The organism is Streptomyces sp. NPDC001194, from assembly GCF_042896985.1.
Taxonomy (GTDB): domain Bacteria; phylum Actinomycetota; class Actinomycetes; order Streptomycetales; family Streptomycetaceae; genus Streptomyces.
Genome location: NZ_JBIAXU010000002.1, coordinates 466,594 through 692,825, shown reverse-complemented (window position 1 = coordinate 692,825; position 226,232 = coordinate 466,594). Strand labels below are relative to the sequence as shown.

206 protein-coding genes, 1 tRNA gene, 1 pseudogene and 2 riboswitches are annotated in these 226,232 nt (G+C 72.6%); of the genes and pseudogenes, 78 read left to right on the top strand and 130 right to left on the bottom strand.

The genetic code is table 11. The features are described from left to right. Positions 1–145: 145 nt before the first annotated feature. The 8 genes from ACFY1T_RS07890 to ACFY1T_RS07855 all read right to left on the bottom strand — a co-directional run bounded on the left by ACFY1T_RS07890 (position 146) and on the right by ACFY1T_RS07855 (position 10,280). Entirely contained in the window at positions 146–1,282 is a 1,137-nt protein-coding gene (locus ACFY1T_RS07890; RefSeq protein ID WP_390787417.1) for an ALF repeat-containing protein, read from the bottom strand. Between the two features lie 166 nt (positions 1,283–1,448). Further along, positions 1,449–2,858, bottom strand: a complete 1,410-nt coding sequence (locus ACFY1T_RS07885; RefSeq protein WP_390787416.1) for a lysine N(6)-hydroxylase/L-ornithine N(5)-oxygenase family protein — start codon at positions 2,856–2,858, stop codon at positions 1,449–1,451. Beyond that, positions 2,855–4,270 carry a pyridoxal phosphate-dependent decarboxylase family protein gene (locus ACFY1T_RS07880; protein ID WP_390787415.1) on the bottom strand — a complete coding sequence of 472 codons (1,416 nt, stop codon included), beginning with the start codon at positions 4,268–4,270 and terminating at the stop codon, positions 2,855–2,857. The genes ACFY1T_RS07885 and ACFY1T_RS07880 overlap by 4 nt, the downstream gene beginning before the upstream one ends. A 248-nt stretch (positions 4,271–4,518) precedes the next feature. Beyond that, positions 4,519–7,020, bottom strand: coding sequence for an aminopeptidase N (gene pepN, locus ACFY1T_RS07875; protein WP_390787414.1), 2,502 nt, complete (start codon positions 7,018–7,020; stop codon positions 4,519–4,521). A 58-nt stretch (positions 7,021–7,078) separates the two neighbouring features. Next, positions 7,079–7,426, bottom strand: a complete 348-nt coding sequence (locus tag ACFY1T_RS07870) for a chorismate mutase (protein ID WP_384705724.1) — start codon at positions 7,424–7,426, stop codon at positions 7,079–7,081. A 67-nt stretch (positions 7,427–7,493) separates the two neighbouring features. Continuing rightward, a complete protein-coding gene (locus tag ACFY1T_RS07865; RefSeq protein WP_390787413.1) occupies positions 7,494–8,657 on the bottom strand; it encodes a sensor histidine kinase in 1,164 nt (387 codons plus the stop codon). Beyond that, positions 8,654–9,310 (bottom strand): response regulator, encoded by a 657-nt coding sequence (locus tag ACFY1T_RS07860; RefSeq protein WP_390787412.1) that lies wholly within the window; start codon positions 9,308–9,310, stop codon positions 8,654–8,656. The genes ACFY1T_RS07865 and ACFY1T_RS07860 overlap by 4 nt, the downstream gene beginning before the upstream one ends. Positions 9,311–9,506: 196 nt before the next feature. Beyond that, positions 9,507–10,280: a serine protease gene (locus tag ACFY1T_RS07855; protein ID WP_390787411.1), complete on the bottom strand. Its 774-nt coding sequence runs from the start codon at positions 10,278–10,280 to the stop codon at positions 9,507–9,509. A 143-nt stretch (positions 10,281–10,423) separates the two neighbouring features. On the opposite strand from ACFY1T_RS07855, the gene ACFY1T_RS07850 reads away from it, so the two are divergent. Continuing rightward, the gene (locus tag ACFY1T_RS07850) at positions 10,424–11,314 is read left to right on the top strand and encodes a hypothetical protein (protein WP_390787410.1); all 891 of its coding nucleotides are present in this window, start codon (positions 10,424–10,426) and stop codon (positions 11,312–11,314) included. 255 nt (positions 11,315–11,569) lie between these two features. Here ACFY1T_RS07850 and ACFY1T_RS07845 read toward each other — a convergent pair whose 3' ends face one another. Genes ACFY1T_RS07845 through ACFY1T_RS07835 form a run of 3 tightly spaced genes read right to left on the bottom strand, consistent with a single transcriptional unit; the run spans position 11,570 to position 14,019 of the window. Next, complete coding sequence (locus tag ACFY1T_RS07845; RefSeq protein ID WP_390787409.1) at positions 11,570–12,295, bottom strand: NUDIX domain-containing protein; 726 nt, start codon at positions 12,293–12,295, stop codon at positions 11,570–11,572. Positions 12,296–12,344: 49 nt separating this feature from the next. Further along, positions 12,345–13,253, bottom strand: coding sequence for an SDR family oxidoreductase (locus ACFY1T_RS07840; RefSeq protein WP_390787408.1), 909 nt, complete (start codon positions 13,251–13,253; stop codon positions 12,345–12,347). 1 nt (position 13,254) lies between these two features. Further along, a complete protein-coding gene (locus ACFY1T_RS07835) occupies positions 13,255–14,019 on the bottom strand; it encodes an SDR family oxidoreductase (protein WP_390787407.1) in 765 nt (254 codons plus the stop codon). A gap of 56 nt (positions 14,020–14,075) precedes the next feature. Between ACFY1T_RS07835 and ACFY1T_RS07830 the strand changes: the two genes are divergently transcribed. From ACFY1T_RS07830 to ACFY1T_RS07810, 5 genes are all read left to right on the top strand, one after another. Continuing rightward, complete coding sequence (locus tag ACFY1T_RS07830) at positions 14,076–14,861, top strand: enoyl-CoA hydratase family protein (RefSeq protein WP_390787406.1); 786 nt, start codon at positions 14,076–14,078, stop codon at positions 14,859–14,861. Beyond that, positions 14,858–15,709 (top strand): CoA transferase subunit A, encoded by an 852-nt coding sequence (locus ACFY1T_RS07825; RefSeq protein WP_390787405.1) that lies wholly within the window; start codon positions 14,858–14,860, stop codon positions 15,707–15,709. The genes ACFY1T_RS07830 and ACFY1T_RS07825 overlap by 4 nt, the downstream gene beginning before the upstream one ends. An 80-nt stretch (positions 15,710–15,789) precedes the next feature. Continuing rightward, positions 15,790–16,488 carry a CoA-transferase subunit beta gene (locus tag ACFY1T_RS07820; RefSeq protein ID WP_390787445.1) on the top strand — a complete coding sequence of 233 codons (699 nt, stop codon included), beginning with the start codon at positions 15,790–15,792 and terminating at the stop codon, positions 16,486–16,488. A gap of 4 nt (positions 16,489–16,492) precedes the next feature. Next, a complete protein-coding gene (locus ACFY1T_RS07815) occupies positions 16,493–17,560 on the top strand; it encodes an NAD(P)H-dependent flavin oxidoreductase (protein ID WP_390787404.1) in 1,068 nt (355 codons plus the stop codon). 29 nt (positions 17,561–17,589) lie between these two features. Then, positions 17,590–18,528, top strand: a complete 939-nt coding sequence (locus tag ACFY1T_RS07810; RefSeq protein ID WP_390787403.1) for a tyrosine-protein phosphatase — start codon at positions 17,590–17,592, stop codon at positions 18,526–18,528. A gap of 126 nt (positions 18,529–18,654) precedes the next feature. Here the strand turns inward: ACFY1T_RS07810 and ACFY1T_RS07805 are convergent, their stop codons facing one another. From ACFY1T_RS07805 to ACFY1T_RS07785, 5 genes are all read right to left on the bottom strand, one after another. Beyond that, on the bottom strand, positions 18,655–20,310 hold the full coding sequence (locus tag ACFY1T_RS07805) for a DEAD/DEAH box helicase (RefSeq protein ID WP_390787402.1): 1,656 nt from the start codon (positions 20,308–20,310) through the stop codon (positions 18,655–18,657). A gap of 103 nt (positions 20,311–20,413) precedes the next feature. Continuing rightward, positions 20,414–20,617, bottom strand: a complete 204-nt coding sequence (locus ACFY1T_RS07800) for a cold-shock protein (RefSeq protein WP_008743912.1) — start codon at positions 20,615–20,617, stop codon at positions 20,414–20,416. A 214-nt stretch (positions 20,618–20,831) separates the two neighbouring features. Beyond that, entirely contained in the window at positions 20,832–21,989 is a 1,158-nt protein-coding gene (locus ACFY1T_RS07795) for an acetyl-CoA C-acetyltransferase (RefSeq protein WP_390787401.1), read from the bottom strand. 20 nt (positions 21,990–22,009) lie between these two features. Further along, positions 22,010–22,645, bottom strand: a complete 636-nt coding sequence (locus tag ACFY1T_RS07790; RefSeq protein ID WP_390787400.1) for a TetR/AcrR family transcriptional regulator — start codon at positions 22,643–22,645, stop codon at positions 22,010–22,012. Between the two features lie 15 nt (positions 22,646–22,660). Further along, positions 22,661–23,452 (bottom strand): SDR family oxidoreductase, encoded by a 792-nt coding sequence (locus tag ACFY1T_RS07785; RefSeq protein WP_390787444.1) that lies wholly within the window; start codon positions 23,450–23,452, stop codon positions 22,661–22,663. Positions 23,453–23,531: 79 nt separating this feature from the next. Here ACFY1T_RS07785 and ACFY1T_RS07780 point away from each other — a divergent pair, with 79 nt between their 5' ends. Beyond that, positions 23,532–24,677, top strand: coding sequence for an acyl-CoA dehydrogenase family protein (locus tag ACFY1T_RS07780; RefSeq protein ID WP_390787399.1), 1,146 nt, complete (start codon positions 23,532–23,534; stop codon positions 24,675–24,677). Next, positions 24,677–25,672 (top strand): acyl-CoA dehydrogenase family protein, encoded by a 996-nt coding sequence (locus ACFY1T_RS07775; protein WP_390787398.1) that lies wholly within the window; start codon positions 24,677–24,679, stop codon positions 25,670–25,672. The genes ACFY1T_RS07780 and ACFY1T_RS07775 overlap by 1 nt, the downstream gene beginning before the upstream one ends. A gap of 31 nt (positions 25,673–25,703) precedes the next feature. Here the strand turns inward: ACFY1T_RS07775 and ACFY1T_RS07770 are convergent, their stop codons facing one another. The 3 genes from ACFY1T_RS07770 to ACFY1T_RS07760 form a co-directional block, all read right to left on the bottom strand. Next, positions 25,704–26,447, bottom strand: coding sequence for a class I SAM-dependent methyltransferase (locus ACFY1T_RS07770; protein ID WP_390787397.1), 744 nt, complete (start codon positions 26,445–26,447; stop codon positions 25,704–25,706). A gap of 125 nt (positions 26,448–26,572) precedes the next feature. Next, a complete protein-coding gene (locus tag ACFY1T_RS07765; protein WP_390787396.1) occupies positions 26,573–26,935 on the bottom strand; it encodes a hypothetical protein in 363 nt (120 codons plus the stop codon). Positions 26,936–26,984: 49 nt separating this feature from the next. Beyond that, positions 26,985–27,311: a hypothetical protein gene (locus ACFY1T_RS07760; protein WP_390787395.1), complete on the bottom strand. Its 327-nt coding sequence runs from the start codon at positions 27,309–27,311 to the stop codon at positions 26,985–26,987. Positions 27,312–27,464: 153 nt separating this feature from the next. On the opposite strand from ACFY1T_RS07760, the gene ACFY1T_RS07755 reads away from it, so the two are divergent. Beyond that, positions 27,465–27,911: a nuclear transport factor 2 family protein gene (locus ACFY1T_RS07755; protein WP_390787443.1), complete on the top strand. Its 447-nt coding sequence runs from the start codon at positions 27,465–27,467 to the stop codon at positions 27,909–27,911. Then, complete coding sequence (locus ACFY1T_RS07750) at positions 27,911–28,810, top strand: NAD(P)H-binding protein (protein WP_390787394.1); 900 nt, start codon at positions 27,911–27,913, stop codon at positions 28,808–28,810. The genes ACFY1T_RS07755 and ACFY1T_RS07750 overlap by 1 nt, the downstream gene beginning before the upstream one ends. On the opposite strand, the gene ACFY1T_RS07745 is transcribed toward ACFY1T_RS07750, so the two are convergent. Then, a complete protein-coding gene (locus tag ACFY1T_RS07745; RefSeq protein ID WP_390787393.1) occupies positions 28,807–29,694 on the bottom strand; it encodes an alpha/beta hydrolase in 888 nt (295 codons plus the stop codon). The genes ACFY1T_RS07750 and ACFY1T_RS07745 overlap by 4 nt on opposite strands. After that, a complete protein-coding gene (locus ACFY1T_RS07740; protein ID WP_390787392.1) occupies positions 29,691–30,416 on the bottom strand; it encodes a glucose 1-dehydrogenase in 726 nt (241 codons plus the stop codon). The genes ACFY1T_RS07745 and ACFY1T_RS07740 overlap by 4 nt, the downstream gene beginning before the upstream one ends. Before the next feature lie 102 nt (positions 30,417–30,518). On the opposite strand from ACFY1T_RS07740, the gene ACFY1T_RS07735 reads away from it, so the two are divergent. Then, positions 30,519–31,247, top strand: coding sequence for a VWA domain-containing protein (locus ACFY1T_RS07735; RefSeq protein ID WP_390787391.1), 729 nt, complete (start codon positions 30,519–30,521; stop codon positions 31,245–31,247). Between the two features lie 36 nt (positions 31,248–31,283). Continuing rightward, positions 31,284–31,817 carry a pyridoxamine 5'-phosphate oxidase family protein gene (locus tag ACFY1T_RS07730; protein ID WP_390787390.1) on the top strand — a complete coding sequence of 178 codons (534 nt, stop codon included), beginning with the start codon at positions 31,284–31,286 and terminating at the stop codon, positions 31,815–31,817. Between the two features lie 15 nt (positions 31,818–31,832). On the opposite strand, the gene ACFY1T_RS07725 is transcribed toward ACFY1T_RS07730, so the two are convergent. Then, on the bottom strand, positions 31,833–33,101 hold the full coding sequence (locus ACFY1T_RS07725) for a DUF1906 domain-containing protein (RefSeq protein WP_390787389.1): 1,269 nt from the start codon (positions 33,099–33,101) through the stop codon (positions 31,833–31,835). A 233-nt stretch (positions 33,102–33,334) separates the two neighbouring features. Between ACFY1T_RS07725 and ACFY1T_RS07720 the strand changes: the two genes are divergently transcribed. Beyond that, positions 33,335–33,751 carry a hypothetical protein gene (locus ACFY1T_RS07720; RefSeq protein WP_390787388.1) on the top strand — a complete coding sequence of 139 codons (417 nt, stop codon included), beginning with the start codon at positions 33,335–33,337 and terminating at the stop codon, positions 33,749–33,751. Between the two features lie 129 nt (positions 33,752–33,880). Here the strand turns inward: ACFY1T_RS07720 and ACFY1T_RS07715 are convergent, their stop codons facing one another. The 3 genes from ACFY1T_RS07715 to ACFY1T_RS07705 form a co-directional block, all read right to left on the bottom strand. Beyond that, positions 33,881–35,341 carry a glutamate synthase subunit beta gene (locus ACFY1T_RS07715; protein ID WP_390787387.1) on the bottom strand — a complete coding sequence of 487 codons (1,461 nt, stop codon included), beginning with the start codon at positions 35,339–35,341 and terminating at the stop codon, positions 33,881–33,883. After that, the gene (gene gltB / locus ACFY1T_RS07710) at positions 35,334–39,914 is read right to left on the bottom strand and encodes a glutamate synthase large subunit (protein WP_390787442.1); all 4,581 of its coding nucleotides are present in this window, start codon (positions 39,912–39,914) and stop codon (positions 35,334–35,336) included. The genes ACFY1T_RS07715 and gltB overlap by 8 nt, the downstream gene beginning before the upstream one ends. A 344-nt stretch (positions 39,915–40,258) precedes the next feature. Continuing rightward, positions 40,259–40,990 (bottom strand): VIT1/CCC1 transporter family protein, encoded by a 732-nt coding sequence (locus tag ACFY1T_RS07705; RefSeq protein ID WP_030871585.1) that lies wholly within the window; start codon positions 40,988–40,990, stop codon positions 40,259–40,261. A gap of 280 nt (positions 40,991–41,270) precedes the next feature. Here ACFY1T_RS07705 and ACFY1T_RS07700 point away from each other — a divergent pair, with 280 nt between their 5' ends. From ACFY1T_RS07700 to ACFY1T_RS07670, 7 genes are read left to right on the top strand one after another with little or no spacing between them, the layout of a single operon-like run. Next, positions 41,271–42,257 (top strand): ADP-ribosylglycohydrolase family protein, encoded by a 987-nt coding sequence (locus tag ACFY1T_RS07700; RefSeq protein WP_390787386.1) that lies wholly within the window; start codon positions 41,271–41,273, stop codon positions 42,255–42,257. Then, entirely contained in the window at positions 42,254–43,516 is a 1,263-nt protein-coding gene (locus ACFY1T_RS07695; RefSeq protein WP_390787385.1) for an ADP-ribosylglycohydrolase family protein, read from the top strand. The genes ACFY1T_RS07700 and ACFY1T_RS07695 overlap by 4 nt, the downstream gene beginning before the upstream one ends. A gap of 7 nt (positions 43,517–43,523) precedes the next feature. Next, a complete protein-coding gene (locus ACFY1T_RS07690; RefSeq protein WP_390787384.1) occupies positions 43,524–44,669 on the top strand; it encodes an ADP-ribosylglycohydrolase family protein in 1,146 nt (381 codons plus the stop codon). Positions 44,670–44,683: 14 nt separating this feature from the next. Continuing rightward, positions 44,684–46,108 (top strand): ADP-ribosylglycohydrolase family protein, encoded by a 1,425-nt coding sequence (locus tag ACFY1T_RS07685; protein WP_390787383.1) that lies wholly within the window; start codon positions 44,684–44,686, stop codon positions 46,106–46,108. Next, positions 46,105–47,022: a ribokinase gene (gene rbsK, locus ACFY1T_RS07680; protein WP_390787382.1), complete on the top strand. Its 918-nt coding sequence runs from the start codon at positions 46,105–46,107 to the stop codon at positions 47,020–47,022. The genes ACFY1T_RS07685 and rbsK overlap by 4 nt, the downstream gene beginning before the upstream one ends. Beyond that, positions 47,019–48,215: a CaiB/BaiF CoA transferase family protein gene (locus ACFY1T_RS07675; RefSeq protein WP_390787381.1), complete on the top strand. Its 1,197-nt coding sequence runs from the start codon at positions 47,019–47,021 to the stop codon at positions 48,213–48,215. The genes rbsK and ACFY1T_RS07675 overlap by 4 nt, the downstream gene beginning before the upstream one ends. Next, a complete protein-coding gene (locus tag ACFY1T_RS07670; protein WP_390787380.1) occupies positions 48,212–49,033 on the top strand; it encodes an HpcH/HpaI aldolase/citrate lyase family protein in 822 nt (273 codons plus the stop codon). The genes ACFY1T_RS07675 and ACFY1T_RS07670 overlap by 4 nt, the downstream gene beginning before the upstream one ends. A gap of 72 nt (positions 49,034–49,105) precedes the next feature. Here the strand turns inward: ACFY1T_RS07670 and lgt are convergent, their stop codons facing one another. The 11 genes and pseudogenes from lgt to hisI all read right to left on the bottom strand — a co-directional run bounded on the left by lgt (position 49,106) and on the right by hisI (position 58,365). Beyond that, positions 49,106–50,170: a prolipoprotein diacylglyceryl transferase gene (gene lgt, locus ACFY1T_RS07665; RefSeq protein ID WP_390787379.1), complete on the bottom strand. Its 1,065-nt coding sequence runs from the start codon at positions 50,168–50,170 to the stop codon at positions 49,106–49,108. A 298-nt stretch (positions 50,171–50,468) separates the two neighbouring features. Continuing rightward, positions 50,469–51,260: pseudogene (locus ACFY1T_RS07660) on the bottom strand (thioredoxin domain-containing protein); the annotation flags it as partial. Between the two features lie 126 nt (positions 51,261–51,386). Continuing rightward, positions 51,387–52,214 (bottom strand): tryptophan synthase subunit alpha, encoded by an 828-nt coding sequence (gene trpA, locus ACFY1T_RS07655; RefSeq protein ID WP_390787378.1) that lies wholly within the window; start codon positions 52,212–52,214, stop codon positions 51,387–51,389. After that, on the bottom strand, positions 52,211–53,455 hold the full coding sequence (gene trpB, locus ACFY1T_RS07650; protein WP_037847559.1) for a tryptophan synthase subunit beta: 1,245 nt from the start codon (positions 53,453–53,455) through the stop codon (positions 52,211–52,213). Before trpB ends, trpA begins: the two co-directional genes overlap by 4 nt. Before the next feature lie 227 nt (positions 53,456–53,682). After that, positions 53,683–53,907 carry a tryptophan biosynthesis modulator TrpM gene (gene trpM, locus ACFY1T_RS07645; RefSeq protein ID WP_390787377.1) on the bottom strand — a complete coding sequence of 75 codons (225 nt, stop codon included), beginning with the start codon at positions 53,905–53,907 and terminating at the stop codon, positions 53,683–53,685. 7 nt (positions 53,908–53,914) lie between these two features. Then, positions 53,915–54,724, bottom strand: a complete 810-nt coding sequence (gene trpC, locus ACFY1T_RS07640; protein WP_030871559.1) for an indole-3-glycerol phosphate synthase TrpC — start codon at positions 54,722–54,724, stop codon at positions 53,915–53,917. 172 nt (positions 54,725–54,896) lie between these two features. After that, positions 54,897–55,388, bottom strand: a complete 492-nt coding sequence (locus ACFY1T_RS07635) for a DUF2752 domain-containing protein (RefSeq protein WP_390787376.1) — start codon at positions 55,386–55,388, stop codon at positions 54,897–54,899. Between the two features lie 67 nt (positions 55,389–55,455). Then, a complete protein-coding gene (locus ACFY1T_RS07630; RefSeq protein WP_037847556.1) occupies positions 55,456–55,707 on the bottom strand; it encodes an HGxxPAAW family protein in 252 nt (83 codons plus the stop codon). Between the two features lie 115 nt (positions 55,708–55,822). Further along, a complete protein-coding gene (locus ACFY1T_RS07625) occupies positions 55,823–56,470 on the bottom strand; it encodes a TIGR02234 family membrane protein (protein WP_390787375.1) in 648 nt (215 codons plus the stop codon). A gap of 22 nt (positions 56,471–56,492) precedes the next feature. Further along, entirely contained in the window at positions 56,493–57,983 is a 1,491-nt protein-coding gene (locus tag ACFY1T_RS07620) for an anthranilate synthase component I (RefSeq protein ID WP_390787374.1), read from the bottom strand. A 19-nt stretch (positions 57,984–58,002) separates the two neighbouring features. Further along, positions 58,003–58,365 carry a phosphoribosyl-AMP cyclohydrolase gene (gene hisI / locus ACFY1T_RS07615; protein WP_053786912.1) on the bottom strand — a complete coding sequence of 121 codons (363 nt, stop codon included), beginning with the start codon at positions 58,363–58,365 and terminating at the stop codon, positions 58,003–58,005. A gap of 84 nt (positions 58,366–58,449) precedes the next feature. On the opposite strand from hisI, the gene ACFY1T_RS07610 reads away from it, so the two are divergent. Together ACFY1T_RS07610 and ACFY1T_RS07605 are read left to right on the top strand one after the other, a co-directional pair. Then, positions 58,450–59,082 (top strand): TIGR03085 family metal-binding protein, encoded by a 633-nt coding sequence (locus ACFY1T_RS07610; RefSeq protein WP_390787373.1) that lies wholly within the window; start codon positions 58,450–58,452, stop codon positions 59,080–59,082. 167 nt (positions 59,083–59,249) lie between these two features. Further along, on the top strand, positions 59,250–59,714 hold the full coding sequence (locus ACFY1T_RS07605; RefSeq protein WP_390787372.1) for a hypothetical protein: 465 nt from the start codon (positions 59,250–59,252) through the stop codon (positions 59,712–59,714). An 82-nt stretch (positions 59,715–59,796) separates the two neighbouring features. Here the strand turns inward: ACFY1T_RS07605 and hisF are convergent, their stop codons facing one another. The 8 genes from hisF to hisD are packed head-to-tail and all read right to left on the bottom strand — an operon-like array spanning position 59,797 to position 65,516. Then, positions 59,797–60,552, bottom strand: coding sequence for an imidazole glycerol phosphate synthase subunit HisF (hisF, locus tag ACFY1T_RS07600; RefSeq protein ID WP_390787371.1), 756 nt, complete (start codon positions 60,550–60,552; stop codon positions 59,797–59,799). Further along, the gene (locus ACFY1T_RS07595; protein ID WP_030871533.1) at positions 60,549–60,944 is read right to left on the bottom strand and encodes a RidA family protein; all 396 of its coding nucleotides are present in this window, start codon (positions 60,942–60,944) and stop codon (positions 60,549–60,551) included. Before ACFY1T_RS07595 ends, hisF begins: the two co-directional genes overlap by 4 nt. Continuing rightward, entirely contained in the window at positions 60,941–61,672 is a 732-nt protein-coding gene (gene priA / locus ACFY1T_RS07590) for a bifunctional 1-(5-phosphoribosyl)-5-((5-phosphoribosylamino)methylideneamino)imidazole-4-carboxamide isomerase/phosphoribosylanthranilate isomerase PriA (protein ID WP_229340503.1), read from the bottom strand. The genes ACFY1T_RS07595 and priA overlap by 4 nt, the downstream gene beginning before the upstream one ends. Next, a complete protein-coding gene (gene hisH, locus ACFY1T_RS07585) occupies positions 61,672–62,322 on the bottom strand; it encodes an imidazole glycerol phosphate synthase subunit HisH (RefSeq protein ID WP_390787370.1) in 651 nt (216 codons plus the stop codon). Before hisH ends, priA begins: the two co-directional genes overlap by 1 nt. Further along, positions 62,319–62,486, bottom strand: a complete 168-nt coding sequence (locus ACFY1T_RS07580; RefSeq protein WP_030871528.1) for a hypothetical protein — start codon at positions 62,484–62,486, stop codon at positions 62,319–62,321. Before ACFY1T_RS07580 ends, hisH begins: the two co-directional genes overlap by 4 nt. A gap of 2 nt (positions 62,487–62,488) precedes the next feature. Further along, positions 62,489–63,082: an imidazoleglycerol-phosphate dehydratase HisB gene (gene hisB / locus ACFY1T_RS07575; RefSeq protein ID WP_030155936.1), complete on the bottom strand. Its 594-nt coding sequence runs from the start codon at positions 63,080–63,082 to the stop codon at positions 62,489–62,491. After that, the gene (locus ACFY1T_RS07570) at positions 63,079–64,188 is read right to left on the bottom strand and encodes a histidinol-phosphate transaminase (RefSeq protein ID WP_390787369.1); all 1,110 of its coding nucleotides are present in this window, start codon (positions 64,186–64,188) and stop codon (positions 63,079–63,081) included. Before ACFY1T_RS07570 ends, hisB begins: the two co-directional genes overlap by 4 nt. Beyond that, positions 64,185–65,516 carry a histidinol dehydrogenase gene (gene hisD / locus ACFY1T_RS07565; protein ID WP_390787368.1) on the bottom strand — a complete coding sequence of 444 codons (1,332 nt, stop codon included), beginning with the start codon at positions 65,514–65,516 and terminating at the stop codon, positions 64,185–64,187. The genes ACFY1T_RS07570 and hisD overlap by 4 nt, the downstream gene beginning before the upstream one ends. A 124-nt stretch (positions 65,517–65,640) precedes the next feature. Between hisD and ACFY1T_RS07560 the strand changes: the two genes are divergently transcribed. From ACFY1T_RS07560 to ybaK, 3 genes are all read left to right on the top strand, one after another. After that, positions 65,641–67,242, top strand: a complete 1,602-nt coding sequence (locus ACFY1T_RS07560) for an oxidoreductase (protein ID WP_390787367.1) — start codon at positions 65,641–65,643, stop codon at positions 67,240–67,242. A gap of 62 nt (positions 67,243–67,304) precedes the next feature. Beyond that, positions 67,305–68,045, top strand: coding sequence for an LON peptidase substrate-binding domain-containing protein (locus ACFY1T_RS07555; protein WP_030871515.1), 741 nt, complete (start codon positions 67,305–67,307; stop codon positions 68,043–68,045). Positions 68,046–68,058: 13 nt separating this feature from the next. Next, complete coding sequence (gene ybaK / locus ACFY1T_RS07550; protein ID WP_390787366.1) at positions 68,059–68,556, top strand: Cys-tRNA(Pro) deacylase; 498 nt, start codon at positions 68,059–68,061, stop codon at positions 68,554–68,556. Positions 68,557–68,583: 27 nt separating this feature from the next. Here ybaK and ACFY1T_RS07545 read toward each other — a convergent pair whose 3' ends face one another. The 4 genes from ACFY1T_RS07545 to ACFY1T_RS07530 form a co-directional block, all read right to left on the bottom strand. After that, positions 68,584–69,267, bottom strand: a complete 684-nt coding sequence (locus tag ACFY1T_RS07545) for a hypothetical protein (protein ID WP_390787365.1) — start codon at positions 69,265–69,267, stop codon at positions 68,584–68,586. 61 nt (positions 69,268–69,328) lie between these two features. Then, positions 69,329–70,099 carry an ABC transporter permease gene (locus tag ACFY1T_RS07540; RefSeq protein WP_390787364.1) on the bottom strand — a complete coding sequence of 257 codons (771 nt, stop codon included), beginning with the start codon at positions 70,097–70,099 and terminating at the stop codon, positions 69,329–69,331. Next, positions 70,096–71,097 (bottom strand): ABC transporter ATP-binding protein, encoded by a 1,002-nt coding sequence (locus tag ACFY1T_RS07535; RefSeq protein ID WP_390787441.1) that lies wholly within the window; start codon positions 71,095–71,097, stop codon positions 70,096–70,098. The genes ACFY1T_RS07540 and ACFY1T_RS07535 overlap by 4 nt, the downstream gene beginning before the upstream one ends. A 108-nt stretch (positions 71,098–71,205) precedes the next feature. Beyond that, on the bottom strand, positions 71,206–72,510 hold the full coding sequence (locus ACFY1T_RS07530) for an NYN domain-containing protein (RefSeq protein WP_390787363.1): 1,305 nt from the start codon (positions 72,508–72,510) through the stop codon (positions 71,206–71,208). Positions 72,511–72,733: 223 nt separating this feature from the next. Here ACFY1T_RS07530 and ACFY1T_RS07525 point away from each other — a divergent pair, with 223 nt between their 5' ends. Next, positions 72,734–72,901, top strand: a complete 168-nt coding sequence (locus ACFY1T_RS07525) for a hypothetical protein (RefSeq protein ID WP_390787362.1) — start codon at positions 72,734–72,736, stop codon at positions 72,899–72,901. A gap of 115 nt (positions 72,902–73,016) precedes the next feature. Here the strand turns inward: ACFY1T_RS07525 and dnaE are convergent, their stop codons facing one another. Next, positions 73,017–76,559, bottom strand: coding sequence for a DNA polymerase III subunit alpha (gene dnaE, locus ACFY1T_RS07520; RefSeq protein WP_390787361.1), 3,543 nt, complete (start codon positions 76,557–76,559; stop codon positions 73,017–73,019). A 156-nt stretch (positions 76,560–76,715) separates the two neighbouring features. On the opposite strand from dnaE, the gene ACFY1T_RS07515 reads away from it, so the two are divergent. From ACFY1T_RS07515 to ACFY1T_RS07495, 5 genes are all read left to right on the top strand, one after another. After that, positions 76,716–78,041, top strand: a complete 1,326-nt coding sequence (locus ACFY1T_RS07515; RefSeq protein ID WP_390787360.1) for a DUF2252 domain-containing protein — start codon at positions 76,716–76,718, stop codon at positions 78,039–78,041. A 78-nt stretch (positions 78,042–78,119) separates the two neighbouring features. Further along, the gene (locus ACFY1T_RS07510) at positions 78,120–78,809 is read left to right on the top strand and encodes a hypothetical protein (RefSeq protein ID WP_390787359.1); all 690 of its coding nucleotides are present in this window, start codon (positions 78,120–78,122) and stop codon (positions 78,807–78,809) included. Between the two features lie 55 nt (positions 78,810–78,864). Continuing rightward, on the top strand, positions 78,865–79,659 hold the full coding sequence (locus tag ACFY1T_RS07505) for a DsbA family protein (protein ID WP_390787358.1): 795 nt from the start codon (positions 78,865–78,867) through the stop codon (positions 79,657–79,659). 125 nt (positions 79,660–79,784) lie between these two features. Continuing rightward, positions 79,785–81,449: an alkaline phosphatase D family protein gene (locus ACFY1T_RS07500; RefSeq protein WP_390787357.1), complete on the top strand. Its 1,665-nt coding sequence runs from the start codon at positions 79,785–79,787 to the stop codon at positions 81,447–81,449. A gap of 233 nt (positions 81,450–81,682) precedes the next feature. Next, entirely contained in the window at positions 81,683–82,633 is a 951-nt protein-coding gene (locus ACFY1T_RS07495) for a zinc metalloprotease (protein ID WP_229345486.1), read from the top strand. A gap of 68 nt (positions 82,634–82,701) precedes the next feature. On the opposite strand, the gene ACFY1T_RS07490 is transcribed toward ACFY1T_RS07495, so the two are convergent. Next, complete coding sequence (locus ACFY1T_RS07490; RefSeq protein WP_390787356.1) at positions 82,702–83,280, bottom strand: dienelactone hydrolase family protein; 579 nt, start codon at positions 83,278–83,280, stop codon at positions 82,702–82,704. Positions 83,281–83,337: 57 nt separating this feature from the next. On the opposite strand from ACFY1T_RS07490, the gene ACFY1T_RS07485 reads away from it, so the two are divergent. Continuing rightward, positions 83,338–84,390 carry a mechanosensitive ion channel family protein gene (locus tag ACFY1T_RS07485; RefSeq protein ID WP_390787355.1) on the top strand — a complete coding sequence of 351 codons (1,053 nt, stop codon included), beginning with the start codon at positions 83,338–83,340 and terminating at the stop codon, positions 84,388–84,390. Positions 84,391–84,405: 15 nt separating this feature from the next. Here the strand turns inward: ACFY1T_RS07485 and ACFY1T_RS07480 are convergent, their stop codons facing one another. Both ACFY1T_RS07480 and ACFY1T_RS07475 read right to left on the bottom strand, forming a co-directional pair. Further along, a complete protein-coding gene (locus tag ACFY1T_RS07480) occupies positions 84,406–85,812 on the bottom strand; it encodes a sensor histidine kinase (RefSeq protein ID WP_390787354.1) in 1,407 nt (468 codons plus the stop codon). Then, a complete protein-coding gene (locus ACFY1T_RS07475; RefSeq protein ID WP_390787353.1) occupies positions 85,809–86,531 on the bottom strand; it encodes a response regulator transcription factor in 723 nt (240 codons plus the stop codon). Before ACFY1T_RS07475 ends, ACFY1T_RS07480 begins: the two co-directional genes overlap by 4 nt. 73 nt (positions 86,532–86,604) lie before the next feature. Here ACFY1T_RS07475 and ACFY1T_RS07470 point away from each other — a divergent pair, with 73 nt between their 5' ends. Next, the gene (locus ACFY1T_RS07470; protein WP_390787352.1) at positions 86,605–87,789 is read left to right on the top strand and encodes a glycosyltransferase; all 1,185 of its coding nucleotides are present in this window, start codon (positions 86,605–86,607) and stop codon (positions 87,787–87,789) included. After that, entirely contained in the window at positions 87,786–88,802 is a 1,017-nt protein-coding gene (locus ACFY1T_RS07465) for an SDR family NAD(P)-dependent oxidoreductase (protein WP_390787351.1), read from the top strand. Before ACFY1T_RS07470 ends, ACFY1T_RS07465 begins: the two co-directional genes overlap by 4 nt. Before the next feature lie 57 nt (positions 88,803–88,859). On the opposite strand, the gene ACFY1T_RS07460 is transcribed toward ACFY1T_RS07465, so the two are convergent. The 5 genes from ACFY1T_RS07460 to ACFY1T_RS07440 form a co-directional block, all read right to left on the bottom strand. Then, positions 88,860–90,452 carry a Na+/H+ antiporter gene (locus ACFY1T_RS07460; protein WP_030863698.1) on the bottom strand — a complete coding sequence of 531 codons (1,593 nt, stop codon included), beginning with the start codon at positions 90,450–90,452 and terminating at the stop codon, positions 88,860–88,862. A 311-nt stretch (positions 90,453–90,763) separates the two neighbouring features. Then, positions 90,764–91,231 carry a GNAT family N-acetyltransferase gene (locus ACFY1T_RS07455; RefSeq protein WP_390787350.1) on the bottom strand — a complete coding sequence of 156 codons (468 nt, stop codon included), beginning with the start codon at positions 91,229–91,231 and terminating at the stop codon, positions 90,764–90,766. Further along, positions 91,228–92,169: an RluA family pseudouridine synthase gene (locus ACFY1T_RS07450; protein ID WP_030863694.1), complete on the bottom strand. Its 942-nt coding sequence runs from the start codon at positions 92,167–92,169 to the stop codon at positions 91,228–91,230. The genes ACFY1T_RS07455 and ACFY1T_RS07450 overlap by 4 nt, the downstream gene beginning before the upstream one ends. A 41-nt stretch (positions 92,170–92,210) precedes the next feature. Beyond that, the gene (lspA, locus tag ACFY1T_RS07445) at positions 92,211–92,771 is read right to left on the bottom strand and encodes a signal peptidase II (protein ID WP_030863691.1); all 561 of its coding nucleotides are present in this window, start codon (positions 92,769–92,771) and stop codon (positions 92,211–92,213) included. Between the two features lie 130 nt (positions 92,772–92,901). Then, positions 92,902–93,801: a TraR/DksA family transcriptional regulator gene (locus ACFY1T_RS07440; RefSeq protein ID WP_390787349.1), complete on the bottom strand. Its 900-nt coding sequence runs from the start codon at positions 93,799–93,801 to the stop codon at positions 92,902–92,904. 606 nt (positions 93,802–94,407) lie between these two features. On the opposite strand from ACFY1T_RS07440, the gene ileS reads away from it, so the two are divergent. Then, on the top strand, positions 94,408–97,566 hold the full coding sequence (gene ileS, locus ACFY1T_RS07435) for an isoleucine--tRNA ligase (RefSeq protein WP_390787348.1): 3,159 nt from the start codon (positions 94,408–94,410) through the stop codon (positions 97,564–97,566). A gap of 63 nt (positions 97,567–97,629) precedes the next feature. Here ileS and ACFY1T_RS07430 read toward each other — a convergent pair. The 17 genes from ACFY1T_RS07430 to rsmH all read right to left on the bottom strand — a co-directional run bounded on the left by ACFY1T_RS07430 (position 97,630) and on the right by rsmH (position 116,061). Beyond that, a tRNA-OTHER gene (locus ACFY1T_RS07430) sits at positions 97,630–97,703 on the bottom strand. Between the two features lie 118 nt (positions 97,704–97,821). Beyond that, entirely contained in the window at positions 97,822–99,075 is a 1,254-nt protein-coding gene (locus ACFY1T_RS07425) for a DivIVA domain-containing protein (RefSeq protein WP_030863680.1), read from the bottom strand. Positions 99,076–99,157: 82 nt separating this feature from the next. Continuing rightward, entirely contained in the window at positions 99,158–99,454 is a 297-nt protein-coding gene (locus tag ACFY1T_RS07420) for a YggT family protein (RefSeq protein ID WP_030155988.1), read from the bottom strand. Positions 99,455–99,514: 60 nt separating this feature from the next. Beyond that, positions 99,515–100,123 carry a cell division protein SepF gene (locus ACFY1T_RS07415; protein WP_030863678.1) on the bottom strand — a complete coding sequence of 203 codons (609 nt, stop codon included), beginning with the start codon at positions 100,121–100,123 and terminating at the stop codon, positions 99,515–99,517. A gap of 149 nt (positions 100,124–100,272) precedes the next feature. Next, on the bottom strand, positions 100,273–100,992 hold the full coding sequence (locus tag ACFY1T_RS07410; RefSeq protein ID WP_390787347.1) for a YggS family pyridoxal phosphate-dependent enzyme: 720 nt from the start codon (positions 100,990–100,992) through the stop codon (positions 100,273–100,275). A 3-nt stretch (positions 100,993–100,995) separates the two neighbouring features. After that, the gene (gene pgeF, locus ACFY1T_RS07405) at positions 100,996–101,727 is read right to left on the bottom strand and encodes a peptidoglycan editing factor PgeF (RefSeq protein ID WP_390787346.1); all 732 of its coding nucleotides are present in this window, start codon (positions 101,725–101,727) and stop codon (positions 100,996–100,998) included. Further along, positions 101,724–102,929 carry a cell division protein FtsZ gene (ftsZ, locus tag ACFY1T_RS07400; RefSeq protein WP_030863675.1) on the bottom strand — a complete coding sequence of 402 codons (1,206 nt, stop codon included), beginning with the start codon at positions 102,927–102,929 and terminating at the stop codon, positions 101,724–101,726. Before ftsZ ends, pgeF begins: the two co-directional genes overlap by 4 nt. A 280-nt stretch (positions 102,930–103,209) precedes the next feature. Next, positions 103,210–104,070, bottom strand: a complete 861-nt coding sequence (locus ACFY1T_RS07395; RefSeq protein ID WP_390787345.1) for a cell division protein FtsQ/DivIB — start codon at positions 104,068–104,070, stop codon at positions 103,210–103,212. A 16-nt stretch (positions 104,071–104,086) separates the two neighbouring features. Next, positions 104,087–105,181, bottom strand: coding sequence for an undecaprenyldiphospho-muramoylpentapeptide beta-N-acetylglucosaminyltransferase (gene murG, locus ACFY1T_RS07390; protein WP_030863673.1), 1,095 nt, complete (start codon positions 105,179–105,181; stop codon positions 104,087–104,089). 6 nt (positions 105,182–105,187) lie between these two features. Further along, complete coding sequence (gene ftsW, locus ACFY1T_RS07385) at positions 105,188–106,594, bottom strand: putative lipid II flippase FtsW (RefSeq protein ID WP_390787344.1); 1,407 nt, start codon at positions 106,592–106,594, stop codon at positions 105,188–105,190. Positions 106,595–106,672: 78 nt separating this feature from the next. Next, a complete protein-coding gene (gene murD / locus ACFY1T_RS07380) occupies positions 106,673–108,100 on the bottom strand; it encodes a UDP-N-acetylmuramoyl-L-alanine--D-glutamate ligase (protein ID WP_390787343.1) in 1,428 nt (475 codons plus the stop codon). Next, positions 108,082–109,152 (bottom strand): phospho-N-acetylmuramoyl-pentapeptide-transferase, encoded by a 1,071-nt coding sequence (mraY, locus tag ACFY1T_RS07375; protein ID WP_030863669.1) that lies wholly within the window; start codon positions 109,150–109,152, stop codon positions 108,082–108,084. Before mraY ends, murD begins: the two co-directional genes overlap by 19 nt. Beyond that, on the bottom strand, positions 109,149–110,573 hold the full coding sequence (gene murF / locus ACFY1T_RS07370) for a UDP-N-acetylmuramoyl-tripeptide--D-alanyl-D-alanine ligase (RefSeq protein WP_390787342.1): 1,425 nt from the start codon (positions 110,571–110,573) through the stop codon (positions 109,149–109,151). The genes mraY and murF overlap by 4 nt, the downstream gene beginning before the upstream one ends. Then, on the bottom strand, positions 110,570–112,285 hold the full coding sequence (locus ACFY1T_RS07365; protein WP_390787341.1) for a UDP-N-acetylmuramoyl-L-alanyl-D-glutamate--2,6-diaminopimelate ligase: 1,716 nt from the start codon (positions 112,283–112,285) through the stop codon (positions 110,570–110,572). The genes murF and ACFY1T_RS07365 overlap by 4 nt, the downstream gene beginning before the upstream one ends. Before the next feature lie 45 nt (positions 112,286–112,330). Then, a complete protein-coding gene (locus tag ACFY1T_RS07360) occupies positions 112,331–114,343 on the bottom strand; it encodes a peptidoglycan D,D-transpeptidase FtsI family protein (RefSeq protein ID WP_390787340.1) in 2,013 nt (670 codons plus the stop codon). 144 nt (positions 114,344–114,487) lie between these two features. Continuing rightward, positions 114,488–115,135, bottom strand: coding sequence for a hypothetical protein (locus ACFY1T_RS07355; protein ID WP_390787339.1), 648 nt, complete (start codon positions 115,133–115,135; stop codon positions 114,488–114,490). Then, entirely contained in the window at positions 115,132–116,061 is a 930-nt protein-coding gene (gene rsmH / locus ACFY1T_RS07350; RefSeq protein WP_030863662.1) for a 16S rRNA (cytosine(1402)-N(4))-methyltransferase RsmH, read from the bottom strand. Before rsmH ends, ACFY1T_RS07355 begins: the two co-directional genes overlap by 4 nt. A 341-nt stretch (positions 116,062–116,402) precedes the next feature. Between rsmH and ACFY1T_RS07345 the strand changes: the two genes are divergently transcribed. The 4 genes from ACFY1T_RS07345 (at position 116,403) to ACFY1T_RS07330 (ending at position 121,908) form a co-directional block, all read left to right on the top strand. Then, positions 116,403–116,954: a carbonic anhydrase gene (locus tag ACFY1T_RS07345; RefSeq protein WP_030863660.1), complete on the top strand. Its 552-nt coding sequence runs from the start codon at positions 116,403–116,405 to the stop codon at positions 116,952–116,954. Between the two features lie 135 nt (positions 116,955–117,089). Then, the gene (locus tag ACFY1T_RS07340; protein WP_390787338.1) at positions 117,090–118,100 is read left to right on the top strand and encodes an AAA family ATPase; all 1,011 of its coding nucleotides are present in this window, start codon (positions 117,090–117,092) and stop codon (positions 118,098–118,100) included. Then, positions 118,100–119,461 (top strand): DUF58 domain-containing protein, encoded by a 1,362-nt coding sequence (locus ACFY1T_RS07335; RefSeq protein ID WP_390787337.1) that lies wholly within the window; start codon positions 118,100–118,102, stop codon positions 119,459–119,461. The genes ACFY1T_RS07340 and ACFY1T_RS07335 overlap by 1 nt, the downstream gene beginning before the upstream one ends. Further along, the gene (locus tag ACFY1T_RS07330; RefSeq protein WP_390787336.1) at positions 119,458–121,908 is read left to right on the top strand and encodes a transglutaminaseTgpA domain-containing protein; all 2,451 of its coding nucleotides are present in this window, start codon (positions 119,458–119,460) and stop codon (positions 121,906–121,908) included. The genes ACFY1T_RS07335 and ACFY1T_RS07330 overlap by 4 nt, the downstream gene beginning before the upstream one ends. 328 nt (positions 121,909–122,236) lie before the next feature. Here ACFY1T_RS07330 and ACFY1T_RS07325 read toward each other — a convergent pair whose 3' ends face one another. From ACFY1T_RS07325 to ACFY1T_RS07315, 3 genes are read right to left on the bottom strand one after another with little or no spacing between them, the layout of a single operon-like run. Continuing rightward, positions 122,237–122,863 carry a TetR/AcrR family transcriptional regulator gene (locus ACFY1T_RS07325; protein WP_030156018.1) on the bottom strand — a complete coding sequence of 209 codons (627 nt, stop codon included), beginning with the start codon at positions 122,861–122,863 and terminating at the stop codon, positions 122,237–122,239. A 44-nt stretch (positions 122,864–122,907) separates the two neighbouring features. Next, a complete protein-coding gene (locus ACFY1T_RS07320) occupies positions 122,908–124,992 on the bottom strand; it encodes a YhgE/Pip family protein (protein ID WP_390787335.1) in 2,085 nt (694 codons plus the stop codon). After that, complete coding sequence (locus ACFY1T_RS07315) at positions 124,964–125,848, bottom strand: ATP-binding cassette domain-containing protein (protein WP_390787334.1); 885 nt, start codon at positions 125,846–125,848, stop codon at positions 124,964–124,966. The genes ACFY1T_RS07320 and ACFY1T_RS07315 overlap by 29 nt, the downstream gene beginning before the upstream one ends. Positions 125,849–126,043: 195 nt before the next feature. Between ACFY1T_RS07315 and ACFY1T_RS07310 the strand changes: the two genes are divergently transcribed. From ACFY1T_RS07310 to ACFY1T_RS07290, 5 genes are all read left to right on the top strand, one after another. Continuing rightward, positions 126,044–126,535, top strand: a complete 492-nt coding sequence (locus ACFY1T_RS07310; RefSeq protein WP_390787333.1) for an SAV_6107 family HEPN domain-containing protein — start codon at positions 126,044–126,046, stop codon at positions 126,533–126,535. 89 nt (positions 126,536–126,624) lie between these two features. Next, the gene (locus ACFY1T_RS07305; RefSeq protein ID WP_030863643.1) at positions 126,625–127,383 is read left to right on the top strand and encodes a methyltransferase; all 759 of its coding nucleotides are present in this window, start codon (positions 126,625–126,627) and stop codon (positions 127,381–127,383) included. A 305-nt stretch (positions 127,384–127,688) separates the two neighbouring features. Further along, positions 127,689–128,090, top strand: coding sequence for a DUF3040 domain-containing protein (locus ACFY1T_RS07300; protein WP_030156028.1), 402 nt, complete (start codon positions 127,689–127,691; stop codon positions 128,088–128,090). A 134-nt stretch (positions 128,091–128,224) separates the two neighbouring features. Further along, positions 128,225–128,860, top strand: a complete 636-nt coding sequence (locus tag ACFY1T_RS07295; RefSeq protein ID WP_390787332.1) for a DUF4126 domain-containing protein — start codon at positions 128,225–128,227, stop codon at positions 128,858–128,860. 96 nt (positions 128,861–128,956) lie between these two features. Then, positions 128,957–130,369: a phytoene desaturase family protein gene (locus ACFY1T_RS07290; protein ID WP_390787331.1), complete on the top strand. Its 1,413-nt coding sequence runs from the start codon at positions 128,957–128,959 to the stop codon at positions 130,367–130,369. A 72-nt stretch (positions 130,370–130,441) separates the two neighbouring features. Here ACFY1T_RS07290 and ACFY1T_RS07285 read toward each other — a convergent pair whose 3' ends face one another. The 5 genes from ACFY1T_RS07285 to ACFY1T_RS07265 form a co-directional block, all read right to left on the bottom strand. Continuing rightward, entirely contained in the window at positions 130,442–131,422 is a 981-nt protein-coding gene (locus tag ACFY1T_RS07285; RefSeq protein WP_390787330.1) for a hypothetical protein, read from the bottom strand. 51 nt (positions 131,423–131,473) lie between these two features. Beyond that, a complete protein-coding gene (metF, locus tag ACFY1T_RS07280; protein ID WP_030863632.1) occupies positions 131,474–132,391 on the bottom strand; it encodes a methylenetetrahydrofolate reductase [NAD(P)H] in 918 nt (305 codons plus the stop codon). Positions 132,392–132,483: 92 nt separating this feature from the next. After that, positions 132,484–133,146: a thiamine phosphate synthase gene (gene thiE / locus ACFY1T_RS07275; RefSeq protein ID WP_390787329.1), complete on the bottom strand. Its 663-nt coding sequence runs from the start codon at positions 133,144–133,146 to the stop codon at positions 132,484–132,486. Positions 133,147–133,282: 136 nt separating this feature from the next. Next, complete coding sequence (locus tag ACFY1T_RS07270) at positions 133,283–133,648, bottom strand: Rv2175c family DNA-binding protein (RefSeq protein ID WP_030863625.1); 366 nt, start codon at positions 133,646–133,648, stop codon at positions 133,283–133,285. A gap of 79 nt (positions 133,649–133,727) precedes the next feature. Continuing rightward, positions 133,728–134,948: an NAD(P)/FAD-dependent oxidoreductase gene (locus ACFY1T_RS07265; RefSeq protein ID WP_030863622.1), complete on the bottom strand. Its 1,221-nt coding sequence runs from the start codon at positions 134,946–134,948 to the stop codon at positions 133,728–133,730. A 104-nt stretch (positions 134,949–135,052) separates the two neighbouring features. Then, a riboswitch (TPP riboswitch) is annotated at positions 135,053–135,165 on the top strand. Here ACFY1T_RS07265 and thiO point away from each other — a divergent pair. The 5 genes from thiO (at position 135,163) to ACFY1T_RS07240 (ending at position 140,303) form a co-directional block, all read left to right on the top strand. Continuing rightward, on the top strand, positions 135,163–136,380 hold the full coding sequence (gene thiO / locus ACFY1T_RS07260; protein ID WP_390787328.1) for a glycine oxidase ThiO: 1,218 nt from the start codon (positions 135,163–135,165) through the stop codon (positions 136,378–136,380). It overlaps the preceding riboswitch by 3 nt. Next, a complete protein-coding gene (gene thiS / locus ACFY1T_RS07255) occupies positions 136,377–136,577 on the top strand; it encodes a sulfur carrier protein ThiS (RefSeq protein WP_390787327.1) in 201 nt (66 codons plus the stop codon). Before thiO ends, thiS begins: the two co-directional genes overlap by 4 nt. 5 nt (positions 136,578–136,582) lie before the next feature. Next, complete coding sequence (locus ACFY1T_RS07250) at positions 136,583–137,377, top strand: thiazole synthase (protein ID WP_030863613.1); 795 nt, start codon at positions 136,583–136,585, stop codon at positions 137,375–137,377. Between the two features lie 132 nt (positions 137,378–137,509). Beyond that, positions 137,510–139,429, top strand: a complete 1,920-nt coding sequence (pknB, locus tag ACFY1T_RS07245; protein ID WP_390787326.1) for a Stk1 family PASTA domain-containing Ser/Thr kinase — start codon at positions 137,510–137,512, stop codon at positions 139,427–139,429. 4 nt (positions 139,430–139,433) lie between these two features. Next, on the top strand, positions 139,434–140,303 hold the full coding sequence (locus ACFY1T_RS07240; RefSeq protein WP_390787325.1) for a deoxyribonuclease IV: 870 nt from the start codon (positions 139,434–139,436) through the stop codon (positions 140,301–140,303). 139 nt (positions 140,304–140,442) lie between these two features. Here ACFY1T_RS07240 and ACFY1T_RS07235 read toward each other — a convergent pair whose 3' ends face one another. Continuing rightward, entirely contained in the window at positions 140,443–141,075 is a 633-nt protein-coding gene (locus ACFY1T_RS07235; protein ID WP_030863602.1) for a sulfite oxidase-like oxidoreductase, read from the bottom strand. 210 nt (positions 141,076–141,285) lie between these two features. On the opposite strand from ACFY1T_RS07235, the gene bfr reads away from it, so the two are divergent. After that, complete coding sequence (bfr, locus tag ACFY1T_RS07230; protein ID WP_030863600.1) at positions 141,286–141,765, top strand: bacterioferritin; 480 nt, start codon at positions 141,286–141,288, stop codon at positions 141,763–141,765. Positions 141,766–141,835: 70 nt separating this feature from the next. Here bfr and ACFY1T_RS07225 read toward each other — a convergent pair whose 3' ends face one another. Both ACFY1T_RS07225 and ACFY1T_RS07220 read right to left on the bottom strand, forming a co-directional pair. Then, on the bottom strand, positions 141,836–142,114 hold the full coding sequence (locus ACFY1T_RS07225) for a bacterioferritin-associated ferredoxin (protein WP_390787324.1): 279 nt from the start codon (positions 142,112–142,114) through the stop codon (positions 141,836–141,838). A 129-nt stretch (positions 142,115–142,243) separates the two neighbouring features. Beyond that, the gene (locus ACFY1T_RS07220) at positions 142,244–143,608 is read right to left on the bottom strand and encodes a class II 3-deoxy-7-phosphoheptulonate synthase (protein WP_390787323.1); all 1,365 of its coding nucleotides are present in this window, start codon (positions 143,606–143,608) and stop codon (positions 142,244–142,246) included. A gap of 280 nt (positions 143,609–143,888) precedes the next feature. Here ACFY1T_RS07220 and ACFY1T_RS07215 point away from each other — a divergent pair, with 280 nt between their 5' ends. Further along, positions 143,889–145,784: an anthranilate synthase family protein gene (locus ACFY1T_RS07215; RefSeq protein WP_390787322.1), complete on the top strand. Its 1,896-nt coding sequence runs from the start codon at positions 143,889–143,891 to the stop codon at positions 145,782–145,784. Positions 145,785–145,859: 75 nt separating this feature from the next. Here ACFY1T_RS07215 and ACFY1T_RS07210 read toward each other — a convergent pair whose 3' ends face one another. The 6 genes from ACFY1T_RS07210 to ACFY1T_RS07185 all read right to left on the bottom strand — a co-directional run bounded on the left by ACFY1T_RS07210 (position 145,860) and on the right by ACFY1T_RS07185 (position 151,211). Beyond that, complete coding sequence (locus ACFY1T_RS07210) at positions 145,860–146,144, bottom strand: hypothetical protein (protein ID WP_390787321.1); 285 nt, start codon at positions 146,142–146,144, stop codon at positions 145,860–145,862. A gap of 69 nt (positions 146,145–146,213) precedes the next feature. Beyond that, complete coding sequence (locus ACFY1T_RS07205) at positions 146,214–147,212, bottom strand: 2-hydroxyacid dehydrogenase (protein WP_390787320.1); 999 nt, start codon at positions 147,210–147,212, stop codon at positions 146,214–146,216. Positions 147,213–147,320: 108 nt separating this feature from the next. Continuing rightward, complete coding sequence (locus ACFY1T_RS07200) at positions 147,321–148,349, bottom strand: 6-phosphofructokinase (RefSeq protein ID WP_390787319.1); 1,029 nt, start codon at positions 148,347–148,349, stop codon at positions 147,321–147,323. 176 nt (positions 148,350–148,525) lie between these two features. Continuing rightward, positions 148,526–149,170, bottom strand: a complete 645-nt coding sequence (locus tag ACFY1T_RS07195; RefSeq protein WP_051696177.1) for a response regulator transcription factor — start codon at positions 149,168–149,170, stop codon at positions 148,526–148,528. 38 nt (positions 149,171–149,208) lie between these two features. Next, positions 149,209–150,420, bottom strand: a complete 1,212-nt coding sequence (macS, locus tag ACFY1T_RS07190) for a MacS family sensor histidine kinase (RefSeq protein ID WP_390787318.1) — start codon at positions 150,418–150,420, stop codon at positions 149,209–149,211. A 35-nt stretch (positions 150,421–150,455) separates the two neighbouring features. Then, the gene (locus ACFY1T_RS07185) at positions 150,456–151,211 is read right to left on the bottom strand and encodes a lysophospholipid acyltransferase family protein (RefSeq protein WP_390787317.1); all 756 of its coding nucleotides are present in this window, start codon (positions 151,209–151,211) and stop codon (positions 150,456–150,458) included. A 145-nt stretch (positions 151,212–151,356) separates the two neighbouring features. On the opposite strand from ACFY1T_RS07185, the gene ACFY1T_RS07180 reads away from it, so the two are divergent. After that, complete coding sequence (locus ACFY1T_RS07180; RefSeq protein ID WP_390787316.1) at positions 151,357–152,136, top strand: alpha/beta hydrolase; 780 nt, start codon at positions 151,357–151,359, stop codon at positions 152,134–152,136. Then, a complete protein-coding gene (locus ACFY1T_RS07175; RefSeq protein ID WP_390787315.1) occupies positions 152,129–152,713 on the top strand; it encodes a hypothetical protein in 585 nt (194 codons plus the stop codon). Before ACFY1T_RS07180 ends, ACFY1T_RS07175 begins: the two co-directional genes overlap by 8 nt. Positions 152,714–152,818: 105 nt before the next feature. Here the strand turns inward: ACFY1T_RS07175 and ACFY1T_RS07170 are convergent, their stop codons facing one another. The 6 genes from ACFY1T_RS07170 to ACFY1T_RS07145 form a co-directional block, all read right to left on the bottom strand. Next, positions 152,819–153,568 carry an endonuclease/exonuclease/phosphatase family protein gene (locus ACFY1T_RS07170; protein ID WP_390787314.1) on the bottom strand — a complete coding sequence of 250 codons (750 nt, stop codon included), beginning with the start codon at positions 153,566–153,568 and terminating at the stop codon, positions 152,819–152,821. A gap of 71 nt (positions 153,569–153,639) precedes the next feature. After that, positions 153,640–154,581 carry an ROK family glucokinase gene (locus tag ACFY1T_RS07165; protein ID WP_030863559.1) on the bottom strand — a complete coding sequence of 314 codons (942 nt, stop codon included), beginning with the start codon at positions 154,579–154,581 and terminating at the stop codon, positions 153,640–153,642. A 61-nt stretch (positions 154,582–154,642) separates the two neighbouring features. Further along, positions 154,643–155,125, bottom strand: coding sequence for a DUF5304 domain-containing protein (locus ACFY1T_RS07160; protein WP_376015472.1), 483 nt, complete (start codon positions 155,123–155,125; stop codon positions 154,643–154,645). A 75-nt stretch (positions 155,126–155,200) separates the two neighbouring features. Then, a complete protein-coding gene (locus tag ACFY1T_RS07155) occupies positions 155,201–156,424 on the bottom strand; it encodes an ArsA-related P-loop ATPase (RefSeq protein ID WP_390787313.1) in 1,224 nt (407 codons plus the stop codon). 3 nt (positions 156,425–156,427) lie between these two features. After that, entirely contained in the window at positions 156,428–156,868 is a 441-nt protein-coding gene (locus ACFY1T_RS07150) for an SRPBCC family protein (protein WP_030863550.1), read from the bottom strand. Between the two features lie 129 nt (positions 156,869–156,997). Beyond that, complete coding sequence (locus ACFY1T_RS07145; protein WP_390787312.1) at positions 156,998–157,780, bottom strand: metallophosphoesterase; 783 nt, start codon at positions 157,778–157,780, stop codon at positions 156,998–157,000. Positions 157,781–158,010: 230 nt separating this feature from the next. Here ACFY1T_RS07145 and ACFY1T_RS07140 point away from each other — a divergent pair, with 230 nt between their 5' ends. Further along, complete coding sequence (locus ACFY1T_RS07140; RefSeq protein ID WP_390787311.1) at positions 158,011–159,807, top strand: AMP-dependent synthetase/ligase; 1,797 nt, start codon at positions 158,011–158,013, stop codon at positions 159,805–159,807. Between the two features lie 10 nt (positions 159,808–159,817). Here the strand turns inward: ACFY1T_RS07140 and ACFY1T_RS07135 are convergent, their stop codons facing one another. The 7 genes from ACFY1T_RS07135 to ACFY1T_RS07105 all read right to left on the bottom strand — a co-directional run bounded on the left by ACFY1T_RS07135 (position 159,818) and on the right by ACFY1T_RS07105 (position 168,295). Continuing rightward, on the bottom strand, positions 159,818–161,434 hold the full coding sequence (locus ACFY1T_RS07135; protein ID WP_390787310.1) for a GMC oxidoreductase: 1,617 nt from the start codon (positions 161,432–161,434) through the stop codon (positions 159,818–159,820). Positions 161,435–161,607: 173 nt separating this feature from the next. After that, a complete protein-coding gene (locus ACFY1T_RS07130) occupies positions 161,608–162,750 on the bottom strand; it encodes a glycosyltransferase family 4 protein (RefSeq protein ID WP_390787309.1) in 1,143 nt (380 codons plus the stop codon). Between the two features lie 100 nt (positions 162,751–162,850). Further along, the gene (locus ACFY1T_RS07125; RefSeq protein WP_390787308.1) at positions 162,851–163,984 is read right to left on the bottom strand and encodes a hypothetical protein; all 1,134 of its coding nucleotides are present in this window, start codon (positions 163,982–163,984) and stop codon (positions 162,851–162,853) included. Positions 163,985–164,020: 36 nt separating this feature from the next. Continuing rightward, complete coding sequence (locus tag ACFY1T_RS07120; RefSeq protein WP_390787307.1) at positions 164,021–165,064, bottom strand: NlpC/P60 family protein; 1,044 nt, start codon at positions 165,062–165,064, stop codon at positions 164,021–164,023. A 291-nt stretch (positions 165,065–165,355) separates the two neighbouring features. Further along, positions 165,356–166,390, bottom strand: coding sequence for an NlpC/P60 family protein (locus ACFY1T_RS07115; protein WP_390787306.1), 1,035 nt, complete (start codon positions 166,388–166,390; stop codon positions 165,356–165,358). Positions 166,391–166,650: 260 nt separating this feature from the next. Continuing rightward, entirely contained in the window at positions 166,651–168,015 is a 1,365-nt protein-coding gene (locus ACFY1T_RS07110) for an NYN domain-containing protein (RefSeq protein ID WP_390787440.1), read from the bottom strand. A gap of 40 nt (positions 168,016–168,055) precedes the next feature. Then, positions 168,056–168,295 carry a hypothetical protein gene (locus ACFY1T_RS07105; protein WP_008738811.1) on the bottom strand — a complete coding sequence of 80 codons (240 nt, stop codon included), beginning with the start codon at positions 168,293–168,295 and terminating at the stop codon, positions 168,056–168,058. Positions 168,296–168,422: 127 nt separating this feature from the next. Between ACFY1T_RS07105 and ACFY1T_RS07100 the strand changes: the two genes are divergently transcribed. Both ACFY1T_RS07100 and ACFY1T_RS07095 read left to right on the top strand, forming a co-directional pair. Beyond that, positions 168,423–169,145 (top strand): rhomboid family intramembrane serine protease, encoded by a 723-nt coding sequence (locus tag ACFY1T_RS07100; RefSeq protein WP_390787305.1) that lies wholly within the window; start codon positions 168,423–168,425, stop codon positions 169,143–169,145. Beyond that, entirely contained in the window at positions 169,142–169,423 is a 282-nt protein-coding gene (locus tag ACFY1T_RS07095; RefSeq protein WP_008738815.1) for an Lrp/AsnC family transcriptional regulator, read from the top strand. The genes ACFY1T_RS07100 and ACFY1T_RS07095 overlap by 4 nt, the downstream gene beginning before the upstream one ends. A 10-nt stretch (positions 169,424–169,433) precedes the next feature. Here the strand turns inward: ACFY1T_RS07095 and ACFY1T_RS07090 are convergent, their stop codons facing one another. From ACFY1T_RS07090 to ACFY1T_RS07060, 7 genes are all read right to left on the bottom strand, one after another. After that, a complete protein-coding gene (locus tag ACFY1T_RS07090) occupies positions 169,434–170,012 on the bottom strand; it encodes a ferredoxin (RefSeq protein WP_390787304.1) in 579 nt (192 codons plus the stop codon). A 13-nt stretch (positions 170,013–170,025) separates the two neighbouring features. After that, a complete protein-coding gene (locus tag ACFY1T_RS07085; RefSeq protein WP_390787303.1) occupies positions 170,026–171,411 on the bottom strand; it encodes an aminotransferase class V-fold PLP-dependent enzyme in 1,386 nt (461 codons plus the stop codon). A 240-nt stretch (positions 171,412–171,651) separates the two neighbouring features. Further along, a riboswitch (SAM riboswitch) is annotated at positions 171,652–171,768 on the bottom strand. An 89-nt stretch (positions 171,769–171,857) separates the two neighbouring features. Beyond that, positions 171,858–172,922, bottom strand: coding sequence for an anthranilate phosphoribosyltransferase (trpD, locus tag ACFY1T_RS07080; protein WP_390787302.1), 1,065 nt, complete (start codon positions 172,920–172,922; stop codon positions 171,858–171,860). A 166-nt stretch (positions 172,923–173,088) separates the two neighbouring features. Further along, positions 173,089–174,717, bottom strand: coding sequence for a cytochrome bc complex cytochrome b subunit (locus ACFY1T_RS07075; RefSeq protein ID WP_030863514.1), 1,629 nt, complete (start codon positions 174,715–174,717; stop codon positions 173,089–173,091). After that, a complete protein-coding gene (locus tag ACFY1T_RS07070) occupies positions 174,714–175,772 on the bottom strand; it encodes a ubiquinol-cytochrome c reductase iron-sulfur subunit (RefSeq protein ID WP_030863512.1) in 1,059 nt (352 codons plus the stop codon). Before ACFY1T_RS07070 ends, ACFY1T_RS07075 begins: the two co-directional genes overlap by 4 nt. Beyond that, positions 175,769–176,578, bottom strand: a complete 810-nt coding sequence (locus ACFY1T_RS07065; RefSeq protein WP_030863509.1) for a c-type cytochrome — start codon at positions 176,576–176,578, stop codon at positions 175,769–175,771. Before ACFY1T_RS07065 ends, ACFY1T_RS07070 begins: the two co-directional genes overlap by 4 nt. A gap of 76 nt (positions 176,579–176,654) precedes the next feature. After that, on the bottom strand, positions 176,655–177,275 hold the full coding sequence (locus ACFY1T_RS07060; RefSeq protein WP_030863506.1) for a heme-copper oxidase subunit III: 621 nt from the start codon (positions 177,273–177,275) through the stop codon (positions 176,655–176,657). 199 nt (positions 177,276–177,474) lie between these two features. Here ACFY1T_RS07060 and ACFY1T_RS07055 point away from each other — a divergent pair, with 199 nt between their 5' ends. Next, complete coding sequence (locus tag ACFY1T_RS07055) at positions 177,475–177,876, top strand: hypothetical protein (protein ID WP_030863504.1); 402 nt, start codon at positions 177,475–177,477, stop codon at positions 177,874–177,876. Between the two features lie 108 nt (positions 177,877–177,984). On the opposite strand, the gene ACFY1T_RS07050 is transcribed toward ACFY1T_RS07055, so the two are convergent. The 4 genes from ACFY1T_RS07050 to coxB form a co-directional block, all read right to left on the bottom strand. Then, entirely contained in the window at positions 177,985–179,232 is a 1,248-nt protein-coding gene (locus tag ACFY1T_RS07050) for an Ig-like domain-containing protein (RefSeq protein ID WP_390787301.1), read from the bottom strand. Between the two features lie 116 nt (positions 179,233–179,348). Continuing rightward, the gene (locus tag ACFY1T_RS07045) at positions 179,349–179,747 is read right to left on the bottom strand and encodes a cytochrome c oxidase subunit 4 (RefSeq protein WP_030863499.1); all 399 of its coding nucleotides are present in this window, start codon (positions 179,745–179,747) and stop codon (positions 179,349–179,351) included. Next, positions 179,744–181,474: a cytochrome c oxidase subunit I gene (gene ctaD / locus ACFY1T_RS07040; RefSeq protein ID WP_030863497.1), complete on the bottom strand. Its 1,731-nt coding sequence runs from the start codon at positions 181,472–181,474 to the stop codon at positions 179,744–179,746. Before ctaD ends, ACFY1T_RS07045 begins: the two co-directional genes overlap by 4 nt. Beyond that, entirely contained in the window at positions 181,471–182,445 is a 975-nt protein-coding gene (coxB, locus tag ACFY1T_RS07035; protein WP_030863495.1) for a cytochrome c oxidase subunit II, read from the bottom strand. The genes ctaD and coxB overlap by 4 nt, the downstream gene beginning before the upstream one ends. A 283-nt stretch (positions 182,446–182,728) precedes the next feature. On the opposite strand from coxB, the gene ACFY1T_RS07030 reads away from it, so the two are divergent. Continuing rightward, positions 182,729–184,108: a cysteine desulfurase/sulfurtransferase TusA family protein gene (locus ACFY1T_RS07030; protein ID WP_390787300.1), complete on the top strand. Its 1,380-nt coding sequence runs from the start codon at positions 182,729–182,731 to the stop codon at positions 184,106–184,108. Positions 184,109–184,142: 34 nt separating this feature from the next. Here the strand turns inward: ACFY1T_RS07030 and ACFY1T_RS07025 are convergent, their stop codons facing one another. Continuing rightward, positions 184,143–185,120, bottom strand: coding sequence for a carbohydrate kinase family protein (locus tag ACFY1T_RS07025; RefSeq protein WP_030863490.1), 978 nt, complete (start codon positions 185,118–185,120; stop codon positions 184,143–184,145). A 133-nt stretch (positions 185,121–185,253) separates the two neighbouring features. On the opposite strand from ACFY1T_RS07025, the gene ACFY1T_RS07020 reads away from it, so the two are divergent. Next, positions 185,254–185,493 (top strand): hypothetical protein, encoded by a 240-nt coding sequence (locus ACFY1T_RS07020; RefSeq protein ID WP_390787299.1) that lies wholly within the window; start codon positions 185,254–185,256, stop codon positions 185,491–185,493. 92 nt (positions 185,494–185,585) lie between these two features. Continuing rightward, positions 185,586–187,055: a hypothetical protein gene (locus ACFY1T_RS07015; RefSeq protein ID WP_390787298.1), complete on the top strand. Its 1,470-nt coding sequence runs from the start codon at positions 185,586–185,588 to the stop codon at positions 187,053–187,055. 72 nt (positions 187,056–187,127) lie between these two features. Here ACFY1T_RS07015 and erpA read toward each other — a convergent pair whose 3' ends face one another. Continuing rightward, positions 187,128–187,484: an iron-sulfur cluster insertion protein ErpA gene (gene erpA, locus ACFY1T_RS07010; protein ID WP_030010511.1), complete on the bottom strand. Its 357-nt coding sequence runs from the start codon at positions 187,482–187,484 to the stop codon at positions 187,128–187,130. Between the two features lie 317 nt (positions 187,485–187,801). Here erpA and nadA point away from each other — a divergent pair, with 317 nt between their 5' ends. Continuing rightward, on the top strand, positions 187,802–188,989 hold the full coding sequence (gene nadA / locus ACFY1T_RS07005) for a quinolinate synthase NadA (RefSeq protein ID WP_390787297.1): 1,188 nt from the start codon (positions 187,802–187,804) through the stop codon (positions 188,987–188,989). 74 nt (positions 188,990–189,063) lie between these two features. Here nadA and ACFY1T_RS07000 read toward each other — a convergent pair whose 3' ends face one another. The 3 genes from ACFY1T_RS07000 to ACFY1T_RS06990 form a co-directional block, all read right to left on the bottom strand. Next, complete coding sequence (locus ACFY1T_RS07000; RefSeq protein ID WP_390787296.1) at positions 189,064–192,207, bottom strand: efflux RND transporter permease subunit; 3,144 nt, start codon at positions 192,205–192,207, stop codon at positions 189,064–189,066. 176 nt (positions 192,208–192,383) lie between these two features. Then, positions 192,384–193,082 (bottom strand): response regulator transcription factor, encoded by a 699-nt coding sequence (locus ACFY1T_RS06995; RefSeq protein WP_030863474.1) that lies wholly within the window; start codon positions 193,080–193,082, stop codon positions 192,384–192,386. Between the two features lie 40 nt (positions 193,083–193,122). Further along, a complete protein-coding gene (locus tag ACFY1T_RS06990) occupies positions 193,123–193,965 on the bottom strand; it encodes an adenosylcobinamide-GDP ribazoletransferase (protein WP_390787295.1) in 843 nt (280 codons plus the stop codon). A gap of 88 nt (positions 193,966–194,053) precedes the next feature. Here ACFY1T_RS06990 and ACFY1T_RS06985 point away from each other — a divergent pair, with 88 nt between their 5' ends. Beyond that, positions 194,054–194,824: a hypothetical protein gene (locus tag ACFY1T_RS06985; protein ID WP_390787294.1), complete on the top strand. Its 771-nt coding sequence runs from the start codon at positions 194,054–194,056 to the stop codon at positions 194,822–194,824. A gap of 59 nt (positions 194,825–194,883) precedes the next feature. Here the strand turns inward: ACFY1T_RS06985 and ACFY1T_RS06980 are convergent, their stop codons facing one another. Together ACFY1T_RS06980 and ACFY1T_RS06975 are read right to left on the bottom strand one after the other, a co-directional pair. Then, positions 194,884–195,162: a hypothetical protein gene (locus ACFY1T_RS06980; protein ID WP_390787293.1), complete on the bottom strand. Its 279-nt coding sequence runs from the start codon at positions 195,160–195,162 to the stop codon at positions 194,884–194,886. Positions 195,163–195,175: 13 nt separating this feature from the next. Then, a complete protein-coding gene (locus ACFY1T_RS06975; RefSeq protein ID WP_229340323.1) occupies positions 195,176–195,973 on the bottom strand; it encodes a PspA/IM30 family protein in 798 nt (265 codons plus the stop codon). Positions 195,974–196,233: 260 nt separating this feature from the next. Between ACFY1T_RS06975 and ACFY1T_RS06970 the strand changes: the two genes are divergently transcribed. Together ACFY1T_RS06970 and ACFY1T_RS06965 are read left to right on the top strand one after the other, a co-directional pair. Beyond that, positions 196,234–196,842 carry a DUF3043 domain-containing protein gene (locus ACFY1T_RS06970; protein ID WP_390787292.1) on the top strand — a complete coding sequence of 203 codons (609 nt, stop codon included), beginning with the start codon at positions 196,234–196,236 and terminating at the stop codon, positions 196,840–196,842. Between the two features lie 50 nt (positions 196,843–196,892). Continuing rightward, complete coding sequence (locus ACFY1T_RS06965; protein WP_390787439.1) at positions 196,893–197,651, top strand: class I SAM-dependent methyltransferase; 759 nt, start codon at positions 196,893–196,895, stop codon at positions 197,649–197,651. Between the two features lie 74 nt (positions 197,652–197,725). Here the strand turns inward: ACFY1T_RS06965 and ACFY1T_RS06960 are convergent, their stop codons facing one another. After that, a complete protein-coding gene (locus ACFY1T_RS06960) occupies positions 197,726–197,938 on the bottom strand; it encodes a hypothetical protein (protein WP_053692955.1) in 213 nt (70 codons plus the stop codon). A 115-nt stretch (positions 197,939–198,053) separates the two neighbouring features. On the opposite strand from ACFY1T_RS06960, the gene ACFY1T_RS06955 reads away from it, so the two are divergent. The 5 genes from ACFY1T_RS06955 (at position 198,054) to ACFY1T_RS06935 (ending at position 204,364) form a co-directional block, all read left to right on the top strand. Then, complete coding sequence (locus ACFY1T_RS06955) at positions 198,054–199,283, top strand: bifunctional adenosylcobinamide kinase/adenosylcobinamide-phosphate guanylyltransferase (protein ID WP_390787291.1); 1,230 nt, start codon at positions 198,054–198,056, stop codon at positions 199,281–199,283. 71 nt (positions 199,284–199,354) lie between these two features. Continuing rightward, positions 199,355–200,437 carry a nicotinate-nucleotide--dimethylbenzimidazole phosphoribosyltransferase gene (cobT, locus tag ACFY1T_RS06950; protein ID WP_037846144.1) on the top strand — a complete coding sequence of 361 codons (1,083 nt, stop codon included), beginning with the start codon at positions 199,355–199,357 and terminating at the stop codon, positions 200,435–200,437. A gap of 36 nt (positions 200,438–200,473) precedes the next feature. Continuing rightward, complete coding sequence (locus tag ACFY1T_RS06945) at positions 200,474–202,375, top strand: phosphatidylglycerol lysyltransferase domain-containing protein (protein WP_390787290.1); 1,902 nt, start codon at positions 200,474–200,476, stop codon at positions 202,373–202,375. Next, entirely contained in the window at positions 202,372–203,106 is a 735-nt protein-coding gene (locus ACFY1T_RS06940) for a hypothetical protein (protein ID WP_390787289.1), read from the top strand. The genes ACFY1T_RS06945 and ACFY1T_RS06940 overlap by 4 nt, the downstream gene beginning before the upstream one ends. A gap of 85 nt (positions 203,107–203,191) precedes the next feature. Beyond that, complete coding sequence (locus tag ACFY1T_RS06935) at positions 203,192–204,364, top strand: sensor histidine kinase (RefSeq protein ID WP_390787438.1); 1,173 nt, start codon at positions 203,192–203,194, stop codon at positions 204,362–204,364. Positions 204,365–204,422: 58 nt separating this feature from the next. Here the strand turns inward: ACFY1T_RS06935 and ACFY1T_RS06930 are convergent, their stop codons facing one another. The 5 genes from ACFY1T_RS06930 to ACFY1T_RS06910 all read right to left on the bottom strand — a co-directional run bounded on the left by ACFY1T_RS06930 (position 204,423) and on the right by ACFY1T_RS06910 (position 211,178). Beyond that, a complete protein-coding gene (locus ACFY1T_RS06930; protein ID WP_390787288.1) occupies positions 204,423–205,265 on the bottom strand; it encodes an endo alpha-1,4 polygalactosaminidase in 843 nt (280 codons plus the stop codon). Then, positions 205,262–205,909 (bottom strand): spherulation-specific family 4 protein, encoded by a 648-nt coding sequence (locus ACFY1T_RS06925; protein ID WP_390787287.1) that lies wholly within the window; start codon positions 205,907–205,909, stop codon positions 205,262–205,264. Before ACFY1T_RS06925 ends, ACFY1T_RS06930 begins: the two co-directional genes overlap by 4 nt. 55 nt (positions 205,910–205,964) lie before the next feature. Next, complete coding sequence (locus ACFY1T_RS06920) at positions 205,965–207,503, bottom strand: hypothetical protein (protein ID WP_390787286.1); 1,539 nt, start codon at positions 207,501–207,503, stop codon at positions 205,965–205,967. Further along, entirely contained in the window at positions 207,500–209,041 is a 1,542-nt protein-coding gene (gene pelF, locus ACFY1T_RS06915; RefSeq protein WP_390787285.1) for a GT4 family glycosyltransferase PelF, read from the bottom strand. The genes ACFY1T_RS06920 and pelF overlap by 4 nt, the downstream gene beginning before the upstream one ends. A gap of 106 nt (positions 209,042–209,147) precedes the next feature. Then, complete coding sequence (locus ACFY1T_RS06910) at positions 209,148–211,178, bottom strand: hypothetical protein (RefSeq protein ID WP_390787284.1); 2,031 nt, start codon at positions 211,176–211,178, stop codon at positions 209,148–209,150. Between the two features lie 346 nt (positions 211,179–211,524). On the opposite strand from ACFY1T_RS06910, the gene ACFY1T_RS06905 reads away from it, so the two are divergent. From ACFY1T_RS06905 to ACFY1T_RS06875, 7 genes are all read left to right on the top strand, one after another. Beyond that, positions 211,525–213,054, top strand: coding sequence for a leucyl aminopeptidase (locus ACFY1T_RS06905; RefSeq protein ID WP_390787283.1), 1,530 nt, complete (start codon positions 211,525–211,527; stop codon positions 213,052–213,054). Positions 213,055–213,376: 322 nt separating this feature from the next. Beyond that, the gene (gene lpdA, locus ACFY1T_RS06900) at positions 213,377–214,765 is read left to right on the top strand and encodes a dihydrolipoyl dehydrogenase (RefSeq protein WP_030863427.1); all 1,389 of its coding nucleotides are present in this window, start codon (positions 213,377–213,379) and stop codon (positions 214,763–214,765) included. Positions 214,766–214,822: 57 nt separating this feature from the next. Further along, on the top strand, positions 214,823–216,601 hold the full coding sequence (gene sucB / locus ACFY1T_RS06895) for a 2-oxoglutarate dehydrogenase, E2 component, dihydrolipoamide succinyltransferase (protein WP_390787282.1): 1,779 nt from the start codon (positions 214,823–214,825) through the stop codon (positions 216,599–216,601). 116 nt (positions 216,602–216,717) lie between these two features. Continuing rightward, the gene (locus ACFY1T_RS06890; protein ID WP_390787281.1) at positions 216,718–218,052 is read left to right on the top strand and encodes an esterase/lipase family protein; all 1,335 of its coding nucleotides are present in this window, start codon (positions 216,718–216,720) and stop codon (positions 218,050–218,052) included. Positions 218,053–218,186: 134 nt separating this feature from the next. Next, positions 218,187–218,810, top strand: coding sequence for a GntR family transcriptional regulator (locus ACFY1T_RS06885; RefSeq protein ID WP_030156168.1), 624 nt, complete (start codon positions 218,187–218,189; stop codon positions 218,808–218,810). A 220-nt stretch (positions 218,811–219,030) separates the two neighbouring features. Continuing rightward, entirely contained in the window at positions 219,031–221,712 is a 2,682-nt protein-coding gene (gene aceE, locus ACFY1T_RS06880) for a pyruvate dehydrogenase (acetyl-transferring), homodimeric type (protein WP_390787280.1), read from the top strand. A gap of 120 nt (positions 221,713–221,832) precedes the next feature. After that, positions 221,833–222,351 (top strand): DUF4240 domain-containing protein, encoded by a 519-nt coding sequence (locus ACFY1T_RS06875; protein WP_030863420.1) that lies wholly within the window; start codon positions 221,833–221,835, stop codon positions 222,349–222,351. 3 nt (positions 222,352–222,354) lie between these two features. Here ACFY1T_RS06875 and ACFY1T_RS06870 read toward each other — a convergent pair whose 3' ends face one another. Then, positions 222,355–223,125: an SDR family NAD(P)-dependent oxidoreductase gene (locus ACFY1T_RS06870; RefSeq protein WP_390787279.1), complete on the bottom strand. Its 771-nt coding sequence runs from the start codon at positions 223,123–223,125 to the stop codon at positions 222,355–222,357. Between the two features lie 86 nt (positions 223,126–223,211). Between ACFY1T_RS06870 and ACFY1T_RS06865 the strand changes: the two genes are divergently transcribed. Further along, positions 223,212–223,865, top strand: coding sequence for a TetR family transcriptional regulator (locus ACFY1T_RS06865; RefSeq protein ID WP_390787278.1), 654 nt, complete (start codon positions 223,212–223,214; stop codon positions 223,863–223,865). A 138-nt stretch (positions 223,866–224,003) separates the two neighbouring features. Here ACFY1T_RS06865 and glnA read toward each other — a convergent pair whose 3' ends face one another. Next, the gene (glnA, locus tag ACFY1T_RS06860; protein WP_030863412.1) at positions 224,004–225,413 is read right to left on the bottom strand and encodes a type I glutamate--ammonia ligase; all 1,410 of its coding nucleotides are present in this window, start codon (positions 225,411–225,413) and stop codon (positions 224,004–224,006) included. Between the two features lie 184 nt (positions 225,414–225,597). Between glnA and ACFY1T_RS06855 the strand changes: the two genes are divergently transcribed. After that, complete coding sequence (locus ACFY1T_RS06855; RefSeq protein ID WP_390787277.1) at positions 225,598–226,065, top strand: RDD family protein; 468 nt, start codon at positions 225,598–225,600, stop codon at positions 226,063–226,065. The last annotated feature ends 167 nt before the right edge of the window (positions 226,066–226,232 follow it).

Genomic DNA, 226,232 nt, shown 5'->3' with positions numbered 1-226,232 from the left:
CCCCGGGGGGGGGGCGGGGGGGGGGGGGCCCCGCCCCCCCCCCCCCGGGGGCCCCCCCCGGGGGGGGGGGGGGGGGGGGGGGGGGGGGGGGGGGGGGCGGGGGGGGGGGGGCGCGCCCCCCCCCGCCCCTGGGGTGCGCGGTCGGTCAGCCTTCGGCGCCGGCGCGGCGCATCCGGGCGGCGAGCAGCAGTCCGGCGCCGGCGACGAGCGCGGTGCCGGCGCCGCCCGCGATCAGGGTCGTGTGGTCGCCCGCGCCCGTGGTGGCGAGGGGGGCGCCGCTCCGGCCCTGTGCGGTGGTGGCGGTGTTGCCGGTGGTCCCGGCGCCGGTGCCGGAACCGTTGCCCTGTTCCCGGCCGTCCTTGCCGTCCTCGCCGGGAGTGGGCTTCTCCTTGTCCTTGGCGGCCTTGTCCTTGGCGGCCTTGTCCTTGGCGCGGGCCTCGTGCTGGCCCGTCTTGAGGAACGCGGCCCGGTCCTCGGCGGTGCCCGCGAGCGCGGCGCGGCCCGCCTTGACGAGTTCCGGACCGCCACCGTCGATGATCTTGGCGATGGTGACGCGGTTGTCCTGGTCGCGCAGCTCGTACTGGGTCACTTCCAGGAAGTGGCGCAGCTCGGCCGGGGTGGGCGATCCGTTCAGGAGCTTGCCGATCGCCTCGCTGAGGATCGGGCCGTCCCAGCCTTCGTCGATGCGGGCCAGCTCGACCCTGTCGTCCGAGGCCTGGGCGAGGAACCGGCCGGTCTTCAGGAACTGCGCGCGGTCGGCGGGGGTGCCCTTCAGCGCCTTCTTGCCGGCTTCCTTCACGGCCGGGCCGCCGGCGCCGATCAGTCGGGAGATCTCGACCTTGTTGTCGTCGTCGCGCAGCTCGTGCTGGGTGACGTCGTAGAAGTGGCGCAGCTTTTCGATGGTGTCGCCGTCGCTGAGGACCTTGTTGATGCCCGCCTTCAGTCCGGGTCCGGCGCCCGGGAGGAGGCGGAGGATCACGACGCGGTAGTCGTCCATGCGGATCTTGTGCTGGTCGACTTCGATGAACTTCCGCATGGCCTGGGGGCCGTCGGCGATGGCCTTGCGGCCGGCTTCCTGCATGTACTCGCTGGCCATCGGGTCGGCGATGATCGCGAGGATGGTCTTGCGGTCCTCTTCGGCCCGGTCGGGCGCGGTGTGGTCGGGCACGGCCTGGTCGGGCGCGGTCGGCGCCGGCTGCTTGCCGGCGGCCGGGGCGTCGGAGCCGGCGGCGAACGCCGGTGACGCCATGAGGACGGCCGGAGCAAGGGCAGCGGTGGTCACCGCTGCGGCGATCCGGGAAAACTTCACAGACAAAACCCCCTGGAAACGTTTCTTCGACAAAAGAGACGTTCGACCCGTGCGCATGGTTGTACCGGCAACGTTCCCGCCCCGAGTGGTGGCCTCGCGGCGTGCGGGGCGGGGTTCGGTCACCGGACGGCGGGCCCGTTCAGGGGTGATCGACCAGCGGGAGCAGCTCGACCGTGGGCACGGGCCGGGTGTGCTCCCGCTGTTCGAGGCCGAAGGTGGTGAAGGCCGTGCGGGCGGGCTGCGGGTAGGGCTCCTTGCCGGTGAGGGTGTTCAGGATGGCGGCGCTGCGCCAGGCGGCGAGACCGAGGTCGGGGGCTCCGACGCCGTGGCTGTGGCGTTCGCCGTTCTGGACGAAGATCGTGCCGCTGACGCCGGGGTCGAGGATCATGCGGTGGCGCTCGTCGATCCGCGGCCGGCCCGAGGAGTCCTTGCGCAGGTACGGGTCGAGGCCCGCGAGGAGGCCGGTGAGCGGGCGCTCGCGGTAGCCGGTGGCGAGGACGACCGCGTCGGTGGTGAGCCGGGAGCGGGTGCCCTGCTGGGCGTGGTCGAGGTGGAGTTCGACCTTGGTGGTGGCGACGCGGCCCGCGGTGCGGACGCTGACTCCCGGGGTCAGGACCGCGTCGGGCCAGCCCCCGCCGAGGGTGCGCCGGTAGAGCTCCTCGTGGATGGCGGCGATGGTGCCGGCGTCGATGCCCTTGTGGAGCTGCCACTGCGCGGGGACGAGCTGGTCGCGTACGGACTCGGGCAGGGCGTGGAAGTAGCGGGTGTAGTCGGGCGTGAAGTGTTCGAGGCCGAGCTTCGAGTACTCCATGGGCGCGAAGGAGGGCGTACGGGCGAGCCAGGTCAGGCGTTCGCGGCCGGCGGGGCGGGAGCGGAGCAGGTCGAGGAAGACCTCGGCTCCGGACTGCCCGGATCCGATGACCGTCACGTGCTCGGCGCCGAGGATGCGCTGCCGGTTGTCGAGGTACTCGGCGGAGTGGATGACGGGGACGGTCGGGGCTTCCGCGAGCGGGCGCAGCGGTTCGGGGACGTACGGGGCGGTGCCGATGCCGAGGGCGAGGTTGTGGGTGTAGGTGCGGCCGAGGGCCTCGGCCTCGCCGTCGGTGTCGAGCTGGGTGTAGTCGACTTCGAAGAGGTCGCGTTCGGGGTTCCAGCGGACGGCGTCGACCTGGTGGCCGAAGTGGAGTCCGGGCAGGCGTCCGGCGACCCAGCGGCAGTAGGCGTCGTACTCGGCGCGCTGGATGTGGAACTGCTCGGAGAAGTAGAACGGGAAGATCCGCTCCTTGTGCCGGAGGTAGTTCAGGAAGGTCCAGGGGCTGGTGGGGTCGGCGAGCGTGACGAGGTCGGCGAGGAAGGGCACTTGGAGGGTGGTGCCGTCGATGAGCAGCCCGGGGTGCCAGCGGAAGTCGTGGCGCTGGTCGTAGAAGGCGGTGGCGAGTTCGCCGGCGCCTTGGCGGGGAAGGCCGTGGGCGAGGGCGGCGAGGGACAGGTTGAAGGGGCCGATGCCGATTCCGACGAGGTCGTGGGGTGCATCGAGCTGGGCGGTCATCGGTGGCTGCTGCCTTCCAGGAGGGTGACGAGGGTGTCCAGGTCCCGCGCGGTGGTGTGGGGGTTGAGCAGGGTGGCTTTGAGCCAGAGGCGGCCGTCGGCGGTGGCGCGGCCGAGTACGGCGCGGCCGCCGAGGAGGAGGGTGCGGCGCAGGGCGGCGAGATCGGTGTCGTCGGTGTGGGTGGGGCGGAAGAGGACGGTGCTGATGGTGGGGGGTGCGTGGAGTTCGAAGCGGGGGTGCGCGTCGAGGAGGCGGGCGAGGTGGTGGGCGAGTTCGCAGGTGCGGTCGATGAGGTGGGCGAGGCCGTCGCGGCCCAGTGAGCGGAAGGTGGCGGCGATCTTGAGGGCGTCGGGGCGGCGGGTGGTGCGCAGGGAGCGGCCGAGGAGGTCGGGGAGGCCGGCTTCGGTGTCGTCGGCGGCGTTGAGGTAGTCGGCCCGGTGGGCGAGGGGGGCCAGCAGGGCGGTGTCGGGGACGGCGAGGAGGCCCGCGGCGACGGGCTGCCAGCCGAGTTTGTGCAGGTCGATGGTGAGCGAGTGGGCGCGGGCCAGGGCTGCGACGCGGGGGCGGTGGCGCGGGCTGAGGGCGAGGAGGCCGCCGTACGCGGCGTCGACGTGGAGGTCGGCCCCGTACTGACCGCACAGGTCGGCGATGGCTTCGAGCGGGTCGATGAGGCCGGCGTCGGTGGTGCCGGCGGTGGCGGTGACGAGGACGGGCCCGCGGGCGGCGGCCAGGGCTTCGTTCAGGCGGGCCGGGTCGAGGGTGCCGGCGGGGGTGGGCAGGGAGGTGGCGGGGGGCAGGCCGAGGAGCCAGGCGGCGCGGGGGACGGAGTGGTGGGCGTTGGCTCCGTGGAGGACGGTCAGGCCCGGTCCGTGGCGTTCGCGGGCGAGGAGCAGGGCGAGCTGGTTGGACTCGGTGCCGCCGGTGGTGACGAGGGCGTCGGGGTGGGGGGTGTCGTAGAACTCGGCGGCGAGGGCGCGGGTGAGGAGGGCTTCGATCGCGGAGGCGGCGGGGGCCTGGTCCCAGGAGTCGAGGGAGGGGTTCAGGGCGGAGGCGGCGAGGTCGGCGGCGGCCGCGACGGCGAGGGGCGGCCCGTGGAGGTGGGCGGCGCACAGGGGGTCGGCGGGGTCGGCGGCGCCCGCGGCGAGGACGTGCACGAGGGTCCGCAGCGCCTCGTGGTCGCCGTGGCCGCGTGCGGGGAGTACGTCGCCCAGCGCGGCGGCGACGCGGGTCCCGAGGGCGTCGGGGCCGCCGGCCGGGATCGGCCCGCCGCGTTCCTCGGCTCCGCTGCGCAGGGCTTCGAGGACGGTGTCGAGGAGGGGTCGCAGGGCTTCGGCGCCGGGGCGCCCGCCGGCGAGCGGGTGCGCGGGGGGCGGTGCGGGCTGCGGGGGCGGGGTGCCGGGCGGGGCGGTCATGCGGTGTCCTCACGGGAACGGGTCTGCGGCAGGGGCCGGCCCTGTCGTGGGGTGCCTGGCAGGGGCGCTGCTGCGGTGACAGCTTGGTGGCCCGACCTGTACAACGATCAGACCCGAATGGGGTAACCGCCGGGATTTGTCCGCTCGTGGTTTCCGTCCGGCGGCCGGGGCCCCCGGGAACGCGGCCGGCCGCCGCTCCCGCCGGTGAGGGCGGGGGCGGCGGCCGGGGAAGCACCGCGGGACAGGCGTCAGGCGGAGCGGACGCGCAGGGCGCGGGCCAGGTCGTCGAGCTGGTCGACGAGCTTGCGGCGCAGGGCCGGGACGATGGCGGGGTCGTCGATGCCGGCGCGCCCGGCCCGGAGGTTGTCCTCGTCGACGGCGTGGCCCGGGAAGGCGTAGCGGCCCGCGGCCTCGGCGATCGCGGGGCCGCGGCGGGCGCCCAGCTCGACGGCTTCGGTGTAGAAGCGCGGCACGTACTCCCGTACGAGCTCGGCCTGTTCGGGCTGCCAGAAGCCCTGGGCGGTGGCGCTGAAGAGGTAGTTGGAGAGGGAGTCGTCGCGGAAGAGGCGCTCCCAGGCGGCGGCCTTGGCCTCGGCGGTGGGGAGGGCGGCGCGGCAGCGGGCGGCGCCTTCCTCGCCGGTGGCGCTGGGGTCGGCGGCGAGCGCCGCGTCGATCTCGCCCTCCCCGACGGCGCCGAGGACGGACAGCCGGGCGAGGATGCGCCAGCGCAGCTCGGGGTCGAGTTCGGGACCGCCGGGCACGGTGTCGTCCTCGAGCCAGGCCGCGAGGGTGTCGGGCTGGGTGGCGGCGTCGATGAGGGCGCGTACGGCGGCGAGCCGCAGCCCGGGGTCGGAGCCGTCCTCGGTGCGCCGCAGAAGGGCGCGGGCGATGGAGGTGAGGGTGGCGAGGGCCTCGGTGCGCTCTTCGGGGGCGAGGTAGCGGTCGGCGATGTGGAGGCGGGCGAAGGCGAGGACGCCCTGGACGATGGCCAGGTCGGCTTCGGCGGGCAGGTGCGCTTCGGCGGTGGCCAGGTAGGCGGCGGGTTCGAGTTCGCCGTCGCGGACCATGTCGCGCAGGGAGTTCCATACGACGGCCCGGGTGAGGGGGCCGGGGACGGCGGACAGCTCGCGCAGGGCGGTCTCGACGGAGGTCTCGTCGAGGCGGACCTTGGCGTAGCCGAAGTCTCCGTCGTTGAGGAGGAGGAGGGCCGGGCGGGGGCCGCTGACGGAGACGATCTCGTCGGAGGGGACGTCGAGGGTGAGGGGTTCGCGGGGGACGAGGGTGTCGTCGGGGTCGCGGTCGTAGAGGCCGACGCCGATGTGGTGGGGGCGGGTGCCCTGGCGGTCGACGGTGAGGGTCCAGCCGCCGTGGTCCTCCTCGATGCGCGGGGTGAGGGTGTCGATGCCGGTGGTGCGCAGCCAGACGTCGGCCCAGGCGTGGACGTCGCGGTCGGTGTGCGCGGCGAGGGAGTCGACGAAGTCGGCCAGGGAGGCGTTGGCGAACTTGTGGCGGGTGAAGTGGGTGTTGATGCCGGCGAGGAAGTCCTTCTCGCCGAGCCAGGCCACGAGTTGGCGCAGGGCGGAGGCGCCCTTGGCGTAGGAGATGCCGTCGAAGTTGAGGAGGGCGCTGGCGGTGTCGGGCACGGCGTCGGGGTCGGGGGCGACGGGGTGGGTGGTGGGCCGCTGGTCCGCGTCGTAGCCCCAGGACTTGCGGGTGACGCCGAACTCGGTCCAGGTGCCGGTGAAGCGGGTGGCTTCGGTGAGGGTCTGGTAGCCCATGTACTCGGCGAAGGACTCGTTCAGCCAGATGTCGTCCCACCAGCGCAGGGTGACGAGGTCGCCGAACCACATGTGGGCCATCTCGTGGGCGATGACCATGGCCCGGGTCTGGCGTTCGGTGTCGGTGACGGCGGAGCGGAAGACGAACTCGTCGCGGAAGGTGACCAGGCCCGGGTTCTCCATGGCGCCGGCGTTGAACTCGGGGACGAAGGCCTGGTCGTAGGAGTCGAAGGGGTAGGGCTCGGAGAACTTCTCGTGGTAGCGGTCGTAGCAGTCGGTGGTGATGGAGAGGATTTCCTCGGCGTCGGCGTCGAGGTGGGGGGCGAGGGACCGGCGGCAGTGGATGCCGAAGGGCAGTCCGGCGTGCTCGGTGCGGATGCTGTGCCAGGGGCCGGCGGCCACGGCGGCGAGGTAGGTGGAGATGACGGGGGTGGGGGCGGACTTCCAGATGCCGGCTCCGTCGCCGTCGCGGTCGCCGACGCGCTCGGTGATGCCGTTGGCGAGGACGGTCCAGTGGGCGGGGGCGGTCACGGTGAATTCGAAGACGGCCTTGAGGTCGGGCTGGTCGAAGGCCGGGAAGACGCGCTGGATGTCGTCCATGAACATCTGGGTGTAGACGTACGCCTCGCCGTCCGCGGGGTCGGTGAAGCGGTGCAGGCCTTCGCCGGTGCGGGAGTAGCGCATGCGGGTGGCGATGCGCAGCTCGTGGGGGCCTTCGCCGAGGCCGGTGAGGGCGAGGCGGTCGTCGGCGAGGTCGGCGGGGTCGAGGGGGGAGCCGTCGAGTTCTGCGGAGTGCAGTTCGTCCGGTTTCAGCTCCACGAAGGTGTCCGCGGCCGTGCGTGCCGTGAACCGGATGACGGTCGTGGATTCGAAGGTGTCCTCGCCGCCGGTGAGGTCGAGGGTGACGGCGTAGTGCTGGACGTCGATGAGCCGGGCTCGGAGCTGCGCTTCGTTGCGCGTCAGTGCGGACATGGGGCCCATGCTGCCCGAAGGGCGGGCCCCGGTCGTCGGCTCCCCGCCTGCTCGCGGCCTACTCTTCGCCCGCGGCGATGGTCTCGTGGTGGCGGATGACCTCGGCGATGATGAAGTTGAGGAGCTTCTCGGCGAACGCGGGGTCGAGTTTGGCGTTCTCGGCGAGCTGGCGGAGCCGGGCGATCTGGTTGGCCTCGCGGGTGGGGTCGGCCGGGGGCAGCTGGTGCTTGGCCTTGAGGTGGCCGACCTGCTGGGTGCACTTGAAGCGCTCGGCGAGCATGTGGACCACGGCCGCGTCGATGTTGTCGATGCTGTCGCGCAGGCGGGCCAGTTCGGCGGCGACGGACTCGTCGACGGCGCCGGGGGTGGCGGTGGCGGCGGCTTCGTCGGGGGCGCTGTTGTTCATGGTTCCCGAGAATACGTGGCGGGCGCGCGTGCTTCCTCGACGAGCCGGTCCGTGAGACGGACACCCCCTAGAACGGCAGGACGGCGGTGACCTGCCAGCCTCCCTCCGGGGAGGGGCCGGCCGTGAGGGAGCCGCCCAGGGCCTCGGCGCGCTCCGCCATGCCGACGAGGCCGTAGCCGCCGCCCCGGGCGGTCTCGGAGAGGCGGGCCGGGCGGCCTCCGTCGTCGGCGATGCGGACCTCCAGCCCGGCGGGGACGGTCCGCAGGCCGACGCGGACGGCGGTGGCGGTCGCGGCGTGCTTGGCGGTGTTGGTGAGGGCTTCCAGGACGATGCGGTGGGCGGTGGCGGCGACGTCTCCGGGGAGCCGGTCCCCCAGGCCTTCCTCCACGTACAGGGCGACGGGCGGGCCGGTGGCGGAGAACCGGTCCGTGAGGGTGCGGATGTCGGCGAGGCCGGCGACGGGGGCGGTGCCGGGGCGGCCGCCGCCGGGCGGGTGCTCCCCGCTCTCGCGGAGGATCTTGACGAGGCGGCGCATGGAGCCGAGGGCCTCGTCCCCGGCGCTCTCGATGCGGCCGAAGATCTCGGCGGCCCGTTCGGCCGAGACCCGCGTGAAGCGGGCGGCGCGGGCCTCCACCACGATGCCGGTGACGTGGTGGGCGACGAGGTCGTGGAGCTCACGGGCGAGCTCCAGGCGTTCTACGGTGCGTACGGCGTCCAGGTCGCGCACGCGCTGGACGGACTGGAGGCGCAGCAGCAGCGAGTACGCGCCGACGACGACGGTCAGGACGGAGAAGAGCAGGGTGAACCGGCCGGGGTCGGTGTCGCGGACGGGCACGGCCATGCAGCCGAGGCCGAGGAGCGGGCCGAGGACGGCGGCGGTGCGCGCGGGGGCGCGGAGCAGGACCTGGCTGAGCAGGACGAGGAGGGCGATGGCCTCGCCGCCGCCCCAGACGACGAGGGGGTGGTTGCCGAAGATCAGCAGGAGGGTGACGGTCCAGGTGACGGCGGCGGCGAACCAGGCGCGGGCGAGGAGGGGGACGGCGGGCCAGGGTGCCGCGCTGAGGCACACGAGGATGCCGGAGATCCACACGGCGGCGTGCGGGAGGCTGGGCTGGCGGGCGAGGACGACTCCCTCGAAGGTGACGAGGGCGAGCAGGACCAGGGAGAGGGTGAGCCGGACCGCGTCGGCGGCGTGCGGGTGGCGCCGGGCCCAGGAGGCGAGGGGGCTCACGCCGGGGGCGTGGCCAGGCCGGATTCCCAGGCCCAGGCGGCGACTTCCACGCGGTTGCGGACGTCGAGTTTGGTCTGGACGTTGGCCAGGTGGGTTTTGACCGTGGACAGGGAGACGAACAGCTCCGCGGCGATCTCGGCGTTCGTCCGGCCGCGGGCCACGCACCGTACGACGTCCTGTTCGCGCTCCGTCAGGGGCTCGGAGGGGCGCCGGGCGGCGTGGGCGGCGGTGGCCCGGGGGGCCATTTCGCGCAGCAGCCGCACGGTGATGGCGGGCGAGACGAGGGAATCCCCGACGGCTGCCGCGCGGACCGCCTCAACCAGCATCGCGGGGCTGGCGTCTTTCAGGAGGAAGCCCGATGCTCCTCCGTGGAGCGCGGCGTGGACGTACTCGTCGAGGTCGAAGGTGGTGACGATCACGATGCGCGGACCGTCCCGGCCGGCGAGTCGGCGGGTGACTTCGAGGCCGTCGAGCTTCGGCATGCGGATGTCGAGGAGGAGGACGTCCGGCCGGTGTGCGGCGACCGCCGCGAGCGCGGCCTCGCCGTCGGGGGCGTCGGCGACGACCTCGATGTCCGGCTGGCTCTCGAGGATCATCCGGAAGCCGGTCCTGACCATCTCCTGGTCGTCGGCGATGACCACTCTGATCGCCATGCGCTGCCTGCCCCACTGTCGCCCGCTGCCTGTGCCCCTCCATGGGACCGGCGGGTGCGCCGGCCCGCAACCGGGCGGGGCCGGGCCGGCGGGCTGCCGGCCCCGTGCCACCGCGGCCGACCTTACGGACGTACGGCGGCCGGCGCCTCGTCCTTCCGGCCTGGACCGACTCGGCCGGAAGGACGAAGCGCGGGGCTCAGAGGGTCGCGGCCGCGTTCTTGATGGCCGTGGCGAAGGTGGAGACCTCGGTGTAGACGCCGGGGAAGTTGGGCCGGGCGCAGCCCTCGCCCCAGCTGACTATGCCGACCTGGATCCAGGCGTTGTTGTTGTCGCGGCGGAACATCGGGCCGCCGGAGTCGCCCTGGCAGGTGTCGACGCCGCCCTGCGGCAGGCCGGCGCAGATCTCCTCGCCGGGGACGAGGTCGCTGCCGTACGCGCTCTGACAGCTCGCGTCGGAGACGAACGGCACGGTGGCCTTCATCAGGTACCGCTGCTGGCCGCCGCCCTCGCGGGTGGCGCCCCAGCCGGCGACGGTGAAGGTGCCGTTGTCGAAGGCCTTGGTGTCGGCGATCTTGAGGGTGGGCAGGTTGATCGGCTTGGCGAGCTTGATGAGGGCCCAGTCCTTGCCCTTGCCGTTGTAGCCGGGGGCCTGGAGGACCTTGGTGGACTTGACCTTGACGGCGCTGGAGCTGTTGAGGTCGACGACTCCGGCGGTCGCGGTGATGGAGGTGTTGTTGCCGGAGCCGCTCACGCAGTGGGCGGCGGTGAGGACGATCTGCTGGGTGTAGAGGGCGCCGCCGCAGCCCATGGAGAGGCGGACCATGAAGGGGAACTCGCCCTGGGCGGCGCGGGTGCCGCCGACGACGGGGGCCTGGGAGGCGTTGGCCGCGCCGGGCTGGAGGCTGACGGCGGCGAGCGCCACCGCGCCGACGGCGAGGCTGCGCTTGAGGAGTGCGGCAAGGGTGGACATGGTCGACACACTGCCTTTCGTGGGGGGTTGGGCCGTGCGCGTCATCGGGTGAATGACACGTACATGTCACACCCGCCGCTCACCGGACATCAAGAACGCGTTTTCGGACAACCTGACCGGCGGTGCCCGGTGCGGGGGCCGGCATGAAGCGCAACGGTCGCCGCACCAGCCCCGTCGAGCACGGGTTCCCGCACCTCGACACCGTCCGCGCCTCGATCACCGCCCTGTTCCGGCGGCTCTCGTACGAGGGGATCCGGACGTACGGCACGAGCTTCTCCCCCGCCGACGCCGCCTTCCCGGCCGAAGAGGACCTCCACCTCGGCGCACACCGGGTGGCCTCCGCGATCGTGCGCGCGCTGCGCCTGCCCGACGCCCGGATGGTGGTCTGCTTCCGGACGATGGAGCAGGCCGCCACCGTCGAACTGGCCTCGGGGCCCGAGTACTTCATCGAGGCCAACGACCGCTTCCGCACCCACCGCCGCGATCTGGCGGCCGCCCTCGCGCACGAGGTCACGCACGTCCTGCTGCACCGCCTGGACCTGAGCTTCCCGGCCACCGCCGACAACGAGATCCTCACCGACACCGCCGCCGCCTACCTCGGGACGGGCTGGCTGCTCCTCGACGCCTACCGCGAGGACGAGCTGACCCACCAGAAGCTCGGCTACCTCACCCCCGAGGAGTTCGGCTACGTCCTCGCCCGGCGCGCCCTGCTGCTCGGCGAGGACCTGTCCGCCTGGTTCACCAGCCCGCAGGCGTACGAGGCGTACGTGCGCGGCCGCGCGCTCGCCGAACGGGAGCTGCGCCGGGCCCCCCTGGCGGCCGCGGACCGGGGCGAGCGGCGCCGCTACGCCCGGGACCGGCGGGCGGGAGCCGCCGCGCCGGGGGCTCCGTACCGGTTCGAGCCGGACCCGGCGGGGAATGCGCGGGTGAGCTTCCCGTGCCCGGTGTGCGGGCAGCGGCTGCGGCTGCCCGTGCGCGGGCCGGTGCGCGCCCGGTGCGGACTGTGCCGCACGGTGCTGGACTGCGACACCTGACCGGGGGCCGGGGCGGGGCCGGGCGGAGGTCGGGCCAGGGGCCGGGCGGGGGCCGGGGCGGGGCCGGGCGGAGGCGGCGCGAACGAGAGACAAGTTGTCCGGCTGAGAGCGGTTCAAAGCGCGGTCGGCGTGGGTAGTCCTATCCCATCGCACGAGAGAAGGATCCGGCCCCGACCCCCCCGCCAGGGGGCCGGGGCCGTTCCCGTGTCGGGGCGCTCACGGCGAAGGGGCGGGGCCCGGTCGGGGCCGGCCCGGTCACCAGTCGCAGGGCGCCGTCAAGTCCTCCACGGAGTCGGCCAGTTCGGCGGGCCGGACGGGCCAGCCGGTCCGGTGCCAGTGGGCGATGCGCCAGGCCAGGCGGCGCGGCCACACCGGGGTCCGCGGCAGGTCCGCGACGGGGACCCAGACCGGGACGCCCCCGTAGGTGTCGAGGGTTTCGGGCGGGCCGAGTGCGCCTTCGGCGTCGAGCGTGAAGTAGTGCTCGCGGCGGCCGGCCTTCCAGATCCGGGCGACCTCGGCGACGACCGCGCCGGCCAGGCCGGACTCCTCGCGCAACTCCCGTACGGCGGCTGCCCGCGGGCTCTCGCCGGCCTCGACGCCGCCGCCGGGGATCTCGTAGTACGCCTCGTCGGTGAAGTGGATCAGCAGGATCCGCCCGTCGCGGATGACGATCGCGCCGGCGCGGACCCGTACGGGCTCGCGGGCCGCGGGGTCCTCGAACGCCACGCACGGGGGCGGGGCGCCCCGGGCCCAGCCGCGCAGCACCGCCTCGGCGGAGCCGACGGGACGGATCCGGGCGTGCAGGGCCTCGGCGAGCGGCAGGGCGGTGGCGCCGGCCGCCGCACCCGCCACCGCGTCCGCCGCGTCCACCGCATCCGCCCCGGGGAGCACGTAGTAGACGCCCTCCGCGTCCCGGCAGCGCGTCAGATGCAGCCCGTCCGCCTCGATCCGCACGCGAACGGCGCGGGGGTCACTGTCCACCGCCGCAGCGTACGCGCGCCCCCGAGCCCGCGAACACCCCCGCGACCGGCTACTCCGCCCCGTAGACCGGGTGCGGGGGCTCGGATTCCGCGAGGAGCTTCGTCGCCGCCTCCCCCGCCTCCGTCGGGGTCCAGCGGGCTCCGCGGTCCGCCGTCGGGCCCGGGCGCCAGCCCTCCATCACCGTGATCCGTCCCCCCTCCGCCTCGAAGACCCTGCCCGTGACCCCCGCCGAGGCGTCCGAGCCCAGCCACACCACCAGCGGGGAGACGTTCTCCGGCGCCATCGCGTCGAAGGCGCCCTGCCCCGGACGCGCCATGCTCTCCGCGAACGTCTGCTCCGTCATCCGGGTGCGCGCGGCCGGGGCGATCGCGTTGACCTGGACCCCGTACCGGCCCATCTCCGCCGCCGCGACCAGCGTCATGCCGAGGATGCCGGCCTTCGCCGCGCTGTAGTTGCCCTGACCGACCGAGCCCAGCAGGCCCGCCCCCGACGAGGTGTTGACCACCCGCGCCGCCACCGTCCGGCCGGCCTTCGCCTCCGCCCGCCAGTGCGCCGCCGCGTACTTCAGCGGCAGGAAGTGCCCCTTCAGGTGCACCCGCATCACCGCGTCCCAGTCCGCCTCCTCCAGGTTCACCAGCATCCGGTCCCGCAGGAACCCGGCGTTGTTGACCAGCGTGTCCAGCCGGCCGAACGCCGACAGCGCGGCCCCGACCAGGGAGGACGCGCCTTCCGGGGAGGCGATGTCCTTGCCGTGCGCCACGGCCTGGCCGCCGTGCGCCCGGATCTCCGCGACCACCTGGCCGGCCGGGCTGTCCTCCCCCGGCTGCCCGTCCAGGCCCACTCCGAGGTCGTTGACCACGACCTTGGCCCCCTCGGCCGCGAACGCCAGCGCGTGGGCCCTGCCCAGCCCGCGCCCCGCGCCCGTCACGATGACCACTCGACCCTCGGCAAGTCCCATCTCAGCTCTCCTTGTTGACCGTTGCCGCATCCAGAAATGCCGGGCGCTCCCCGCCCCCGTGCACGAGCAGGCTCGCCCCGCTCACATACCCCGCACGGCCCGATGCGAGAAACACCGCCGCCGCCCCGACGTCCGAAGGCTCCGCCAGCCTGCCCAGCGGAACCGTCGCGCCCACGGCCGCGATCCCCGCCTCGTCCCCGTAGTGCAGATGCGAGAGCTCGGTCCGCACCATGCCCAGGACCAGCGAGTTCACCCGTACCTCGGGGGCCCACTCGACGGCCATGGACCGGGCCAGGTTCTCCAGTCCCGCCTTCGCCGCCCCGTACGCCGCCGTTCCCGGCGATGGCCGGGTCCCGCTGACGCTGCCGACCATCACCACCGAGCCGCGCGTCTCGCGCAGGCGCGGGTACGCCGCCAGCGAGGCCGTCAGCGGCGCGAGCAGGTTCAGCTCGACGACCCGCGCGTGCCGCTGCGCCTCGCCCTCCCCCAGCAGCCGGTACGGGGTCCCGCCCGCGTTGTTGACCAGGCAGTCGAGCTGCCCGTACCGGCGCCCGACCGACCCGAAGAACTCCTCGACGGCGGCCGGATCGCGCAGGTCCAGCGCGGCGAACGAGGCCGTACGGCCGCCCGCCGCGACCGGCTCCCGCGGTGGGCGGCGGGCGCACACCACGACCTCCGCGCCCGCTTCGAGGAACGACCGGGCGATGCCGGCGCCGACGCCGCGGGTTCCGCCGGTGACGACGACAACCCTCCCGTCGAGCTCCATAGGCTGCTACCTTCCTCACCTAACAAATGTTTGGTGGAAAGGTAGCTGATCCTGTCATGGGTGTCTCCACCTCAAGCCCCGACAAGGGCGTCGTACTGGTCACGGTCGACTTCCCGCCCGTCAACGCCCTTCCCGTACGGGGCTGGTACGAGCTCGCCGACGCCCTGCGCGCCGCCGGACGCGACCCCGGGACCCGGTGCGTCGTCCTGGCCGCCGAGGGCCGCGGCTTCAACGCCGGCGTCGACATCAAGGAGATGCAGCGCGACACCGGCCACGGCGCCCTCATCGGCGCCAACCGCGGCTGCTACGAGGCCTTCGCCGCCGTGTACGAGTGCGAGGTGCCCGTCGTCGCGGCCGTGCACGGGTTCTGCCTGGGCGGCGGCATCGGCCTCGTCGGCAACGCGGACGCGATCGTGGCCGGCGAGGACGCGACCTTCGGGCTCCCCGAGCTCGACCGGGGCGCACTGGGGGCCGCCACCCACCTGGCCCGGCTCGTCCCGCAGCACCTGATGCGGACCCTCTACTACACCTCCCGCACGGCGACCGCCGCCGAACTGCACGCGCACGGCTCGGTGTGGAAGGTGGTGCCGCCCGCGGAGCTGAGGGACGCGGCCCTGGAGCTGGCCGCCGAGATCGCGCGCAAGGACGGCCACCTGATCCGGCTGGCCAAGGCGGCCATCAACGGGATCGACCCCGTCGACGTGCGGCGCAGCTACCGCTTCGAGCAGGGGTTCACCTTCGAGGCCAATCTCAGCGGGGTCGCGGACCGGGTCCGCGACACGTTCGGAGGGTCCGCGGAAGGCTCCGCGGCGGGAGCGACCGCGGGAAAGGAGCGCTCATGACCGACAAGACGATGACCCCCGAAGAGGTGGTCGGGCGGCTGCGCAGCGGGATGACCGTCGGCATCGGCGGCTGGGGGTCGCGGCGCAAGCCCATGGCCCTGGTGCGGGCACTGCTCCGTTCCGAGATCACCGATCTCACCGTGGTCGCGTACGGCGGCCCCGACGTCGGCGTCCTCGCGGCCGCCGGCCGGATCCGCCGGCTGATCGCCCCCTTCGCCACCCTCGACTCGATCCCGCTGGAGCCGCACTTCCGGGCCGCCCGCGAGAGCGGCTCGCTCGCCCTCACCGAGTACGACGAGGCCATGTTCATGTGGGGCCTGCACGCCGCCGCCAACCGGCTCCCCTTCCTCCCCGTCCGCGCCGGCCTCGGCTCCGACGTGATGCGGGTCAATCCCGAGCTGCGGACGGTCACCTCCCCCTACGCCGACGGCGAGGAGTTCGTCGCCGTCCCCGCCCTGCGCCTGGACGCCGCCCTCGTCCACCTGAACCGGGCCGACCGCCTCGGCAACGCCCAGTACCTGGGCCCGGACCCGTACTTCGACGACCTGTTCTGCGAGGCCGCCGACGCCGCGTACGTCTCCTGCGAGCAGCTCGTGGAGACCGCCGAGCTCGCCAAGGCCGGGCCCCCGCAGTCCCTGCTGGTCAGCCGGCACTCCGTGACGGGCGTCGTGGAGACCCCGAACGGCGCGCACTTCACCTCCTGCGCCCCCGACTACGGGCGCGACGAGGCCTTCCAGAAGCTGTACGCGGCCACCCCCTGGCCGGAGTTCTCCGCCCGCTTCCTCTCCGGCGGCAGCGAGCACGCCTACCAGTCGGCCGTCCGGACCTGGCACGAGGAGCAGCGGTGAGCGCATCGAGCACAGAGGGCACGGCGGACACGGCGGGCACGGCCGGCACGGCCACGGGCGTCTCCCGGGCGGAGTACTGCGTGATCGCCTGCGCGGAGGCCTGGCGGGACAACGGGGAGGTGCTCGCCAGCCCGATGGGCCTGATCCCGTCCTTCGGGGCCCGACTGGCGAAGCGGACCTTCTCCCCCGACCTCCTGCTGACCGACGGCGAAGCCCTGCTCGTGGGGCTGGACGGGGAGACGGAGGGCTGGCTCCCGTACCGGCGCCACCTCACGATGGTCACCGGCGGGCGGCGGCACGTGATGATGGGCGCCAGCCAGATCGACCGGTTCGGCAACCAGAACATCTCCTGCATCGGCGACTGGGCCCGGCCGGCCCGCCAGCTCCTCGGGGTGCGCGGAGCGCCCGTCAACACGCTGAACAATCCGGTCAGTTACTGGATCCCCAGGCATTCACCGCGGGTGTTCGTCGAGCGGGTCGACATGGTGAGCGGGGTGGGGTACGACCGGGCCGGGGCGGCGGGGGTGACCCGTTTCCACCGGCTCCCCCGGGTGGTCAGCGATCTCGGCGTCTTCGATTTCACCGGCCAGGACCACTCGATGCGCCTGGCCCGCGTCCATCCCGGCGTCACCGTCGAACAGGTCCGGGCGGCCACCGGGTTCGCGCTCGCGGTCACCGGCGAGGTCCCGTACACGCGGGAGCCGACCGCCGAGGAGCTGCGGCTGATCCGCGAGGTGATCGACCCGAAGGGGCTGCGCGACCGGGAAGTGCGGGCCTGAGGCGATGGAGACGGCATTCACGAAGCTGGTCGGGGTCGAGCATCCGATCGTGCAGACGGGCATGGGCTGGGTCGCGGGCCCGCGCCTGGTCTCGGGGGCGGCCAACGCGGGCGCGCTCGGCATCCTGGCCTCGGCCACGATGACCGTGGACGAGCTGCGCGCGGCGGTCCGCGAGGTCAGGTCCCGTACGGACGCCCCGTTCGGGGTGAACCTGCGCGCGGACGCGGGGGACGCCGCCGAGCGGGTCCGGCTGATCATCGACGAGGGCGTACGGGTGGCCTCGTTCGCGCTCGCCCCCTCGAAGGAGCTGATCGCCCGGCTCAAGGACGCGGGCGTGGTGGTGATCCCCTCGATCGGGGCGCGCCGGCACGCCGAGAAGGTCGCGGCCTGGGGCGCCGACGCGGTGATCGTGCAGGGCGGCGAGGGCGGCGGGCACACCGGGGACGTGGCCACGACGGTGCTGCTGCCCCAGGTGGTCGACGCGGTGGACATCCCGGTGGTCGCGGCGGGCGGCTTCCACGACGGCCGCGGCCTGGTGGCCGCCCTGTCGTACGGGGCCGCGGGCATCGCCATGGGCACCCGCTTCCTGCTGACCTCGGACTCCACCGTCCCCGACGCGGTCAAGGCCCGCTACCTGGCCGCCGGGGTCAAGGACGTCACCGTCACGACGGCCGTGGACGGGCTGCCGCACCGGATGCTGCGGACCGAGCTCGTCGCCTCCCTGGAGCGGGCGGGCCGTGCGCGGGCGCTGGCGCGGGCGGTCCGGCACGCGGCCGCCTTCCGCAGGCTCTCGGGGCTGTCCTGGCCGCGGATGGTGCGCGACGGCCTGGCGATGAAGCACGGCAAGGAGCTGTCCTGGAGCCAGGTCCTGCTCGCCGCGAACACCCCCATGCTCCTCAAGGCGTCCATGGTCGAGGGCCGTACGGACCTCGGAGTCATGGCATCGGGCCAGGTCGCGGGGGTGATCGACGACATCCCGTCCTGTGCGGAGCTCGTCGCCCGCGTCATGGCCGAGGCACACGGTGTGCTCGCACACCTGCAGTCGCTCGACGCCCTGCCACCACCAGGGTGACCCTCCTTCTCCGTTGCAGGAGCAGCCAGATGAGCCGTGCCCGAATCCGCCTGGCGATCGCGGTGCTCGCGTCCGCCCTCGCCATCGGGACCCTGCCCGCCGCCGCACACGCCGCGCCGGCGCACAGCACCATCGCCCCCGCCACCACCGCCGGCCGCTACCACCAGCAGGCGGAAACGATTCGCCAGATCCCCCTCCAGGGCGCGGTCAACGTCCGCGACCTGGGCGGCTACCGGACCTGGACCGGCGGCCAGGTCCGCCAGGGCCTGGTCTACCGCTCCGACGCGCTCGGCAAGCTCACCCCGGCGGACGTCACCGCCCTCTCCGGTCTCGGACTGAGGAAGGTCGTCGACTTCCGCATCCCCATGGAGCTCCAGTACGACGGCGCCGACCGGCTGCCCGCCGGGCTCACCGCCACCTCCCGCCCCGTCAGCGACCTCGGCCTCTACGGGACCCTCCTCGGCGCGATATCCAGCGGCGATCCCGCCACGCAGGAGCAGATGCTCGGCGGCGGCCGCGCCGAGGCCTACATGCGCGACATCTACCGCACCTTCGTGACCGGCCCCGAGAACCGGGCGCAGTTCGCGACGACGCTGCGGGAGATCGCGGACGGCGGCCAGGGCCCGCTCCTGTACCACTGCACCTCGGGCAAGGACCGGACCGGCTGGATGAGTTACGTCCTGCTGCGCGCCCTGGCGGTCCCCGAGTCCACGGCCGCCGGCGACTACCTCGCGTCGAACACCTTCCGGGCCGCGTACGACGCCCAGGTGCGGGCGGGTCTGAAGCAGTCAGGGCGGATGCAGAACCCGGATCTGCTGATCCCGCTCCAGGAGGTCCGCCAGGACTACCTGGACGCGGCCACCGCGCAGATGGCCGCGGACTACGGCGACTTCTACGGCTACCTCACGGACGGCCTCGGCCTGGACCTGCGGACGCTCGCGAAGCTCCAGACGAAACTGGTCCGCTAGGGGGTGTCCAGGGGGTGTCTTCGCCGGCGCCGGCCGCCCGGAGGGCGCCCGGACAGCAGTACGCCGGGCAGCGCACTTCGCGCTGCCCGGCGTACGGGACTGCTCGTCGGTCCGCGGGGGACCGCCTCAGGAGCTGGTGCGACCCGCCGCGGGGCGCCCGCCGCCGGAGCGGCGCCGCGCGCCGCCCTGGCCGCCGCCGGCACCCTGACCGCGGGAACCGCCCTGGCCGCCCTGGCCGCGCGCACCGCTCTGGCCGCCGCCGCCCTGGCCCGCGGCGGAGCGGGCCCGACGCGGACGGCCCTCGCCGCCACCGGCCGGCGCGGCGCCGCCCTGAGCGGCGGAGGGGCCGCCGGAACGACGGCGCGGGTTCGCGGAACGGCCGCCGCCACCGCCCTGGCCGCCGGAGCGCCGGCCGGCGGGGGCCGGCTGCTGCGGCACCTCCAGCACCACGGGGATGCCCGAGGGCTCCTTGGCGCCGGTGAGCCGGGACAGCTCCTCGTCGGAGGACTTGATCTGCGCGGTGCGCGGGGAGATCCCGGCGTCCGACATCAGCCGGGACATGTCCCGCTTCTGGTCGGGCAGGACCAGGGTGACCACGCTGCCGGACTCGCCGGCGCGCGCGGTACGGCCGCCGCGGTGCAGGTAGTCCTTGTGGTCGGTCGGCGGGTCGATGTTGACGACCAGGTCGAGGTCGTCGATGTGGATGCCGCGCGCGGCCACGTTGGTGGCGATCAGCGCGGTGACCTCGCCGGTCTTGAACCAGTCCAGGGTGCGGTTGCGCTGCGGCTGCGAACGGCCGCCGTGCAGGCCGGAGGCGCGGACGCCGTCCGCCTGGAGCTTCTTGACCAGGCGGTCGACACCGCGCTTGGTGTCCACGAACATGATCACCCGGCCGTCGCGAGCGGCTATGCGCGTCGCCACGGCCTTCTTGTCGGTCTCGTCCATGACGTACAGGACGTGGTGCTCCATCGTGCTGACCGCGCCGGCGGACGGGTCGACGGAGAAGGCGACCGGGTCGTGCAGGAACATCTTGACGAGCTTGTCGATGTTCTTGTCGAGCGTCGCCGAGAACAGCATGGTCTGGCCCTCGGGCTGGACCTGCTTGAGCAGCGCGGTGACCTGCGGCATGAAGCCCATGTCGGTCATCTGGTCGGCCTCGTCGAGGACGGTGATCGCGACCTGGGAGAGGTCGGCGTCGCCGCGGTCGATGAGGTCCTTCAGACGGCCGGGGGTGGCGACGAGCACCTCGGCGCCGCGGCGCAGGGCGCCGGACTGCCGGTTGATCGACATGCCTCCGACGACGGTCGTGGTGCGCAGGTTGACGGCCGTGGCGTACGGGGCCAGGGCGTCGGTCACCTGCTGCGCGAGCTCACGGGTCGGTACGAGGACCAGCGCGAGCGGCTGCTTCGGCTGGGCGCGGCGGCCGGCGGTACGGGCCAGCAGCGCCAGGCCGAAGGCCAGCGTCTTGCCGGAGCCGGTGCGGCCGCGGCCGAGCAGGTCACGGCCGGCGAGCGAGTTCGGCAGCGTCGCGGCCTGGATCGGGAACGGCTCGGTGACGCCCTGGGCGGCGAGGGTCTTCAGCAGCGCCTCGGGCATGCCCATGTCCTCGAACGCGGTGACCGGGGCGAGCGCCGGGGTCAGCGGTTCGGGCATGGTGAATTCTTGGGGCCTGGCGACGGGGGCGGACTTCTGCCGTCCCGCGCCAGCCTTCGGACGTCCCTGGGCCGCACCTCGACCCCGGGTGGGGCGGCGGCTGGGTCGTGCGGAGCTGGAGCTGGTCATGCGAGAAAGCCCTCCTGAAACCGGCAAGGTAAAGCAAAGGTGCGAAACAGCAGACAAGCCGGGGCCCGCACCTTGCGGTGCGGACCCCGGCAAGCTGAAGCAATTAGGCGGGGAGGATGTTCTCCGCCTGGGGGCCCTTCTGGCCCTGGGTCACGTCGAACGAGACGCGCTGACCCTCGGTGAGCTCACGGAAGCCCTGGGTGGCGATGTTCGAGTAGTGGGCGAAGACGTCCGGGCCGCCACCGTCCTGCTCGATGAAGCCGAAGCCCTTTTCCGAGTTGAACCACTTCACGGTGCCAAGTGCCATTTTAAATCTCCTGAATAGGCGGCAAAGGGCCCCATCCGGAGAGTCCGGCAAAACAATAAAAGCGCCTGAGGAACATTCCCGTCAGGCGCACATAAAGTTCATGGGTACCACAACTGCAACGCTCACCAAACTAGCACACCTCCGCGCCGGCACCCAGCCCCGCCTGCTCGCCGGCGGGGAAGATCCGGGGGCGGGACCCCCGGATCCCTTGCGGCTACAGCCTCTCGATGATCGTGACGTTGGCCTGGCCGCCGCCCTCGCACATGGTCTGGAGGCCGAATCGGCCGCCCGTGCGCTCCAGTTCGTGGAGCAGGGTGGTCATCAGTTTCACCCCCGTGGCACCCAGCGGATGGCCCAACGCGATGGCCCCTCCGTTGACGTTCACCCGTTCGGGGTCGGCGCCCGTCTCCTTCAGCCAGGCCAGGACCACCGGGGCGAAGGCCTCGTTGATCTCCACCAGGTCGATGTCGTCCAGCGACATGCCCGTCTTCTTCAGGGCGTGCGCGGTGGCCGGGATCGGGGCCGAGAGCATCCGGATCGGGTCCTCTCCCCGTACGGACAGGTGGTGGATGCGGGCCCGCGGGCGCAGCCCGTGCTCCGCCACCGCCCGCTCGGAGGCGATCAGCAGGGCCGCGGCCCCGTCGGAGACCTGCGAGGAGACGGCCGCGGTGATCGTGCCGCCCTCGACCACGGGCTTCAGGCCCGCCATCTTCTCCAGGGTGGTGTCCCGGCGCGGGCCCTCGTCGACGCGTACGTCCCCGTACGCCACCGTCTCGCGCGCGAAGCGTCCCTCGCCGAGGGCCCGGATCGCCCTCCGGTGCGAGCGGAGCGCGAATTCCTCCATGTCGCGGCGCGAGATCCCCCACTTGCGCGCGATGAGCTGCGCGCCGTGGAACTGGTTCACCGGCGCGTCCCCGTACCGGGCCCGCCAGCCCTCGCTGCCCGCGTACGGGCCCTGCGTGAGGCCGAGCGGCTCCGCCGCCTGCCGCGAGGCGAAGGCGATCGGGATCATCGACATGTTCTGGGTCCCGCCCGCGACGACCAGGTCCTGCGTCCCGGAGAGCACCCCCTGCGCCGCGAAGTGGACGGCCTGCTGCGAGGAGCCGCACTGGCGGTCGACCGTGACCCCCGGCACCTCCTCCGGCAGCCCCGCCGCCAGCCAGGCCGTGCGCGCGATGTCCCCCGCCTGCGGGCCCACCGTGTCCAGGCAGCCGAAGACCACGTCCTCGACGGCGGCCGGGTCCACCCCGGACCGCTCGACCAGCGCCTTCAGGACGTGCGCGCCCAGGTCGGCCGGGTGGACGCCCGACAGGCCCCCTCCGCGCCGGCCCACGGGGGTGCGTACGGCATCGACTATGTAGGCCTCGGGCATGGCGGGTGCTCCTTCGGGGGTCAGCTGCGTACGGCGATCCCGTCCAACACCATCGACAGGTACTGGCGGGCGATCTCCTCGGGGCTGTGCTGTCCTCCCGGCCGGTACCAGGACGCAGCCACCCACACCGTGTCGCGCACGAAGCGGTAGGTGAGGCGGATGTCGAGGTCGGCCCGGAAGACCTTGGCGGCGACCCCGCGCTCCAGCGTCCCCAGCCAGGCCTTCTCGAACTTCTGCTGAGAGTCGGAGAGGTAGTGGAAGCGGGGCTGCGCGGACAGGTGCCGGGATTCCTTCTGGTAGATCGCGACGGCGGCGCGGTGCCGGTCGATCTCCCGGAAGGACTCGGTGACGAGCGCCTCGATGGTCTCCCGGGGGCCGAGGCCGGCGGCGAGGACGGTGTCGTAGCCCTGCCACAGCTCGGTCAGGAAGGCCGAGAGGATCTCGTCGAGCATCGATTCCTTGGAATCGAAGTGGTAGTAGAGGCTGCCGGCGAGCATGCCGGCGGCGTCGGCGATCTTGCGGACGGTGGTGGCGTTGTACCCCTGCGCGGCGAAGACCTCGGCGGCGGTGTCGAGGAGCTCGCGACGGCGCTCGGGCGAAGCGCTCACCTGGGGCCTCTTGGCGGGCGGTGTGACTTTCGGCTTGTTCGTTGGCACGGGCCCATTCTGGGGCTACGGGTGCTGGCTGCTGACCGAGACGGTCTCGCCCGTCATGTACGACGAGTAGCCGCTGGCCAGGAAGACGATGACGTTGGCGACCTCCCACGGCTCGGCGTACCGGCCGAAGGCCTCGCGCGCCGTCAGCTCGGTCAGCAGCTCCTCGCTGGTGACCTTCACCAGGTGCGGGTGCATGGCCAGGCTCGGGGCGACCGCGTTGACCCGTACGCCGAACCCGGCCGCCTCCAGCGCGGCGCAGCGGGTCAGCGCCATCACCCCGGCCTTGGCGGCGGCGTAGTGGGCCTGGCCGGTCTGGGCGCGCCAGCCGACGACGGAGGCGTTGTTGACGACGACCCCGCCCCGGCCGGACGCCTTGAAGGAGCGCAGGGCGGCGCGGGTGCAGCGGAAGGTGCCGTTCAGGGTGACGTCGAGGACCTTGCCCCACTGTTCGTCGCTCATGTCGACGAGGGCGGCGGTGCCGCCGAGGCCGGCGTTGTTGACGACGACGTCCAGGCCGCCGTGGGTCTGCTCGGCGAGCGTGAACAGGGCCTCGACCTGGTCCTCGTCGGTGACGTCGCAGGGCAGTGAGGTGACGCGGCCGGCGCCGAACTCGGCGGCGAGGGCCTGTTCGGTCTCCTTCAGGCGGCGGGCGTGCGCGTCGCCGATGAGGATGCGGGCGCCCTCCTCCAGGAAGCGGCGGGCGGTGGCCCCGCCGATCCCGGCTCCGGCGGCGGCGGTGATGACGGCCGTACGGCCTTGGAGCAGCCCGTGACCCGGCACGTAGTCGGGGGCGTTGGGGGTGTTCATGCTCATGGCCGTACGTTAACCTACCAAACACTTGTTAGGGAAGTGTCGAGCGGGCCCGTGCGACGGAGGCGGACATCTGATGGACCTGACCCATGCACCGGAGGTGGCCGCCTTCCGGGCCGAGGCCCGCGCCTGGCTCGCCGCACACGTCCCGGACTCCCCCCTCCCCTCCCTGGAGACCGCGGAGGGCTTCGCCGCGCACCGCGCGTGGGAGGCCCGGCTGCACGCGGACCGCTGGTCGGCGGTGTCCTGGCCCGCCGAGTACGGGGGCCGGGGCGTGGACATCGAGCGGTGGCTGGTCTTCGAGGAGGAGTACTGGGCGGCGGGCGCGCCCGGCCGGGTCTCGCAGAACGGCATCAGCCTCCTCGCGCCGACCCTCTTCGACCACGGCAGCCCCGAGCAGCGGGCGCGGGTGCTGCCGCCGATGGCGAGCGGCGAGGTGGTCTGGGCGCAGGCCTGGTCGGAGCCGGAGTCGGGCTCCGACCTGGCCTCGCTGCGCTCGCGGGCGGTGCGCACCGGGGGCGGCTGGCTGCTGTCCGGGCAGAAGACCTGGTCCTCGCGGGCGGCCTTCGCGGACCGGGCCTTCGGCATCTTCCGGACGGATCCGCAGGCTCCGAAACCGCACCAGGGGCTGACGTACCTGATGTTCGACCTGCGGGCGCCGGGGGTGACGGTGCGGCCCATCGGCCGGCTCGACGGGAAGCCCGCCTTCGCGGAGCTGTTCCTGGACGAGGTCTTCGTACCGGACGCGGACGTGATCGGGGAGCCGGGCCAGGGCTGGCGGATCGCCATGTCGACGACGGGCAACGAGCGCGGGCTGACGCTGCGCTCGCCGGGCCGGTTCCTGGCGGCGGCGGACCGGCTGCGCGCGCTGTGGCGGGCCGAGGGGGATCCGGCGGACACCGCGGTGCGGGACAAGGTGGCGGACGCGGTGGTCGGGGCGCGCGCGTACGAGCTGTTCACCTGGGCCGCGGCCTCGCGGTTCGCGGCGGGAGAGCGGATCGGCGCCGAGTCCAGCCTGAACAAGGTGTTCTGGTCGGAGTACGACATCGCCCTGCACGAGACGGCGCTGGACCTGCTGGGCCCGGACGCGGAGCTGGCGGACGGCGCGTGGGCGGAGCCCTGGGTCTTCTCGCTGGCCGGGCCGATCTACGCGGGCACGAACGAGATCCAGCGCGACATCATCGCCGAGCGGCTGCTCGGCCTCCCGAAGGGCCGCCGCTGATGCGCTTCCTGCCGACCGGCGAACAGTCGGACTTCGCCCGTGCGCTGCACGGCCTGCTCGGCGCCTCGGAGGTCCCGGCGGCCGTACGGGCCTGGGGCGCGGGGGACCACGGGCCGGGGCGGGCGCTGTGGTCGCGGCTCGCGGGGACGGGGCTGTTCGCGCTCGCGGCGGACGAGGCCCATGACGGGGCGGGACTGCTGCCGGTGGAGCTGGCGCTCGGCTTCGTGGAGCTGGGGCGGGCGGGGGTGCCGGGACCGGTGGTGGAGACGGCCGCGGCGGCCGTGCTGCTGTCGGAGCTGGCGCGGCTCGGGGAGGAGGGGCCGGCGAAGCGTTTCCTGCCGGGTCTGGTCGCGGGCGAGGCCCTGGCCACGCTGACCCTGCCGGGCGGCGGTCCGTACGCCCTCGACGCGGACGCGGCGGCGTACTGCTTCACCGTCTCGGCGGCGGGCGGGCTGCGGCTCGCGGGGGCCGGGGAGGGCGGGCCGCTGCGGTCCACGGACCCGGCGCGGCGGCTGTCCCGGCCCGCGCCGGACGGGGAGCCGCTGGCGGCCGGCCCCCGGGTCCTCGCGGCGGCGGGGACGGCCCTGGGCTGGGCGCGGCTGCTGACGGCGGCGCAGTGCCTGGGGGTGGGCGAGGCACTGCTGGCGAGCACGGTGCGGTACGCGAAGCAGCGCACGCAGTTCGGGACGCCGATCGGCGGCTTCCAGGCGGTGAAGCACCGGCTGGCGGACACGCTGCTGGCCCTGGAGTTCGCCCGGCCGCTGGTGTGGGCGGCGGCGCTGGGCCTGACGCCGTGGGAGGTCGCGGCGGCGAAGCTGGCGGCGGGCGAGGCGGCGTACGCGGCGGCCATGACGGCGCTGCAGCTCCACGGGGCCGTCGGCTACACGGAGGAGCTCGACCTCTCCCTGTGGCTGCGCAAGGCGCGGCCGCTGCGCGATGCGTGGGGCTCGCCGTCGGCGTGCCGGGCGGCGGTGCTCGGGGAGCGCGAGGGGTAGCGGTGGGCGGGGGCTGGGGCGGGGGCGGGGCTCATACGAGGGCCACGCCGAGGGTGACGACGTAGCGCTCCTCGACCGTCCCGTCCGGGAACAGGGCGGTCAGCCGGGCCCGTTCCGCGTCGACGAACTCCTGCGTGCCGGCCGGCCCGAGCATCAGGAAGGCGGAGTGGCTGGCGAGGTTGGCGAGGTGGACCTCGAGCGGGATCCGGCGCGCCCAGCGGACCTCGCGCGTGGTGAACGCCGGCCCGGGCGGCAGGGCGCGACGGGTGGCGGGCTCGTCGGCTTCGAAGAGGGTCCGGATCCGCTCGTCCTGCTCGGCGATCCAGGGGACGGCGCAGTCCGTGTCGTTCCACCAGAGCGCGAGCGCGCCGCCGGGTCGCAGCACGCGGCGGGCCTCGGGGAGCGAGCGGGCGGGGTCGGTCCAGTGCCAGGCCTGGGCGTACGTGAGGAAGTCGAACCCGGCGGTGACGAGCGGCAGCCGGTCGCCGTCCCCGCGCACGAGCGGGATCCCCGGGTGCGCCCGCCGGAACTCGGCGGCCATGCCGTCGCCGGGCTCGACGGCGACGACCTCCGCCCCGCGGGCGCGCAGCAGCCCGGTGGCGATCCCGGTCCCGGCCCCCACGTCGGCCACCCTGGCGCCGCGCAGCCCCCGCCCGGCGAGCGTTTCGAGGGCGTCGAACAGCTCTCCGGGATACCCGGGCCGGCTGGCCGAGTACTGCGCGGCGGCGGCGTCGAAGGACCGGGCACGGATGCGGGGCGCGGGCGCGGAAGTCATACCGTCATTGTTTTCGATCACGGCCGGTCCGGGCGACCCGCTCCGGCGTACGGCGCGGCGCCCGGCCCGCCGCCCGGTTCCGCACCCGGCACCCGGCACCCGGCGCCCGGCGCCCGGCGCCCGGTTCAGCGGTACTCGCGTACGACCTCGATCCGGCCGACGATGTGCGCGTTGAACTCGTCCAGCTCCTCCGCCGGCACCCACAGTTCCAGGATCGTCTCCCCGCCCGCGCGGCGGACCGGGTACCGGGCCAGGAACCCGGTGTCCACCTCGAAGCGCGTCACGAAGCCGGCTCCGTCGTGCTTGACGTTCCAGTCGCGGGCGATGCGGATCGCGTAGTCCTCGTTGAGGACGGGGTAGAAGATCGGCTGCTCGGGCAGCCGCGGCGGCCAGGCCCGCCAGTCGAGCGCGGCGACGAGGTCGAGCTCGACGGGGCCCGTCGGACGCCACAGCGTGGTGGTGTTCGCGTTCGGGGTCGTCGTGGACATGAGGCCCGACCCTAGACCCGGCAACACGCTGCCGACCAGCGGGTTTCGCTCAGGCGGGGCGGCGGCCGGGGCGCCGCAGGGAGTAGCGGACCAGGATCAGCGTCTGGACGGCCAGCAGGATCGCCGCCCCGGTCCCGGCCGTCCGGAGGGCGTCCGGCGATGCCCAGGCCCTGCCGCCCAGTTCCGCGACGCCCACCGCGACCAGTGCGACGAGGAAGCGGGGTGTGAACTCGGCGTCCGTGCCGTGCAGGACGCCCGAACCGACGACGAAGACGGCCAGCAGCACCGGGATCCACGGGGCGTCCGGCTCGCGCAGCAGCAGCGCGGCGCCGAACTCCACCGCCAGGACGAGCAGGTTGCGGGGCAACATCGACATGAGCACATCATGCCCGCCGGCTCCGGACGCCGACACCCCTTCCGGTTGCAATCCGGACCGGCGGTCCGTATCTTCGGGCAAGAGAAACGGACCATCGGTCCGCATAAGCGCGAACGGAGAGCCGCCATGCCCGAAAGCACCTCACCCCCGCCGGTGCCCGCTCCCTCCTCCCCCGCGGAGCTCTACCGCCACGGCCTGCGCCTGCTCCTCGACAAGGACATCGCCTCCTGGGTCGGCCTGTGGTCCGAACACGGCGCCATGGAGTTCCCGTTCGCTCCCCCCGGCTGGCCCGGGCGCCTGGAGGGGCGGGCGGCGATCGCCGCGTACATGCGCGACTACCCCGACCACATCGACCTGCACGACTTCCCCGACCTGCGCATCCACGAGACCACCGACCCCGCGACGATCGTGGCCGAGATGCGCGGCGTGGGCCGCGTCGTCGCGACCGGGAGCCCCTTCGACATGACGTACATCGCGGTCGTGACCGTCCAGGACGGGCGGTTCGTCTCCTACCGCGACTACTGGAACCCCCTCTCCGTCCGCGAACCGGGGCTGTACTTCTCCGCGGCCGGCACGGCCGGCACCCGGAGCGCCGCCTGATGCCCGCCACCACCGTGCCCGGTACCGCCCCCGGCACCATCCTCGTCACCGGCGCCACCGGGACCACCGGCAGCCGCACCACCGCGCAGCTGATCGCCGCAGGCCGGCGCGTGAAGGCGGCCGGGCGCACCGCGACCCCGCTCCCGGGCGCCGAGCCGGTCCGCTTCGACTGGTACGACCCCGCCACGCACGGCGAGGCCCTCGCCGGCGCCGACCGCGTCTACCTGGTCCCGCCCGTCGGCGACCCCGATCCGGCCGCCGTCATGCTGCCCTTCCTGGAGCGGGCCCGCGCCGGCGGCGTACGCCGCGCCGTACTCCTCAGCTCCTCGGCCATCCCCGCGGGCGGCCCGGCGGTGGGGGCGGTGCACCAGGCCCTGCCGGGCCTGTTCGAGGAGTGGGCGGTCCTGCGCCCCTCCTGGTTCATGCAGAACTTCACGGGCACGCACGCCCACGCCGACGGCATCCGCGCCGACGGGACCATCCTGACCGCGGCCGGGACGGGCCGGGTCGGCTTCGTCGACGCCGACGACATCGCCGCCGTCGCCGTACGGGCCCTCACCGACGACCGCGCACCCGGCACCGACCTGGTCCTCACCGGCCCGCAAGCGCTCAGCCACGACGACGTCGCCTCGATCCTCACCGAGGTCACCGGCCGCCGGGTGGTCCACCGCCGGCTGACGTACGACGCCCTGCGGGAGCGGCTGGCCGCAGCCATCCCCCCGGAGTTCGCCGCGATGCTGGCCGGCATGGACCGCGCCATCGCCGAGGGAGCGGAGGACCGTACGACCGACACCGTCGAGCGCCTCACCGGCCGCCCGCCCCAAGGCTTCCGGGCCGTCGCCGAACGGGAGCTGACCCTGCGGAGCCCGGCCGCTCACGCGGGGCCGGGCACCTCCTAGGGGGCGTCCGCAAAGCCACGCAGCCAGGCCGCGGCGGCCGCCAGGGCCGTACGGCCGGCCGGGAGCGGGAGGCCAAGGAACCCGTGGAAGACCCCCGGGTAGAGGTGGACCGCGCACTCGACCCCCGCGGCGCCCAGCCGGCGCGCGTACGCCAGGCCCTCGTCCCGCAGCGGATCGCAGTCCGCCAGCACCAGCAGCGTGCGCGGCAGCCCCGACAGGTCGGGGGCGCGCAGCGGCGAGACGTGGGGGTGCCCGGGGTCGCCGCCGTACTGCTCCCAGTACCAGGCCATGTGGGCCGCGGTGTGGAAGTGGCCCTCCCCGTACGCACGGGTGGACCGCGTCGCCATGGCCGCGTCCAGCGGCGGGTACACCAGCAGTTGGCCCGCCACCGGCTCCGGCGCCCGCAGCGCGGTCACCGCCGCCAGGTTGCCCCCGCTGGAGTCCCCCGCCACCACCACCCGGCCCGGATCGCAGCCCAGTCCGGCCGCCTGCTCCCTCGCCCACAGCAGGACGGTCAGCGCGTCGTCCGCGGCCGCCGGCCAGGGGTGTTCGGGGGCGAGGCGGTAGCCGGCGGAGACCACCACCGTGCCCGACGCCGCGGCCAGCGCCCGGCACGTCGCGTCGTGCGTGCCGAGCCCGCACATCACCCAGCCGCCGCCGTGGAAGAACACCACCAGCGGGCGGTCCACGGAGCCCGGCGCGGGGTCGTAGACCCGGACCGGGACCCCGTCCGCCTCGCCGTCGCGGACCGAGGCCACCTCCGGTCCCGCCGACCGGCCGCCCACCGCCGCCGCCCTGAGGGCCGTCACGTCCCCCGGCCCCGGGAACGCCGCCGCCATCGCATCGCACAGGGCCCGGGCCCCGGGGGACAACGCGTCACTCATCGCGCCGTCATCCCCCCGTCCACCGCGAACTCCGTGCCCGTCACGTACGAGGAGGCGTCCGAGCACAGGAACAGCACCAGCTCCCCCACCTCTTCCGGCCGCCCCATCCGCCCCAGCGGCACGTGCGACCAGTCCTGCCCGGCGACCGCCGACACCATCGGCGTGTCGATCGCCCCCGGATGCACCGAGTTGACCCGGATCCGGTCCCCCGCCAGGTCCAGCGCGGCCGACCGGGTCAGCCCGCGCAGCCCGAACTTGGTGGATCCGTAGGCCGCGTGGCCGGGGATGCCGACGAGTCCGGCCGTGGAGGAGACGTTCACGATCGAGCCGCCCCCGGCCGCCCTCAGCACCGGCGCCACGGCCTGGATGCCGAGGAACGGCCCCAGCAGGTTCACCCGCAGCAATGCCTCGAACTCCTCGGGCCGCTGCCGCTCCACGTGGGCCGTGCGCCACAGCGCCGCGTTGTTGACCAGCGCCGATATCGTGCCGAAGGCACGTACGGCCTCCCGCACGACCTCGGCCCAGCCGCCCGCCTCGGCCACGTCGTGCCGTACGTACAGCCCCTGGTCCCCGAGCGAGGCGGCGACCGCCCGGCCCTCCTCTTCCCGTACGTCCGTGACGACCACCCGCGCACCGGCCTGCGCACACAGCCGGGCCCCGGCCGCTCCCTGCCCGCGCGCGGCGCCCGTGATGACGACGACCTTCCCGTCCAGCGAGACCACCCGCCCACCCCCTGCAATAGGCCTATTAGGAATACCCCTATCAGTCACATGCGGAGGAAGGAAGGGACGTACCGCCAACCGGAGTTGACGTACCCTCGGGCCATGACGGGCAGCGCGATCGACCTCCGCACGATGGAAGCGACCGCTCCGGCGCTCGTGAGCCTCTACAAGAGCGCCGGGATCTCGCTGCGCAAGCACGGCCTGGACGGCGTGCGCGCCGCGGTGTACCTGGTGCTGGACCACTCGGGATCGATGCGCCCGTACTACCGGGACGGCACGGTCCAGGCCTTCGCCGACCGGGTACTGGGCCTCTCCGCCCACCTCGACGACGACGGCCGCGTACCGGCGGTGTTCTTCTCGACCGAGGTCGACGCGGTGGAGGAGATCGCGCTCGCCGGGCACCGGGGGCGGATCGCGGAGATCGCCTCCCGCCTGGGCCACATGGGCAAGACCTCGTACGAAGCGGCGATGGACGCCGTGATCGACCACTACCTGGACTCCGGGGCGGGCGATCCGGCGCTGGTCGTCTTCCAGACGGACGGCGGTCCGGTCAACAAGCCCGCGGCGGAGCGGTACCTGTGCAAGGCGGCCCGGCTCCCGCTGTTCTGGCAGTTCGTCGGCTTCGGCCGGACGCACAGCTCGCAGTTCGACTTCCTGCGACGGCTGGACGAACTGCCCGTGCCGCAGCGGCGGGTGGTGGACAACGCGGGCTACTTCCACGCCGGCCCGGACCCGCGGGAGGTCCCGGACCCGGTGCTGTTCGACCGCCTGGTCATGGAGTTCCCGTCCTGGCTGGAGGCGGCCCGCGCGGCGGGCATCGTGCGCGCCTGAACGGCGACCGCCGGTGCCACGCGCTTTGATGGACGTATGACGACCATCAACAACTGGGCACTGTTCGAGGATCAGGAACCGGAATTCGCGGCGGCCGTCCGGGCCCGCTTCGCGCAGTACCCGCACCACGTCCTCGGCACGCTCCGCAAGGACGGCTCCCCGCGGCTGACCGGGCTGAACGTCGACATCCGCGGCGGCGAGCTGTGGCTCGGGATGATGCCGGACTCGATGAAGGCCAAGGACCTCCAGCGCGACCCGCGCTTCGCCCTGCACACCAACCCCGGCGAGGGCGAGGAGATGCCGGACGGGGACGTACGGATCTCCGGGCGCGCGATCGAGCTGCTGGACCCGCCCGAGCTGCACCGGTACGCGGAGGAGACGGAGACCCCGCACCCCTTCCACCTCTTCCACGCGGACCTGACGGAGGTGGTGCACATCGGCATCGACGGCGACGACCTCGTGGTCCGCACCTGGACCCCGTCCCACGGCCTGCGCACCCTGCGCCGCGGCAACGACGACGAACCACCCCGCGAGGACCCGCCCGCACACACCACGGACACCCCGGCCTGATCGGCAGGACGCCCCCTAGAGGGACGTGCCGCGGGCCGCGCCGAGGAGGGGCGGGTTCACGTCCACCCAGCTGCGGTCGATGGTGAGGGTCACCCCGGCGTACGTGGCGTCGTGGTCGCCGCGGTACTGGTGGGCGCGGCGGCGGCCGGCCCAGCGGTGCGTGCCGGCCGGCAGGCCCGTGTCGGCGTCGGCGACCGAGGCCTTGCCGTTCCAGGAGGCGACCCACAGCACGTCGGGCATGGCTTCCGGGGCCTGGTCGTGGTGGTCGTTCAGGGCCTTGGCACCGGAGCTCGCCGCGACGTACGCACCGGCGCGGTAGCCGAGCTCGTGCAGCCGTACCGTCCAGGCGGTGAGGTACGCGACGGCCGGCGGGTCCCAGGTGGTGCGGTCCGTGTAGTTCTCCAGGTCGTTGTAGAGCACCGTGCCCTCGGCCAGGCCCAGGGACCGGGCCGCCCGGACGGCGCCCTCGGCGGCCTCGATGCCCTCCTGGTTCGCCCGGGAGGGGTCGGTGGACAGGCCGGTGACGGGGTTGTTCCAGGGCTGCGGGCCGACCCAGAGCGGCATCAGGTGCCAGCCCGCCTCCGCCTGCCGCCGGACCCAGCCGGCGGTGAGCCGGGGCTGGGCGCAGGCGCGGGCGCGGCCGCCGATGTAGATGCCGACGGCGCCGAAGGAGGATCCGGACCGCCATCCGTCCATGGCGTCCTGCGTCGGGGCGGTGCAGGTGTCGAAGCCGGCTCCGGTGAGGGGCTGCTGGGCCCGTACGGGCTTGGGACCGGCGGCGGCCGATGCGGAATCGGCGGAGGGGCCGCGGCCCGCGGCCCTGCCTCCGGCCCGCGCGAGCATGTCCCGTACGGCGTCGGAGGCGCCCCCGTACGAGACGGTGGCCATCACCCCGGACCCGCGCAGGGCGTACCGCACCTCGTGGCTGTCCCCCTCCGCCTCGGGGATCGCGCCGGCCCCGTCGACCGTCAGGGTCGGGACGTCGGCCCGCGCCGGGGCCCCCTCCAGCGGCTCCAGGTGCAGGGTGTCGGCCCGTCGCTGCACGGCCCGGCCGCTGCACCGGCCCTGCGTGCCCGCGGGCCCGAGGTACAGGGTCGGCAGGTCCAGCCGCAGACACGCGTCGGGACTGCGCTCCAGGTCGACGACCCGCCAGTCCCCGGGCACGGCGACCCGCATCCCGCGGTACTCGACGATCCGGCCGCCATCCGCGGCGGTGGAGGGATGGACGGGAATCAGCAGGGCGGCGCCGAGCAGGCCGCTCAGCAGGGTTCGGATGGGGACCATGATCCAGATGGGTACCAGACTCCGGGCCCGTGAACTGCGCTCACCCCGAGCAGAGTTGGCCCGTCCGGCCCACTCCGCCCCCACGGTGCCGGTCGGCACGGGTCACCTGCACGAGTGAAGCGGCCCCGGGCCCGTCGGCGCGGGTGGGTACGCGTACTCAGGCGGATGTCAGTGGCACTGGATAGCGTCTCGACCGTACGACGAACGGACGACACGACAACCTGGGGGACGACATGAAGAAGCGCGCGACCGCCCTGGCGGCCCTGGCCCCGGCCCTCGCCCTGATCCTGGCGGCGAGCCCGGCCCAGGCCGCGCCGACGGACGAGATCATCGGCTACCCGGGCCCCGACGGCCTGATCTGGATCGCCGACCAGGCCGGCTCCAGCGGCTTCGTCTCGGGCGGCCTCTCCCCGCACCTGGACACGTTCATCACGTTCGGCTGCGCAGGCGGCGGCACCATCGAGGTGGCCTTCCACCTCGACGAGCACCCGGACCGCGACCCGGCCCCCTTCACGGTCGACTGCCCGGAGACCGGCCCGGCCCGGGTCACCGTCCCCCTCGGCACGGGCCTGAAGGGCGGCTTCGGAGCCTGGGTGACCGCCTCGACCCCCACCACCCACTGGGGCGCCACGGTCACCCAGCCCGAGTAGCCCCGCACACCCCGCAACGCCACAGCGCCCGCCATCCCTGGTCGGGGACATGGCGGGCGCTGTGTCAGAGTTCCGCACACCTTTGTACGGACCGTATGAGGGGTCTCCCCCGAGGGGGAGGGACGGTGGCTACACCATCAGCGAGCGGTCCGTCGGCTTCACGGGGTACGGGAGGGCGCTCGTGCCCGTCAGGTAGCGGTCGACGCCTCGGGCCGCCGAGCGGCCCTCCGCGATCGCCCAGACGATCAGCGACTGGCCGCGGCCGGCGTCGCCGGCCACGAAGACGCCGTCCACGTTGGTCGCGTACGACGCGTCGCGCGCCACGTTGCCGCGCTCGTCCAGCTCCAGGCCGAACTGGGACACCAGCCCGTTGGCCTGGTCGGTGCCGGTGAAGCCCATCGCCAGGGTGACCAGCTGGGCCGGGAGGACCCGCTCGGTGCCCGGCTTCTGCTCCAGCTTGCCACCCTTGAACTCCACCTCGACCAGGTGCAGCGCCTGGACGTTGCCGTCCTCGTCGCCCTCGAAGTGGGTGGTGGAGACGGAGTAGATCCGCTCGCCGCCCTCCTCGTGCGCCGAGGTGACCTTGTAGAGCATCGGGAAGGTCGGCCACGGCTGGCCCGTGGGCCGGTCCTCCGACGGCCGCGGCATGATCTCCAGCTGCGTCACCGAGGCCGCGCCCTGGCGGTGGGCCGTGCCCACGCAGTCCGCGCCCGTGTCGCCGCCGCCGATGACGACCACGTGCTTGCCCTCGGCCGTGATGGGGGGCGCCACGAAGTCGCCCTCCTGGACCTTGTTCGCGAGGGGGAGGTACTCCATCGCGAAGTGGATCCCGCGCAGCTCGCGCCCCGGCACCGGCAGGTCGCGCGAGACGGTGGCGCCCGCCGCGATGACGACCGCGTCGAACCGCTTGCGCAGCTGTACGGCGTCCAGGTCGCGGCCGATCTCCACGCCCGTACGGAACTTGGTGCCCTCCGCGCGCATCTGCTCGATGCGCCGGTTGATGTGCACCTTCTCCATCTTGAACTCGGGGATGCCGTACCGCAGCAGCCCGCCGATGCGGTCGGCGCGCTCGTACACCACCACGGTGTGCCCGGCCCGGGTCAGCTGCTGGGCCGCGGCCAGGCCGGCCGGACCCGAACCGATGACGGCCGCCGTCTTGCCGGAGAGCCGCTCCGGCGGCTGCGGGGTGACGTTGCCGTTGTCCCACGCCTTGTCGATGATCGAGACTTCGACGTTCTTGATGGTGACGGCCGGCTGGTTGATGCCGAGCACGCACGCCGACTCGCACGGAGCCGGGCACAGCCGCCCGGTGAACTCCGGGAAGTTGTTCGTGGCGTGCAGCCGCTCCGAGGCCGCCGACCAGTCCTCGCGGTACGCGAAGTCGTTCCACTCCGGGATCAGGTTCCCGAGGGGGCAACCGTTGTGGCAGAACGGGATGCCGCAGTCCATGCAGCGGCCGGCCTGCTTGCTGATGATCGGGAGCAGCGAGCCCGGGACGTAGACCTCGTTCCAGTCCTTCAGCCGGTCGGCGACCGGACGGGAACAGGCAGTCTCGCGCGGGGTGGTGAGGAAGCCCTTCGGGTCAGCCATTGGTCGCCGCCTCCATCATCTTCTCCGTGGTCTCGGACTCCGAGAGTCCGGCCAGCTCAGCGGCGTCCTTGGCGGCGAGCACTGCCTTGTACGTGGTCGGGATGATCTTGCTGAAGCGGGCCGCCGCGGCGTCCCAGTCAGCCAGGAGCTTCGCGGCCACGGTCGAGCCGGTCTCCTCCTCGTGGCGGCGCACCACATCGTGCAGCCACTGCTTGTCGGTGTCGCAGAGGTCGGTCTCGACCGCCCCGGTGTTGCCGACGTTGACGTTGTGCGGGTCGAGGTCGATGACGTACGCGACGCCGCCCGACATGCCCGCCGCGAAGTTGCGGCCCGTCTCGCCGAGGACGACGGCCGTACCGCCGGTCATGTACTCGCAGCCGTGGTCGCCCACGCCCTCCGAGACGACCAGGGCGCCGGAGTTGCGGACGCAGAAGCGCTCGCCGGTGCGGCCGCGCAGGAACATCTCGCCGCCGGTGGCTCCGTAGCCGATGGTGTTGCCGGCGATGGTCGAGTACTCGGCGAGGTGGTCGGCGCCGCGGTCCGGGCGGACCACGACCCGGCCGCCCGACAGGCCCTTGCCGACGTAGTCGTTGGCGTCGCCCTCCAGGCGCAGCGTCACGCCGCGCGGCAGGAAGGCGCCGAAGGACTGGCCGGCGGAACCGGTGAAGGTCAGGTCGATGGTGTTCTCGGGCAGGCCCGCACCGCCGAACTTCTTGGTGACCTCGTGGCCGAGCATGGTGCCGACGGTCCGGTTGATGTTCCGTATGGCGACCTGCGCGCGGACCGGCTGGGCGGCCTCGGCGGTCTCGGCGTTCAGCGCGTCGGCCGCGAGCTTGATCAGCTCGTTGTCGAGGGCCTTCTCCAGACCGTGGTCCTGCTCGATGAGGGCGTGGCGGACCGCGCCCTCGGGCAGCGCCGGCACGTGGAAGAGGGGCTCCAGGTCGAGGCCCTGCGCCTTCCAGTGCGTGACGGCCTTGCTGGTGTCGAGGAGCTCGGCGTGGCCGACGGCCTCCTCGATCGTGCGGAAGCCCAGCTCGGCCAGGATCTCGCGGACCTCCTCGGCGATGAACTCGAAGAAGTTCACGACGAACTCGGGCTTGCCGGAGAAGCGGTCGCGCAGGACCGGGTTCTGGGTGGCGATGCCGACCGGGCAGGTGTCCAGGTGGCAGACGCGCATCATGACGCAGCCGGAGACGACGAGCGGCGCGGTCGCGAAACCGAACTCCTCGGCGCCGAGCAGCGCGGCGATGACCACGTCGCGGCCGGTCTTGAGCTGGCCGTCGGTCTGGACGACGATGCGGTCGCGCAACCCGTTGAGCAGCAGGGTCTGCTGGGTCTCGGCGAGGCCGAGCTCCCAGGGGCCGCCCGCGTGCTTCAGCGAGGTGAGCGGCGAGGCGCCCGTACCGCCGTCGTGGCCGGAGATGAGGACGACGTCCGCGTGGGCCTTGGAGACGCCCGCGGCGACGGTGCCGACACCGACCTCGGACACGAGCTTCACGTGGATGCGCGCGGCCGGGTTGGCGTTCTTGAGGTCGTGGATCAGCTGAGCCAGGTCCTCGATGGAGTAGATGTCGTGGTGCGGGGGCGGGGAGATCAGGCCGACGCCGGGGGTGGAGTGCCGGGTCTTGGCGACCCACGGGTAGACCTTGTGGCCGGGCAGCTGGCCGCCCTCGCCGGGCTTGGCGCCCTGCGCCATCTTGATCTGGATGTCGTCCGCGTTGACCAGGTACTCGCTCGTGACGCCGAAGCGGCCGGAGGCGACCTGCTTGATCGACGAGCGCCGTGCCGGGTCGTACAGGCGGTCCGGGTCCTCGCCGCCCTCACCGGTGTTGGACTTGCCGCCCAGCTGGTTCATGGCGATGGCGAGGGTCTCGTGCGCCTCGCGGGAGATGGAGCCGTACGACATGGCGCCGGTGGAGAAGCGCTTGACGATGTCGGCGACCGACTCGACCTCGTCGATGGAGATCGAGGGGCGGCCCCCGTCCTCGGCGCCCTTGAATCCGAAGAGCCCGCGGAGCGTCATCAGGCGCTCGGACTGCTCGTTCACCCGGTCCGTGTACTTCTTGAAGATGTCGTACCGGCGGTTGCGGGTGGCGTGCTGGAGGCGGAAGACCGTCTCCGGGTCGAACAGGTGCGGCTCGCCCTCGCGGCGCCACTGGTACTCGCCGCCGATCTCCAGCGCGCGGTGCGTGGCCGCGATGCCGGAGGCCGGGTACGCCTTGGCGTGGCGCGCGGCCACCTCCTTGGCGATGACGTCCAGGCCGGCGCCGCCGATCTTGGTGGCGGTGCCCTGGAAGTACGCCCCGACGAACTCCTCGTTCAGGCCGACGGCCTCGAAGACCTGGGCGCCGCGGTAGGAGGCGACGGTGGAGATGCCCATCTTGGACATGACCTTCAGGACGCCCTTGCCGAGCGCGTAGATCAGGTTCTTGATGGCCTGCTCCGGCTCCAGGCCGGACAGGAACGTACCGGCGCGCAGCAGGTCCTCGACGGACTCCATGGCGAGGTACGGGTTCACGGCGGCGGCGCCGTAGCCGATGAGCAGCGCGACGTGGTGCACCTCGCGGACGTCGCCGGCCTCGACGAGCAGGCCCACCTGGGTGCGCTGCTTGGTGGCGATGAGGTGGTGGTGCACGGCGGAGGTGAGCAGCAGCGACGGGATCGGCGCGTGCTCGGCGTCCGAGTGGCGGTCCGAGAGGACGATCAGGTGGGCGCCGGCCGCGATGGCCGCGTCGACCTCGCCGCGGATCTCCTCCAGGCGGGCGGCCAGTGCCTCGCCGCCGCCGGAGACCCGGTAGAGGCCTGAGAGGGTGGCGGCCTTCATGCCCGGCATGTCGCCGTCGGCGTTGACGTGGATGAGCTTGGCCAGCTCGTCGTTGTCGATCACCGGGAAGGGCAGGGTGACGCTGCGGCAGGACGCCGCGGTCGGGTCCAGCAGGTTGCCCTGCGGGCCCAGCGAGGACAGCAGCGAGGTGACGAGCTCCTCGCGGATGGCGTCCAGCGGCGGGTTGGTGACCTGCGCGAAGAGCTGGGTGAAGTAGTCGAAGAGCAGCCGGGGGCGCTCGGACAGGGCCGCGATCGGGGAGTCCGTGCCCATGGAGCCGAGCGGCTCGCCCGCGGTACGGGCCATCGGCGCGAGGATGACGCGCAGCTCTTCCTCGGTGTAGCCGAAGGTCTGCTGGCGGCGGGTGACCGAGGCGTGGGTGTGGACGATGTGCTCGCGCTCGGGCAGGTCGGTCAGCTCGATCTCGCCGGACTCGAGCCAGTCCGCGTAGGGCGCGGCGGCGGCCAGGCCGGCCTTGATCTCGTCGTCCTCGACGATCCGCTTCTGGGCGGTGTCGACGAGGAACATCTTGCCGGGCTGGAGGCGGCCCTTGCGGACGACCTTGGACGGGTCGATGTCGAGGACGCCGACCTCGGAGGAGAGCACGACGAGGCCGTCGTCGGTGACCCAGTAGCGGCCGGGGCGCAGACCGTTGCGGTCGAGGACCGCGCCGACCTGGGTGCCGTCGGTGAAGGTGACGCAGGCCGGGCCGTCCCAGGGCTCCATCAGCGTGGAGTGGTACTGGTAGAACGCGCGGCGGGCCGGGTCCATGGAGGTGTGGTTCTCCCACGCCTCCGGGATCATCATCAGCACGGCGTGGGGCAGCGAGCGGCCGCCGAGGTGCAGGAGCTCCAGGACCTCGTCGAAGGAGGCCGAGTCGGAGGCGTCCGGGGTGCAGATCGGGAAGATCCGCTCCAGCGCGCCGTCGCCGCCGCGCCCATCGTCGGCAGAGCCGAACAGGTCGGTGGCCAGCTGGGACTCGCGGGCCTTCATCCAGTTGCGGTTGCCCTTGACCGTGTTGATCTCGCCGTTGTGCGCGACGAAGCGGTACGGGTGGGCCAGCGGCCAGGACGGGAAGGTGTTGGTCGAGAACCGCGAGTGGACCAGGGCCAGCGTCGAGGCGAAGCGGCGGTCGGAGAGGTCCGGGAAGAAGGGCTCCAGCTGGCCGGTGGTCAGCATGCCCTTGTAGACGATGGTGCGCGCGGAGAGCGACGGGAAGTACACCCCGGCCTCGCGCTCGGCGCGCTTGCGCAGCACGAACGCCTTGCGGTCGAGCGCGATGCCCGTGCTCGAGCCGTCGGCAACAAAGATCTGGGAGAAGGCCGGCATGGTGGCGCGGGCGCCGTTGCCGAGCAGGTCCGGGGTGACCGGGACCTCGCGCCAGCCGAGGACCGTCAGGTTCTCCTCGGCGGCGATGGCCTCGATCCGCTCCACGGCGACGGCCTGTGCGGTGCCGTCGGCGGGGAGGAAGGCGATGCCGACGGCGTAGGCGCCGGCTTCGGGGAGCTCGAATCCGGCCACCTCGCGCAGGAACGCGTCGGGGACCTGGGAGAGGATTCCGGCGCCGTCGCCCGAGTCGGGCTCGGATCCGGTGGCGCCTCGGTGCTCGAGGTTCCGCAATACGGTCAGCGCCTGCTCGACCAGCGTGTGGCTGGCCTCGCCGCTGAGGTTGGCCACAAAGCCGACGCCGCAGGCGTCGCGCTCGTTGCGCGGGTCGTACATGCCCTGGGGGGCGGGGCGACCGTCCATGGGCGACCAGGCGGTGGTGCTGAGGCCGGTCGCGGAGTGCGTGGATGCGGAACGCATCGGCTCTCCCGTCGTCGTAGCGGCATATGTGTCATAGCCGAGGGACGACGTTGGCCCTCTGCGAAATTTCGTGCAGGTTACATGATGACTGCAATCCCGAGAAGCGGATATGGCGTTTCACCATGCGGACACTGCGCGAAGCAGAAAATGGAGACTTCCGCAGCGGGGCGGGCATCGTTGCCCGGCGCGCGGCGCCCTCGTCTGATGCCCGGCGGACACGGGATCGAAACCGCCGAGTAACGGACTACTTATGCTGCGGGCTGCATAGTGTCTCACTGCTTTCGCGGTCAGCCTACGGCTCCGCCGATCCAGGTTCCCAGGACGTACGTCACACCCGCGGCCGCGCCGCCCAGCAGCAGCTGCCGCAGACCGCTGTACCACCAGCTCCGCGCGGTGACCCGGGAGACGACCGCACCGCAGGCGAAGAGCCCCGCCAGGGCGAGCAGCACCGCCGGCCACAGGGACGCAGCACCGAGCAGGTACGGCAGTACGGGCAGCAGCGCGCCCAGCGCGAAGGAGCCGAAGGAGGAGACCGCGGCGACCATCGGCGACGGCAGGTCGTCCGGGTCGATCCCGAGCTCCTCGCGGGCGTGGATCTCCAGCGCCTGCTCGGGGTCGCGGGACAGCTGCATGGCGACCTCGCGGGCGAGCGACGGCTCGACCCCGCGCGAGACGTACAGCTCGGCCAGCTCCTCCATCTCGTCGACGGGGTGCTTTCGCAACTGCGTCCGCTCTATGTCAAGTTCGGCGAGGACCAGCTCGCGCTGCGAGGCGACGGAGGTGTACTCGCCGGCCGCCATCGAGAAGGCTCCGGCCGCCAGGCCCGCCAGCCCGGTGATCACGATGGTCTGCGGCGCGACGGCGCCGCCGGCGACACCGGTCATCAGCGCGAGGTTGGAGACCAGCCCGTCCATCGCCCCGAACACGGCCGGCCGCAGCCATCCGCCGTTGACGTCGCGGTGGGTGTGGTTGTCGCGGTGCGCGGTGTGCAGCGGCGCTTCGATGTCGATGATGGACATGATGGATTCCTCCCCTTTTGTACGAGCGGGTACGCGGAACCACGCCCTGCGCGACACGCAGGGACCCACTCCCCCGGAACACCTCGAAACTACGCACGATTTCTGCCGCCCGCCAGCAAGGAAGGCCGTACTTACCTGGGGTTTCGGGGGTCGGCGACCGGGTGACGGGGGCGCGGGCGGGGTGTTTCGCGACAAGCGACAAACCACATGACATGGCACAAATCCCCCAAGGGCTCATGATGAGCCCCATCCACAGTGGGAGAGGCGCGCCATGGAGCCGATGAAGCTGATTGCATGCAATCCGCAGGTCCTCCTCGAACGGGCCAGGGGCGCTCTTCTGGGCCTCGCGACGGGTGACGCGCTCGGCGCCCCCGCCGAGAACATGAAGCCCTCGGAGATCCGGGCGAAATGGGGCCGCATCGAAGGCTTCGTCTCGGACGACCCGGCGGGCACCGACGACACCGAGTACGCGATCTTCTCGGGGCTGCTGCTGGCCCGCCACGGGTCCGCGCTGACCGTCTCCCACGTCGAGCGGGCCTGGCACCACTGGATCGCCGACCTCGACGAGGGACCGTTCCGCGGGGCGGGCTTCAGCGAACGCGGCACGCTGGAGAACCTCCGCCGGGGCCTCGCCGCCCCCATCTCCGCCCAGCACCGGCACGCCTGGTCGGACGGGCTGGCGATGCGGGCGGCCCCCTTCGGGGTCTTCGCGGCCGGCCGCCCGGCGGAAGCGGCGCGGCTCGTCGCCATCGACGGCTCGGTCAGCCACGACGGCGAGGGCATCTACGGCGGCCAGGCGGTCGCGGCCGGCGTCGCGGCGGCCATGGCGGGCGGCTCGCCCGCCTCCGTCGTCTCGGCGGCCCTGTCCGTCATCCCGTCCGACTCCTGGACGGCCCGCTCCCTGCGCCGGGCGGTGACGGCGGCACCCCGCGGCGAACGGGCCGTGCGCTCCGCCGTGGTGATCGGCGGCTACCCCTGGACCGACCTGGCCCCGGAGGCGGTCGGCCTGGCCTTCGGCGCCTTCGCCGCCTGCGGCGGGGACTTCACCTCCTCCGTCCTGACGGCGGTGAACATGGGCCGGGACGCGGACACCACGGCGGCGGTGGCCGGCGCCCTGTCCGGCGCGCTGTCGGGCGTCGCCGCGATCCCGGAGCAGTGGGCCAAGGCCATCGGCCCGGTCCGCGGCAGCTGCCTCCCCTCCATGCGCGGCCACCACGTCCTGGACATCGCGGACCTCCTCACCCCGGAATCCGAGACCGCCCGATGACGCCCCCCGCCGTCCCCCCGAACCCGCCGCTGGTCGACGCCGCGCCGGGCGCGCAGGTGCGTACGGCCCCCGCGGAGGCCGCGCAGGCCCTCGTCCCCCGGATCCTCGCGGCCGCCGCGGAGCCGGCCCGGCCCCCCGCCGGGGTCCGGCGGATCGAGGGAGTGCTGCTCGGGCTCGCCGCGGGCGACGCCGCCGGATGGCCCGCGGCCCGGCACCGCGCCAGCCGGATGCCCGAGTGGACCCGCCGTCTGACCCGCGAGCTCGACACCTTCGCCGAGCACAACCAGACCACCACCCTCCCCGTCCCGATCGCCCTCAACCAGCCCCCGGAGCCCCTGCGCCTCGGCCCCTCCGACGACGCCGAATGGGCCGCCTTCGCCGCCGAATCCGTACTCACGGCGGCCGGCGTGCTCCTCAGCGACCTCAGCCGGTCCCGGCGCATGCGGGCCGCCATCGACCTCGCCTGGAACGCGCTGGCCAGCGAGATCGCCGCGGCCGCGGAGCGCGCCCCCGAGGTGGAGTCCGCGGTCCTGCCCCTGCGCGCCCGGATCTCCGTCCGGGCCGGCCTCGGCAACCTCGCCGCGGGCCTGCGCCCGCCCGCCACCGGCCACGACAACCCGCACTACTTCGACGACGCCGCCTGCGTGCGCGCCTGCGTCCTCGCCGTCGTCCACCCCGGCGACCCGGCCGCCGCCGCCGACCTCGCCGAGTTCGACGCCCGCTACACCCAGGACGGCGACGGGGTCCACGGCGCCCGCGCCATGGCCGCCGCCATCGCGGCCGCCCTCGCCGGCGCCGACACCGACACCGCCGTCGACGCCGCCCTCGGCCAGCTCCCCGAGGCCACCGAGATCGGCCGCAACGCCCGCCACGCCGTCAAGCTCGCCCGCGTCCACACCGAGGGCGGGGCCTTCGCCATCGTCCCCACCCTCGAACACGAGATCGTGGACCACGTCTACAGCTACGGCATCGCCGCCGCCGAGACCGTCCCCGTCGCCCTGGCCCTCGCCACCGCCGCCCGCGGCCGGGCCGCCGAGGCCGTGCCGGCCGCCGCCTGCCTGTCCCGCGTCGCGGACTCCGCCCCCGCCCTCGCCGGCGCGCTCACCGGCGCCCTCGGCGGCGGCGACTCGATCCCCACCGCCTGGCGCGAGGCCTGCCGCACCCTCTCCGGCTGCGCCCTCCCCCGCCTCGCCGGAACCGATCTCGTCGAACTCGCCGCGCTGCTCGCTCGTACGGAACTCACCTCACCCAAGGGATGATTCGGACATGACGCTCACTCTCGAAGACCGGGCGGCCGGCTGCCTCGTCGGGGCCGCCGTCGGCGACGCGCTCGGCGGCCCGGTGGAGGGCTGGTCCCCGGACCAGATCGTGGAACGGCACGGCGGCCGCGTGCACGGCGTCGTCGGCCCGTGGCACGGGGACTGGCGTACGGCCCGCCCCATCGCGCCGTACCACAAGGGCGACGGCCACGTCACCGACGACACCCTCATGACGCACGCGCTCGTACGGGTCTACGAGGCCGTACGGGACCACCTGGACGCGTACGCGGTCGCCGAGCACCTGGTCCCGGACCTCATGACGAACCCGCGCTGGATCCCCGAACTGGAGGCGGAGGCCCTGCCCTTGCAGCGGATCTTCCTCGCGGAGAAGTGGATCGTGAGCCGCCTGCACTACGGCCACGTCGACCCGCGCGAGGCCGGCAGCGGCAACATCGTCAACTGCGGGGCGGCGATGTACATGGCGCCGGTCGGCATCGTCAACGCGGGGAATCCGGCGGGGGCGTACGCGGAGGCCCTGGACATCGCCGGGGCGCACCAGTCCTCGTACGGGCGGGAGGCGGCGGGCGTCTTCGCGGCGGCGGTGGCGGCGGCCTGCGTGCCGGGGGCGACGGCCTCGTCGGTGGTGGACACGGCCCTAGCGCTGGCCAAGGACGGCACGCGGGAGGCGATCGCGGCGGTGTGCGAAACGGCCGCGCGCCACCGGGACTTCGAGTCGGCCCTGGCCCCGCTGCGCGCGGCGGTGGCCCCGTACGACTCGGTCGGCCCGGACTACCGCGCCCCCTCCCTCGGCGCCCGCCGCCCCTCCCGCCTCCACGCGATCGAGGAACTGCCGATCGCGCTCGGCATGCTGGTCGTCGCCGACGGGGTGTACGAGGGCTCGGTGCTCGGGGCCGTCAACTACGGCCGGGACTGCGACTCCACCGCCACGATGGCGGGGGCGATCGCCGGAGCCCTGGCGGGCGTCGGTGCGGTCCCGCCGGCCTGGGCCAAGGAGGTCGCCGAGGCCAGCCGCCTCGACCTGCACGCCCCTGCGACGGCACTGGCGGCGGTGGCCCGCGAGGTCTTCACCCGGGACCGGGACCGCCGCCGGGCCCACGAATCGGCCTTCGCCGCGATCGCCGCCCCCCGGTGAGCCCGGCCCCGCCGATGAGCCGCGCCACCGTGAGCCCCGCCCCGCGGGACCCCGCCCCGGCGAGCCCCGCCCCGGCCGTCCGGCTGACCTGGGTCCAGCCGGAGGACCTGGTCGGACACGAGCTGCGGCAGGCCGCCGAGGACGGGCGGGACGCCGGGCCGCTGCTGCGCGCCTGGCGCGCGGCGGGCGGGCCCGCGGCCCCCGACCGGGCCGGCGCCTCCGCCGTCCCGGCCCCGCCCGAGCTGCGGGCCCTGGCCTCCCGCCTCCTGACCGAACTCGCCGAGCTGCCCTCCCCGTTGGCCGCCGACGAGCCGAGCGCCTGGCCGGCCGTCACCGCCGGCTGGCCCGCGCCGGGGACGGCCCGCTCCGGCTCCGCCCCGGGTGCGCCGGAGCTGACGGTCCGGCTGGAGCGGGCCTGGGTGGGGCGGGCCGTGGGGTGCCTGCTCGGCAAGCCCGTCGAGAAGCTGCCGCTGCACGCGATCCGGGCGCTGGGCCGGGCCTGCGGGAACTGGCCCCTGTCGGACTGGTTCACCGAACGCGGCGTGCCCGCGGAGCTCCTGGCCGCCCACCCCTGGAACCGGCGTTCCGCCGCCACCTCCCTCGCTGAGAACATCGACGGCATGCCCGAGGACGACGATCTGAACCATCCCCTCCTGGGGCTCCGACTGCTCCAGCGCCACGGCAAGCGCTTCACCACCGCCGACCTCGGCCGGCTCTGGCTCGACGAGCTGCCCGCGGGCCGCACCTTCACCGCCGAGCGCCTCGCCTACCGCAACCTCCTCCAAGGGCTGGAGCCCCCGGCCACCGCCACCCACCACAACCCCTTCCGCGAGTGGATCGGCGCCCTCATCCGGGCCGACGTCCACGGCTGGACCAACCCGGGCGACCCGGCCGCCGCCGCGGCCCAGGCGTACCGGGACGCCACCTTGACCCACACCGGAAACGGCCTCTACGCGGCCCTCTTCGCCGCCGCCGCCCTCGCCGAGGCCGCCGGCGGCCGGTCCGACGTCCACACCGCGCTCCGGGCGGGGCTGGCCGTCGTGCCGCCCCGCTCGCGCCTCGCCGGGGCCGTCCGCCACGCCGTCGACACGGCCGGGCGGCACGCCGACTTCGACCGTGTCGTCGACGAACTCCACGAGCGGTACGGCCACTACCACTGGGTCCACGCCGTACCCAACACCGCCCTCGTCGCCGCCGCCCTCACCCACGCCGACGGGGACTTCACCCGCTCCGTCTGCCGTGCCGTGTCCGGCGGCTGGGACACCGACTCCAACGGAGCCACCGCCGGCTCACTCGCCGCGCTCGTCGACCCGGACGGCGTCCCGCACCGCTGGTCCGCCCCCCTCAAGAACCGTCTCGCCACCACCGTCCCCGGCTTCGACGGCATCGGCTTCGACACCCTCGCCCAGCTCACCGCACAGGAGGCAGCCCGCCCATGACGGCCATCGCCGTGCTCGGCAGTACCAACATGGACCTCGTCGCCTACGTCCCCAAGGCCCCCCGCCTCGGGGAGACCGTCACCGGCCGCGAGTTCCGCACCGTCCCCGGCGGCAAGGGCGCCAACCAGGCCGTCGCCGCCGCCCGCAGCGGCGGGGAGGTGGTGATGATCGGCGCGGTCGGCGCCGACGGGTTCGGCGTACGGCTGCGCTCCGCGCTCACCGCGGCCGGGGTCGAGACGGCGGCCCTGCGCACCGTCGAGGGCGCCAGCGGCACCGCCCACATCACCGTCGACGACGAGGGCGGCAACAGCATCATCGTCATCCCCGGCGCCAACGCCCGCGTCACCGGTCTGGAGGCGGGCGACGACTCCCGCATCGGCGCCGCCGACTCTCTCCTGCTCCAGCTCGAACTCCCGCTGTCCGCCGTCCTCGCCGGGGCGCTCGCCGCCCGCGCCCACGGCGTCCGTACGGTCCTCACCCCGGCGCCCGCCCAGCCGCTGCCCGGGGAGCTCCTCGCCGCCACCGACCTGCTCATCCCCAACGAGCACGAGGCGGCCGCCCTGACCGGGCTCACCGACCCGTACCAGGCCGCCGAGGCCCTGCTCCACCAGGTGCCCGAGGTCGTCATCACCCTCGGCGCGGCCGGGTCCCTGTACGCGGCCCGCGGACGGGAGCCGCTGACCGTGCCCGCGCCCCGGGTCCGGGCCGTGGACACCACCGCCGCCGGGGACACCTTCGTCGGGGCACTCGCGGTGGCCCTCGGGGAGGGCCGCGCCATGCCGGAGGCGCTGCGCTGGGCCTCGGCCGCGGCCGCGCTCTCCGTCCAGCGCGCGGGGGCCCAGGACTCGATGCCGGACCGCGCCACGACGGACGCCTTCGCCGCGGCCGGCGCCCTGCCCGGAGCCTGCGCGTGAACCCCGGCCAGGGGCCGCTGCAGGGCGTGCGCGTGCTGGACCTCGCCACCCTCTTCGCCGGCCCCCTCGCCGCCACCCTGCTCGGCGACTTCGGCGCCGACGTGGTCAAGGTCGAGCACCCGGTGCGCCCGGACCCCTCGCGCGGCCACGGACCCGCCAAGGACGGCATCGGGCTGTGGTGGAAGCTCCTCGGCCGGAACAAGCGGACGATGACCCTCGACCTCTCCACCCCCGGCGGGCGCGACACCCTGCTGCGGCTGGCCGCCACCGCCGACGTGGTCATCGAGAACTTCCGCCCGGGCACCCTGGAGAAGTGGGGCCTGGGCTGGCCCGAGCTGTCCGCCGCCAACCCGCGGCTGGTCCTGGCCCGCGTCACGGCCTTCGGCCAGCAGGGCCCGTACGCCCACCGCCCCGGCTTCGGCACCCTGGCGGAGGCGATGAGCGGCTTCGCCTCGATCACCGGGGAGCCCGACGGGCCGCCCACCCTGCCGCCCTTCGGCCTCGCCGACTCGATCGCCGCGCTGACCACCGCGTACGCCGTGATGACCGCGCTCGCAGGGCTGAAGCGCACCGGCCGGGGGCAGGTGGTGGACCTGGCCATCATCGAGCCGATCCTCACCGTGCTGGGCCCGCACCCGCTCTGGTACGACCAGCTCGGCTACGTCCAGCCGCGCACCGGCAACCGCTCCGCCAACAACGCACCGCGGGGCACCTACCGCAGCGCCGACGGCCGCTGGCTGGCCGTCTCCACCTCCGCCCAGTCCATCGCGGAACGCGTCGTGCGGCTCGTCGGCCGGCCCGAGCTGATCACCGAGCCCTGGTTCGCGACCGGCTCCGGCCGGGCCGCCCACGCGGCCCTGCTCGACGAGGCGGTCGGCGGCTGGATCGGCCGGCACAAGGCCGACGACGTGGTCGCCGCGTTCGAGGAGGCCGAGGCCGCCGTGGCGCTCGTCTACGACGTACGGGACGTCATGGCCGATCCGCAGTTCGCGGCCCTGGACACCGTCACCGAGGTGGAGGACCCCGAACTCGGCCCCCTGCGGATGCAGAACGTCCTGTTCCGGCTGTCCGAGACCCCCGGGGCGATCCGCTGGACGGGGCGCCCGCACGGCGCGGACACCGACGCCGTACTCACCGAACTCGGCCTGTCCGGCGCCGAGATCACCGCACTGCGGATGGAGGGGGCCCTGTGATCCTGACCTGGCTCTACGTACCCGGCGACCGCCCCGAGGTGGTCGCCAAGGCGCTGCACTCGGGGGCCGACGCCGTCATCCTCGACCTGGAGGACGCGGTGTCGGCCTCCCGCAAGGAGTACGCCCGCGCCGCCACCGCGGAACGGCTGGCGGAGCGGCCTCCGGTCCCGGTGTTCGTACGGGTCAACGCCCTGGACTCCCCCTGGGCCGGCGCCGACCTCACCGCCCTGACCGGGCTGCGCGGCCTGGCGGGACTGCGGCTGCCGAAGATCACGGCCCCGGAGCAGATCGCCGCGGTCGCCGACCGCACCGGCGGGGTGGCCCTCCACGCCATGCTGGAGTCGGCGCTGGCCGTGGAGCGCGCGTACGAGATCGCCCGCGCGCACCCCGCCCTGCGCGGGCTCTCGCTCGGCGAGGCCGACCTCGGGGCCGATCTGGGCATCAGCGCGGAGGCGGGGCTGGACTGGCCCCGCTCGCGGGTGGTGGTCGCGGCCCGGGCGGCGGGGCTGGCCCCGCCCGCGCAGTCGGTGTTCCCCGACATCCGGGACCTGGAGGCGCTGGCCGTCTCCTGCGCGCGCGGCCGGGCCCTGGGGTTCCTGGGCCGGGCGGCGATCCACCCGCGCCAGCTGCCGGTGATCGAGCGGGCCTACCTGCCCGGGCCCGCCGAGGTCACGGCCGCCGAGGAGATCGTCGCGGCCGCCCGCCGCACCCCGGGGGCGGTGGCCCTGCCGGACGGCCGCTTCGTCGACCCGGCGGTGCTGGCGGGCGCGGAACGGGTCGTCGCCCTCGCCCGGCGGGAGTCCCCCGTCCTGTCCTGACCCCGGACGCGGAACGGGAGGGGCGCCGCGCGGTGTGCGCGGCGCCCCTCCCGTTCGGCCCGGAGGATCCGGTCAGAGCTTCTTGGCGGTCTTCGGAGCCTCGGCGTCCGCCGTGACGGCGTCCTCGGTCCCGCCGTCGGAAGCGGCCTCGGCAGCGGCCGTGGCGCCGGTCTCCGACCGGGATGCCCCGTCCTCGGGCGCCTTCGCCCCGGCGGCGGCGTCCTTCGCCCCGTCCTCGGCCGCGTCCTTGGCCTCGCCCTTGGCCTCGCCCTTGGCCCCGTCGTCCGCCGCGTCCTTGGTCGCGGGGTCCGATGCCGCGGGCCCGCGGTCCGGCTCGACGACCTCCTCGCGGCCCGGGCGCAGCTTCGCCGACAGCACGAGGTAGACCACGGCCAGGATGAAGACCACGATCGAGGTCCACACGTTCAGCCGGACGCCGAGGATGTGGTGCGCCTCGTCGACGCGCATGTACTCGATCCAGCCGCGGCCCACGCAGTACGCGGCGACGTACAGGGCGAACGCCCGGCCGTGGCCGAGCTTGAAGCGGCGGTCGGCCCAGATCACGAGCGCGGCGACGCCGAGGCACCACAGCGACTCGTAGAGGAACGTCGGGTGGTAGGTGCCGGCGATCCGGTTCGGGCCGTCGCTGATCTCGACGGCCCAGGGCAGGTCGGTGGCCCGCCCGTACAGCTCCTGGTTGAACCAGTTGCCCCAGCGGCCGCAGGCCTGGGCGAGCGCGATGCCGGGGGCCAGGGCGTCGGCCCAGGCCGGCAGCGGGATCCCGCGCAGGCGGCAGCCGATCCAGGCGCCCACCGCGCCCAGCGCGATCGCGCCCCAGATGCCGAGGCCGCCCTCCCAGATCTTGAAGGCGTCGACCCAGTTGCGGCCCTCGCCGAAGTACAGCTGGTAGTCGGTGATCACGTGGTAGAGGCGACCGCCGACCAGGCCGAACGGCACCGCCCACACGGCGATGTCCGCGACGGTTCCCGGCTTTCCGCCGCGCGCGATCCACCGCTTGTTGCCGAGCCAGACGGCGACGAAGACGCCGATGATGATGCAGAACGCGTAGCCGCGCAGCGGGATCGGTCCGAGATGGATCACGCCGGTCGACGGGCTGGGGATATAGGCAAGGTTCATGGCAGAGCCGACGCTACCCTGCCGGGCGGTACGGACCGCAACCCGCCCGGCAACCTGGCGCCAAATCGAGACGGGCGGATCAGTCCTCGCCGGCCCCCTTCGCGTCGCCGGCCGAGCCGGTCCGCGAGCCCGTCCCGCCGGACGAGGACTTCGCCACGGCGGAGGAAGAGGCGGACGGCGAGGAGGAGCCCCCGCTCTTCGACCCCTTCGCGGAGCCGCTCGGCGAGGCGGAGCGCGAGGCCGAGGGCGAGGACGATGCGGACGGGGACGGCGAAGCCGAGGCGTTCGCGCCCCCGCTGCCCTTCGCGGCGGCCTCCACCTGCTCCTTGAGCTTCTGCGGGGTCACCGGATTGGCCTGGTCGGCGAAGATGTCCTTGCCGTTCAGCAGCACGCTCGGGGTGCCCCGGAACTTTCCGGCGCGGAAGGCCTCGTAGGACTTGTCGACCCAGCTCTTGTGCGTCCCGTCCTCGACGCACTTGCGGAATTCGGGGGTGACCAGCCCGTCCACCTTGCCCGCCAGCTCCAGCAGCTTCGCGTTGTTCCCGTACGCGTCGTCCGTCTCCTGCGGCTGGTTCTCGAACAGGACGTCGTGGTACGCGGGGAACTTCCCGGCGTCCTGCGCGCAGGCGGCGGCGTTGGCGCCCTTCAGCGAGCCGCTGCCCCCCATGTTCCCGTCGATCAGGGTGACCAGGTGGTAGTCGACCTTGAGCAGGCCCTTGGCCTCCAGCTCGTGGATCGTGTCCCGGTAGTTGGTCTCGAAGGCCTTGCACGCCGGGCAGCGGAAGTCCTCCCACACCGTCAGCGTGGACTTGGCCTCGGGCTTGCCGGCCTGGATGGCGAGCGCGTCCTTGCCCGTGGCCCCCGAGGGGGCGGTCACCGGGCCCGCGGACCCCGACTTGTCGCCCTTGCCGGTGTTGGCCGCGATCAGGCCGACGACGGCCGCCAGGCCCAGGACGCCGACCACGGCCGACGCCACGACGAGGGTCCGCCGCCGCTTCTCCCTCTTCTTCTCGCGCTCGCGCTCCACCTGGAGCCGCTCGCGGGCCGATCGTTTCGCTTCGCGGTTCGCACCGTCGTTCTTCTCGCTCACGTTCGGCCAAACGAAGCGGGGAGGCACTCGCGTGCCTCCCCGCTCCCACTTCCACCCGATCGGGCTACAGAACCCGCTCACGGGTTCGCGGCGCCGATCGAACGCCCGGGTCCGCCGGCGGGCTCGTCAGCCCCTGCGGACGCCTTCCGCGAGCTCGCCCGCCAGGGCCCGTACGGCCTCGAGCCCGGCCGGCAGGTCCGGCGCGTCCAGCAGCAGCTTCACGAAGGCCGAGCCGACGATCACCCCGTCGGCGAAGCCCGCGACCTCCTTGGCCTGCGCCGCGTTCGAGACGCCGAGGCCCACGCAGACAGGGAGCCCACGGCGGGCACCAGCGGTGGTGCGGGTACGGCGGACCAGCTCCTGGGCCTCGTTGCCGACCGACTCGCGGGTACCGGTGACACCCATCAGCGAGGCGGCGTAGACGAATCCGGAACCGGCGGCGGTGATGGTCGCAAGGCGCTCGTCCTTGCTGCTCGGCGCGACGACGAAGACGGTCGCCAGACCGTGCTTGTCGGCGTGCTCGCGCCACAGCGCGGACTCCTGGACCGGCAGGTCGGGCAGGATGCAGCCCGCGCCGCCCGCAGCGGCCAGCTCGGCGGCGAACCGCTCCACGCCGTAGCGGTCGATCGGGTTCCAGTACGTCATCACCAGCACCGGCGCCCCGGTCGCCGCGTGCGCCTCGCGCACGGTGCGCAGCACGTCGGCGATCTTGACTCCGCCGCGCAGGGCGATGTCGTCGGCGGTCTGGATGATCGCGCCGTCCAGGACCGGGTCGCTGTGCGGGAGGCCGACCTCGACCACGTCCGCGCCGCCCGCGATGACGGCCTTGACGGCCTCGATCCCGCCGTCGACGGTCGGGAACCCGGCCGGGAGGTAGGCGACGAGGGCCGCGCGGTCCTCGGACTTGGCCTTCGCGAGGGTGTCGCTCAGCAGCTGGATGTTCCCGGTGCTCACTTGGTCTCCCCCTCGCCGTCGTACAGCCCGAAGTAGCGGGCCGCCGTGTCCATGTCCTTGTCGCCGCGGCCGGACAGGTTGACCACGATCAGCCCGTCCTTGCCGAGCTCCTTGCCCAGGTCGAGGGCGCCCGCGAGCGCGTGCGCCGACTCGATCGCCGGGATGATGCCCTCCGTGCGGGAGAGCAGGCGCAGGGCCTGCATGGCGGCGTCGTCGGTGACCGCGCGGTACTCGCCGCGGCCGCTGTCCTTGAGGTAGGAGTGCTCCGGACCGATGCCCGGGTAGTCCAGGCCGGCCGAGATCGAGTACGGCTCGGTGATCTGGCCCTCCTCGTCCTGGAGGACGTAGCTGCGGGAGCCGTGCAGGATCCCCGGTTCGCCCGCGGTCAGCGTGGCCGCGTGCTCGCCCGTCTCCACGCCGTGCCCGGCGGGCTCGAAGCCGACCAGGCGGACCCCGGTGTCCGGGATGAAGGCGTGGAAGAGGCCGATGGCGTTCGAGCCGCCGCCGACACAGGCGGCGACGGCGTCGGGCAGCCGGCCGGCGCGCTCCAGGATCTGGCGGCGGGCCTCGACGCCGATGACCCGGTGGAAGTCGCGGACCATGGCCGGGAAGGGGTGCGGGCCGGCGACCGTGCCGAAGAGGTAGTGGGTGCGGTCCACGTTGGCGACCCAGTCGCGGAACGCCTCGTTGATGGCGTCCTTGAGGGTCCGGGAGCCGGACTTCACGGCGATGACCTCGGCGCCCAGCATCCGCATGCGGGCCACGTTCAGGGCCTGGCGCTGGGTGTCGATCTCGCCCATGTAGACGGTGCACTCGAGGCCGAAGAGGGCGCAGGCGGTGGCGGTGGCCACGCCGTGCTGGCCGGCTCCGGTCTCGGCGATGACGCGGGTCTTGCCCATGCGCTTGGTGAGCAGCGCCTGGCCCAGCACGTTGTTGATCTTGTGCGAGCCGGTGTGGTTGAGGTCCTCGCGCTTGAGGAAGATCCGGGCGCCGCCGGCGTGCTCGGCGAACCGGGGCACCTCGGTGAGGGCGCTGGGCCGGCCGGTGTAGTTGACCATGAGGTCGTTGAGCTCGGCCGCGAAGGCCGGGTCGCCCTTGGCCTTCTCGTACTCGACGGCGACCTCGTCCACGGCGGCGACGAGCGCCTCCGGGATGAACTTGCCGCCGAAGTCGCCGAAGTAGCCCTCGGCGTTGGGGACGTGCCCCTCCGGGTCCGGAATGAAGAACGAGTTGCTGGACATGGCCAGTACTCCTACGGGTGCGATGGGATGGGTGCACCGTATTGCGCCGCGGGCCCGCCGCACGCGCACCCCGCTGCGGGGGTGGGGACGCGTACGGGCGCAGCGGCCCGTGCCCGGGGCCGGCGGCCCGGGGCGACGGACCGTAAGCGAGCACCGCGCGGGGCGGTACGCCGGCACCGTGGAGACGAAACGGTGGCGTCAGGCGTACCGGACCGGGGCGGTCCTCGTTACAGCGCGCCTGCGGTGCGCCATCGCATGCCGTTGACCTGACCGGGCTCGGAGCCGATCACGTACCGCACCCGCCGCCCGTGCACGCGCCGGGCCGGGGCGCGGCAGCCGCGGGGGCGGCAGCCGCGCGCCAGGGGCGCGTACGCCGTCGGCACGCCGAGCGGGCCGCGGCGAGCTGCCTGCGGCACGTGCGGCGTGCGGACGGAGGGGCGGTCGGGAGCCATGGGACGGTCAGCTCCGGCCGTGGCGCAGGGCGGGGTGGGCGCCGGCGGCGACGAGGTCGGCCACGGCCGCCTTCGGGTCGCGTCCGGTGACCAGGGACTCCCCGACGAGGACGGCGTCGGCGCCCTCGTTGGCGTAGGCGATCAGGTCGTGCGGCCCGCGGATGCCGGACTCGGCAACCTTGACGATGTGGGCCGGGATCTCGCCGACGACGCGCTCGAAGGTGGAGCGGTCGACCTTGAGGTCCTTGAGGTTGCGGGCGTTGACGCCGATGATCTTGGCGCCGGCCGCAACCGCGCGCTCGACCTCGTCCTCGTCGTGGACCTCGACGAGCGGGGTGAGGCCGATGGACTCGGCCCGCTCGATCAGGGAGACGAGGGCCTCCTGCTCCAGGGCCGCGACGATCAGCAGCACGAGGTCGGCGCCGTAGGCGCGGGCCTCCCACAGCTGGTACGCCGTGACGATGAAGTCCTTGCGCAGGATCGGGATGTCCACGCGTGCGCGGACGGCCTCCAGGTCGGCCAGCGAGCCACCGAAACGGCGCTGCTCGGTGAGGACGGAGATGACCGCCGCACCGCCCGCCTCGTAGTCGGCGGCCAGTCCGGCCGGATCGGCGATGGCGGCCAGCGCGCCCTTGGAGGGGCTGGAGCGCTTGACCTCGCAGATCACCTTGACGCTGTCGCCGCGCAGGGCAGCGACGCCGTCCTTGGCCTGGGGCGCCTTGGCGGCACGCTCCTTGAGCTCGTCGAGGCTCACGCGGGCCTGCCGTTCGGCAAGGTCTTCGCGGACCCCTTCGATGATCTCGTCGAGCACACTCACGCGAGCGGCCCCCTTCCGGGTCGATGACGGTCGGCCGCCTTGCAGACACGTACAACTGCAAGGTCAGCAATCAAATGGTATCCGCAGGAGGCCTTGCCCTCCGCACGCGGTTGACGGCGTCCCATGGAATGGACATTCGGAATCGGGGATTCATAAGGGAATCTCCCGGTCCTCACGGGGCCAGCGCGGTCCCGAAGGGCAGGTTTCGGACCACCACGAAGACCAGCGCCAGTACACCGATGATCCACCAGTGCGGCCGCCGCAGGGAAAAACGCGGGGTCGGACCGCCGCGACCGGCGCGAACCAGCCACAGGATCATGAACCCGGCGAAGACGAAGTAGCCGGCGACGGCCAGGGCATTTGCTCCCAAAGCGGTGATCAGGTCACCGTGGGCGAACGCGTGCGCACTGCGCAGACCGCCGCATCCGGGGCAGAGGATTCCGGTCAGCCGGAATAGCGGGCAGACCGGATAGTGGCCGGGTTCATTGGGATCCACGGTGCCCACGTACGCAAACGCCAGACCCGCCGCGGCCAGCGTCAGCCCCGGCGGGGCAAGCCTCCGCAGGCGGCTCCGCGGCGGCGCGGGCGGCACGGGCGGCAGGGGGGCGGTCGGCACGGCGTAGGGGCTGTGAGGGGCGTCCACGCGCTGATTCTCTCCGCTCATGACAAAAGGCGCAGCCCAGCGGGGCCGCGCCTTTCGAAACCGTTCACCGGAACCGGCACCCGGCCGGTCAGACCTTGGCGGTGGCCTTGTTCGAGGCGATGACCACGGCCAGGTCCTGGTGGGCGGGCTTCGGCATGCCCATGCCCGCGGCCTTCATCGCCAGACCGACCACACCGCCGAGCGCGACCACGACGAGACCGGCCCAGAACCCGAGCGGGTTGGCGAGCACCATGAAGGCGCCGGAGATGCAGAAACCGATGAAGGCGATGATGACACCGGTCCAGGCGGCCGGGGTGTGTCCGTGGCTAGTGCCCGCCATGAGTTGCTCCTCGTTTGCTCTGTCGCAGGGTGTTCAGAAGACGCCGGGTGTTCGGAAAACACGGCTTGTGTCGAATGCTCGGTGCTCATTGTCCCGCACCGGACGGGATGCGTGGTCAGCGGGTGGGGTCCTCGCCGCGGTCCAGGGCCTTCCACAGGTCCTCGGGCCGGTCGGGGTCCACCGCCGCCGCCTTGCGGGGCCGGGGGCTGCCGTCCCGCTCGTAGCGGCCGCCCATCGCCGGCCAGCCGCTGCCGAACCGCAGCGCCAGCAGTCCGGCGACCAGGATCAGGGCCGCGCCGGCGGCCGTGACGTACGGCCAGGCCGTGTGGGTCAGCGCCCCCACCTGCGCCGCCGTGTCCGCCGTCGTACGGGCGGCCTGCGCGTCCAGGGCCTGTCGGTCGTCGGCGGCCAATACGGCGGCCAGGGCCGCGCCCAGGCCGCTCAGCGCGAGCAGCCCGGAGACCAGGAGCCGGCTCCTGCCGCGTACGGCGAACACGGCCACCAGGGCCGCGAGGCCCACGATGGCCAGGGCCGCCGGCAGTCCGGTGACGGCCCGCCCGTCCGCGGTGAGCGGCAGCGAGCCGCCCCCGACGGCGGCGGTGCCCCGGGCCCAGACGCGGCCGGAGGCGAGCAGGACGACGGAGGCGCCGAGCGCGCCGAGCAGCAGGGCGACGGCCACGCTTCGGCGGCCGGCTCGACCCTCCGGGGCCTGCGGGGCGTCGGAGGCGTCGGCGTCGGTTCGGGGTGGGGGTACGGCACTCACGTACCCACTATCCCCTACCGGGTCACGAGCCGTTCAGCCGGTTCGCCGCTCCCACCGCGCGCAGCACGGCGGCGGCCTTGTTGCGGCACTCCAGGTCCTCCAGCTCGGGCACCGAATCCGCGACGACTCCCGCGCCCGCCTGGACGTACGCCGTGCCGTCGCGCAGCAGCGCGGTGCGGATGGCGATGGCCGTGTCGGAGTCGCCGGCGAAGTCGAGGTAGCCGACGCAGCCGCCGTAGAGACCGCGCCGGGTGGGCTCCAGCTCCTCGATGATCTGCATGGCGCGCGGCTTGGGCGCACCCGAGAGGGTGCCCGCCGGGAAGCAGGCGGTCAGCACGTCGAAGGCGGTCCGGCCCTGGGCGACCCGGCCGGTGACGGTGGAGACGATGTGCATGACGTGCGAGTACCGCTCGATCGACATGAAGTCGACCACCTCGACCGATCCCGGTTCGCAGACCCGGCCCAGGTCGTTGCGGCCCAGGTCGACGAGCATCAGGTGCTCGGCGCGCTCCTTGGGGTCGGCCAGCAGCTCCTCGGCGAGCTCGTGGTCCTCCTGCGGGGTGGCCCCGCGGTGGCGGGTTCCGGCGATCGGGTGGACCATGGCCCGCCCGTCCTCGACCTTGACCAGGGCCTCGGGGCTGGACCCGACGACGTCGAAGCCGTTCTCGAAGCGGAACAGGTACATGTACGGAGACGGGTTGGTGGCCCGCAGCACCCGGTAGACGTCCAGCGCCGAGGCGGCGCAAGGGGTCTCGAACCGCTGCGAGGGCACCACCTGGAAGGCCTCGCCGGCCCGGATCCGCTCCTTGATGTCCTCGACGGCCTCCTGGTACTTCTCGCCGCCCCACAGCGCCGAGAACTCCGGCAGCTCGGAGGCGGGCAGCGGGGTGGGCGTGTACGGGGCGGGCCGGGCGAGGTCGGCCTCCATCGCGTCGAGCCGGGCCACCGCGTCCGCGTACGCCTCGTCCACGCCGGTGTCGAGGTCGTTGTGGTTGATGGCGTTGGCGATGAGCTGGACCGTGCCGTCCCAGTGGTCCATGACGGCCAGGTCTGAGGTGAGCAGCATGGTCAGCTCGGGCAGCTCCAGGTCGTCGGCGGTCTGCTCGCCGATGCGCTCCAGGCGGCGCACGATGTCGTAGCCGAGGTAGCCGACCATGCCGCCGGTGAAGGGCGGCATCCCGGCGGCGAGGTCGCGGGGCGTGTGCAGGGTCTGGACGGTGGCGCGCAGGGCCTCGAGCGGGTCCCCGTCGGTGGGGACGCCGACGGGCGGGGTCCCGATCCAGTGCGCGCGGCCGCCCCGGACGGTCAGCGTGGAGGCGCTGCGGACGCCGACGAAGGAGTAGCGGGACCAGGAGCGGCCGTTCTCGGCGGACTCCAGGAGGAAGGTGCCCGGGCGTTCGGCGGCCAGCTTGCGGTAGAGCCCGACGGGGGTGTCACCGTCGGCCAGCAGCTTGCGGCTCACGGGGATGACGCGGCGGTCCGCCGCGAGCTTGCGGAACGTCTCAAGATCCATGGGGTGGGACCCTACCTACCTATTCGGCCAGCGGAAGGACATCGGCGTCGAAGCACGTACGGGCGCCCGTGTGGCAGGCGGCGCCGACCTGGTCGACCTTGACGAGGAGGGTGTCGGCGTCGCAGTCGAGGGCGACGGACTTCACGTGCTGGAAGTGGCCGGACGTGTCCCCCTTCACCCAGTACTCCTGGCGGCTGCGGGACCAGTAGGTGCAGCGGCCGGTGGTCAGGGTGCGGTGCAAGGCCTCGTCGTCCATCCAGCCGAGCATGAGCACCTCACCGGTGTCGTACTGCTGGGCGATGGCCGGGACCAGGCCGTCCGCGGAGCGCTTGAGGCGGGCGGCGATGGCGGGATCGAGGGAGGACGTACTCATGGGGGCCATTGTGCCGCGCCCGGACGGCCGTGAAGGATCACCGTCCGCCTGATGGGCGGGCAAAGCACGGCCCGCGGTCGTAGGGTGGCCCCCATGTCTACCCATGCGAAGCGCGAACGCCTGCTGCTGGCGGACCTGTTGGAGTCGGTGGGGCCGCAGGCGCCGACGCTGTGCGACGGCTGGCGGGCCCGGGAACTGGCCGCGCACGTGGTGGTCCGGGAGCGCCGCCCGGACGCCGCGGGCGGCCTGCTGCTGAACGTGCTGAAGGACCGGCTGGACAAGGCGATGGCCGAGTACACGGCCAAGCCGTACGAGGAACTGATCCAGCTGATCCGGACCGGCCCGCCGAAGATGTCCCTCTACTCGGTGAAGCAGATCGACGAGGCGGCCAACGCGGTGGAGTTCTACGTCCACGCCGAGGACGTGCGGCGCGCCCAGCCGGACTGGTCGCCCCGCGCGCTGGACCCGGTGTTCTCGGACGCCCTGTGGTCCCGGCTGGAGAAGCTGGCGCGGCTGACGGGCCGGCGCTCGCCGGTGGGCCTGGTGCTGCGCCGCCCGAACGGCCAGACGGCGGTGGCGCACAAGGGCACCCCGGTGGTGACGGTCACCGGCGAGCCGGGCGAACTGACCCTCTTCTGCTTCGGCCGCCAGGACGCGGCCGCGGTGGAGCTGGACGGCCCGAAGGAGGCCGTCGCCAAGCTGACGGCGGCCAGGCTCGGCATCTGAGGCACGGGGGCTCCGGGGCGGACACCGCGGGGCGCCGGTTCCGCCGGGCCGGTGAAACCGGCATGGCGCCCCGGGGGGAAAGGTTTCCGCACCCCACCCGATCCCTACGCTCCGTCACGGATGCCGACCGGTTCGGTGTCGTCACCGTGGAAGGAACGGAAACCCCCATGCGTCTTCGCACCACTGCAGCCGCGCTCGCCGGAGCCCTCGCACTGGTCCTGCCCGCCGGAGCCCAGGCGTTCGCCGACGAGGGCAAGGCCCTCGACTACGTGTACGTGGACCAGCAGAACGCCGAGAAGAACGCCCAGATCAAGGATGTCGGCGCGGACCAGTGCCACGCGCTGCCGTCCGCCTCGTCGAAGGTCCTCGAGGCCGTGAACAGGACCGACTCGGAGGCCCTGCTGTTCGAGGACGCGGAGTGCAACGGCGAGCCGGTCGCCACCCTCCAGCCGGGCGACAAGGCAGGCGACTTCCACGCCGCCGCGGTGGTCTTCCGCAAGGTGGGCGAGCAGGAGCAGGCGGACAAGCAGGAGGCGGACCAGCAGAGCCCGGACAAGCAGCAGGCCGACAAGCAGGAGAAGCCGCAGATGCCGGAGCAGGACGACTCCGACGCGTTCGACGACTTCCGCTAGGTCCTCTCCCGGCAGCCGCCGCCCGGCCGGGGAGCGGGGGTGACTCCCCCGCGTCGTCCCGGCCGGTGCGGCCCGGCGGCGGTCAGCGGACCGGGTGGCCCGCCTCGCGCAGCGTTTCCTTGACCTGGCCGATCCGCAGGTCGCCGAAGTGGAACACCGAGGCGGCGAGCACCGCGTCGGCGCCGGCCGCGATCGCCGGGGCGAAGTGCTCCAGCCGCCCGGCGCCGCCCGAGGCGATCACCGGGACGCTGACGTGCCCCCGCACGGCCGCGATCATCTCGGTGTCGTAGCCGTCCTTCGTGCCGTCCGCGTCCATCGAGTTCAGCAGGATCTCCCCGGCGCCGAGCTCGGCCGCCCGGTGCGCCCACTCGACGGCGTCCATGCCGGTGCCCTGGCGGCCGCCGTGCGTGGTGACCTCGAAGGAACCGGTCGCGGTGCGCCGGGCGTCCACGGACAGCACCAGCACCTGCCGGCCGAACCGCTCCGCGATCTCCCGGATCAGCTCGGGCCGCGCGATGGCGGCGGTGTTCACGCCGACCTTGTCGGCGCCGGCCCGCAGCAGCTTGTCCACGTCCTCCGCGGTGCGGACGCCGCCGCCCACGGTCAGCGGGATGAACACCTGCTCGGCGGTCCGCCGCACCACGTCGTAGGTGGTCTCGCGGTTCCCGGACGAAGCGGTGATGTCGAGGAAGGTCAGCTCGTCGGCGCCCTCGGCGTCGTACAGCTTGGCCATCTCCACCGGATCGCCGGCGTCGCGCAGGTTCTGGAAGTTGACGCCCTTGACGACGCGGCCGTTGTCCACGTCCAGGCAGGGGATCACTCGTACGGCGAGGGTCATGCGGACACCTCCCGCACCGGGCCGTACGCCTCGACCTCGACCTCGACGACCATCGACGGGTCGACGAAGCCGGAGACGATCAGCATCGTCGCGGCGGGCCGGACCCCGTCGAAGAGCGTCTTGTGGGCGCGGCCCACCTCGTCCACGTCGCGGGCGTGGGTGAGGTACATGCGCGTGCGCACCACGTCCTCGGGGCCGAGGCCGGCCTGGGCCAGGGCCTTGAACGCGACGCCGAACGCGGCGACGGTCTGGTCGTACGGGCCGCCCGCGTCCCCGGCGGTGCAGCCGGAGACGAGCACGAGCCCGTTCGGGAGCTGCACGGCGCGGGAGTACGCGATGACGTCCTCGTAGGGGCCGCCGGAGGAGATGCGGCGTACGTCGTCGGAGCTCATGCGGAGACCACCTTCAGGGCTTCTTCCAGGGTGAAGGCCTTCGCGTACAGGGCCTTGCCGACGATGGCGCCCTCGACGCCCGCCGGCACCAGGGCGGCCAGCGCCCGCAGGTCGTCCAGCGAGGAGATGCCGCCGGAGGCCACGACCGGCCGGTCGGTGGCGGCGCAGACGTTCTTCAGCAGCTCCAGGTTGGGCCCGGTCAGCGTGCCGTCCTTGCCGATGTCGGTGACGACGTACCGGGCGCAGCCCTCGGAGTCCAGGCGCGCGAGGGTCTCGTAGAGGTCCCCGCCCTCGCTGGTCCAGCCGCGGCCCTTGAGGGTCGTACCGCGTACGTCGAGACCGACCGCGATCTTGTCGCCGTGCTCGGCGATGGCCTTCGCGGCCCACTCGGGGGTCTCCAGGGCGGCGGTGCCGAGGTTGACGCGGGTGCAGCCGGTGGCGAGGGCGGCGGCGAGCGAGGCGTCGTCGCGGATGCCCCCGGACAGCTCGACCTTGATGTCCATGGCGCCGGTGATCTCGGCGACGAGCGCCCGGTTGTCACCGGTGCCGAAGGCGGCGTCGAGGTCGACGAGGTGGAGCCATTCGGCGCCGGAGGCCTGCCAGGCGAGTGCGGCCTCCAGCGGGGACCCGTAGGAGGTCTCGCTGCCGGACACTCCGTGCACGAGGCGGACGGCCTGGCCGTCGCGGACGTCGACGGCAGGCAGCAGTTCGAGCTTGCTGGCGGTCATCAGAGGGTCTCGATCCAGTTGGTGAGGAGCTGGGCGCCGGCGTCGCCGGACTTCTCGGGGTGGAACTGGGTGGCCCACAGGGCCCGGTTCTCCACCGCCGCGACGAAGGGCTCGCCGTGCGTGGCCCAGGTGACGCGGGGGGCGCGGATCGCGGGGTTGGTGACCTCCAGGCTCCAGTCGCGGACCGCGTACGAGTGCACGAAGTAGAACCGGGAGTCGGCGTCCAGGCCCTTGAAGGCCTGGCTGTCGGCCGGCGCTTCCACGGTGTTCCAGCCCATGTGGGGCACGATCGGGGCGCGCAGCGGCTCGACGGTGCCGGGCCACTCGTCGAGGCCCTCCGTCTCCACGCCGTGCTCGATGCCGCGCTCGAAGAGGATCTGCATGCCGACGCAGATGCCCATGACGGGCCGCCCGCCGGAGAGCCGGCGGCCGATGATCCAGTCGCCGCGGGCGTCCTTGAGCCCCCGCATGCAGGCCGAGAAGGCCCCGACACCGGGCACGAGCAGCCCGTCGGCGTCCATGGCCTTGTCGTAGTCGCGGGTGATCTCGACGTCCGCCCCGACCCGCGCGAGCGCGCGCTCGGCGGAACGTACGTTTCCGAAGCCGTAGTCGAAGACCACGACCGTCTTGGTCGGTCGGGCTGCGCTCATTCCCAAATCCCCTGGATCCGCAGGACTCCGGCGGCGAGGCACATCGCGGAGCCGATGGCGAGCAGGATGATGACCGACTTGGGCATCTTCTGCTTCTGGAAGGAGTAGACGCCGCCGGCCAGGAAGAGGCCGAGGACGATCAGGATGGTGTTCAGGCCGTTCACGGCTAGAGGGCGCCCTTCGTGGAGGGCAGGATTCCGGCGGCGCGCGGGTCGAACTCCGCCGCGTAGCGCAGGGCGCGGGCCAGGGCCTTGAACTGGCACTCCACGATGTGGTGGGCGTTGCGGCCGTACGGGACGTGGATGTGCAGGGCGATCTGGGCCTGCGCGACGAAGGACTCGAAGATGTGGCGGGTCATCGTCGTGTCGTACTCGCCGATCATCGGCGCCATGTTCTCGGGCTCGGTGTGCACGAGGTACGGGCGGCCGGACAGGTCGACGGTCACCTGGGCGAGGGACTCGTCGAGCGGCACGGTGCAGTTGCCGAAGCGGTAGATGCCGACCTTGTCGCCGAGGGCCTGCTTGAAGGCGGCGCCGAGCGCGAGCGCGGTGTCCTCGATGGTGTGGTGGCTGTCGATGTGCAGGTCGCCGTCCGTCTTGACCGTGAGGTCGAAGAGGCCGTGGCGGCCGAGCTGGTCGAGCATGTGGTCGTAGAAGCCCACGCCCGTCGAGACGTCGACCTTGCCGGTGCCGTCGAGGTTTATCTCGACGAGGACCGAGGTCTCCTTCGTGGTCCGTTCGACCCGTCCGATGCGGCTCATGCGTGCTGCTCCTTCTTCAGTGCGCGAACCGCTTCCAGGAACGCGTCGTTCTCGGCCGGGGTGCCGGCGGTGACCCGCAGCCAGCCCGGTACGCCGTTGTCCCTGACCAGGACACCCTGGTCGAGGATCTTCCGCCAGGCGGTGTGCGAGTCCTCGAACTTCCCGAACTGGATGAAGTTCGCGTCGGACTCGGTGACCTCGTAGCCGATGGCCCGCAACTCGGTGACCAGGCGGTCCCGCTCGGCCTTGAGCTGTTCGACGTAGCCGAGCAGGGTGTCGGTGTGCTCCAGGGCGGCCAGCGCGGTCGCCTGGGTGACGGCCGACAGGTGGTACGGCAGGCGTACGAGCTGGACGGCGTCGACCACGGCCGGGTGGGCGGCCAGGTAGCCCAGGCGCAGCCCGGCGGCGCCGAAGGCCTTGGACATGGTCCGGGAGACCACCAGGTTCGGGCGGCCCTCGATCAGCGGCAGGAGGGAGTCCCGGTGGCTGAACTCCACGTACGCCTCGTCGACGATCACCAGGGAGGGCTTGGCCGCCTGCGCGGCCTCGTAGAGGGCGAGGACGGTCTCCGCCTCGACCGCGGTGCCCGTGGGGTTGTTGGGCGAGGTGATGAAGACGACGTCGGGCGCGTTCTCGGCGATGGCCTGCTCGGCCGCCTCCACGTCGATGGTGAAGTCCTCCCGGCGCGGGCCGGAGATCCAGCCCGTGCCGGTGCCGCGCGCGATCAGCGCGTGCATGGAGTACGAGGGCTCGAAGCCGATCGCGGTCCGCCCGGGCCCGCCGAAGGTCTGCAGCAGCTGCTGGATGACCTCGTTGGAGCCGTTGGCGGCCCAGACGTTCTCGCGGGAGACCGGGTGCTTGCCCGTACGGGTGAGGTACGCGGCCAGCTCGGTCCGCAGCTCGACCGCGTCCCGGTCGGGGTAGCGGTTGAGGGTGCGGGCGGCGTCGGCGACGCGCTCGGCGATGCGGGCGACGAGCTCGGCGGGGAGCTCGTACGGGTTCTCGTTGGTGTTCAGCTGGACGGGCACGTCGAGCTGCGGGGCGCCGTACGGGGTCTTGCCGCGCAGCTCGTCCCGGATGGGGAGGTCGTCGATCCCGAAGCTCACTGGGTGGGCACCTTCCAGCCGAAGCGCGCCTTGAGGGCCGCGCCGTGCGCCGGCAGGTCCTCGGCCTCGGCCAGCGTCACCACGTGGTGGGTGACCTCGGCGAGGGCGTCGCGCGTGTAGTCGACGATGTGGATGCCGCGCAGGAAGGACTGCACGGACAGGCCGGAGGAGTGGCAGGCGCAGCCGCCGGTGGGCAGCACGTGGTTCGACCCGGCGCAGTAGTCCCCGAGCGAGACGGGGGCCCACGGGCCGACGAAGATCGCGCCGGCGTTGCGCACGCGGGCGGCCCAGGCCGCGGCGTCGGCGGTCTGGATCTCCAGGTGCTCGGCGCCGTAGGCGTCGACGACCTTGAGGCCGTCCTCCAGGCTGTCGACCAGCACGATCGCGGACTGCTTGCCGGCGAGGGCGGGCTTGATCCGGTCCTCGACGTGCTTGGTCGCGGCGACCTGCGGCTCCAGCTCCTTCTCGACGGCGTCCGCGAGCTCCGCGGAGTCCGTGACGAGCACGGCGGCGGCCAGCGGGTCGTGCTCGGCCTGGCTGATCAGGTCGGCGGCGACGTGCACCGGGTCGGCCGTGGAGTCCGCGAGGACCGCGATCTCGGTGGGGCCGGCCTCGGTGTCGATGCCGATGCGGCCGGTGAAGTAGCGCTTGGCGGCGGCGACCCAGATGTTGCCGGGGCCGGTCACCATGTTGACGGGGGGGCACCCGTCGGGTCCGGAGGTCCCGTACGCGAACATCGCGACGGCCACGGCGCCGCCGGCCGCGTACACCTCGTCCACGCCGAGCAGGGCGCAGGCGGCGAGGATCGTGGGGTGCGGCAGGCCGCCGAACTCCTTCTGCGGCGGGGACGCGAGCGCGATCGACTCGACGCCCGCCTCCTGGGCCGGGACGACATTCATCACGACGGAGGACGGGTACACGGAGCGGCCGCCCGGGGCGTACAGGCCCACGCGCTCGACCGGAACCCACTTCTCGGTCACGGTTCCGCCGGGGACCACCTGGGTGGTGTGCTCGGAGCGGCGCTGCTCGCGGTGGACGATCCGGGCGCGCCGGATCGACTCCTCGAGCGCGGCGCGGACGGCCGGGTCGAGCTCGGCGAGGGCGGTCTTGAGGGCCTCGGCGGGGACCCTGACCTGCTCCAGCGTGACGCCGTCGAACTTCTGCGCGTACTCGATCAACGCCGCCGTGCCGCGATGATGGACGTCCTCGCAGATGGGCCGCACCTTCTCAAGGGCGGCTTCCACGTCGAACTCGGCACGGGGCAGCAGATCGCGCAGGGCGCCGCCCTCGGGGAGGGCGTCACCGCGCAGGTCGATACGAGAGATCACCTCCCAATTCTCTCAGACCGCCTCCCGCCACCGTTCGCCCGTATCACTGGCTGATACACGCCCCGGGTGTCACCGGTGCCCATTAGCGTTCCCCTACACGTATGCGCAGCGGAGGGGGGCCGCCATGGCGGAGTCACGGCCGGGCGAGCAGCCCGCGGATCTCACCGATCCCGAACGCCGCATGTGGCAGGCGTACCGGACGGGCAGCGTCTGCGATCTCAGCGCCCGCGCCGCCAACGAGGACGATCCGCACGACAGCGGGCGGACCTGGGGCACCGGGCGCAGCGTCCGCGCCCAGGTGGTGGCGCTGCTGCTGCTCCACGGCCCGCCGCCGGTGCCGGGCCGGGTGGCCGCGCTGAAGCTGCGCGGCGTACGGATCACGGGGCGGCTCGACCTGTCCGGGGGGACGGTGGATCCGTACGTCGAACTCCAGTCCTGTCGCTTCGACAGTGAGATACAGCTGTCCGAGACCCGGTTCATCACCCTGCGCATGATCAACTGCGCGATACCGCGGCTGGACGCCTCCCGGCTGCACACCGAGGGCGACCTGCACCTGCCGCGCTGCCGCGTGGCCCGCGGGATCCGGCTGACCGACGCCCAGATCGGCACCGACCTCCTGATCAGCCAGGCCGTCGTACGGCGGGACAACAAGGGCCGGGCCATAGCCGCCGACGGGATGTCGGTCGCGCAGGACTTCCAGGGCGAGCTGCTGGAGACGGACGGGGAGGTGAGCCTGCGCGGAGCGAAGGTCGGCGTGTCGATGAACCTGCGCGGTGCCCGGCTGCGCAATCCGCACGGGCGGCGGGCGCTGAACGCCCCGCAGCTGACCGTCGAGCGGACCTTGTACCTGACCTCGATCGCCCTCGACTACGTTCCCGGCGACTCCGGTTCCTCCACTCCCCCGTACGGGCTCGGCCAGACGCCCACGCGCGGGCAGCGGGCCCAGCGCTTCGAGTGCCGGGGCGGGCTGCGCCTGGACGACGGCCGCTTCGGCGACGCCGTCGACTTCTACGGGGCCCGGTTCGTCCTGGCCGACGGGCAGGAGGTCTCGCTGCGCCGGATCCAGACCCCGGAGCTGCGGTTCGTCGGGGAGCGGCCGGAGCGGGGGCGGGTGGTGCTGTCGGGGGCGAAGGTGGTCAAGCTGGTCGACACCTCCACCAGCTGGCCCGGCCCGGGCGGGGTCTCGATCGAGGGGTTCGCCTACGAGAACCTCGCACCCCGGGGCCACTTCCCGCTCGCCCGCAGGCTGGACTGGGTGGCGGCGGCCACCCCCGAGTACTCGCCGGAGCCGTACGAGCGGCTGGCCGCCGTACTGCGCGCGAGCGGCGAGGACGCGGACGCCCGCGAGGTGCTGCTGGCCAAGCAGCGCCGGCGCCGGGCCACCCTGCCGCCGGCGCTCAAGGCCTGGGGGTACCTCCAGGACTGGACGGTGGCGTACGGATACCGGCCCGGCCGGGCCGCGCTGTGGATGGCGGTGCTGTGGGCGGCGGGCGCCCTGCTCTTCTCCCGGCACGAGCCGCCGCCGATCAAGGCGGACGAGCACCCGCACTGGGATCCGGCGCTCTACGCCCTGGACCTGCTGCTCCCGGTGATCGATCTCGGCCAGGACGGCCAGTGGAACGTGGAGGGCGGCTGGCAGTGGGGCTCCGCGGCGCTGGTCCTGCTGGGCTGGACCCTGGCGACGACGGTGGCGGCGGGAGCCTCGCGGCTGCTGCGGCGTGGGTGAGCGGGGGGAGCTCTGACAATGAAGGTGACAGGCCCTGGCCCCCGGCCACTACCCTGTGCGTCGTGACCTCCGTTCGCCTGCCCCTCTTCCCGCTGAACTCGGTGCTGTTCCCGGGACTCGTCCTCCCGCTGAACATCTTCGAGGAGCGTTATCGCGCCATGATGCGCGATCTGCTGAAGACGGGCGAGGACGAGCCGCGCCGCTTCGCGGTCGTCGCGATCCGCGACGGCCGGGAGGTCGCGCCGACCGCGCCGGGCCTGCCGGACCAGACGGCGCTGCCCGAGCGGGGCCCGACGGCGGGTTTCGGGGCCGACCCCGTCCAGGCCTTCCACCGGGTGGGCTGCATCGCGGACGCGGCGACGATCCGGGAGCGGGAGGACGGCAGCTTCGAGGTCCTGGCCACCGGTACGGCGCGGGTGCGACTGCTGTCGGTGGACACCTCGGGCCCGTACCTGGTCGCGGAGCTGGAGGAGCTCCCGGAGGACGCGGGCGACGGTGCGGGCGCGCTGGCGGAGGGGGTCCTGCGGGCCTTCCGGAACTACCAGAAGCGGCTGGCCGGGGCCCGCGAGCGGTCCCTGACCTCGGGCGCCGACCTGCCGGACGAGCCGTCGGTGGTCTCGTACCTGGTGGCGGCGGCGGCCGTACTGGACATCCCGGCGAAGCAGCGGCTGCTCCAGGCGCCGGACACCGCGACGCGGCTCGCGGAGGAACTGAAACTGCTGCGCGCGGAGACGGCGGTCATCCGCCACCTCCCGTCGCTGCCGGCGGTGGACCTGACGCGCGCGCCGACGAGCCCGAACTGACGGCGAAGGACCGATGGCGAAGAAGAAGACACCCGCTTCGGCGGGCACCCCGGCGATCGTGGCCCTGAACTCCGCCCGGGCCCAGTTCACGGTGCACGCCTACGAGCACGACCCGGCGCACCCCTCGTACGGCGAGGAGGCGGCGCAGGCCATGGGGGTCTCCCCGGACCGGGTCTTCAAGACGCTGGTCGCGGAGGTGGACGGCGCACTGGTGGTGGCGGTGGTCCCGGTGTCGGGGAGCCTGGACCTGAAGGCGCTGGCGACCGCGGTCTCCGGGAAGCGGGCGGCGATGGCCGACCCGGCACTGGCGGAGCGCACGACGGGGTACGTACGGGGCGGCATCTCCCCGCTGGGCCAGCGCAAGCGGCTCCGCACGGTGGTGGACGAGTCGGCGACGGGGCACGCCACGATCTGCGTCTCGGCGGGCCGCCGGGGCCTGGAGGTCGAACTCCCGCCCGCCACCCTGACCGCGCTGACGCAGGCCGCGCTGGCCCCCATCGCCCGCGCGTAGCGGGACCCGCTCCGCCGCGGCCGACGGTCAGGCCCGCGGGGGCTCCGGTGCGGACGGCGCGGCCGGTGCGGCCGGGTCCGACGGGGCCGAGTGCACGTGGGGCGGGGGGTAGACCCCCCAGTCCGCGTCCTCGGACGGGTCCGGGTCGTGCGGGGTCCACAGGGCCGTCAGGCCGAGGTGGACGGCCACGGCGACCATCGGCCAGACCAGCAGCACCCCCAGCGCCAGCAGCTGCAGCGGGGCGTCGAAGGCCACGCCCTTCCCCGCCTTCACCGCCGCGGCGGCCACGTCCGCGGACGGCCCGAGCCACAGCCCCAGCCGCCAGCCGACCAGCGAGGCGAAGCAGGATCCGACCACCAGCCCGACGACCAGCGGGACACCGCCGCGGCGCCGCCACAGGAACACGAGCACCGCGCTCAGCACGCCGAACCCCAGCGACAGCAGGAAGAACGTCCCGTCGGCCCCGATCCGGGCCTCGCTCTCGGAGTTCTTCAGGAAGACGGCCTCGCCGTTCGAGACGTACTGGGCCTTCGGCGCCAGCCACGCCCACAGCACGCCGAGCAGCACACCGGCCACCCCGGTCAGCAGGGCCGTGGCGGCCCCGTCGCGGATGTCCGCCGGGGTGATGCCCCCGGCGGAGCCGCCCGGCTTCTCGGGCGGCAGCGGCGGTTCGTGCGGGGAGGGCGTGGTCACGGCTTCGGTCACCCCCACATCGTGCCAGGTGCCGGCGGCGTCGACATCAGCAGGACCGCCGCCGGGGCGGACGGCCTCTTCAGCGGACGGCCGCCCGCCGGTACGCCCACGTCGCCACGGCCAGCGAGAGCACCCCCACCACCCCGCACACCCCGAGGTCCAGCCCGACCGCCGCCCAGTCCGGATGCGGGGCGAAGGTCCGCGCGAACGCCTCGACCCCGTACGTCGACGGCAGCAGGTCCCGCGCCCACACGATCACGTCCGGCATCCGCTCGGGCGGCAGCACCCCCAGCAGCAGCGCCGCCGACATGCCGAGCTGCCCGGCCAGCGTGGCCAGCTCCTGCCGCGGCGCCAGCAGCCCGAGCGCCGCGCCCAGCCCGGCCAGCGCGGCTCCGGCCAGCGGCACCACCGCGGCCAGGATCCACAGCCCGCTCATCGGCAGCCCGAACAGCAGGCACCCGAACACCGCCGTCACCAGCGTGCCCGGCAGCGTGAAGGAGGCGTACGCGGCCGCCGCGCCCAGCACCACCGAGGCCGGCGGCACGGGCAGCGTGGCGTAGTGGTCGAGCCCGCCGCCGGCCCGCAGCTGCCCGAAGTACTGCGCGAGCAGGTTGAGCGCGACGAAGGCGACGACCAGTACGGACGAGCCGGCGACGACGGCCCGGGCCTCCGAGCCCCCGTCGACCACGCCCCGCATCAGGATCATGATCCCGACCGACTGGAAGGTGGCCACGAACAGCAGCGGGATCCGCGCCACCCGGGCCCGGGACAGCTGCGCCCGGTACACGGCGGCCAGCGCGGGCAGCAGCCGCGCCCGTGGTGCCAGCACCCCTGCGGCGGTCGTGCTCACGACTTCACCAGACCCTTCGCGGTACGCCCGCCCAGCGCGAGGTAGACGTCCTCCAGGCTCGGGGTCGCCAGCGTGAAGTCGTCGAGTGCGGCGAAGGCGGGACCCCCGGTGACGGCGGCCACCGCGGCCCGCGCCTCGTCCGGCGCCAGCCGCAGCACCCACCGGCGTCCCGATTCGACGGCGTCCGCGCGCAGCCGCGCGACCTCGGGCACGTCCAGCGGGGCGCGTTCGCGCCACACCAGCTCCAGCCGGACCTCACCGGAGACCCTGGCCTTCAGTCCGGCCGGGGAGTCGCAGGCGATGACCCGGCCCTGGTCGATGACGGCGACCCGGTCCAGGACGGTCTCGGCCTCGATGACGTTGTGCGTGACGAGCAGGACGGTGGCCCCGTGCTGCGCGCGCCGCCGGTCCACGGCAGCCCACACGGCCCGCCGGGCGACCGGGTCCATGCCGGTGGTGGGCTCGTCGAGGACGAGCACGGGCCGCTCCCCGACCAGTGCGGCGGCGAAGCAGGCCAGGCGCCGCTGTCCGCCGGAGAGCTTCTTCAGGGGCCGCCCGGCGATCGCGGTCAGTCCGAGTTCCTCCAGTACGGCGTCCCGCTCGGCGCGCGCCGGGCGGGCGCCGAGTCCGCGCAGCCGTCCGGTGGTCTCGGCGGCCAGCGCCACCGTGAGCTCGTCGAGGGCGGTGGACTCCTGCCCCAGGTAGGCGAGCAGCCGGGCCGCCCGCTCGGGGTGGCGTACGAGGTCGTGGCCGAGCAGGGTCACGGAGCCGGAGTCGGGCCGCATCAGGCCGGTGAGCTGGCGCACCAGGGTGGACTTGCCGGCGCCGTTGGGGCCGAGCAGGCCGAAGATCTCGCCGCGCCGTACGTCCAGGCAGACCCCGTCGGTGGCCCGGGTCTCGGGCAGGGCGGGAGCCCCGCGCCGGCCGCGTACCGCGGGATACGTCTTGACCAGGTCACGCACCGCGCAGACCACGTCCGAAGCCGCGTCCGCGGCCACTGCCGTGTTCGGTTGTGCTGCTGCTGTGCCCGTACTCACGAGGGAGCAGCCTACGCGGCTTTCGTCCGGCCACCGCCGGGAGGTGTCCCGACGCGCTGCCCGCCGCCGCTACTCGGCCCCCGGCGGCGTCGGTCCCGCGGGTACGGCGGAGGAGGTGCCGGCGACGTGCTCGGCGGCCGCGCGGACGTCGATCTCCCGCCAGAACCCGGCCCGGATGGCGTAGCGGTCGTGTTCGTCGATCTGGTCGTCCTTGTGCGCGAGCAGCCCGAACCGGGCCGCGTAGCGCAGCAGCTCGCCGTCGATGCGGTGCGGGATGCGCGGGTACATCGTGGCGAGCTTCTGCAGGTGGACGGTTTCCGGGAGGCGTTCCATCCACCGCCGGGCGAACACCTGGCCGACCTCGAAGGGGTCTCCGCCGACGGTGGTGATGTCCTCCTCGCGGTCCGCCCAGCGCTGCTCGGCGCTGGTGAGCTGGGCGAGGGTGGGCAGGGAGGCGGTCTCGGCGGGCTCGCCCAGCGGGCCGGCCCGGTCGATCCAGCCCTTGTCGGAGGACCAGCGCAGGGCGCTGCCGGCCGGGGTCGGGGCGCCGGCGTGGCTCGCGGTGCCGGGCTGCTGCTGGCCGGGGGCGCGCAGCGAGCCGGCGAGGTCCTTGGGGGTGGGTACGGTCTTGCCCCCGGCGGCGGGGGCGGGCACGGGGGCGCCGCTCGCCTCGGGCTCGGCGGGGGCGGGGGCCGCGGATCCGTTGGCGCCGGCGCTGCGGGCGGCCTCGGCGAGGGCCGCCTCGGGCAGCGGGGCGGAGAGGATGGCGGCGATCTCGGGGCGCGGCGCGGGCGGCGGGGCGCACAGTCCGGCGAGGTCCTTGGCGCGGACGGCCCGGGTGATCCAGGCCCGGTCCAGGACGCGGCGCTCGTCGGCCTCGGCGACGAGGTCCTCGGACTGGTTGTAGTCGCCGTCGGCGGCCTGGACGGCCCACAGGTGGACCGCGACCCCGTGTTCCTTGGCGGACATCAGGCCGGGCAGCAGGTCCCCGTCGCCCGTGACGAGGACGACGTCGGAGCAGGCCCGGTTGCGGGCGAGCTCGGTGAGCTCGGCGTGCATGGCGGCGTCCACGCCCTTCTGCGCCCAGCGGCCGTCGCTTCGGGTCAGGGCGCCGAGGCGGACGGTGACGCGGGGCATGACGCGCAGCCGCCGGTGCTCGGGCTGCGGCACCCGGTCGGGTGCGCCGTCGAACCAGTAGATGCGCAGCAGGGGCTGCTCGGTGTCGGCCTGGGCGCGCTCGCGCAGGCCCTGGATGAGGGCGGCATGGTCGACGGTGATGCGGGAGCGGGAGGGCTCCCCGGCGAGAAGACTGGCGGCGGCGCCCAGCAGATAGCCGGCGTCCACCAGGACGACGCAGCGGTCCACGCGTACCACCCTCTTCCCTGGGGATTCCCTGTGTTTGTCGCGGGTTCCCCGAGTCTGCCCGACCGCAAGGGTGTTGACGGCCGGAACTCGATCATCGGCGTGGCGGATGTTTCCCGGGCACCGGGAGGAGGGGCGGCCGGCTACACGCAGTAAAGATCCAAAATGCGCGGTTTGTGGCGCCGTGTGAGGGTGAAGGCGGTCCTGGCCCCTAGACCCTCACGGAGGCTCCACCATGGCCAAGAACAAGAACCGCCAGCACGAACAGAAGCAGCAGTCCCGCTCGTCGTCGCAGGATCCGGCGAAGACCTCGACGGAATCGGTGTCCGAGCCCTCGAGCGGCTCCCCGAGTCCGATGGACATGGCTCGCAAGGGCAAGCAGAAGAAGTTCGGCCACAACTGACGCCTCCGCGAGCAGCACGCACGAGGGCGCGCCCGGAGCTCCGGGCGCGCCCTTCTTCACGTTGGGCTACGGGTGCGGGCCCGTACGCGGGCCCCCGCGACCGGCGCTACCGGCGTTATCCGGCCAGACAGGACGGTCCGAGGAGCACCTTGAGGTCGCCGAAGAGCGCCGGGTCGGGCTGCACCCGGTGCTTGTCGAGGCGCAGCACGGTGGTGGAGCGCGGCCCCTGGAGCTTGATGCGGACCTCGGTGTTGCCCCTGTGGTGCCGCAGGATCTCGCCCAACCGGGTGACCATCGGAGGCGTGACCTTGACTGTGGGGATGGTGAGGACGACGGGTGCGTTCGTCCCGGCGGAGGAGAGGTCGGGGACCATCATCTCCATGGCGACGAGCCGGGGGACGTCCTCGCGCTTGTCGAGGCGGCCCTTGACGAAGACGACGGTGTCCTCGACCAGCTGCGTGGAGACGAGCTGGTAGGTCGCGGGGAAGAACATGCACTCGATGGATCCGGCGAGGTCCTCGACGGTGGCGATGGCCCAGGCGTTGCCCTGCTTGGTCATCTTGCGCTGGAGGCCCGAGATGATGCCGCCGATGGTGACGACGGCGCCGTCGGAGTGCTCTCCGCCGGTCAGCTGGGAGATGCCGGCGTCCGTCTTGTCGGACAGGACGTGCTCCAGGCCGAAGAGCGGGTGGTCGGAGACGTAGAGGCCGAGCATCTCGCGCTCCTGGGCGAGCAGGTAGGACTTCTCCCACTCCACGTCGGAGAACTCGACGTCGAGCCCGAAGCCGGGCTCGTCGCTCGCGCCCTCGTCACCCATTGCGCCGAAGAGGTCGAACTGTCCCTCGGCCTCCTTGCGCTTGACCGCGACCACGTTGTCGATCATCGGTTCGTGGTGGGCGACCAGGCCCTTGCGGGTGTGGCCCATCTCGTCGAAGGCGCCGGCCTTGATCAGCGATTCGACGGTGCGCTTGTTGCAGACGACGGCCTCGACCTTGTCCAGGAAGTCGGGGAAGGTGGAGTACTTCCCCTTGGCCTTCCTGGTCTTGATGATCGACTCGACGACGTTCTGGCCGACGTTGCGCACCGCGGTGAGGCCGAAGAGGATCACGTCGTCGCCCTGGGCCGCGAAGTTCGGCTCGGACTCGTTGACGTTCGGCGGGAGCACCTTGATGCCCATGCGCCGGCACTCGTTCAGGTAGATCGCGGACTTGTCCTTGTCGTCCTTGACCGAGGTGAGCAGGCCCGCCATGTACTCGGCCGGGAAGTTCGCCTTGAGGTAGGCGGTCCAGTAGGAGACCAGGCCGTACGCGGCCGAGTGGGCCTTGTTGAAGGCGTAGCCGGCGAAGGGGACCAGGACGTCCCAGAGGGCCTTGATCGCCGCGTCGCTGAAGCCCTTCTTCTTGGCGCCCTCCTCGAAGATGACGAAGTTCTTCGCCAGTTCCTCGGGCTTCTTCTTGCCCATCACGCGGCGCAGGATGTCGGCCTCGCCGAGCGAGTACCCGGCGATGATCTGGGCGGCCTTCTGGACCTGCTCCTGGTAGACGATCAGGCCGTAGGTGACCGCGAGCACCTCTTCGAGCGGCCCCTCCAGCTCCGGGTGGATCGGGGTGATCTCCTGCTGCTTGTTCTTGCGCAGGGCGTAGTTCGTGTGCGAGTTCATGCCCATCGGGCCCGGCCGGTACAGGGCCGAGACGGCGGAGATGTCCTCGAAGTTGTCGGGCTTCATCAGGCGCAGCAGGGAGCGCATGGGGCCGCCGTCGAACTGGAAGACGCCGAGGGTGTCGCCGCGGCCGAGCAGTTCGAAGGTCTTGGGGTCGTCGAGCGGAAGGGCCAGGAGATCGATGTCGATCCCCTTGTTGGCCTTCACCATCTTGACGGCGTCGTCCATGATCGTGAGGTTGCGCAGGCCGAGGAAGTCCATCTTCAGCAGGCCGAGCGACTCGCAGCTCGGGTAGTCCCACTGGGTGATGGTGACGCCGTCGGTGTGCCGCACCCAGACGGGCACGTGGTCGGTGATCGTCTCGCTGGACATGATCACGCCGGCGGCGTGCACGCCCATCTGGCGGACCAGGCCCTCCACGCCGCGGGCGGTGTCGATGACCTTCTTCACGTCGGGTTCGTTCTCGTACATCCCGCGGATCTCGCCGGCCTCGCCGTAGCGGGGGTGCTGCGGGTCGAGGATGCCGGAGAGGGGGATGCCCTTGCCGAGGACGTCGGCGGGCATGGCCTTGGTGAGCCGGTCGCCCATGGCGTACGGGTAGCCCAGGACGCGCGCGGAGTCCTTGATCGCGTTCTTGGCCTTGATCGTGCCGTACGTGCCGATCATGGCGACCTTGTCGGCGCCGTACTTCTCGGTCACGTACCTGATCACCTCGACGCGCCGGCGCTCGTCGAAGTCGATGTCGACATCGGGCATGGAGACGCGCTCGGGGTTCAGGAACCGCTCGAAGATCAGGCCGTGGGTGAGGGGGTCGAGGTCGGTGATGCCCATGGCGTACGCGACGATCGAACCGGCCGCGGAGCCTCGGCCCGGGCCCACCGCGATGCCCTGGTTCTTGGCCCACATGATGAAGTCGGCGACCACGAGGAAGTAGCCCGGGAAGCCCATCGAGATGATGGTGTCCATCTCGTACTCGGCCTGCTGCATCCGGTCGTCCGGGATGCCCCCGGGGTAGCGGCGGTGCATGCCGCGCATGGTCTCCTCGCGGAACCAGCTGACCTCGGTGTGGCCCTCCGGGATGTCGAACTTCGGCATCAGGTTCCGGAACTTGAACATGCCCTCGGTGTCGATCTGGTCCGCGACCAGCCGCGTGTTGGCGCAGCCCTCCTGCCAGGCGTCCGAGGAGTCGATCGCGTACATCTCGTCGGTCGACTTGAGGTAGTAGCCGGTGCCGTCGAAGCGGAAGCGGTCCGGGTCCGAGAGGTTCTTGCCCGTCTGGATGCAGAGCAGGGCGTCGTGCGCGGTGGCCTCGCTCGCGTACGTGTAGTGCGAGTCGTTCGTGACCAGCGGCGGGATGCCGAGCTTCTTGCCGATCTCCAGCAGCCCGTCGCGGACCCGGCGCTCGATCTCGATGCCGTGGTCCATCAGCTCCAGGAAGTAGCGGCCCTCGCCGAAGATGTCCTTGTAGTCGGAGGCGGCCTGCACGGCCTCGTCGAACTGGCCGAGGCGCAGCCTGGTCTGCACCTCGCCGGACGGGCAGCCGGTGGAGGCGATCAGGCCCTCGGACCACTTGGAGATGGTCTCCTTGTCCATCCGCGGCCACTTCGTGAGCCAGCCCTCGGCGTACGCGTCGGAGGACAGCCGGAAGATGTTGTGCAGCCCGGTGGCGTTCGAGGCCCAGATGGTCTTGTGCGTGTAGCCGCCGGAACCGGAGACGTCGTCGCGCTTCTGGTGCGGCTGGCCCCACTGGATGCGCCGCTTGTTGCGCCGGGACTCGGGTGCCACGTACGCCTCGATGCCGATGATCGGCGTGATGCCGGCCTTCTGGGCGGTGTGGAAGAAGTCGTACGCACCGTGCAGGTTGCCGTGGTCGGACATCGCGATGTGCGTCATGCCCATCTCGTTGCAGGCGGCGAACATGTCCTTGAGCCGCGCGGCACCGTCCAGCAGCGAGTACTGGGTGTGTACGTGCAGGTGCGTGAAGGGCGGCTTGGTCACGGTGGCAGACCTCCGGGGGGAACGAGGGGGGCAGCCTCGAAGTCTACGTCGGTGGAGTGACACGAACCGGGCACCGACCGGTACCTTCATCCGTTGCAGACCCAAGGACACCTGTCCGAAAAACGAACCACCCCGCGCCACCAGGAGGCACCCGCCATGGCGGTCCCCGAGACGACGAACGAGCAGCGCGCCGAGCAGATACTCGATGTGTTCGACACCGCATTCGGTGAGCTGCTCGCCGCCGACCCCGCGGCCTTCCAGGTCAAATTCCGCAAGATGGCGGCTTCGGCCTTCGCCTTCTACCGCGGCACGGCCTGCCTCTTCTACGCCGACCTGGAGCGCGACCGGCACGGCGGTCCCTACCTGGACGAGCGGACCGGCCGGGTCTGGATCCACGGCGATCTGCACGCCGAGAACTTCGGCACGTACATGGACGCCAACGGCCGCCTGATCTTCAACGTCAACGACTTCGACGAGGCGTACGTCGGCCCCTTCACCTGGGACCTCAAGCGGTTCGCGGCCTCCGTCGCCCTGATCGGCTACACGAAGGCGCTCAGCGACGAGCAGATCAGCGAGCTGGTGCGGACCTACGCGGGCGCCTACCGCGAGCGGATCCACCGCCTGGCCACCGGCGCCAAGAACGAGGAGGTGCCCTCCTTCACCCTGGACACCGCCGAGGGCCCCCTGCTGGGCGCCCTGCGCTCGGCCCGCTCCCGCACCCGCTTCTCCCTGCTGGACTCGATGACCGAGATCCGCGACTACGAGCGCCGCTTCACCTCCGGCGGGGGCTCGATCGAGCTGGACGCGGCCACCCGGTACAAGGTGCTCGCCGCCTTCGACGGGTACCTGGAGACCCTGCCCGACGAGTCCCTGGTCCGGCCCGACTCCTACCGGGTCAAGGACGTGGTGGGCCGCCGCGGCGTCGGGATCGGCTCGGCCGGCCTGCCCTCGTACAACATCCTGCTGGAGGGGCACAGCGACGCCCTGGAGAACGACGTCGTGATCTACCTCAAGCAGGCGCAGACCCCCGCCGTGTCCCGGCACATCACCGACCGGGCCGTGCGGGACTACTTCCGGCACGAGGGGCACCGCACGGTGATCTCCCAGCGCGCCCTCCAGGCGCACGCCGACCCGTGGCTGGGCTGGACCGAGCTGGACGGCTCGGGCCAGCTGGTGGCCGAGGTCTCCCCGTACGCGGTGGACCTGGACTGGTCGGACCTGGACGAGCCGGAGGAGATCGCGGCCGTCGTCGCGGACCTGGGCCGGGCCACGGCGACCATGCACGCGTCGGCCGACGAGGCCGAGAGCGGGCAGTCGCTGGTGGCATTCTCCACCGAGCGGGCCATCGACGCGGCGATCGCCGCCGACGAGGCGGGCTTCGCGGAGCTCCTGGTCGACTTCGCGCACGCGTACGGGGCCCGGGCGCGCGCCGACCACCAGATCTTCGTGGACCTGTTCCGCAACGGCCGCATCATGCACTGACCGCAGGGGGGTCGTGGGAACCGGCCGTTCCGGGACCTGGGACCCCTCTTCACAGGGACTCGTGGCAGACTCGCGGCGATGGACGTATCCGGGGCAGGACTGAGAGGGCTGCGGGCCGCGCTGTTCAGCGCACTCGTCGTGCTGCTCTCGGCCGGCTCGCACGTCCTGATGTCCCGCGTCCCGCTGCCCCCCGCCCTCGTGGCCGGGGCCTTCGCCGGCGTGTTCCTGCTCACGTACGCGCTGGCCGGCCGCGAGCGGGGCTTCGGCCCCATCGCCGCACTCCTGGTTCCGCTGGAGCTGGCCGCCGACACGGTCTTCACCGCCGGGCAGCACGTCTGCTACGGCCCGGCCGGCGGTCCCGTCGCCGGGCCGCTGCGGGCGCTCGGCCTCGACGCGCTGTGCGGCGGGCCGCCGCTGGGCGGACCGCTGGCCGAGGTGCCCGGAGCCGTCCCCGACGCGGTGGCCCTGCTGGCCTCGCCCGGACCCTGGACCCCGTGGCTGCTGCTCGGCGCCCACGTCTCGGTCGGGCTGCTCGCCGCGGCCTGGCTGCGGTACGGGGAACGGGCGCTGGGCCAGCTGCTGCGCGCGGTGGCCGCCTTCGCGTTCCGGCCGCTGCTGCTGGCCGGCGCCTGCGCGGCGGCCGCTTTCGGCCCGGTGCGGCGCATCCCGCGCCCCGCCTTCGCGGGCGCGGGGGCCCGGACCCGCTTCCCCGCCCATTCCGTGGGACGCCGGGGACCTCCCGTACGCGGCGCACTCGTCTGCGCCTGACCACCCCGCGTACGGCAGTCCCCCTTTTCCCGAGCCACACCCCACGGAGATCACCATGAGTTCACGCAACAGCCAGGCGAACAAGGCCGCGGCCCGCGAGCGGCTGCGCGCCGAGCGCGAGAAGCAGGCGAAGAAGGACAAGGCGCGCCGCCAGGTGCTGGTGGCCGGCGCCGTCGTCGCCGTCCTGGCGCTGGCCGGCGGCGTCGGTTACGCGGTCGTGCAGGCGAACCAGCCGGGCGAGTGGGACAAGGCCGCCGACGCGACGCTGGTCGCCCCGAAGAACACCGCGGGCGACAACGGCACCACGGTCGTCATAGGCAAGGCCGACGCCAAGAAGACCCTCGAGCTCTACGAGGACGCGCGCTGCCCGATCTGCTCCCAGTTCGAGCAGACCGTGGGCCCGCAGATCAAGAAGGACGTCGACGCCGGCAAGTACAAGATCCAGTACGTCGGCGCCACCTTCCTCGACAAGGGCTTCGGCGGCAGCGGTTCGAAGAACGCGCTGAGCGCGCTGGGCGCGGCGCTGAACGTCAGCCCCGAGGCGTTCCTGGAGTACAAGAGCGCCCTGTACTCCAAGGAGAACCACCCCGAGGAGCGCGACGACAAGTTCGGCAAGGACGACTACCTGCTGAAGATCGCGGACCAGGTGCCGGCGCTCAAGGGCAACGCCGAGTTCAAGAAGGCCGTCGAGGACGGCACCTACAACCGCTGGGCGATCGAGATGTCGAAGGTCTTCGACAAGAGCGGTCTGCAGGGCACGCCGTCGCTGAAGATGGACGGCAAGAAGATCGAGATCAAGATGACCCCGGAGGAGTTCACGGCCGAGGTCGACAAGGCCATCGCGGGCTGATCGACCGGACCGGGACGTACCGGACGGGGTAGCGGGCAACGGGCGGGCGAACTTCGAGAGTTCGCCTGCCCGTTGCTTTCCGAGGGGTGTACCACCGGCCATACCCGTCAGTAATATGCCGGTCCGTGACCAGTCATCTCCCCTCCCCCACTGCGGCAACTCCGCGCCGCCGCACGGTCGTCAAGGCCGCTGCGGCCACGGCGGCCCTCGTGCCCTTCGCGACGGCCGCTCTGGGTGCCTCCCCCGCGTCGGCGGCCTCGAACGGGCCCGCCTTCCTGCACGGCGTCGCCTCCGGCGACCCGCTGCCCGACGGGATCCTGCTGTGGACCCGCGTCACCCCGACCCCCGAGGCCGTTCCCGGCTCGGGTGCCGGCCCGGCCACCCAGGTGACCTGGGAGGTCGCCGAGGACAAGGCCTTCACCCGGATCACGGCGAGCGGCTCCGTCACCGCGACCGCCGCCACCGACCACACGGTCAAGGCGGACGTCCGCGGACTGCGGCCGCAGACCCCGTACTTCTACCGGTTCACCGCGGGCGCCGCCGTCTCCCCGGTCGGGCGCACCCTGACCGCCCCGGGCCACGACGCGAGCACGCCCGGGGTCCGCTTCGGCGTGGTGTCCTGCGCCAACTGGGAGTCCGGCTGGTTCTCGGCCTACCGCCACCTGGCCGCCCGCACCGACCTGCACGCGATCCTGCACCTCGGCGACTACATCTACGAGTACGCGAACGGGGCCTACCCCGAGGCGAAGTACGTCGTACGCGCGCACGAGCCGAAGCACGAGATCCTCACCCTCGCCGACTACCGGACCCGGCACGGCACGTACAAGACCGACGCCGACCTCCAGGCGCTGCACGCCGCGCACGCGATCGTCGCGATATGGGACGACCACGAGTTCGCCAACGACGCCTGGTCGGGCGGTGCGGAGAACCACACCCCGGGCGCCGAGGGCGACTGGGCGGCCCGCGCGGCCGCCGCCAAGCAGGCGTACTTCGAGTGGATGCCGGTCCGCACCTCGACCGCCGGCACCGTCTACCGGCGGCTGCGCTTCGGCAACCTCGCCGACCTGCACCTGCTGGACCTGCGCACCTTCCGCTCCCAGCAGGCCAAGATAGGCAGCGGCGCGGTCGACGACCCGGAGCGCACCATCACCGGGCGCGCCCAGCTGGACTGGCTCAAGTCGGGCCTCGCGAGCTCCAACGCGACCTGGAAGCTGGTCGGGACCTCGGTGATGATCTCGCCGGTCGCCTTCGGCTCGCTGCCCGCGCACCTGCTGGCGCCGCTGGCGAAGCTGCTGGGCCTGCCCGAGGGCGGCCTCGCGATCAACGTGGACCAGTGGGACGGCTACACGGACGACCGCAAGGAGCTGCTGAACCACCTCAAGGACCAGAAGATCAAGAACACGGTCTTCCTCACGGGTGACATCCACATGGCGTGGGCGAACGAGGTCCCGATGAACATGGCGACGTACCCGGGGTCGGGCACGGCGGCCACCGAGTTCGTGGTGACGTCGGTGACCTCCGACAACATCGACGACCTCCTGCACGTGCCGGCGGACACCGTCTCGCTCGTAGCGGAGGCCGCGATCAAGGCCGCCAACTGGCACGTGAAGTGGCTGGACATGGACGCTCACGGCTACGGGGTGCTGGACGTGACGGCCGAGCGCTCCCAGATGGACTACTACGTGGTGTCCGACAAGCGGAATCCGGCCGCCACCACCGCATGGTCCCGTTCCTACCGCACGGCGAACGGCACGCAGAAGGTGGAGCGGTCGTACCAGCCGGTGAGCTGATCATCTTCTGACAGTATGTCAATTCTGCTGCTCGGAGGGGCGTCTGGTGCAGACCAGGCGCCCCTTCGGCATCAGAAGCAACAAATCTTTTACGTAAAGGGCTTGCTCAGTGCATGACATGGACACATAAGCTTCGCGCCAGCGTGAGGAAAACCCTCACCCCCCACCACGCTTCGCGAGGAGTCAACGTGCGCGCTTCCGCCCGCATATCCCCCATGCTCCGCCGCCGCCTCATGGGTACGGCCGTTCTGGCCGGAACCCTGGCGTTCGCCCCGCTCACGGTCCCCACGACCGTGGCCGCGGCACCCAAGACCGGCGCCGAGGCCTGTGCCGACGCCGGCACCGCCGGCGCCTCCGCCAACGCCCGTGTCGCCCGCCCGAAGGACAAGAGCGCGGCCGACCCCAACGAGGTGACGGACGCCCAGGTCAAGGCCATGGACGCCGACCTGGCCAAGAAGAGCGCCGAGCTGGGCCCGCAGCGCCAGATGCGCGCCGCCGAGGCCACCGCCGCGACGACCATCCCGGTGTACGTCCACGTCATCACCTCGGGCACCGCCGGCAAGCTGACCGCCACGGACATCAACAACCAGATCGCGGTCCTCAACTCCGCCTACAGCGGCAAGGGCACCGGCAACGTCGACTCGGGCTACCAGTTCTCGCTGGTCTCCACCGACTACACCGACAACGCCGCCTGGTACAACGTCTCGGACGGCACCCAGGCCGAGAAGGACATGAAGAACGCCCTGCGCAAGGGCGGCGCGAACGCGCTCAACCTCTACACCGCCAACCTCGGCGGCGGCCTGCTCGGATGGGCGACCTTCCCGAGCTCCTACGCCTCGCAGCCCAAGATGGACGGCGTGGTCATCCTCAACACCTCGCTGCCCGGCGGCTCCGCCGCCAACTACAACGAGGGCGACACCGGCACCCACGAGGTCGGCCACTGGATGGGCCTCTACCACACCTTCCAGGGCGGCTGCTCGGGCAGCGGCGACTCCGTCTCCGACACCCCGGCCGAGAAGAGCGCCGCGTTCGAGTGCCCGACCGGCCGTGACAGCTGCACCAACAAGACGGGCGTCGACCCGATCCACAACTTCATGGACTACACGTACGACTCGTGCATGTACCAGTTCACCGCGGGCCAGGTGTCCCGTATGAAGAGCATGTGGAGCGCGTACCGCGGCTAGTCACCACGTGACGTGAAACGGTGAGGGGCGGGGCACGCGGTTCGTGCCCCGCCCCTCACCCTTTGCGCCTACAGGGAGTCGAGGAAGCCGATGGCCGCCTTCCACGTCTGCTCCGCGGCCTCCGCGTCGTAGTCGTCGAGCTCCGGGTCCGTGAACAGGTGTCCGGCACCCGGGTAGCGGTGCACCTCCACGTCGGCGCCCGCGCGCTGCATCCGCAGGTACCAGGCCGTCAGCCAGTCGTGCGTCTCGAACGGGTCGGGGTCCGCGATGTGCAGCTGCACCGGCAGTTCGTCGACCGCGGTGTCCTCGTCCAGGTCCGCCGTCCCGTGCAGGAGCAGCAGCCCGCGCGCCTTCTCGTCGGCCAGGGCGAGGTGCTGGGCGACGGAGCCGCCGAAGGAGAAGCCGGCGTAGACCAGGCCCTGGTCGGAGTGGGGGGCCGAGGCCAGCACCGCGCGCCGCAGCAGCTCGTCGCGGCCGATCTCGTCCCGGTGGGCCATGCCCTCCTCGACGGTCTCGAAGGTGCGCCCCTCGAAGAGATCCGGCACCTGGACCTGGTGACCGGCCGCGCGCAGCCGGTCGGCCGCCGCGTGCACCGCGGGCCGCAGCCCGTACGTCGAATGGAAGAGCACGATGTTCATGTACCCCATCGTGCCATTCGCCGGATGGGAAGGGCCCGAGCGCTGCCTGCGGCTACGTTGAGGTGCATGGACACGGACACCGTTCTGCGCCCGATCGCCGTCGTCGGCGGCGCCCTGGTCGTCACCCTGCTGGCCGGATGGCTGCTGGACCTGCTGCTGCGCCGCGCCGACGCCCGGCACAGCGAGACCCCGCTGTGGGGGTTGCTGCGCCACTGCCGGCTGCCGTTCCAGCTCGTGCTGTGCGCGACGCTGCTGTACGGATCCCACCGGCGGATGGGGATCGGCCCGGAGTACGTCTTCGCCGTGGGCCACGCCCTGACCCTCGTGCTGATCGGCTCGGCGGCATGGCTGCTGGTGCGGATCGCGACGGCGGTCGTGGACGCCTCGTACGCCCGCTACGCCGCGCAGAACCCGGACGACGCGCGGGTGCGGCGGGTCCGCACCCAGGTGACGCTGATCCACCGGGTGGTCACGGCGGTGGTCGTGGTGGTCGCGGTGGCGGCGATGCTGCTCACGTTCCCGCCGATGCGGGCGGTCGGCGCCTCGGTGCTGGCCTCGGCGGGCGTGCTCGGCATCGTGGCGGGCATCGCGGCCCAGTCCTCGCTGGGCAACCTGTTCGCCGGACTGCAGATCGCCTTCGGCGACACGGTGCGGATCGGCGACACGGTGGTCGTGGACAAGGAGTGGGGGACGGTCGAGGAGATCACCCTGACCTTTCTGGTGGTCCGCACCTGGGACGAGCGCCGCATCACGATGCCCGTGTCGTATTTCACAGGGAAGCCGTACGAGAACTGGTCCCGCGGCGGCGCGCAGATGACCGGGACCGTCTTCTGGCACCTGGACCACAGCGCGCCGCTGGACCTGATGCGGGAGCAGCTCCTGACGATCCTGGAGGAGATCCCGGAGTGGGACGGCCGCACCGGCACCCTGGCGGTCACCGACACGACCCCGCACACCATCCAGGTCCGCGCGGTGGTCACGGCGAAGGACGCGACGGACATCTGGACCGTCCGCTGCCAGGTCCGCGAGCGCCTGATCAGCTGGCTCCTGGCCCACCACCCGTACGCCCTGCCCCGCATCGCCACCTCCCCCGCAGACCCGCGGCCGAGCCCGCCCTGACGGCGCGGGCCCACATCAGAACGTCAGGCGGAACAGGGCTCCGCCGCCCGGTGCCGGCTCCGCCACGAGCTCCGCGGAGTGCGCCCGGGCGATCTGGCGGGCCATCGCCAGGCCCAGCCCCGAGCCCGGCAGGGCGCGGGCCGCCCCGGCCCGGTAGAAGCGGTCGAAGACGTACGGCAGATCCTCCGCCGCGATGCCCGGACCGTGGTCCCGTACGGTCAGCTCGGCGCGGCCGGCGCCGCCCAGCGACACCAGCTCCACCTCCACCGGCGCCCCCGCGGGGCTGAACTTCGCGGCGTTGTCCAGCAGGTTCGACACGAGCCGGGTCAGCCGCGCCGGTACGCCCGGCACGACCACCGCCTCCTCCCCGACGATGCGCACCTGCACCGGGACCGAGGGCCGGTGCGCCCGCGCCGCCTGCGCACAGTGCTCCACCAGCGGGGCCAGCCGTACCTGCTCCACCAGCGGCTGCGGCTCCTCGTCCCGGGCCAGCTCGATCAGGTCGTTCACCAGCCCCGTCACCTCCCGCAGCTGCCGGCCCAGCGCGAGCGAGGCCCGCTCGCGCTGCTCCGGTGTCAGCCGCTCCCCCCGCGCGAGCAGCTCCGCGTTGGTCCGCAGCGCCGTCAGCGGGGTCCGCAGCTCGTGCGAGGCGTCCGCGACCAGTCGCCGTTGCGCCGTGACCGACTGCTCCAGCTCGCCCAGCATGGTGTTGAAGCTCCCGGCCAGGCGCGTGATCTCGTCCTCCCGCCCCGGCGGCCCCGGCGGCGGCATGTCGATCCGGTGCCGGGGATCACGCGTCGCCGCGATCCGCTCGGCGGTGGCCGTGAGCCGGGTCACCGGGGCCAGGCCGGTCCGCGACACCCAGTACCCGAGCCCGGCGGCCACCAGCACGCCGGCCGCGCCGATCAGGGCCAGCCACCCGGCCGCCTCCTCGATCCCCTTCTCGACGGCGTCGGCCCGCAGTGCGACCTGGAGCGCCCGCCCCTTCGCGTAGTCGGTGGTGAGCATCCGCGTCGGGTGCCCGGCGTGCACGATGTCCGTGTAGAACGGCGCGTGCCGCCCGGCCGCCACCGCCCGCGTCGCGGAGTCCACCGGCAGCAGGTAGGGCTTGGCAGGATCGTCCGCCGGGTCGGCCGGCACCACCTCCGCGCAGGCGGGCGCCGCCAGGAAGCGGCACTCCCCGGCCAGGGTGTCCGGCCCGGAGTCGGGATTGCGCTGCGCAGCGAGCCGCGCGGACTGGGTCAGGCTCAGGTTCAGCTGCTCGTACAGGGCGCCGCGCACGACGAAGAAGGCCGCCGTGCACACCCCGACCGCGACCAGCGCCACCGCCGAGGTGACCGCCAGCGCCAGGCGGGTCCGCAGCGGCCGGCGTCTGCGCCAGGCGGCGCCGAGCCGGCGCCGCCCCCTAGCGGCGGCGCTCACGCCGGGCCCAGCCGGTATCCGACCCCGTGGACGGTGTGCACCAGCCGCGGCTCGCCGCCGGCCTCCAGCTTCCGCCGCAGGTAGCCGACGTACACGGCGAGGGAGTTGGAGTCCGGTCCGAAGTCCCGCCCCCACACCAGCTCCAGGATCAGCTCCCGCGGCAGCACCTGTCCGGGGTGGCGCAGCAGCAGCTCCAGCAGCGCCGCCTCGGTCCGGCTGAACTCCAGCGGCCGCCCGCCGCGCCGTCCGGTGCGGGTCCCCGGGTCCAGTACGAGGTCCGCGAAGGCGAGCACCGCCGCGTCGGCCGGATCGGGCGCGGCCCTCCGCAGCAGGGCCCGGACCCGGGCCACCAGCTCGTCCAGCGCGAACGGCTTGACGAGGTAGTCGTCGGCGCCCGCCTCCAGACCGTCGACGCGCTCGCTCACCGAGTCCAGCGCGGTCAGGACGAGCACGGGCGTACGGTCGCCCATCGCGCGCAGCTGCCGGCAGACCCCGAGCCCGTCCAGTACGGGCATCATCACGTCGAGCACCACCGCGTCCGGCTGCCAGCCGGCCACCTCGGACAGCGCGGCCAGCCCGTCGCCGGCCCCCCGTACCTCGTACCCCTCGACGGCCAGCCCGTCCTGGACGGCGGCCCGTACCTCGGGCTCGTCGTCCACGACCAGGATCCGCTGCGGGCCCGTGCCGCCCGTACCGCTCGTGCTGCTCGTGCTGCTCATGGGGCAAAGCCTGCCAAACGGTTCTGAGAGAACCTCTTAGAACGTTCTTAGGGCGCACCGGGAGTCTGCGTCCATGACCACACGACGCACCTCCCTCCGGCCCCTGTCCGTGGTGATCGGCGCGGGCGGCACCGGAGGCCACATCTACCCCGGGCTCGCCCTGGCCGAGGCGCTGCGCGCCGCCGTCCCGGATGCCGTGGTCTCGTTCATCGGGACCGAGCGGGGCCTGGAGACCGAGCTGATCCCGGGCGCCGGGTACCGCCTGCACACCGTCGACATGATCCCCTTCGACCCCTCGCTCGGCGCGAAGCGCTATCTGCTCCCGGCCGCGCTCCTGCGCTCGGCGGGGCAGGCCCGCTCGGTGATCCGGGCCCAGGGCGCGCACGCCGTCGTGGGCATGGGCGGCTACCCGAGCGCGCCGGCGGTGCTGGGGGCGCGGATGGCGGGGCTGCCGGCCGTCATCCACGAGTCCAACGCGGTGCCGGGCCGCGCCAACCAGTTCGCGGCACGGCTCACCCCGCACATCGCGGTGGCCTTCGACCGCAGCCGGGCCCATCTGGCGGGCGGGGCGCACGCGCTGACCACCGGAATGCCGATCTCGGCCGCCCTCGCCCGGCTGGCCGGCCTGACCCGGCCGGAGCGGGCGGCCCTGCGCGCCGAGGCACGGCGGGCCCTGCACGTACCCGACGGACGCCGCCTGGTCGTCTTCAACGGCGGCAGCCTGGGCGCCGCCCGGCTCACCGCGGCCGCCGTCGGGCTGGCCGGGCTCTGGCAGGGGCGCGACGACGTCCAGATGCTGATCAAGACGGGTCCGAAGGCGCTGCCGGACACCGCCGCCGATCTCGCCGCCTGCGGCGGGCAGCGCGTCGCCCGCGCCGTGCCGTACCTGGACCGGATGGACCTCGTGTACGCGGCCGCCGACCTGGTGGTGTGCCGGGCCGGCTCCGCCACGGTGGCGGAGCTGGCGGCGACCGGGGTCCCGGCCCTGCTCGTCCCGTACCCGTACGCCCCCGGCGACCACCAGACCCACAACGCCCGGGTCCTCGTCGACGCGGGCGCGGGCCTGCTGCTGCCTGACGCCGCGACCACCGCCGACCGGCTGGCGGCGCTGCTCGGCCCGCTGCTGGCCGATCCGGCCCGGCTGGCCGCGATGGCCGGCGCCGCCGAACCCGGCCCGCACGCCCGGGCCGCCGAACTGCTGGCGGCGGAGGTCCTCCGCGTGGCCGGCGTCCCCCTTTCCACCCTGGAGCGGATATGAACACCCACACGAACACCGTGAACCCCTGGGCCGGCCGTACGGTCCTGGTCACCGGAGCCGAAGGGTTCATCGGATCCACCCTGGTCGACCTGCTGGTGGCCCGGGGCGCCCGGGTCCGCGCCTTCGTCCACTACAAGCCGTACGCGGAGAAGGGCCACCTGGCGCACCACCTCGCCGACCCCGGCGGCCCGGTCGAGATGTGGGCGGGCGACATCCGCGACGCGGGACGGGTCAGCGACGCGGTGGAGGGCTGCGACACCGTGTTCCACCTGGCGGCGCTGATCGGGATCCCGTACAGCTACGCCTCGCCGGGCGCGTACGTGCAGACCAACGTGACCGGTACGGAGAACATGGCGGAGGCCTGCCGGCGGCACGGGGTGCGGCGGCTGGTGCACACGTCCACGAGCGAGGTCTACGGCACCGCGCTGACGGCCCCGATTGCGGAATCGCACCCGCTCCAGCCGCAGTCCCCGTACTCGGCGTCGAAGATCGGCGCGGACATGATGGCGCTGTCCTTCCACCACGCCTTCGAGCTGCCGGTGACGGTGGTCCGGCCGTTCAACACGTACGGACCCCGCCAGTCGGCGCGGGCCGTCATCCCGACGATCCTGGCGCAGCTGCACGCGGGGGCGCGGGAGATCCGCCTGGGCTCCCTGTCCCCGACGCGGGACTTCACGTACGTGACGGACACGGCGGAGGGCTTCCTCGCGGTGGCGGAGTGCGACCGGGCGCTGGGCGAGGTGGTCAACCTCGGTACGGGCGAGGAGATCTCGATCGGAGACCTGGCGGGGGCGCTGATCGCGGCGTCGGGCCGCGACGCGCAGGTCGTGGTGGACCCGTCCCGGCTCCGCCCGACGGGCAGCGAGGTCCACCGCCTGCTGTCGGACAACTCCCGCGCCCGGGACTGGGCGGGCTGGACGCCGCAGGTCTCCCTGACGGAGGGCCTGTCGCGCACCTCGGACTGGATCGCCGCGAACCCGGACCTCTTCGCCCCGTCCCGCTACCAGGTCTGACCGGCGCCGGCTCCGCCCGCCCCGGGCGGAGCCCGCACCCGGGCGGGCCGGCACCCCCTAACTGCTGCGGAGGCTGCGAACGTCCAGGTGGCGCAGGACCCGGTCCACGATCTCCGGGTCCGCGCCCGGCTCGCTGCGCGCGGCCAGCACCTCGTGCCGGGCCGCCGACATCATCTCCCGCTGGATCCGCTGGACGTCCCGGATCCGCTCCACCCGCTTCGCGTACGCTTCGCGCCGCTCCTCGTCCACCATCTCGGGGCTGATCCTCGCCCCCACGTCGTACGCCCGCCGGTACAGCACCTCCACCAGGTCCTCCGGCAGGTCCTCCGCCTCCTCGATCTCCTTGAGCCGCCGCTTTGCCGCCTTCGCCGCGCGGACCGCCAGCTTCCGCTCGGTCTCCCGCTCGGCGTCCTCGTCGGCCTCCACGCCCAGCACCCGCACGAGCCAGGGCAGCGTCAGCCCCTGGCACACCAGCGTCACCATGATCACGGCGAACGCGATGAAGATGATCTGGTCCCGCGCGGGGAACGGCGCCCCGCCGTCCACCTTGAGCGGAATGGCCAGCGCCAGTGCCACCGAGGCCACCCCGCGCATCCCGGCCCACCACATCACCATGCTCTCCCGCCAGCTCAGCGGGATCTCCTCGTCGTAGTCGCGCCGCTTGTGCAGCCGCTTGGCCAGCCAGCCGGCCGGCAGCAGCCACAGCAGCCGTACGACGACGACGACCGCGGTCACGGTGGCCGCCCACCCCGCCATCTCCCACTCGCGGCCGGCCGCGACGCCGAACACGTTGTGCAGCTCCAGCCCGATCAGCCCGAACGCCACGCCCGTGACCAGCATGTCCACGACCTCCCAGAACGTGTGCCCGGCGAGCCGCCCGAGCACGTCGTCCGCGTCGGAGGCGTACTCCGCGAGGAACAGGGCCGTCGTCAGCACGGCCAGCACCCCCGACCCGTGGAGCTCCTCGGCCACCACGTACGACACGAACGGCACGAGCAGCGTCAGCCCGATCTGGAGCGTGGCATCGCCGAGCCGCCCCATGAGCGCGCTGGTGGCCCAGCCCAGTCCGAAGCCGACGGCGACGGCGACCACGGCGGAGAGCACGAACTCCCCCAGCGCGTCCGGCCAGGAGAAGCTGCCGCTGACCGCGGCGGAGATGGCCACGTGGTAGAGCACGATCGCGGTGACGTCGTTGAACAGGCCCTCGCCCTCCAGGATCGACACCATGCGGCGCGGCAGCCCGAGCGCGCCGGCGACGGCGGTCGCGGCGACGGGATCGGGCGGGGCCACGAGCGCGCCGAGCGCGACCGCGGCGGCGAGCGGCAGCCCGGGGACGACGGCGTTCGCGGCGGCGGCGACCGCGGCGGTCGTGACGAAGACGAGGGCCACGGCGAGCAGCAGGATCGGCCGGACGTTGGCGGCGAACTGCCGCCAGGAGGTGCGCTGCGCCGAGGCGTAGAGCAGCGGGGGCAGGACGAGCGGCAGGATGTACTCGGGCGGGATGTCGACGTTCGGCACGGCCGGGACCAGCGCGAGCGCGACCCCGCCGATGGTCATCAGGACGGGCGCGGGCAGCCCGAGCCGATCTCCGAGCGGGACGCTGACGACGGCCCCGAGCAGCAAGACGAACAGAAGAGCAAGCTGATCCACTCCCCCACACTGCCAGGCCGCCGCCGCCGGGCCGTGCGGCCGGAAGCCCGCATCCGCGTGTCGGCACTCCGCCCGGACGAGCCGTACCGGGGCCGGGGCAGGCGGGACTTCGCGGACACCCCCTAGGGGGTGTCTTGTCGATCAGGCCGGATCAGGGAGCGGTGGTGGGCGCCGTGGATCGCAAGGCGGACGTGGGGGTCCCCCCGCCGAAGGCAGGGGGAGGAGGCGACGCGGAGCGTCGGCGAGCGAGGACAACGCGGCGAGGCGCGGTGCCCACCACCGCGAGCCCGGCATGATCGGCAAGACGCCCCCTAGGGCAGTGCGCGCCGCATCGCCCGGTGCGGGATGCCCGCGTCCTCGAACTCCGGGCCGTAGGCCTCGTACCCGAGGTTCTCGTAGAAGCCCAGCGCGTGCGTCTGCGCGCCCAGGTCCACGGCGGTCAGACCCAGCCGGGCCGCCTCCGCCTCGATCGCCCGTACCAGCGCCACCCCGACGCCCAGGCCGCGCGCGGCCTTGCGCACGGCGAGCCGGCCCAGCGAGCCGACCCCCGGGTCGCCGCCCGTCTTGGCCCGCGCCTGCGGTCCGTGCAGCAGCCGGCCGGTGCCCAGCGGCTCCCCGTCCGGCCCCACGGCCAGCACGTGCACCGCGACCGCGTCGTACGCGTCGTACTCGATCGACTCCGGCACGGACTGCTCGACCACGAACACCTCGGTCCGCACCGCGAAGCACGCCGCCAGGTCGGCCTCCGTCCCGGCCACCCTGACCGTGAAGGCGGTCACTCGCTCTCGGCCCGGATCACGTCCAGCGCGTGCTGCAGGTCCGCCGGGTAGGTGCTCTCGAACTCCACCCACCGGCCGTCCGCCGGGTGCTCGAAGCCGAGCCGCACCGCGTGCAGCCACTGCCGGGTCAGGCCCAGCCGCTTGGCCACCGTCGGGTCGGCCCCGTAGGTGAGGTCGCCGACGCAGGGGTGGCGGTGCGCGGACATGTGCACGCGGATCTGGTGCGTGCGCCCCGTCTCCAGCTTGATGTCGAGCAGCGAGGCCGCGCGGAAGGCCTCGATCAGGTCGTAGTGGGTGACGGAGGGCTTGCCCTCCTGGGTCACGGCCCACTTGTAGTCCGCGCTGGGGTGGCGCCCGATCGGCGCGTCGATCGTGCCGCTCATCGGGTCCGGGTGCCCCTGGACGAGCGCGTGGTAGCGCTTGTCCACGACCCGCTCGCGGAACTGGTTCTTCAGCGAGGTGTACGCGCGCTCCGACTTGGCGACGGCCATCAGGCCGGAGGTGCCGACGTCGAGGCGGTGCACGATGCCCTGGCGCTCGGACGCGCCGGAGGTGGAGATGCGGTACCCGGCGGCGGCGAGGCCGCCGATGACGGTGGTGCCGGTCCAGCCGGGGCTGGGGTGGGCGGCGACGCCCACCGGCTTCATGATGACGACGATGTCGTCGTCGTCGTGGACGATCTCCATGCCCGGGACCGGCTCGGCGACGAGCTCGACCGGCCGCGGCGGCGCGGGCATCTCGACTTCGAGCCAGGCGCCGCCGTGCACGCGCTCGGACTTCCCGACGACGCTGCCGTCGACCGACACCTTCCCCGCGGCGGCGAGCTCGGCCGCCTTCGTCCGGGAAAAACCGAACATGCGGGCAATGGCGGCGTCCACGCGCTCGCCTTCGAGGCCATCGGGAACGGGCAGGGTGCGGATCTCGGGAATCGTACTCACCTGTCGAGTATGCAGGACTCGACGGTGCGCCCGTCCCGCGATCAGTCCTTGTGGACGGTGCCGTCCGGGTCCAGACCCCTGAAGGACAGCAGCACGATCAGGATGCCGCCGCACACGATCGCCGAGTCCGCGAGGTTGAAGACGGCGAAGTGGGCGGGGGCGATGAAGTCGACCACGGCCCCCCGGAACACGCCGGGCGAACGGAAGATCCGGTCGGTGAGGTTGCCCAGCGCACCGCCCAGCAGCAGACCCAGGGCGATCGCCCACGGCAGGCTGTAGAGCTTGCGGGCCAGCCGCACGATCACGATGATCACGGTGGCCGCGATGCACGTGAAGATGATGGTGAAGGCCTCGCCGAAGCCGAACGCGGCGCCCGGATTGCGGATCGCCTCGAACTTCAGCAGGTCGCCGATGATCCGGATCGGCGGCTCGTGCTCCAGCTTCGCGACGACCAGCATCTTGCTGCCGAAGTCGAGCAGGTAGGCGAGCAGCGCGACGACGAGCAGCGCGACGATCCGCCGGCGCCCCTTGGGCGCGGCGGACTCCGGCTGGGCGTCGTCCCCGACCTCCGGCGTACCGATGATGCTCTCCGCCTCTGCCACGTGAGTCCCTCGACTAGCTCGAACCAGGTTGCCGACGGCGCGGCCCTGCGGCCCCGCCGGGCCCCTGGACCCCGACGAGACACGAGAGTACGTCAGGGTCGGCCCGCGGCGGCAGCCCGGCCGTGGCCCCTCAGTGCCTGCGCTCCTGCTTCTGCTTGCAGTCCACGCACAGCGTCGCCCGCGGGAAGGCCTGCATCCTCGCCTTCCCGATGGGCTGGCCGCAGTTCTCGCAGAGCCCGTACGTGCCCGCGTCCAGCCGCTCCAGGGCCCGCTCGGACTGTTCGAGCATCTCGCGGGCGTTCGCGGCCAGGGCCAGCTCGGACTCGCGGGTGATGTTCTTGGTGCCCGTGTCGGCCTGGTCGTCGCCCGCGCCGTCGCCGGAATCCCGCATCAGGCCCGAGATGGCCGCGTCGGAGGCCTGGAGCTCGTCGCGCAGGCGCAGCACCTCGCTCTGCAGCTCGGCACGGGCCTCGGCCACCTCGGCCGGGGTCCAGGGGTCCTCGCCGGGCCGTACGGCCAGCTCGCCCGGCGCCAGGGCCGCTGCAGCGGTGACCCTGGCCTTCGGCAGCCCGCTCGTGGCGGCCGCAGCCGTCTTCCTGGCCGTGCCGGTGCTCTTCTTGGCAACCACTTTCCGGGCTCCCGTCTGTTGCGCGGCCTGCGCCGCCCCCTCGGCCCCGGCCGCCTTGGCCGTGGCCTTCCTCGCGGTCGTCTTCCCGACGCCGGTCGCCTTCTTGGCGGGCGCCTTCTTGGCATCCGCCTTCCGGGCGGGCGCCTTCCCGGCCGCCGCATCCTTCGCCGCCTTCGCCGCCGGCTTCCGCTCCGCCGCGGCCGCGGCCTTCGCCGCCGTCCTGGCCGGCGTCTTGGCCGCCGTCTTGGCCGGCGCCCGGGTCGTGGAGTTCGCGACCGTCGTCTTCCCGGCAGCGGTCGTCTTCTTCCGGGCCGGAGCCGCGTCCTCGGCCGCCGCAGCCTTTCCGGCGGCCTTTCCGACAGCCTTCTCGGCAGTTCTCCCGGCGGTCTTCTTCGCCACCATGGCCGCGGCCCCTTCACATACTGTGATCTTGCTCGCGAATCGTGCCGGAACGATAAATCGACTCCGGCCTCGCGGCAACGGGGCACGCGTCCATCGATGCCAACCTGCATCCGTTGTGCCCAGCAGGGAGCCCGGTAATCCGCCACTCCCGTCCCACCGGAGCCCGGACCGGCCCATCGGCCCATTCGGGTCACGCCGCCACCCGCCCGGCCCCGGCCGCGAGCCCGGTCCCGGGCCCCGCCGCACCCCCCGCCCCGACCCCCCGTAAACCGGTCTGCCGAGAGGGCCCCCGCCCCGTACACTGGGCCCAGCGAAAGGCATGGACGGGGACGAGTAGCGTCGGACGCAGCCAGGAGCGACCCGGGGACGGTGAGAGCCCGGGGGCGAGCGCGATGCGAAGGATCACCCCTGAGCCGCCGGAAGAAAGCCCGCACGGGATCCCCGTAGGGCCAGTAGAACCGGCTTCGCACCCCAATGAGGGGGCCACCGGATCCGTCCGGCGGCCAAGGAGGGTGGTACCGCGGGAGCAGCAGGTCCTTGGGAACGAGGGCGGCTCTCGTCCCTCCGGACGGAAGTGACATCCCGCCGGAGGAAGAGTTCAGCCTCATGACCACACCGCCGCAGTACCGCCCGGTACCCGCCCAGGTCGACCTGCCCGCCCTCGAGCACGCCGTTCTCGACTTCTGGCGCGAGAGCAAGACCTTCGCCAAGACCCTGGAGCAGTCCGAGGGCCGCCCCGAGTGGGTGTTCTACGAGGGCCCGCCCACCGCCAACGGCATGCCCGGCGCGCACCACATCGAGGCCCGCGTCTTCAAGGACGTCTTCCCGCGCTTCCGCACCATGCGCGGCTACCACGTGGCCCGCAAGGCCGGCTGGGACTGCCACGGCCTGCCCGTCGAGCTCGCCGTCGAGAAGGAGCTCGGCTTCAACGGCAAGCAGGACATCGAGGCGTACGGCATCGCCGAGTTCAACGCCAAGTGCCGCGAGTCCGTGACCCGCCACACCGACGCGTTCACCGAGCTCACGACCCGGATGGGCTACTGGGTCGACCTGGACGAGGCCTACCGGACCATGGACCCCGAGTACGTGGAGTCCGTGTGGTGGTCGCTGAAGGAGATCTTCAACAAGGGCCTGCTCACCCAGGACCACCGCGTCGCCCCCTGGTGCCCGCGCTGCGGCACCGGCCTCTCGGACCACGAGCTGGCCCAGGGCTACGAGACGGTCGTCGACCCCTCCGTCTACGTCCGCTTCCCGCTGACCTCCGGCCCGCTGGCCGGCGAGGCCGCGCTCCTGGTTTGGACGACGACCCCGTGGACCCTGGTGTCCAACACGGCGGTCGCGGCCCACCCCGAGGTCACCTACGTGGTGGCCACGCGTACCGGCGCCGAGGGCTCGGAGAAGCTCGTCGTCGCCCAGCCGCTGCTGGAGAAGTCCCTCGGCGAGGGCTGGGAGGCCACCGGCCAGACCTTCACGGGCAAGGAGATGGAGCGCTGGACGTACCAGCGCCCCTTCGAGCTCGTGGAGTTCCCCGAGCCCGCCCACTACGTCGTGAACGCCGAGTACGTCACGACCGAGGACGGCACCGGTCTGGTCCACCAGTCCCCCGCCTTCGGCGCCGACGACCTCGCGGTCTGCCGCGCGTACGGCCTGCCCGTCGTGAACCCGGTCCGCCCCGACGGCACCTTCGAGGAGGAGGTCCCGCTGGTCGGCGGCGTCTTCTTCAAGAAGGCCGACGAGAAGCTGACCGCCGACCTCGACGCGCGCGGCCTGCTCTTCAAGCACATCGCCTACGAGCACAGCTACCCGCACTGCTGGCGCTGCCACACGGCCCTGCTCTACTACGCGCAGCCGTCGTGGTACGTCCGCACCACCGCCGTCAAGGACGCGATGCTGCGGGAGAACGAGAAGACGAACTGGTTCCCGGACTCGGTCAAGCAGGGCCGCTTCGGCGACTGGCTGAACAACAACATCGACTGGGCGCTCTCCCGCAACCGCTACTGGGGCACCCCGCTGCCGATCTGGCGCTGCGAGGAGAACCACCTCACCTGCATCGGCTCCCGCGCGGAGCTGAGCGAGCTGACGGGCACGGACCTCTCGGACCTCGACCCGCACCGCCCGTACATCGACGACGTCACGTTCGCGTGCACGCACGAGGGCTGCTCCCTGACCGCCGTCCGCGTACCGGAGGTCATCGACGCCTGGTACGACTCGGGCTCGATGCCGTTCGCGCAGTGGGGCTACCCGTACAAGAACAAGGAGATCTTCGAGAAGCGCTACCCGGCGCAGTTCATCTCGGAGGCCATCGACCAGACGCGCGGCTGGTTCTACACGCTGATGGCGGTCGGCACCCTCGTCTTCGACAAGTCCTCCTACGAGAACGTGGTCTGCCTGGGCCACATCCTCGCCGAGGACGGCCGCAAGATGTCCAAGCACCTGGGCAACATCCTCCAGCCCATCCCGCTCATGGACCAGCACGGCGCGGACGCGGTGCGCTGGTTCATGGCGGCCGGCGGCTCCCCCTGGGCGGCGCGGCGCGTGGGCCACGGCACGATCCAGGAAGTGGTCCGCAAGACCCTCCTCACGTACTGGAACACGGTCGCCTTCCAGGCGCTGTACGCCCGTACGTCGAACTGGGCCCCCTCGGCGGCCGACCCGGCCCCGGCGGACCGCACGGTCCTGGACCGCTGGCTGCTGTCGGAACTCCACACCCTCACCACCGAGGTCACGGAGGCGATGGAGTCCTACGACACCCAGCGCGCCGGCAAGCTCCTGTCCTCCTTCGTGGACGACCTGTCCAACTGGTACGTGCGCCGCTCGCGCCGCCGCTTCTGGCAGGGCGACGCGGCTGCGCTGCGCACGCTGCACGAGGTGGTCGAGACGGTGACCCGCCTCATGGCCCCCCTCACCCCCTTCATCACGGAGCGGGTCTGGCAGGACATGATCGTCCCCGTCACCCCGGACGCCCCGGAGTCGGTCCACCTGTCGACGTGGCCGACGGCCGACGCCTCACAGGTCGACGGCCGGCTCTCGCAGCAGATGCTGCTGGTCCGGCGTCTGGTGGAGCTGGGCCGGGCGACGCGTGCCGAGTCGGGCGTGAAGACCCGCCAGCCGCTCTCCCGGGCCCTGGTCGGCGCGGCGGGCTTCGACGCGCTGTCCCCCGAGCTCCAGGCGCAGATCACGGAGGAGCTGAACGTCTCCTCCCTGGCCTCCCTGTCCGAGGTCGGCGGCTCGCTCGTCGACACGACGGCCAAGGCGAACTTCCGGGCGCTGGGCAAGCGCTTCGGCAAGGGCGTCCAGGACGTGGCGAAGGCGGTGGCCGCGGCCGACGCGGCGGCGCTCTCCCTGGCCCTGCGCTCCGGCTCGGCGGTGATCTCGCTGAACGGCGAGGAGATCTCCCTCTCCCCGGAGGAGGTCATCATCACGGAGACCCCGCGCGAGGGCTGGTCGGTGGCGTCCGACTCCGGCGCGACGGTGGCCCTGGACCTGGAGATCACCCCGGAGCTGCGGCTGGCGGGCCTGGCCCGTGACGCGATCCGCCTGATCCAGGAGGCCCGGAAGAACTCCGGCCTGGACGTGGCGGACCGGATCGCCCTGCGCTGGTCCTCGTCGGACCCGGAGGTCGTGACGGCCCTGACGGACCACGCGGCACTCATCGCGGACGAGGTCCTGTCGACGGACTACGCGCCCGGCGAGGCGGACGCCGCGTACGGCGAGCCCTTCACGGACGAGTCCCTGGGCCTGACCTTCCGCCTCCGCAAGGCGTAACCGGGAACGACCGAACGGCGCCCTCCGTCCCGGAGGGCGCCGTTCGTCGTTCCGCGTACGCAGCGGGCCGGGCCGGATTCGAACCGGCGTCCTCCCTCCCGCGGAGAATGGCGCGACGACCTCTGCGCTACCGGCCCGCTGCGCGGACCACTGTAGCCACGGGCCCGGGCACGGAAACGGGCCGGGCCCGGTCACCCCCGTGGGGGAACCGGGCCCGGCCCGTGACTGCCGACGGCGCCGCAGAGGGCGTACCGCCTAGTTGTCGTCCTCGTCGATCAGGAAGCCCCGCATCGGCGACGGCGCCTGCATCGGCTGCGGCGCGGCCGGCCGCACCGGAGCCATGGGCTGCGTCATCGCGGGAGACATCTGCTGCTGGCCACCGTACGAGGGGCCGCCCATCGGGGACGGGCCGCCCATCGGCGAGGGACCGCCCATCGGCGACGGGGAGCCCATCGACGGGTTGCTCATCGAGTGGCCCATGGCTCCGGCCGGAGCCATCGACGGGGTCGGCGACGGCGGCAGAGCCGGGCCGGCCGGGTTGCGCGGCGGGGCCAGGGAGTCGTCCGCCTGGGTCTCCAGCTGGCGCAGCTGCGACTCCAGGTAGGACTTCAGGCGCGTACGGTACTCACGCTCGAAGCCCCGCAGGTCCTCGACCTTGCGCTCCAGCGTGGCGCGGGCGGACTCCAGGGAGCCCATCGCGACGCGGTGCTTCTCCTGGGCGTCCCGCTCCAGCGCGTCGGCCTTGGCGCGGGCGTCCCGCTCCAGGCCCTCGGCACGGCTGCGCGCCTCGCCGACGATCTTGTTGGCCTCGGAGCGGGCCTCCGCGATCGCCTGGTCGGCGGTCTGCTGCGCGAGCGACAGGACGCGGGCGGCGCTGTCGCCACCGGGGCCCTGCTGCGGGAGCTGCGGCTGCTGCATCTGCTGCATCTGCTGCTGCATCGGCTGACCCATGGGCTGCATCTGCTGGCCCATCGGCTGCATCTGCTGGCCCATGGGCTGCATCTGCTGGCCGAGCGGGTTCTGGCCGCCCATGGACTGCTGGCCCATGCCCTGCTGGCCCATGCCCTGCTGGCCCATCTGCTGCTGGCCGCCCATGGTGTGCATGGGGCCGCCCATCGGACCCGGGCCGCCAGGACCCTGCTGTCCGGGACCACCGGGGCCGGCCGGAAGCTGCGGCTGGCCGCCCGGAAGCTGCGGCGGGCCCATCTGCGGCGGGCCCTGCTGCGCCGGCGGGCCGGATATGGCGGCGGGCACGGGGGCGCCGGGGCCTCCGGGGCCGCGCTGGTCCTGGGGTTCCGGCTTGCGCATGCCCTGCTGCTGCTGGTTCTGCGCGGCGGCACGCGTGGCGGCGGCCAGCTTGGCGCGCAGGTCCTCGTTCTCGCGCAGCAGGCGCGTCAGTTCGGACTCGACCTCGTCGAGGAAGGCATCGACCTCGTCCTCGTCATAGCCTTCTCGGAGGCGGACGGTCGTGAACTGCTTGTTCCGCACGTCCTCGGGAGTCAGCGGCATGTCTTCTTCACCTCTACGTAGTCGTCGGCAGTCGGCAAGACCGTATCGGGACTGTCCCCGCGCTCGCGGGGAAGCTCATCGTTCACACGCTTCTCGCAGCGGTGCTCACGAAACTGATGAGGATGTAAACGATGATCATCAGAACGAAGAAGGACAGGTCGAGTGCCACGCCCCCGAGACGCAACGGCGGAATGAAACGCCGAAGAAGCTTGAGCGGTGGATCGGTGACAGTGTAGGTGGCCTCAAGGACGACCACCATCGCCTTGCCGGGTGTCCATGAACGTGCGAACTGGAAGACGTAGTCCATCACCAGTCGGAAGATCAGCACGATAAGGAAGCACATCAGCGCGATGTAGACCACCTGCAGTGCGACGCCCATCCCGCGCTTCCCTCTCCCCTGCTCTCGCTCTGTCCCCGGCCCCGTGTCTGACGGATCGGTCTAGCTTTGGTTGAAGAACCCGCCCTCCGCGATGCGGGCCTTGTCCTCCGCCGTGACATCGACGTTAGCAGGCGACAGCAGGAACACCTTCTGTGTCACGCGTTCAATGCTGCCGTGCAGGCCGAAGACGAGACCGGCGGCAAAGTCGACAAGTCGCTTCGCATCCGTGTCGTCCATCTCCGTGAGGTTCATGATCACCGGAGTGCCCTCACGGAAGTGTTCCCCGATGGTACGGGCCTCGTTGTAGGTCCGGGGGTGCAGCGTCGTGATGCGGTACGGCTCCCGCTCGGAGACGACCTTGGGCATGATCACGGGGGCGTTCTTCTCCAGGTTCGAGCGTTCAGGTGTGATGGATGCCACGGGGGCGATTCGCGCAGGACGTCCGTTTTCCACCGGCAATGGGATGGGTTCCCGTTGCGCCGGAGGCTGGGCAATTCGTACCGGTTCGTCCGTTACGGGCGGTTGGTGCACGGCCTGCTGGCGCCGGCGGTCCCGCTCCGGTTCCGGCTCGGGCTCGAACTCGTCGTCGGGGTCGTACCCCGGGTTGTCGTACCGGTCGTCCTCCACGAGGCCGAGGTAGACCGCCATCTTGCGCATCGCGCCGGCCATTCTCTGAATCCTCCGCTCTGTGGTGGATCGCCCTGTCGCAGGTGTCGCTGTGTCACCAAAGTCACCAACTGCCCGCGATCCACGTGGTCTGTCCGCCCGTCAGCGGGAATGACCATATTTTCTGCTGTGGTCCGACTTTCTTCGCGACGTTACCCGAGCCGGGGTCTCGCGCCGAGTACCGCAGTGCCGACGCGTACATGTGTCGCACCGGCCGCAACGGCCTGTTCCAGGTCTGCACTCATCCCGGCCGACACCATCGTGGCAGCCGGATGGTCCGCGCGCAGGCGGGATGACAATTCCACCAGCCGCTCGAAGGCGGCCTGTTCGCGTCCCGCGTAGGCCCCGGCCAGCGGAGCGACGGTCATGAGGCCGTCGAGCCGCAGTCCCGGAGCCCCGGCCACGAGGTCCGCGAGTCCGGCGAGCTGGTCCGCGGCGGCGCCGCCACGGGCGCCGCGCTCCCCCGACTCGGCGTCGAGGGCGATCTGTACGAGGCAGCCGAGTTCGCGCCCGGCCCCCTCCGCGGCGCCCGAGAGCGCCGTGACGAGCTTCGGCCGGTCGACGGACTGCACGACATGCGCGTATCCCGCCACGGAACGGACTTTGTTCGTCTGCAACTGGCCCACGAAGTGCCAGGTGAGCGGCAGATCCGCGCAGGCCGCGGCCTTGGGGGCGGCGTCCTGGTCGCGATTCTCCGCCACATGACGGACCCCGAGGTCCGCCAGCAGTCGTACGTCGCTCGCCGGGTAGGTCTTGGTGACGACGATGAGCGTCACCTCGTCCCGTCCCCGCCCCGCGGCCGCGCAGGCGGACGAGATACGTTCCTCCACCCGCGCGAGGTTCTCCGCGAGCTCCGTCTTACGGTCCGTCATTACCTAGCCCAACCAGACATATCCGGCAAGCCGCCCGGTCACCCGGTCGCGGCGGTACGAGAAGTGCTCCCGCGACTCCAGTGTGCAGACCGCCGAGCGGTGCAGGTTCACCACCCCCGCCTCCGCGAGCTGGGCGTGCACCCCGGCGACCACGTCGACGGACGGGGTCCCCCAGCTCGTCTCGCCGTGGGCGGCCGGCACCGCCTCGGCGACCGCGGCCCGCATCTCGGCCGGCACCTCGTAGCAGCGCCCGCAGATCGCGGGCCCGGTACGGGCGATGATCCGCCCTGGGTCGGCCCCGAGGGCGACCATCGCCTCCACCGCGGCGGGCACCACTCCGGCGACCAGCCCGGGCCGGCCCGCGTGGGCCGCGCCCGCGACCCCGGCGACGGGATCGGCCAGCAGGACGGGGGTGCAGTCCGCGGTGAGCACCGCGAGGGCGAGCCCCCGACGAGCGGTCACCACCGCGTCCACCGCCGGGACGTCGGCGGCGGCGCCCCAGGGTCCGGGGACCACCGCCACGTCCCTGCCGTGCACCTGGTTCATCCAGACCACCTGGTCCGGCTCGATGCCGAGGGCACCGGCAGCGGCGGCCCGGTTCGCGAGAACGGCGGTGGGGTCGTCTCCGACCGCGCCGCCGAGATTGAGCTCCTCGTACGGAACGGCGCTCACCCCGCCCCACCGGTCGGTGAAGGCGAAGTGGGCGCCGTTCTCGTCGTACTGGTCCAGCGTCACTTCAAGAAGTCCGGGACATCCAGCTCCTCGGCCGGGCTGTCCTGGTACGGCCGGGCCGTCGGGACCTGCGGCGCGGGGGCCGCGGTCTCGACCGGAGCAGCCTCGACCGGGGCCGGGGGCTCTTCGCGCGGGGTGACCGAGCCCAGTCCGCCGAAGGCCGGACGGGCCGGCTCGGCCGCGCGGACCGGCGCCGGGGCCGGCTCCTCGCGCTTGGTGGACGCGGCACCGATGACGTTGTCCCGGCGGGCCGGGGGCTGTCCGCCGTCGAAGCCGGCGGCGATGACGGTGACCCGTACCTCGTCGCCGAGCGCGTCGTCGATGACGGCGCCGAAGATGATGTTCGCCTCGGGGTGGGCGGCCTCGCTGACCAGCTGCGCCGCCTCGTTGATCTCGAAGAGACCGAGGTCGGAGCCACCGGAGATGGAGAGCAGCACGCCGCGGGCGCCGTCGATGGACGCCTCCAGCAGCGGCGAGGAGATCGCCATCTCGGCGGCGGCCACCGCGCGGTCGTCGCCGCGGGCGGAGCCGATGCCCATGAGGGCCGAGCCGGCCTCGGACATGACGGACTTGACGTCCGCGAAGTCGAGGTTGATCAGACCCGGGGTGGTGATGAGGTCGGTGATGCCCTGGACGCCCGAGAGCAGGACCTGGTCGGCCGACTTGAAGGCGTCCAGGACCGAGACCTGGCGGTCCGAGATGGACAGCAGCCGGTCGTTCGGGATGACGATGAGGGTGTCGACCTCTTCGCGGAGCTCGGCGATGCCGTCCTCCGCCTGGTTCGCGCGGCGCCGGCCCTCGAAGGTGAACGGCCGGGTGACCACACCGATCGTCAGGGCGCCGAGCGAGCGCGCGATGTTGGCGACGACGGGTGCGCCGCCGGTGCCGGTGCCGCCGCCCTCGCCGGCGGTGACGAAGACCATGTCGGCCCCCTTGAGGACCTCCTCGATCTCCTCGCGGTGGTCCTCTGCCGCCTTGCGACCGACTGCCGGGTTGGCGCCGGCGCCGAGGCCCCGGGTGAGTTCACGGCCGACGTCGAGCTTGACGTCGGCGTCGCTCATCAACAGCGCCTGGGCGTCCGTGTTGATGGCGATGAACTCGACGCCCTTGAGACCGACCTCGATCATTCGGTTGATGGCATTGACACCACCGCCGCCGACACCGATGACCTTGATGACTGCGAGGTAGTTCTGCGGTGCTGCCACGTCGAAGGCCTCTCGCCTCGAGTTACGTGTCGCCGCCTCGCGGGCCTGCGTTGCGACGACTGATGCCGAAATGTGGGACGGTCCGAACGCGCCGACCCGAACCCTAACCCTGAAGTTTAGGGTTAAGTATGTGCCTGTTCCTTGGACTCTTCCGAACAGGACACTAAGTCGACAAGTAGCGCGTGTTCAACGAACACGCCGAACCTCCCGTTTTTCTTTTCACCCTATGTGATCACCCGTATCGGTGGCCAACCAGGGTGCGTCGCTGTTCGACCCGACGTCAACTCCCGGACACCGCAGGGGCGGTGGGGACGCTCACGTCAAAGTGGTCAGCCTTGGGCGCGGCTTTCAGCAGGGCCGCCAGCGCACGCCCCTTCGCCTCGCCCTGCTCGCCGCTGCCCCAGGCCACGGTCCGGCCGCGGGTCAACTCCAGTACGACCGAGTCGTACGAGCCCACCCTGACCTGCACCGTCTCCTTGGCGACCGCTTCGGGGAGGTCTCCGGCGACGCCGACGGCCTCGCGCAGCAGCCGCTCCTCGCCGAACCGGCGGCCGCTCGGGGACTGCGCCGCGGTCAATTCGAGGACCGGAACGCCCGCGGGAGCTTTCGCCGCCGTGTCGAATCGCACACCCGAAGCGTCCACTTCCACGAACTTGGCGTCCTTTTTGATGAGCAGGACGGGTTTGCGCTCCGTCACTTTCAGCCCGATTCCGTGCGGCCAGGCCCGCACCACGTCGACCGAATCCACGCGGGGCAGCCGGCTGCGGACCCGCCCCGCGATCTCGTCGGTGTCCACGGTCACCAGGGGCGCCCCGACCGGTACGGCCGCGGCGGCCAGCACCTGCTCGGGGGTGAGCACCTGCGTCCCGCTCGTGGTCACCTTCTCGACGCGGAGCCAGGAGGAGCCGTAGAGGACCCAGCTGCCGCCCCCCGCGAGGAGGGCGGCAGCGAGGAGGCAGAGCAGCACGGGGCCCCGGTGCCGCAGGCGCCGGACGAGGCGCCGGACACCGGGGCCCTGCGGGCCGGACCCGCCCGAGGGCCCCGACGACCGGGGCGGCTTGGGCGGCTTGGGAGAGCCGGAGCCCTTGCCCTTCCGGGCGGACCCGGGATTGCCGCGCTGTGCGGTCGTCGCTCCGGCCACTCCTGTGCCTCCTGCGCTAGCGGTTCCTGTGTGCGGCGATCGCCTCGTACACCATCGCCACGAGCAGGTCGTCGGCGTCGCGGCGGCCGAACTCGGCGGCGGCGCGGGACATCTCGTACAGGCGGTGCGGGTCGGCGAGGACCGGGAGGACCTGGCTGAGCACCCACTCGGGCGTCAGCTCCGCGTCGTCGACGAGCAGGCCGCCGCCGGCCTTGACCACCGGCTGGGCGTTGAGCCGCTGTTCGCCGTTGCCGATCGGCAGCGGGACGTACGCGGCCGGCAGCCCGACGGCGGAGAGTTCGGCGACGGTCATCGCGCCCGCGCGGCACAGCATCATGTCGGCGGCGGCGTACGCGAGGTCCATCCGGTCCACGTACGGTACCGGCACATACGGCGGCATCCCGGGCATGTTGTCGACACGCGGCAGTTCGTTCTTCGGGCCGACCGCGTGCAGGATCTGGATCCCGGAGCGCTGGAGGGTCGGAGCGACCTGCTGGATGGTCTCGTTGAGGCGGCGGGCGCCCTGCGAGCCGCCGGAGACCAGCAGGGTCGGCAGGTTGGGGTCCAGGCCGAAGGCGGCGCGCGCCTCCGGGCGGACCGCGGCCCGGTCCAGGGTGGAGATGCTGCGGCGCAGCGGGATGCCCACGTAGCGGGCACCGCGCAGCTTGCTGTCGGGGGTGGAGACCGCGACGGCGTGCGCGTAGCGGGAGCCGATCTTGTTGGCCAGTCCCGGCCGGGCGTTCGCCTCGTGGACGATGATCGGCACCCCGAGCCGCTTGGCGGCGAGGTAGCCGGGCAGCGCCACGTAGCCGCCGAAGCCGACGACGCAGTCGGCCTTGGTGCGCTCCAGGATCTCCTCTGCGGCCTTGATCGTCCCGCGCAGCCGTCCGGGGACGGTGATGAGCTCGGGGGTGGGCTTGCGGGGCAGCGGGACGGCCGGGATCAGTCCCAGCTCATAGCCGCGCTCGGGCACGAGGCGGGTTTCGAGCCCGCGCTCCGTGCCGAGGGCGGTGATGCCCACGGAAGGGTCCTGCCTGCGCAGGGCGTCCGCGAGGGCGAGCGCCGGCTCGATGTGGCCGGCGGTCCCCCCACCGGCGAGTACGACATGCACCGAAATTCACCGCTCTCCGGACGGACGCCTCTTGACGCTCCGTCTCATCGACTTCCATCTCTGCCCGCTCCGCTTCCAGCCCGTCCTGGGCCGGCGCATCGCGAGCGCCGCGCGCGCCGCCGGCTCCTCCCGCGCGAAGGCGATGAGCAGTCCGACCGCGAACATGGTCGGCAGCAGCGCGGACCCTCCGTACGAGAACAGCGGGAGCGGGACTCCGGCGATCGGCAGCAGACCGAGCACCGCACCGATGTTGATCACGGCCTGCGCCGTGATCCAGGTGGTCACGCCTCCCGCGGCATACCGTACGAAGGAGTCCTCCGTGCGTCCGGCCACGCGGATACCCGCATAGCCTAGAGCCGCGAACAGGGCGAGTACCGACAGCGTCCCCGCCAGACCCAGTTCCTCCCCGGTGATGGCGAAGATGAAGTCGGTGTGGGCTTCGGGCAGTTGTCCCCATTTTTCCACACTGGCACCCAACCCGGAACCGAACCATCCGCCCGATGCGAGGGCGTAGATCCCGTGCACCGCCTGCCAGCACAGATCGCCCCGGCCGGGATCCGTCGCGCCGAGGCAGGCGAGCCGGTCCATCCGGTGCGGACTGGTCTTGATCAGCAGTGCGACGATCACACCCGCGAAGGCGAGCACCGCCACGAACATCCGCGTCGGGGCTCCCGCCAGCCACAGCAGGCCGAACAGGATGGCCCCGAGGATCATCGCGGTGCCCATGTCCCCGCCCAGCATGATCAGCCCGAGCAGCAGGAAGGCCACCGGGACCAGCGGCACCAGCAGGTGCTTCCACTGGCTCAGCAGCTCCTTCTCGCCCTTGCGGGCCAGCAGGTCGGCGCCCCAGAGGATCAGTGCAAGCTTGCCGAACTCACTGGGCTGGAGCATGAACGGACCGCCAAGGGAGATCCAATTCTGGTTGCCGTTGATCGACACCCCTATCCCGGGGACCTGGACCAGGACCATCAGGAACAGGGTGCCCGCGAGCACGGGGTACGACAGGGCCCGGTGCAGTTTGACGGGCATCCGGGAGGCGACCAGCAGCAGCCCGGCGCCGATCAGGGCGGCCAGGAACTGCTTCTTGAAGAAGTACGCGTCGCCCAGCCCCAGCTGGAGGGCTTTGATCATCGAGGCCGAGTAGACCATCACCAGCCCGAGCACGGTGATGAGCAGCGAGCTGCCGAAAATCAGGTAATAGGCGGTGAGGGGCCGGTCCCAGGCCTTGCGCAACTGCCTCTGCGTACGCCGCAGCCGCTCCAGCGGCCCGCGCCCGCCGGGGGGCCGTACGCTCCCCGCCGGACGCCTGCGGCCCTGCGCCTTGACCGTCCTGGCGGACTTGGCGCCGCTCACGGACTTGGCGGCCTTCACTGCGGACGGCCGCCGCCCCGGCAGCACTTGCTTGGCCGGCATGTGTGACCTTCCCCTCCACTCGTGCGAGGCGAGCAGCCGGTCGGGGAGGACTCGCCGACCTGGAACGGGCGGCCGGACCTACGCGCCCCCGGCCGCCAGCTCCCGCACCGCGTCCGCGAATGCGTCCCCGCGCTTGTTGTAGTTCGCGAACATGTCCATCGAGGCACAGGCCGGGGCCAGCAGAACCGTGTCGCCGGGCTCTGCGAGCCGGGCCGCTTCCCGGACCGCTGCGAGCATCGCCCCAGTGTCGGTCCGGTCGAGGTCGACGACCGGGACCTCGGGGGCGTGTCGCGCCAGCGCCTCGGCGATGAGCGCCCGGTCGGCGCCGATCAGCACCACGGCGCGCAGCTGCCGCCGCGAGTTCTGGACGAGTTCGTCGAAGGTCGCGCCCTTGGCGAGGCCGCCGGCGATCCACACGACGGGCTCGAAGGCCGCCAGGGAGGCCTCGGCGGCGTGCGTGTTGGTGGCCTTGGAGTCGTCGATGTACGTGACCCCCGCGACCTCGTCCACGTACGCGACGCGGTGCGCGTCGGGGCGGAAGTCGCGCAGCCCGTCGCGGACCGCGCGCGGCGCGACGCCGAAGGCGCGGGCCAGGGCCGCCGCGGCGAGCGCGTTGGCGATGTTGTGCGGGGCCGGCGGGTTGACGTCCTTGACCTCGGCGAGCTCCTGGGCGTTCTTCTGCCGGTTCTCGACGAAGGCGCGGTCGACGAGGATGCCGTCGACGACGCCGAGCATGGAGGGGCCGGGGGCGCCCAGGGTGAAGCCGATCGCCCGGCAGCCCTCCTCGACGTCGGCCTCCACGACCAGGGCCTCGGTGGCCGGGTCGGCGACGTTGTAGACGCAGGCGACCGTGTTGCCCTCGTAGATGCGGCCCTTGTCGGCGGCGTACGCCTCCATCGAGCCGTGCCAGTCGAGGTGGTCCGGGGCCAGGTTGAGCACGGCCGCCGAGTGGGCGCGCAGCGAGGGCGCCCAGTGCAGCTGGTAGCTGGAGAGCTCGACGGCGAGTACGTCGTACTTCTCCTCGCCGAGCACCACGTCGATGATCGGGGTGCCGATGTTGCCGACGGCCGCGGTCTTCAGGCCCCCGGCCTTCAGGATCGACGCGAGCATCTGGGTGGTGGTGGTCTTGCCGTTGGTGCCGGTGATCGCCAGCCACGGCGCGGCGTCGGGGCCGCGCAGCTGCCAGGCGATCTCGACGTCGCCCACGACCTCGACGCCGGCCGCCGCGGCGGCCGCGAAGAGCGGGCTGTCCGGCTTCCAGCCGGGCGAGGTGACCACCAGGTCGGTGCCCTCGGGCAGCGTGTCGGCGTCCGCGAGCCGTACGGGGATGCCCAGCTCGCCGAGTTCGGCGGCCCGGCTCCGGTGGCCCTCGGTGTCGCCGCCGTCGACCACGGTCACCGATGCGCCGAGGCCGGCCAGGGCGCGGGCGGCACTGATGCCGCTCACGCCGAGACCGGCGACGGTGATGTTCTTGCCCTGCCAGGACGTCACTTGTCCGCTGCCCATCCCGCGTAGAAGAGTCCGAGACCCACGATCACGCACATGCCCTGGATGATCCAGAACCGGACCACCACCAGGACCTCGGACCACCCCTTCAGTTCGAAGTGGTGCTGCAGCGGGGCCATCCGGAAGACGCGCTTCCCGGTCAGCTTGAAGGAGCCGACCTGGATGACGACCGACATGGTGATGAGGACGAAGAGACCGCCGAGGAGGGCGATCAGGAACTCCGTGCGGGAGCAGATCGCGAGACCGGCGAGGGCGCCGCCGAGGGCCAGCGAGCCGGTGTCACCCATGAAGATCTTGGCGGGCGAGGTGTTCCACCACAGGAAGCCGAAGCAGGCGCCCATCAGCGCGGAGGCGACGATGGCGAGGTCCAGCGGGTCTCGCACCTCGAAGCAGGCGTTGGGGTTCGTCAGGGTCTGCGCGTTGGCGCACGACTCCTGGAACTGCCAGACGCCGATGAACGTGTACGCGCCGAAGACCATCACCGCGGCGCCGGTGGCCAGGCCGTCCAGACCGTCCGTCAGGTTCACGCCGTTGGACATCGCCAGGATCATGAACAGCGCCCAGACGACGAACAGCACCGGGCCGATCGACCAGCCGAAGTCCGTGACGAAGGACAGCTTGGTGGAGGCCGGGGCGTTGCCGCGGCCGTCCTTGAACTGCAGCGCGAGCACGGCGAAGGCGATGCCGACGATCAGCTGGCCCGCCATCTTGGCCTTGGCCCGCAGGCCGAGCGAGCGACGCTTGACGATCTTGATGTAGTCGTCGAGGTAGCCCACGAGGCCCATGCCGGACATCAGGAACAGCACCAGCACGCCGGAGAAGGTGGCCGGGCTGCCCGTGATCACCTTCGTCAGGGCGTACGCGATGATCGTCGCCAGGATGAAGGAGATGCCGCCCATGGTGGGCGTGCCCTTCTTCCCGGCGTGGCCGCGCGGGCCGTCGTCGCGGATGAACTGGCCGTAGCCCTTGCGGGCCAGCAGCTTGATCAGCAGCGGGGTGCCGACCACGGTCAGGAACATGCCGATGACACCGGCGAAGAGGATCTGCCTCATCGGTCGGCGACCTCGCCCTCGGCGGACAGCAGAGCCAGAGCGACCCGCTCCAGGCCGATCGACCTGGAAGCCTTCACCAGCACGACGTCACCCGGGCGCAGTTCACTGCGCAACAGGTCGATCGCCGCCTGCGCGTCGGACACGACCACCGACTCCTCACCCCACGAACCCTCGTTATATGCGCCCAGTTGCAGCCAGGACGCTTCCCTGCCCCCGACTGCGACGAGCTTGCTCACGTTGAGCCGGACGGCAAGCCGTCCCACCGCGTCGTGCTCGGCCAACGATGCGTCCCCGAGCTCGGCCATCGGACCGAGCACCGCCCACGTACGTCCCCCGCCGGCCCTGGCCGTGCCGCCCATCGCGGCTAGCGCGCGCAGGGCGGCCCGCATGGACTCGGGATTCGCGTTGTAGGCGTCGTTGACGATCGTCACGCCGTCCGCCCGCTCGGTGACCTCCATCCGCCACCGGGACAAGGTGCCCGCCCCGGAGAGCGCGGTGGCGATCTCCTCGGTGGACATGCCCAGTACATGGGCGACGGCGGCCGCGGCGAGCGCGTTCGACACGTGGTGCTCACCGTACAGGCGCAAGGTCACTTCGCCGCACCCGGTGGGTGTGTGGAGTGTGAAGGAGGGCTGTCCTGCCGGTGTCATACGGACTTCCGTGGCCCGTACGTCGGCGTCGTCGGCCTCGCCGAACAGCACCGTACGGGCCTTCGTCCGGGCGGACATCGCGCGCACCAGCGGATCGTCGGCGTTGAGGACGGCGACTCCGCCTTCGGCCTCGGACGGCAGGGCTTCGACGAGTTCGCCCTTGGCCTGGGCGATCTGCTCGCGGCCGCCGAACTCGCCGATGTGGGCGGTCCCGACGTTGAGGACGAGTCCGATGCGCGGCGGGGTCAGGCCGGTGAGGTACGCGATGTGCCCGATGCCGCGGGCACCCATCTCCAGCACCAGGTGCCGGGTTTCCTCCGTCGCGCGCAGCGCGGTGAGCGGCAGGCCGATCTCGTTGTTGAGGGAGCCCGGGGTCCACACGGTCGGTGCGTGGGCCTGGAGTACCTGGGCGATGAGGTCCTTGGTGGAGGTCTTGCCGGCGGAGCCGGTCAGGGCCACCACGTCGGTGCCGAGGCGCTCGACGACGGCCCGGGCGAGGGCGCCCAGGGCCTTCTCGACGTCGGCGACGACGATCGCGGGTACGCCGACGGGCCGGGCGGCGAGGACGGCCGCGGCTCCGGAGGCGACCGCGCGCTCGGCGTAGTCGTGGCCGTCGACGTGCTCGCCGGCGAACGCGGCGAACAGGCTGCCGGCCTCCACCTGTCGGGAGTCGATGACCACGGGCCCGGTGATCCGCACGGACGGATCCGGTATGTCGTGGGGCCGCCCGCCGGTGATGTCGGCGATCTCGGCGAGGGAAAGGGCGATCACTGGTTCACCTCGGCCTGTCGGACGTTGCTGCCTTGCTGGCGTTCGATCGCGGCGCGGAGCACCGCGCGGTCGTCGAAGGGCCGTACGACGCCCGCGGTTTCCTGGCCCTGCTCGTGGCCCTTGCCGGCCACCAGCACGGTGTCGCCGGGTTCGGCGCGGGCGACGGCCGCGGCGATCGCCGCGGCCCGGTCGGCGTCGACGAGGACCGTGCCGCGCTCTTCGGCGGGTACGGAGACGGCGCCCCCGAACATCGCGGCGAGGATCGCGAGGGGGTCCTCGGAGCGCGGGTTGTCGGAGGTCAGCACGGCGGTGTCGGCGAACCGGGCGGCGGCGGCGCCCATCGGGGCGCGCTTGGTGGTGTCGCGGTCGCCGCCGCAGCCGAGCACGATGTGCAGCTTGCCGGTGGTGACCTCGCGCAGCGCGCGGAGCACCGATTCGACGGCGTCCGTCTTGTGCGCGTAGTCGACGACGGCGAGGTACGGCTGGCCCGCGTCCACCCGCTCCAGCCGGCCGGGAACCCCGGGGACCGCGGCGACGCCGTCGGCGGCGGTCTGCGGGTCGAGGCCGGCGGCGGCGAGCGTGGCGATCGCGGCGACGGTGTTGGCGACGTTGAAGGGGCCGGGCAGCGGGGCCGTGGCCCGTACGCGCTGCCCCTCCGGGCCGACCACGGTCAGCGTGGAGTCCATGTGCCCGAACACGACGTCCTCGGCGCGCCAGTCGGCGGCCGCGTCGCCCTCGGCGGAGAAGGTGACCACCGGGATCGAGGCCTCCTTGGCGAGGCGGCGGCCGTACTCGTCGTCGATGTTGACCACCCCGAGGCGGGCGCGGCGCTCGGTGAAGAGCTGCGCCTTGGCCTGGAAGTAGTCCTCCATGTCCGAGTGGAACTCCATGTGCTCCGGGCTCAGGTTGTTGAAGACGGCGACGTCGAAGACGCATCCGTCGACCCGGCCGAGCACCAGGGCGTGGCTGGAGACCTCCATGGCGACGGCCTCGACCCCGCGTTCGCGCATGACCGCGAACAGGGCCTGGAGGTCGGTGGCCTCGGGGGTGGTGCGCTCCGACTTGATGCGCTCGTCGCCGATGCGCATCTCGACGGTGCCGACCAGCCCGGTGGAGCGGCCGGCTCCGCGCAGACCGCCCTCGACGAGGTACGCCGTGGTGGTCTTGCCGGAGGTGCCGGTGATGCCGATCTGGAGCAGGCCCTCGCCGGGACGGCCGTAGATCGTGGCGGCGAGCTCGCCCATCCGGCCGCGCGGGTCGGCGACGGCCAGGACCGGCAGGCCGGTACCGGCGGCGCGTTCGGCGCCCGCCGGGTCCGTCAGCACGGCCGCGGCGCCGAGGGCGGCCGCCTGGGCGGCGAAGTCGGCGCCGTGCAGCTTGGCGCCGGGCAGGGCCGCGTACAGGTCGCCGGGGCGCACGGCACGGGAGTCGTGCGTGATCCCGGTGATCTGCGGGGGCCGCGCACCGACGGCCGCGCCGGGGGCTTCGATGCCCAGCAGGTCGGCCAGCTCGCCCAGGGGTGTCGGGCGGGCGGCCTGCGGCCGGGGCGCTCCCGGCGGCGTTGCCGGGGCGTCTTTCTGGGCGGTTCTGGGCTGATCAGCGTGGGGCACGGCGGTGAGCGTACCGGGCGTGGCGGGCCGCTCGCGAAGTGAGGGCCCGGCCGCGTGGTCGGCGGCCGACGGGTTCCCGGGTTTCGGGGTGATCGTTGTCACTGATGGTGCCTCACGGATTTCTGGCGGGCCGGCCGGCCCGCCGGGTCACTGGCCGGGCTGCCGGCTGGGCTGTGCGGAGGGCGCTGCGGAGGGCTGGGGGGCGGGCGGGGGTCCGGCGTCGAAGGTGACCGGGAGCCCGGCGGGGGCGGTCCCGGTCGGGGCGACCTGGAGGGTCTTGAGGGCGAACTCCATGACCTTCTTGTAGATCGGGCCGCAGATCTGACCGCCGAAGTAGCTGCCCTTGGTGGGGTTCTGGATGGCGCAGTAGACGGTGATGCGCGGGTTGTCGGCGGGGGCGAATCCGGCGAAGGAGGCGGTGTAGCCCTTGTAGCGGCCGGTGGCCGGATCCACCCGGTTGGACGTGCCGGTCTTGCCTCCGACCCGGTAGCCGGGGATCCGGGCCTTGGTGCCGGTCCCCTCCTGGTCGTCGACGACCGACTCCAGCATCTGGGACAGGGTCTTGGCGGTCTCCGGGCTGATCACGCGGGTCTGCTCGGGCGCCGGGGCCGGGGTGAAGCGGCCGTCGGGGCCCTTGGTGCCGCGGACCAGCGTGGGTGCGATCCGTACGCCGCCGTTGGCGATGGTCGAGTACACGGAGGCCGCCTGCATGGCGTTGAGGGACAGGCCCTGGCCGAAAGGGATCGTGTACTGCTGGGAGGTGGACCAGGCCTCGGGCCGGGCGAGGATGCCGCGGGACTCGCCCGGGTAGTTCAGGCCGGTGGGCTGCCCGATGCCGAACTTGTTCAGGTAGGAGTACAGGACCCGGTTGGCCTCGGGCTGGGTGGCGCCGAGCTGGCCGGTGGCCAGGATGGTGCCGATGTTCGAGGACTTGGCGAGGACCCCGTTGAGGGTCAGGTACCAGGTCGGGTGGTCGATGTCGTCCTTGAACAGCCGGTCGCCGCGGTGCAGCCGGTTGGGGACCTCGACGTGGGTTTCGGGGGTGGCCTTCTTCTCCTCCAGCACGGCGGCCATCGACATCACCTTGGCGGTGGAGCCGGGCTCGTACACGTCCTGGAGCGCCGCGTTGCCCATGGCGGCGGAGCTGGCCTTCGACAGGTCGTTGGGGTCGAAGCCGGGGGCGTTGGCCATGGCCAGCACCTCGCCGGTGCGGGTGTCCTGGACGACGACGTAGCCGCGGTCGGCCTCGGACTTGGCGACCTGCTCGCTGATGGCGCTCTGCGCGGCCCACTGGATGTCGCGGTCGATGGTCAGCTCGATGTCCTCGCCGGGGACGGCGGGCTTCTCGCTGGACCCGGCGGTGGGCACGCGGCGGCCGCCGGACTGGGCGTAGGTGATCGCGCCGTCCTTGCCGGCCAGCTTCTTGTCGAGGGAGGACTCGAGGCCGCCGGCGCCCTTGCCCTCGGCGTTGACGTAGCCCAGTATCCCGGCGGCCAGGTCCCCGTTGGGGTACACGCGCTTGCTGCTGTCCTCGTTGAACACGCCGGCGAGGACGTTGGCGCCCGGGCCGTTGTTCTTCTTGTCGGCGGCCGCCTTGTCGGCGAAGACCCGCTTGAGGTCCTTGATCTGGTTCCAGACCTGGGGGGTCTGGCGGCGGGCCAGGACGACGTAGCGGGTGTTCTTGGTCTTGAGTCGGGCGGCGAGCTCCTTGGCGTCCTTGCCGAGGATCGGCGCGAGGAGGGCTGCGGCCTGCTCGGGTGCGTCCGGGGCCTTGCTGTCCTGCGGGGTGAACATCTTCGGGTCGGCGGTGATGTCGTACGCGTCGACGCTGGTCGCGAGCGCGACGCCCTTGCGGTCGGTGATCTCGCCGCGCTCGGCGGCGAGGGTGTAGCTGGCGAAGCGGTTCTCGGAGGCCTTGGCGGAGTAGGCGGAGGCGTCGACGGCCTGCACCTGGAGCAGCCGCACGACGAAGGCCAGCATGACGAGGGTCAGCCCGACGCTGACGAGCCGCAGCCGCGGCTTGGGACTCCCGAGCCGGATGGTGTGCGGCTGCCTCGCGGGGCCGGGCCGCCGGGTCGCGGGCCGTGAGCCGGCCCGCGGCCGTCCCGGCCCGGACCTGGAGCCGGGCCCGGGCACCCGCCGCCCGCCGGGGGCGCTCACGCGGCCACCGCCGCGGCCGGGCGGGAGGGGGAGGAGACGGCGCCGGACCGCGGCGGCCCGGCGGGGGCGGAAGGACCGGTGCGGGGGGAGGGTCCCGCGGGGGATGCCCCCGGCGGGAGCTGGGGGAGGGTCCGCGTCACGACGTCACCTTCCGGAGGTCGGGTTGGACTGGGGGGCACCGCCCGGCGCGGGCTGCCCGGCCTGCGGGGTGCCCGCCGGGGCGGAGCCCGGGGCGCCGGGCTGGGCGGAGGCCGGGGCGCCGGCGGGGGCCGGAGCGCCGCCCTGGGCCGAGCCGGGGCCCCCTGCGGGGGCGGAGCCCGGAGCGCCTGCCGGAGCGCCGCCCTGGGCGGGGCCGGGGGTGCCCGCCTGTGCGCCGGCGGGGGCCGGAGCGCCGGCCGCCGCGGCCGGGGTCGGCGGCGGCGGAGGGGGCTCCGCGGGGGCCGCCGTGCCCGTCACCTTGCCGTCCGGGCCGATGAAGACCGGGCTCCCGCCCGGGACCAGGCCGAGCTCGTGCGCCCGTCGCTGCAGGGCGTCGGGCGCCGAGTACCCGTCCACGTCCCGCTGCAGCGCCTGCTCCTCGTCCGTGAGCGCGGTGGTCTCCTTCTTCAGCTTGCTCAGCTGGAAGGACCCCTGGTTGAGCGCCGAGTTCAGGAGCAGCAGGCTGATCAGCCCACCGGCCAGCAGCGCGACCACCAGCAGGACGAACGGCATCCGCGCCGCCTGCCCCGGGGAGCCGCCCGATCCGCCGCCCGAAGGGCCTCGCAGCCGCCCCAGTCCCCCGGCTCTGCTCACAGCCGCGCCTCCCGGATGCGCTCGACCCCGCGGAAGCGGGCCGGGGCGGCCCGCCGGTTCTCGGCGATCTCCTCCTCCGTGGGCAGCTCCGCGCCCCGGGTGAGCAGTTTCAGCTTGGGCTGGTACTTCTCCGGCACCACCGGCAGCCCCGGCGGGGCCGTCGACGCCGCGCCGGCCGCGAAGACCTGCTTGACCAGCCGGTCCTCCAGCGAGTGGTACGAGAGCACCGCGATCCGGCCGCCCACCGCGATCCGCTCCACGGCCGCGGGGATCGCCCGCTCCAGGACGGACAGTTCGCCGTTGACCTCGATGCGCAGCGCCTGGAAGGTCCGCTTCGCCGGGTTGCCGCCCGTCCGCTTCGCGGCCTGCGGCAGCGCGTCGCGGATCAGTTCGACCAGCCGCGCGCTGTTCGTGAACGGCTCCTTCTCCCGCTCGCGGACGACCGCCGAGACGATCCGCTTGGCCTGTTTCTCCTCGCCGTACTGGCGCAGGATCCGTACGAGTTCGCCCGGCGGGTAGGTGTTGAGCACCTCGGCGGCGCTCATCCCGGTCGTCTGGTCCATCCGCATGTCCAGCGGCGCGTCCTGCGCGTACGCGAACCCGCGGTCGGCCTCGTCGAGCTGCATGGACGAGACGCCCAGGTCGAAGAGGACGCCCTGGACCGCGGGGATGCCGAGCCGGTCCAGTACGTCGGGCAGCTCGTCGTAGACGGCGTGGACGAGGGTGGCGCGGTCACCGTAGGGCGCGAGCCGCTCGCCGGAGAGCCGCAGGGCCTCCTTGTCGCGGTCGAGGCCGATCAGGTGTGCCTCGGGGAACCGGGTCAGCAAGGCCTCGCTGTGGCCGCCGAGGCCGAGGGTGCAGTCGACGACGACGGCCCCGGGCCTCTCCAGCGCCGGGGCCAACAGGTCCAGGCACCGCTGGAGCATCACCGGGACATGTCGGGACTCGCTAGTCAAAGCGCCCTCTCAGATAACGGCGCGGCAGGCATACGCCGCGCCGCGCACGCGGAGTGTTACCAGGAGGCCGGGCGGCCGGTCAGGGCCGGGCTCCGGCCGGTTCGCGTCACTTTAGTGCAACGGTCGCCGCGGTCAACGAACCGCCCCGCGCGCCGTGCGCGCCTCTCGTACGGAACCCCCGAAAGCCGCGAATCACCCATATGGTCGCCGCCTCCTCACCCCTGTGGGTTAGCTCACAACAAGGTGGGTTGACGTTCTTTGTCCACCCTCACTCCATGCCTTTACCAGCGGTGACCACTACCTTCGTATGCATGACGACTTCCGCATCCCTGCCCGCAGAGACCACCCACCAGGCATCCGGCGGCGGCTCGGTCACGGACCGGCTCGTCGCGGCGAACCGGGAGTACGCCGCGCAATTCACGGACCCGGGCATGGACGCCCGTCCCGTCCTCCACGTGGCCGTCGTGGCCTGCATGGACGCCCGCCTCGACCTGCACAAGGCCCTCGGCCTGGAGCTCGGCGACTGCCACACCATCCGCAACGCGGGCGGCGTGGTCACCGACGACACCATCCGCTCCCTCACCATCAGCCAGCGCGCCCTCGGCACCCGCACGGTGATACTGATCCACCACACCGGCTGCGGCCTCGAAAGCCTGACCGAGGACTTCCGGCACGAGCTCGAGGACGAGGTCGGCCAGCGCCCCGCCTGGGCCGTCGAGGCCTTCCGGGACGTGGACCAGGACGTGCGGCAGTCCATGCAGCGGGTCCGGACGAACCCCTTCCTGCCCCACCGCGACGATGTGCGAGGCTTCGTCTTCGACGTGCACACCGGACTCCTGCGGGAGATCGATCCCGCCTCGTGAGTGACACAAGGCCTGGGCGCCGTCAAGAATGCGGGAAGACGCCGCCCGGAAAACCGTCCGGGCCGGCGTCCGTGTCGGGGTGGGCCGGAGTGCGCCGAGAGCGTCGGCCCTGCGGAAAGGGCCGAGGAGAACCAGGTGACGACGTATGACGACCGAGCGAGCCTCGCGGATCTGACGAGCACGGCGGAGCGGGTGCGCCACTCCGTCGAGAGCGTGATCGAGGGCAAGCCCGAGGTCGTACGCATCGCGCTGACCGTGCTGCTCGCCGAGGGACACCTGCTGATCGAGGACGTCCCCGGCGTCGGCAAGACGATGCTCGCCAAGACGCTGGCGAAGTCCATCGACTGCTCGGTCCAGCGCATCCAGTTCACGCCGGACCTGCTGCCGTCCGACATCACCGGTGTCAGCATCTACGACCAGCAGCGCCGCGAGTTCGAGTTCAAGCCGGGCGCGATCTTCGCCCAGATCGTCATCGGCGACGAGATCAACCGCGCCTCGCCGAAGACCCAGGCCGCGCTGCTGGAGTCGATGGAGGAGCGCCAGGTCACCATCGACGGCACGACGTACACGCTGCCGAGCCCGTTCATGGTGGTCGCCACCCAGAACCCGGTGGAGATGGAGGGCACCTACCCCCTCCCCGAGGCCCAGCGCGACCGCTTCATGGCCCGCGTCTCCGTCGGCTACCCGAGCCCCGACGCCGAGCTCCAGATGCTCGACGTGCACGGCGGGACCTCCCCGCTCGACGACCTCCAGGCCGTCGCGCACGCCCACGACATCGTCAAGCTGATAGAGGCCGTCCGCGAGGTGTACGTCGCCGAGCCCGTCCGGCGCTACGTCGTCGACCTGGTCTCCGCGACCCGCAGCCACCCGGACCTGCGCCTGGGCGCCTCGCCGCGCGCCACCCTCCACCTGCTGCGCGCCGTGAAGGCCTCCGCCGCGCTGTCCGGCCGGGACTACGTGCTGCCCGACGACGTGCAGGCGCTGGCCGCGCCCGTCCTCGCGCACCGGCTGCTGCCCACCGCGCAGGCCCAGCTGAACCGGCGCACCGCCGAACAGGTCGTCCACGACATCCTCCAGCGCACCCCCGTCCCCGCCGCGCACGCCCGCGGCGAGATGCCGCCCGGCGCGGGCATCCGGGGCTTCTGATGAGCGCCGGTGCCCCGCGCGGCGCCGGCGAGGGCCGCGGTGGCGGCGGGCTGCGCGCCTCGCTGGCGGGACTGACCACCCGCGGCCGGTCCTTCCTGGCCGCCGGTGTCGCCGCCGCCCTGTGCGCGTACGTGCTCGGCCAGGGCGAACTGCTCCGGGTCGGGCTGCTGCTCGCCGTCCTCCCGCTGATCTGCGTCCTCGCCCTGCACCGCACCCGCCACCGGGTCTCCGGCAGCCGCCGGCTGACCCCGATGCGGGTGCCCGCGGGCTCCGAGGCCCGGGTCCGGCTGCGCATGGAGAACGTCTCACGGCTGCCCACCGGACTGCTGATGCTCCAGGACCGGGTCCCGTACGTGCTCGGTCCCCGGCCCCGCTTCGTCCTGGACCGCGTCGAGCCCGGCGGGCGCCGCGAGGTCTCCTACCGGGTCCGCTCCGACCTGCGCGGCCGCTATCCCCTGGGCCCGCTCCAGCTGCGGCTGACCGACCCCTTCGGGCTGGTCGAGCTGACCCGCTCGTTCAGCGCGTACGACACCCTCACCGTCATCCCGCGCACCGAGCCCCTGCCCCCGGTCCGGCTGACCGGCGAGACCTCCGGCTACGGCGACGGCAGCCGCCGCTCGCTGGCCCTGGCCGGTGACGACGACGTGATCCCGCGCGGCTACCGGCGCGGCGACGACCTGCGCAGGGTGCACTGGCGCTCCACCGCCCGCTACGGCGAGCTGATGGTGCGCCGCGAGGAGCAGCCGCAGCGCAGCAAGGCCACGGTCCTGCTGGACACCCGCGCAGTCGCCTTCGAGGGCGCCGGACCGGACTCCGCGTTCGAGTGGGCGGTGTCCGGGGCCGCGTCCACCCTGGTGCACCTGCTCGAACAGGGCTTCTCGGCGCGGCTGCTGACGGACTCGGGCACCTCGGTCCCCGGCGACGGCGGCGGCTTCTCCTCCGGCGGGCAGGAGTCCGCGGAGGCCGCCGGGCTGATGATGGACACCCTCGCGGTCGTCGGGCACTCCGACGGCGCCGGCCTGACGCGCGCGTACGAAGCGGTGCGCAGCGGCGGCGGCCACGGCGGGGGCTTCGCCGGAGCCGGCGGTGACGGGCTCCTCATCGCCTTCTTCGGGGACCTGGACGACGTACAGGCGGAAGTGGCGGCCAAGATGCGCGGACGCTGCGGGGCCGCCGTGGCCTTCGTCCTGGATTCCGCGCTGTGGGACGGGCGGCCCTCGCGGGTGGAGGCACGGGTGGGCAGGCTGCGCGACGCGGGCTGGACGGCGCTGGCCGTGCCGCCCGGGGTGGCGTACGGGGAGCTGTGGCGCCGGGCCGGGAACGCTCCGCTCGGCACGGGTACGTCCGGAGGTTGGGGATGAGCGGGCGGGCGCGCGTGACGCTCTTCGCGATGCTGGCGACGCTGCTCACCTCGTGGTCGCTGGCCGCGCTGGTGGACTCGTCGGGCTGGGTGCTGGAGGCGGGGGCCCTGCTGGCCGTGCAGAGCGCGGTGGGGGCCGGGGTCCGGCGGGTGCCGCTGGGGCGCACGCTCACCGTGGCGTCCCAGGTGCTGGTGTCGCTGCTGGTGCTGATGTTCCTGTTCGCGGGCAAGGGCGAATCCACCGGGACCGGGCCGATGGCCTATCTGGTGACGGATTTCGGCGCCCTGTTCCAGCAGGGCGTCCAGGACGTCGGCGAGTTCGCGATCCCGGCTCCGCTGACGGACGGCATCCGGCTGCTGCTGCTGTCCGGGGTGCTGCTGATCGGGCTCCTGGTGGACCTGCTGGCCGTGACGCTGCGGACCGCGGCCGCGGCCGGGCTTCCGCTGCTCGCGCTGTACTCGGTCGCCGCGGGGCTCTCCGGCGGTTCCGGGGCCTCCTGGATCTCCTTCCTGCTGGCCGGCTGCGGCTACCTGTTGCTGCTGCTGGCCGAGGGCCGCGACCGGCTCGCGCAGTGGGGCCGGGTCTTCGGCGCCGCCCCGAGCGCGCGGGCCGCGTCGGGCTCGGGGTACGGCGGGGTCGGCGCGGGCTCCGGCCAGGCACTGGCGCCCGTACGGACCGGGCGGCGGATCGGCGCGGTGGCGCTGGGCATCGCGCTGGCGGTGCCGGCGGCGCTGCCCGCGCTCGGCGGCGGGCTGCTGGGCGCGCAGGGCGGTGGGTCGGGCGACGGCGGCGTCGGGGTCGGCGGGACGATCTCGGCGGTCAACCCGCTGGTCTCCCTGCAGGGCAGCCTGAACGCCCAGGACAACCGGGTGGTGCTGAAGTACCGGACGGACAGCCCGCAGCTCGGCGAGCAGTACCTGCGGATCCTGGCCCTGGACGAGTTCAACGGCGTCAAGTGGGAGGCCTCGGGCCGGGCCCTGACCGACGTGCCGGAGCGGCTGCCGGCCCCGCCGGGGCTGAGCGGTGAGGTCCGGCAGACGGGGGTCGAGGTACGGACGAGCGTCTCCGCGGCGGACACGTACGCGCAGCGCTACCTGCCGATGCCCTACCCGGCGACGTCCGTGGACATCCCGGGCAAGTGGCGGTTCGAGCCGGCCGGCCGGACCCTGGTCGGCGACCAGCTGGGCCGGGACAGGTTCCAGAACGTCCAGGGCGCGATGTACACGGTGCGCAGCCTGCTGCTGCGGCCGACGGCGGAGCAGCTGCAGACGGCGCCCGCGCCGGACCCGCTCATCAAGGCCGAGTACACCAAGGTCCCCGACAATCTGCCGGCGGTGGTCGCCGATACGGCCCGCCAGGTGACGAAGGGCGCGAAGGACGACTACACGCGGGCGGTGAAGCTCCAGGACTACTTCGCCGTGAACGGCGGCTTCCGCTACGACACGAAGGTGGCCTCGGGTACGGGGTCGCAGGCCATCGCCCGGTTCCTCGCCGACAAGGAGGGGTTCTGCATCCACTTCGCCTTCTCGATGGCGGCGATGTCGCGCTCGCTCGGGATCCCGGCGCGGGTGGCGGTGGGGTTCACGCCCGGCGAGAAGCAGTCGGACGGCAGCGTGAACGTGTCGATGCGTGATGCGCACGCGTGGCCGGAGCTGTACTTCGAGGGCGTGGGCTGGACCCGGTTCGAGCCGACGCCGCGCCAGGGCATCACGATCCCGGACTACTCCCGGGCCGAGCTCCCGGCGGCCCAGCCGTCCGCTCCGACGGCGCTGCCCTCGCAGGGCGCGGCGCAGCCGTCGGCCGCGCCGTCGAAGGCCGACGACTGCCCGCCGGAGGCGAAGAAGCTGGGCGAGTGCGGGGCGGCCGCGCCGCAGACGAAGGGCGGTTCCGGCGGCGGCGGGCCCTCGCTGCAGACGGTGCTGACCTGGACGCTGTCGATCGTGGCTCTGCTGGCCCTCCCGCTGCTCCCGCTCCTGTGGCGTACGCGGCTGCGGAAGCGGCGGCTGGCCGCGGGGCAGGTCCTGCGGGCCTGGCAGGAGCTGGCGGACGCGGCCTGGGACGTGGGCATCGCCCCGGACGAGGCCCTGTCCCCGCGCCGGGCGGCGGCGAGGATCGCGGAGCTGGGCCGGCTGACGCCGGACGCGGCGGAGGCGGTGCACCGGGTCGCGGAGGCCGTGGAGCGCTCGCTGTACGCGCCGCCGGGCACGGAGGCGGCGTACGCCGGGCTGGGGACGGACGTCCTGCTGGCCCGCACCGCGCTGCTGGCCCCGCTGACCCGCGGCGGCCGCGTGCGCGCGGTGCTCCTCCCCCGCTCCGCGGCCCGGCTCCGCTGGTCCGCGGCCGCACGGTGGTCGGCCCTGGCGACGGCTTCCGCGGCCCGGCTGGCTCCCGTCTCGGCGCTGCTGGCCCGCACCCGGGCCCGCCTCCCGCTGCGGGGCCGCGGCTGAGGCCGCAGCCCCGCGGCTCCTGCCGCCCGCACCGCCCGCGGACGTGAAACGGCGGGGCTCGTTCCCCCCGAGCCCCGCCGTTTCGCGTCCGCGCATCGGACACAGGTACCCGGTCCGCACCGGCCGCCCCGTGTCGGCGGTCCGGACCGGGTCCCCGTCCGTATCCCCAGTCTGGCGTCGGCGCAGGTGGGGGCCATCCGCGCAGCTACTCATTTCCGCGACTAGGTACGCGTACTCACGCGGAGCGGGCGGCGCCCCCAGTTCTACGCCGTCCCGGCACCCCGCGGCACCGCCGATCGGGGGGCACCCGGGACCCCGGGCCCCCGTCTCAGCGGTTCCCGCTGACCCGGCCCCGCAGCAGCAGCGACAGCGCCGAGTGCACGTCGTCGAGCGAGCGTTCGCTCTGGAACGACTGCCAGTCCAGCGCGGCCACCAGCACCATGCCCACCATCGCGGCGGCGGTCAGCGGCACGTCGATCTCCGCGCTGAGCTCCCCCCGCTCCACGCCCTCCCGCAGCACCGTCTCCACGACCGCCACCGCCTCGCGCCGGACCACCATCAGCGTGGACTGCCACGCCCGGTTGGTCCGCCACAGCTCGGCGACGTACAGCTGGGTGAAGGCCGGGTACCGGTCGATGAACACGAGCCCGGCCCGGATCATCGCGTCGAGCGCCTCGACCCGGCTGCCGCCGCGCCGCTCCGTCTCCTCGGCCGCGTCGCGCAGCGAGGCCGTCAGCAGCCCGACCCCGTGCCGCAGCAGCTCCTCGAAGAGTTCGTTCTTGCTCGCGAAGTTGTAGTAGACGGTGCCCTTCGCGACCCCCGCCCGCTCGGCGATCTCGTCGACCGTCGTCGCGGAGAAGCCCTGCTCGGCGATGAGGGTGACGGCCGCCTCGTAGAGCTTCTGGCGGGTCGCCTGCCGGCGGCCGCCGCCGGTACCGGTGCTGCTGCGTTCCATGGCGCTGATTCTCACAGGTCAACCGATCTCTACGGGCCCGGTCTCTACAGGCTCAGTTCCGGGTGCAGGCGGTCCATCGTCCACACCTGCTTGCCGCGGGCGGCGAGCGCGGTGAGGGCGAGGGATCCCACGGTGAAGGCTGCCAGGACCCCGCAGCCGACCCAGACCCGGGTGAGGTCGCCGCCGGAGATGAGGCGCCGCAGGCCGTCGACGATGTAGGTCATCGGCAGGTAGGGGTGGATCCAGTTGAAGAAGGCGGGGCTGGTCTGAACGGGGTACGTACCGCCCGCCGAGGTCAGCTGCAGCATCAGCACGACGAGGACGAGGATGCGACCGGCGGCCCCGAACTTCGCGTTGAGCCACTGGACCATCGCCGCGAAGCAGGCGGAGGCCAGCGCGAGGAAGCCGATGGCGAGCGCGGGGCGCTCCATCTCCAGGCCGAGGCCCCAATGGAGTACGGACATCAGGGCGAGCACCTGCACGACGCCGATGCCGACCACGGGCAGCCAGCCGGCGAAGGCGATCCGCCAGGGCGAGGCGCCCGCGGCCAGGGCGCGCCGGTTGAGCGGCGCGATGAGCATGTAGGCGACCATCGCGCCGACCCAGAGGGAGAGCGGGATGAAGTACGGCGCGAAGCCGGTGCCGTAGTTGGGCGCCTTGTGCAGGGACTGGTTGGCGAGCTTGACCGGGTCGGCCATGACCTGGGTGCGCGTGTCGCGCTGCTGCTGGTCGTAGTCCGGGATCTTGCCGGCGCCGTCGTGCAGGCCGCCGGCGAGCTCTCCGGTGCCGTCGACGAGCTTGTACATGCCACCGTCGAGGCGGTGGGCTCCGTCACCGAGCTTGCCGACGCCGTCGCCGAGGGCCTCGGAGCCGTCGGTGGCCTTGCCGAGGCCGGTGTGGAGCTGGCCCATGCCCGTGGCGACCTTGTGGGCCCCGGTGTTGAGGGCGTTGACCTGGGCGACGGCGGCGTCGAGCTTGGAGGAGAGGCCGGGGGCGGCCGCGGCGAGGTCGCGGGCCTGCTTCTCCAGGTCGGTCAGCTGCCGCTTGAGCTTGCCGAGGTCGCCGTTGGTGTCCTTGACCAGGGTGTTGACGTCGCCCGCGAGCAGAGCGGCCTCGGCGGCGTCGTCCTTGAGCTTCTTCAGCTGGGGGCAGGTCGAGGGCACCGGCTGGGTACCGGCCGTGCAGGTCTTGGCGTAGATGTCGGAGGCGCCGGTGGAGACCCGCTGGGTGACCGAGGCCGCCGCCGGGGCCTTCTTGGCGAAGGTGTCCAGGTGGTTGTTGACGACCTTGGCGGTGTCCGCCACGAGGATGGCCGTGTCGGCGATCTGCTTGGGGTCCTTGAGGAACGGCTTGGCCTGGGAGGCGGCGCCGCCGACCTTGTCGGCGAGGGTCTGGGTGCCGTCGGCGATGTCCTTCGTGCCGGTCTCCAGCTTGCCCGCGGCCGAGTTGAGCTTCTTCAGACCGCCGGTGATCTCCCCGTTCTTCTCCTCGACCGTGTCGAGGCCGTCGGCGATCTCCTTGGCGCCCTGCTGGGCCTTGCCGGCTCCGTCCTTGAGCTGGTCGGCTCCGTCGGCGGCTTCGGCGGTCTTGTCGTGGAGGTCGGAGAAGGAAACGAAGATCTTGTCGAGGAAGCTGCGGGACGCGTTGGTGGACGCCGCGGAGCGGACCTCGGAGAAGACGGTGCGCGAGATCGAGCCGACGATGTAGTTGTTGGCGTCGTTCGTACGGACCTGCAGGGCGCCGGTGGTCGGGTCGTCACCCGCACTTGAGGTGACCTTGGTGCTGAAGTCGGCGGGCATGGTGAGGGAGAGGTAGTACGTCCCCTTCTCCACTCCCTCGGCCGCCTCGTCGGCGCTGACCTCGCGCCAGTCGAAGGTCTTGCTGTCGTGGAGCTTCCTGGCGATCTCGCCGCCGGCGTCGACGTGCTTGCCGTCGACGGTGGCTCCCTTGTCGGCGTTGACGAGGGCGACGGGCACCTTGTCCAGGTTCTTGTACGGGTCCCAGAAGGAGCACAGGTACAGCGCCCCGTACAGCAGCGGCAGCAGGAGCAGCGCGACGAGGGCGGCCCGGGGCAGCTTCCCCCGCCCGAACCGCTTCAGCTCAAGCGCGGCCAGTTTCGGCGAGCGCATCGTCCGCCCCCTTCGTGGTGTCGTCGGTCTCTTCGGTCTTCGTGTCCGTACCGGCCGCGGGCCCGGCTCCGGCCGCTCCGGCCGCTTCGGCCGCTTCGGCGTCCTTGGCGTCCTTGGCGTCCTTGGTCGCTTCGGCCGCCTCGGTCGCCGGCTCGGCTTCGGCCGCGCCCGTGCGCAGGACCGTCACCCCGTCCGGTGCCTCGCTGCACACCGCGAGGACGGTGGTCCCGGCGGCGGCGATCGAGCGGAGCAGGGTCCACGCCTCGGCGCGTTCGGTGTCCGAGAGCTTGAGGTCCAGGTCGTCGAGGGCCAGCAGCCGCGGTTCGCCCAGCAGGGCGATGGCCACGGACAGCCGGACCGCCTCCAGGCGCTCCAGGTCGCGTACGGAGGTGCGCGGACCCTTGGGCAGGGTGGCGAGGTCCAGCCCGGCTGCGGCCAGGGCGGCGTCGATCCGGGCCTGGGCGCCGGCGCGGCGTTCGCCGCGCGGGCGCAGCAGGGCGCGGACGGGGCCCTCGTACCGGCGCTGGAGCAGCGCGCCCTCGCGCAGCTGCTCGGCGACGGTGAGGGACTGGTCGAGCTCGTTGACCCCGGTGACCGGGCCGAGGGCGGCGACCCGGCGGACCGCGGCCATGTGCCGCGGCAGCCGGTGGCCGGCGATCTCGGCGTGACCCTCGGTGGCCTTCATCCGTCCGGTGAGGGCGAGCAGGAGACAGGTCCGGCCGCTGCCGGAGGGGCCTTCGACGGCGATGAGCGAGCCGGGCTCCGCGTCGAGGCGCACTCCCCGGAACACCCAGCCGCGCGGGCCCTTGAGTCCGAAGTCCTCGGCCTTGACGGCCGCTCCGTGCGGGCTGTCCACGCCGTCCCCCCATCTTTTGAACTGACCGGTCAGTTCAAAAACTAGCACCTTCGGCGGCACCGGATGCGCAGCGGGGGGCAGTTGACCGGAGATGGGGGACAAAGCCGCAGGTCAGCCGGATTGTCAGTGGGGACCGTCACGATGTGGGTAGGCACAAACACAGACACAGCAGTACGCAACGACAGGAGGTTCGTCATGGCCACACCGTCCCCGTCCCCTGTCCACCCCGTCCCGCGCAGGTCGGCAGCACCCCCGGCCGCGCTCGATCTGCTCGCCAAGGCCCACGCCGGCCTGGCCGAGGCCGCCCGGCTGGACCGGCCGGGCGAGCGGTACGCCACCGCCCATCTCGCCGCGCTGCGCACCGCCGCGGCCGTGCTCGCCGCACGCGGGAAGCCGGAGCCGGTCGGCGCGCGGCGCAGGCCCCGCATCCGCAGCGCGTGGGAGGTACTGCCGGAGATAGCCCCGGAGCTGACGGAGTGGAGCGCGCTGTTCGCCTCCGGCGCCGGCCGCCGGGCGCGGGCCGAGGCGGGGATACCGGACGCGGCGACGGTCCGGGACGCGGACGACCTGGTGCGCGCCGTGGAGATGTTCCTGCGGCTGGTGGAGCGGATGCTCGCCCTCCAGCCGGTGGCGCCGACGCTGCCGCAGCCCCGCCCCGAACAGCCGGAGCACCCGGACGCGGGCTGAGCAGGCACGGGGTGACCGGCACGGCATCTCCCAGGCAATAGGGTGGGGCACGCATCTCTCACCCTTTTCGCGCCGAGGAGTCATCAGCCGTGTCGGACACTTCCCGCCCCCGTGCCTCCCTTCGCACCGCCGTGGTGTGGGAGGTCCTCAAGGAGGCCCTCGACCGCCGGGTGAAGGCGACCGGGCGGGACGTGCTGGACGTGCTGGACACCGGTGGCGGCACCGGCAAGTTCGCCGTGCCGGTGGCCCGGCTCGGCCACCGGGTGACCGTGGTCGACCCCAGCCCGAACGCGCTCTTCGGGCTGGAGCGCCGGGTCGCCGAGGAGGGCGTGGCCGACCTGGTCCGCGGGGTGCAGGGCGATGCCCAGGGCCTGCTGGACGTCGTCGAGCGCGAGGCGTACGACGTGGTGCTCTGCCACGGCGTGCTGGAGTACGTGGACGAACCGGCCGAGGGCGTGGCCAACGCGGTCGCCGCCCTGCGCCCCGGCGGCACGCTCAGCCTGCTGGCCGCGGGGCTCGGCGGGGCCGTGCTGGCCCGCGCCCTCGCCGGCCACTTCACCGAGGCCCGTACGGCGCTCACCGACCCGGCCGGCCGCTGGGGCGCGGGCGACCCGGTCCCGCGCCGCTTCACCGCCGAACAGCTCGCGGAGCTGGTCGGCGGAGCCGGCCTGGAGGTCGGTTCGGTGCACGGGGTCCGCATCTTCGCCGACCTCGTCCCCGGCGTCCTGGTCGACACCGAGCCGGGCGCGGTCGAGGCGCTGCTGCGCCTGGAGGAGGCGGCCGCCGAGCTGCCGGCCTTCCACGCGGTCGCCACGCAGTTGCACGTCCTGGGCGGCAAGCGCGCCTGATCTGCGGAGTTCCGCTCAGGGAGTACGCCGGACACCCTCCGTTCAGACGCCCGGCCCCGTATGATCGTGCGCAGTGACCGGCATGGTGGACGGGCCAGTGGGGAATAAGCGCCTCATGACCGCCCACCCGGCGGTACGGTTTCGCGCAAGGTTTGCTCGGGCGGCGCCTTTTCGGGCGCTGCCTTCTTCGGGCGGTGTTTTGGAACCTTGCGCAGAGGGCGGGTATCACGGGGGCGATTCCCCGCCTATCCTGAAGGGGACCCCTGGTCGCTACCCCCCGCGACCGACGGATGAGGAGGACTCCCGTGCCGCTCTCGGAGCACGAGCAGCGAATGCTCGAGCAGATGGAGCGAGCGCTGTACGCCGAAGATCCCAAGTTCGCGACAGCGCTTGAGGGAAGCGGACTGCGTACGTACACCCGGCGACGGGTCTACCAGGCAGTCGCAGGCATTGTGGTGGGTATCGCGCTCCTCATGACCGGTGTGATCATTCCGAACGTACTCTGGGTCAGCGTGGTGGGATTCCTCGTCATGCTCGGCTGTACGGTCCTCGTGGTCACCGGTTGGCGCAAGGCACCCAAGCCTGGCGAGCAGCCCGTCTCCGGCAGTGCAGGCGGTTCGGCCCACGGCCGCAACCGGCAGCGTCGGTCGATGATGACCCGCATCGAGGAGCGGTGGCAGCGCCGCCGCGACGAACAGGGGCAGTAGGCCCCCCGCAGACATGAGTGAGGGGACGGCCGCCGTGGCGCGGCCGTCCCCTCACGGCTCTGCCGCGCCGGTCCTCCGCGCCCCTTCTCCCCGATCGCCCCTGCCGCGACAAGGTCCTGCGGCATGATGGCCCGGTGAGTGTGCTCCCCCTGGTCTTCACCAGCGGCTGGGCCAGCGGGATCAACGCGTACGCCGTGGTCCTCCTGCTCGGCCTCTTCGGCGCGACCGGACTGACCGACGAGGTCCCCGCGTCCCTCCAGCGCACCGACGTGCTGATCGTCGCGGGCGTGCTGTTCCTCTGCGAGGCCGTCGCCGACAAGATCCCGTACGTGGACTCCGTCTGGGACGCGGTGCACACCGTGATCCGCCCGCTGGCCGGGGCGGTGGTCGGCGCCCTGCTGGCCGGCCAGAGCGGCTCGCTCTCCGACATCGCCGCCGGCGCGGTCGGCGGGTCCACCGCGCTGGCCAGCCATTTCGTCAAAGCCGGCACCCGGATGGCCGTCAACACCTCGCCGGAACCGTTCAGCAACATCGCGCTCAGCACCGCCGAGGACCTCGGCGTGGCGGGCATCGTCACCTTCGCGATGTTCAACCCCCAGGCCGCCGCGATCATCGCGGCCGTCCTGCTGGCGGCCGGTCTGGCCATACTCGTCTTCCTGTGGAGCCGGATCCGCCGCTTCCTGCGCCGCCGGGCCCAGCGCCGCGAGGAGAAGCGGTTGGCGGCCGAGGAGCGCGAGGCGGCCGCGCGGGCCGCGGTGCCACCCCGCTGACCTCGGCCGACCTCCCACCGGCCCCGCCCGGCCTCCCGCCCGCCTCCCCTCGATCCCGCCCGATCCCGCCCGATCCCGCTCGATAGGGTCATCCGCATGGCACGAATTGCGGTGATCGGCGCCGGCATGGGCGCGATGGCTACGGCGGCCCGGCTGGCCGTGGCGGGGCACCAGGTGACGGTGTACGAGCGCGGGTCCACGTACGGCGGATCGGTCGGCCGGTACGAACGGGACGGCTTCGCCTTCGACACCGGTCCGGGCCTGCTGCACCTGCCCGCCGTCTACCGCGACCTGTTCGTCAAGACCGGCAAGCGGCCCCTGGAGGACTGCGTCGATCTGGTGCAGGTCGACCCCGCCGTCCGCCACGTCCTCGCCGACGGCACCGCCGTCACCCTCCCGGGCGGCTCGCGGGGCGGCGCCGCCGCCGTCCTCGACCAGGCCTTCGGCGCCGGCGCGGGAGAGCGCTGGAACGCGGTCCTGGGCCGCGCCCGGGACGCCTGGAACGCGACCCGGCGCCCCCTGCTGGAGGAGCCGCTGCGCCCCGACTGGCAGGTGCTGGGCGCGGACCCGTACCCCGCCCTGCGCAAGAGCGGCCTGCTGCGCCGCCGCCCGCCGACCCTCGCCGAGGTGGCCGAGCGCGAGCTGGGCGGGGAGCTCGGCGCACTGCTCGCCGCCCGGGTGCGGGCGTACGGGGTCGACCCCGCCACCGCGCCCGCCTCGGCGGCGGTGCTCCCGTACATGGAGCAGACCTTCGGCAGCTGGTACGCGCGCGGCGGGATGCGGGCGCTGGCCACGGCCGTGTACGAGCGCTGCCTCGAACGGAAGGTGGCCTTCGTCTTCGACGCGCCGGTACGGGAGGTCCTGGAGCGGGACGGCCGGGCCGCCGGGCTGCTGCTGGCCGACGGCTCCGAGGCCGCCGCCGACCACGTGGTCTGTGCGGTCGACCCGCGGCAGCTGCGGGTCCCGCTGCCGGACGGCGGCGCCCCCGCCCGCGGGCCGGGGGTGCCCGGGCGGACCACCCTCCTGCTCGCGCTGCGCGGCGCGCGGCCCGCGGACGCCGTCCACCGCACCCTGGTCCACTCCCCCGCCGCCCAGCTGACGGTGCTGCGCCCCGACGACCCCGCCGTGCGGCCCGACGCCGACCACGAGGCGGTCACCGTGAGCGCCCTCTGCGGCCCTGGGGACGCCCCTGCGCCGCGCGCGCAGGAGCTGCTGGACCTGGCGGCCAGGGCGGTGCCCGGACTGCGGGAGCGGCTGCTGTGGACGCACGAGCGCACTCCGGCGGACATCGAGGCGGACACCGGCGCACAGGGCGGTGCGGTGCCCGCGCCCGCACTGGCCGGAGCGGGCGGCGCCCTGCTCTATCCCGCCAACACCACGGCCCTGCCCGGGCTGTTCCTCGCGGGCGGCTGGGCGCACCCAGGCGGCGGGCTCGCGCACGCGGGGATGACCGGGGCCCTGGTGGCCGGGCTGATCGTGGAGGGCGCGGACTTCCGCGGCTCCCGGTGACCTCCCCGTGACGACCGAGCCCCCGGGGAGGGTCCCCCGGGGGCTCGCGCGCGCCTGTCCGTCCCGCCTGCGTCAGTAGCGGTACTGCTCGTACTCGCCGGTGCCCTGGTACGGGTACTGCTGCGGTTGCTGCTGCTGCGGGTACGGGTTCTGCTCGTCCCCGGGGTAGCCCGCGGCGGCCCCCTCGGTGGACCGCTGCTGCGGCACCCACACCCCGCCGGGCGGGGTGTCCATCGCGTACTGCTGCTGCCCGCCTGCGCTCGCGTACGGGTCGGCGCCCGAGTAGCCGGCGTACGGGGTGTAGTCGTACGGCTGTTGCGGGATCACGGCCCCGCCGGTGCCGATGTACGGGTCCGAGTAGGCGGCGTAGACCTGCTGTTCGCCGCCCGCCGGGTAGCCGCCGGAGTAGTCGTAGCCGCCCTGGCCCTGCGGGGCGTAGCCCTGGCCGTCATAGCCCTGGCCGTCGTACTGGGCCGCGTACTGGTGGGCGTCCTGCTCGGCCGTGGGGAACGGCGGGGCGAAGGCGGCCGTCCGGCCCGCGTCGGCGGTGGGGGCGAAGCTCTGTATCCCGTACGAGCCCGTGTCCTCGGGCAGCGGCTCCGGGCTGTAGTAGTTCTCGGTCGCGGCATGGAACTGCGGCTCCGGCCGCGCCTGGTCGGGCTCGTCGGCCCGGTCCGCGCCCTCGGGGTCCGGCTCCGTCCCGCCGGGACCGTACTCCAGCCCGGTCACCTTCAGCGCGGGCTCGGGGCGCGCGCCGCCCGCCTTGCGGCGCCGGGTCTGCTGGCGTACGGGCTCGCCGCCGCGGCGCAGCGCCCAGCCGGCCTCGAAGCCCTTGCGGAAGGAGAGCGTCACCAGGGTCTGGCCCAGGGCGAACGCGGCCGCGCCGAGGCCGATGACCGGCACCGACGGCAGGACGACCCCGGCGACCACACCGAGGAACCCGGCGAACGCGAGCAACCGCCAGCGCAGCCGGGCCTTGTACTGCATCAGGACCTCGGCAAGCAGCCACAGCGCGACGAAACCGAACGCGATGTAGAGGACCGTCATTCCCATGCGTGGCACCTCTCGGTACGGCCGCCCCGCCAGGAAACGGAGACCGGCCGATCAGGCCCGCTGGTGCAGGCCCAGGTTCTCGTAGATCTCGAGAGTCGCCGTGGAATTGTTCAGCGTGATGAAGTGCAGCCCCGGGACACCCTCGGACAGCAGCCGCGCGCAGAACTCCGTGGCGAACTCGATCCCAATGGAGCGTACAGCGGCTGCATCGTCCTTGACGGCGAGCATGCGCTCTTTGACGGCTGCGGGGAAGACTGCGTTGCTGAGTTGTGGCAGCCGGTCGAGCTGCTTGATGCCCACAACAGGCATGACCTCGGGGATGATCGGGGTATCGCAGCCCGCCTTCTGCGTGCTGTCGCGCAGCCGCAGATAATTCTCCGGATCGAAGAACATCTGGGTGATCGCATAGTCCGCTCCCGCGCGGCACTTGTCCACGAAGTGACGGATGTCCGTGTCCCAGTCCTCCGAGCGCGGGTGCATGTCGGGGAAGGCCGCGACGCCCACGCAGAAGTCGCCGGACTCCTTGAGCAGCCGGACGAGGTCGGCGGCGTAGTGGACGCCCTCGGGGTGGGCGACCCAGGGACCCATGGGGTCGCCGGGCGGGTCGCCGCGCAGGGCCAGCATGTTGCGGATGCCCGCGTCGGCGAACTGGCCGATCACGTGGCGCAGCTCGGCGATGGAGTGGTCGACCGCGGTGAGGTGCGCGACGGGGGTCAGCGTGGTGTCGGCGGCGATCTCCTGGGTGGCCTTGACGGTGCCGCCGCGGGTGGAGCCTCCGGCCCCGTAGGTCACGGAGACGAAGCTCGGGCCCACCGCCTCGATCCGGCGCAGCGCGTTCCAGAGGTTGCGCTCGCCCTTCTCCGTCTTCGGGGCCCAGAACTCGAAGGAGTACGACGGGCTCCCGGACGCCAGCAGGTCGCGGACCGTGCGTGCGCGGTCCGTGCGGGTGGAAGCGGTACCAAGGGCCATACGGGCAGGTTAGACGCGCCCACCCGGACGCCGAAGCCGTGTCCGCCTTTTGGACACGTTTTTGGACACCTGCACCTGCGCCGGGACGGGGCTTAGGAGGAAACGCGCTCGCGGACCCGCTTGGCCAGGTCGGCGGCGGCCGCGCCCGGGTCGGTGGCCTCGGTCAGCGCGCGGACGACGACGATGCGGGTGGCTCCGGCGTCGAGGACCTCGTCGAGGTTGCCGGCGTCGATGCCGCCGATGGCGAACCAGGGGCGGGCGGGGGCCAGCGAGGCCGCGTACCGGACCAGTCCGAGGCCGGGGGCGTACCGGCCGGGCTTGGTGGGGGTGGGCCAGCAGGGGCCGGTGCAGAAGTAGTCCACGCCCGGCTCCGCGACGGCCGCGTCCACCTCGGACTCGGCGTGGCAGGACCGGCCGACGAGGACGGACTCGCCGAGGATCGCGCGGGCGGCGGGCACCGGGATGTCGCCCTGGCCCAGGTGCAGGACGTCGGAGCCGATGGCGTGGGCGACGTCGGCGCGGTCGTTCACCGCGAGGAGCCGGCCGTGCCGGCGGGCGGCGTCGGCGAACACCCGCAGGTGCTCGAGCTCCTCGCCGGCCTCCATGCCCTTGTCCCGGAGCTGGACGATGTCCACGCCCCCCGCCAGGACCGCGTCGAGGAACTCGGGGAGGTCCCCCTGCCGCTTGCGGGCGTCCGTGCACAGGTAGAGCCGGGCATCGGACAGCTGGGCGCTCGCGGACACGATCGCGGACATGGGTACCCCCCGGGGTGGATGCGGTGCACGGGCCGTCCGGGCCCGCGCACCGCGGATGGATCAGGCGGCCCGGATCACCCGGGCGGCCGGCTTGCTCCGGCGGCCCGGATCTCTCCGGACGCCCGGATCTCTCGGGTCAGAGGGCGAGCGCCTGAGCGCGGCGCTTCACCTCCGTGCCGCGATTCTCGCTCAGCGCCTGCGCGGGGGTGCCGGGCAGGGTCGGGTCCGGGGTGAACATCCACTCCAGGATCTCCTCGTCGGAGAAGCCGTCGTCGCGGAGCACGGTCAGCAGGCCGGGCAGGCCCTTGACGATCTTGTCGCCGTCGATGAAGGGGGCGGGCACCTGGAGCGAACGGTTCTCGCCCCGGCGTACGGCGATCAGCTGACCTTCCTTGACCAGCTGGCGGACCCGGGTCACTTCGATGTCGAGCATCTCGGCGATGTCGGGGACGTACAGCCAGGCGGGGACAAGGGCGTCGATCTTTGCGTCAATCTCGGTCACGGGCACAAGCCTGCCACCTCGGACCGACACCCGGTACCCGGGCCGACCCGTCCGGGTCCCCGGGCACCGCCCGCGCGCCCTAGACCAGCGCCGCTTTCAGCGGGACCGCGGAGTCGGCGACCTTGGCCGGGTCCACCGGGGTACCCGCCTCGATCAGCTTCCGCCCCTGCGCCAGGTCCCGCGGCCGGCCCACCGCCAGGACCGCGGCCAGCGCCCCGCCCCGGAGCCAGCACACCGACCAGCCCGCCTCGGCGGGGTCCCCGCGCCACACCAGCTCGTCGGCGCCCGCGTGGTGCCCCGCGTACTGCACGAAGCGCCCGAACTGCTCCGACCAGAAGTACGGCACCGGGTCGTACACCTGCAGCGCGCTCCCGGCCACGATGTTCGCCGCGACCACCCGCGGTCCCTGCAGGGCGTTGTCCCAGTGGTGCACCAGCAGCCGCGCCCCGTAGCGGGCCGACGGGAACGAGGCGCAGTCGCCGACCGCGTACACCCCGGGCAGGGTGGTCCTCAGGTACTCGTCCGCCGTGACCGCGCCCTCCGGCCCGAGCTCGACCCCGGAGTCCGCGAGCCACCGGGTCGCCGGCCGGGCCCCGATGCCCACCACCACCGCTCCGGCCGGCAGCTCCCGCCCGTCCGCGAGCAGGACCCGCCCGGGCTCCACCGAGGAGACCTTGGCGCCGGTCAGCAGGGCGGCCCCGGCCTCCTCGTACCAGTGGGCCATCGGGGCCGCGACCTCCGCGGGCAGCGCCCCGGCCAGCACCCGGTCCGCCGCCTCGACCACGGTCACCGCGCAGCCCACCTCGCGCGCGGCCGTGGCGAACTCGGCGCCGATCCAGCCCGCTCCGACCACCACGGTCGCCGGCGTCCGGGCCAGCACCGGCCGGAGCCGGGCCGCGTCGTCCAGGGTGCGCAGCAGGTGCACGCCGGGGACGCCCTCGGCCCCGGGCAGGGTCAGCGGTTCGGCGCCGGTCGCCAGGACCAGGACCTCGTACGGGACCGGTCCCGCCTCGGTGTCCAGCTCGCGCTCGGCGGCCCGCAGCCCGGTGACCTCCACCCCGAGCCGGAGCACGACGTCGAGCCCCTCGAAGTCCACGTCGAACGCGGAGTCCTCGGCTTTGCCGAGCAGCACCGCCTTCGACAGCGGAGGCCGGTCGTACGGCTGGTGCGGCTCGGCACCCAGCAGGGTGATCGGGCCGCGCCACCCCTGCTCCCGCAGCGCGACCGCGGTCTGCACTCCGGCCATTCCGGCGCCGACGATGACGACGCCGCTCTGAGTCTGTTCCGTCTGCTCGCTCACGACCCCCAGCCTAGCGATCTGACGGCTCGTCAGGAACAGCGGCCCGGCGCGGCGGCCGGGGAGGCAGCCTTACCCGCCCCCGGCGGCGGGGTTAGGCTGGCGCCCGTACCTATCGCGGGAGTCCGGGCGGACCGGGCTGAGAGGGAGGCTGAGCGGCCTCCGACCGTACGAACCTGATCCGGGTCATGCCGGCGAAGGGAGGGGCTGGACGCCCATGCACTCATCTCGGAAGGGATCCGACGCGGGATCCGTCGCATCCACCGGATCCGCGCGGGCCGCGGGGTCCGACGTCCTCGTCATCGGGGGCGGGATCATCGGCCTGGTCACCGCCTGGCGGGCGGCCCAGCACGGACTGCGGACCGTACTCGCCGATCCCGCGCCCGGCGGTGGCGCGGCGCAGGTCGCGGCCGGCATGCTCGCCGCCGTCACGGAGCTCCACTACGGCGAGGAGACCCTGCTCGGGCTCAACCTCGCCTCCGCCGCCCGCTACCCGGAGTTCGCCGCCGAGCTGGCCGAGGCCGGCGGCGGGACGGACATCGGATACCGGGCCTGCGGCACGCTCGCCGTCGCCCTCGACGCCGACGACCGGCTCCACCTGCGGGAGCTGCACGCCCTCCAGCGCCGCTGCGGCCTGGAGTCCGAGTGGCTCACCGGCCGCGAGTGCCGCCGCCTGGAGCCGATGCTGGCCCCGGGCGTACGGGGCGGCCTGCGCGTGGACGGGGACCACCAGGTCGACCCGCGCCGGCTGGCGGCCGCGCTGCTGGCCGCCTGCGAGGGCGCCGGCGTGGAGATCCGCAGGGCGGCCGCGGAGCGGCTGCTGACCGCGGCCGACCGGGCCGTCGGCGTACGGCTCGACGACGGCACGGAGCTGCGCGCGGACCAGGTGGTCCTGGCCGCGGGCTCGCTCAGCGGCCGGCTGGCCGGCGTACCGGAGCAGGTGCTGCCTCCCGTACGGCCGGTGAAGGGGCAGGTGCTGCGGCTCGCGGTGCCGCCGGCGTACGCGCCGTTCCTGTCGCGGACGGTGCGGGCGGTGGTGCGCGGCAGCCACGTGTACCTGGTGCCGCGCGAGAACGGCGAGCTCGTCATCGGGGCCACCAGCGAGGAACTCGGCTGGGACACCACGGTCACCGCGGGCGGGGTGTACGAACTTCTGCGCGACGCACACGAGTTGGTGCCCGGCATCACCGAACTGCCGCTGACCGAGACCCGGGCCGGGCTGCGGCCGGGATCCCCGGACAACGCCCCGCTGCTGGGCCCGACCGACCTGCCCGGCCTGCACCTGGCCACCGGGCACTACCGCAACGGGGTGCTGCTGACCCCCCTCACCGGCGACGTGATGGCCCGGCTGCTGACCACCGGCACGCTGCCCGAGATCGCCCGCCCGTTCAGCCCGCGCCGGTTCTCCACCGCACGTCAGGAGTCGTACGCATGACCATCTCCGTCAACGGCGAGCCGCGCGAGATCGCGGCCGGCACCACGCTCGACGCGGTGGTCGCCACCTTGACCACGGCCCCGTCCGGGGTCGCGGCCGCACTGAACGAGACCGTGGTCCCGCGCCGCCAGTGGCCGCTCACGGCGGTGGGCGAGGGCGACCGGGTCGAGGTCCTCACCGCGGTGCAGGGGGGCTGAGCGCGATGGCGGACGACGCTTTCGAGCTGGGCGGCCGGACCTTCTCGTCCCGTCTGATCATGGGGACGGGCGGGGCGCCGAGCCTGGACGTCCTGGAACGGGCGCTGGTCGCGTCCGGCACGGAGCTCACGACGGTGGCGATGCGGCGGCTGGACCCGACGGTGCAGGGCTCCGTCCTGTCGGTGCTGACGCGCCTGGGCATCTCCGTACTGCCCAACACGGCGGGGTGCTTCACGGCGGGCGAGGCGGTGCTGACGGCGCGCCTCGCACGGGAGGCGCTGGGCACGGACTGGATCAAGCTGGAGGTCGTGGCGGACGAGCGGACGCTGCTTCCCGACGGGGTGGAGCTGCTGGACGCGGCCGAGACGCTGGTCGACGAGGGCTTCACGGTGCTGCCCTACACGAACGACGACCCGGTGCTGGCGCGCAAGCTGGAGGACGCGGGCTGCGCGGCGATCATGCCGCTGGGGTCGCCGATCGGCTCGGGGATGGGCATCCGCAACCCGCACAACTTCGAGCTGATCGCGGAGCGGGCCGGGGTCCCGGTGATCCTCGACGCGGGGGCGGGCACGGCCTCGGACGTGGCGCTGGCGATGGAGCTGGGGTGCGCGGCGGTGATGCTGGCGTCGGCGGTGACCCGGGCCCAGTTCCCGGTCCTGATGGCGGCGGCCATGCGTGACGCGGTTTCGGCGGGCCGGCTGGCGCACCGCGCGGGACGCATCCCCCAGCGCCGCTTCGCGGAACCCTCCTCCCCCACCACGGGCCGAGCCGCCCTGGACCCGGAACGCCCGGCGTTCTGACGGAGCGGGGAGGGGACGGGGCTCACGGCGCGGGCCCGCGCCGTGAGCCCCGTACGCCCGTCCATGTCACGGCTGCGCTGCAAGCCTGGACACCCCGCACGGCCCCGACGCACCGGCTCGTAGAATCGCCGGGTGGACACGACCCTGGATGACCCCCTCGTCGGGCAGACACTCGACGGCCGCTACCGCGTGGACGCGCGCATCGCGGCCGGCGGCATGGCGACGGTCTACCGGGCCGTCGACACCCGCCTCGACCGCGTGCTCGCCCTCAAGGTGATGCACCCGGCGCTCGCCGCCGACGCCGGCTTCGTCGACCGCTTCATCCGCGAGGCCAAGTCCGTGGCCCGCCTCGCGCACCCCAACGTCGTCGCCGTCTTCGACCAGGGCACCGACGGGCCGTACACGTACCTCGCCATGGAGTACGTCTCCGGCTGCACCCTGCGCGACGTGCTGCGCGAGCGCGGTGCGCTCCGGCCCCGGGCGGCCCTCGACATCCTCGAACCGGTCCTCGCGGCCCTCGGCGCCGCCCACCGCGCCGGGTTCGTGCACCGCGACATGAAGCCGGAGAACGTCCTGATCGGCGACGACGGCCGGGTCAAGGTGGCCGACTTCGGCCTGGTCCGCTCCGTCGACACCGTCACCAGCACCACCGGCGCCGTCCTCGGCACCGTCTCCTACCTCGCCCCCGAGCAGATCGAGAACGGCGTCACCGACACCCGCGTGGACGTCTACGCCTGCGGCGTCGTGCTGTACGAGATGCTCACCGGCTCCAAGCCGCACACCGGCGGCACCCCCGCCCAGGTCCTCTACCAGCACCTCCACGAGGACGTGCCGCCCCCGTCGGCCGCCGTCCCGGGGCTGCCCGGCATCCTGGACCAGCTCGTCACGTACGCGACCGCCCGCGATCCGGAGCTGCGGCCCACCGACGCCGCCGGGCTGCTCGGGCTGACCCTCGACGCCCGCGCGCTGCTCGGCGACGCCGAGCTGGACGCCGTACCGCCGCAGGCGCGTGCCGAAGACCGCAGTGCCACCGAGGACCGCACGAGCGTGATCCCGCGCCCCCTCACGGCGCAGCCGCCCGTGGACCGGACGTCCCGGCTGGAGCTCCCGGAGCGGCCCGGGGCCACGCCGGAGCAGGCGCCGGTCCCGGCCCGCCGGCGCGGACCGCGCCGCGGCACCCTGCTCGTCATCGTCGGCGTGCTGTTCGCGCTCGGCATCGGCACCGGGGTCTGGTACATCAACTCGGGCCAGTTCACCAAGGTGCCCAATCTGCTCGGGAAGACGGAGGCGCAGGCCAGGTCCGACCTGTCGGCGGCCGGCCTCGGCGTGAAGCGGGTCGACCGCAAGTTCAGCGACACCTTCGACCGCGGGACGGTGATGAACTCCGACCCCGGGAGCGGCAAGCGCATCCGCGGCAACGGCGCGGTGGCGCTGACGGTCTCGCGCGGCCCGGAGCTCGTCTTCGTACCGGACCTGAAGGGCAAGCCGCTGGAGGAGGCGAAGGCCGAGCTGACCCGGAGCGGGCTGGCGCCCGGCATGGTCACGCAGGCGTTCAGCCAGGACGTCGCCCAGGGTTCGGTGATCTCCACCGACCCGCAGGGCGGGCAGAAGCGCGCGACCGACACCGCGGTCGCGATCGTGGTCAGCAAGGGCCGGCCGGTGCAGGTGGGCAATGTGGTCGGACGGCCCCTGGACCAGGCGCGGGCCGCCCTCCAGGACCTCGGTCTCAAGGTCGAGATGGCCGCCGACCAGGTCAATTCACCGTTCCCGGCCGGTACGGTCGCCAACCAGTCGATCGGCGCCGGCGCCCAGGCCTCGACCGGTGACACGGTGACGCTCACCGTGTCCAAGGGCCCCCGGCAGATCCCGGTGCCGAACGTGACCGGCCAGGAGGCGGACGTGGCCCGCAAGACGCTGGAGGCGGCCGGGTTCAAGGTGAAGGTGGAGCGTCCGCTCATCTCCTTCAGCAACACGGTGGACGCCCAGTCGGTGCCGGGCGGCCAGAGCGCGCCCGAGGGCAGCACCATCGTCCTGCGCACGAAGGGGCTGTAAGGGGATGGACCGGGCCGTGCGCAATCCCGTGGGCGGGCACGTCCCCGTCGCCGGCGGGCTCGCCTCCGTGGGGCTGACGTACGCGCGGGAGATGGGCGCCGAGGCCGTACAGGTCTTCGTCGCCAATCCGCGCGGCTGGGCCACCCCGGTCGGGAACCCGGCGCAGGACGAGCTGTTCCGCACGCAGTGCGCGCAGGAGTCGATCCCGGCGTACGTCCACGCCCCGTACCTGATCAACTTCGGTTCGCACACCGAGGCCACCGTGGAGAAGTCGGTGGAGTCGCTGCGGCACTCGCTGCGCCGCGGCCGGGAGATCGGCGCGCTCGGGGTGGTCGTACACACCGGCTCGGCGACGGCAGGAAGGCCGCGCGAGGCGGCGTACGCGCAGGTCAGGGAGCACATGCTGCCGCTGCTGGACGAGCTGACGCACGACGACGACCCGTTCCTGCTGTTGGAGTCCACGGCCGGGCAGGGCTTCTCACTGTGCTCGCGGACCTGGGACTTCGGCCCGTACTTCGAGGCGCTCGACCACCACCCGAAGCTCGGGATCTGCCTGGACACCTGCCACGTCTTCGCCGCCGGGCACGACCTGGCGGAGCCGGGCGGGACGAAGCAGACGCTGGACCTGCTGGTGGAGACGGTCGGCGAGGGGCGGCTGAAGCTGATCCACGCCAACGACTCGAAGGAGGGCGTGGGCTCCCACAAGGACCGCCACGCCAACATCGGGCAGGGCCACATCGGCCGGGACGCCTTCGCGGAGCTGTTCGCCCACCCCGCGATGGAGGGCGTCCCGCTGATCACCGAAACGCCCGGCGGGAAGGAGGGCCACGCGGCGGACGTGGCCCTGCTGAAGGAACTGCGCGAGCTCCACTGACCCGCCTGCGGGCGTGGAGCCGCGTACGGCCATCCGGGTGGCGTGGCCGATCGGCCGCCGCGAGGGGTGATCGGACACTGCGAGGGGTGGTCGGCCGCCCGCCGGTGCCGCCGACCGCGGGCTTGCCGGACGGACGTCCCTACAGCTCGGGGCCGTCCCCCGGCTCCTCCTGGTACGAGTAGCGCTGCTCGCGCCAGGGGTCGCCGATGTTGTGGTAGCCGCGCTCCTCCCAGAAGCCGCGGCGGTCGGCGGTCATGTACTCGATGCCGCGGACCCACTTCGGGCCCTTCCACGCGTACAGGTGCGGCACCACGAGCCGTACCGGGAAGCCGTGTTCGGCGGTGAGCAGTTCGCCGCCCTCGTGGGTGGCGAAGACCGTCCGGTCGGTGGCGAAGTCGGCCAGCCGCAGATTGGAGCTGAAGCCGTACTCGGCCCACACCATCACGTGCGTGACCTGCGGCGACGGCGGCGCCAGGGCGAGTATGTCGCGGGCCAGGACTCCGCCCCACTCGGCGCCCGGCATGCTGAACTTCGTCACGCAGTGCAGGTCCGCCACGACGGATTCGAACGGCAGGGCCGTGAACTCCTCGTGGTTCCAGCAGTGCTTGTCACCGTCGGCGGTGGCCCCGAAGACGCGGAACTCCCAGCGGTCCGGCTTGAACTTGGGGACCGGGCCGTAGTGGGTGACCGGCCAGCCGCGCTGCAGCCGCTGCCCCGGAGGAAGCTCCAGTTGCTCTGCTCCCGGAGATTCCCGGCTTTCCGGCTGACCCATGCCTCCATGGTGACAGACGCCGCAGGGTGGTCACGACCAGGTATGCCCCTATACGGGCAACTCACGCCAACTCACACTAAGGAGGCACTTACTGGACGGCCCCCTGCGGCGGTGCAAGGATGCGCGCACTCCCCCGGGCACGATCGGGGAGATATCGGCCATACCCCAGCCCCGTCACGTAGCTGACACTGCCTGGAAGGAGCCTCTGCGATGCAGGGCGACCCCGAGGTCCTCGAGTTTCTGAACGAGCAGTTGACCGGCGAGCTCACGGCGATCAACCAGTACTGGCTCCACTACCGGATCCAGGACAACAAGGGTTGGACCAAGCTCGCGAAGTACACGCGTGAAGAGTCCATCGATGAGATGAAGCACGCGGACAAGATCACCGAGCGCATCCTCATGCTGGACGGGCTGCCGAACTACCAGCGGCTCTTCCACGTCCGGGTCGGCCAGACCCTGACGGAGATGTTCCAGGCGGACCGGCAGGTCGAGGTCGAGGCCATCGACCGCCTCAAGCGCGGCATCGAGGTGATGCGCGGCAAGGGCGACGTGACCTCGGCGCGGCTCTTCGAGGAGATCCTGGGGGACGAGGAGCACCACATCGACTACCTCGACACCCAGCTGGAGCTCATCGAGAGCATCGGCGAGCCGCTGTACATCGCGCAGCTGATCGAGCAGCCGGAGAGCTGAGAGCCGAGAGCCGAGCCGCGGGCTCACGCCCCAGGCGGCTCCCGCGGGCCCTCCACGGCTTCCGCGGGCCCTACGCGGCTTCCGCGAGCTCCGGGTCGGCGGCGAGCACGGCGGCCGCGTTGCCCTTCTCCAGCAGCTCCCGGCGCGGGCAGGCCCCGCGGCCCAGGATGCCCTGGATGGTGCGCACGCAGGATCCGCAGTCGGTGCCGGCCTTGGTGACGGAGGCGATCTGGCGGGGGGTGCAGGCCCCGGCGGCCGCGTGGTCCTTGACCTGCTTGTCGGTGATCCCGAAACAAGAGCAGACGTACACGCGGTTCACCTCCCTGGCAGGAATGGTTTCTACAGCCATCCCGTATTCGGTGAGGCTTACCTAACCGTACCCAAAGTGAGGCTTGCCCAAAAGCCCTGGAAACGACTGTGGGGCACGGATCACATCGATCCGTGCCCCACAGTCGTAGGTACCTACGTACTGATCCGCTTACTGGTCGCGGTACATCTCGGCGACCAGGAAGGCCAGGTCCAGGGACTGGCTGCGGTTGAGGCGGGGGTCGCAGGCCGTCTCGTAGCGCTGGTGCAGGTCGTCGACGAAGATCTCGTCGCCGCCGCCCACGCACTCGGTGACGTCGTCACCGGTGAGCTCGACGTGGATGCCGCCCGGGTGCGTGCCCAGGGCCTTGTGGACCTCGAAGAAGCCCTTGACCTCGTCGAGCACGTCGTCGAAACGGCGCGTCTTGTGGCCGGAGGCGGCCTCGAAGGTGTTGCCGTGCATCGGGTCGGTGACCCAGGCGACCGTCGCGCCCGAGGCCGTGACCTTCTCGACCAGCTCCGGGAGCTTGTCGCGGACCTTGTCGGCGCCCATGCGGACGACGAAGGTCAGCCGGCCCGGCTCGCGCTCGGGGTCCAGGCGGTCGATGTACGTCAGCGCCTCGTCCACGGTGGTGGTCGGGCCGAGCTTGATGCCGAGCGGGTTGGCGATCTGCGCGCAGAACTCGATGTGCGCGTGGTCCAGCTGGCGGGTGCGCTCGCCGACCCAGACCATGTGGCCGGAGGTGTCGTACAGCTTCCCGGTGCGGGAGTCCGTACGGGTCAGCGCGCCCTCGTAGTCGAGCAGCAGCGCCTCGTGCGAGGCGTAGAACTCGACGGCCTTGAACTCGGCCGGGTCGGTGCCGCACGCCTTCATGAAGTTCAGCGCGTTGTCGATCTCCCGCGCGAGCTGCTCGTAGCGCTGCCCGGAGGGGGAGGACTTCACGAAGTCCTGGTTCCAGGCGTGCACCTGGCGCAGGTCGGCGTAGCCGCCGGTGGTGAAGGCGCGCACCAGGTTCAGCGTCGACGCGGACGCGTGGTACATGCGCTTCAGCCGCTCGGGGTCCGGGATCCGGGCCTCTTCGGTGAAGGCGAAGCCGTTGACGGAGTCGCCGCGGTAGGTCGGCAGGGTGACGCCGTCGCGGGTCTCGGTGTCCTTGGAGCGCGGCTTCGAGTACTGGCCGGCGATGCGGCCGACCTTGACGACCGGCACGGAGGCCGCGTACGTCAGGACGGCGCTCATCTGGAGGAGCGTCTTCAGCTTGGCGCGGATGTGGTCGGCCGACACGGCGTCGAAGGCCTCGGCGCAGTCGCCGCCCTGCAGCAGGAACGCCTCGCCCTTGGCGACGGCTCCCAGACGGGCGCGCAGCTGGTCGCACTCGCCCGCGAAAACGAGCGGAGGATACGACTCGAGGTCCGCGACGACAGCGCGCAGTGCCTCGGCATCGGGGTACGAAGGCTGCTGCGCCGCGGGAAGGTCTCGCCAGGTCGCCTTGGCGGCGGGGGCTTGGGTTTCAGCGTTCACGGTCACCTCGTACACATTACGGCGTCTTGCGCCACGTCCAGGCCGGTGCCCACTCCGTGAGACAGGTGTCTGCGGGGACGCGTGGGACTCGCAGGCGGGCTCGCGGGTGGGCTATCGTCGGCGGCATGTACGCGCACTCGAACCAGAACTGGTGGTGGCCCGCTTCCGGCGGCCCACTTCTCGCGCGTACCCACTGACACGCACGACGCGAAGGCCGCCCGAGGGGCGGCCTTCGGTGTTTTCCGGGCCCGGCCGCCCCTCCTTCACCCCGCTTCACGGAGAAGGACGCCAGCCCATGGAACCCAGCAGCACGCCCGACCCGATCCGCCGCCTGCTCGACGACGGCCCCTGCCCGCCGTTCGCCCTGCTGCGCCGTCGCACCCCCGGCCGCGACCACGACACCGTCGAGGTGCTGATCGGCCCGGTCCACGAGGCCGGCCGCCTCGCCGAGCTGCCCGTACGACCGCTTCCCACCCTCGCCCTCGTCCCGTTCCGGCAGATCCGCGAGCGCGGGTTCGACGTGCGCGACGACGGCACGCCGCTGGCCGTGCTGACCGCCGAGGAGGCGTACGAGATCCCGCTCGCGCAGGCCCTGGCCGCGCTGCCGGAGCATCCGGTGCGGGTCGAGGGCGGCGGCTTCGACGTGCCCGACGAGGAGTACGCGGCCACCGTCGAGCGCGTGATCCGGGACGAGATCGGCCGCGGCGAGGGGGCGAACTTCGTCATCCGGCGCACCTACGAGGGCCGGATCGAGGGCTTCGGGCGGGCCGACGCGCTCGCGCTGTTCCGTCGGCTGCTGGTGGGCGAGCGGGGCGCGTACTGGACGTACGTCGTACACACCGGGGACCGCACGCTGGTCGGGGCCAGCCCGGAGGTACACGTACGGATGTCGGGCGGCACGGTGGTGATGAACCCGATCAGCGGAACGTACCGCCATCCGGCCCAGGGCCCGACCGCCGAGTCCCTCCTCGCCTTCCTCGGCGACCGCAAGGAGACCGAGGAGCTGTCCATGGTGGTGGACGAGGAGCTCAAGATGATGTGCACGGTCGGGGACATGGGCGGGGTCGTCGTCGGGCCGCGACTGAAGGAGATGGCGCACCTCGCGCACACCGAGTACGAGCTGCGCGGCCGGTCCTCGCTGGACGTCCGGGAGGTGCTGCGCGAGACCATGTTCGCGGCCACGGTGACGGGGTCGCCGGTGCAGAACGCCTGCCGGGTGATCGAGCGGTACGAGGCGGGCGGGCGCGGCTACTACGCGGGGGCGCTGGCCCTGCTGGGCGTGGACGCCTCGGGGTCCCAGACGCTGGACTCGCCGATCCTGATCCGGACGGCGGACATCGCGGCGGACGGCACGCTGCGGGTGCCGGTGGGGGCGACGCTGGTGCGGCACTCGGATCCGGCGGGCGAGGTCGCGGAGACGCACGCGAAGGCGGCCGGGGTACTGGCGGCGCTCGGGGTCCGCCCGGCGGCGCCGCGGGCCGCCTTCGAGGGGGCGCGCCTGGGCGAGGACCCCCGGGTCGAGGCGGCGCTGGCGGCGCGGCGGGCGGACCTGGCCCCGTTCTGGCTCCGGATGCAGGACCGCCCCGCGGCCCGGGTCGGCCACGCCCTGGTGGTGGACGGGGAGGACACCTTCACGGCGATGCTGGCGCACGTGCTGCGGGTGGCGGGGCTGGAGGTGACCGTACGCCGCTACGACGCCCCCGGGCTGCGGGAGGCGGCCCTGGCGTGGGCCGGTCCGGTGGTGCTGGGCCCGGGGCCGGGGAACCCGGCGGACACGGCCGACCCGAAGATGCGGATGCTGCGCGCGCTGGCGGGTGAGCTGCTGGCCGGGCACCGGCACGGCCTGCTCGGCGTCTGCCTGGGCCACGAGCTGCTGGCGGCGGAACTGGGGCTGCCGCTGATCCGCAAGGCGGAGCCGGCGCAGGGGGCGCAGACGCGGATCGACTTCTTCGGCGCGCAGGAGGTGGTGGGCTTCTACAACACGTACACGGCCCACTGCCCCGACGCCGCGGCCGCCCGCCTCTCGGAGCGGGCGGTGGAGGTCTCCCGCGACCCGGCCACGGGGGAGGTGCACGCCCTGCGGGCCCCGGCCTTCGCGGGGGTCCAGTTCCACCCGGAGTCCGTCCTGACCCTGAACGGCCCGGCCCTGCTCCGGGACCTCCTGCTCAGCATGGCCCCGGCCGCGGCCTGAGGGTCCGGGGACCTTTCGGATCATGGCGGGATCCGGCGTGGCGGCTCCGCGTGGCGGCTCCGCGCGGCGGGGCCGCTACGCCGCGGTCGGCTTCCCTCGGCGGGCCGCGACGCCGCGGACCAGCTGCCAGGTCAGGACCGGGCCCAGCACCGCCAGGGCGGCGAGGAACGCCGGGAGGTTCCCGAAGGCCAGCGCCAGCGACACCGGGACTCCCGCCGCCGGGTCCGCGAAGGCCAGCCACGGGTCCACCCGGTCCCCCGGTCGGGAGCGGAGCGCGGGCCGCAGGGCCCGTACGGCGTACACGAACTGTGCTGCAGCGGCGGCCAGCAAGAGCCAGCGGGCCGCGGAAGGTATGTCCACGGGGGCGAATCCAGGCCCTGTCACCGCGCCGCGCACATGGCCGCGGTCTGAACTCGGGGCGAACTCGCGTCACTCGGGGACCAGTGTGTTCTGCGACCTTCGCCCCGCCAGGTAGTCCGCCACGTTCCGGACCGTCGTGTCGATGATCTGCCCCACCGCGTCGTGCGTGTAGTACGCCTGGTGCGAGGTCACCACGACGTTCGGGAACGTGATCAGCCGGGCCAGGGTGTCGTCCTCGACGGCCTCCAGGGACCTGTCCAGGAAGAAGAGCCCGGCCTCCGCCTCGTACACGTCCAGTCCCACCCCCTCGAACCGCCCCGCCCGCAGCTCCGACACCAGCGCCTCCGAGTCGATCAGCCCGCCCCGGCTGGAGTTCACCAGGATCGCGTCGTCCTTCATCATCCGAAGCGCCGCCGCGTCGATGATGTGGTGCGTCGAATCCAGCAGCGGTACGTGCAGGCTGATCAGGTCCGCCGACGTGAACAGCTCCTCCTTGTCCGCGTACTTCATGCCCAGCTCCACGCAGGCCGGGTTCTCCACGACGTCCCAGCCCAGCAGGTGCATGCCGAACCCGTGCGCGATGCGGGTGAACGCCTCGCCGATCTTCCCGGTCCCGAGCACGCCCACCGTGCGGCCGCGCATGTCGCGGCCCATCAGCCCGTTCAGCCGGAAGTCGAAGTCCCGGGTCCGGTTCGAGGCCCGGACGATCCGCCGGTTCACGGCCATCGCCAGGGTCCACGCGAACTCGGCCACGGAGTACGGGGAGTAGTACGACACCCGGCTCACCGTCATGCCGAGCCGGCGGGCGACCTCCAGGTCGATGTTGTTGAAGCCCGTCGACCGCTGGGCGATCATCTTCGTCCCGCCCCCGGCCAGGGTCCGCAGCACCCGCCCGCTCAGATCGGCGTTCACGCTCGACGAGACGACCTCGTACCCGGCCGCGATGGGGGCGGTGTCCTCGGTGAGGAAGACGTCCAGGCAGCGCACCTCGTGCTGCCCGGCGGCCGCGAACGCCTTCTCGATCAGCGGCTTCTCGTCGCCCTGCACCCCGAATGCCAGGATTTCCACGTGCGCTCCCGTGCTGTGCACAACCAAACGGACCATGGGTCGTTTCGGCACTTTACGTCCGATACCGCCCATGGCCCGTTCACCCACTCCGGACCGGCCCGCTCCGGCTCAGCCGAAGAACACCCCGACCTCCGTGTACAGCGCCGGGTCCACCGTCTTCAGCCTGGCCGTCGCGTCGGCGATCGGGACCCGCACGATGTCCGTGCCCTTGAGCGCGACCATCTTCCCGAAGTCGCCCTCGTGCACGGCGTCGATCGCGTGCAGCCCGAACCGCGTCGCCAGCCACCGGTCGAACGCGCTCGGCGTGCCGCCGCGCTGGATGTGCCCGAGCACCGTGGTCCGGGCCTCCTTGCCGGTCCGCGCCTCGATCTCCTTGGCCAGCCACTCCCCCACGCCGGACAGCCGCACGTGCCCGAACGAGTCGGTGGTGGCGTCCTTCAGGACCATCTCCCCGTCCTTGGGCATCGCACCCTCCGCGACCACCACGATCGGCGCGTAGCTCGCCTTGAACCGGGAGGTCACCCACGCGCACACCTGGTCCAGGTCGAAGCGCTGTTCCGGGATGAGGATGACGTTGGCCCCGCCCGCCAGGCCGGAGTGCAGGGCGATCCAGCCGGCGTGGCGGCCCATCACCTCGACGACCAGCACCCGCATGTGCGACTCGGCCGTGGTGTGCAGCCGGTCGATGGCCTCCGTGGCGATGCCGACCGCCGTGTCGAAGCCGAAGGTGTAGTCCGTGGCCGACAGGTCGTTGTCGATGGTCTTCGGGACGCCGACGCAGGGGATGCCGTACTCCCCGTACAGCTTGGCGGCCACGCCCAGGGTGTCCTCGCCGCCGATCGCGACGAGGGCCTCGACCTCGTACTTGGCGAGGTTCTCCTTGATCCGCCGGACCCCGTTCTCCTGCTTGAACGGGTTGGTCCGCGAGGAGCCGAGGATCGTGCCGCCGCGCGGCAGGATGCCGCGGACGGCGGGGATGCCGAGCGGGACGGTGTCGCCCTCGATCGCGCCGCGCCAGCCGTCCTTGAACCCGACGAACTCGCACGCGTACTCCTGGACGCCCTTGCGGACGACGGCCCGGATGACCGCGTTGAGACCGGGGCAGTCGCCGCCGCCCGTCAGCACTCCGACCTTCATGGAATCTCCCTTCGCCACAGGGCCCGGCGAGCCCGCATGACGGTCACGCTAGTGGTGACCCAAGTCACAGCAAGGGCCCGCGAAAGGTCAATTCCGGTGGATGTACGGGGCGTTGCGTCCCTCCGTTCACTCGTACGAGGACATGCGTACGAGGTGCGAGACGGCGGACGTCCCCGTCACGCGTCGTCGAGACCGCGCTCTATCGCGTACCGGACGAGCTCGACCCGGTTGTGCAGCTGGAGCTTGCCGAGGGTGTTCTGCACGTGGTTCTGCACCGTGCGGTGCGAGATGACGAGGCGTTCGGCGATCTGCTTGTACGAGAGCCCCTTGGCCACCAGCCGCAGCACCTCGGTCTCCCGGTCGGTCAGCTGGGGGACCTTCGGCTCGTCGGGGGCCGCGGGCGCCGGGTCGGTGGCCAGGCGCCGGTACTCGCCCAGCACCAGCCCGGCCAGGCCCGGGGTGAACACCGGGTCGCCCGCGGCGGTGCGGCGGACGGCGTCGATCAGCTCCTGGGCGCCCGCGGACTTCAGCAGGTAGCCGGTGGCCCCGGACTTCACCGCCTCCAGGACGTCGGCGTGCTCCCCGCTCGCGGACAGCACCAGGACGCGCAGCGCGGGATTGGCGCCGACGAGCTCCTTGCACACCTGCACCCCGGGCATGCCGGGCAGGTTGAGGTCGAGGACCAGGACGTGCGGGGCGGCGGGCACGGCCCGGCGGACGGCCTCGGGTCCGTCCCCGGCCGTGGCGACCACGTCGAAGCCCGCGGCGGCGAGGTCGCGGGCGACCGCGTCCCGCCACATCGGGTGGTCGTCGACGACCATCACCTTGATCTCGTGCGGCTGCGGCTCGGCGGTCTGGCTCACTGGGTTCTCCCCCTCGGTACTTTCAGTTCCACTTCGGTGCCCTGCCCGGGGACGGACACCAGCTCGGCGCTGCCGCCGAGGTCCCGCAGCCGGCCTCGGATGGACAGGGCCACGCCCATCCGGCCCTCGCCCTCGGCCTGGTCGAGGCGGCCGGCCGGAATGCCCGGGCCGTCGTCGCGGACGGTCACGATCACTTCGTCGCCCCAGTCCTCGACCAGGATCCAGGCCCTGGCCCCGTCCCCCGCGTGCTTGCGCACGTTGTCGAGGGCGGCCCCGACGGCCGCGGCCAGCTCCTTCGCCGCGGGCACCGGCAGCAGCACCGGCGCCCCCGGCTCGGCGAAGCTGATCCGGGATCCCGCGTGCGGGGCGAGCAGGCTCCGCAGGTCCAGCTCGCCCTCGTCGGCGCCGGGCTCGTCCACCTCGTACGCGTCCACCAGCGCGCCGAGCGACTCGTCGCGGGAGATCCGGGAGGTGGGCACCAGCCCGCTGGAGACCAGGGTGCGCAGCGCCACCTCCTGTTCCCCCGCCATCCGGCCGAGTTCGGCGGCCTCGCCGCCCAGCTCGGTGCCGCGCCGCTGGACCATGGCGAGGACCTGGAGGACCCCGTCGTGGATGTCGCGGGCGAGCCGCTCGCGCTCGCGGGTGGCGGCCTCGATCTCCAGGGCGCGGGCCAGGGTGGCCTCACTGGCCCGGGCGACCTCGACGACGTACCCGATGGCGATGGAGGCGACCCAGACCAGCAGCACGTTGTGCAGGGTGTCGCGGGTGGGCTGGCCGCCGTGCACGACGATGTTGGCCACGGCCACGAAGGTCGAGGCGAAGCCGGCCCAGCGCCAGCCGCCCTTGATCGCGAAGGCGAGGACGGAGCCGGCGGTCCAGATGGAGGGGAGGGTGGGGCCGCCCCCGGCGATCCGCGCGTGGGTGTCCGCGATCGGGGTGAGCAGGATGCCGACGAGCGCGACGGTGAGGTCGGCGCCCAGGAACCGCTTGGTGCAGCTGGCGGCGTTGGCCACCCGGCGGTGGGTGGCCAGGGTCCAGACGGCGAGTACGGCGAGGTAGCCGGCGGCGACCCAGGGCCGGTCGAAGTCCCGGTACGCCGAGGCGAACAGCAGGGCCGCGTAGACCATGGTGAGCAACCGGTAGGCGGTCAGCGCCCGCCACAGCGGCTGCTCGACCGACATGCGCACGACACGTTCGCGTTTCGCCATCTCCCCCACCCCGTGCGGGCGATGCCGCCCGTGCTCTACTCCGCGGCCTTCTCGGCGCCCTTGTCGTTCTTGTCGGCGGCGGCCTTGGCGGCCTTCTCCGCCTTCTCCGCGTCGGCGATCTGGCGCTTGGCGGCCGTCGCGTAGATGTCGACGTACTCCTGGCCGGACAGCTTCATGATCTCGTACATGACCTCGTCGGTCACCGAGCGCAGGATGAAGCGGTCGCCGTCCATGCCCTGGTAGCGGCTGAAGTCGAGCGGCTTGCCGATCCGGATGCCGGGGCGCATCAGCTTGGGGACGACCTTGCCGGGCGGCTGGATCTTCTCCGTGTCGATCATCGCCACGGGAATCACCGGCGCCCCGGTGGCCAGGGCCACGCGGGCCAGGCCGCCGGGCTTGCCGCGGTAGAGGCGTCCGTCGGGTGAACGGGTCCCCTCGGGGTAGATACCGAACAGCTCCCCGCGCTCGATGACGTCGATGCCGCTCTTGATGGCGGCCTCGCCCGCACCGCGCGCGCCGGAGCGGTCCACCGGGAGCTGGCCGACGCCCTTGAAGAAGGCGGCCGTCAGCTTGCCCTTGACGCCCGGGGAGGTGAAGTACTCCGCCTTCGCGATGAAGGTGACCTTCCGGTCCAGCACGGCCGGCAGGAAGAAGGAGTCCGAGAAGGACAGGTGGTTGCTCGCGAGGATCGCCGGCCCCTCGGCGGGAATGTTCTCGAGGCCCTCCACCCACGGCCTGAAGGCGAGCTTCAGGGACCCCCCGATGGAGAACTTCATTGCGCCGTAGATCAACTCGAAAGCCTTCCTGTGTCTGTCGAACAGACCATATCCCCTGGCTCGGGGCGGAGGGGGCGACGACCCTGGTCGGTGTCACCCCCGTCGCGTACGGTGAAGTCACACAGCGCTACGCACCCCCCACCCGTCGAAGGAGACCCTGGTGCCCGTCCTCCCTGGAGCCGAGCCGTTCCGCCACGAGGGCGGAGAGGTCGGTGTCCTCCTCTGCCACGGCTTCACCAGTACCACTCAGTCCATGCGCCCGTGGGCGGAGTACCTGGCCGAGCAGGGTCTGACGGTCTCCGTGCCGCTGCTGCCCGGACACGGGACGCGGTGGCAGGACATGCAGCTCACCGGCTGGCAGGACTGGTACGCCGAGGTGGACCGGGCGCTGCGGGAGCTGCTGGAGCGGTGCACGAAGGTGTTCGTCTTCGGGCTGTCGATGGGCGGGGCGCTGACCCTGCGGCTGGCGGCCCGGCACGGGGACGCCGTGAGCGGCATCGTCCTGGTCAACCCGGTGAACAAGATCAACGACCCGATGGCCTTCGCCCTCCCGGTCGCGCAGCACTTCCTGCGGTCCACCCCGGGCATCGCGAGCGACATCGCGAAGCCGGGCGTCGCCGAGGTCGGCTACACGCGGGTCCCGACCCGGGCCGCGGCCTCGCTGCGGCAGTTCCTGAAGCTGGTCGACACCGAGCTGCCGCAGGTCACGCAGCCGGTGCTGCTGCTGCACAGCGTGCAGGACCACGTCGTGAACCCGGCCGACTCGGCGCGGATCCTCGCGCGGATCTCGTCGACGGACGTCACCGAGACCCTGCTGGAACAGAGCTACCACGTCGCGACGTTGGACCATGACGCGGAGCGGATCTTCGCGGACAGTTTTGCGTTCGTCGGGCGGCTCGCGGAGAGCGTCGGCAGGGAGGGGGCGGCCAGCGGTGGCTGAGCACGAGGAGTCCCCGGGGGGTGTCCCCCCGCTGGACGAGGAGGCGGCCTGGGCGGCGATCGTCGCCGGGTACGGGCAGGAGCCGCCGGACCCGCCGGGGGCCAGGCCGTTCCGGCCGATCGAGAACCTGATGCTGCCGGAGGAGGACGTGGAGCCGGAGCCCGTGGCGCCCGCGCCGTCCCCGGAGGCGCCGCAGGCTCCGGCCGAGCCGCCGCCCGCGCCGACGGTGCTGGGGAGCTCGGTGGTGTTCGCACCGGGCGTGGGCATCGAAGGCACGGGGCCCGGGACCGGGCCCCGCGATCACACGCCGGCGGAGCCGGACGAGACCGACGAGGGCCACTTCGTCCCGCCGGAGCCCGAGCTGCCGCCGGCGGACACGACGGCGAAGTTCGCGTGGCTGGCGGTGGTGGGCGGACCGGTGCTGCTGCTGGTGGCGGTGCTGCTGCAGTGGGACATGACGTGGTGGCTCACGACGCTGGGGATCGGCGGGTTCCTGGGCGGGTTCGCGACGCTCATCGCGCGGATGTCCCAGGGTGACGACGAGGACGACGATCCCGGCCGCGGAGCCGTGGTCTAGGGCCTGTACGTAAAAGTGGCGCAGGCGGGGCGTGCGGACACGCCCCAGGGCCCGTCCGCCGTACGGTTACGGGGTCCGGGGCGGCTGCGCCCCGGACCCCGCGCCTCACGCGTCGGCGCCGGCCGGGAGGCGGACGGTGGCCAGGACCGGGAGGTGGTCGGTCGCCCTGTCCAGGTCCGATGCCGTGATGCCCGGCAGGGAGGTCGGGACGCCGCAGGCGAGGACCTCCACCCCCCGCGTCGCGAAGACCGCGTCGATCCGGCGCGGTGGGGTCGAGCGGACGAAGGTGTGCTCGCCGCCCCAGGGGGCGACCGTCCAGCAGTCCTGGAGCTCCGCGGACAGCCGGCGGAACGCCGGGCCCGACGGGGGCTCGTTGATGTCGCCCGCCGCGATGGCGTACGGGGCGTCCGCGGACCCCAGCCGGTCCAGCAAGAGGTCGGCCTGGGCCCGGCGTTCCGCGCCGTCCAGCGACAGGTGTGCGCTCAGCACCGCCACCCGCGCCGCCCCGAAGCGGACCACCGCCGTGGCGAAGCCCCGCCGGTGCAGGCCGGGCGTGAGGGGAAGCAGGACGTCCTCCGTGCGTTCCACGAAGGCCCTCAGGGAGCAGAGCAGGAGCGGGCCCGCGGCCGTGGCGCCTCCGCTCAGCACCACCAGGTCCGTCTTCGAGGCCAGCCGCGCCGCGTGCTTGCGCCAGCGGAAGAACCGCGGGGCCTCCTGGATGAACACCAGGTCGGGGGCGCATGCGCGGATCACCCGGACCAGCGCCTCTTCGTCGTCCCGCATCGAGCGGATGTTGTAGCTGAGGGCTCGGATCACCGCGGAACCGTCGGATTCCGTCACAGAGTTCGGGAGCATGGACGGCAACATAGCCAGACTGCCCGCCGTCCCACAGAGGGCGCGGCGGGCAGTTCGGACAACAGCCGGTGTCAGCCCTGGCGGGCCAGGTCCGCCGCGCCCACGAGCCCGGCCTTGCCGCCGAGCTGCGCGGCCAGCACCTGGGCGTGCGGGCGCCACGCGCCGCCGACCAGCCAGCGCTTGAAGGACTTGCGGATCGGGTCGAGGACGAGGTCGCCCTCGTCGGAGACGCCGCCGCCGACGATGAACGCCGACGGGTCGAAGAGCGAGGCCAGGTCGGCCAGGCCCGCGCCCGCCCAGCGGGCCAGCTCGCGGAAGGCGTCGACGGCCACCAGGTCACCGGCGCGCGCGGCCTCGCTGATGTGCTTGCCCTCGATGCCGTCGGGGGTCCCGTCGCCGAGCGCGAGGAGGGCCACGGCGTTCTCGGGGGTGGCGTTGGCGCGCTGCTTCGCGTACCGGACGAGCGCACGGCCGGAGGCGTACTGCTCCCAGCAGCCCTGGCTGCCGCACCCGCACAGCAGGCCGTCCGGGACCACCCGGATGTGCCCGAACTCGGCGGCCACGCCGAAGCGTCCGCGGCGCAGCTTGTTGCCGATGATGATGCCGCCGCCCAGGCCCGTGCCGAGCGTGATGCAGATGACGTCCTCGTGGCCCTGCCCGGCGCCGAAGCGGTACTCGCCCCAGGCCGCGCAGTTCGCGTCGTTCTCGACGACGACCGGCAGGCCGATGCGCTGCTCGACCTTGTCCTTGAGCGGCTCGTGGCGCCAGTTGATGTTCGGCGCGAAGAGCACGGTCGCGCGCTTGTCGTCCACGTATCCGGCGGCGCCGATGCCGACGGCCTCGATGGTGTGGTTGCTGCTGACTTCGGACACTGCGGCGCAGATCGCGTCCGTCACGCCGTCCGCGGTCGGCGGGGTGGGCACCTTGTACGTCTCAAGGATGGTGCCCTCTTCGTCGACCACGCCGGCCGCGATCTTCGTGCCGCCGATGTCGACGCCGATGGTGAGTCCCATTAGTCCCTCGGTTTCCGGTCAAACCCCGCCACGGCCAACCGTACCCGAGGGCGGCGCCCTCTCAGTCGAGATCGATCCGCTGCGTCGGACCGCTCCCGCCCTCGTCTCGCGGGTCGGAACGGTCACCGGAGGGACGGTCCGCGGGAGCGCCGGGGGCGGGCTCGTCGCGGGTCCAGCGCCGCTCGTGGCCCTCGACGGCCGAGCGGTACGCGGCGAGCAGCTCGGAGCCGGCGGCCGCGAGGTGGTCGAAGACCTCGGGGTTGCGTTCGACGACGGGCTTGGCGGCGGCCTTCGCCTGGTTGACGAACTGGCGTACGGCGCCCTGGGCGGCGGCGCCGAGCACCGGGTTGTTGAGTCCGGACACCTTGTCGGCGACGGCCTCGAACAGCTTGAACAGCTCCTCGGCGGCGGTCCCGGTGCCGCCCGGGCCGCCCGCGCCGGCGCCCTCGCGGGCCCGGCGGCGCTCCTGCTCGGCGGCGAGGTCCTCGGCGCAGGCCTTGGCCCAGGCGTCGTCGTCGGTGGGACGGTCGGTGGCCTCGCTCATGGCGGACTCTCCTGCGGCAGCTGCTGGGCGTGCGGACGTACTACCTCCGACGGTACCCGAACGGGGGTACGCGGTTCAGGGCCTGCGGGGCCAGAGCCCCGGGTCCGGGGTGAAGCGGATGCGGAGCACCCCGTCGGCGAGGGCGGCCCCGGACACCGTGCAGCGGCGCAGCGCGGAGGGCAGCGGAACGATCCTGCGGTACGGGCCCGCGGCGAGCAGCAGCTCGTCGCCGCGCCGGACCAGGTCGAGGTCCCGCTTGTGGGCGCCGGGCAGCGGCACCACCCAGACGAGTACCCCGTCGTCGGTGAGCCGGTCCTCGACCGCCCAGGCCCGCCGGGCGCGGGAGTCCGCCTGAGCCCGCGGAACGAGCCCCTGCGCCCCGGTGAGCCGGAGCAGGTCGTCCGGCCCCTGCGGGTCCCGCCCGAGGTGTCCGAGCGGCAGTACGGGCACGTCGTCGGCCGGCCCGGCCCCGGCCCACTGGGCGGCGTACTTCTCCTGCTGGGCGGCGAGCCCGGCCAGCCAGGGGTCGGGCGAGCCCTGCGGCACCATCCGGTTGGCGACGATCGCGGCCACCGGGAGCTGTTCGAGGGCGAGGCCGAGCAGCCCGGTGCGCAGCGCGGCGTCGGCGCCCGGCCCCGGTTCGGCGACCACGTGCAGCGAGGTGGTGCCGGCCTCCACGACGGCCTGGACGGCGGCCAGCTCCTCGTCCCAGCGCGCGGCGGCCTCGTACAGCCACTGCGCGGGCATGGGTACGCCGGCCAGCTGGGCCAGTACGGGCCTCAGGGCGCGGGCCGCCTGCCGCTCGGCCGGCAGCAGCCGGGCCAGGTAGCGGCGCAGCCGGGCGGGGAGGGCGAGGGCGGCCACGGCCTGGTGCAGCGGCGGCAGGTCGACCACGACGAGGTCGGTGTCCGGGGCGGCGGCGGCCCGGCGCAGGGCGCGCAGCAGGGCGAACTGTTCGGCGCCGGGCAGCTCGGTGAGCTCCTCGGCCCCGAGCGGCCGGGCCCCGACCATGCCGAGGAGGGCCGATCCGCGTTCCTGGAGGGCGACGAGCTCTTCGCGGAACTCCGCGCCGGAGTCCACGCGGGCCACGAGCACCCCGCCGGCCGGTACGGCGGCCAGCCCGGGCGCGGCTTCGACGGGTTCCCCCGTCGGCTCCCCGACCAGGGCTGCCAGGGGATCCCCGGCGTCCCCGGAGAGCAGCAGCACCCGCGCACCGTTCCCGGCGGCGGCGAGGGCAGTGGCGGCGGCCACGGTGGTCCGCCCGGCCCCGCCGGGACCGGTGATCAGCAGGATGCGCATGGATCAGGCCGACTCGACGCGCTTCTTCAGGCCCGCCAGGGCGCGGTCGATGATGACCTTCTCGGCCTTGCGCTTGATCATGCCGAGCATCGGGATCTTGACGTCGACGGTCAGCTGGTAGGTGACCTCGGTGCGCTTGCCGCCGTCCAGCGGGGCGAGCCGGTACGAGCCGTCGAGCTGGCGCAGCATCTGCGACTTGTCCAGGGTCCAGCTGACCTCGTCCGCGCCCTTCCAGGAGTAGGCGAGGGTGTGGTCGTCCTTGATCGCACCCGCGTCGAGCAGCAGCCGGACCTTCTCGGCGCGGCCCTCGGCGTCGGTGGCCAGCACCTCGGCCTCCTTCACCTCGCCGGTCCACTCGGGGTAGCGGGCGAAGTCGGCGATCACGGCCATCACGTCGGCCGGCGCCGCCTCGATCGTGATGCTCGAGCTGGTGTGTTCGGCCATGGCGGTCGCCCCTCCAGGGATTGTTCGAGGAAGTGTGCGGCCTGCGGCCGCCGCGTGCAGGCTACCGTGCGTGCGGAGGTCGCCACTCCAGGGCCCGGGCGTGCGGAGGCCGCCGCTCCGGGGCCGGGCTCACCACTCCAGGGCCCACGGCCTGCCGGTGGCGGCGAAGTGGCCGACGTTCACGCACTCCGTGCGGCCGATCCGCATCCGCCGCGCCATCGGCTGGTGCACGTGTCCGAACAGCGCGTACCGCGGCCTGGTCCGCCGGATCGCCGCGAGCAGGGCCTCGCTGCCCCGTTCGAACCGGCGCGCGACCGTGTCGTAGCAGAGCTCCGGCACCTCCGGCGGGATGTGCGAGCAGAGCACGTCCACCTCGCCGAGCGCCTCGACCTTGGCGGCGTACTCCTCCTCGTCCACCTCGTACGGGGTGCGCATCGGGGAGGGCAGTCCGCCGCCGACGAAGCCGAAGACGCGGCCGCCGATCTCCACCCGCTGCCCGTCGAGGACGGTGGTGCCGGGTCCGGCGTACTCGGACCACAGACCCGGGATGTCGACATTGCCGTAGGTGGCGTACGTGGGCTGCGGGAACGCGGCGAACATCTCGGCGTACTGGCGGCGCACCGCGTCCTCGATCAGCAGTTCCCGGTCCAGTCCGGCCCACAGCCGGCGCCCGAGGTCGCGGGCCTCTTCGAAGCGGCGCTCGGTGCGCAGCTCCACGATCCGGTCCGCGTTCTCGACCCCGAACAAGTCGGGGAAGATGCCGCGCGAGTGGTCGGCGTAGTCGAGGAAGAGCACGAGGTCACCGAGGCAGATCAGCGCGTCGGCGCCGTCCCCGGCCCGGGCGAGCGCCTCGGCGTTGCCGTGGACGTCGCTGACGACGTGGACGCGCGTGCTGCTTTTCCTGCCACCCATGCGCCCCACCCTAGGGGCGCCTGGCAGCCGGGGGTAGATGGGGCCCGTACAGGCGGCCTACCTGCGGTTACTTCCGAGTCGCAAACGGGGTCGACTACTGTCGGCATGGCAGAGCCGTGTCATGTGACGCACGGAACATCTGGCCGGTTCCCTCTATCCGGAACCCACTACCGGTGGGTAACGTCCGGTCGGTCCACATGGTGGCGATGGCGCCCAGAGGAGCAGCAGTCTTGCGCGAGTTCAGCCTTCCGGCCCTGTACGAGGTCCCGTCGGACGGGAACCTGACGGATCTCATCCGCCGCAACGCCGCTCAGCATCCCGACACCGCAGTCATGGGCCGCAAGGTCGACGGCGGCTGGCAGGACGTGACGGCGACCGAGTTCCTCGCCGAGGTGCGGGCCGCGGCGAAGGGCCTGATCGCGGCCGGCATCCGGCCGGGCGACCGCGTCGCGCTGATCTCGCGCACCCGCTACGAGTGGGTGCTGCTCGACTTCGCGATCTGGAGCGCGGGCGGCGTCACCGTCCCCGTGTACGAGACCAGCTCGCCCGAGCAGATCCAGTGGATCCTCGGCGACTCCGGCGCCGTCGCCGTGATCGTCGAGAGCCCGGCCCACAGCGCGGCCGTGGCCTCGCTGCGCGACCGGCTGCCGGAGCTGCGCGAGGTCTGGGAGATCGAGCAGGGCGCGGTCGCGGCGCTGAACGCCGCGGGCAGCGCGGTCACCGACGCCGAGGTCGACGAGCGCAGCTCGCTCGCGAACGCCGACGACCCGGCCACGATCGTCTACACCTCGGGCACCACCGGCCGCCCCAAGGGCTGCGTGCTGACCCACCGCAACTTCTTCGCCGAGTGCGGCAACGTGGTGGAGCGCCTGAGCCCGCTGTTCCGCACCGGCGAGTGCTCCGTGCTGCTCTTCCTGCCCGCCGCGCACGTCTTCGGACGCCTGGTGGAGGTGGCCGCCGTACTGGCGCCGATCCGCCTGGGCTGCGTACCGGACATCAAGAACCTCACCGACGAGCTGCAGTCCTTCCGCCCCACGCTGATCCTCGGCGTGCCGCGCGTCTTCGAGAAGGTCTACAACTCGGCGCGCGCCAAGGCCCAGGCCGACGGCAAGGGCAAGATCTTCGACGCGGCGGCCGAGACGGCCATCGCGTACAGCCGGGCGCTGGACGCCCCGGGCGGTCCGTCCTTCGGCCTGAAGCTGAAGCACAAGCTGTTCTCGAAGCTCGTCTACAGCAAGCTCCACACGGTCCTCGGCGGGCGCGGCGAGTACGCGATCTCCGGCGGCGCCCCGCTGGGCGAGCGGCTCGGCCACTTCTTCCGCGGCATCGGCTTCACGGTCCTGGAGGGCTACGGCCTGACGGAGTCCTGCGCGGCCACGGCCTTCAACCCGTGGGACCGTACGAAGATCGGTACGGTCGGCCAGCCGCTGCCGGGCTCCGTGGTGCGCATCGCGGACGACGGCGAGGTGCTGCTGCACGGCGAGCACATCTTCAAGGAGTACTGGAAGAACGAGACGGCGACCGCCGAGGCGCTGACCGACGGCTGGTTCCACACCGGCGACGTCGGCACCCTCGACGAGGACGGCTACCTCTCGATCACCGGGCGCAAGAAGGAGCTCATCGTCACGGCGGGCGGCAAGAACGTGGCCCCCGCGGTGATCGAGGACCGGATCCGGGCGCACGCGCTGGTCGCGGAGTGCATGGTGGTCGGCGACGCGAGGCCGTTCGTGGCCGCGCTGGTCACGATCGACGAGGAGTTCCTGGGCCGCTGGGCCGCGGAGCACGGCAAGCCGGCCGGGGTCACGGCCGCGGAGCTGCGCGAGGACGCGGACCTCATCGCCGCCGTCCAGCAGGCCGTGGACGACGGCAACGCGGCGGTTTCCAAGGCGGAATCGGTGCGGAAATTCCGCATTCTTCCCTCCCAGTTCACGGAGGAGTCGGGTCACATCACGCCTTCGCTCAAGCTGAAGCGGAATGTGGTGGCGAAGGACTTCGCGGACGAGATCGAGGCCCTGTACCGGGGCTGAGGCCCCACCGCTAGCGCGGGTCCTGCGCGAGGATCCGCGCCATGTTCCGTTCCGCGAGCGCGGTGATGGTGACGAACGGGTTCACCCCGAGCGAGCCCGGGATCAGGGAGCCGTCGACGACGTACAGCCCCTGGTGGCCCTTGGCGCGGCCGTAGTCGTCGGTCGCGTCGCCGAGGACGCAGCCGCCGAGCGGGTGGTACGTGAAGTTGTCGGCGAAGTTCCTGTTGTCGCCGAACAGGTCGTACCGGTAGATCGTGAAATTGGCCCGGTTGATCCGGTCGAAGAGGTTCTTGGCGGCCTGGACCGACGGGGTGTTCTGATCGCGGCGCCAGTTGAGCCGCGCCGAGTCGGTGGCCGCGTCGTACGTGAAGTGGCCGCGCTCCGGGTTCTTGGTGATGGCCAGGTACATCGAGATCCAGTGCTCGAAGCCCATCGGCAGCGGGGCGATCTCGGCGAACACCGGGTTGGCGGCGTTGTCCCAGTCGTCGATGCCCAGGGCGGGCATGGTGGCCTGGTTGCAGCCGACGGTGTCCCACAGGTGGTTGGCCCGGGCGGTCATGATGTTGCCGTTGTGGCCCCAGCCGAGCCCGACCTTCTCGCTGAGCCCGGGCAGGGTGCCCCGCTCGCGGGCGCGCAGCAGGATCTCGGTGGTGCCGAGGCTGCCGGCGCCGAGGAAGAGCTGTTTGCAGCCGAGCTCCCTGACCTGGGTGACCCGTCCCGCCAGATCGCTGGTCTGCACGGTGAGCACGTAGCCGCCGGCCGGGTCCTGGCGGACCCCGACGACGCGCTGCATGGTCTCGATGGTGACGTTGCCCGTGCCGATCGCGGCCGCGAGGTAGGTCTTGTCGACGCTCTTCTTGCCGAAGTTGTTGCCGTAGATGACCTCGCCGGCCAGCGCCGAGCGGGTGGCCGTCCCGGCGGCCTCGCGCTTCATGTAGTCGAAGTCGTAGACGTTCGGCACGAAGGTGGTCTTCAGGCCGGTGTTCTGGGCGTGCTTGCGGGAGATGCGGGCGAAGCGGTACCACTCCGTGGATTCGAACCAGGCCGGGTCGATGTCGTTGACGCCCAGCATGGCGCGGGCGCGCGGGTAGTACGTGCCGTACATCTCGTCGGCGTCGACCCGGGGCAGCACCTCGGAGAAGTACGAGCGCCTGGGCGTCGGGGCCATGCCGCCGTTGACGAGGGATCCGCCGCCGACGCCGCGGCCGACGTAGACGGACATGTCGCCGTGGTTCACGCGGTCGAGGACGCCGGGGTAGGGGCTGATGTCCCGGTTGACGACGTCGAGCCAGAGGAACTGGGCGAGCGGGGCCTCGGTGCGGGTGCGGAACCACATGGAGCGCTGGTCGGGCGCGGAGGTGGAGGGGAAGACCTTGCCGTCCGGGCCGGGGGTGTTCCAGAGCCTGCCCATCTCCAGGACGACGGTCCGTACGCCGGCCTGCCCGAGCCGGAGGGCGGCCACGGCCGAGCCGTAGCCGGAGCCCACGACGATGGCGGGGGCGTACTGCGCGGCGGGGGGTTCGGCGGCGGCGGCCGATTGGATCCCGATGCGGGTGAAGCCGAGGGCTGCGGCGGTCTGGAGGGCGCCGATGCCCAGGAAGTGACGGCGCGTCAGCTGAGGTGTCATGGCCGCATCATGGGCGGAATCAGGCCGTCCACCCAGAGGCGGTGTTGACAGACATCTGAGGAACAGTCAGGTGTGGCGGAGGATCACGGTCCGGGACCCCGGGTTCCCGGCGGCGGCCCGCGCCGTGCGGCGCGCTCGCCGGCGGCGTCCTGCGGGGTCCCCTCCGGGGGCGGTCAGAGCAGTTCGCGCAGCCGGTCGGCCAGCAGGTCCCAGCGCCACTTCTCCTCGACCCAGGCGCGGCCCCGCTCGCCCATGCGGCGGCGCAGCTCCGGGTCGCGGAGCAGGGCGATCACGCGCTCCGCCGCGTCCTCGGGTTCCCCGCCCCGCACCACCCAGCCCGTCTCGCCCTCCAGCACCGCGTCCGGCGCCCCGCCGGAGTCGCCCGCGACCACCGGCAGTCCGGTCGCCGAGGCCTCCAGGTAGACGATGCCCAGGCCCTCCACGTCCAGCCCGCCCCGCCGGGTCCGGCAGGGCATCGCGAAGACGTCCCCTGCGCCGTAGTGGGCCGGCAGTTCGGCCCACGGCACGGCGCCCGTGAAGACCACCGAGTCCGCGACCCCGGTGGAGACGGCCAGCGCCCGCAGGTCCGCCTCGTACGGGCCCCCGCCGACCACCAGCAGCACGGCGTCCGGCACGGCGGCCAGGATCCGCGGCATCGCCTCGATCAGGGTGTCCTGCCCCTTGCGCGGGACCAGCCGCGAGACGCAGACCACCACCGGCCGGTCCGACAGCCCCAGCCGGGCCCGGATCTCCGCGCCGCCCGACCCCGGATGGAAGGTCTTCTCGTCCACCCCCGGCGGGAGTTGCACCATCCGCGCGGCCGCCCGGTCCGTCAGCGCCGAGGCGATCCGCGAGCGCGTGTACTCGCCCAGGTACGTCAGCGTGTCCGTGCCCTCGCCGATCCGGCGCAGCAGCTGCCGCGCGGCCGGCAGCTGCGCCCAGCCCGCCTCGTGCCCGTGGGTGGTGGCCACGATCCGCTTCGCCCCGGCCCGGCGCAGCGCCGGGCCCATCAGGCCCAGCGGGGCCGCCGCCCCGAACCACACCGACTCGCAGCCGTGCTCGCGCAGCAGCCCGACGGCCCGCCGGGTCACCCGCGGGGTCGGCAGCAGCATGGTCGTACGGTCGCGCACGACCTGGAACGGCTGCTCCGCGTCGAAGGCGGCGGTGGCCTCGCGGCCCTCCTCGCCGTGCTTCCAGGTGGAGGCGTAGACGACGATCCGGTCGGGATCCAGCCGCAGTGCCATGTTGTGCAGGAAGGCCTGGATGCCGCCCGGTCGCGGCGGGAAGTCGTTGGTCACGATCAGCGTCTTGTGCATCGCCTGCCGACAGTACCGGACGCCCGGCGCAGCCCCTCCCCCAGCCACCGGGCGCACCCCAGCGGGCGTCGCGGGGCAGGCGGGACTTCGCGGACACGGCCTAGGGCGCGCCCAGCTCCTGGCGGAGGCTCGCCTGCCAGGCCAGGGTGAGGCCGGACGGATCTCCGCCGACGGTCTCCTCCAGGGCCGTGGCCAGCGGCTCGCGGCCCGCCCGTTCGTAGAGGCGGACCAGCGTGGCGTCGCCCCACTTGGCCGCGATCAGCCGGCAGGCCAGCCAGGCGCCCTCGTACGCGCGGGCCAGCGCCTCGGGGTCGCCGCCGAAGGCGAACGCCCCGTCGGCGGGGAGCGCGGCCGGCAGCTGCCCGGCGCGGACCGCCCGGCCCAGCGCGGGCGCGCCCTCCTGGGCGGTGGTGGCCCCGCCGCGGTAGGCCGCCCAGTCCGCGAAGCCCTCGGACAGCCACAGCGGGGTCCGGGCGGTGGTGGCGGCCCGGGTGGCCACGTGGGTGACCTCGTGGGTCAGGACCACGCCCCGGCCCGCCGCGCTGAGCTCCGCCCAGCCCTCCGGGTTGACGACGACGCGGTCGGCGGGGCCCGCCGACGCGCCCACCCGGCCCGTGGTGACGGCCCCCATGCCCCGGTACTCGGCGGCCGGCCGGCCCAGCAGCTGCGCCATCCGCTCCAGTGAGCCCGGCACCAGCACCACGACCCGGCCCGCCCACGCCTTCGGCCAGGCGGCGCTCGCCGCGGGCACCGCCCGCTCGGCCTCCGCCGCGACCTCGGACAGGGTCTGCGGGGACCGGCCGACGCCGAGCACCAGCGCGTGGGCGCCCTTGACCACCTGCACCGGGCCCTGGTCCCACAGCTGCGGCGGCGCGCCCGGCGCGGCCCGGTCCCCGGTGACCCGCCAGTCCCCGCCGTCCGCGCCGTCCCGGCTCAGCAGCACCTCGCGGGCCGACCCGGCCGGGGCCGCGTCGTAGCCGGTGAGCCGGTAGCGCAGCTCCGCCCGGGCGGTGGCCCGCTCGCCGTCGCGCCGGACCGCGGAGACCTCGTACGCCCATCCCTCCAGCGGGATCCCGGCGAGCTGCGCGGGCGGCGTCCGCGACCAGGCGGCGACGGCCTCGCGGATCTCCCCCTCGGCGGCGTCGCGCGGTGCGGGCGCCCCGCATCCGGCGAGCAGCACGCCCAGCAGGAGCGGCAGTACGCGTACGAGGAGGGGCCGACGGACCGGGGACATCCGACGATCGTACGCACGCCCCGGGCCGGGGGCGGCTCAGGGACGGGTCACGGAGGACACCGGCATCATCCCGACCGGGTCGTACCGCACCCGCGCCCCCGGGTACGGGGCGTGCACCACCTGGCCGTTGCCGACGTACATGCCGACGTGGCTGGCGTCGGAGCGGTAGGTGACCAGGTCGCCCGGCTGCGCCTGCGAGAGCGGGACCTGGCGGCCCGCGTACCGCTGGGCCTGCGAGGTGCGCGGCAGGGAGACCCCGGCCTGCCGGTACGACCACACCATCAGCCCGGAGCAGTCGAACCCGGAGGGCCCGGTGGAGCCCCAGACGTACGGGCGGCCGACGGCGGCCCGGGCGGCCATCACGGCGGTCGCGGCGCGGCCCGAGGAGGGGCCGAGGGAGTTCAGGTCGGGCAGGCCGTCGGGGCGCCCGCCCGAGCGCGAGGCCCGCTCGAACTCGGCCCGCTCCTGGCCGGGCATGGCGTTGAGGAGGCGGCGGGCGGCGGCCAGCTTGGCGGTGACGGCGCGCTTCTGGCGGGCCACGTCGGCCCGTACGGTGTCGAGTTCGGCCAGCTTCTGCGAGGCCTCGTGGCGCTGCTGGGCCAGCCGGCGCTGCTCCTTGCGCAGTTCGTCGAGCTGGCGGGCCTGGCGGTCCGTCAGCCGGGTCAGCTGTGAGGCCTTGTCGAGGTACTCGTCGGGGTTCTCGGAGAGCATCAGCTCGACGGCGGGGTCGATGCCGCCGGAGCGGTACTGGGCTCCGGCGAAGGTGCCGAGGAGGCCGCGCATGGTGTTGATGCGGTCCTGGCCGCGGGCGAGTGCGTCCTGGGCCCGGTCGATCTCGGTGCGGAGCCGGCCGGCCCGCTCGCCCGCCTGGTTGTAGCGCTCGGTGGCCTGTTCTGCCTCCTCGAAGAGGCGGTCGACCTGGGCGCGGGCGCCGGCCGCGGGCTCCTGCGGGAGGGCGGGGGCCGCGAGCGCCGGGGCGCCCGTCATGGCTGCCGCGGCGGTGGCCGCGGCGGCGGTCAGGAAGGTGACCTTGGTGTTCCTGTCGAGGCTGCCGAGCCCGGGCCGACGATGGGACGCCACTGGAGCCGCTCCCTTCCGCTGCGCGGGACCGGGTCCGCCCCCCGTGGGCGGCCGTGTGCCGGGTTCCGCGCTGGCAGACAGTAACCGCGCCGTCACACCCCGGCCAACGACCCCTGGGGGACGCACGCGCCGACGCCCCGCCGGAGACGCAGGTCACCGGCGGGGCGTGTGGTCACAGCAGGGGCGCGGAATTCGCCCGGATGGGCGGTGCACGGCGCGTCCCGGGGCGGGCGTGCGGCCCTCGGGGCCGGCGCGCGACCCTCGGGGCCGGCGCGCGACCCTCGGGGCGGGTCAGCCGACGCGGACGCCGAACTGGAACGGCATGTTCTTCATGGCCTCGTAGCGGACGCCACCGGTCGGGTTGGAGGCGTGGAAGACCTGGCCGTTGCCCGCGTAGAGGCCCACGTGGTGCAGGTCGCCGTAGAAGAGGACCAGGTCGCCGGGCTGGAGGTCGCTCTCGTTGTAGATGCGCGTACCGTCGTTGGCCTGCGTGGTGGTGACGCGGCTGATCTTGACGCCGGCCTGGGCGTAGGCCCACTGGGTCAGGCCCGAGCAGTCCCACGAGTCGGGGCCGGTGTCGCCCATGTGGTAGCGGTCGCCCTTCTGGGTGATCGCGGCGGCGAGGGCCGCCCCGGCCCGGCCCGAGCCCTTCACCGCGCCCTTGGAGCCGGCGGCGTCCGCGGCGGCCTGGCCGTCCTTGGCCGCGTCGCTCTTCAACTGGCCCCGCTCCTCGGCGGTCAGCGTGTTGAGGAGGGCCTGGGCGTCGGCGAGCTTGCTCTGGGCTGCCGCCTTCTTCTCGGCGAGTTCCTTGCGGACGGCTTCGAGGTCGGCGAGCTTGCCGGTGGCTTCCTGGCGCTGCTGCGCGAGGCTGCGCTGCTTGGCCTGGATCTTCGTTATCGCCTCGACCTGCTTGCCGCTCACCTGCTGGAGCGTGGAGGCCTTGTCGAGGAATGCGTCCGGGTCGGAGGAGAGCAGGAGCAGCATGGACGGGTCGAGGCCGCCGCCGCGGTACTGGGCCGTCGCCATCGAACCGAGCGTGCTGCGAAGGCCGTTGAGCTCGTCCTGGCCGCGCGCGACCTGGTCCTGGAGCTGCGAGATCTCCTTCTCCAGCTTCTCCTGGCGCTCTTTGGCCCCGTTGAACTTCTCGGTGGCCTGCTCGGACTCCTCGTAGAGGGCGTCGACCTTGCTCTTGACCTCGTCCTTGCCCGGCTTGGCCGGGGCGGCCATGGCCGAGTGGGAGGAGAGGGCGACGGCCGCGGTGGCGAGGGCGGTGAGCACGCTCACGCGGGTGCGGGTCGGCGGCTTGGGTCGACGGTGGGACGCCACGAACGCGAGCTCCTTATTCCTGGAGCCGCCGAATACGGCCGCAAGGCTCGGCAGCGCACCTCCGCCGTCACCCCGAATGAGTGAACTGCCGCACGAAGGTTTGAGCCCGACCCTAGTGACCTTGCTGTGATCAGTTCAAATCCTGTCGGCAAAAAACTTGGCTGCCGACCAGGTTCTTTACCTACGGCCCACGCTCTGTGCAGGGCACTTGACGGTACGTTCCCTGCCCGCCCCGCCAAATCGGGCATTCCCGCTAGGAGTTACGAAACGCGCGAAAGCCGCTTCAGCAACAAAGCGGACGTCACGGGCCGGGCTCCCGCCTTCGCCACGCCGTCGGCCACCTCACGGTCGGTGGAGACCACGACCACCGGACGGCCGGGCGGTTCCGCGCGCACCAGCTGGCGGATCAGCTCGTCCGCCGTCACACCGGGCTTGGAGAACAGCACCCGCACCCCGCGCGGCGGCGCGAGCAGCACCGGGGCCGCCAGTTCCGCGCCGTCGAAGACGCAGGTCATCTCCGCGCCCGTCTGCGCGGCCAGCATCGACAGCCCGCCCAGCAGCCGCAGCCGCTGCTTCTCCAGCGGCATCGTCGGATAGCCGGTCTTCGTCACGTTGTACCCGTCGACCACCAGATGGGCCTGGGGCAGCGCCAACAGCTGGTCCAGCAGCGCCGGATCGGTCTCCGACAGGGCGCGTGCCGCGATGTCCTTCGGGGTCATCCGGCCCGGCTCCACCGCGTCCACGGTGTCGGCCGGCCGCGTCGAGACCGGCGGCAGCGCCAGCTCCCGGCGCAGCCCCTGAGCCGCGTCCAGCACGGTGTCCAGCAGCAGCCGCAGCCGCATGTCCTCGACGCTGCGGCCCTCGCGGGTGGCCCGGCGGGAGGTCTCCAGCGCCGTCTCGACCTCCGCGAGGCGGGACTTGAGCCGCCGGCTCTCGCTCTCGGCGGCGGTCACCTGCGCGGCGGCCTCCCCCCGGATCCCGTCGATCTCGGCGGTGACCTTGCGCAGGGCCGCCTCGCCGCGCTTCACGTCGCTCTGGGCGCTGCGCAGTTTGCGCTGCAGCGATTCCACTTCCCTGCGCGCCGCGTCCAGGTCGGCCCGCACCTGCTCGCCACCCAGACGCTGGGCGTCCCGTGCGTGGGCCAGTTCCTCGCGCAGCCGCTCCAGTTCGCGCCGGGTCTCCTCGCCGACCCGCTCGGCGTCGGCGCGCTGCGCCTCCTCGCCCGCGGCGGCCACCAGCTTCACCCAGCCGACCGGGCGCAGCACGTACGCGGCGGCAGCCACGTCCAGCGGGTCCGCGGCGGCCGGCGGGGCGCCGGACTCCAGGGCGCCGGCCAGCTCGGCCTGCGCCTCCCGCAGCTTCTCCGCGACGCGGCCCCGGAAGACGGCGTCCGCCTCCACCGCCGCGGCCATCGCGTTGCCGGCGAACTTGGCTCGCCGGGTCGGGGTGAACCGGGCGTACTGGCGCAGCTGCGCCGGGAGGTCCGCGACCGTCAGTCCGCCGAAGGCGTCCGAGACGAGCGCGACGACCCGGCGCCGCACGCCTTCCGGCAGCGGGCGGTCGAGCACCTCGGCGGCGTCGCCGGCCGCGTCGGCCGGCTCAGCGCCGCTTGCTGGCTCCACAATCCGTCACCCCTACCGTCATTCACCTGTGGGCGGGGCTCCGTCAGGAGTCCGCGCCCGGCCTGTCCACGAGCTCGATCTGGTCCACCGCGTTGCACCAGCGGCAGCGCACCGACTCGATGGTCTCATTGACCACCTCGCGCTCCTCGACCTTGGGCTCCCCGGCAAGATCCAGGTGGACGTACTCCACGACCTTCGACGAACGAGTGACGTCGAAACGCGTGAGGTTGCCGCACAGCGTGCAGCGCCACCGGGTGGTGTCGGTCGGCAGGGGAACCGTCATCAGGCCGCTCTCTCCTTCGTAGCTGATTCAATTAAAGCCGCCGTCCGCGTCAATCGGCGGACCGCAGCTCGTAACCCTACGGCCTGCCGGTGCTCCGGGCGGGTCCGCTTGGGTCATGCTCGATCGCATGATCGTAAAGTGGCAGGCCCTCCGGGAGGCCGCCCGGGGCCCGGTGGTCGTCCACGCGCTGATCGCCGGCTGCTGCGCGGTGTTCCTGTTCGGCCCGTCCTCGGGGCTGAATCCCGCGTACGGGACGGGCGAGCGGTTACTGGAGACGGGGACCGCGTACTTCCGGCACTGGGGCGTCGTCCCCGACGAGCTCTTCACCGGCTCGGCGCGGGCCCTCCTGACGCCGCTCACCGCCCTGTTCGTGCACGGCAGCTGGCTGCACCTGCTCGGCAACATGCTGTTCCTGTACGTCTTCGGCGTGATGGCGCAGGAGCGGATGGGGCGAGGGGAGTTCCTCTCGTTCTACGTCTGTACGGGCTACCTGGCGCTGGCGGCGTACGCGGCGGCCAACGCCTCGTCGGACCAGACCCTGGTCGGCGCCTCGGGCGCGATCTCCGCGGTGCTCGGCGCCTTCCTCTGCCTGTTCCCGCGCGCCCGCGTGACGAGCCTGTTCCCCTTCCTCCTGTTCCTCCCCCTGCGCTTCCCGGCGTGGCTGGTCCTGCTGTTCTGGTTCGCGCTCCAGTGGGTGGCGGCGCACCGCGCGGGCAGCGGTCCCGGGGTGGCGTACCTCGCCCACCTGGTGGGCTTCTCGCTCGGCTTCGTCTACGCGTGGGTGCGCTATCGGCGTACGACTAGAGTGAGGCGACCAGCGACGGCCACCGAGGGAGACAGCCAGCCGTGATCACCGCGATCGTGCTCATCAAGACCAGCGTGGACCGCATCCCCGAGATCGCCGAGTCCATCGCCGCGCTGGACAGCGTCAGCGAGGTCTACTCCGTCACGGGTACGTACGACCTGATCGCGCTGGTCCGCGTGGCCCGCCACGAGAACCTGGCGGACATCATCCCGGGCCGCATCAGCAAGATCCCGGGCGTCGAGGCGACGGACACGCACGTGGCGTTCCGCACGTACTCCCAGCACGACCTGGAAGCGGCCTTCGCCATCGGCCTCGACGCGTAGCGGCGGGCGCTCACAGCGCGGGCAGCGCCTCCCCCGGCCGCGCCGGGCGGCCCTCGGCGAGCCAGAAGACGTACCCGCGCAGCTGGACCGCGAGGTCGCCGTCGATGTGCGCGACGTACGCGCGGGCCCCCTCGGCCGCGTCCAGGAGCCCCGCCAGATCGGAGGTCGCGCCGGGGCCCCACCCGACGCCCATGGCCCACTCCCGCACCCGGCCCCGCTCACGCCACCAGTCCCGGACCAGCTCCGGCGTCCAGTGGGCGTCGCCGTCACCCCCGTAGGCCGCGAAGGGCTCGCAGTCGGCCGCGCAGGTCAGGGCGTGGACCCCGGCGGGCGTACGGGGCTGGCGGTAGACGAACTCGGAGCAGTACTCGTCCTCGTACCCGACGTGGCCGGGTGCGCACTGCCGTCCGGTGAGGCAGTTGTCCGTGTTGGCCGTGTAGAAGGGGCCGGGGACATTGCGCCAGTCCCGCTGCTCCCAGCCGTCGGGGGCCGGCCCGGACCAGTCCGAGCTCACCCGGTCCCCCCGCCACAGCGGGTGCGGCTCGCCCACCATCGCCCGCACGGTCGGCATCGGATCCCAGTACGTCATGATCCGAACCGTCTCACACGGCCGGGACGCAGCGGCCCTCCTCGGTGCGGTACTGCCACTTCGCCCCGTCGGCCACCAGTTCCTTCACGGCCCCGACGAAGCGGTCGACGTGCTCGTCCGGGGTGCCGGCGCCGAAGCTGACGCGGATCGCGTTCAGCGAGCGCTCGCCCGGGGCCGCCTCGGGGGCTCCGCATTCGCCCTGGGCCTGCGGCTCGCTGCCCAGCAGGGTGCGGACCAGCGGGTGGGCGCAGAAGAGGCCGTCGCGGACGCCGATCCCGTACTCCGCCGACAGCGCCGCCGCGAAGTGCGAGCTGTTCCAGCCGTCGACCACGAAGGAGATGACCCCGACCCGCGGGGCGTCGTCGCCGAAGAGCGACAGGATCCGGACGGCCGGGACCTCCGCCAGGCCGCTCCGGACCTTGGCGATCAGGTGCCGCTCGCGGGCGACGAGGTCCTCGAAGCCCGCCTCGGTCAGGGCCTTGCAGGCGGAGGCGATCGAGTACACGCCGATCACGTTCGGGGAGCCGGCCTCGTGGCGGGCCGCCGTCGTGTGCCACTCGACGTCGACGCCGCCGTCCGCGCGGCGGGCGACCTTCCGGGAGGCGCCGCCGCCGGCCAGGTACGGCTCCGCCCGCTGCAGCCAGTCCGCCCGGCCGGCCAGCACGCCCGAGCCGAACGGCGCGTACAGCTTGTGCCCGGAGAAGGCCACCCAGTCCACGTCGAGCTCCTGCACGGAGACCGGGTGGTGCGGGGCCAGCTGGGCGGCGTCCAGGACGATCCGCGCGCCGTGGGCGTGCGCCGCGGCGGCGAGCTCCTTCACCGGCCACAGCTCGCCGGTGACGTTGGACGCGCCGGTGACGCAGACCAGCGCCGGCCCGTAGGGGTCCCGGCCGGCCAGCGCCCGCTCCAGGGTCTCCACGGCCTGGGCCGGGGTCCGGGGCGCGTTGAGGTACGTGACCTGCGCGTTCCCCCACGGCAGCAGCGAGGCGTGGTGCTCGGTCTCGAAGACGAACACCTGGCAGTCGGCCGGCAGCACGGCGGCGAGCAGGTTCAGCGAGTCGGTGGTGGACCGGGTGAAGACCACTTGATCGGACGGGCGGCAGTCGAGGAACCCGGCGACCGTCGCCCGGCTCTGCTCGAAGAGGTCCGTGGACAGCTGGGAGAGGTAGCCGGCGCCGCGGTGCACGCTGCCGTAGTACGGGGCGTACGCGGCGACGTCGTCCCAGACCCGCTGGAGCGCGGGGGCGCTGGCCGCGTAGTCGAGGGCCGCGTAGGTGACCTCGCCGCCGGTGACGAGCGGGACGGTGACGTCCCGGCCGAGCACCGGCAGCGGCTCGGCACAGGCGGGGTCGGCGGCGGTCACGACGTCGGTGGCGGCGGTGTTCGGGTACGTGGACATGGCGGTATCTCCCGGCAGGACAGGCTGAATGGCTTCGGACGGCCCGTACGCGGACGCACGCGGCCCACGCGTCCCGGAAGACGGGTGCGCGGATGCACGGGTGCGAGGGGGTACGGGAGTTGCCTCGACGCGCGGACGGCTCGGGACCGCACGGAGGGTGAAGAAGGGGCGGAGTCGCCCTATCGCATTCGCTTGCTCACGGAAAAGCTCCTCGAGAGACCAGGACCCCTGGTGTCGAGGGATCCGCGCTTGCCGCAGGCCTTTCTGCCTGCGGCCTGGTCATCACCCGGGGCACCCCGCCACGGAAGGAGGGTTGCCGGACAGCAAGCCGGGGCCAAAACGCTGTCACTCGTGACCTGGTCAGCATCCTGCCACAAGATCCCCCGCGCGCAAGACCCCGGTCCGCATGGTGATACGCGCGCACCGGGGTCCTGGCCGGAAAACGGTCAGGCGTTGCTGGCCGCCACCCAGCGGTCCAGGGCGGCGCGGGCCGCGCCCGAGTCGACGGACTCGGCCGCGCGGGCGATCGCGGCGCCGATCTGCTCCTCCAGGGTCCCCGTGCCCGGGTCCAGGGCCACCAGGGCCGCCGCGGAGTTCAGCAGGACCGCGTCGCGCACGGGGCCCGTCTCGCCGGCCAGCAGCCGGCGGGCGACGTCCGCGTTGTACGAGGCGTCCGCGCCCCGCAGCGCCGAGACGTCGACCAGCGGGATGCCGACGTCACGCGGGTCGAAGGCCTGCTCCTCCACCCGGCCGTCGCGCACCCACCACACCCGGGAGGTCGCCGTCGTCGTCAGCTCGTCCAGGCCGTCGTCCCCGCGGAACACCAGCGCCGAGGAGCCCCGTTCCGCCAGCACGCCCGCCACGATGGGGGCCACCCGCGCGTCCGCCACGCCCGTGGCCTGCGCCCGTACCCGCGCCGGGTTGGTCAGCGGGCCCAGGAAGTTGAACGTGGTCCGGATGCCCAGCTCCTTGCGGGCCGCCGCCACGTGCCGCAGCGCCGGGTGGAACTTCACCGCGAAGCAGAAGGTGATGCCGGCCTCCTGCGCGACCTCGACCACCCGCGCCGGGGTGAGGTCCAGGTTGACCCCCAGCTTCTCCAGCACGTCCGAGGAGCCGCTCGCGGAGGACGCGGCCCGGTTGCCGTGCTTGACCACCTTCGCGCCCGTGCCGGCCACCACGATCGAGGACATCGTCGAGATGTTCACCGTCTTGGCCCCGTCGCCGCCCGTGCCGACGATGTCCACCGTCCGGCCCGGCACCTCGATCAGGTTGGCGTGCCCGTACATGGACCGTACGAGGCCGTTGATCTCCGCGACCGTCTCCCCCTTGGCCCGCAGCGCCACCACGAAGCCGGCGATCTGGGCGTCCGTGGCCTCTCCGCGCATGATCCGGTCCATGGCCCAGGCGGTCTCGTCCGCGCGCAGGTCCTGGCCGGACAGCAGGGCATCGAGGAGGCCCGGCCAGCCGCGGGCCGCCACGCTGTCGCCGCCTGCCGGGGTCGCAACGTTCATGGTCCGCTCCTGCTGTTGATCGGCCACCCGATGTCGGGGCCCACTCGAATGGGAAGGGGTTCAGCCTATCCAGCCCCGGGGACGGCAAAGAGCCCCGTCCGGACACTGGACGGGGCTCTTGCCGTGGCGACACCAGGACTGACCTGAATCAGTCCCTCAAGCGGGATCAGTGGTGGCCGTGGCCGCTCTGGATCTCCTTGTACTCCTCCACCGTGGGCTTCGGAATCTGGCTGTCCTGCGCGTAGTAGCCCTTGCTGAGCTTCGCGCGGAGCTTCTCCATGCGGCCGACCTTGCGCTCGACACCGTTCTCGTCGACCGTCGGGCCGATCTCGACCGGCTTGTACTGCTCGTGCGCGGTCAGCGTGTGCAGCTTGCCCTGGGTCAGCGGCTCGTGGATCTCGACGAACTCACCGTGCGGCAGGCGCTTGATGATGCCGGTCTCGCGACCGTGCAGCACCTTGTCCCGGTCCCGGCGCTGGAGGCCGAGGCAGATCCGCTTGGTGATGACGAAGGCGATGACCGGGCCGACGAAGAAGCCGATGCGGGCGAACCAGGTGATGTTGTTGATCGACAGGTGGAAGTACTGCGCGAACATGTCGTTTCCACCGGCGATCAGCAGGATGACGTACCACGTCAGCCAGGCCACACCGAAGGCCGTACGGGTCGGGACGTTGCGCGGGCGGTCCAGGATGTGGTGCTCGCGCTTGTCCCCGGTGACCCAGGACTCGATGAACGGGTAGACCGCGATCGTGGCCAGGACCAGCGGGAAGATCACCAGCGGGATGAACACGCCCAGGACGAGCGTGTGGCCCCAGAGGTTGATCTCCCAGCCGGGCATCGCACGGATGAGGCCCTCGGAGAAGCCCATGTACCAGTCGGGCTGCGCGCCGGTGGACACGTGGTCCGGCCGGTACGGGCCGAGCGCCCAGATCGGGTTGATCGAGGCGATCGCCGCGATGGCCGCGATGACACCGAAGACCAGGAAGAAGAAGCCTCCGGCCTTGGCCATGTAGACCGGCAGCAGCGGCATGCCGACGACGTTGTTGTTCGTCTTGCCGGGACCCGCGAACTGGGTGTGCTTGTGGTAGAAGACCAGGATCAGGTGGGCCACCAGCAGGCCCATCATGATGCCGGGCAGCAGCAGGATGTGGATCGAGTAGAACCGCGCGACGAAGTCGCCGCCGGGGAACTCGCCGCCGAAGAGGAAGAACGACAGGTACGTGCCGACGATCGGCACGGACAGGATCGCGCCCTCCATGAAGCGGACACCGGTGCCCGAGAGCAGGTCGTCCGGCAGGGAGTAACCGGTGAAACCGGTGAACATGCCGAGGACCAGCAGCAGGAAGCCGAAGATCCAGTTGACCTCGCGCGGCTTGCGGAACGCGCCGGTGAAGAACACGCGCATCATGTGCACGAGCATCGCCGCGACGAAGATCAGAGCCGCCCAGTGGTGGATCTGCCGGATGAGCAGACCGCCGCGGACCTCGAAGCTGATGTTCAGGGTCGAGGCGAAGGCCTCGGACATCTGGACACCCTGCATGGGCACGTACGAGCCGTGGTACACGACCTCGTTCATGCTCGGGTGGAAGAACAGCGTCAGGTACACACCCGTGAGGATGATGATGATGAAGCTGTAGAGGCAGATCTCACCCAGCATGAAGGACCAGTGGTCCGGGAAGATCTTGCGCATGTTGGACTTGGCCAGGCTGTAGATGCCCAGGCGTCCGTCCGCCCAGTCCGCTACCCGCTCGCCCTTGGAGGGCGCCGGCCGCTTTGTGTCAGTGGCAGTGCTCATCCGCGCTCCCAGAATGCAGGACCGACGGGCTCTTCGAAGTCGCCGAGCGCTTCGAGGAAGCCTTCACCGTTCACGCCGATCCGCAGCTGCGGAAGCGCGTGGCCGGCCGGACCGAAGATGACTCGGGCGCCGTCGGAGAGGTCGAAGGTGGACTGGTGGCACGGGCAGAGCACGTGGTGGGTCTGCTGCTCGTACAGGCTGATCGGGCAGCCGACGTGGGTGCAGATCTTCGAGTAGGCCACGATGCCCTCGTGGGACCACTCGAGTTCCTGCTTGTCCTTGATGTCCTCCGGCTTGATGCGGACGATCATCAGGGCGGCCTTGGCGATCTGCGTCTGGAAGTCGTGCTGCTCCTCCTCCAGGCCCTCGGGCCTGGCGAAGGTCAGCGAACCGACCTGCACGTCCTCGGGACGCAGCGGCTCGTTCGTGTTGTCGTTGATGAGCAGCTTGCCCTTGGCCCACACGGTCTTGCGCAGCTTCTCCTCGGGCAGCGGGCCCAGGTCGCGCATGATCATGAGAGCGGACAGCGGCAGCATCGACAGCGCGCCCAGCATGGTGTTGCGGATCAGCGGGCGACGGGCGATGCCCGACTCCTGCGCGCCGTCGGCGAAGTCCTGCATGACCTTCGCCTTGAGCTCCGGCGGCGCCGCGATCTCGTGGCGCTCGTCGGCGACCTCCACGTCGGACATCAGCGTGCGGGCCCAGTGGACCGCGCCCGCGCCGATGCAGAACAGGGCCGTGCCCAGGGTCAGACCGAGCGCGAAGTTCAGCGCGCTCACCTTCCCGATCGGGAAGATGTAGACGATCTTGTCGACCGGGAGGATCACGTACGAGGCGATGAAGCCGATCGTGGCCAGCATCGACAGCGTGAACAGCATCGCCACGGTGCGCTCGGAGCGCTTCGCGGCCCGCTCGTCGATGTCCTGGATACGGGGCTTGTGGACCGGAAGGCCCGGGTCGGCGAACGGATCGTCCGCGACTGCTACGCCACCGTGGTGCGCGTCGCCCTGCTCGCTCGGCAGGTGCTTCTCTTCGGGAATGTCTTGGCTACTCATGACTTCTTGGCCTTAGCGGTGTGGGCCGCGACCCAGACGGCGACAGCGATCAGCGCACCCAGACCGAAGATCCAGCCGAACAGACCCTCGGAGACGGGGCCGAGGCCGCCGAGCTTGAGACCACCGGGGCTGGTCGACTTGTCGCCGTTCACGTGCTCGAGGTACGCGATGATGTCCTTCTTCTCCTTCGTCGGCATGGTGCTGTCCGGGAAGGAGGGCATGTTCTGCGGGCCGGTGAGCATGGCCTCGTAGATGTGCTTCGGCGAGACGCCCTCGAGGTTCGGGGCGTACTTGCCGTTCGTCAGCGCGCCACCCTCGCCGGTGAAGTTGTGGCACTGCGCGCAGTTGTTGCGGAAGAGCTCACCACCCCTGGCGATGTTGGCGCCCGCCGGGTCGTACTGCTTCTCGGTCGGCACGACGGGGCCGGCGCCGAGGGAGGCGATGTAGGCGGCGAGCTGGTCGATCTGCGCCTGGTCGTAGATGACCGGCTTCTTCGGCACCTGCACGCCGGGCTGCTGGGCGGGCATGCGGCCCGTGCTCACCTGGAAGTCGACGGCCGCGGAGCCGACGCCGACCAGGCTGGGGCCGTCAGTGGAACCCTGACCGCCGGTTCCGTGGCAGCTTGCGCAACCCACGGCGTAGAGCTTCTGGCCCTCCTCGATGGCGAGGGACTGGGCGGTTTCGTCGGCCTGCGCCTTGCCCGCGGGGGCGAAGGCGGCGTACAGCCCCCCAGTGGCCGCCAGCGCGAGGAGTAGAACGACGACCGCCGCCAGCGGATGGCGTCGTCGTGCGGAGAGCTTTTTCACGGATTACCCCGGTGTCAGGATCTTCTGCGTCGGTGTTTCTGGATGGAGTGCCGGGTCTGGCCCGGTGACGTGTTCGCTACTTGATCAGGTAGATCGTCGCGAAGAGGCCGATCCAGACGACATCGACGAAGTGCCAGTAGTAGGACACGACGATGGCCGACGTGGCCTGTTCGTGGGTGAACCTCTTGGCCGCGTACGTCCGGCCGAGGACCAGCAGGAAGGCGATGAGACCGCCCGTCACGTGCAGACCGTGGAAGCCGGTGGTCAGGTAGAACACCGAGCCGTACGGACCTGACTTGAGAGACATGCCCTCGTGCTTGACCAGCTCGGTGTACTCGAACACCTGGCCGCCAATGAAGATCGCACCCATGACGAATGTGATCATGAACCACGACCGGAGCTTCTTCACGTCACCGCGCTCGGCGGCGAATACGCCGAGCTGGCAGGTGAGGGAGGAAAGCACCAGGATCGTCGTGTTCGTCGCCGAGAAGGGCAGATTCAAGGCCGAAGCCTGCTCTGACCAGTACTCGGCACCTGTCACGGATCGCAGGGTGAAGTACATCGCGAAGAGGGCCGCGAAGAACATCAGCTCGGAACTCAACCAGATGATGGTTCCGACGCTGACGAGGTTCGGCCGGTTGACCGTCGGGTGCGCGTGCCCGGTATCTACTGTCGTTGCTGTCGCCACGACCGACATTATGTCGGTCGCTTATCCCGCCCTCACCCCGGGGGGTGCCGTTCGGAGTGTCAGGGGCGTGTGCAAGGCCCGAACGGCCCATCAGATCGGCCCGGGGACCTCCATCGGCGAGGCTGTCCGAACCGATGTTGACACCGGGTCGGACGGAGTAGCATCCCGCGCAACATCAACGTGATTCACGGCACCGTGGAGGAACGAAATGCGGTCGACTGCACGGGTTCTGGTCTACAGCGACGACGCGAGCACCCGCGAGCAGGTGCGGCTGGCGGCCGGGCGCCGGCCGGCCGCGGACCTGCCACCGGTCGAGTTCGTGGAATGCGCCACGCTCCCGGCCGTCCTGAGCGAGCTGGACGCGGGCGGGATCGACGTGTGCGTGCTGGACGGCGAGGCCGTCCCGGCCGGCGGCATGGGCGTGTGCCGGCAGATCAAGGACGAGATCTTCCGGTGCCCGCCGGTACTGCTGCTGATGGGGCGTCCGCAGGACGCCTGGCTGGCCACCTGGAGCCGCGCGGACGCGGCGGTGACCCTTCCGGTCGACCCGGTGGAGTTCGCCGACGCCCTGGCGGGCCTGGTGCGTTCCCGGCTGTCGTCGGCCGCGTGACGTACGGCCGACGCCGGCGCGCCGTCATCCGTACGTGCGGATTCCGGTACGCCGGCGTCGGTCACCGCGGCCTCCCGGGCCCGCGCCCGGAGCGCGGGCCCGCCGGGCTCAGACCTGGGGACGCAGCCGGGCCTGGTCCATCGGACTGCGGCCTTCCTGGGTGCCCTTGAGGAGGGCGCTGCCGTCGCGCCACTCCTTCCAGTCCAGGTTCCAGTCGCCGAAGCCGTTGCCGAAGGGCTCCATGTCATCGCCGATACTGTTGATCACCCGGACGATGTCGCCCTCGGTGATGTTCTCGTAGAACCAGGCGGCGTTGCTCGTGCTCATGCCGGTGCAGCCGTGGCTGACGTTCTCCGAGCCCTGTGACTCCAGGGACCACGGCGCGGCGTGCACGTATTCACCACTCCAGGTGACGCGGGTCGCGTAGTAGACGGGCAGGTTGTAGTACTCGCTGCCGCCGATGCCCACGGTGTCGCCGCGCATCTGGACGAAGTACTGCTTGCCGAGCACCACCTTGACCCCGTTGCGGGTGGAGAAGCCGGGCTTTCCGGTGGTCACCGGAATGGTGTTGATCACTTCTCCGTTGCGCTCGAACGTCAGGTAGTGCGCGGAGGCGTCCGTGGTGACCTCGACGCGGTCCCCGATCTCCAGCGTCAACGGCGTGGCGGCGGCCCCGTGGAGCTCATCGGTGATCTTGATGCCCTCCAGATTGCTCCGTACGGAGACGGTGGAGTGCGCGGGCCAGTAGTCCTTGGGACGGAAGTGCAGGTTCTTGTCGTCCACCCAGTGCCAGGCGCCCTCGACGCCCGCCGGCGTGCTGACGACCAGGCCCCGCTCCACGATCGCCCGGGCGGCCTTGTCCGTGATGGGCTCGTTGAGTACGGCCGTGAGGGGCTGTCCGACGCCGTACTTGCCCTCGTCCGGGCCGAATTCGACCTTGAGGACCTTCTCGGCCGGAGTCGTCTCGAACGTCAGCCTGCGCTGCCCCGGAGCGCCTCGCTCGTCCTCGGTGTTCACCAGGACCGTGTAATGGGCGCCGGCGGCCATCGGGGCGGTGCTGTGCCAGCGGTCGCCCTTGGCGCTCAGCTCGCCCGCGAGGCGGCGCCCCTGGGCGTCCACGGCGGACACGTCGGTGATCCGGCTGCCGCCGGTGCCCTTGGCGGTGATCTCCAAGGGCTTCTCGGGGTCGACGGGCCGCTTGCCGGGCGGCTGGTTGAAGACGACCTGGTCGCCCGCGTCGTACGGGCGGGCGGACAGCGGGTTGTCCCCGGGCCCGCAAGCGGTGGCGCCGGCCCCGAGGGACGCCACCAGCACAGAGCAGCTGACTACCGTCCAAAGACGCGGTGAGTGGTTCATGGAGCCCACGCTATGAAGGTATGACCATTGCTGCGCGCGGGGTGACTGCAAACGAGGGGCCCGGACTCCTCCATTGGAGGTGTCCGGGCCCCTGGCCTTGTCTCGGTGCTGCGGTCCTACTGGTTCTGGTTCTCACCGCGGTAGTACTCGTACACCCAGCCCCACAGACCGATCAGGATCAGCGGAGCGGAGAAGTACATGAGCCACCAGCCGAAGATGACGCCCATGAAGGCGAAGGCGCCACCGATCGCCAGCGAGAGCGGCTGCCAGCTGTGCGGGGAGAAGAACCCCAGCTCGCCCGCCTCGTCGGCGACGTCGGCCTCCAGGTTGTCCTGGGCCATCTCGTCGACGCGCTTGGCCGTGAAGGCCAGGTAGTAGCCGATCATGACGCTCAGGCCGAAGGCCAGGAAGAGCGCGGTGGTACCGACGGGCTCCTTCGACCACACGCCGTACACGACGGCCATGATCAGGATGAAGAAGGAGAGCCAGAGGAACATCTTGCCCTGGATCTTCACTTGTCGGCCTCCTTGCCACCGGTGACGGCCTTGGCGGCGACGCTGTGGTCCTCGAGGTGGTCGAGGGCTGCGATCTCAGGGTGGTGCAGGTCGAACGCCGGCGACTCCGAACGGATGCGCGGCAGGGTGAGGAAGTTGTGCCGCGGCGGCGGGCAGGACGTCGCCCACTCGAGCGAACGGCCGTAACCCCACGGGTCGTCGACCTCGACCTTCTTGCCGTACTTCGCCGTCTTCCAGACGTTGTACATGAACGGCAGCATCGACATGCCCAGCAGGAACGAGCTGATCGTCGAGATCGTGTTCAGGGCGGTGAAGCCGTCGGCCGCGAGGTAGTCCGCGTAACGGCGCGGCATGCCCTCGGCGCCCAGCCAGTGCTGCACCAGGAACGTGCCGTGGAAGCCGATGAACAGCGTCCAGAAGGTGATCTTGCCGAGGCGCTCGTCCAGCATCTTGCCCGTGAACTTCGGCCACCAGAAGTGGAAGCCGGCGAACATCGCGAACACCACGGTGCCGAAGACGACGTAGTGGAAGTGCGCGACGACGAAGTACGAGTCGGAGACGTGGAAGTCCATCGGGGGCGAGGCCAGGATGACGCCGGTCAGACCACCGAAGGTGAAGGTGATCAGGAAGCCGATCGTCCAGAGCATCGGGGTCTCGAAGGACAGCGAGCCCTTCCACATGGTGCCGATCCAGTTGAAGAACTTCACACCGGTCGGTACCGCGATCAGGAAGGTCATGAAGGAGAAGAACGGAAGCAGCACGCCGCCGGTGACGTACATGTGGTGGGCCCACACGGTCACGGAGAGGCCGGCGATCGAGATCGTCGCGGCGATCAGGCCGATGTAGCCGAACATCGGCTTGCGGGCGAAGACCGGGATGATCTCGGAAATGATTCCGAAGAACGGCAGCGCGATGATGTACACCTCTGGATGCCCGAAGAACCAGAAGAGGTGTTGCCACAGCAATGCGCCGCCGTTGGAGGCGTCGAATACGTGGGCGCCGAACTTGCGGTCGGCCTCCAGCGCGAAGAGCGCGGCGGCCAGCACCGGGAAGGCGAGCAGGACCAGGACACCGGTCAGCAGCACGTTCCAGGTGAAGATCGGCATGCGGAACATCGTCATGCCGGGGGCGCGCATGCAGATGATCGTGGTGATGAAGTTGACCGAGCCGAGGATCGTGCCGAAGCCGGAGAAGGCCAGACCCATGATCCACATGTCGGCGCCGATGCCCGGCGAGCGGACCGCGTCCGACAGCGGGGAGTAGGCGAACCAGCCGAAGTCGGCGGCGCCGTTCGGCGTCACGAAGCCGGCCACCGCGATGGTCGAGCCGAAGAGGTACAGCCAGTACGCGAACATGTTCAGCCGCGGGAACGCCACGTCGGGCGCGCCGATCTGCAGCGGCATGATCCAGTTCGCGAAGCCCGCGAAGAGCGGGGTGGCGAACATCAGCAGCATGATCGTGCCATGCATGGTGAACGCCTGGTTGAACTGCTCGTTCGACATGATCTGCGTGCCCGGACGAGCCAGCTCGGCGCGCATGAAGAGCGCCAGCAGGCCGCCGATGAGGAAGAACACGAACGACGTGACCAGGTACATCGTGCCGATGGTCTTGTGGTCGGTAGTGGTCAGCCACTTCACGACGACATTGCCCGGCTGCTTGCGCCGTACCGGCAGCTCGTTTTCATACGAGTCGGCGGCGGCACCCTGAGATTCGTTGAGGATGCTCACAGTTTGTTCGTCTCCGCATTCCGGGCCGGGTCAGTCTGCTTGATGCCGGCCGGGAGGAAGCCGGTCTGCCCCTTCTCGGCCAGTTCCTTGAGGTGCGCCCGGTAGGCCTCGGGCGAGACGACCTTGACGTTGAAGAGCATCCGGGAGTGGTCGACGCCGCAGAGCTCGGCGCACTTGCCCATGAAGACGCCCTCTTCGGAGGGGGTGACCTCGAAGACGTTGGTGTGGCCCGGGATCACGTCCTGCTTGAACAGGAAGGGAACCACCCAGAAGGAGTGGATGACGTCGTTCGACGACAGGATGAAGCGGACCTTCTCGCCCTTGGGGAGCCAGAGGGTCGGCCCCGGGTCGCCCGTCTCCAGGTTCCGGTCGCCGGGAACGCCCTTCTCGTAGACGCCCTCGGCGCCCGCGGGGAAGTCCTTGGTGAAGCGGTCCGGGATGTTGGCGAGCTCCTTGGGGACCTCGCCGGCCTTCGGGGTCGCCGCATCTCCGTCGACGTTCTCGACGTAGTTGAAGCCCCAGCTCCACTGGAAACCGATCACGTTGATCGTGTGAGCCGGCTTCGGGGTGAGGGCGAGCAGCTTCGACTCGTCACGCGCGGTGAAGTAGAAGAGCACCGAGACGATGATGAGCGGGACCACGGTGTACAGCGCCTCGATGGGCATGTTGTACCGGGTCTGCGGGGGGACCTCCACCTTCGTCCGGCTGCGCCGGTGGAAGATGATGCTCCAGATGATCAGGCCCCAGACCAGGATGCCCGTGATGAGGGCAGCTGCCCACGACCCCTGCCACAGGGACAGGATGCGAGGCGCCTCCTCCGTGACCGGATAGGGCATTCCGAGCCGGGGGAAGTCTTGCCAGTTGTACGAGCAACCAGTGGCGGTCGCCAGGACCGCGCCCGCAGTCAGCGCCTGCAGCAGCTTCCGCCGCATCGGGCGCCGCGGCGAGCGGTCGGAGCCGTAGGGACTCACGTAGCGCCTTCCCGAGAGTCTCGGCCCGCGCGGCCGGCCGCGGCCGTATTCGGGTCGGTCGCCGGCCCTGACGCAGGCAGGGGTTTGGATGTTTATGCGGACCAAACCCTACTGGACGCTATTTGGGGTCGCGCGGGGAGGGTGCCCAACGCGCCGCTACTGCCCCCGAAGGGATGGATCCGCCGTACGGGGGACGGCCCAACACCCCCTGAATGGCGGCCTCCGGAGAGCATCTGACGGCCCCTGACCTCGAACGCCCCCGGGCGCCGGTTAGCGTGGCCCGATGCCGTACTTCGACACCGCGTCCGCCGCTCCCCTGCACCCCGTGGCCCGGCAGGCGTTGCAGGCCTCCCTGGACGAGGGCTGGGCGGACCCCGCCCGGCTCTACCGGGAGGGCCGGCGCGCCCGGCTGCTGCTGGACGCGGCGCGCGAGGCGGCGGCGGAGGCCGTGGGCTGCCGCCCCGACGAGCTCGTGTTCACTCCTTCGGGGACGCACGCGGTTCACACGGGGGTCGCGGGAGCGCTCGCCGGGCGCCGGCGCGTCGGCGGTCATCTGGTCGTATCGGCGGTCGAACACAGTTCTGTACTCCACGCCGCGGACGCGCACGAGGCCGGCGGCGGGACGGTGACCCACGTCCCGGTGGACCGCGCGGGCGCGGTGTCCGCGACCGGGTACGCCTGCGCGCTGGACGCGTCGACGGCCCTGGCCTGCCTCCAGTCGGCCAACCACGAGGTCGGCACCGTCCAGCCGGTGGCGGAAGTGGCCGAGGTCTGCGCGGCGGCCGGGGTGCCGCTGCTCGTGGACGCGGCGCAGTCGCTGGGCTGGGGCCCGGTGGAGGGCGGCTGGTCGGTGCTCACCGCGAGTGCGCACAAATGGGGCGGACCGGCAGGGGTCGGGCTGCTGGCGGTCCGCAAGGGCGTCCGCTTCTCCCCCCAATTCCCCGCGGACGAAAGGGAGTCGGGGCGCTCCCCCGGCTTCGTGAACCTCCCGGCCGTCGTGGCGGCGGCGGCCTCGCTGCGCGCCGTACGGGCCGAGGCGGAGGCGGAGGCGGCCCGGCTGCGGATCCTGGTGGACCGCATCCGGCGGCGCGTGGCCCGGCTGGTGCCCGACGTGGAGGTGGTCGGCGACCCGGAGCGGCGGCTGCCGCACCTGGTCACGTTCTCCTGCCTGTACGTCGACGGCGAGACGCTGCTGCACGAGTTGGACCGGGCGGGCTACTCCGTCTCCTCCGGCTCCTCCTGCACGAGCTCCACGCTGACCCCGAGTCATGTGCTCCGGGCGATGGGCGTGCTGTCGGAGGGGAACGTACGGGTCTCCCTGCCGCCGGGGACCACGGCACAGGAGGTGAACGGCTTCCTGGAGGTCCTGCCGGGGGTGGTGGCGGGGGTCCGCGCCACGCTCGGCGCCGGCGAACCGGCGGCCGTGGCGCCGGTGTCGGACGCGCTGGAGATCGACGCCCTGGGGCTGCGCTGCCCGCAGCCGGTGATCGAGCTGGCCCGGGCGATCGGCTCGGTCCCGGTCGGCGGCACCGTCACCGTCCTGTCGGACGACGAGGTGGCCCGCCTGGACATCCCGGCCTGGTGCGCGATGCGCGGCCACACCTACGAGGGCGAGGCCCCGCGCCCGGCGGGGGTCGCGTACACGGTCCGCCGGCGGGTCTGACCCGCAGCCCCGCCGGCGTCCGAGGGATCGGGGGCTACGCCGCGAGGTGGGCGCGGACCTCGGAGGCGGCGTCCTCGCCGTACGCCTTCGTGAAGCGCTCCATGAAGTGGGCACGGGCCAGGGTGTACTCCTGCGTGCCCAGCGTCTCGATCACGAGGGTGGCCAGCATGCAGCCGATCTGCGCCGCCCGCTCCAGGCCCACGCCCCACCCGAGACCGGTCAGGAACCCGGCGCGGAACGCGTCGCCGACGCCCGTCGGGTCCACCTTCGCCGTCTCGTCCGGGCAGCCGACCACGATCGGCTCCTCGCCGACCCGCTCGATCCGCACGCCCCGCGAGCCCAGCGTGGTCACGCGCGTGCCGACCTTGCCCAGGATCTCCGCGTCCGTCCAGCCGGACTTCGACTCGATCAGGCCCTTCTCGTACTCGTTCGAGAAGAGGTACGTCGCGCCCTCCATCAGCGTGCGGATGTTCTCGCCGTCCATGCGGGCGATCTGCTGCGAGAAGTCGGCGGCGAACGGGATCCCCCGCGTCCGGCACTCCTCCGTGTGGCGCAGCATCGCCTCGGGGTCGTCGGCGCCGATGAGGACGAGGTCGAGCCCGCCCACCCGGTCGGCGACGGCCTTCAGCTCGATCAGGCGGGCCTCGCTCATCGCGCCCGTGTAGAAGGAGCCGATCTGGTTGTGGTCGGCGTCCGTGGTGCACACGAAGCGCGCGGTGTGCAGCACCTCGGAGATCCGCACGGACTCGGTGTCGACGCCGTGCCGGTCCAGCCACGCGCGGTACTCGTCGAAGTCGTACCCGGCCGCGCCGACGAGGATCGGGCGGGTGCCGAGCTGGCCCATGCCGAAGCAGATGTTCGGGCCGACGCCGCCCCGGCGTACGTCGAGGTTGTCGACGAGGAAGGAGAGGGAGACCGTGTGCAGCTGGTCCGCGACGAGCTGGTCGGCGAAGCGGCCGGGGAAGGTCATGAGGTGGTCGGTGGCGATGGAGCCGGTGACTGCGATACGCACGGCGTGGACGCTCCTGCGGAGGACGGCGAGGGGGACAGTCAAAACTACCCGGTCGCTGCCCGGTCGCCGACCGCACGAAACTACCCCGTAGTAGGTCTTTCTTCGCCCGCCGAGCCGTGCCTACCGTGCCCCCATGACCTACACCGATGGTTTCGGGTACACGGGTACGCCCAAGGACGGCGCCGAGAAGGGCGCCTGCGACACGCGGCCCGGCTTCGCACGGCTGCTGGGCGACTGCGCCAGGATGGCCCCGCACTGGGCGGTCCCGGCGGACCCCCGGCCGGACCGGGTGGCGCCCTCGCAGATCCACGGGATCAGCGTCCCGCCGGCCTCGGCCCGCCTGATCGCCTCGACGGCCGAGTACGGGGACTAGCCGGATACGGGGACAGGGGACCGGGGAACCGGTTCGCCGTCTGTTCCGTCACAGCCGCATCAGCCACTGCGGCGAGGGCGAAGGAGCAAGCGGTGACCACCGAACAACCCGACACATCACGCGGCACACGACGGCGGCCGGCCTGGGCCATCGGCTCGATCGCGGCCGCCGTCCTGCTCGCGGGCGGCGGTACGGCGTACTGGGCGTCGGCCGCCTCCGGCGACGGCAAGGCGGGCGCCCGTACGGGTGACAGCACGGCCTCGGCGCCCCGCGTCGCGCCGAACCCCTCCGGACCGGGCATCGCCCCGGGAGAGCCGGACCCGCACGGCGGCGGGGTGACGTACCGGGCCGACGTGAAGCTCCCCGACGCCCCGGCGACCGCGCCGTCCTACGCCGCGACCGGCGAGGTGAGCGCGGAGGAGGCGGCGCGGCTCGCGACGGCCCTCGGCCTCCCGGGCACCCCGCGGCTCAGCGGGGAGACCTGGGTGGCCGGTGAGGGCGGCGACGGCTCCGGGCCCCGGCTCACGGTGAACCACAAGGCCCCCGGGACCTGGAACTTCTCGCAGTTCCGAGGCACGGGGGGCCAGGGGACCGGCGGGGCCGGTGACGACTGCAAGCGCGGCAAGGACACCTGCGGCCCGGCCACCCTCCCCGGGGCGGACGGCGCCGACGGCAACGGCGGTGCGCCCGCCGCGGGCGGCACCCCGGTGGGCGAGGAGGCCGCCAAGGCCGCGGCCGCCCCGGTGCTCGCGGCGCTCGGCCAGAGCGGGGCCAAGGTGGACGCCCGGGTCACGCAGGGCTCCGTACGCGTGGTGACGGCCGACCCGGTGATCGACGGACTGGCCACCCAGGGCTGGTCCACGAAGATCAGCGTGGGCGCGGACTCCCGGGTGGTGGCGGCCGGCGGCGAGCTGAAGGCGCCCGTGCGCGCGGCGGAGCGGCCGGTGGTCGGGGCCGTGGAGGCGCTGGCCCGGCTGAACCGGTCCTCGGCCGGATCCGGCGGTACGGACCCGGGGCCCAGCGGCTGCGCGACCTCGGTCCCGCTGACCGCGGACACCCCGGTCGGCCCCGGGGACACGCCGCCCTGCAACCCGGAGCCGCGGCCGATGAAGCCGCCGCGGACCGAGACGGTGAAGGGGGCGGTGCTCGGGCTGGCTCCGGGGACCGTGGACGGGGCGCGCGGCCTGGTCCCGGCCTGGCTGTTCGAGGTGGCGGGCAGCAACGGCGGGCCCGGCCGTACGGTGGCCCAGCCGGCCGGCGAGGACGCCGCGGCCCTGCCGTCGGCCCCCAAGGGCGGCCGGACCGTGCCGGGGGCCTCGTACCAGGAGGCCGACCGGAAGCTGACCGTGAACTTCTGGGGCGGGGTGTGCAGCACCTACGCCCTGGAGGCGCGCGAGGAGGCCGGATCGGTGACGGTGCGGATCACGGACACCCCGAACGAGCCGGGCCGGGCCTGCATCATGCTCGCCCAGGACATGACCGTGTCGGCGACGCTCCAGCAGCCGCTGGGCGAGCGCAAGGTGATCGACGCGACCTCGGGCAAGCCGCTCCCCCGGCAGTAGCCCGACGCACACGGGAGGCCCCCGGCGCCCATGGCGCCGGGGGCCTCCCGTGTGTCCGTGCTCGCTCCAGGCCTAGCTGAAGGAGTCGCCGCAGGCGCAGGAGCCGGTGGCGTTGGGGTTGTCGATCGTGAAGCCCTGCTTCTCGATGGTGTCGACGAAGTCGATCGAGGCACCGTGCAGGTACGGGGAGCTCATCCGGTCCGTGACGACCTTCACGCCGTCGAAGTCCTTGACGACGTCGCCGTCGAGGGAGCGCTCGTCGAAGAAGAGCTGGTAGCGCAGGCCGGAGCAGCCGCCGGGCTGGACGGCGACGCGGAGCGCAAGGTCATCGCGGCCTTCCTGCTCCAGCAGGGTCCTGACCTTCTCGGCGGCGGCGTCGGACAGGAGGATGCCGTCGCTCACAGTGGTCTTGTCGTCCTGTACGGACATCTGCATTCACTCCCGAAGTGGGCGGCTCCCCACCCAAGGCGGGGAAACGTCGGACTCTTGCCGTCGATGGCAACGAGCGGGGCCGCGGATTCATTCCGGACCCGACGCATGTTTCAGATTTCCATGCTCGCACACCGGCGCGGGGAGGTGGACCTGACGGACCCGGAGCTTCGTTCCGGGCGAATTCGTCACATCGACACTATCGGCATCGTCAAAGTGACGTGAAGCGGCTATCATAGATAACGTCAAATAGACGAGAAGTCGAATCCGACTTCAGGAGCCCTGCTTCGGAAGTCCCTTGTCGCGGAACAGAAAGGGTGCGTGTCGTGACCACCGCCCAGCCTTTGGACGTCCAGCCGACGCCCCTTGCCCTGCTGCTGCTCGGCCGTGAGGCCGACCCCAAGAGCGAGCGCGGGGTGGAGTGCCCCGGCGACCTGCCGTCGCCGTCGGACCCGGACCTGGTCGCGCGCGCCCGCGCGGCCAAGGAGAAGCTCGGGGACAAGGTCTTCATCCTCGGCCACCACTACCAGCGTGACGAGGTGATCGAGTTCGCCGACGTCACCGGCGACTCCTTCAAGCTGGCCAAGGACGCGGCCGCCAAGCCGGAGGCCGAGTACATCGTCTTCTGCGGCGTCCACTTCATGGCGGAGTCCGCGGACATCCTGACCTCCGACGACCAGAAGGTCGTCCTGCCGGACCTGGCCGCCGGCTGTTCGATGGCCGACATGGCCACCGCCGAGCAGGTCGCCGAGTGCTGGGACGTGCTCACCGAGGCCGGCATAGCCGGCGCGACGGTGCCCGTCTCGTACATGAACTCCTCCGCCGACATCAAGGCGTTCACCGGCAAGCACGGCGGCACCATCTGCACCTCCTCCAACGCGAAGAAGGCCCTGGAGTGGGCCTTCGAGCAGGGCGAGAAGGTGCTCTTCCTGCCGGACCAGCACCTGGGCCGCAACACCGCCGTCCGCGACATGGGCATGTCCCTGGACGACTGCGTGCTCTACAACCCGCACAAGCCGAACGGCGGCCTGACCGTCCAGCAGCTGCGCGACGCCAAGATGATCCTGTGGCGCGGCCACTGCTCCGTGCACGGCCGGTTCTCGGTGGACTCGGTCAACGACGTGCGCGCCCGCATCCCCGGCGTGAACGTCCTCGTCCACCCCGAGTGCAAGCACGAGGTCGTCGCGGCCGCGGACTACGTCGGCTCGACCGAATACATCATCAAGGCGCTGGAGGCGGCCCCGGCCGGCTCCAAGTGGGCCATCGGCACCGAGCTGAACCTCGTCCGCCGCCTGGCGAATCGATTCGCCGCGCAGGACAAGGAGGTCGTCTTCCTCGACAAGACGGTCTGCTTCTGCTCGACGATGAACCGCATCGACCTCCCCCACCTGGTGTGGACGCTGGAGTCCCTGGCGGAGGGCAACCTCGTCAACCAGATCCAGGTCGACAAGGAGACGGAGAGCTTCGCGAAGCTCGCCCTGGAGCGCATGCTCGCCCTCCCGTAGCCTGCCCCGCCGTACGCCGAAGGGCCGCCCCCTCGTTCGAGGGAGCGGCCCTTCGGCGTTCGCCGGACCGTACGTCAGACCCTGACCGGGGATTCCTCGTCCGAGGACCCGCCCGGGGCCCGGACCACCGTCAGGCGGGCCGTGCGCCTGGCCTCGCGCTTCGCGCGGCGGCGCTCCTTGCGGAGCTCGATCATCGTGTAGAGGGTCGGCACCAGGAGCAGCGTCAGCAGGGTCGAGCTGACCAGGCCGCCGATCACGACCACCGCGAGCGGCTGCGAGATGAACCCGCCCTCGCCGGTCACGCCGAGCGCCATCGGGAGCAGCGCGAAGATCGTCGCGAGGGCCGTCATGAGGATCGGGCGCAGGCGGTGCCGGCCGCCCTCGATGACGGCCTCGACCACGCCCAGCCCCTGGGCCCGGTACTGGTTGACCAGGTCGATCAGGACGATCGCGTTGGTGACGACGATGCCGATGAGCATCAGCATGCCGATCATCGCGGGGACGCCCAGCGGGGTGCCGGTCACCAGCAGCAGGCCGAGCGCGCCGGTCGCCGCGAACGGGATCGACACCAGCAGGATCAGCGGCTGGACCAGCGACCGGAACGTCGCCACGAGCAGCATGAACACGATCGCGATGGCCGCGAGCATGGCCAGGCCCAGGGAGGCGAACGCGTCGTCCTGGTCGGAGGAGACACCGCCGATGACGGCCGTGGCCCCGTCGGGCAGGTCCAGCGCCTTGATCTTCGTCTGGAGCTCGGCGCCGATGGCGCCGGTGTTGTCGCCGACCGGCTTCGCCGTGATCGTGGCGGCGCGGGCGCCGTCGATCCGGGTCATCGAGACCGGGCCGGGCACCTCCTTGACCTCGGCGACGTCGCCGAGCCTGACCGGGCCGACGGGGAGCGCCTGCAGTTCGGCCAGGGTGGCGGCCGGGTGCGCGGACTTGATGACGATGTCCCGCTCGGTGTTGTCCAGTACGGCCTTGCCCGCCGGGGTGCCCCGTACGGCCTGGGCGACGATCGCGCCGAGGGCGGCCTGGTTCAGGCCCGCCTCGGCGGCCTTCGGGGTGGCGGTCACCGAGATGCGCGGAACGGACTGGGAGAGGTCGCTCTGCACGTCGGTGACGTCGTCGAGGGTGGCCACCTCGGCCCGGACCTGCTCGGCGGCCTTGGCGAGGACGTCCGCCTGGCCGGCCTTGACGACCACGCTCAGGTTCTGGCTGCCGAAGCCGCCGCCCGCCGAGATGCTGGTGTCGCCGATGCCGTCGAGCTTGCCGAGGGCGTCCTCGATGCGCTTCTTGACGCCCTCGGAGTCGCCGGAGTCCTCCAGGGTCACCTGGTACGAGGCCTGGTTGGAGCCCGTACCGCCGCCGAAGGCGGCCAGGAAGCCGGAGGAGCCGACGGTGACCTGGTAGTCCTTGACGCCCTTGACCTCGGTCAGGGTCTTCTCGACCCGCCGGGCGGCGGCGTCGGAGGCGCTCAGCGAGGTGCCCGGGGGCAGCTGCTGCTTGACCGTCAGGACGCTCTGCTCGCCCTGGTCGAAGAAGTTGGTCTTCAGCAGGGGCGCCATCCCGAAGGTGGCGACGAGGACGACGACCGCGACGGCCAGGGTGGCGATCCGGCGCCGCGTGACCAGGCCCAGGGTGCGCACGTAGAAGCCCTGGAGGCGGCTCTTGGCCTCCTTCTCCTCGGCCTCGCGCCGCGCCTTCGCCACGCTCTCGGCATTCGCCGGGTCGACGCCCTTCGGGGCGCGCAGGAACCAGTACGAGAGCACCGGGACGACCGTCAGGGAGACGATCAGCGAGGCCAGCAGGGCGGCGGCGACGGTGAGGGAGAACGGGCCGAAGAACTCGCCGACCATGCCGCCGACGAAGCCGATCGGCAGGAAGACGGCGACGGTGGTGAGCGTGGAGGAGGTGACCGCGCCTGCGACCTCCTTGACGGCGGCGACGATCGCCGCCTCGCGCTCCTCGCCGTAGCCGAGGTGGCGCTTGATGTTCTCCAGCACCACGATCGAGTCGTCGACGACGCGGCCGATGGCGATGGTGAGGGCGCCGAGGGTCAGCATGTTGAGCGACAGGTCGCGCGTCCACAGCACGATCAGCGCGAGGACCACGGACAGCGGGATGGAGACCGCGGTGACCAGCGTGGAACGCAGCGAGGCCAGGAAGACCAGGATCACGATCACCGCGAAGAGCAGGCCGAGCAGGCCCTCGGTGGTGAGGCCGGAGATGGACTTGGCGACGGGCGGCCCCTGGTCGCTGACGACGGTCAGCTCGGCGCCGGCACCGAGTGCGGAGCGCAGCTCGGGCAGCTTGTCCTGGACGGCGTCGGAGATCGCCACCGCGCTGCCGTCCTTGTCCATGGTGAGGACGAGGGCGAGGCTGGGCTTGCCGTTGGTGCGGGTCAGGGAGACGGCCTTGGCGGGCTCCTGCGTGACGGTGGCGACGTCGGCCAGGCGCACGGCCGGCTTGCCGGGGCCGGTGCTCAGGCGCAGGTCCTGGAGCTGGGCGAGGGAGGTGTAGCCGCCGCCGACGCGGACGGTCCGGTTCTTGCCGGCCTCGTCGAAGGAGCCGGCGGGGACGGTGGCGCCGCCCGCCTGGAGGGCCTGGGCGAGGGCGGCGCCGTCGAGGCCGGCCGCCGCGAGCTTGGCGTTGTCGGGGGTGACGGCGACCTGGAGGTCCTGGACCCCGTCGACGCTGACCTGGCCGACGCCCTCGATGTCCTCGAGGACGGGGACGACGGAGCGGCTGAGCTGGTCGGCGAGTGCCTGCTGGTCCTTGTCCGAGGTGACGGCGAGGACGACGGTCGGGATGTCGTCGGTGGAGCCGGCCACGACCTGCGGGTCCACCTCGGCGGGCAGCCGTACGCGGGCCCGGTTCACGGCCTGCTGGACGTCGGCGACGAGCTGCTTGGTGCCCTCGTCGCCGTAGTCGAACTTGGCCATGATGAGGGCGTTGCCCTCGCTGGCGGTGGAGGTGATGCCGGTGATGCCGTCGACGCCCTTGAGGGTGGCCTCGATCGGTTCGATGACCTGCTTCTCCACCACGTCGGGCGAGGCGCCCTGGTAGGGCGCGAGCACGGACACCATCGGCAGTTCGATGGACGGCAGCAGCTGCTGCTTGAGCTGCGGGATGGCTATGGCGCCGAAGAGCAGTGCGGTGATCGACACGAGGCCGATCAGCGCTCTTTGGGCCAGGCTGAAGCGGGACAGCCAGGACATGGGTGGGATCTCTCTGCAGTGGCGTGCGCGGGGCGGGGCCTGAAGGCCGCCGGCCTTCAGCCTTCCGTACGCCGGGGCGGCGCTGCGTCGCCCCCAGGTGCCGCGTCCTTATCTATGGCATACCGCGTCCGCAGTACACGCCCGTACTCCGCGCCCGCGCCCCCGCCGGACACGCCCTAGTCGGCCCGGGGCCGGACCAGTCCCGATTCGTAGGCGACGACCACCAGTTGGGCCCGGTCGCGGGCGCCCAGCTTGGCCATGGCCCGGTTCACGTGGGTCTTGACGGTGAGCGGGCTGACTTCGAGCCGTCCGGCGATCTCGTCGTTGGACAGGCCCGCGGCGACGTGGACGAGCACCTCGCGCTCGCGGACGGTCAGTGCGGCGAGCCGCTCGGCGTGCGCGGCGGGGGCTGCGGGGTCGGCGCCGCCGCCCTGGGCGAGGAAGGTGGCGATGAGCCCTTTGGTGGCGGCCGGGGAGAGCAGCGCCTCTCCGGCGGCGGCGACGCGGATGGCGTTGAGGAGCTCGTCGGGCTCGGCTCCCTTGCCGAGGAAACCGGAGGCGCCGGCCCGCAGGGACTGGACGACGTACTCGTCGACCTCGAAGGTCGTCAGCATGACGACGCGGACGGCGGCGAGTTCCGGATCGGCGCTGATCATGCGGGTGGCGGCGAGCCCGTCGGTGCCGGGCATCCGGATGTCCATGAGGACGACGTCGGGCCGGGTCTCGCGGGCGAGCGCGCAGGCCTGGGCGCCGTCGGAGGCCTCCGCGACGACCTCCATGTCGGGCTCGGAGTCGACCAGCACCTTGAACGCGCTGCGGAGCAGGGCCTGGTCGTCGGCGAGCAGCACCCTGATGGTCGTCGGCGTCTCTTCCACGCCCCGCACCCTACGCGGTCCCCTCGCGGGCCAGGGAGTGTCAGCCGAGGGCCAGGACCGCGAGGGCCGTGGTCCCCGCGATCTCGGCGAGGGCGCCGAACACGTCCCCCGTGACCCCGTCGAAGCGGCGTACGCACCGCCGGAGCAGGAGCTCCGCCGCGCCCAGGGCGATCAGGACCGCGCCCGCGCACTGGACGGCGGCGCCGGGCCCCACCGGCAGGGCGGCCACCCCGGCCGCGGCGGCCACCAGTGCGGCGATCCCTGCGGCCGAGCGCTTGGGGAGCACCCCGGCGACCGCGGCCCCCAGCCCCTCGAGGCGGGCCGGCGGCACGCCGTCACGGGCGGCCACCGTCATGGCCAGCCGGGCGGTGACGGCCGCGATGACCGTCGCCAGGGCCCCGTGCACCCAGCTCTCGGCGTAGAGGTCCGACAGCGCCCCGGCCTGGACCAGCAGCACCAGCAGCAGCGCCACCACCCCGAAGGGGCCGATGTCGGACTGCTTCATGATCCGCAGCGCCGCCTCGGCGGGCTTCGCGCTGCCCAGCCCGTCGGCGGTGTCGGCGAGCCCGTCGAGGTGCAGCCCCCGCGTCAGGGCGGCCGGTACGGCGACGGTGACGGCCGCCGCGAGCAGCGGGCCGCCGCCCAGGACCAGCAGCAGGACTCCGGGCACGGCCGCGAGCACGCCCACGACGAGCCCGGCGAGCGGCGCGCAGGCCATGCCGGTGCGGGCCGCGGGCCGGTCCCAGCGGGTGATGCGGGCGGGCAGCACGGTGAGCGTGCCGAACGCGAAGCGCACGCCGTCGCGCAGCGAGGCGCGCTCGTCGGGCGGCGTCAGCGGCGGCTCGGCCGGCTCGGGGGGCTGGTTGTCGTACGAATCTTTCATCGGCGCGAACGCTACCCGCTCACCGCGGACGGTAAATTGCCGCATACGGGGAAAATAGGAAAGCTGCCACAACAGGGGAGCCGACGATATGGGTCACTGGTGGTACCGGAACATCGTCGAGCCGGGCAAACTCCCGCTCCTCCTCGCCCTGCTCTCGTTCGTCCTGTCGTTCCTGATCACCCGTGTGATCACGCGGATGATCCGGGCGGGACGGGGGCCCTTCAAGAACATCACCCCGGGCGGCGTGCACATCCACCACGTGGTGCCCGGCGTCATCCTCGTGGTCATCGGCGGCTTCGGGGCCGTCGGCAGCGGCCGGCACGGTTTCGGCGCCATGCTCTCCGCCGTGATCTTCGGTCTGGGCGCGGGCCTCGTACTCGACGAGTTCGCGCTGATCCTGCACCTCGACGACGTCTACTGGAGCGAGCAGGGCCGCAAGAGCGTCGAGATCGTCGTCCTGACCGCCGCGCTGGTGGCGCTGGTGCTGGGCGGGTTCCTGCCGTTCGGTGTCAACGACCTGACCTCCGAGGAGCGGCAGAGCCGCGGGCTGATCATCATGAACACCGCCACCAACTTCTTCCTGGCCCTGATCGCCCTGTGGAAGGGCAAGGCCCGCACCGCCCTCTTCGGCACGGTCATCCCCTTCCTGGCGCTGATCGGGGCGATCCGGCTGGCCCGGCCCGGCTCCCCCTACGCGAAGAGGTTCTACGCGAAACGTCCACGGGCCCGCGCCAAGGCCAATCTGCGCGCCTTCCACCACGACCGGCGCTGGGCGATCCCGCGCCGCAAGTTCGAGAACTTCATCGGCGGGACCCCCGACCCGGAGCGGGCACAGATCTCGAAGTCCACGAAGCACTGAAGACGACGGCGCCCGGCCGGGCCCCCGAAGGGGCCGGGCCGGGCGCCGTCACGTCATGATCAGCCCGGGATCAGGCCGTCGTCGCTGAGCATCTCCCTGACCTCGTCGAGCGAGGCGTCCGGCGCGGGGAGGATCAGCTCGGACGGCTCCAGGGCATCGTCCGGCAGCGGCGCGCCGAGCCGCCGTACGGCGTCGAGCAGCGCGCCCAGCGTGCGCCGGAAGCCCTCCTCGTCACCGCTCTCCATCTCCGCGAGCAGCTCGTCGTCCAGCTTGTTGAGCTCGGCGAAGTGGCCGTCGGCCACCTCCACCTGACCTTCCCCCATGATGCGGACAATCATGACGGACCCCGTCCTACTGCTTGTCGAAGCGGTGCTGGGTCTGCGAAGGCTGCTGGGCGTTGCCCTGGGCACCGCCCTCGATGGCCTGCTGCTGCGCCGAGGGCCCGCCGGCCAGCTCGGCCTTCATCCGCTGGAGCTCCAGCTCCACGTCCGTACCGCCCGAGAGGCGGTCCAGCTCGGCCTGGATGTCGTCCTTGGAGCCGAGGCCGCTCTGGTCGTCGAGGGCGCCGGAGGCCAGCAGCTCGTCGATCGCGCCGGCCCGCGCCTGGAGCTGGGCCGTCTTGTCCTCGGCCCGCTGGATGGCCAGGCCGACGTCGCTCATCTCCTCGGAGATGCCGGAGAAGGACTCCGCGATGCGGGTCTGCGCCTGCGCCGCCGTGTACGTCGCCTTGATGGTCTCCTTCTTGGTGCGGAAGGCGTCCACCTTGGCCTGCAGGCGCTGCGCGGCCAGCGTCAGCTTCTCCTCCTCGCCCTGGAGGGTCTGGTGCTGCACCTCCAGGTCGCTGACCTGCTGCTGCAGCGAGGCGCGCCGGGACAGGGCCTCGCGGGCCAGGTCCTCGCGACCCAGGGCGAGGGCCTTGCGGCCCTGGTCCTCCAGCTTGGCGGACTGGCCCTGGAGCTGGTTGAGCTGCAGCTCGAGGCGCTTGCGGGAGGTCGCCACGTCGGCGACGCCGCGGCGCACCTTCTGCAGCAGCTCCAGCTGCTTCTGGTACGAGTAGTCGAGGGTCTCGCGCGGGTCCTCGGCCCGGTCCAGGGCCTTGTTCGCCTTCGCGCGGAAGATCATCCCCATACGCTTCATGACACCGCTCATGGGCTTCGCGCGCCCCCTTCTAGACGGACTGTGCTCCAGGTCACCGACAGGACCCACAGTACGGGCCCTGTCTCCATTACCGCACTGTTCCTGTACGGATGCGCTCCTCCTCCAGGACGAGTCCACGCCGCCCGTGTCAGGCGTAGGGAGTAGGTGCTCCCCCGAGCGCGACCGCGTCACGAACCCTGCACAGGGAAGACGCCCGCCGTTGCCGGATCGTTCCCCGGCAGAGTGGGGTACCCGGCCGCGACCACGTAGGCTTGGGTTTTGTGTTTGGTAGCCGTTCCTCCAAGGAAGAGAAGGCCGCCGCCACCGACAAGGTGAGCGCCGACCTCTCGCAGCCCCGTGACCCGCAGGCCCCCAAGGGCCGCCCGACGCCGAAGCGTGCTGTGGCCCAGTCGCAGCGCAAGGCCGTCGTGGCATCGACCGGCAATCGCAAGGAGGATGCAAAGCGCGCCCGCGAGCGCCGTCGCGAAGAGATGGCCAGGCAGCGCGAGGCCCTCGCCAACGGCGACCAGCGTTACCTGCCGGCCCGCGACAAGGGCCCCGTGCGCAAGTTCGTCCGCGACTACGTGGACTCCCGCTTCTCCGTCGCCGAGATGTTCCTGCCGCTGGCAGTGGTCATCCTGGTGCTGAGCATGGTGCGGGTTCCGTCCATCCAGAACATCGCCCTGCTGCTGTGGCTCGCCGTGATCGCGCTGATCCTCGTCGACTCCGTGGGCCTCGGCTTCCGCCTGAGCAAGGCCCTCTCCCAGCGCTTCCCCGACGAGCCGCGCCGCGGCGCGGTGGCGTACGGCCTGATGCGCACCCTCCAGATGCGCCGGCTGCGCCTGCCGAAGCCGCAGGTCAAGCGCGGGGAACGGCCCTGAGCGGAGGCAAGCCCGGAGCGTCGGGGGACGGCTTCGCGCCGGGAGCCAGGCTGTGGCTCGAGGGACTGGGCGGACTGCGCAACGCCGTCCGCCAGGAACTCGTGGGCCGACAGGTCGACGAACAGATCGCGCACCGCTTCCCGGTCGGGCAGCGGCTGCGCGTCCTCGACGTCGGCATGGGCCAGGGCACCCAGGCGCTGCGTCTCGCCCGCGCCGGGCACAAGGTCACCGGACTCGAGCAGGATCCCGCGATGCTCGCCGTCGCCCAGGAGGCGCTGGCGGCCGAGCCCGCCGGGATCCAGGACCGCGTCGAGCTCCTGGAGGGCGACGGCCGCGAGACCGGCGCCCACTTCCTGCCGGGCAGCTTCGACGTGGTGCTCTGCCACGGCGTGCTGATGTACGTGCCCGAACCGGACGCGATGCTGGCCGGGCTGGCCCGGATGCTGGCGCCCGGCGGCCTGCTGTCCCTGCTGGTGCGCAACGGCGACGCCCTCGCCATGCGGCCCGGCCTGGGCGCCGACTGGTCGGCCGCGCTGGCCGCCTTCGACACCGTCGACTACACGAACCGGCTGGGCCTGGACGTACGGGCCGACCGGCTGGCGGGGCTCACGGCCACGCTGTCCGGGATCGGCGCCCCGCTGTCGGCCTGGTACGGCGTGCGCGTCTTCACCGACGGCACCGAGGCCGGCGAGACGCTGCCCCCGGACGAGGAGCTGGAGCGGCTGCTGGCCGCCGAGGACCGCGCCGGGCGGACCGATCCGTACCGCGGGGTCGCCGCGCTGCTGCACCTGTGCGGCGTACGGGGCTGACCCGCCCCGCCACGCCACGCACGGAAGCCCGGACCCCCGCGGGGGTCCGGGCTTCTCGCGTCAGAGGCTGCCGCTCAGGCGTCCAGCGCCGCGCGCAGGCTCATCGTGTACAGCTCGGTGCCGTTGTCGTCGGACAGCTTCACCGTCTCGGTGCCGCCGTCCAGCAGCTCCTTCCACACCTCGCCGATCCACGACTCCGCGTCGCCCTGCGTGGTGAACTCCTCCGGCTCGACCGCCGGGCTGGTCTCGGTACCGTCGGCCGTCTCGAACCGCCACGTCCACGCCATGTCCGCCTCCGTTGCTCGTCCGCTGCTCGCACGCGTTCCGCACGCATCTCTGCTTGAGTCTGCCCGCAGAGTAGCCGGGCGCGCACCAGTCTCGGGGACGCGGGAGGATCTTCCTGTGGAACTCACTCTGCTCGGCACCGGCACACCCGAGGGACTGCCCCGTCCCGGCTGTCCCTGCGCGGCCTGCGCGCTCTCCGTGGGCGCCCGGGCGCGCGCCGCGACCTCCCTGCTCGTCGACGGTGCGCTGCTGCTCGACCTGACCCCCGGGGCGGTGCTGGCCGGCGCCCGCGCGGGGCACTCCCTGGCCGGCGTACGGCAGGTCCTGCTCACCCATCCGCACGACGGACCGCCGGTGGAGCTGCCCCCGGGGCTGCCGGCCGCCGGGCGGGTGCCGGACGGGCGGGAGCTCGCGGTGATCAGCGGGCACCGGGTGCGGGCGGTGCCGATGGACGCGCCGGGCACCGGGTACGAGGTGACCGGCCCGGACGGCAGCCGGCTGCTGTACCTCCCGCCCGGCGGGGCACCTGCGGGCTGGGGGTCCCCCCGGACGGAGTCCGGGGGAGGTGCCGTCGGGCAGCGCCCGTACGACATGGTGCTCGCGGACGTGCTGGGCCGGCCGGAGACGCTGGCCCGGCTGCGGGCGAGCGGCGCCGCCGGGCCGACCACGGACGTGATCGCGGTGCACCTGGACCACGACGTCCCGCCGGGCCGGGAGCTGGAGCGCCGGTGCGCGGCGGCCGGTGCGCGGGCGGTGCCGGACGGGACGACGGTGACCGTCGGCGAATACCACGCGGTGCCGGACCTGCCGCGCCGGACGCTGGTGCTCGGCGGGGCCCGTTCCGGGAAGTCCGTCGAGGCGGAGCGGCGCCTGGCCGGCTTCCCCGAGGTGGAGTACGTGGCCACCGGCGGCTCCCGGGACGGCGACGCGGAGTGGGCGGCGCGGGTCGGCCTGCACCGCGAGCGGCGGCCGGCGAGCTGGCGGACGCTGGAGACCTGCGAGCTGGCGCCGCTGCTGGTGGAGGGAGGGCCGCCGCTGCTGATCGACTGTCTGGCGCTGTGGCTGACGGACGCGATGGACCGGGCCGGCGCCTGGGACGACGCGGTCTGGGCGGCGCGGGGTCAGAAGGAGCTGCGGGAGCGGATCGCGGAGCTGGTGGCGGCGGTGCGGGCGACCCGCCGGACGGTGGTGGCGGTCAGCAACGAGGTGGGCTCGGGGATCGTTCCCGCGACCGCTTCCGGGCGGCGCTTCCGCGACGAACTGGGGCGCCTGAACAGCCTGGTGGCGGGCGAGTGCGAGCACGTCCTGCTGGTGGTGGCCGGGCAGGCGGCGGTCTTGAAGGAGTGACCGCGCGCCCCGTCCCGCGAGGTCGCGGGACGGGGCTTGGGGAGGGCCTCACCGGCTGTACGCTCTGGCAGATGACCACGCTGAATCTCGACGACTTCTCCGATCTGATCGAGCGCCCCGACGGGGGCGTCCGGCGTGACGCCGAGGAACGCCGTGAACGGCTGGCCGTGCCGGCCGGGGCGCTGGGGCGGCTCGACGAGCTCGCCGAGTGGCTCGCCGCCGCCCAGGGCCGGGTGCCCGTCCGGCCGATCGAGCGGCCCCGCGTCGTGCTGTTCGCCGCCGACCACGGGATCGCCGCCGCGGGGGTGTCCGCCCGGACCGCCGGCGGCGCGCACGAGCTGGTGCGTTCGGTGCTCGACGGGAACAGCCCGGTGTCGATCCTCGCCGGGCGTCTGGGCGCCGGCGTACGGATCGTGGACGCCGGTCTGGACTGCGAGCCGGGGCTGCTGCCCGAGGACGTGGTCCGCCACCGGGTGCGCCGCGGCAGCGGGCGCATCGACGTCGAGGACGCGCTCACGATCGAGGAGGCCGACGCGGCCCTGCGGCTCGGCATGCGGATCGCCGACGAGGAGGCGGACTCCGGTACCGACCTGGTGATCCTGGGCGACTTGAGCGTCGGTGGAACCACGGTCGCGGCGACGCTCGTCGCGGCCCTGTGCGGAACCGATGCCTCCGTGGTCACCGGCCGCGGCGGGCGGCCCATCGACGACCTGACCTGGATGCGAAAGTGCGCGGCGATCCGCGACGCGCTGCGCCGGGCCCGCCCGGTCCTCGGCGACCAGGTGGCCCTCCTCTCGGCGGTCGGCGGCGCGGACGTGGCCGCGATCACCGGCTTCCTGCTCCAGTGCGCGGTACGCCGTACTCCGGTCATCCTCGACGGGGTCGTTTCCGCAGCTTGCGGGCTCGTGGCCCAGCGTGCGGCGTTCCGCGCCCCCGACTGGTGGCTGGCCGGGCAGGCCAGTGGCGAGCCGGGCCAGACGAAGGCCCTGGACCGGATGGCACTCAACCCCGTGCTCGACCACGGCGTCACTGTGGGAGAAGGTACCGGGGCATTGCTGGCTCTCCCCCTGGTCCAGGCGGCGGCCGCACTCGCGGCGCAGCTCCCGGAGCAGGCCGCGCAGGAGCCGGACGAGCCGGAGCAGCCGAAGGACTGAGCGCCCGGTCGGCGGCGCCCCATATGATCGCGTTTCATGGGAGAGGCCCGCTTGACCAGCGCAGACATCGACCGGACCACCGCACCGGCCGCCAAGGCGGCACAGGGGTCCGGCAAGGACACGAACAGCAGGAAAGACGACAGGAAGGACGAAGGGGGCGGCCGGGAGACCGGCCGGGGATCCGCCCGCTCGCGGCGCGGCGCCGCGTTCGCGGTCTGGTACCTGCGCGCCGTCACCTTCGTCAACTTCCTCAGCGCGGTGTGGCTTTCGCTCGGCCAGGACCTGCGCCGGCACAACACCGCAGACTTCTACACCCCGTACCTGCTCACCGCGGGCTTCGCGTCCGGCATGTTCTCGCTGCTGCTCGCGGTCACCATGGGCCGCCGCAAACGGGCCGCCTGGATCCTGAACCTGGTGCTCGGCGGAATGCTGCTGCTGGCCTTCGCCACCGCGGCCTTCGCCCCGTGCACCAGCGGTGACTTCAACCTCTGCTACCCGGAGTTCCGCGACCACACCCAGAACTGGGTCTCGCTCGCCCTGACCGCGGGCTTCGTCGGCGCCCTGGTGCTCGGCCGCCGCGAGTTCTACGCCAAGGGCGACCGCTCCAACCCGAAGCTGGCCACCGCGGTCGGCGCCGTCGGCCTGCTGTGCACCTCGCTGCTCGCCGCGCTGATCGTCGGCGCCGCCAACACCGACCCGGACGCCGCCGAGGCCACGTTCCTGGCCCGCTGGCGGTACGGCGTGATGCGGCTGATCACCCTGGAGCCCAACGCCCGCGACTACGCCGCGATCACCACGCCCGGCTGGGTGGACATCGTGATCAACGTCATGTCGACGCTGCTCCTGATCGCCGTGCTGCTCGCCGCCTTCCGTTCGCGCCGCGCCGTCGACCCCCTCACCCCCGAGGACGAGGAGAAGCTGCGCGCGCTGCTCGCCAAGCAGGGCGACCGCGACTCGCTCGGCTACTTCGCGCTGCGCCGCGAGAAGTCCGTCATCTGGTCCCCCACCGGCAAGGCGGCCGTCACGTACCGCGTCGTCGGCGGGGTCTCGCTGGCCTCCGGCGACCCGATCGGCGACCCCGAGGCCTGGCCGGGCGCCATCGAGCCCTGGCTGGCCGAGGCCCGCGAACACGGCTGGGTGCCGGCCGTCATGGGCGCGAGCGAGGAAGCCGGGCAGATCTACGCCCGCCACGGACTGGACGCGCTGGAGCTGGGCGACGAAGCCATCGTCGAGACCGACGAGTTCACGCTGGAGGGCCGCGCCATGCGGACCGTCCGGCAGGCCTACAACCGCGTCAAGCGCGCCGGCTACACCGTCCGCATCCGCCGCCACTGCGACATCCCGGCCGAGGAGATGGCCGTGCTCCTCACCCGCGCCGACGACTGGCGCGACGGCGCGACCGAGCGCGGCTTCTCCATGGCGCTGGGCCGACTGGGCGACCCCGGCGACGGCCAGTGCGTGATGCTGGAGTGCACCGACGGCAACGGCGATCTGCGCGCCGTCCTGTCCTTCGTGCCGTGGGGCCCCAAGGGCCTGTCCCTGGACCTGATGCGCCGCGACCGCGACTCCGAGAACGGACTGATGGAGTTCATGGTCATCGAACTCCTCGAGCGCTCCAAGGAGATCGGCGTCACACAGGTCTCGCTCAACTTCGCGATGTTCCGTTCCGTCTTCGAGCGGGGGTCCAAGCTCGGCGCGGGTCCGGTGCTGCGCATGTGGCGCTCGCTGCTGAGCTTCTTCTCCCGCTGGTGGCAGATCGAGTCCCTCTACCGGGCCAACGCCAAATACCGGCCGATCTGGGAGCCGCGGTTCATGCTCTTCGAGAAGAGCTCCGACCTGCTGCGGATCGGTATCGCGGCGGGCCGGGCCGAGGGCTTCCTGGAGGCTCCCGGTCTGCCGAAGTGGCTGAACCGCAAACATCTGGAGACCAATCGTTGACGGCTTGGACGACCACCCCCCTGCGGCGGTTCGCCCGCCGCGAGTGGGGGCCCCTGTTCTGGACCGTCCGGGACGCCCTGGTCCGCGACAAGTGGCGGGCGGCCCCGATGACCCTGGGGGCCGTCTGCCTGACCTCGGTCTTCCAGATCGTCCAGAACACGTCCTGGGGGTTCCAGCCGGTCCAGAACCTCGGATCGGTGAAAGCCGTCGACCCGCTGTGGCTGGCCGTGCTGCGCACCCCGCTGTCCCTGTTCGTCCCCGCCCTCGACCTGCCCGTGTGGGGGGCCCTCGCCCAGATCCTGCTGGTCTTCGGGATCTCGGAGATCTGCATCGGCTGGTGGCGCACGCTGGTCATCGGCTACGTCGCCACCCTCGCCGGGACCACGTACGCGCGGATCGGTCTCTCCCTGGGCGCCGACCACCCCTTCGGCCTGCCGCTGTCCGACCGCGTCGTCAACGACACCGGGCCCTCGGCGGCGGTGGTCGGCCTGGCGATCTACGTGTGCTGGCGGTACCGGGCGTACCTGACCGGCGCCCTCGTGATCGTGGTGATGATCGGCGAGGTGCTGGTCAAGGACAACCTGGCCGGCAAGGAGCACCTCGCGGCCATCGCGGCCGTCATGGCGGTGTGCGTGGTCCGCGCCAAGTGGGGCCCGGAGCGCTCCCGCGTCCCCCTCGGCCGGCGCCCGCCCCCGGCGCCCCCGCTGCCCCCGCAGCGGCCGGGCACCTGACGGGCTTGCCCGCCCCGGCGCGGGCAAGCCGTACCGTATCGGGGTGACGACAGACCTCGGGCCGTTCGCCCCCACCCGGCACTGGATGCGGTCCCATCCGCTGGCCACCGATGCCGTGCTCGCGCTCGGGGCGCTCGTCTCCATGGTCGTCGGCTCCTTCGCCGATCCCCACGGTCCGCACGGGCCCACCTTCGGGACCCAGACCCCCGAGCCGCTCTCCCTGCTCCTGATGGTGCTGGGCGCGGCCGCGCTGGTCTTCCGCCGCCGGCACACGCGCACCGTGCTCGCCGTGACCATCGGGCTGTGCCTGCTGGAGCTGACCACCGGCGAGCCCCGGGCACCCGTCGCCATGTCCACGGTGATCGCCCTGTACACCCTGGCCTCCCGTACCGACCGGCCCACCACCTGGCGCATCGCCCTGCTCACGATGGCGGGGCTGACGGGCGTGGCCATGCTGGCCGGTCCGCTGCCCTGGTACGCCCAGGAGAACATCGGCATCTTCGCCTGGACCGGGATGGCCGCGGCCGCCGGCGACGCCGTGCGCAGCCGGCGGGCGTTCATCGACGCCATACGGGAGCGGGCCGAACGGGCCGAGCGGACCCGCGAGGAGGAGGCCCGGCGCCGGGTCGCCGAGGAGCGGCTGCGGATCGCGCGGGACCTGCACGACGTGGTGGCCCACCACATCGCCCTGGTCAACGTGCAGGCGGGGGTGGCCGCGCACGTCATGGACAAGCGTCCCGACCAGGCCAAGGAGGCCCTGGCCCACGTACGGGACGCGAGCCGCTCGGCGCTGAACGAACTGCGGGCCACCGTCGGACTGCTGCGGCAGTCCGGCGATCCCGAGGCACCGACCGAACCGGCGCCTGGGCTGGCCGTCCTGGACGAGCTGGTGGGCACCTTCCGGCACGCCGGGCTGCCGGTGAAGGTGATGGTCGAGCTGGGCCGGGACGGGGACCCGCTGCCGGCGGCCGTGGACCTGGCGGCGTACCGGGTGATCCAGGAGGCCCTGACCAATGTGCGCAAGCACGCCGGGCCGGAGGTCCGGGCCGAGGTCAGCGTGGTCCGGGTCGGAGCCTCGGTCGAGGTGACCGTGCTGGACGACGGGGGCGCCGCCGCGGCCGGGGAGGACGAGGGCGCGGGCGGCGGCCACGGGCTGCTCGGCATGCGCGAGCGGGCGACGGCGCTGGGCGGCTCCTGCTTCGCCGGGCCCCGCTTCGGCGGCGGCTACCGCGTGCACGCCGTCCTCCCGGTGACCTAGCGGGTCCAGGACGTCCTGCCGGTCGTGCCCGGCTCGCGGGGGCCGGTCGTCCGGGACTTCAGCCCTGCGGTGTGCAGTACTGCCGCCAGGCGTCCAGGTCGTACTTCTTCTGCATCGAGCTGAGCTTCAGCCGCCGTGACTGCGGGCACCACTGGCCGATCCGGCCCTCGTACTCCACGTGGAAGACGGCCTTGCCCGCCGCGATGAACGGGGTGAGCCGCTCGCACTCGTCGTACTCGGCGCACTGCTCGTTGACGGCGAAGTCGAACTCCCCCACCAGCTGCGGGATCTGGTCGAGGTCGTTCTTCAGCCCGACCGCCAGCCCCCGGTCGTGCGCCAGCTTCGCGATCAGCCGGTTGTACGCCAGCTGGTCCTCCGCGGTGAGCGGGAACCCGGTCGAGTTGCGGTAGCCGTCCATGTTGTCCGGCTCCACCGCGTCGAAGCCCTTCTCCCGGCACATGTCGAACCGTTTCGCCATCAGCGGCTCCAGCTCGGCGAGCCGCCGGATGTCCAGCCAGCGCTCTCCGTCCCAGCCGTTGCCCGCGCCGAGCAGTGCCTTCGGGAAGGCGCCGGCGTCAGGGCGGAACTCCTCCCAGGCACCTGCGGACACGTAGCAGATGGTCCGCCGGCCCGCCTTCTTCAGGGCGCCGACCTGCGCCTTGGTGGTGGTGAACCCGTCGACGTCGTACACCGCCGCCTTCACCGAGGTGTCCAGCTTCCCGGTGAGCTGCCACTGCCAGCTGACCGCCGGTACGGGCTGCCAGCGCTGCCCCGGCGCCGGGGCGGGCGCCACGTCCCGCGGCTCCGGAGGCGCCTCGGTGGTGCATGCGGCCAGCAGGAGCAGCAGGAGCAGCGGCAGGACCCGGCCGCCGCGGACCGCGCCGCGCGGCGAAGGGGTCATCCGGCGGCCTCCAGCGCGTACGGGAGGGTCCCCCACGGGTGCGCTCCGATGCCGGGGACCGCGCAGTGCACCCCGGCCCCCCGCTGCCGGGCGAGCTCGGCGGCGGGCGCACCCGGCGGGACCGCGTACACGAGGTGGCAGAACCGCTGGGCGGGGTGGTCGGCCGTCCACGGCGGCACCGAGGCGTCCCGGTAGGCGTCCCAGGGGCCCTCGAAGGTGACCAGCAGATCGGCGAGTGCGGCGTAGTCGGGGTGCGGGTGGACCCCGTGGTTGAGGACGAGGGTCCGGGCGCCGGCGGCCCGGGCGGCGACGCCGAGCCGCCCGTAGTGCGAGAGCAGCGCCGGGTCGGCGGAGGCCTGGTCGAGGAAGGCCCCGTCGGCGCCGTACCAGTCGCGGTGGCGCAGCAGGTCCTGCACCACGGCGGAGTGCGGGCGCCGACCGTAGTCGGTGTCGGTGTACCCGAGGACGGGCACCCCGGCGTCGCGCAGCCGCTGCGCGACGGCGGCGAACCGCTCGTCGGGGGCCTCGCCCGGCCCGCTGGCCGGATTGAGGACCACGGAGTGCAGCCGGCCGGCGGAGCGGATCAGCAGTTCCCAGTCCTCGGGCCGGTCGGCGGGATGCTCGTAGAGGGGCACCAGCAGCATGAGCACCTTCTTCCTTCTTGTACGGGGGTCACGGGGTACGGGTGAGGTGATCTGCTCAGCGGTGGGCCGTCGCGCGCCCCAGCAGCAGGCAGACGAGCGCGCCCAGCACGGCCGCCGCCGCGCCCGCCACCACGAGCTGGACCAGCCGCGGCTGCCCCACCCCCAGCAGCAGCGCCAGGCTCTGGGCGAGCGCCGCCGAGGCACAGACCACGGCGGCGGGCCGGACCGCCCCGAAGGACTGGAGCAGCAGCCCGGTCCACATCACGGCGCCGAGCAGCAGCAGGGTCGAGGCCCTGATCCCGGTCAGGCCGGGGGCGCCCGGCCAGAGCAGGGTGCCGGCCAGCCCCAGGGCCAGCAGCACCGCCAGGTACGCGGCGAGGCAGCGGCCCAGCGTGCCGAGCATCCGCAGCCAGAACTGCCGGGGCGAGCGGGCCGCCCGCAGACCGGCCAGGCTCCCGCTGCGGAACCGGTGCAGCAGCCATTCGGCGGGACCCATGCTGAGGGTGAGCGCCACCGCCGAGGGGGCGGCGACGGCCTCGGCGGGCCCCCCGGCGAGCACCTCCCCCAGGGCGGCGTACAGCACCAGCAGGCCGGTGCCGAGGCCGAACATCCCGTACGGCACCGAGTCCCCGATCCGGGGTCCGCGCGGGCCGTGGTCCTCCTCGGCGCCGCGCAGCATCCGCCAGCGCACGGGACCCTCGCCGGGCCGGTGGCCGGCCCAGCCCCGGATCCGGCGCAGGCCGGCCCGTACGCCCCGGGCCACCGGCAGCTCCCGTACGGCGAGGGTGCAGGCGGCCAGCAGGGACACCGCCAGCAGCCCCACCCGTACGGGCACGGGCAGGTCGGTGAAGAGCGCGAGCAGCGCCCCCGCGGCCATCGGCCCGAGCGCGGCGAGCAGCACCCGCTCCCGGCCGAGGACCAGCAGCACGGTGGCCGCGCCGACGTACAGGGCCTGGCCGGCGGCGAACGCGTAGCTGAACGGCGGCCCGCCGGGCACGGTCAGGGCGGCGGCGATGCCGAGCAGGGCCCCGACGGGGGCCCCGACGAGCAGGGTCCGCCCGGCCGCGGCCCGGTCGCCGAGGCCCAGCCAGGTGTAGGCGCGGTGGGACAGGGTCTGGTCCCACACCCAGCCGATGAGCGCCCCGGCGAGCAGGGTCAGCGTCCCGGCGGGGAGCCCGAGCCGGTCCTTGGGGCCCTCCAGCAGGGGAGCGCCCAGGACGTAGGCGAGGCCGGGCAGCGCGAAGACGAACCCGCGCAGCAGGCAGGCGGTGAGGGAGACCTTCCAGGGGTCGGGGACGTGCTCCGGTTCCGGGAAGGCCCGGGGCACCCGGGCGTAGAGCTCCTCGGCCAGGCCGAAGGAGTCGTGGCGGCCGTAGGTGAGCCGGATGTGCTCGTCGGTCATCCCGTCGGATTCGAGGACGGCGGCGATCTCGTCCGGGTGTACGGCCGCCGCGATCAACCCGTCGAGGCGTTCGGCGAGTTGGTCCATCGGGTCGCCTGCCGGGCCGGGCTCCCCCGGCCGGGCGTGGCGGGGCCGGGGGATGGCGGGGAGGGTGTCCCCGCCGGGTACGCGCAGCCAGAGGGATCCGCTCACCACAGGCTCCCGTCGGCTGCGAGCTCCCGGTACCAGGGGTCGGCGAGCCGCTGCGTCCAGTCGTCGCCCGCGTGGACGGGAAGGACGGGCTGGCCGGCGAGTTCGCGGTAGATGTGCCGGAAGCCGTCCACGGACTGGTGGAGCGTGAACTTCTCGACGACCCGTTTGCGGGAGCGGCGGCCCAGCTCGGCCCGGCGTTCGTCGTCGCGGAGCAGGGCGAGGGTGGCGCGGGCCATGGTCTCCGGTTCGCGCGGCGGGACCACGAGCCCGGTGTCGCCGACGGCCTCGCGCACCCCGCCGACGTCGGTGGAGACGGTGGTGCGGCCGCAGGACATGGCCTCGATGATGCTGAAGGGGAAACCCTCGCTGATGCTGGAGAGCATGACGACGCTGCCCGCCGCGTAGGCCCGCGCGACCTGCTGGACGCGGCCCTCGTACGAGATCCCGTCGGCCACGCCCAGTTCGGCGCCGAGCGCCTCCAGGCGCACCTTGTACTCCTCGCAGCCGGCCGGGACCGGGCCGAACAGGCGCAGCCTGAGGGCCGGCAGCTCCTCGCGCATGAACGCGTAGGCCCGGATGAGGGTTTCGAGGTCCTTGATCGGGTCGATGCGCCCGCACCAGCTGAGGGTGGGCACCTCGGGTTCGGGTCCGGCGTCGGGGAAGGCGTACGGGTCGACGCCGTTGTAGACCGTGCGGATGCGGTCGGGGGCGGCGCCGCCGCGCTCCTCCCAGCGGCGGTTGTACTGGTTGCACGGGGTGATGAGGTCGGCCTGCCGGTAGCCCTCCGTGTTGAGCTCGCGGTAGAAGCCGAGCAGCAGGGCCTTGACGGGCCAGCGCTGCTGCGCGGTGCGGTAGCCGAGGTAGCGCTCGCGCAGGTAGATGCCGTGCTCGGTGAGGAGGAAGGGCACTTTGTCGAGGTACTTGGCGGCGAGGGCCGGGAGGGTGGCGAGACCGCTGCTGACCGCGTGCGCGACGCTGTCGGGCGGGATCCGTACGGAAAGCGGCCGCAGCGCGTGCTCGATCAGGTCGGTGGCGGTGAGCGCGTCGTGGATGGTGGGCTCGGCGGCGGCGGTGAGGAAGCCGGGCCGGGTCCACACGGCCATCAGCAGGCGCAGGACCGTTTCGGAGCGCAGTGCCGCGGCGAGGCGGCCGGCCCGGGCGAGGACGGCGAGTTCGTGCAGGGCTTCGGAGAAGCCGCCGCGGTCGGGGGCGCCCCCGGCGGTGGCCGGGGGAGGGTCGAGCAGGGAGAGCAGGAAGGTTTCGTACGCTGCCGTGAACCGGCGGTGCGCCTTGCCCCGCAGGGCCGGGCGGCGGCCGCGGCCGGGCACCGGTCCCCAGAGCGGGACGGCGGTGTGCCGGTACACGTTGCGGGGCAGCTCCCACGTGACCGGTTCACGTCCGGAGCCGGTCAGGGCTATGACGTTGAAGTCGACCTCCGGCATCCCGCGGACCAGTTGGTCGCACCAGGTGCTGACTCCCCCGTGGACGTGCGGATAGGTGCCTTCGGTGAGCATGGTGACGTGACGCCCATGACTCATGTGCTGTGTCCCCCCAGGACGGAAAAAGGGGCCGGCGCCCGTGTGCGGAGCGCCGGCGCCGGGTGGTGCCGGATGACGGAGCCGGGCGGTGTGGGCCGGGCAGTGGTCAGCTGGGCAGCTTGAGGGTGACCGCGTTCTGCATCAGCTCGGGTGCGGTCCAGGCCGAGCGGCTGCCCGCGTAGGCGGTGCCGAAGTCGGCGGTGCCCAGCAGGAGCTGCTTCTTGGTGCCCGTGGGAGCGGTCACCGGGGCGACGACTCCGGAGGGCGCCTTGACGGTGACGTCCTTGCCGATGCGGTAGGCGGTCACCTGGTTGTTGGCGACGGCCTTGTCCCAGGCGGCCCGGCGGCTGAGCTCGACTCCGGTGTCCTTCATGCTCTGGTTCACGATCGGGGCGCTGGGCGCGTAGAGCGCGCGGTAGGTGTCGAGGACCTGGTTGAGCACCGGGTAGAGGGTGCGGTCCTCGGCGAGGTTGGACTGGTGGACGTAGTGCGGACGCGGGTCGTTGGCCAGGACGTGGCGCAGGGCGGTGCGCGCCTCGGTCGGGACGATGTAGTCGAGGTAGCCGGTGGCGGTGTTCAGCGGGGCCGGCAGGCAGGTGGAGGTCGCCGGGTTGTCCTCGCAGGTGCCGCTGCCGCCCTGGGCGCGGCTGGTGTAGATCCAGTTGTACTCGTCGGCCATCTCCGCGTTGGTGCCCGTGTTGTAGTACACGTTCATCGGGTAGCGCGGGACGGTCAGGGCGGCGCCGACGGCGCGCTGCGCGGGCTCGCGCGAGCTGTCGCTGCCGGCCCACTTGACCCCGTTGTCTGCGAGGGCTCCCGCCAGGTTGGGGTTGTCCTGGGCCTGCTGCGGCAGGGTCTTGAGGCCGGAGTGCTCGCCGGTGACGAGCTCGGTGCGGTCGGTGGTGATGCCCTTGGCGGCGGCCCAGTTGTTGTTGTCGCGGATCTGGGCGGAGATGTCGGCCCGGCTCATCCAGTTGACGGCGCCCGCCGCGTTCTTCGTGCAGGTCCACGGGACGACGGCGGTGTCCTGGACGCAGCCGAGGAAGGGGTGGGTGTAGGTGTGGTTCATCCAGCGGTACTTGGCCCGGTCCGCGACCAGTTGCGCCGTGAGGGCGTCGGTCCCGCCGTTCTCGGTCTTCCACTCCTCGCCGGCGCCGGCGTTGAAGAGGAGGTCGAGCTTGAAGTTCTTGCTCGTCTGCCACTGCGCCGCGTACTGGGCGTCGGCGGCGCTCATCCGGATCGTGCTCTCCTTGCCCTCGCCGCCCGGGCAGGCGTAGTCGCCGGGCGTGCAGTTGAGCTCCTTGCTCCAGCGGGCGTCCGGGGCGAAGACGTCGTCGACGTGGACCGCGAAGTAGTTGCGCTCCTGGCCGAGGTGGATCCCCTGGGTGAGCCAGTCGACGATGCCGCGGGCGAGCAGCCGGAACTGCTGCTGGTACTGGTTGTAGCCGAAGGTGACGACGAGTTCGCTGCGCCCGTCGTGGGCGTACTCGCCGACGAGCGAGGCCCGTCCGCCGGCGACCGGTGCGTCGAGGTAGCTGGTGTAGCCGGCCCGCGGCTTGCCCATGAACCCGTAGCTCTCCGGGACCAGGGCGGAGTTGTCCTCGAAGGCGACCTGGCCGCCGAGGTAGTTGAAGGGGCCGGCCTTGCCGGCGGCGGTGACGGCGGCCTGCGTGCCGTCGAGCTGCCCGCTGTAGCCGCCGTTGTCGGTGTACTCGAGGCCGACGCCCGGGTGGGCCCAGGTGTAGGCGTCGACCTGGCGGATGCCGTACGTGGTCTCGTAGGCGCTGAGCGCGGCCATCTCGGCCGAGCCCTCGCCGAACGGGTTCTCGTTCGGCAGCACGACGCCCTGGTACTTGGCGCGCGGCCGTCCGTCGACGGTGTCGGAGAGGAACCCGGCGTTGATCACCGGGCGCCCGGCGCTGCCCAGGAGGACCCGGGTGTACGGCACTCCGGTGTCCCGGAGCTCCGCGGTGATGGCGTCGACCGAGCTGCCGCCGTCGTCGACGACGAGCACCTTCAGGTCGATGCGCGGTGGTGTCACGGCCGCGTGCGCGGTCGCGGCCGGCAGTGCCACGGACATCAGCGCTGCCACCCCCATTGCGGCGGCAGCCCTGTTCATCCGGTTCTTGTTGACCATTTCGGCCTTTCCCCCCGCAGGCATCACTCGACTACGGCCCCATGGCGGTCAGCCGGGCCGAGGAGGCTCTGTGGAAATCATGCAAAGGGACCCCGCGTCCCCTTGCGAGAGTGGGTCGAGTCTCTCGGACCTCGTCAGGTCTGAGGGGCAAACCTGGTGCGGAAACCACGGATGGGTGAATCTCCCGGCGTCTCGATCGAACAACTTGCCAAACCTTCGAGTGCCGTGCGGACCAGCCGGTACGCGTAGGCTCATTTCTGGCGGCCGTCGGGCCGGAATACGATCGCTGCGGATGGCCGGCCACCCACTCGGCCCACAACACAAACGGAAGCGAGACTTCACCACCGTGACTGCTCTGACTCTCAGCACTGCCGGCGCGGCGACGCTGCGCGCCGACGCCCTCGTGGTCGGCGTGGCGAAGGGCCCCAAGGGCCCGGTCGTCGCCGCGGGCGCCGAGGCCGTGGACAAGGCGTACGACGGAAAGCTCGCCGCCGTGCTCGACGCACTCGGCGCCTCGGGCGCCGAAGGCGAGACCACCAAGCTGCCGGCGCCGGACGGCCTGAAGGTCCCGGTCGTGCTGGCGGTCGGACTCGGCTCGGTCCCCGAGAAGGACGAGTCGTACGACGAGGAGGCCCTGCGCCGCGCCGCCGGCGCGGCCGCCCGTGCGCTCCACGGCACCAAGAAGGCCGCCTTCGCCCTCCCGCTGGAGGACGCCTCCGCCGTCACGGCCGTCGCCGAGGGCGCGCTGCTGGGCGCGTACGCCTTCACCGCCTACCAGGGCGGCGAGAAGAAGGCCGGCAAGAACGACGGCCCGAAGCAGCCGCTCGCCGAGGTGGTCCTGCTGGGCGCCAAGCCGCGCGACAAGGCCCACAAGGCCGCCGTCGAGCGCGCCTCGGTCGTCGCGACCGAGGTCAACATCGCCCGCGACCTGATCAACACCCCGCCGAACGACCTCACCCCCGAGGCCTTCGCCGCCGTCGCGTCCGCGACCGCCAAGGAGCACGGGATCAAGGTCCAGGTCCTGGACGAGAAGGCGCTCACCAAGGGCGGCTACGGCGGCATCATGGGCGTCGGCAAGGGCTCCGAGAACCCGCCGCGCCTGGTGAAGATCGCCTACACCCACCCCGACGCGGAGAAGCACCTCGCCTTCGTCGGCAAGGGCATCACCTACGACTCGGGCGGCATCTCGCTGAAGCCGGCCGGCCACAACGAGACGATGAAGTGCGACATGTCCGGCGCCGCCGCCGTGTTCGCCTCCGTCGTGGCCGTGGCCAAGCTGGGCCTCCCGGTCAACGTCACCGGCTGGCTCGCGCTCGCCGAGAACATGCCCTCCGGCTCCGCCACCCGCCCCGGCGACGTGCTGCGCATGTACAGCGGCAAGACCGTCGAGGTCCTGAACACCGACGCCGAGGGCCGCCTGGTCCTGGGCGACGCCCTGACGAAGGCCTCCGAGGAGAACCCGGACGCGATCGTCGACGTCGCGACCCTGACCGGCGCCATGGTGCTGGCGCTCGGCGACCGGACCTTCGGGATCATGGCCAACGACGACGCCTTCCGCACCTCGATCCACGAGATCGCCGAGGAGGTCGGCGAGGCCTCCTGGCCGATGCCGCTCCCCGCCGACCTGCGCAAGACCATGGACTCCCCCACCGCCGACATCGCGAACATGGGTGTCCGCATGGGCGGCGGCCTGGTGGCCGGCCTCTTCCTGCAGGAGTTCGTCGGCGAGGGCATCACCTGGGCCCACCTCGACATCGCGGGCCCGGCCTTCCACGAGGGCGCCCCGTACGGCTACACCCCCAAGGGCGGCACGGGCTCCGCCGTGCGCACCCTGGTGCGGCTGGCCGAGCGCACCGCCACCGGCGACCTGGGCTGACCCGGCCCGGAGGGCGCCGGGGCGTAGCCCCGCAACCCCGCATGTGACATGTCTCAAGCCTTGATCGGCCACTCGATCAAGGCTTGAGGCGTGTTCACTGACAACGAAATCCGTAGGTTTCTACGCACTGGTAACCCTTACTTCGGGCAGAACGACCTGCCACATCATGGGCCCGGCGTCCCGCGTTCCCCCGACAAATGCGAAGATGGGTTCTCGGCAGGACAGGGCCCCCACCACAGGGCCGAACAACTAGCGGCCGATTACCAGCCGCCGCCCGGTCACAGAGGACCGGTGCCCGGCGCACATGCATGGAGGACGTGACGTGGCGAACGACGCCAGCACCGTTTTCGACCTAGTGATCCTCGGCGGTGGCAGTGGCGGTTACGCCGCGGCTCTGCGCGCATCCCAGCTGGGTCTGGACGTTGCCCTGATCGAGAAGAACAAGCTCGGCGGCACCTGCCTGCACAACGGCTGCATCCCGACGAAGGCACTGCTCCACGCGGGCGAGATCGCGGACCAGGCGCGCGAAGCCGCCCAGTTCGGCGTGAAGGCCACCTTCGAGGGCATCGACATCGCGGGTGTGCAGAAGTACAAGGACGAGGTCATCTCGGGCCTGTACAAGGGCCTGCAGGGCCTGGTCGCCTCCCGCAAGGTGACGTACATCGAGGGTGAGGGCCGCCTTTCCTCGCCGACCTCCGTCGACGTGAACGGCCAGCGCATCCAGGGCCGCCACGTCCTGCTGGCGACCGGCTCCGTGCCGAAGTCGCTGCCGGGCCTGCAGATCGACGGCAACCGCATCATCTCCTCGGACCACGCGCTGGTCCTGGACCGCGTCCCCGAGTCGGCGATCGTCCTGGGCGGCGGCGTCATCGGCGTCGAGTTCGCCTCGGCGTGGAAGTCCTTCGGCTCCGACATCACCGTGATCGAGGGCCTCAAGCACCTCGTCCCGGTCGAGGACGAGAACAGCTCGAAGCTGCTGGAGCGCGCGTTCCGCAAGCGCGGCATCAAGTTCAACCTGGGCACCTTCTTCGACAAGGCCGAGTACACCGAGAACGGCGTACGGGTCACCCTCGCGGACGGCAAGACCTTCGAGGCCGAGGTGCTGCTGGTCGCCGTCGGCCGCGGCCCGGTCTCCCAGGGCCTGGGCTACGAGGAGCAGGGCGTCGCGATGGACCGCGGCTACGTCCTGGTCGACGAGTACATGCAGACCAACGTGCCGACGATCTCCGCGGTCGGCGACCTCGTCCCGACCCTGCAGCTGGCGCACGTCGGCTTCGCCGAGGGCATCCTCGTCGCGGAGCGTCTGGCCGGTCTGAAGACCGTCCCGATCGACTACGACGGTGTTCCGCGCGTCACGTACTGCCACCCCGAGGTCGCCTCGGTCGGCATCACCGAGGCCAAGGCCAAGGAGATCTACGGCGCGGACAAGGTCGTGGCCCTGAAGTACAACCTGGCGGGCAACGGCAAGAGCAAGATCCTCAAGACCGCGGGCGAGATCAAGCTCGTCCAGGTCAAGGACGGTGCCGTGGTCGGCGTCCACATGGTCGGTGACCGGATGGGCGAGCAGGTCGGCGAGGCCCAGCTGATCTACAACTGGGAAGCTCTGCCGGCCGAGGTCGCGCAGCTCATCCACGCGCACCCGACCCAGAACGAAGCGCTCGGCGAGGCCCACCTGGCCCTGGCCGGCAAGCCGCTTCACTCCCACGACTAATCCACAGTCACGGGCGCGACGACCACTTCCGCACTTTCGTAAGGAGCAACTGAAACCATGTCGGTTTCCGTAACCCTTCCGGCGCTCGGCGAGAGCGTCACCGAGGGAACTGTCACCCGCTGGCTGAAGGCCGAGGGCGAGCGCGTCGAGGCCGACGAGCCGCTGCTCGAGGTCTCGACCGACAAGGTCGACACCGAGATCCCGTCGCCCGTCTCGGGCATCCTGGCCTCCATCAAGGTCGCCGAGGACGAGACGGTCGAGGTCGGCGCCGAGCTGGCCGTCATCGACGACGGCTCCGGCGCGCCGGCTGCCGCCGAGGCCGAGACGGTCGTCGCCGAGGTTCCGGCCGCCGCTCCGGCTCCGGTCGCCGAGGCCCCCGCGGCTCCGGCCCCGGTCGCCGAGGCCCCCGCCGCCGCCGCCGCGCCCGCCGCCTCCGGCACGGACGTCGTTCTCCCCGCCCTGGGCGAGAGCGTCACCGAGGGCACCGTCACCCGCTGGCTGAAGCAGGTCGGCGAGTCCGTCGAGGCCGACGAGCCGCTGCTCGAGGTCTCCACGGACAAGGTCGACACCGAGATCCCCGCCCCGGTCGCCGGCACCCTGCTGGAGATCCGGATCAACGAGGACGAGACCGCCGAGGTCGGCGCCGTCCTGGCCGTCATCGGCGCCGCCGGTGCCGCTCCGGCCGCCGCCCCGGCCCCGGTCGCTGCCGCCCCGGCCGCCGCTCCGGCTCCGGCCGCCGCCCCGGCTCCGGTCGCGGCCGCGCCTGCCGCCGCCGCTCCGGCCCCCGTGGCCGCCCCGGCCCCGGTCGCCGCTCCGGCTCCGGTCGTGGCCGCCCCGGCCGCCGCCGCTCCGGCTCCGGTCACCCCGGCTCCGGCCGCCGCTCCCGCCGCCGCGGTCCCCGCCGGTGACGAGGGCGCGTACGTGACCCCGCTGGTGCGCAAGCTCGCCTCGGAGTCCGGCGTCAACCTGTCCTCGGTCTCGGGCACCGGTGTCGGTGGCCGTATCCGCAAGCAGGACGTCCTGGCCGCCGCCGAGGCCGCCAAGGCCGCCGCTGCCGCCCCGGCTCCGGCCGCTGCCGCCCCGGCCGCCAAGGCTCCGGCCGCCGCCGTCTCGGAGCTGCGCGGTCAGACCGTCAAGATGACCCGCATGCGCAAGGTCATCGGCGACAACATGATGAAGGCCCTGCACTCGCAGGCTCAGCTCAGCTCCGTGGTCGAGGTGGACATCACCAAGATCATGAAGCTGCGCGAGCAGGCCAAGGGCTCCTTCCTGGCCCGCGAGGGCGTCAAGCTCTCGCCGATGCCGTTCTTCGTCAAGGCCGCCGCCCAGGCACTGAAGGCCCACGCGGTCGTCAACGCCCGGATCAACGACGACGAGGGCACCATCACCTACTTCGACTCGGAGAACATCGGCATCGCCGTGGACTCCGAGAAGGGCCTGATGACCCCGGTCATCAAGGGTGCCGGTGACCTCAACCTGGCGGGCATCTCCAAGGCCACCGCCGACCTGGCCGCCAAGGTCCGCGGCAACAAGATCACGCCGGACGAGCTGTCGGGCGCGACCTTCACCATCAGCAACACCGGTTCGCGCGGTGCGCTGTTCGACACCGTCATCGTGCCCCCGAACCAGGTCGCCATCCTGGGCATCGGTGCCACGGTCAAGCGCCCGATGGTCATCGAGACCCCCGAGGGCACCGTCATCGGCGTCCGCGACATGACGTACCTGACCCTGTCCTACGACCACCGCCTGGTGGACGGTGCGGACGCGGCCCGGTACCTCTCGGCCGTCAAGGCGATCCTCGAGGCCGGCGAGTTCGAGGTCGAGCTCGGCCTCTGAGGCCCAGGCCTCATCGACGCGTGACGCGTACGGCGCCCCCGCCCGGAACCACTTCGGGCGGGGGCGCCGTCGTCATACCCTGGTGGGTCCATGTGCGACATCTCGGGGGGCTGCGTATGACACGGGCACAGGTGACGGATCTCGTCGTGGTACTGCCGGGGATCCTGGGGAGCCGGCTCGCGGACGCCGAGGGCAGAGCCGTCTGGGACCTCTCCGGCCCGGCCCTCTTACGCGGCCTGCGGAACTTCGGCGCCTCCGTGCCCGCCCTGCGGCTCCCGAAGGACATCGGCGACGGCGATCCGGGCGACGGTGTCGTCCCCGTCGGCCTGATGCCCGATCTGCACGCCCTGCCGGGCATCTGGCACCCGGTGGACGGCTACACGGACCTGCTGCGCTGGCTGGAACGCCATTTCACCCTGTCGGTGTCGGACAACCTCCTCACGTTCCCGTACGACTGGCGGCTGTCCTGCCGCTACAACGCCGGGCGGCTGAAGGACCGGCTGGGTCTGGAGCTGGAGCGCTGGCGGGCCTCGGCCCCCGAGCGCCGCGAGGCCCGGGTGGTCTTCCTCTGCCACGGGATGGGCGGGCTGGTGGCCCGGCACTACGTGGAACGCCTCGGCGGGGACGGGATCACCCGCCGCGTGATCACCCTCGGCACCCCGCACCGGGGCTCCCTGCGGGCCCTGGCCGACCTGGTGCAGGGCGGGGACGGCCGGGACGGGGACCGGGAGCTCGGCGCCTTCGCCCGCAGCCTGCCGTCCCTGCACCAGCTGGCCCCCGACTACGCCTGCGTGGAGGGCCCGGACGGGCTCGCGCTCCCGCGCGACCTGCCGGGGCTGCCGGGCGTGGACGAGGCTCTGCTGGCGGACGCGGCCCGCTTCCACGCCGACCTGCGCGACGCCCCGCCGCGGGCCGATCTGTACGCGATCGCCGGCACGGGCCAGCCCACGGCGACGACCGCGCGCCGCGCCGGGGACCGCCTGGTCCTCCTCCCGGAGGCCGACGGCGACGGTACGGTCCCCCGTCTCGGCGCGGCCGCCGGGGTCACGCGGTCGCGGACCCCGTACGCGTGGTGGACCCCGTACGAGCAGCACGGCTCGCTCCAGAACAACCGGGCCGTACGGGAGGCCCTGCGCGGCCTCCTGGGCGACGAGCCCCTGCCCCCGCAGGAGCCGGACGCCTCGGACCCGGCCGCCGGACTGGGGGTGCGGGTGCCGTCCGTACTGCCCGCGGGGGTTCCGTACGAGGTCACGGTCACGGCCCCCGACGACGAGCGGCTGCTCATGGCGGAGCTGCGCCCGGCCCACGGCGGCCGCCCGGCGGCCCGCGCGCTGCGGAGCCTGGGCGGCGGCCGCTACGGCGTCGCGTTCCCGCCGCCCGAACCGGGTGCGTACCGGCTGTCGGTGGGTCCGGTCACGGCCCTGAGCCTGATCCGGCGCAGCGCCTGGTGACCGGCCCCGGCCGGGCGACTTGTAACCAGCCTCACCCAACGGCCCTGACCAGGAACGCATCCCCGCGGCCTACTCGGCCGTATTGTCTACGCATCGAAGCGATGCGCGGCCCCACAGGAGATGAAGCCCCGATGATCACCCCACCCGTCGTGCACTCGCTGCGCGAGCAGATCCGCGAGCACATCGTGGAGGGGATCGTCAGCGGCCGCTGGAAGCCCGGCGAGCGGATCGTCGAGCGCCGGATCGCCGTGGAGCTGGAGGTCAGCCAGACGCCCGTGCGCGAGGCCCTGCGCGAGCTGGAGACGCTGCGGCTCATCGAGTCGGCGCCGAACAAGGGCGTGCGCGTACGGAACCTGTCGGCGGCCGACCTGGAGGAGATCTACCCGGTCCGGGCGGGCCTGGAGCAGATCGCGGCCGAACTGGCCGCCCCGCGGCTGGCGGCGGACTGCTCGGCGCTGGAGCCGCACGTGGCGGCGCTGTGGGAGGCCGACCGGACCGAGGACGGGACCGCGCAGGTGCGGCACACCGTCGGGTTCCACCGGGAGCTGGTGCGGGCGGCGGGGAACAGCGTGCTGCTGCACACCTGGGAGAGCCTGGGCATCGAGGTCTTCACGGCCCTGTCGATCCGCTGGCTGGGAACCGTCCAGAAGTCGTACGCGGAGGAGCACGCGGCCCTCGTGGAGGCGTTCCGCAGTCAGGATCCGGACATCGGAGTGCTCGTGAAGCGCCATGTCCTGGGGTGCGCACCCCGCGCCTGACGGGCTGGTTTGCCCCGTTTTACCCGGCACCGGGTGCCTGATTTCATGGCACCGGGTGCCGACTTTTGGCCGGATGGCCATTTCAACGTCACATTCGTTTGATCGATCATCGATCAGCGATTTACAGTCGTCGACGGACCCCAACCGGGCCCATCGACCCTGTCCTGCCCGTCAGGGATTTTTCACCACCTCTCCTTTGTCCGGAAGGCGGCGCACACCGATGTCCGACCCCGTAGGAAAGCTTCCGAGCGAGCTCGACCAGCTCCCGGACCGCGACACCGAGGAGACCGCCGAATGGGCGGCCTCCCTGGACGCCGTCGCCAAGGCCGCCGGTACGCGCCGCGCCGAATACCTGCTCCGCCGCACCCTCCAGCACGCCGAGGCCGCCGGCCTCGCCCTGCCGAAGCTGCTGGAGACGGACTACGTCAACACCATCCCCACCTCCGCCGAGCCCGAGTTCCCGGGTGACGAGGAGATGGAAGCCAAGATCACCGCATGGAACCGCTGGAACGCGGCCGCCATGGTGACCCGCGGCTCCAAGTACGGCGTCGGCGGCCACATCGCCACCTTCGCCTCTGCGGCCTGGCTCTACGAGACCGGCTTCCAGCACTTCTTCCGCGGGAAGGAGGCCGACGGATCGGGCGACCAGCTCTACATCCAGGGCCACGCCTCCCCCGGCATCTACGCCCGCGCCTTCCTCGACGGGCGCATCTCCGAGCAGCAGCTCGACAACTTCCGCCAGGAGTCCGGCGGCAACGGCCTGCCGTCCTACCCGCACCCGCGGCGCCTGCCGTGGCTGTGGGAGTTCCCGACGGTCTCCATGGGCCTCGGCCCGCTGTCCGCGATCTACCAGGCGCGCTTCAACCGCTACCTGCAGAACCGCAGCATCAAGGACACCGCCAACTCGCACGTCTGGGCCTTCCTGGGCGACGGCGAGATGGACGAGCCCGAGTCGACCGCCGCCCTGGCCCTCGCCTCCCGCGAGCAGCTCGACAACCTGACCTTCGTCATCAACTGCAACCTGCAGCGCCTCGACGGTCCGGTCCGCGCCAACTTCCGCGTGGTCCAGGAGCTGGAGGCCCAGTTCCGCGGCGCCGGCTGGAACGTCATCAAGTCGCTGTGGGGCTCCGCCTGGGACGAGCTGTTCCAGCTCGACACCACGGGCGCCCTGGTACGCCGCCTGCGCGAGGTACCGGACGCGCAGTTCCAGACGTACGCGACCCGCGACGTGGCCTACATCCGCCAGCACTTCTTCGGCGCCAACGCCGAGCTCGTGCAGCTGGCCGGCGTGCTCTCCGACGCGAAGATCGCCGAGTGCTTCCACAGCTCCCGCGGCGGCCACGAGCCCCGCAAGGTGTACGCCGCGTACAAGGCCGCCCTGGAGCACAAGGGCGCGCCGACGGTCATCCTCGCGCAGACCGTCAAGGGCTACACGCTGGGCGCCGGGTTCGAGTCGAAGAACGCGAACCACCAGATGAAGAAGCTGACGATCGACGAGTTCAAGGGCATGCGCGATCTGCTCGGGCTCCCGATCCCGGACAGCGCCTTCGCCGACGGCGTCGTCCCGTACGGCCACCCGGGCGCGGACAGCCCCGAGGTGCGGTACCTGAACGAGCGCCGCGCGGCCCTCGGCGGTCCGGCCCCGGCCCGCAAGGTCAAGCACGTGGCCCTGCCGGCTCCGGCGGACCGCTCCTTCGCCCCGCTGATCAAGGGCTCCGGCAAGCAGGAGATGGCCACCACCATGGCCTTCGTCCGGCTCGTCAAGGACCTGATGCGGGACAAGGAGACCGGCAAGCGCTGGGTGCCGATCGTCCCCGACGAGGCCCGTACCTTCGGTATGGAGTCCCTCTTCCCGTCGGCCGGCATCTACTCGCCGCTGGGCCAGACGTACGAGCCGGTCGACCGCGACCAGCTCATGTACTACAAGGAAGCCAAGGACGGCCAGATCCTCAACGAGGGGATCACCGAGGCCGGCGCCATGGCCGACTTCATCGCCGCCTGCACGTCGTACGCGACGCACGGCGAGCCGATGATCCCCTTCTACATCTTCTACTCGATGTTCGGCTGGCAGCGCACCGCCGACCAGATGTGGCAGCTCGCCGACCAGCTCGGCAAGGGCTTCATCGTCGGCGCCACCGCCGGTCGCACGACCCTGACCGGTGAGGGCCTCCAGCACGCGGACGGCCACTCGCACCTGATCGCGTCCACGAACCCGGCGTCGCTCAACTACGACCCGGCGTTCGCGTACGAGATCGCGGTGATCGTCAAGGACGGTCTGCGCCGCATGTACGGCGAGACGCCCGAGGACGTCTTCTACTACCTGACGGTCTACAACGAGCCGAAGGTGCAGCCGGCCATGCCGGAGGGCGTGGAAGAGGGCATCCTGCGCGGCCTCTACCGCTTCAACGAGGCCTCCTCGCTGGAGTCCGCCCCGGCCGCCGACGCCCCGAAGATCCAGCTGATGGCCTCGGGCACGGCGATCCACTGGGTGCTGGAGGCGCAGCAGCTGCTCGCCGCCGACTGGAACGTGGCCGCCGACGTCTGGTCCGCCACCTCCTGGGGCGAGCTGCGGCGCGACGCGCTGGAGTGCGACGAGGCGCTGCTGCGCGGCGAGGTGCGCACCCCGTACGTCACGCGCGCGCTGGAGGGCGTCACGAGCCCGGTACTGGCCGTCTCCGACTGGATGCGCCAGGTCCCGGACCAGATCAGCCAGTGGGTGGAGCAGGACTGGACCTCGCTCGGTACGGACGGCTTCGGCCTGTCCGACACCCGCGAGGGTGCCCGCCGCCACTTCGGCGTCGACGCGCAGTCCATCGTGGTGGCCGCGCTGGCCCAGCTCGCCCGCCGCGGCGAGGTGCCGGCGTCCGCCATAAAGGAAGCCCGCGAGCGCTACGGCCTCTGAGGCTCGGACGCGGCAAGACGAAAGGCCGGTGTCCGGCCCCCTTCCCCGGGGGTCGGACACCGGCCTTTGGCCGTATGAGCGGTGGCGGCGAGGGGGCGCACCCGTGATGCTGGAGCGGTGATGGACGAGACGGAGTTCTGGGAGATCGTCGACCGTACCCGCGAGGCCGCCGAAGGCGACCCCGAGGAACACGCCGAGCTGCTCGTGGAGCGGCTGGCGCAGCTCGACCCGGACTCCGTCCTGGACTTCGCCCGGCACTTCGAGTCCCGGTACAACCGGGCTTACACGTGGGACCTGTGGGGTGCGGCGTGGGTGCTGCTCGACGGGGCGAGCGACGACGCGTTCGACTACTTCCGGTGCTGGCTGATCGGCCAGGGCCGGGAGGTGTTCGAGGGCGGGGTGCACGATCCGGACGGACTCGCGGAGCTCCTGGACGAGTTCGACGAGGAGATCGACGGGGACGGCGAGGAGCTGGGGTACGCGGCCGACGAGGCGTACGAGCAGCTGACGGGGGCGGTGGCGCCGGATCTGGGCATCGCGCTGCAGGCGGCCGAGCCGGAGGGCACCCCGCTGGACTTCGAGAACGAAGCCGTGCTCGCGGAGCGCTTCCCCCGGCTGTGGGACCGTTTTCGCGCGTAGCGGCTAGAAGTGCGTGCCGCCGTCGATGCGGATCTCCGTACCGGTGATGAAGGCGCCGTCCTCGGAACCGAGCATGGCGACGACGCCGGCGACCGTCTGCGGGCCGGCGAAGCCCTGGCCGATGGCCGGGGCCAGCTTGGCGAACAGGCTCCAGTCGGTGTCCTCGGGCAGGCCCGGGCCGTTGCCCGTGGTCATTCCGCTCTCGATGGAGCCGGGCGCGACGGCGACGAAGCGCAGGCCCTGCTTGCTGTACTCGGCGGCCAGGGCGTGGGTCATGGACTGGATGCCGCCCTTGCTGGCCGCGTAGGCGGACATGTAGGGGTGGGCGAAGGAGGCCGACGTGGAGCTGAAGTTCACGACGACCGGCTGGTCGCCCTCCAGCAGCGCCGGGAGCGATTCGCGGATCACCAGGAAGGTGCCGGTGAGGTTGACCGCGATGACCTTGTTCCAGAAGTCGAGCGTGGTCTGGTGGGTGTGCGCGGAACGCAGGATGCCGGCGGCGTTGACGAGCACGTCGAGCCCGCCGAGGCCCCGGACGGCGGCGGCGACACCGCTCCGCACGGCGGCCTCGTCGGATATGTCGAGGACGGCGGTGGTGAGGCGGTCCGCGTGGCCGTCGGCGGCGGCCTGCGCCGCCGTGGCCCCCAGCCCTTCCTCGTTGACGTCCACGGTGTGGACACGGCCGCCTTCGGCGAGGATGCGGTGGACGGTGGCCTGGCCGATGCCGGAGCCGCCGCCGGTGATGAGGACGCGACGTCCTTCGTAACGGTTCATGGCGCGAGCGTACCGTCCATGTGACACGTTTTGCCAGAGTGTCAGAATGCGCACTTCTTGATGCACCGGGAAGGTAGGCTTCACGCGTGAGATCCCCTCGTCCGTACTCTCCCCTGGCCGGCCCCGGAGCCCAGTCGCTGACCGAGCGCCGCAAGGCCGCCACCCAGCTCGACATCGCCCGCGCGGCCTGCGAACTCTTCGCCGAACACGGCCCCGACGGCACCACCGCCGAGGACATCGCGCACCGCGCAGGCGTCGCGCTGCGCACGTTCTACCGGTACTTCCGCAACAAGCAGGAGGCCGTCGGCCCGCTCCTGGCCGGCGGCGGCGACGCCTGGCGCGCACTGCTCGCCGAGGAGGACCCCGGCACCCCGCTCGACGAGGCCCTGGAACGCGCGGTGACCCGCTCCCTGAGCGACTCCCGGACGGTCGAGGAGGGCCTGGAGGTGACCCGCGGCCTGCTCCGCGCCGCCGCCACCGACGAGGCGCTGCGCGCGGTCTGGTACCGCGTGAACCAGGACTCCGAGGAACGCCTGGTCCCGGTGATCGCCCGGCTGGCCGGCGAGGCCGCCGACCCCTTGGGCGTACGCCTGCTCGCGGCGGCCGCGACGGACGCCATCCGCATCGCCCTGGAACTCTGGTCGACGACGGAAGCCCCGGTGACGGGCCCCGGCTCCCCCGCGGAACTCGCGGTCCGCTGCCTCCGCGAACTCACCTCCGGCATGACGCTCCTGCGCTGAGACCGGGACCGGCGCCCGGCACGGCCACCCCGCCTCCCGTCCGTGCTCCCGAGCCGTCGACGGCATCCCCGGTCCGGACAGCGCAGCGGCCTCGCCGCTCTCCGGTGAGAGTGGCGAGGCCGCTGTGTGCGCTGGTTCTTAGATGTCGAAGTACATCTCGAACTCGTGCGGGTGCGGGCGCAGGGCGATCGGGGCGATCTCGTGCGTGCGCTTGTAGTCGATCCAGGTCTCGATCAGGTCCGGGGTGAAGACGCCGCCGGCCAGGAGGTACTCGTGGTCGGCCTCCAGGGCCTTGAGGACGTCCTCCAGGCTGGTCGGGACCTGCGGGACGCTCGCGTGCTCGTCGGGCGAGAGCTCGTAGAGGTCCTTGTCGATCGGCTCCATCGGCTCGATCTTGTTCTTCACGCCGTCGAGGCCGGCGAGCAGGAGGGCCGCGAACGCCAGGTACGGGTTCGAGGACGGGTCCGGGGCGCGGAACTCGACGCGCTTGGCCTTCGGGTTCGAGCCCGTGATCGGGATGCGCATCGCGGCGGAGCGGTTGCGCTGCGAGTACACCATGTTGACCGGCGCCTCGAAGCCCGGGACCAGGCGGTGGTACGAGTTCACCGTCGGGTTGGTGAAGGCGAGCAGCGACGGGGCGTGCTTGAGGATGCCGCCGATGTAGTAGCGGGCGGTGTCCGACAGGCCCGCGTAGCCGGCCTCGTCGTAGAACAGCGGGTCGCCGTTGGCCCACAGCGACTGGTGGACGTGCATGCCCGAGCCGTTGTCACCGAAGATCGGCTTCGGCATGAAGGTCGCGGTCTTGCCGTTGCGCCAGGCGACGTTCTTCACGATGTACTTGAAGAGCATCAGGTCGTCGGCCGCGGCCAGCAGCGTGTTGAACTTGTAGTTGATCTCGGCCTGGCCGCCGGTGCCGACCTCGTGGTGCTGGCGCTCGACCTGGAGGCCCTGGGCGTCCAGCTCGAGGGAGATCTCGGCGCGCAGGTCGGCGAAGTGGTCGACCGGGGCCACCGGGAAGTAGCCGCCCTTGTAGCGGACCTTGTAGCCGCGGTTGTTCTCCTCGGAACCGGTGTTCCAGGCGCCGGCCTCGGAGTCGATGTGGTAGAAGCCCTCGTTCGCGGAGGTCGCGAAGCGCACGCTGTCGAACACGTAGAACTCGGCCTCGGGGCCGAAGTACGCGGTGTCGGCGATGCCGGTGGAGGCGAGGTACGCCTCGGCCTTCTTCGCGATGTTGCGCGGGTCGCGGCTGTAGGCCTCACCCGTGATCGGGTCGTGGATGAAGAAGTTGATGTTGAGCGTCTTGTCCTTGCGGAACGGGTCCAGGCGCGCGGTGGTGATGTCGGCACGCAGCGCCATGTCGGACTCGTGGATCGCCTGGAAGCCGCGGATGGAGGAGCCGTCGAAGGCGAGCTCCTCCGCCGGGTCGAACGCCCGAGCCGGGATGGTGAAGTGCTGCATCACACCAGGCAGGTCGCAGAAGCGGACGTCGACGAACTTGACGTCGTTCTCCTCGATGTACTGCTTCACTTCGTCGGCGTTCTGGAACATCCAACTCCTCCTACTCCCGGCCCCGGGGCAGGGCGGGCTTTATAGCTCGTGGTGCGTCAGTGCGGTGCCGCACGCTGACCCGACCATAAGCAGGCGGGATTTCTCAAGCATGACCCATTTGTTTCGCTCAAGTTAACCAGGGTCCCGTCGGAACGCGGTCGGACACCACCGGTACCGTGGTCGGGTGGACAACAGACAGGCAATCGGATCCTGGCTCTCCGGCCCCCGCGCGGCCGCCGAGGACATGGGCGTCGACTTCGGCTACCGGGGTGAGCGGCTCGGCCTGCCCCAGGAGGGGCCCGGCTCGGTGGCGCGCTTCGGCCGCCGCCTCGGCGCTCTCGCCATCGACTGGATCGGCTGTCAGGTGATCGCGTTCGGGCTGATCACGCACGGTAACGCGACCGCGACCGGCAACTGGACGCTGGCGCTCTTCGTGGTGCTGAGCATCCTCACCGTCGGCACCGTGGGCTTCACCCCCGGCAAGCGGCTGGTGGGCCTGCGCGTCGTCGCGGAGGACGGCGGCCGCCTCGGCTTCGGCCGGGTCGTCCTGCGTACGGTCCTGCTCGCCCTGGTCATCCCGGCGCTGATCTGGGACCGGGACGGACGCGGCCTGCACGACCGCCTCGCGCGCGCCGTCCAGGTCCGCATCTAAGGCGCTCGGCCAGAGCACAGGAGCACAGGAGCACGAGAACAGGGGCGCCCCCCCGCCGGGCGGGGCGGGGGGGGCCCGGGCCGGCGGGGGGGCGGGGTTTAACAAAACCGGGGCGGCGCAGTATTACCCCCCCCGCCGGACCCAGGCCCCGGGGGTGGGGGCCGGAG

Bases quoted from the DNA above. Each gene is read 5' to 3' on its own strand.
- ACFY1T_RS07885 (WP_390787416.1), bottom strand. From the start codon at position 2,858: ATGACCGCCCAGCTCGATGCACCCCACGACCTCGTCGGAATCGGCATC.
- ACFY1T_RS07880 (WP_390787415.1), bottom strand. From the start codon at position 4,270: ATGACCGCCCCGCCCGGCACCCCGCCCCCGCAGCCCGCACCGCCCCCC.
- pepN (WP_390787414.1), bottom strand. From the start codon at position 7,020: ATGTCCGCACTGACGCGCAACGAAGCGCAGCTCCGAGCCCGGCTCATC.
- ACFY1T_RS07870 (WP_384705724.1), bottom strand. From the start codon at position 7,426: ATGAACAACAGCGCCCCCGACGAAGCCGCCGCCACCGCCACCCCCGGC.
- ACFY1T_RS07860 (WP_390787412.1), bottom strand. From the start codon at position 9,310: ATGGCGATCAGAGTGGTCATCGCCGACGACCAGGAGATGGTCAGGACC.
- ACFY1T_RS07855 (WP_390787411.1), bottom strand. From the start codon at position 10,280: ATGTCCACCCTTGCCGCACTCCTCAAGCGCAGCCTCGCCGTCGGCGCG.
- ACFY1T_RS07850 (WP_390787410.1), top strand. From the start codon at position 10,424: ATGAAGCGCAACGGTCGCCGCACCAGCCCCGTCGAGCACGGGTTCCCG.
- ACFY1T_RS07840 (WP_390787408.1), bottom strand. From the start codon at position 13,253: ATGGGACTTGCCGAGGGTCGAGTGGTCATCGTGACGGGCGCGGGGCGC.
- ACFY1T_RS07835 (WP_390787407.1), bottom strand. From the start codon at position 14,019: ATGGAGCTCGACGGGAGGGTTGTCGTCGTCACCGGCGGAACCCGCGGC.
- ACFY1T_RS07830 (WP_390787406.1), top strand. From the start codon at position 14,076: ATGGGTGTCTCCACCTCAAGCCCCGACAAGGGCGTCGTACTGGTCACG.
- ACFY1T_RS07825 (WP_390787405.1), top strand. From the start codon at position 14,858: ATGACCGACAAGACGATGACCCCCGAAGAGGTGGTCGGGCGGCTGCGC.
- ACFY1T_RS07815 (WP_390787404.1), top strand. From the start codon at position 16,493: ATGGAGACGGCATTCACGAAGCTGGTCGGGGTCGAGCATCCGATCGTG.
- ACFY1T_RS07810 (WP_390787403.1), top strand. From the start codon at position 17,590: ATGAGCCGTGCCCGAATCCGCCTGGCGATCGCGGTGCTCGCGTCCGCC.
- ACFY1T_RS07805 (WP_390787402.1), bottom strand. From the start codon at position 20,310: ATGACCAGCTCCAGCTCCGCACGACCCAGCCGCCGCCCCACCCGGGGT.
- ACFY1T_RS07800 (WP_008743912.1), bottom strand. From the start codon at position 20,617: ATGGCACTTGGCACCGTGAAGTGGTTCAACTCGGAAAAGGGCTTCGGC.
- ACFY1T_RS07795 (WP_390787401.1), bottom strand. From the start codon at position 21,989: ATGCCCGAGGCCTACATAGTCGATGCCGTACGCACCCCCGTGGGCCGG.
- ACFY1T_RS07785 (WP_390787444.1), bottom strand. From the start codon at position 23,452: ATGAACACCCCCAACGCCCCCGACTACGTGCCGGGTCACGGGCTGCTC.
- ACFY1T_RS07780 (WP_390787399.1), top strand. From the start codon at position 23,532: ATGGACCTGACCCATGCACCGGAGGTGGCCGCCTTCCGGGCCGAGGCC.
- ACFY1T_RS07775 (WP_390787398.1), top strand. From the start codon at position 24,677: ATGCGCTTCCTGCCGACCGGCGAACAGTCGGACTTCGCCCGTGCGCTG.
- ACFY1T_RS07770 (WP_390787397.1), bottom strand. From the start codon at position 26,447: ATGACTTCCGCGCCCGCGCCCCGCATCCGTGCCCGGTCCTTCGACGCC.
- ACFY1T_RS07765 (WP_390787396.1), bottom strand. From the start codon at position 26,935: ATGTCCACGACGACCCCGAACGCGAACACCACCACGCTGTGGCGTCCG.
- ACFY1T_RS07760 (WP_390787395.1), bottom strand. From the start codon at position 27,311: ATGTCGATGTTGCCCCGCAACCTGCTCGTCCTGGCGGTGGAGTTCGGC.
- ACFY1T_RS07750 (WP_390787394.1), top strand. From the start codon at position 27,911: ATGCCCGCCACCACCGTGCCCGGTACCGCCCCCGGCACCATCCTCGTC.
- ACFY1T_RS07745 (WP_390787393.1), bottom strand. From the start codon at position 29,694: ATGAGTGACGCGTTGTCCCCCGGGGCCCGGGCCCTGTGCGATGCGATG.
- ACFY1T_RS07735 (WP_390787391.1), top strand. From the start codon at position 30,519: ATGACGGGCAGCGCGATCGACCTCCGCACGATGGAAGCGACCGCTCCG.
- ACFY1T_RS07730 (WP_390787390.1), top strand. From the start codon at position 31,284: ATGACGACCATCAACAACTGGGCACTGTTCGAGGATCAGGAACCGGAA.
- ACFY1T_RS07725 (WP_390787389.1), bottom strand. From the start codon at position 33,101: ATGGTCCCCATCCGAACCCTGCTGAGCGGCCTGCTCGGCGCCGCCCTG.
- ACFY1T_RS07720 (WP_390787388.1), top strand. From the start codon at position 33,335: ATGAAGAAGCGCGCGACCGCCCTGGCGGCCCTGGCCCCGGCCCTCGCC.
- ACFY1T_RS07715 (WP_390787387.1), bottom strand. From the start codon at position 35,341: ATGGCTGACCCGAAGGGCTTCCTCACCACCCCGCGCGAGACTGCCTGT.
- gltB (WP_390787442.1), bottom strand. From the start codon at position 39,914: ATGGACGGTCGCCCCGCCCCCCAGGGCATGTACGACCCGCGCAACGAG.
- ACFY1T_RS07705 (WP_030871585.1), bottom strand. From the start codon at position 40,990: ATGTCCATCATCGACATCGAAGCGCCGCTGCACACCGCGCACCGCGAC.
- ACFY1T_RS07700 (WP_390787386.1), top strand. From the start codon at position 41,271: ATGAAGCTGATTGCATGCAATCCGCAGGTCCTCCTCGAACGGGCCAGG.
- ACFY1T_RS07695 (WP_390787385.1), top strand. From the start codon at position 42,254: ATGACGCCCCCCGCCGTCCCCCCGAACCCGCCGCTGGTCGACGCCGCG.
- ACFY1T_RS07690 (WP_390787384.1), top strand. From the start codon at position 43,524: ATGACGCTCACTCTCGAAGACCGGGCGGCCGGCTGCCTCGTCGGGGCC.
- ACFY1T_RS07685 (WP_390787383.1), top strand. From the start codon at position 44,684: ATGAGCCGCGCCACCGTGAGCCCCGCCCCGCGGGACCCCGCCCCGGCG.
- rbsK (WP_390787382.1), top strand. From the start codon at position 46,105: ATGACGGCCATCGCCGTGCTCGGCAGTACCAACATGGACCTCGTCGCC.
- lgt (WP_390787379.1), bottom strand. From the start codon at position 50,170: ATGAACCTTGCCTATATCCCCAGCCCGTCGACCGGCGTGATCCATCTC.
- trpB (WP_037847559.1), bottom strand. From the start codon at position 53,455: ATGTCCAGCAACTCGTTCTTCATTCCGGACCCGGAGGGGCACGTCCCC.
- trpM (WP_390787377.1), bottom strand. From the start codon at position 53,907: ATGGCTCCCGACCGCCCCTCCGTCCGCACGCCGCACGTGCCGCAGGCA.
- ACFY1T_RS07635 (WP_390787376.1), bottom strand. From the start codon at position 55,388: ATGAGCGGAGAGAATCAGCGCGTGGACGCCCCTCACAGCCCCTACGCC.
- ACFY1T_RS07630 (WP_037847556.1), bottom strand. From the start codon at position 55,707: ATGGCGGGCACTAGCCACGGACACACCCCGGCCGCCTGGACCGGTGTC.
- ACFY1T_RS07620 (WP_390787374.1), bottom strand. From the start codon at position 57,983: ATGGATCTTGAGACGTTCCGCAAGCTCGCGGCGGACCGCCGCGTCATC.
- hisI (WP_053786912.1), bottom strand. From the start codon at position 58,365: ATGGCCCCCATGAGTACGTCCTCCCTCGATCCCGCCATCGCCGCCCGC.
- ACFY1T_RS07610 (WP_390787373.1), top strand. From the start codon at position 58,450: ATGTCTACCCATGCGAAGCGCGAACGCCTGCTGCTGGCGGACCTGTTG.
- ACFY1T_RS07605 (WP_390787372.1), top strand. From the start codon at position 59,250: ATGCGTCTTCGCACCACTGCAGCCGCGCTCGCCGGAGCCCTCGCACTG.
- hisF (WP_390787371.1), bottom strand. From the start codon at position 60,552: ATGACCCTCGCCGTACGAGTGATCCCCTGCCTGGACGTGGACAACGGC.
- ACFY1T_RS07595 (WP_030871533.1), bottom strand. From the start codon at position 60,944: ATGAGCTCCGACGACGTACGCCGCATCTCCTCCGGCGGCCCCTACGAG.
- priA (WP_229340503.1), bottom strand. From the start codon at position 61,672: ATGACCGCCAGCAAGCTCGAACTGCTGCCTGCCGTCGACGTCCGCGAC.
- hisH (WP_390787370.1), bottom strand. From the start codon at position 62,322: ATGAGCGCAGCCCGACCGACCAAGACGGTCGTGGTCTTCGACTACGGC.
- hisB (WP_030155936.1), bottom strand. From the start codon at position 63,082: ATGAGCCGCATCGGACGGGTCGAACGGACCACGAAGGAGACCTCGGTC.
- ACFY1T_RS07560 (WP_390787367.1), top strand. From the start codon at position 65,641: ATGGCGGAGTCACGGCCGGGCGAGCAGCCCGCGGATCTCACCGATCCC.
- ybaK (WP_390787366.1), top strand. From the start codon at position 68,059: ATGGCGAAGAAGAAGACACCCGCTTCGGCGGGCACCCCGGCGATCGTG.
- ACFY1T_RS07525 (WP_390787362.1), top strand. From the start codon at position 72,734: ATGGCCAAGAACAAGAACCGCCAGCACGAACAGAAGCAGCAGTCCCGC.
- ACFY1T_RS07515 (WP_390787360.1), top strand. From the start codon at position 76,716: ATGGCGGTCCCCGAGACGACGAACGAGCAGCGCGCCGAGCAGATACTC.
- ACFY1T_RS07510 (WP_390787359.1), top strand. From the start codon at position 78,120: ATGGACGTATCCGGGGCAGGACTGAGAGGGCTGCGGGCCGCGCTGTTC.
- ACFY1T_RS07505 (WP_390787358.1), top strand. From the start codon at position 78,865: ATGAGTTCACGCAACAGCCAGGCGAACAAGGCCGCGGCCCGCGAGCGG.
- ACFY1T_RS07495 (WP_229345486.1), top strand. From the start codon at position 81,683: ATGGGTACGGCCGTTCTGGCCGGAACCCTGGCGTTCGCCCCGCTCACG.
- ACFY1T_RS07490 (WP_390787356.1), bottom strand. From the start codon at position 83,280: ATGGGGTACATGAACATCGTGCTCTTCCATTCGACGTACGGGCTGCGG.
- ACFY1T_RS07485 (WP_390787355.1), top strand. From the start codon at position 83,338: ATGGACACGGACACCGTTCTGCGCCCGATCGCCGTCGTCGGCGGCGCC.
- ACFY1T_RS07475 (WP_390787353.1), bottom strand. From the start codon at position 86,531: ATGAGCAGCACGAGCAGCACGAGCGGTACGGGCGGCACGGGCCCGCAG.
- ACFY1T_RS07470 (WP_390787352.1), top strand. From the start codon at position 86,605: ATGACCACACGACGCACCTCCCTCCGGCCCCTGTCCGTGGTGATCGGC.
- ACFY1T_RS07465 (WP_390787351.1), top strand. From the start codon at position 87,786: ATGAACACCCACACGAACACCGTGAACCCCTGGGCCGGCCGTACGGTC.
- ACFY1T_RS07440 (WP_390787349.1), bottom strand. From the start codon at position 93,801: ATGGTGGCGAAGAAGACCGCCGGGAGAACTGCCGAGAAGGCTGTCGGA.
- ileS (WP_390787348.1), top strand. From the start codon at position 94,408: ATGACCACACCGCCGCAGTACCGCCCGGTACCCGCCCAGGTCGACCTG.
- ACFY1T_RS07425 (WP_030863680.1), bottom strand. From the start codon at position 99,075: ATGCCGCTGACTCCCGAGGACGTGCGGAACAAGCAGTTCACGACCGTC.
- ACFY1T_RS07420 (WP_030155988.1), bottom strand. From the start codon at position 99,454: ATGGGCGTCGCACTGCAGGTGGTCTACATCGCGCTGATGTGCTTCCTT.
- ACFY1T_RS07415 (WP_030863678.1), bottom strand. From the start codon at position 100,123: ATGGCCGGCGCGATGCGCAAGATGGCGGTCTACCTCGGCCTCGTGGAG.
- ACFY1T_RS07410 (WP_390787347.1), bottom strand. From the start codon at position 100,992: ATGACGGACCGTAAGACGGAGCTCGCGGAGAACCTCGCGCGGGTGGAG.
- ftsW (WP_390787344.1), bottom strand. From the start codon at position 106,594: ATGCCGGCCAAGCAAGTGCTGCCGGGGCGGCGGCCGTCCGCAGTGAAG.
- murD (WP_390787343.1), bottom strand. From the start codon at position 108,100: ATGGGCAGCGGACAAGTGACGTCCTGGCAGGGCAAGAACATCACCGTC.
- mraY (WP_030863669.1), bottom strand. From the start codon at position 109,152: ATGAGGCAGATCCTCTTCGCCGGTGTCATCGGCATGTTCCTGACCGTG.
- rsmH (WP_030863662.1), bottom strand. From the start codon at position 116,061: ATGCTCCAGCGGTGCCTGGACCTGTTGGCCCCGGCGCTGGAGAGGCCC.
- ACFY1T_RS07345 (WP_030863660.1), top strand. From the start codon at position 116,403: ATGACGACTTCCGCATCCCTGCCCGCAGAGACCACCCACCAGGCATCC.
- ACFY1T_RS07335 (WP_390787337.1), top strand. From the start codon at position 118,100: ATGAGCGCCGGTGCCCCGCGCGGCGCCGGCGAGGGCCGCGGTGGCGGC.
- ACFY1T_RS07330 (WP_390787336.1), top strand. From the start codon at position 119,458: ATGAGCGGGCGGGCGCGCGTGACGCTCTTCGCGATGCTGGCGACGCTG.
- ACFY1T_RS07325 (WP_030156018.1), bottom strand. From the start codon at position 122,863: ATGGAACGCAGCAGCACCGGTACCGGCGGCGGCCGCCGGCAGGCGACC.
- ACFY1T_RS07320 (WP_390787335.1), bottom strand. From the start codon at position 124,992: ATGCGCTCGCCGAAACTGGCCGCGCTTGAGCTGAAGCGGTTCGGGCGG.
- ACFY1T_RS07310 (WP_390787333.1), top strand. From the start codon at position 126,044: ATGGCCACACCGTCCCCGTCCCCTGTCCACCCCGTCCCGCGCAGGTCG.
- ACFY1T_RS07290 (WP_390787331.1), top strand. From the start codon at position 128,957: ATGGCACGAATTGCGGTGATCGGCGCCGGCATGGGCGCGATGGCTACG.
- ACFY1T_RS07285 (WP_390787330.1), bottom strand. From the start codon at position 131,422: ATGGGAATGACGGTCCTCTACATCGCGTTCGGTTTCGTCGCGCTGTGG.
- metF (WP_030863632.1), bottom strand. From the start codon at position 132,391: ATGGCCCTTGGTACCGCTTCCACCCGCACGGACCGCGCACGCACGGTC.
- thiE (WP_390787329.1), bottom strand. From the start codon at position 133,146: ATGTCCGCGATCGTGTCCGCGAGCGCCCAGCTGTCCGATGCCCGGCTC.
- thiO (WP_390787328.1), top strand. From the start codon at position 135,163: ATGCACTCATCTCGGAAGGGATCCGACGCGGGATCCGTCGCATCCACC.
- thiS (WP_390787327.1), top strand. From the start codon at position 136,377: ATGACCATCTCCGTCAACGGCGAGCCGCGCGAGATCGCGGCCGGCACC.
- ACFY1T_RS07250 (WP_030863613.1), top strand. From the start codon at position 136,583: ATGGCGGACGACGCTTTCGAGCTGGGCGGCCGGACCTTCTCGTCCCGT.
- ACFY1T_RS07240 (WP_390787325.1), top strand. From the start codon at position 139,434: ATGGACCGGGCCGTGCGCAATCCCGTGGGCGGGCACGTCCCCGTCGCC.
- ACFY1T_RS07235 (WP_030863602.1), bottom strand. From the start codon at position 141,075: ATGGGTCAGCCGGAAAGCCGGGAATCTCCGGGAGCAGAGCAACTGGAG.
- bfr (WP_030863600.1), top strand. From the start codon at position 141,286: ATGCAGGGCGACCCCGAGGTCCTCGAGTTTCTGAACGAGCAGTTGACC.
- ACFY1T_RS07225 (WP_390787324.1), bottom strand. From the start codon at position 142,114: ATGGCTGTAGAAACCATTCCTGCCAGGGAGGTGAACCGCGTGTACGTC.
- ACFY1T_RS07215 (WP_390787322.1), top strand. From the start codon at position 143,889: ATGGAACCCAGCAGCACGCCCGACCCGATCCGCCGCCTGCTCGACGAC.
- ACFY1T_RS07200 (WP_390787319.1), bottom strand. From the start codon at position 148,349: ATGAAGGTCGGAGTGCTGACGGGCGGCGGCGACTGCCCCGGTCTCAAC.
- ACFY1T_RS07195 (WP_051696177.1), bottom strand. From the start codon at position 149,170: ATGGTCGTCGACGACCACCCGATGTGGCGGGACGCGGTCGCCCGCGAC.
- macS (WP_390787318.1), bottom strand. From the start codon at position 150,420: ATGGCGAAACGCGAACGTGTCGTGCGCATGTCGGTCGAGCAGCCGCTG.
- ACFY1T_RS07170 (WP_390787314.1), bottom strand. From the start codon at position 153,568: ATGCTCCCGAACTCTGTGACGGAATCCGACGGTTCCGCGGTGATCCGA.
- ACFY1T_RS07165 (WP_030863559.1), bottom strand. From the start codon at position 154,581: ATGGGACTCACCATCGGCGTCGACATCGGCGGCACGAAGATCGCGGCC.
- ACFY1T_RS07160 (WP_376015472.1), bottom strand. From the start codon at position 155,125: ATGAGCGAGGCCACCGACCGTCCCACCGACGACGACGCCTGGGCCAAG.
- ACFY1T_RS07155 (WP_390787313.1), bottom strand. From the start codon at position 156,424: ATGCGCATCCTGCTGATCACCGGTCCCGGCGGGGCCGGGCGGACCACC.
- ACFY1T_RS07150 (WP_030863550.1), bottom strand. From the start codon at position 156,868: ATGGCCGAACACACCAGCTCGAGCATCACGATCGAGGCGGCGCCGGCC.
- ACFY1T_RS07145 (WP_390787312.1), bottom strand. From the start codon at position 157,780: ATGGGTGGCAGGAAAAGCAGCACGCGCGTCCACGTCGTCAGCGACGTC.
- ACFY1T_RS07135 (WP_390787310.1), bottom strand. From the start codon at position 161,434: ATGACACCTCAGCTGACGCGCCGTCACTTCCTGGGCATCGGCGCCCTC.
- ACFY1T_RS07130 (WP_390787309.1), bottom strand. From the start codon at position 162,750: ATGCACAAGACGCTGATCGTGACCAACGACTTCCCGCCGCGACCGGGC.
- ACFY1T_RS07125 (WP_390787308.1), bottom strand. From the start codon at position 163,984: ATGTCCCCGGTCCGTCGGCCCCTCCTCGTACGCGTACTGCCGCTCCTG.
- ACFY1T_RS07105 (WP_008738811.1), bottom strand. From the start codon at position 168,295: ATGACGGTTCCCCTGCCGACCGACACCACCCGGTGGCGCTGCACGCTG.
- ACFY1T_RS07100 (WP_390787305.1), top strand. From the start codon at position 168,423: ATGATCGTAAAGTGGCAGGCCCTCCGGGAGGCCGCCCGGGGCCCGGTG.
- ACFY1T_RS07090 (WP_390787304.1), bottom strand. From the start codon at position 170,012: ATGACGTACTGGGATCCGATGCCGACCGTGCGGGCGATGGTGGGCGAG.
- ACFY1T_RS07085 (WP_390787303.1), bottom strand. From the start codon at position 171,411: ATGTCCACGTACCCGAACACCGCCGCCACCGACGTCGTGACCGCCGCC.
- trpD (WP_390787302.1), bottom strand. From the start codon at position 172,922: ATGAACGTTGCGACCCCGGCAGGCGGCGACAGCGTGGCGGCCCGCGGC.
- ACFY1T_RS07075 (WP_030863514.1), bottom strand. From the start codon at position 174,717: ATGAGCACTGCCACTGACACAAAGCGGCCGGCGCCCTCCAAGGGCGAG.
- ACFY1T_RS07070 (WP_030863512.1), bottom strand. From the start codon at position 175,772: ATGAGTAGCCAAGACATTCCCGAAGAGAAGCACCTGCCGAGCGAGCAG.
- ACFY1T_RS07060 (WP_030863506.1), bottom strand. From the start codon at position 177,275: ATGTCGGTCGTGGCGACAGCAACGACAGTAGATACCGGGCACGCGCAC.
- ACFY1T_RS07055 (WP_030863504.1), top strand. From the start codon at position 177,475: ATGCGGTCGACTGCACGGGTTCTGGTCTACAGCGACGACGCGAGCACC.
- ACFY1T_RS07050 (WP_390787301.1), bottom strand. From the start codon at position 179,232: ATGAACCACTCACCGCGTCTTTGGACGGTAGTCAGCTGCTCTGTGCTG.
- ACFY1T_RS07030 (WP_390787300.1), top strand. From the start codon at position 182,729: ATGCCGTACTTCGACACCGCGTCCGCCGCTCCCCTGCACCCCGTGGCC.
- ACFY1T_RS07020 (WP_390787299.1), top strand. From the start codon at position 185,254: ATGACCTACACCGATGGTTTCGGGTACACGGGTACGCCCAAGGACGGC.
- erpA (WP_030010511.1), bottom strand. From the start codon at position 187,484: ATGTCCGTACAGGACGACAAGACCACTGTGAGCGACGGCATCCTCCTG.
- ACFY1T_RS07000 (WP_390787296.1), bottom strand. From the start codon at position 192,207: ATGTCCTGGCTGTCCCGCTTCAGCCTGGCCCAAAGAGCGCTGATCGGC.
- ACFY1T_RS06990 (WP_390787295.1), bottom strand. From the start codon at position 193,965: ATGAAAGATTCGTACGACAACCAGCCCCCCGAGCCGGCCGAGCCGCCG.
- ACFY1T_RS06985 (WP_390787294.1), top strand. From the start codon at position 194,054: ATGGGTCACTGGTGGTACCGGAACATCGTCGAGCCGGGCAAACTCCCG.
- ACFY1T_RS06980 (WP_390787293.1), bottom strand. From the start codon at position 195,162: ATGATTGTCCGCATCATGGGGGAAGGTCAGGTGGAGGTGGCCGACGGC.
- ACFY1T_RS06975 (WP_229340323.1), bottom strand. From the start codon at position 195,973: ATGAGCGGTGTCATGAAGCGTATGGGGATGATCTTCCGCGCGAAGGCG.
- ACFY1T_RS06960 (WP_053692955.1), bottom strand. From the start codon at position 197,938: ATGGCGTGGACGTGGCGGTTCGAGACGGCCGACGGTACCGAGACCAGC.
- cobT (WP_037846144.1), top strand. From the start codon at position 199,355: ATGACCACGCTGAATCTCGACGACTTCTCCGATCTGATCGAGCGCCCC.
- ACFY1T_RS06945 (WP_390787290.1), top strand. From the start codon at position 200,474: ATGGGAGAGGCCCGCTTGACCAGCGCAGACATCGACCGGACCACCGCA.
- ACFY1T_RS06935 (WP_390787438.1), top strand. From the start codon at position 203,192: ATGCGGTCCCATCCGCTGGCCACCGATGCCGTGCTCGCGCTCGGGGCG.
- ACFY1T_RS06930 (WP_390787288.1), bottom strand. From the start codon at position 205,265: ATGACCCCTTCGCCGCGCGGCGCGGTCCGCGGCGGCCGGGTCCTGCCG.
- ACFY1T_RS06925 (WP_390787287.1), bottom strand. From the start codon at position 205,909: ATGCTGCTGGTGCCCCTCTACGAGCATCCCGCCGACCGGCCCGAGGAC.
- pelF (WP_390787285.1), bottom strand. From the start codon at position 209,041: ATGAGTCATGGGCGTCACGTCACCATGCTCACCGAAGGCACCTATCCG.
- ACFY1T_RS06910 (WP_390787284.1), bottom strand. From the start codon at position 211,178: ATGGTCAACAAGAACCGGATGAACAGGGCTGCCGCCGCAATGGGGGTG.
- sucB (WP_390787282.1), top strand. From the start codon at position 214,823: ATGTCGGTTTCCGTAACCCTTCCGGCGCTCGGCGAGAGCGTCACCGAG.
- ACFY1T_RS06890 (WP_390787281.1), top strand. From the start codon at position 216,718: ATGACACGGGCACAGGTGACGGATCTCGTCGTGGTACTGCCGGGGATC.
- aceE (WP_390787280.1), top strand. From the start codon at position 219,031: ATGTCCGACCCCGTAGGAAAGCTTCCGAGCGAGCTCGACCAGCTCCCG.
- ACFY1T_RS06875 (WP_030863420.1), top strand. From the start codon at position 221,833: ATGGACGAGACGGAGTTCTGGGAGATCGTCGACCGTACCCGCGAGGCC.
- ACFY1T_RS06870 (WP_390787279.1), bottom strand. From the start codon at position 223,125: ATGAACCGTTACGAAGGACGTCGCGTCCTCATCACCGGCGGCGGCTCC.
- glnA (WP_030863412.1), bottom strand. From the start codon at position 225,413: ATGTTCCAGAACGCCGACGAAGTGAAGCAGTACATCGAGGAGAACGAC.